The sequence below is a fragment of the Microbacterium sp. MAH-37 genome (genome assembly GCF_009758255.1).
Classification (GTDB): Bacteria; Actinomycetota; Actinomycetes; order Actinomycetales; family Microbacteriaceae; genus Microbacterium.
The window spans coordinates 340751-531885 of the sequence record NZ_WSEN01000004.1 but is presented as its reverse complement, the minus strand read 5'-3'; the positions used below and the strand labels follow the sequence as shown (position 1 = coordinate 531885).

Annotated in this window: 165 protein-coding genes (1 of these 165 cut by a window edge); 68 read left to right on the top strand and 97 right to left on the bottom strand. The window is 69.1% G+C overall.

All coding sequences use genetic code 11. From position 1 onward, the window contains the following. From GON06_RS05840 to GON06_RS05825, 4 genes are all read right to left on the bottom strand, one after another. The coding region (locus GON06_RS05840; RefSeq protein WP_198346619.1) for an Ig-like domain-containing protein at positions 1-2713 on the bottom strand (2713 nt) is incomplete at its 3' end. Positions 2714-2839: 126 nt separating this feature from the next. After that, complete coding sequence (locus GON06_RS05835; protein ID WP_157311329.1) at positions 2840-3412, bottom strand: DNA-3-methyladenine glycosylase I; 573 nt, start codon at positions 3410-3412, stop codon at positions 2840-2842. A gap of 45 nt (positions 3413-3457) precedes the next feature. Further along, the gene (locus GON06_RS05830; RefSeq protein ID WP_157311328.1) at positions 3458-4297 is read right to left on the bottom strand and encodes a PfkB family carbohydrate kinase; all 840 of its coding nucleotides are present in this window, start codon (positions 4295-4297) and stop codon (positions 3458-3460) included. Positions 4298-4322: 25 nt separating this feature from the next. Continuing rightward, positions 4323-5105, bottom strand: a complete 783-nt coding sequence (locus GON06_RS05825) for a GntR family transcriptional regulator (protein WP_157311327.1) — start codon at positions 5103-5105, stop codon at positions 4323-4325. A 150-nt stretch (positions 5106-5255) separates the two neighbouring features. On the opposite strand from GON06_RS05825, the gene GON06_RS05820 reads away from it, so the two are divergent. Beyond that, the gene (locus tag GON06_RS05820) at positions 5256-6659 is read left to right on the top strand and encodes an MFS transporter (RefSeq protein WP_157311326.1); all 1404 of its coding nucleotides are present in this window, start codon (positions 5256-5258) and stop codon (positions 6657-6659) included. 2 nt (positions 6660-6661) lie between these two features. Then, entirely contained in the window at positions 6662-7669 is a 1008-nt protein-coding gene (locus GON06_RS05815) for a nucleoside hydrolase (protein ID WP_157311397.1), read from the top strand. An 81-nt stretch (positions 7670-7750) separates the two neighbouring features. Here the strand turns inward: GON06_RS05815 and GON06_RS05810 are convergent, their stop codons facing one another. The 4 genes from GON06_RS05810 to GON06_RS05795 form a co-directional block, all read right to left on the bottom strand. Further along, entirely contained in the window at positions 7751-9796 is a 2046-nt protein-coding gene (locus GON06_RS05810; RefSeq protein ID WP_157311325.1) for an acyl-CoA dehydrogenase family protein, read from the bottom strand. Between the two features lie 162 nt (positions 9797-9958). After that, entirely contained in the window at positions 9959-11767 is a 1809-nt protein-coding gene (locus GON06_RS05805; RefSeq protein ID WP_157311324.1) for an oleate hydratase, read from the bottom strand. Positions 11768-11903: 136 nt separating this feature from the next. Beyond that, positions 11904-13973, bottom strand: coding sequence for a DNA helicase RecQ (gene recQ, locus GON06_RS05800; RefSeq protein ID WP_157311323.1), 2070 nt, complete (start codon positions 13971-13973; stop codon positions 11904-11906). Between the two features lie 292 nt (positions 13974-14265). Further along, a complete protein-coding gene (locus GON06_RS05795) occupies positions 14266-17196 on the bottom strand; it encodes a S8 family serine peptidase (protein ID WP_198346618.1) in 2931 nt (976 codons plus the stop codon). Between the two features lie 235 nt (positions 17197-17431). Between GON06_RS05795 and GON06_RS05790 the strand changes: the two genes are divergently transcribed. The 3 genes from GON06_RS05790 to GON06_RS05775 all read left to right on the top strand — a co-directional run bounded on the left by GON06_RS05790 (position 17432) and on the right by GON06_RS05775 (position 21652). After that, positions 17432-17974 (top strand): ECF transporter S component, encoded by a 543-nt coding sequence (locus tag GON06_RS05790; protein ID WP_157311321.1) that lies wholly within the window; start codon positions 17432-17434, stop codon positions 17972-17974. A gap of 88 nt (positions 17975-18062) precedes the next feature. Next, positions 18063-20786 (top strand): ATP-binding cassette domain-containing protein, encoded by a 2724-nt coding sequence (locus GON06_RS19055; protein ID WP_332837194.1) that lies wholly within the window; start codon positions 18063-18065, stop codon positions 20784-20786. Continuing rightward, on the top strand, positions 20783-21652 hold the full coding sequence (locus tag GON06_RS05775; RefSeq protein ID WP_157311320.1) for a siderophore-interacting protein: 870 nt from the start codon (positions 20783-20785) through the stop codon (positions 21650-21652). Before GON06_RS19055 ends, GON06_RS05775 begins: the two co-directional genes overlap by 4 nt. 305 nt (positions 21653-21957) lie before the next feature. Here GON06_RS05775 and GON06_RS05770 read toward each other — a convergent pair whose 3' ends face one another. After that, on the bottom strand, positions 21958-23121 hold the full coding sequence (locus GON06_RS05770) for an acyl-CoA dehydrogenase family protein (RefSeq protein WP_157311319.1): 1164 nt from the start codon (positions 23119-23121) through the stop codon (positions 21958-21960). A 253-nt stretch (positions 23122-23374) separates the two neighbouring features. Here GON06_RS05770 and GON06_RS05765 point away from each other — a divergent pair, with 253 nt between their 5' ends. Then, a complete protein-coding gene (locus tag GON06_RS05765) occupies positions 23375-24937 on the top strand; it encodes an MFS transporter (protein WP_157311395.1) in 1563 nt (520 codons plus the stop codon). 100 nt (positions 24938-25037) lie between these two features. Here the strand turns inward: GON06_RS05765 and GON06_RS05760 are convergent, their stop codons facing one another. Further along, positions 25038-25967 carry a M15 family metallopeptidase gene (locus tag GON06_RS05760; RefSeq protein WP_157311318.1) on the bottom strand — a complete coding sequence of 310 codons (930 nt, stop codon included), beginning with the start codon at positions 25965-25967 and terminating at the stop codon, positions 25038-25040. A 96-nt stretch (positions 25968-26063) separates the two neighbouring features. Between GON06_RS05760 and GON06_RS05755 the strand changes: the two genes are divergently transcribed. Together GON06_RS05755 and GON06_RS05750 are read left to right on the top strand one after the other, a co-directional pair. Next, positions 26064-27572, top strand: coding sequence for an Rv2578c family radical SAM protein (locus GON06_RS05755; protein WP_157311317.1), 1509 nt, complete (start codon positions 26064-26066; stop codon positions 27570-27572). 18 nt (positions 27573-27590) lie between these two features. Beyond that, the gene (locus GON06_RS05750; protein ID WP_157311316.1) at positions 27591-28130 is read left to right on the top strand and encodes a YaeQ family protein; all 540 of its coding nucleotides are present in this window, start codon (positions 27591-27593) and stop codon (positions 28128-28130) included. Between the two features lie 55 nt (positions 28131-28185). Here the strand turns inward: GON06_RS05750 and GON06_RS05745 are convergent, their stop codons facing one another. Next, entirely contained in the window at positions 28186-30558 is a 2373-nt protein-coding gene (locus tag GON06_RS05745; protein WP_332837192.1) for a DEAD/DEAH box helicase, read from the bottom strand. A 10-nt stretch (positions 30559-30568) separates the two neighbouring features. Continuing rightward, positions 30569-32041 (bottom strand): MFS transporter, encoded by a 1473-nt coding sequence (locus GON06_RS05740; RefSeq protein ID WP_157311314.1) that lies wholly within the window; start codon positions 32039-32041, stop codon positions 30569-30571. Positions 32042-32109: 68 nt separating this feature from the next. Between GON06_RS05740 and GON06_RS05735 the strand changes: the two genes are divergently transcribed. Together GON06_RS05735 and GON06_RS05730 are read left to right on the top strand one after the other, a co-directional pair. Continuing rightward, positions 32110-32499: a MerR family transcriptional regulator gene (locus tag GON06_RS05735; protein WP_157311313.1), complete on the top strand. Its 390-nt coding sequence runs from the start codon at positions 32110-32112 to the stop codon at positions 32497-32499. Between the two features lie 60 nt (positions 32500-32559). Further along, entirely contained in the window at positions 32560-33462 is a 903-nt protein-coding gene (locus GON06_RS05730) for an aldose 1-epimerase family protein (protein ID WP_332837191.1), read from the top strand. A 446-nt stretch (positions 33463-33908) separates the two neighbouring features. Here GON06_RS05730 and GON06_RS05725 read toward each other — a convergent pair whose 3' ends face one another. The 4 genes from GON06_RS05725 to GON06_RS05710 form a co-directional block, all read right to left on the bottom strand. Next, positions 33909-37481 carry an efflux RND transporter permease subunit gene (locus GON06_RS05725; RefSeq protein WP_232528175.1) on the bottom strand — a complete coding sequence of 1191 codons (3573 nt, stop codon included), beginning with the start codon at positions 37479-37481 and terminating at the stop codon, positions 33909-33911. A gap of 14 nt (positions 37482-37495) precedes the next feature. Further along, positions 37496-38050: a TetR/AcrR family transcriptional regulator gene (locus tag GON06_RS05720; protein ID WP_157311312.1), complete on the bottom strand. Its 555-nt coding sequence runs from the start codon at positions 38048-38050 to the stop codon at positions 37496-37498. Positions 38051-38285: 235 nt separating this feature from the next. Continuing rightward, a complete protein-coding gene (locus tag GON06_RS05715; protein ID WP_332837190.1) occupies positions 38286-38645 on the bottom strand; it encodes a fluoride efflux transporter FluC in 360 nt (119 codons plus the stop codon). Continuing rightward, positions 38642-39013 carry a fluoride efflux transporter FluC gene (locus tag GON06_RS05710; protein ID WP_332837189.1) on the bottom strand — a complete coding sequence of 124 codons (372 nt, stop codon included), beginning with the start codon at positions 39011-39013 and terminating at the stop codon, positions 38642-38644. Before GON06_RS05710 ends, GON06_RS05715 begins: the two co-directional genes overlap by 4 nt. 81 nt (positions 39014-39094) lie before the next feature. Here GON06_RS05710 and GON06_RS05705 point away from each other — a divergent pair, with 81 nt between their 5' ends. Then, positions 39095-39733, top strand: coding sequence for a Pr6Pr family membrane protein (locus tag GON06_RS05705; RefSeq protein WP_157311311.1), 639 nt, complete (start codon positions 39095-39097; stop codon positions 39731-39733). 59 nt (positions 39734-39792) lie between these two features. On the opposite strand, the gene GON06_RS05700 is transcribed toward GON06_RS05705, so the two are convergent. From GON06_RS05700 to GON06_RS05670, 7 genes are all read right to left on the bottom strand, one after another. After that, positions 39793-41196: a flavin monoamine oxidase family protein gene (locus tag GON06_RS05700; RefSeq protein WP_157311310.1), complete on the bottom strand. Its 1404-nt coding sequence runs from the start codon at positions 41194-41196 to the stop codon at positions 39793-39795. A 103-nt stretch (positions 41197-41299) separates the two neighbouring features. Next, the gene (locus tag GON06_RS05695; RefSeq protein WP_157311309.1) at positions 41300-42478 is read right to left on the bottom strand and encodes a Gfo/Idh/MocA family protein; all 1179 of its coding nucleotides are present in this window, start codon (positions 42476-42478) and stop codon (positions 41300-41302) included. 20 nt (positions 42479-42498) lie between these two features. Beyond that, complete coding sequence (locus GON06_RS05690; protein ID WP_157311308.1) at positions 42499-43932, bottom strand: alpha-L-fucosidase; 1434 nt, start codon at positions 43930-43932, stop codon at positions 42499-42501. A 104-nt stretch (positions 43933-44036) separates the two neighbouring features. Next, a complete protein-coding gene (locus GON06_RS05685; RefSeq protein ID WP_157311307.1) occupies positions 44037-45971 on the bottom strand; it encodes a DUF2264 domain-containing protein in 1935 nt (644 codons plus the stop codon). Further along, positions 45968-47599 (bottom strand): hypothetical protein, encoded by a 1632-nt coding sequence (locus GON06_RS05680; protein ID WP_157311306.1) that lies wholly within the window; start codon positions 47597-47599, stop codon positions 45968-45970. The genes GON06_RS05685 and GON06_RS05680 overlap by 4 nt, the downstream gene beginning before the upstream one ends. Before the next feature lie 43 nt (positions 47600-47642). Beyond that, the gene (locus tag GON06_RS05675) at positions 47643-48587 is read right to left on the bottom strand and encodes a carbohydrate ABC transporter permease (protein ID WP_332837188.1); all 945 of its coding nucleotides are present in this window, start codon (positions 48585-48587) and stop codon (positions 47643-47645) included. Beyond that, positions 48577-49593, bottom strand: coding sequence for an ABC transporter permease (locus GON06_RS05670; protein ID WP_332837187.1), 1017 nt, complete (start codon positions 49591-49593; stop codon positions 48577-48579). Before GON06_RS05670 ends, GON06_RS05675 begins: the two co-directional genes overlap by 11 nt. A 201-nt stretch (positions 49594-49794) precedes the next feature. Between GON06_RS05670 and GON06_RS05665 the strand changes: the two genes are divergently transcribed. Both GON06_RS05665 and GON06_RS05660 read left to right on the top strand, forming a co-directional pair. Continuing rightward, positions 49795-50802 carry a hydroxyacid dehydrogenase gene (locus GON06_RS05665; protein ID WP_157311305.1) on the top strand — a complete coding sequence of 336 codons (1008 nt, stop codon included), beginning with the start codon at positions 49795-49797 and terminating at the stop codon, positions 50800-50802. Positions 50803-50822: 20 nt separating this feature from the next. Further along, positions 50823-51908, top strand: a complete 1086-nt coding sequence (locus tag GON06_RS05660) for a LacI family DNA-binding transcriptional regulator (RefSeq protein ID WP_332837186.1) — start codon at positions 50823-50825, stop codon at positions 51906-51908. A gap of 158 nt (positions 51909-52066) precedes the next feature. On the opposite strand, the gene GON06_RS05655 is transcribed toward GON06_RS05660, so the two are convergent. Next, entirely contained in the window at positions 52067-52918 is an 852-nt protein-coding gene (locus tag GON06_RS05655) for a LysR family transcriptional regulator (RefSeq protein WP_157311304.1), read from the bottom strand. A gap of 88 nt (positions 52919-53006) precedes the next feature. On the opposite strand from GON06_RS05655, the gene GON06_RS05650 reads away from it, so the two are divergent. Next, on the top strand, positions 53007-53858 hold the full coding sequence (locus GON06_RS05650) for an alkaline phosphatase family protein (protein ID WP_157311303.1): 852 nt from the start codon (positions 53007-53009) through the stop codon (positions 53856-53858). Continuing rightward, entirely contained in the window at positions 53855-54700 is an 846-nt protein-coding gene (locus tag GON06_RS05645) for an EamA family transporter (RefSeq protein WP_157311302.1), read from the top strand. Before GON06_RS05650 ends, GON06_RS05645 begins: the two co-directional genes overlap by 4 nt. A gap of 139 nt (positions 54701-54839) precedes the next feature. On the opposite strand, the gene GON06_RS05640 is transcribed toward GON06_RS05645, so the two are convergent. Both GON06_RS05640 and GON06_RS05635 read right to left on the bottom strand, forming a co-directional pair. Beyond that, positions 54840-55598 (bottom strand): MerR family transcriptional regulator, encoded by a 759-nt coding sequence (locus GON06_RS05640; protein ID WP_157311301.1) that lies wholly within the window; start codon positions 55596-55598, stop codon positions 54840-54842. 60 nt (positions 55599-55658) lie between these two features. Further along, positions 55659-56174 carry a hypothetical protein gene (locus GON06_RS05635; protein ID WP_332837185.1) on the bottom strand — a complete coding sequence of 172 codons (516 nt, stop codon included), beginning with the start codon at positions 56172-56174 and terminating at the stop codon, positions 55659-55661. Between the two features lie 40 nt (positions 56175-56214). Between GON06_RS05635 and GON06_RS05630 the strand changes: the two genes are divergently transcribed. From GON06_RS05630 to GON06_RS05615, 4 genes are all read left to right on the top strand, one after another. Beyond that, positions 56215-58626 (top strand): glycogen/starch/alpha-glucan phosphorylase, encoded by a 2412-nt coding sequence (locus tag GON06_RS05630; RefSeq protein WP_332837184.1) that lies wholly within the window; start codon positions 56215-56217, stop codon positions 58624-58626. A gap of 125 nt (positions 58627-58751) precedes the next feature. Then, complete coding sequence (locus GON06_RS05625) at positions 58752-59333, top strand: hypothetical protein (protein WP_157311300.1); 582 nt, start codon at positions 58752-58754, stop codon at positions 59331-59333. A 148-nt stretch (positions 59334-59481) separates the two neighbouring features. Continuing rightward, positions 59482-60327 carry a DUF4097 family beta strand repeat-containing protein gene (locus GON06_RS05620; RefSeq protein WP_157311299.1) on the top strand — a complete coding sequence of 282 codons (846 nt, stop codon included), beginning with the start codon at positions 59482-59484 and terminating at the stop codon, positions 60325-60327. Further along, a complete protein-coding gene (locus GON06_RS05615) occupies positions 60324-60959 on the top strand; it encodes a PadR family transcriptional regulator (protein WP_157311298.1) in 636 nt (211 codons plus the stop codon). The genes GON06_RS05620 and GON06_RS05615 overlap by 4 nt, the downstream gene beginning before the upstream one ends. A gap of 119 nt (positions 60960-61078) precedes the next feature. Here the strand turns inward: GON06_RS05615 and GON06_RS05610 are convergent, their stop codons facing one another. Further along, entirely contained in the window at positions 61079-61624 is a 546-nt protein-coding gene (locus tag GON06_RS05610) for a universal stress protein (RefSeq protein WP_157311297.1), read from the bottom strand. Positions 61625-61776: 152 nt separating this feature from the next. Between GON06_RS05610 and GON06_RS05605 the strand changes: the two genes are divergently transcribed. Further along, positions 61777-61965, top strand: a complete 189-nt coding sequence (locus GON06_RS05605; RefSeq protein ID WP_157311296.1) for a DUF3073 domain-containing protein — start codon at positions 61777-61779, stop codon at positions 61963-61965. A gap of 98 nt (positions 61966-62063) precedes the next feature. After that, entirely contained in the window at positions 62064-62906 is an 843-nt protein-coding gene (locus tag GON06_RS05600) for an MOSC domain-containing protein (protein WP_157311295.1), read from the top strand. 9 nt (positions 62907-62915) lie between these two features. On the opposite strand, the gene GON06_RS05595 is transcribed toward GON06_RS05600, so the two are convergent. Next, entirely contained in the window at positions 62916-63473 is a 558-nt protein-coding gene (locus GON06_RS05595; RefSeq protein WP_157311294.1) for a hypothetical protein, read from the bottom strand. A 104-nt stretch (positions 63474-63577) separates the two neighbouring features. Here GON06_RS05595 and GON06_RS05590 point away from each other — a divergent pair, with 104 nt between their 5' ends. After that, positions 63578-64141 carry an RNA polymerase sigma factor gene (locus GON06_RS05590; RefSeq protein WP_157311293.1) on the top strand — a complete coding sequence of 188 codons (564 nt, stop codon included), beginning with the start codon at positions 63578-63580 and terminating at the stop codon, positions 64139-64141. Between the two features lie 12 nt (positions 64142-64153). Continuing rightward, positions 64154-64615: a hypothetical protein gene (locus GON06_RS05585; protein ID WP_157311292.1), complete on the top strand. Its 462-nt coding sequence runs from the start codon at positions 64154-64156 to the stop codon at positions 64613-64615. 31 nt (positions 64616-64646) lie between these two features. Here GON06_RS05585 and GON06_RS05580 read toward each other — a convergent pair whose 3' ends face one another. From GON06_RS05580 to purM, 3 genes are read right to left on the bottom strand one after another with little or no spacing between them, the layout of a single operon-like run. Then, positions 64647-65960 carry an MFS transporter gene (locus GON06_RS05580; protein WP_332837183.1) on the bottom strand — a complete coding sequence of 438 codons (1314 nt, stop codon included), beginning with the start codon at positions 65958-65960 and terminating at the stop codon, positions 64647-64649. Continuing rightward, on the bottom strand, positions 65957-67423 hold the full coding sequence (gene purF / locus GON06_RS05575) for an amidophosphoribosyltransferase (RefSeq protein ID WP_157311291.1): 1467 nt from the start codon (positions 67421-67423) through the stop codon (positions 65957-65959). Before purF ends, GON06_RS05580 begins: the two co-directional genes overlap by 4 nt. A gap of 6 nt (positions 67424-67429) precedes the next feature. Then, positions 67430-68545, bottom strand: coding sequence for a phosphoribosylformylglycinamidine cyclo-ligase (gene purM, locus GON06_RS05570; RefSeq protein ID WP_332837182.1), 1116 nt, complete (start codon positions 68543-68545; stop codon positions 67430-67432). A gap of 136 nt (positions 68546-68681) precedes the next feature. Here purM and GON06_RS05565 point away from each other — a divergent pair, with 136 nt between their 5' ends. Further along, positions 68682-69281 (top strand): zinc-binding alcohol dehydrogenase, encoded by a 600-nt coding sequence (locus GON06_RS05565; RefSeq protein WP_157311290.1) that lies wholly within the window; start codon positions 68682-68684, stop codon positions 69279-69281. A gap of 139 nt (positions 69282-69420) precedes the next feature. Here the strand turns inward: GON06_RS05565 and GON06_RS05560 are convergent, their stop codons facing one another. Both GON06_RS05560 and GON06_RS05555 read right to left on the bottom strand, forming a co-directional pair. Then, positions 69421-69738 (bottom strand): potassium transporter Trk, encoded by a 318-nt coding sequence (locus GON06_RS05560; protein WP_157311289.1) that lies wholly within the window; start codon positions 69736-69738, stop codon positions 69421-69423. Positions 69739-69838: 100 nt separating this feature from the next. Then, on the bottom strand, positions 69839-70195 hold the full coding sequence (locus tag GON06_RS05555) for a sterol carrier family protein (protein WP_157311288.1): 357 nt from the start codon (positions 70193-70195) through the stop codon (positions 69839-69841). A 245-nt stretch (positions 70196-70440) separates the two neighbouring features. Between GON06_RS05555 and GON06_RS05550 the strand changes: the two genes are divergently transcribed. Both GON06_RS05550 and purD read left to right on the top strand, forming a co-directional pair. Next, the gene (locus GON06_RS05550) at positions 70441-71118 is read left to right on the top strand and encodes an NUDIX hydrolase (protein WP_332837181.1); all 678 of its coding nucleotides are present in this window, start codon (positions 70441-70443) and stop codon (positions 71116-71118) included. Positions 71119-71161: 43 nt separating this feature from the next. Continuing rightward, the gene (gene purD / locus GON06_RS05545) at positions 71162-72439 is read left to right on the top strand and encodes a phosphoribosylamine--glycine ligase (RefSeq protein ID WP_157311287.1); all 1278 of its coding nucleotides are present in this window, start codon (positions 71162-71164) and stop codon (positions 72437-72439) included. A 212-nt stretch (positions 72440-72651) separates the two neighbouring features. Here the strand turns inward: purD and GON06_RS05540 are convergent, their stop codons facing one another. The 4 genes from GON06_RS05540 to GON06_RS05525 all read right to left on the bottom strand — a co-directional run bounded on the left by GON06_RS05540 (position 72652) and on the right by GON06_RS05525 (position 76288). After that, positions 72652-73182 (bottom strand): GNAT family N-acetyltransferase, encoded by a 531-nt coding sequence (locus GON06_RS05540; protein WP_157311286.1) that lies wholly within the window; start codon positions 73180-73182, stop codon positions 72652-72654. 154 nt (positions 73183-73336) lie between these two features. Continuing rightward, complete coding sequence (locus GON06_RS05535; protein WP_157311285.1) at positions 73337-74893, bottom strand: MFS transporter; 1557 nt, start codon at positions 74891-74893, stop codon at positions 73337-73339. Beyond that, positions 74890-75525 (bottom strand): PadR family transcriptional regulator, encoded by a 636-nt coding sequence (locus tag GON06_RS05530; protein WP_232528173.1) that lies wholly within the window; start codon positions 75523-75525, stop codon positions 74890-74892. Before GON06_RS05530 ends, GON06_RS05535 begins: the two co-directional genes overlap by 4 nt. Before the next feature lie 199 nt (positions 75526-75724). Further along, the gene (locus GON06_RS05525) at positions 75725-76288 is read right to left on the bottom strand and encodes a GNAT family N-acetyltransferase (protein WP_157311284.1); all 564 of its coding nucleotides are present in this window, start codon (positions 76286-76288) and stop codon (positions 75725-75727) included. Positions 76289-76340: 52 nt separating this feature from the next. Between GON06_RS05525 and GON06_RS05520 the strand changes: the two genes are divergently transcribed. Beyond that, the gene (locus tag GON06_RS05520) at positions 76341-77201 is read left to right on the top strand and encodes a phosphoribosylaminoimidazolesuccinocarboxamide synthase (protein ID WP_332837180.1); all 861 of its coding nucleotides are present in this window, start codon (positions 76341-76343) and stop codon (positions 77199-77201) included. A gap of 93 nt (positions 77202-77294) precedes the next feature. Beyond that, complete coding sequence (locus tag GON06_RS05515; RefSeq protein WP_157311282.1) at positions 77295-78623, top strand: uracil-xanthine permease family protein; 1329 nt, start codon at positions 77295-77297, stop codon at positions 78621-78623. Between the two features lie 113 nt (positions 78624-78736). On the opposite strand, the gene GON06_RS05510 is transcribed toward GON06_RS05515, so the two are convergent. From GON06_RS05510 to GON06_RS05480, 7 genes are all read right to left on the bottom strand, one after another. Beyond that, the gene (locus GON06_RS05510) at positions 78737-79384 is read right to left on the bottom strand and encodes a TetR/AcrR family transcriptional regulator (protein ID WP_157311280.1); all 648 of its coding nucleotides are present in this window, start codon (positions 79382-79384) and stop codon (positions 78737-78739) included. 297 nt (positions 79385-79681) lie between these two features. Then, the gene (locus tag GON06_RS05505) at positions 79682-80329 is read right to left on the bottom strand and encodes an NAD(P)-dependent oxidoreductase (protein WP_157311278.1); all 648 of its coding nucleotides are present in this window, start codon (positions 80327-80329) and stop codon (positions 79682-79684) included. Positions 80330-80357: 28 nt separating this feature from the next. Further along, positions 80358-82070: an acetyl/propionyl/methylcrotonyl-CoA carboxylase subunit alpha gene (locus GON06_RS05500; RefSeq protein ID WP_157311276.1), complete on the bottom strand. Its 1713-nt coding sequence runs from the start codon at positions 82068-82070 to the stop codon at positions 80358-80360. Beyond that, positions 82067-83755, bottom strand: coding sequence for an urea amidolyase family protein (locus GON06_RS05495; protein ID WP_157311275.1), 1689 nt, complete (start codon positions 83753-83755; stop codon positions 82067-82069). The genes GON06_RS05500 and GON06_RS05495 overlap by 4 nt, the downstream gene beginning before the upstream one ends. Then, positions 83755-84555: a putative hydro-lyase gene (locus GON06_RS05490; RefSeq protein WP_332837179.1), complete on the bottom strand. Its 801-nt coding sequence runs from the start codon at positions 84553-84555 to the stop codon at positions 83755-83757. The genes GON06_RS05495 and GON06_RS05490 overlap by 1 nt, the downstream gene beginning before the upstream one ends. 1 nt (position 84556) lies before the next feature. Further along, entirely contained in the window at positions 84557-85321 is a 765-nt protein-coding gene (locus GON06_RS05485; RefSeq protein ID WP_157311274.1) for a LamB/YcsF family protein, read from the bottom strand. Positions 85322-85325: 4 nt separating this feature from the next. Beyond that, complete coding sequence (locus tag GON06_RS05480) at positions 85326-86603, bottom strand: NRAMP family divalent metal transporter (RefSeq protein WP_157311273.1); 1278 nt, start codon at positions 86601-86603, stop codon at positions 85326-85328. Between the two features lie 109 nt (positions 86604-86712). Here GON06_RS05480 and GON06_RS05475 point away from each other — a divergent pair, with 109 nt between their 5' ends. Then, positions 86713-87351, top strand: coding sequence for a GntR family transcriptional regulator (locus GON06_RS05475; RefSeq protein ID WP_157311272.1), 639 nt, complete (start codon positions 86713-86715; stop codon positions 87349-87351). A 16-nt stretch (positions 87352-87367) separates the two neighbouring features. Here GON06_RS05475 and GON06_RS05470 read toward each other — a convergent pair whose 3' ends face one another. The 3 genes from GON06_RS05470 to GON06_RS05460 form a co-directional block, all read right to left on the bottom strand. Then, entirely contained in the window at positions 87368-88738 is a 1371-nt protein-coding gene (locus GON06_RS05470; RefSeq protein ID WP_157311384.1) for a Gfo/Idh/MocA family protein, read from the bottom strand. A gap of 62 nt (positions 88739-88800) precedes the next feature. Continuing rightward, complete coding sequence (locus tag GON06_RS05465) at positions 88801-89799, bottom strand: carbohydrate ABC transporter permease (RefSeq protein WP_157311271.1); 999 nt, start codon at positions 89797-89799, stop codon at positions 88801-88803. Beyond that, positions 89799-90722, bottom strand: a complete 924-nt coding sequence (locus GON06_RS05460) for a carbohydrate ABC transporter permease (RefSeq protein WP_232528170.1) — start codon at positions 90720-90722, stop codon at positions 89799-89801. The genes GON06_RS05465 and GON06_RS05460 overlap by 1 nt, the downstream gene beginning before the upstream one ends. Positions 90723-90924: 202 nt before the next feature. Here GON06_RS05460 and GON06_RS05455 point away from each other — a divergent pair, with 202 nt between their 5' ends. Continuing rightward, positions 90925-91983, top strand: coding sequence for a LacI family DNA-binding transcriptional regulator (locus GON06_RS05455; RefSeq protein WP_157311269.1), 1059 nt, complete (start codon positions 90925-90927; stop codon positions 91981-91983). A gap of 70 nt (positions 91984-92053) precedes the next feature. Here GON06_RS05455 and GON06_RS05450 read toward each other — a convergent pair whose 3' ends face one another. Both GON06_RS05450 and GON06_RS05445 read right to left on the bottom strand, forming a co-directional pair. Then, a complete protein-coding gene (locus GON06_RS05450; protein WP_157311268.1) occupies positions 92054-93451 on the bottom strand; it encodes an ABC transporter substrate-binding protein in 1398 nt (465 codons plus the stop codon). 168 nt (positions 93452-93619) lie between these two features. Continuing rightward, on the bottom strand, positions 93620-94933 hold the full coding sequence (locus tag GON06_RS05445; RefSeq protein WP_157311267.1) for an FAD-dependent oxidoreductase: 1314 nt from the start codon (positions 94931-94933) through the stop codon (positions 93620-93622). 198 nt (positions 94934-95131) lie between these two features. Here GON06_RS05445 and GON06_RS05440 point away from each other — a divergent pair, with 198 nt between their 5' ends. Continuing rightward, positions 95132-97879 (top strand): sugar-binding protein, encoded by a 2748-nt coding sequence (locus GON06_RS05440; protein WP_157311266.1) that lies wholly within the window; start codon positions 95132-95134, stop codon positions 97877-97879. A gap of 85 nt (positions 97880-97964) precedes the next feature. Here GON06_RS05440 and GON06_RS05435 read toward each other — a convergent pair whose 3' ends face one another. The 7 genes from GON06_RS05435 to GON06_RS05405 all read right to left on the bottom strand — a co-directional run bounded on the left by GON06_RS05435 (position 97965) and on the right by GON06_RS05405 (position 106620). Beyond that, complete coding sequence (locus GON06_RS05435) at positions 97965-98651, bottom strand: hypothetical protein (RefSeq protein ID WP_157311265.1); 687 nt, start codon at positions 98649-98651, stop codon at positions 97965-97967. A 131-nt stretch (positions 98652-98782) separates the two neighbouring features. Beyond that, the gene (locus tag GON06_RS05430; protein WP_198346617.1) at positions 98783-99841 is read right to left on the bottom strand and encodes a hydroxyacid dehydrogenase; all 1059 of its coding nucleotides are present in this window, start codon (positions 99839-99841) and stop codon (positions 98783-98785) included. Next, positions 99841-102114, bottom strand: a complete 2274-nt coding sequence (locus GON06_RS05425) for a carbohydrate-binding protein (protein WP_157311263.1) — start codon at positions 102112-102114, stop codon at positions 99841-99843. Before GON06_RS05425 ends, GON06_RS05430 begins: the two co-directional genes overlap by 1 nt. A 48-nt stretch (positions 102115-102162) precedes the next feature. Next, the gene (locus tag GON06_RS05420; RefSeq protein ID WP_332837177.1) at positions 102163-103113 is read right to left on the bottom strand and encodes a carbohydrate ABC transporter permease; all 951 of its coding nucleotides are present in this window, start codon (positions 103111-103113) and stop codon (positions 102163-102165) included. 1 nt (position 103114) lies between these two features. Continuing rightward, a complete protein-coding gene (locus GON06_RS05415; RefSeq protein WP_157311261.1) occupies positions 103115-104047 on the bottom strand; it encodes a carbohydrate ABC transporter permease in 933 nt (310 codons plus the stop codon). After that, complete coding sequence (locus tag GON06_RS05410; RefSeq protein WP_157311260.1) at positions 104044-105345, bottom strand: extracellular solute-binding protein; 1302 nt, start codon at positions 105343-105345, stop codon at positions 104044-104046. The genes GON06_RS05415 and GON06_RS05410 overlap by 4 nt, the downstream gene beginning before the upstream one ends. A 168-nt stretch (positions 105346-105513) precedes the next feature. Beyond that, positions 105514-106620: a LacI family DNA-binding transcriptional regulator gene (locus GON06_RS05405; protein WP_198346616.1), complete on the bottom strand. Its 1107-nt coding sequence runs from the start codon at positions 106618-106620 to the stop codon at positions 105514-105516. Between the two features lie 44 nt (positions 106621-106664). Here GON06_RS05405 and GON06_RS05400 point away from each other — a divergent pair, with 44 nt between their 5' ends. From GON06_RS05400 to GON06_RS05390, 3 genes are all read left to right on the top strand, one after another. After that, complete coding sequence (locus GON06_RS05400) at positions 106665-108281, top strand: FAD-dependent oxidoreductase (RefSeq protein ID WP_157311259.1); 1617 nt, start codon at positions 106665-106667, stop codon at positions 108279-108281. A gap of 27 nt (positions 108282-108308) precedes the next feature. Continuing rightward, positions 108309-109769 carry a GH1 family beta-glucosidase gene (locus GON06_RS05395; protein WP_157311258.1) on the top strand — a complete coding sequence of 487 codons (1461 nt, stop codon included), beginning with the start codon at positions 108309-108311 and terminating at the stop codon, positions 109767-109769. 336 nt (positions 109770-110105) lie between these two features. After that, positions 110106-112010 carry a glycoside hydrolase family 36 protein gene (locus GON06_RS05390; RefSeq protein ID WP_198346615.1) on the top strand — a complete coding sequence of 635 codons (1905 nt, stop codon included), beginning with the start codon at positions 110106-110108 and terminating at the stop codon, positions 112008-112010. Positions 112011-112080: 70 nt separating this feature from the next. Here the strand turns inward: GON06_RS05390 and GON06_RS05385 are convergent, their stop codons facing one another. From GON06_RS05385 to GON06_RS05370, 4 genes are all read right to left on the bottom strand, one after another. Further along, a complete protein-coding gene (locus GON06_RS05385) occupies positions 112081-116001 on the bottom strand; it encodes a beta-galactosidase (RefSeq protein ID WP_157311256.1) in 3921 nt (1306 codons plus the stop codon). A 66-nt stretch (positions 116002-116067) separates the two neighbouring features. Beyond that, a complete protein-coding gene (locus GON06_RS05380; protein ID WP_157311255.1) occupies positions 116068-118131 on the bottom strand; it encodes an MGH1-like glycoside hydrolase domain-containing protein in 2064 nt (687 codons plus the stop codon). Positions 118132-118256: 125 nt separating this feature from the next. Beyond that, positions 118257-118883, bottom strand: coding sequence for a response regulator (locus GON06_RS05375; RefSeq protein WP_157311254.1), 627 nt, complete (start codon positions 118881-118883; stop codon positions 118257-118259). Then, the gene (locus GON06_RS05370) at positions 118880-120121 is read right to left on the bottom strand and encodes a sensor histidine kinase (protein ID WP_157311253.1); all 1242 of its coding nucleotides are present in this window, start codon (positions 120119-120121) and stop codon (positions 118880-118882) included. The genes GON06_RS05375 and GON06_RS05370 overlap by 4 nt, the downstream gene beginning before the upstream one ends. A gap of 222 nt (positions 120122-120343) precedes the next feature. On the opposite strand from GON06_RS05370, the gene GON06_RS05365 reads away from it, so the two are divergent. Further along, complete coding sequence (locus tag GON06_RS05365; protein WP_157311252.1) at positions 120344-121162, top strand: M57 family metalloprotease; 819 nt, start codon at positions 120344-120346, stop codon at positions 121160-121162. Between the two features lie 180 nt (positions 121163-121342). On the opposite strand, the gene GON06_RS05360 is transcribed toward GON06_RS05365, so the two are convergent. Both GON06_RS05360 and GON06_RS05355 read right to left on the bottom strand, forming a co-directional pair. Next, positions 121343-122338: a LacI family DNA-binding transcriptional regulator gene (locus GON06_RS05360; protein ID WP_157311251.1), complete on the bottom strand. Its 996-nt coding sequence runs from the start codon at positions 122336-122338 to the stop codon at positions 121343-121345. Between the two features lie 29 nt (positions 122339-122367). Beyond that, on the bottom strand, positions 122368-123789 hold the full coding sequence (locus GON06_RS05355) for a glycoside hydrolase family 1 protein (RefSeq protein WP_157311250.1): 1422 nt from the start codon (positions 123787-123789) through the stop codon (positions 122368-122370). A gap of 157 nt (positions 123790-123946) precedes the next feature. Here GON06_RS05355 and GON06_RS05350 point away from each other — a divergent pair, with 157 nt between their 5' ends. Further along, positions 123947-124465: an adenine phosphoribosyltransferase gene (locus tag GON06_RS05350; RefSeq protein ID WP_332837176.1), complete on the top strand. Its 519-nt coding sequence runs from the start codon at positions 123947-123949 to the stop codon at positions 124463-124465. Positions 124466-124533: 68 nt separating this feature from the next. Here GON06_RS05350 and GON06_RS05345 read toward each other — a convergent pair whose 3' ends face one another. Beyond that, positions 124534-125151 (bottom strand): MerR family transcriptional regulator, encoded by a 618-nt coding sequence (locus GON06_RS05345; protein WP_157311249.1) that lies wholly within the window; start codon positions 125149-125151, stop codon positions 124534-124536. 81 nt (positions 125152-125232) lie between these two features. On the opposite strand from GON06_RS05345, the gene GON06_RS05340 reads away from it, so the two are divergent. Further along, a complete protein-coding gene (locus tag GON06_RS05340) occupies positions 125233-125748 on the top strand; it encodes a DUF2306 domain-containing protein (RefSeq protein WP_157311248.1) in 516 nt (171 codons plus the stop codon). Positions 125749-125787: 39 nt separating this feature from the next. Here GON06_RS05340 and GON06_RS05335 read toward each other — a convergent pair whose 3' ends face one another. Beyond that, entirely contained in the window at positions 125788-126456 is a 669-nt protein-coding gene (locus GON06_RS05335; RefSeq protein ID WP_157311247.1) for a MerR family transcriptional regulator, read from the bottom strand. Positions 126457-126727: 271 nt separating this feature from the next. On the opposite strand from GON06_RS05335, the gene purS reads away from it, so the two are divergent. The 3 genes from purS (at position 126728) to GON06_RS05320 (ending at position 128291) form a co-directional block, all read left to right on the top strand. Next, positions 126728-126976 (top strand): phosphoribosylformylglycinamidine synthase subunit PurS, encoded by a 249-nt coding sequence (purS, locus tag GON06_RS05330; protein WP_157311246.1) that lies wholly within the window; start codon positions 126728-126730, stop codon positions 126974-126976. Continuing rightward, the gene (gene purQ / locus GON06_RS05325; protein ID WP_157311245.1) at positions 126973-127680 is read left to right on the top strand and encodes a phosphoribosylformylglycinamidine synthase subunit PurQ; all 708 of its coding nucleotides are present in this window, start codon (positions 126973-126975) and stop codon (positions 127678-127680) included. Before purS ends, purQ begins: the two co-directional genes overlap by 4 nt. Before the next feature lie 140 nt (positions 127681-127820). Continuing rightward, the gene (locus GON06_RS05320; protein WP_157311244.1) at positions 127821-128291 is read left to right on the top strand and encodes a hypothetical protein; all 471 of its coding nucleotides are present in this window, start codon (positions 127821-127823) and stop codon (positions 128289-128291) included. Between the two features lie 20 nt (positions 128292-128311). On the opposite strand, the gene GON06_RS05315 is transcribed toward GON06_RS05320, so the two are convergent. After that, entirely contained in the window at positions 128312-128740 is a 429-nt protein-coding gene (locus GON06_RS05315; protein ID WP_157311243.1) for a DUF1761 domain-containing protein, read from the bottom strand. Positions 128741-128824: 84 nt separating this feature from the next. Here GON06_RS05315 and GON06_RS18680 point away from each other — a divergent pair, with 84 nt between their 5' ends. Together GON06_RS18680 and GON06_RS18675 are read left to right on the top strand one after the other, a co-directional pair. Further along, entirely contained in the window at positions 128825-129109 is a 285-nt protein-coding gene (locus GON06_RS18680) for an ArsR/SmtB family transcription factor (protein WP_332837175.1), read from the top strand. Then, positions 129106-129486 (top strand): VOC family protein, encoded by a 381-nt coding sequence (locus tag GON06_RS18675; RefSeq protein ID WP_332837174.1) that lies wholly within the window; start codon positions 129106-129108, stop codon positions 129484-129486. The genes GON06_RS18680 and GON06_RS18675 overlap by 4 nt, the downstream gene beginning before the upstream one ends. Before the next feature lie 37 nt (positions 129487-129523). On the opposite strand, the gene GON06_RS05300 is transcribed toward GON06_RS18675, so the two are convergent. From GON06_RS05300 to GON06_RS05280, 5 genes are read right to left on the bottom strand one after another with little or no spacing between them, the layout of a single operon-like run. Further along, positions 129524-130282: an SDR family NAD(P)-dependent oxidoreductase gene (locus GON06_RS05300; RefSeq protein ID WP_157311242.1), complete on the bottom strand. Its 759-nt coding sequence runs from the start codon at positions 130280-130282 to the stop codon at positions 129524-129526. Positions 130283-130291: 9 nt separating this feature from the next. After that, the gene (locus tag GON06_RS19050) at positions 130292-131695 is read right to left on the bottom strand and encodes an ATP-NAD kinase family protein (RefSeq protein ID WP_157311241.1); all 1404 of its coding nucleotides are present in this window, start codon (positions 131693-131695) and stop codon (positions 130292-130294) included. Next, positions 131692-133302 carry an aminomethyl-transferring glycine dehydrogenase subunit GcvPB gene (gene gcvPB, locus GON06_RS05290; RefSeq protein ID WP_332837173.1) on the bottom strand — a complete coding sequence of 537 codons (1611 nt, stop codon included), beginning with the start codon at positions 133300-133302 and terminating at the stop codon, positions 131692-131694. Before gcvPB ends, GON06_RS19050 begins: the two co-directional genes overlap by 4 nt. After that, complete coding sequence (gcvPA, locus tag GON06_RS05285) at positions 133299-134669, bottom strand: aminomethyl-transferring glycine dehydrogenase subunit GcvPA (protein ID WP_157311240.1); 1371 nt, start codon at positions 134667-134669, stop codon at positions 133299-133301. Before gcvPA ends, gcvPB begins: the two co-directional genes overlap by 4 nt. Continuing rightward, positions 134666-136753, bottom strand: coding sequence for a beta-galactosidase (locus GON06_RS05280; protein ID WP_332837172.1), 2088 nt, complete (start codon positions 136751-136753; stop codon positions 134666-134668). The genes gcvPA and GON06_RS05280 overlap by 4 nt, the downstream gene beginning before the upstream one ends. Positions 136754-136877: 124 nt before the next feature. On the opposite strand from GON06_RS05280, the gene GON06_RS05275 reads away from it, so the two are divergent. Beyond that, a complete protein-coding gene (locus GON06_RS05275; protein WP_157311239.1) occupies positions 136878-137534 on the top strand; it encodes a GntR family transcriptional regulator in 657 nt (218 codons plus the stop codon). A 27-nt stretch (positions 137535-137561) separates the two neighbouring features. On the opposite strand, the gene GON06_RS05270 is transcribed toward GON06_RS05275, so the two are convergent. The 3 genes from GON06_RS05270 to GON06_RS05260 all read right to left on the bottom strand — a co-directional run bounded on the left by GON06_RS05270 (position 137562) and on the right by GON06_RS05260 (position 140079). Continuing rightward, a complete protein-coding gene (locus GON06_RS05270) occupies positions 137562-137858 on the bottom strand; it encodes a RidA family protein (RefSeq protein WP_157311238.1) in 297 nt (98 codons plus the stop codon). A gap of 113 nt (positions 137859-137971) precedes the next feature. Continuing rightward, the gene (locus GON06_RS05265) at positions 137972-139294 is read right to left on the bottom strand and encodes an FtsX-like permease family protein (RefSeq protein ID WP_157311237.1); all 1323 of its coding nucleotides are present in this window, start codon (positions 139292-139294) and stop codon (positions 137972-137974) included. Beyond that, positions 139294-140079, bottom strand: a complete 786-nt coding sequence (locus tag GON06_RS05260; protein WP_157311236.1) for an ABC transporter ATP-binding protein — start codon at positions 140077-140079, stop codon at positions 139294-139296. The genes GON06_RS05265 and GON06_RS05260 overlap by 1 nt, the downstream gene beginning before the upstream one ends. Before the next feature lie 60 nt (positions 140080-140139). Here GON06_RS05260 and GON06_RS05255 point away from each other — a divergent pair, with 60 nt between their 5' ends. Continuing rightward, positions 140140-140682 (top strand): TetR/AcrR family transcriptional regulator, encoded by a 543-nt coding sequence (locus tag GON06_RS05255; protein ID WP_332837171.1) that lies wholly within the window; start codon positions 140140-140142, stop codon positions 140680-140682. An 82-nt stretch (positions 140683-140764) separates the two neighbouring features. On the opposite strand, the gene GON06_RS05250 is transcribed toward GON06_RS05255, so the two are convergent. From GON06_RS05250 to GON06_RS05235, 4 genes are read right to left on the bottom strand one after another with little or no spacing between them, the layout of a single operon-like run. Next, entirely contained in the window at positions 140765-142534 is a 1770-nt protein-coding gene (locus tag GON06_RS05250) for an amylo-alpha-1,6-glucosidase (RefSeq protein WP_157311234.1), read from the bottom strand. After that, positions 142531-143472, bottom strand: coding sequence for a carbohydrate ABC transporter permease (locus tag GON06_RS05245; protein ID WP_157311233.1), 942 nt, complete (start codon positions 143470-143472; stop codon positions 142531-142533). The genes GON06_RS05250 and GON06_RS05245 overlap by 4 nt, the downstream gene beginning before the upstream one ends. After that, positions 143469-144404 (bottom strand): carbohydrate ABC transporter permease, encoded by a 936-nt coding sequence (locus GON06_RS05240; RefSeq protein WP_232528165.1) that lies wholly within the window; start codon positions 144402-144404, stop codon positions 143469-143471. Before GON06_RS05240 ends, GON06_RS05245 begins: the two co-directional genes overlap by 4 nt. Positions 144405-144432: 28 nt before the next feature. Next, positions 144433-145755 carry an ABC transporter substrate-binding protein gene (locus GON06_RS05235; RefSeq protein ID WP_157311231.1) on the bottom strand — a complete coding sequence of 441 codons (1323 nt, stop codon included), beginning with the start codon at positions 145753-145755 and terminating at the stop codon, positions 144433-144435. Positions 145756-145867: 112 nt separating this feature from the next. Here GON06_RS05235 and GON06_RS05230 point away from each other — a divergent pair, with 112 nt between their 5' ends. The 4 genes from GON06_RS05230 to GON06_RS05215 all read left to right on the top strand — a co-directional run bounded on the left by GON06_RS05230 (position 145868) and on the right by GON06_RS05215 (position 150507). After that, positions 145868-146803: a 2-hydroxyacid dehydrogenase gene (locus tag GON06_RS05230; RefSeq protein ID WP_157311230.1), complete on the top strand. Its 936-nt coding sequence runs from the start codon at positions 145868-145870 to the stop codon at positions 146801-146803. A 48-nt stretch (positions 146804-146851) separates the two neighbouring features. Then, on the top strand, positions 146852-147607 hold the full coding sequence (locus tag GON06_RS05225; protein WP_157311229.1) for a ribonuclease H family protein: 756 nt from the start codon (positions 146852-146854) through the stop codon (positions 147605-147607). A gap of 115 nt (positions 147608-147722) precedes the next feature. Next, positions 147723-149381, top strand: coding sequence for a glycoside hydrolase family 13 protein (locus GON06_RS05220; protein WP_157311228.1), 1659 nt, complete (start codon positions 147723-147725; stop codon positions 149379-149381). A 94-nt stretch (positions 149382-149475) separates the two neighbouring features. After that, a complete protein-coding gene (locus GON06_RS05215; RefSeq protein WP_157311227.1) occupies positions 149476-150507 on the top strand; it encodes a LacI family DNA-binding transcriptional regulator in 1032 nt (343 codons plus the stop codon). A 6-nt stretch (positions 150508-150513) separates the two neighbouring features. On the opposite strand, the gene GON06_RS05210 is transcribed toward GON06_RS05215, so the two are convergent. Beyond that, positions 150514-151713 (bottom strand): MFS transporter, encoded by a 1200-nt coding sequence (locus GON06_RS05210; protein ID WP_332837170.1) that lies wholly within the window; start codon positions 151711-151713, stop codon positions 150514-150516. Between the two features lie 91 nt (positions 151714-151804). Between GON06_RS05210 and GON06_RS05205 the strand changes: the two genes are divergently transcribed. Then, positions 151805-152956 (top strand): polysaccharide deacetylase family protein, encoded by a 1152-nt coding sequence (locus GON06_RS05205; RefSeq protein WP_332837169.1) that lies wholly within the window; start codon positions 151805-151807, stop codon positions 152954-152956. 9 nt (positions 152957-152965) lie between these two features. Here the strand turns inward: GON06_RS05205 and GON06_RS05200 are convergent, their stop codons facing one another. The 6 genes from GON06_RS05200 to GON06_RS05175 all read right to left on the bottom strand — a co-directional run bounded on the left by GON06_RS05200 (position 152966) and on the right by GON06_RS05175 (position 160752). After that, entirely contained in the window at positions 152966-155227 is a 2262-nt protein-coding gene (locus tag GON06_RS05200) for a glycoside hydrolase family 3 N-terminal domain-containing protein (RefSeq protein WP_157311226.1), read from the bottom strand. After that, entirely contained in the window at positions 155224-156255 is a 1032-nt protein-coding gene (locus tag GON06_RS05195; RefSeq protein WP_157311225.1) for an ABC transporter permease, read from the bottom strand. The genes GON06_RS05200 and GON06_RS05195 overlap by 4 nt, the downstream gene beginning before the upstream one ends. 2 nt (positions 156256-156257) lie before the next feature. Next, a complete protein-coding gene (locus tag GON06_RS05190) occupies positions 156258-157382 on the bottom strand; it encodes an ABC transporter permease (RefSeq protein ID WP_157311224.1) in 1125 nt (374 codons plus the stop codon). Beyond that, positions 157379-158191 (bottom strand): ABC transporter ATP-binding protein, encoded by an 813-nt coding sequence (locus tag GON06_RS05185; protein ID WP_157311223.1) that lies wholly within the window; start codon positions 158189-158191, stop codon positions 157379-157381. Before GON06_RS05185 ends, GON06_RS05190 begins: the two co-directional genes overlap by 4 nt. After that, positions 158188-159012: an ABC transporter ATP-binding protein gene (locus tag GON06_RS05180; protein ID WP_157311222.1), complete on the bottom strand. Its 825-nt coding sequence runs from the start codon at positions 159010-159012 to the stop codon at positions 158188-158190. The genes GON06_RS05185 and GON06_RS05180 overlap by 4 nt, the downstream gene beginning before the upstream one ends. A 63-nt stretch (positions 159013-159075) precedes the next feature. Next, positions 159076-160752: an ABC transporter substrate-binding protein gene (locus GON06_RS05175; protein WP_157311221.1), complete on the bottom strand. Its 1677-nt coding sequence runs from the start codon at positions 160750-160752 to the stop codon at positions 159076-159078. A 158-nt stretch (positions 160753-160910) separates the two neighbouring features. Between GON06_RS05175 and GON06_RS05170 the strand changes: the two genes are divergently transcribed. The 3 genes from GON06_RS05170 to GON06_RS05160 are packed head-to-tail and all read left to right on the top strand — an operon-like array spanning position 160911 to position 163418. Next, a complete protein-coding gene (locus tag GON06_RS05170; RefSeq protein WP_332837168.1) occupies positions 160911-161552 on the top strand; it encodes a TetR/AcrR family transcriptional regulator in 642 nt (213 codons plus the stop codon). A gap of 19 nt (positions 161553-161571) precedes the next feature. Then, positions 161572-162786: an amidohydrolase gene (locus GON06_RS05165; protein ID WP_157311220.1), complete on the top strand. Its 1215-nt coding sequence runs from the start codon at positions 161572-161574 to the stop codon at positions 162784-162786. Further along, positions 162783-163418, top strand: coding sequence for a hypothetical protein (locus tag GON06_RS05160; RefSeq protein WP_157311219.1), 636 nt, complete (start codon positions 162783-162785; stop codon positions 163416-163418). Before GON06_RS05165 ends, GON06_RS05160 begins: the two co-directional genes overlap by 4 nt. On the opposite strand, the gene GON06_RS05155 is transcribed toward GON06_RS05160, so the two are convergent. From GON06_RS05155 to GON06_RS05120, 8 genes are all read right to left on the bottom strand, one after another. Next, on the bottom strand, positions 163419-164087 hold the full coding sequence (locus GON06_RS05155; protein ID WP_157311218.1) for a GTP pyrophosphokinase: 669 nt from the start codon (positions 164085-164087) through the stop codon (positions 163419-163421). It lies immediately after the preceding gene. 53 nt (positions 164088-164140) lie between these two features. After that, positions 164141-165016 (bottom strand): intradiol ring-cleavage dioxygenase, encoded by an 876-nt coding sequence (locus GON06_RS05150; protein WP_157311217.1) that lies wholly within the window; start codon positions 165014-165016, stop codon positions 164141-164143. A 154-nt stretch (positions 165017-165170) separates the two neighbouring features. Beyond that, positions 165171-166283: a hypothetical protein gene (locus GON06_RS05145; protein ID WP_157311216.1), complete on the bottom strand. Its 1113-nt coding sequence runs from the start codon at positions 166281-166283 to the stop codon at positions 165171-165173. Positions 166284-166422: 139 nt separating this feature from the next. Further along, positions 166423-166992, bottom strand: coding sequence for a TetR/AcrR family transcriptional regulator (locus tag GON06_RS19045; protein WP_157311215.1), 570 nt, complete (start codon positions 166990-166992; stop codon positions 166423-166425). Further along, positions 166989-167378 (bottom strand): hypothetical protein, encoded by a 390-nt coding sequence (locus GON06_RS05135; RefSeq protein WP_157311214.1) that lies wholly within the window; start codon positions 167376-167378, stop codon positions 166989-166991. The genes GON06_RS19045 and GON06_RS05135 overlap by 4 nt, the downstream gene beginning before the upstream one ends. A gap of 106 nt (positions 167379-167484) precedes the next feature. Next, positions 167485-169524, bottom strand: coding sequence for an iron ABC transporter permease (locus GON06_RS05130; RefSeq protein ID WP_332837196.1), 2040 nt, complete (start codon positions 169522-169524; stop codon positions 167485-167487). Between the two features lie 181 nt (positions 169525-169705). Next, positions 169706-170734 (bottom strand): ABC transporter substrate-binding protein, encoded by a 1029-nt coding sequence (locus tag GON06_RS05125; protein WP_157311213.1) that lies wholly within the window; start codon positions 170732-170734, stop codon positions 169706-169708. A gap of 89 nt (positions 170735-170823) precedes the next feature. Then, positions 170824-171708 (bottom strand): ABC transporter ATP-binding protein, encoded by an 885-nt coding sequence (locus tag GON06_RS05120; protein ID WP_332837167.1) that lies wholly within the window; start codon positions 171706-171708, stop codon positions 170824-170826. 26 nt (positions 171709-171734) lie between these two features. Between GON06_RS05120 and GON06_RS05115 the strand changes: the two genes are divergently transcribed. Then, a complete protein-coding gene (locus GON06_RS05115) occupies positions 171735-172631 on the top strand; it encodes a siderophore-interacting protein (protein WP_157311212.1) in 897 nt (298 codons plus the stop codon). A 12-nt stretch (positions 172632-172643) separates the two neighbouring features. Here GON06_RS05115 and GON06_RS05110 read toward each other — a convergent pair whose 3' ends face one another. Further along, positions 172644-173699 carry a VanZ family protein gene (locus GON06_RS05110; RefSeq protein WP_157311211.1) on the bottom strand — a complete coding sequence of 352 codons (1056 nt, stop codon included), beginning with the start codon at positions 173697-173699 and terminating at the stop codon, positions 172644-172646. A gap of 61 nt (positions 173700-173760) precedes the next feature. Here GON06_RS05110 and GON06_RS05105 point away from each other — a divergent pair, with 61 nt between their 5' ends. From GON06_RS05105 to GON06_RS05055, 11 genes are all read left to right on the top strand, one after another. Beyond that, positions 173761-175827, top strand: coding sequence for an APC family permease (locus GON06_RS05105; RefSeq protein WP_378735617.1), 2067 nt, complete (start codon positions 173761-173763; stop codon positions 175825-175827). A gap of 173 nt (positions 175828-176000) precedes the next feature. Then, positions 176001-176825 carry a CPBP family intramembrane glutamic endopeptidase gene (locus GON06_RS18655; protein ID WP_332837165.1) on the top strand — a complete coding sequence of 275 codons (825 nt, stop codon included), beginning with the start codon at positions 176001-176003 and terminating at the stop codon, positions 176823-176825. After that, a complete protein-coding gene (locus tag GON06_RS05095) occupies positions 176822-177649 on the top strand; it encodes a CPBP family intramembrane glutamic endopeptidase (RefSeq protein WP_157311209.1) in 828 nt (275 codons plus the stop codon). The genes GON06_RS18655 and GON06_RS05095 overlap by 4 nt, the downstream gene beginning before the upstream one ends. A gap of 133 nt (positions 177650-177782) precedes the next feature. Further along, positions 177783-178190 carry a DUF7144 family membrane protein gene (locus tag GON06_RS05090; RefSeq protein ID WP_157311208.1) on the top strand — a complete coding sequence of 136 codons (408 nt, stop codon included), beginning with the start codon at positions 177783-177785 and terminating at the stop codon, positions 178188-178190. A gap of 221 nt (positions 178191-178411) precedes the next feature. Further along, positions 178412-178552 carry a hypothetical protein gene (locus GON06_RS05085; protein ID WP_157311207.1) on the top strand — a complete coding sequence of 47 codons (141 nt, stop codon included), beginning with the start codon at positions 178412-178414 and terminating at the stop codon, positions 178550-178552. After that, on the top strand, positions 178549-178638 hold the full coding sequence (locus GON06_RS05080; protein ID WP_157311206.1) for a potassium-transporting ATPase subunit F: 90 nt from the start codon (positions 178549-178551) through the stop codon (positions 178636-178638). The genes GON06_RS05085 and GON06_RS05080 overlap by 4 nt, the downstream gene beginning before the upstream one ends. Then, complete coding sequence (gene kdpA / locus GON06_RS05075; protein ID WP_157311205.1) at positions 178638-180320, top strand: potassium-transporting ATPase subunit KdpA; 1683 nt, start codon at positions 178638-178640, stop codon at positions 180318-180320. The genes GON06_RS05080 and kdpA overlap by 1 nt, the downstream gene beginning before the upstream one ends. 2 nt (positions 180321-180322) lie before the next feature. Further along, positions 180323-182440 carry a potassium-transporting ATPase subunit KdpB gene (kdpB, locus tag GON06_RS05070; RefSeq protein ID WP_157311204.1) on the top strand — a complete coding sequence of 706 codons (2118 nt, stop codon included), beginning with the start codon at positions 180323-180325 and terminating at the stop codon, positions 182438-182440. Positions 182441-182546: 106 nt separating this feature from the next. Further along, the gene (gene kdpC, locus GON06_RS05065) at positions 182547-183158 is read left to right on the top strand and encodes a potassium-transporting ATPase subunit KdpC (RefSeq protein ID WP_157311203.1); all 612 of its coding nucleotides are present in this window, start codon (positions 182547-182549) and stop codon (positions 183156-183158) included. Next, positions 183155-185947, top strand: coding sequence for a DUF4118 domain-containing protein (locus GON06_RS05060; protein ID WP_232528163.1), 2793 nt, complete (start codon positions 183155-183157; stop codon positions 185945-185947). The genes kdpC and GON06_RS05060 overlap by 4 nt, the downstream gene beginning before the upstream one ends. Continuing rightward, the gene (locus GON06_RS05055; protein WP_157311202.1) at positions 185944-186615 is read left to right on the top strand and encodes a response regulator; all 672 of its coding nucleotides are present in this window, start codon (positions 185944-185946) and stop codon (positions 186613-186615) included. The genes GON06_RS05060 and GON06_RS05055 overlap by 4 nt, the downstream gene beginning before the upstream one ends. Before the next feature lie 217 nt (positions 186616-186832). Here GON06_RS05055 and GON06_RS05050 read toward each other — a convergent pair whose 3' ends face one another. Next, positions 186833-187504 carry an NADPH-dependent F420 reductase gene (locus GON06_RS05050; protein ID WP_157311201.1) on the bottom strand — a complete coding sequence of 224 codons (672 nt, stop codon included), beginning with the start codon at positions 187502-187504 and terminating at the stop codon, positions 186833-186835. Between the two features lie 70 nt (positions 187505-187574). Here GON06_RS05050 and GON06_RS05045 point away from each other — a divergent pair, with 70 nt between their 5' ends. Next, positions 187575-188174: an NADPH-dependent FMN reductase gene (locus tag GON06_RS05045; RefSeq protein WP_157311200.1), complete on the top strand. Its 600-nt coding sequence runs from the start codon at positions 187575-187577 to the stop codon at positions 188172-188174. A gap of 9 nt (positions 188175-188183) precedes the next feature. Next, complete coding sequence (locus GON06_RS05040) at positions 188184-188834, top strand: UdgX family uracil-DNA binding protein (protein WP_157311199.1); 651 nt, start codon at positions 188184-188186, stop codon at positions 188832-188834. A 22-nt stretch (positions 188835-188856) separates the two neighbouring features. On the opposite strand, the gene GON06_RS05035 is transcribed toward GON06_RS05040, so the two are convergent. Beyond that, complete coding sequence (locus GON06_RS05035; RefSeq protein WP_157311198.1) at positions 188857-189075, bottom strand: DUF2795 domain-containing protein; 219 nt, start codon at positions 189073-189075, stop codon at positions 188857-188859. A gap of 67 nt (positions 189076-189142) precedes the next feature. Then, positions 189143-189565 carry an Hsp20/alpha crystallin family protein gene (locus GON06_RS05030; RefSeq protein ID WP_157311197.1) on the bottom strand — a complete coding sequence of 141 codons (423 nt, stop codon included), beginning with the start codon at positions 189563-189565 and terminating at the stop codon, positions 189143-189145. A 130-nt stretch (positions 189566-189695) separates the two neighbouring features. On the opposite strand from GON06_RS05030, the gene GON06_RS05025 reads away from it, so the two are divergent. Together GON06_RS05025 and GON06_RS05020 are read left to right on the top strand one after the other, a co-directional pair. Further along, complete coding sequence (locus tag GON06_RS05025; protein ID WP_157311196.1) at positions 189696-189992, top strand: MerR family transcriptional regulator; 297 nt, start codon at positions 189696-189698, stop codon at positions 189990-189992. A 38-nt stretch (positions 189993-190030) separates the two neighbouring features. Continuing rightward, positions 190031-190633, top strand: coding sequence for a GNAT family N-acetyltransferase (locus GON06_RS05020; protein ID WP_157311195.1), 603 nt, complete (start codon positions 190031-190033; stop codon positions 190631-190633). Positions 190634-190702: 69 nt separating this feature from the next. Here the strand turns inward: GON06_RS05020 and GON06_RS05015 are convergent, their stop codons facing one another. Next, a protein-coding gene (locus tag GON06_RS05015) for a heavy metal translocating P-type ATPase (protein WP_198346625.1) crosses the window boundary here: on the bottom strand, positions 190703-191135 show its final stretch. 1649 nt of this gene lie beyond the right edge of the window; 433 of the gene's 2082 nt are visible here — the last part of the coding sequence; its start codon lies off the right edge, out of view — the gene reads right to left on this strand; its stop codon occupies positions 190703-190705.

Here is a 191135-nt window from a genome sequence, read left to right as displayed (position 1 = left end):
CGTCCAGCGGGATCGCGATGTTCGTCGTCGTACCGCTGATCGTGCGAGCAGTCACATCCCGAGGACGAGGAGCAGCATTCTTCTCCTCATCCACCGCGAGGATCTGGATAGTGATGTATCCCGCGTCCACCTGACCGTTCTCGTCCACGGCGTTGTACGTCGCGTAGACCGTCTTCGCCTCAGGACCGGCACGGAAGCGCACCGCATCCTGCGACACGAACGCCTCACCGTCCTCGGGATCGATGAACGGCTCCACCAGCTCCGGCTGCACGTGCAGCGTCAGGTCATTGGGGTGCGTGTCGTTGTCCAGCACCGGGATCGTGACCACATCACCCGCACGCACCACCGCGGTGTCGTCATTCGCCACCGGCGGCAGCAGCTTGTCCGGCGCGGGGATCGGAATCACCACCACATCGCCCTCAGCGGTCTTGGACCCGTTGGAGATCCGGTACTTGATCCGCACCTGCTCGTCCAGACCGCCCTGGTCACCGATCCGCAGTGTCTCGTGGTTCAGCACCGACACCGAGACTCCGCTGCCTGGCTCGACCGTCACCGACTGGACGACCAGCAGCCCGCCCGCAGGATCGGTGTCGTTGTTCAGCACGCCGACGAGCACCTCGCCGCCGGTGGGCAGCAGCGCCACATCGCGCACCGCGATCGGCGCGCGATCCTCTTCGGTCTGCTCCTCGACATCGATGCGCACGAGCCCGGTCGCCGACGGCACACCGGCCGTGACGAGGTACTGCACGTAGTAAGTGCCGGGAGCCTGCGTCTTGAACGTGAACGTCTTGTTGGGGTAGTCGGGGGTGATGGTCGTGCCGTCGACATCCCCCACGCTCGCGAGACGCAGCGGCTCCTTGCTCGAGCTGGTGTCGTTCGCCAGCGGCGACACCGTCACCTGCTGACCGACCTTGGTCACCACGTGATCCGCGTTGGTCTTCGGCAGCGTCGATCCGACCGGACGCACATCCAGCTGAATCACACCGGTCGCCAGCTCTCCCGAGCCGTCGGCGACGACGACCTGCACCTCGTGGCGGCCGGGCGGGCTCGACACGGCTCGATACGTGATCTGTCCATCAGTCGTGAAGTCGACCTCGTCGCCCCCTGCGGCGACCACATCCTTCAGATAGACGTCGTCACCATCCGGGTCGATCCAGTCCGGCAGCACGTTGTACGACACCGTGCCGCCCGCCTCCACAGCCAGGGAGCTCTTCCGCTTCGGCTTAGGAGCGCCGTTCACACTCCAGTCGTGCACCGACACCGTGACCTTCGCCGTGTCCGTGCCTTTACGACCGTCATCGACCTCATACTCGAAGGTCGCCGCACCGGACGCGTCCTCCGGCACCGCGATCTGCAATGCACTGCCGTTGTTGATCGGCTGCACCTCACCGACCGAGGGCTGCTTGCTCGACAGAGACGCCACCAGCACGTCACCGTCGGCGTCGGTGTCGTTGTCCAGCACCGGCAGGAACGTCGTACCGCCAGGACGCACACCGAACTCGTCGTCCTCGGCGACCGGCGCCGTGTTCTTGTCGCTGCGCTCCGGGAGTGATGTCTCCACCGTCTCCTCGGTGGTGTTCTCCTCTTCCTCGGTCTCGCCCTCCGGAGGAGTGATGTCGTTCCAGTTGTCGACCTGCTGCAGACTGTCGGTGGCGATCCAGGCCATGCCGCCGATGACATCGTTCAGCACCACGACGTCCCTGTTCACGCGGAAGGTCAGACTCGCCGACGGCTTCAGACCAGGGATCCGCTCCGACAGGTCGCTCCCGTCGCCCGCGCAATCGCGCACGAATGCACCGGAACCGGCCCATGCACCGTACGTGCACCCGGCGACATGGACCGGCGCCGCGGGGACGCCCTGTCCCTTGACGCTCGTCGCGGCCGCCTCGCCGCCGTCCAGCGGCACGCGCAGCAGCGCGGAACCGGTCGCCACGGCGACGGCATCGGTGTCGCCGGATGCCTGCTGCAGCACCGCGGAGTCGGCGTCGTCGATCTCCGTGCGGAAACCGCCGGGTGTCATGACGACGCCCTGCTCGCGGTCGAGCACCACCGGCGTCGCGCCCACCGCCGTGATCGACGGCTCGCTGCCTGCCTTCAGCCCGTCCACGGCGGCCGACGTCGGCTCTCCCGGGTCGCCCTGCGGGCTGACCGGGATCGTGTACACCGCGGACTCTGCGGGCGACACGGCATAGACGGTGCCGTCGTCACCGACGGTGACGTCGGCGTCCTTGCCGAGCTCCGCCACCGGCTCGCTGGCCGCGAACTCGAATCCGCTGAGGTTCTGCGGCGGGACGACCCAGAGGTCGCCGGAGCCGGGATCGAGGATGGCCGTGGTCTGGTCGCCCAGCGCCACCTTCGCCGACCCGGGGATGCTCGTCGCGTCACCGAGCGCGACCGTGGCGGGGTCGACCGGGGTCAGCGTCGCCTCGTCGCGATTGACGACGACGACAGTCGACTCGTCCTGCAGGATGTCGAACTCCTGGCCGGTCGTGCGCAGACCGCCGTCGAGCAGCGTCGACTCGTTGTTGAAGTGCCCCACCAGCAGGTCCGACGACTTCGTGATCCACACGCCACCGTCGTTCAGATCGACCTCGGTCGTGGGGTTGCCGTCGTACGCCAGCGCCAGCGTGGTGATCGTCACCGCACCGACGGTCACCGCAGCCGCCGAGGCCAACGTCTTCGGCCGCGTCCTGAGCCAGCCAAACGCCTTCATACCGGTTCTCCTGCGATGCTCATCGATGTCAGTCCGCCCTCGGCGCTGTCCACACGGTCCCCAGGCACGTCCGCCCATCGTAAGTCATCGACCCTGCACACCACGATGGGGAGCACTGCCCATCCTTCAAACGGCGCGCCAGCAGCCCTCCACGTGGTCGTCCACCATTCCCGCGGACTGCATCAGCGCGTACATGGTCGTGGGGCCGACGAACCGGAATCCGCGCCGCCGCAGCTCCTTGCTCAGCGCGGCGGATGCCGGGATCACAGCCGCCACGTCCGACAGCGCCGCCGGCCGCACGGCGGCGGCAGGCGGAGCGAACGACCACATCAGCTCGTCGAGCTCGCCGTCGGCCATCGCGTCCACCAGGGCGGCGTTGCCGATCACGGCCTCGATCTTGGCGCGGTTGCGCACGATCCCGGCATCCGTCATCAACCGCTCGACGTCGTCGCCATCGAACCGCGACACGACGGCCGGATCGAAACCGCGGAACACCTCGCGGAAGCGCGGGCGCTTGCGCAGGATCGTGATCCAGCTGAGACCCGCCTGGAACCCCTCGAGCGACATCTTCTCGAACAGCGCACGGTCTCCGCGCAGCGGCACGCCCCATTCCTCGTCGTGGTAGCGCCGGTACTCGTCGTCGTCGCCGACCCAGGCGCAGCGTGCGCGCCCATCGGACGCGGTCAGGAGGGAAGCCATGCTCCCCACGCTATCCGGAGCCGCCGACGCGAGCGGATGCGCGGCTCAACCGGCCAGGTACCGGTCGAGCGGGTCGAGCAGCGGCTGCGAGCGCGAGTCGGCGACCGCGGCGGCGCCGACGGCGCACGCGCCCGCCAGAGCACGTCCGGCCTCGATGCCCTGAGCGAGCCCGATGGTGAGTGCCGCGCAGAACGCGTCGCCGGCGCCGACGGTGTTCACCACCTCGGTCTTCACCGCCGGGGCGGCGGCGACCCGAACTCCGTCCTCGAACAGCTCCGCACCGTCACCGCCGTAGGTCACCGCCACGCGCCTGGCAGTGCGCAGCGCGGGGATGAGAGCGAACTCGGTCTCGTTCACGATGATCAGGTCGGCTCGCTCGAGCACGTCGTCGGGGAGGTCCATGGCCGGAGCCGCGTTGAGCGCGAAGAAACCCGTCGCCTTGGATGCCAGACGGCGGATGACGTCCATCGAGACCTCGAGCTGGGCCAGCACCGCCTCATCGGCGCCGAAGTCGACGCCGTCGAGGCTCACGGCGCCGTTGGCCCCCTCGCACACCGCGATCTGGTTCTCGCCGGCGCGATCGACGACGATCAGCGCGACGCCGGTGGGTTCCGCGGCGGTACGCACGTCCGCCACGTCCACACCCGCCTCGATCAACGACTGCCGCATGGCTTCCCCGTCCGCATCGGGGCCGACCGCACCGATCATGCGCGTGCGGGCGCCCAGCCGTGCGGCGGCCGCGGCCTGGTTCGCGCCCTTCCCGCCGGCTTCGCGCACCAGCCTGCCGCCGCCGACGGTCTCGCCGGCCTCTGGCAGCCGCTCGGTGCGCGCAGTCAGGTCGACGTTGATGCTGCCGACGACGGCGAGCGAGACGGGGTCGGTCATGATTCCTCCGGAGCCGTTTTCTGGGTCACTGCGCGGTCTGCACGACGGACAGCACGCCGGCCTTCGCCGACACGATGCACTTGGCAAGGTACACGGGGCCGGCGGCGACGGATGCGGTCTGGGTGAGGATCAGCACGGGGTCGGTCTCGTCGAGTCCGAGCAGTTCTCCGCGCGAGGAGCCGACGACGCCGGCGGTCACCTCGCACACCGCAGACACGAAGGATGCCGCGCCGCGCTGCGCGAGTGCGGCGAGGAGGCTGGATGCATCGCCTGCAGCCTCCTCGAGCACGGCGGCGATCGGCGTGCTGATGTCGCTGAGGTAGCGCCCGGCGGGCAGGTGCTCCTGCAGCAGGGCGACGGGCTCACCGGCTCGCTCGATGACGCTCTCCCGGAACCAGGTGTTGGCCTCGGCGTCGAGGCCGAGCCGGCCGCCGACGAAGTCGGTGGAGGGCTGCAGCACGAACTCCAGCTGGCGCACGCCTACGTCATCACCGGCATCCGCCAGCGCCTCCTCGAGGGGGCGGAGCTCCTCCAGCCCGACCACCGGAAGCGCGTCGGCGACGAAGCGCCCGACGCCGCGGCGAGTGCTGATCAGCCCGTCCTCCTCGAGCAGCATGAGCGCCTCGCGCACGACGGTGCGGGACACGCCGAGCGCTGCGCCGAGCTCGGTCTCGCGAGGCAGTGCGGATGCCAGGGGGAAGATACCCGCGCGGATGCCCTCGGCCAGCCGCGAGTAGACCGCGACGCGGAGGGGCTGGCCGACGGACACCGTCAGTGGTCGGTCCAGGAACTGCTGGGTCGCCGTCATCGCGCCTCCTTCTGGTTGCACGGAACATCGTGCCTCGCCGGCAATTCAATCACGTCCGACCGGTCTTGCAGATGTTCTACCTGAGAGGTATAACATCATATTGCTTGGGAGCCGCGGTCCGCGGCCCTCATCCCGGACAAAGGAGTCGACTTGCCGACCACACCCGACGCATCCGTCATCGATCGGCCCGCGGCGATCCGCGGCGGCCGTGCCCTCGCCCTCGTCTCGACGCTGATCCTCACCGTCGTCGCCTTCCAGCTGAACTCGAGCATGATCACCCCGGCGCTGCCGGACATCTCCGCCCAGCTCGGCGCCCCGATGGACGCCGTGTCGCAGGTGTCGTCGCTGTTCTTCCTCGCCGGCGCAGTAGGCGGCGTCGTACTCGCCCGCTGGAGCGACTTCATCGGCCGAAAGCGCGCCCTCCTGATCGTGCTGGCCCTCATCGTGCTGGGCACCGTGCTGTGCATCTTCGCGCCGAACCTTCCGGTGCTGCTGCTCGGCCGCGTGCTGCAGGGCGCCTCCAGCGCGGCGTTCCAGATCTCGTACGTGATCCTGGCCGAGACCCTGCCTGCCGCGGTCTTCCCCACCACGCTCGGAGTGCTCACCGCCATCAACGGCGGCGTGGGCGGCGTTGATGGCTGGATCGGCGGACTGCTCGCCGACGAGTTCGGGTTCCGATCGCTGTTCGTCGTGATCCTCGTCGTGGCCGTGGTGGCGATCGTCTGCGTGGCCTTCGCCGTGCCCCGCGACGGCGAGCCGTCCTCGACGGGCCGGATGGACTGGTGGGGCGCGGCCGCGCTCTCGGCCGGCCTGATCTGCATCACCTACTTCGTCTCGACAGGCTCGGCCCAGGGCTGGTTCGCACCGCTCACGCTGGCTTTCCTGGCCGGCACGGTGGTGTCGTTCGTGCTCTTCGTCGTCATCGAGAAGCGCCGCCGCACTCCGCTCATCGCCGTGCACCACCTGCGCTCGCGCCAGGTGTGGCCGGTGCTCGCGACCACCGTGCTCACGCTGTCGAGCGTGTTCGCCGTGATCAACTTCACCGTCGTCATCCTCAGCCAGGACGAGACCGTCGGCTTCGGACTGAACGCATCCACCTCGGCGCTGCTCTTCCTCGCGCCGCCGGCCATCATCGGCCTGGCCGCTGCTCCCGTGTCCGGATGGCTCGCCGGCCGGTTCGGCTGGATCCCGATGCTGCGCATCGGCATGGTGCTCTCGGTGCTGACCCTGATCGTCATCGCCATCGCACCGCAGAGCCAGTGGATGGTGTTCGCCATGATCGCCGTGCTCGGTGTGGCGTACAACGGACTGGTGCTCACCACCACCAACGGCCTCGGCGTGCTGCAGTCCCCCACCGAGGCACCGGCGATTCTGCCGAGCATGAACAGCACGGCGTTCGGCTTCGGGGCCAGCCTGGGCATCGCCATCGTCGCGCCGTTCGTCGCATCCGGCGGCATCGGCGGCTACACCACTGCACTGTGGATCTCGGTCGGGATCAGCGTGCTCGCCCTGACCGCCACCCTGTTCATCGTGCCGAAGACCGACCGCCCGTGACCATGCACTCCACCGAGAGCACCGCAGAGAAGGAGCACCCGTTGCCCGCATCCGACTTCCGCCCGCTGTACTTCGACTGCGACACCGGGATCGACGACTCGCTCGCGCTGGCGTACCTGCTGGCGTCACCCGAGGTGGAGCTGGCGGGCATCGGCACCGTGTGCGGCAACACCGGCGCCGCGCAGGCGGCGCGGAACACCCTCGGCCTGCTCGCCCTCGCCGGCCGCGACGACGTGCCGGTCGCCGTCGGCCGGCACGACTTCCTCACGCACGCGTTCGACGGCGGGGCGAAGCATGTGCACGGCGAGAACGGCGTCGGGAACGTGACGCTGCCGGAACCGTCCCGCGCGCCGGCCGAGGGCACGGCCGCCGAGATGCTGATCCGGCTCTCTCACGAGTACGCCGGCACGCTCGAGGTCGTGGCCGTCGGACCTCTGAGCAACCTCGCCACGGCCCTCGAACTCGACCCGACGCTTCCCTCCCGGGTGGCGCGGGTGACACTGATGGGCGGAGCCGCACTCGTGGCAGGGAACATCAGCCCGGTGGCCGAGGCGAACATCGGCAACGACCCGGCAGCCGCGGCGGCCGTCCTCGCCGCGCCCTGGCCCGTGGTCGTCGCCCCGTTGGACGTGACCCTGGAGAACGTCTTCGAGGAGGAGCACCGCGCGCTGCTGCTGGCCTCGGACTCACCCGTGGCGCGAGCCGTCGGCGAGATGCTCGACTTCTACATGGACTTCTACGTCGCGACCTACGGCGTGCGATGCTCCGCGCTGCACGATCCGCTCGCTGCGGCGCTCGCGGTCGGCCAGGTGGTGCCGACGAACGCGCCCGCCGTTCCGGTGACCGTCGACACGACTGACGGCCCCGGGCGCGGTCAGCTCATCGCCGACCTGCGCGGCCAGCGCGTCGGCCCGTTCGATCACGCCGGCGCCAATGTGCGCATCGTGCTGTCGACGGATGCTCCGCTCGCCGGCATCCTGGCCGAGCGAGTGGCCAACCCGCCGCGCTGATCCCGCGGAGAACCTGGCGAATGTCGCATTTGGCCGCATCCGGCGTCCGGATGCGGCCAATTGCGACATTCCTCGAAGGGGTCAGGCGCGCTTCTGCTGCTTGCGCAGTTCCTTCTCCGAGATCGGAGCCTGGCCGGAGGCCTTCAGCGCGGCGTAGTGCGCGCGCGCCTCGTCCTGCCGCTGCTGCTCGATACCCGAGGCGATGGGTGCGCGGACGTGCTCCGGCTCGTAGCCGAAGGCGTTCACGAGGTCGAGCGCATAGGGGCGCAGCCGCGCGCACAGCCGATCGATGTAGCTCGAGACGGCGGCGGCGCGCTGGGTGGAGAGCCGGCCGTTGATGAGGTGCCAGGCGAGGTGCTTCTCGATCAGCTGCAGTCCGAACAGGTCGCGCAGCCAGGTGAGCACCTTCTTGGTCTCGGCGTCCTCGACCTTGTGCACGGCGTCGGTGAACGCCTCCCACTGCAGCAGCTCGCCATGCGCGCGGGCCGCCTCGATGAGCTCGGCCTGGTTCTCGTTGAACAGCTTCTCGCCGAGGACCTTGTCCTTGCCGGCGGGGCGGAGACGCCCTGCGATATCGGCGACCATCTGCTGCACGCGCTCGGTCAGCAGCTCGTGCTGCTGCTCCTCGCGCAGGCCCAGCTCCACTGAACGAGCGGTGGACCCGAGATCGGCGACCGCCTGGCCGAGTGCCCGGAGCCCTGCGCCGTGGAACACCTTGCCGGCGGTCTGGCCGACCGCGTACTTGGCCAGCGCCGCGGCATCCTTGCCCTTGAACTGCTTCGCGTAGTCGGTGAGCAGACGCTTGCCGACCAGCTGCAGCAGGATGTTGTTGTCGCCCTCGAAGGTGACGTAGATGTCCAGGTCCTGTCGCAGGCCGACCAGGCGGTTCTCGAACATGAAGCCGGCTCCGCCGCAGGCCTCGCGGGCCTCCTGCAGCGTGTCCAGGGCGTGCCAGGTCGACAGCGGCTTGAGCGCCGCGGCGAGGGTCTCGAGGTCCTCGCGGTCGTTCGGCGTGTCCGTGCGGCCGGAGAACACGCCGTCGAACTTCTGCAGGAACTCGTCGTGCGCGAAGATCTGCGCGTAGGTGGTGGCCAGACGCGGCAGCAGACGGCGCTGGTGCTTGCCGTAGTCGAGCAGCACGACCTCCTGCCCGTCGGCGCCGTCGAACTGGCGGCGCTGCGTGGCGTAGGTGATCGCGATGTACAGGCCGAGGGCGGATGCCCACGACGAGGCGCCATCGAGCGAGACGCGCCCCTGCACCAGGGTGCCGAGCATCGTGAAGAAGCGGCGACCAGGGCTGTCGATCGAGCTGGTGTACGTGCCGTCGGCGGCGACGTCGCCGTACTTGTTCAGCAGGTTGATCCGAGGGACGCGCACGTGGTCGAAGCTGAGCCGGCCGTTGTCGATGCCGTTCAGGCCGCCCTTGAGGCCGTCGTCCTCTCGGCCGATGCCGGGCAGGTCGACGCCGTCATCGCCGCGCAGCGGCACGTAGAAGCAGTGCACGCCGTGGTTCACGCCGTTCGTGATCAGCTGCGCGAACACGGTCGCCGCACTGGCGTGCAGGGCCGCGTTGCCGAGGTATTCCTTGGTCGCCGCGCGGAACGGCGTGTTGATGACGAACTCCTCCGTCTCGGGGTCGTAGGTCGCCGTGGTGCCCACCGCGGCGACATCCGATCCGTGCCCGATCTCGGTCATCGCGAACGCACCGGGGACGGAGAGGTCCATGATGCCTGGCAGCCACTTCCGGTGGTGCTCGGCCGTGCCGAGCTGCAGCACTGCCGAGCCGAACAGTCCCCACTGCACGCCCGACTTGATCTGCAGGCTGGGGTCGGCGGCGACCAGCTCCTCGAAACCGGCGATGTTGGCGCCGTTGTTCTCGGCGCCGCCGAACTCCTTCGGGAAGGCGCGGTGCACGGCCTTGTTCTCGACCAGCAGGTGCATCTGCGTGAGCACTCGCTCGCGGTGCTCGTCCTTGCCGAGCGAGTCGTCGCGCCAGAACGCCGAATCCTTGATCAGCTCCCGCGACTCGCGGCGAGTGTCGGCCCAGGTGCCCATCAGCAGCTCGCCCAGGCGAGCGACATCGATCTGCGGGGCAGGCGTGGAGGTGCGAACGGCGGCGTCGACCATGGTGAATCCTCTCGAGAGGGAGTCCGGGGATGATTCGATGGTAGGTCTACGACAACACTCGGGGAACTCCACTGTGGAACATCCCCAATCGGATGCCGCACCCCCCTCGCTCACTGTTGTCGCGACCCCACACCCGGCCGTGACCGCGCGGCCGGACCGCCGTCACTCGATCGCGTCGTCCGCTCGCTCGCGCCGACGTGTGCTGCCGTGCTCGGGGATGAGCCCGAAGTCGGTGAGCAGCTCACCGATCTGCGTGCCGTCGAGCTTGGCGAACAGCCGGTTGCGCAGGATGGCCGGCCCGGGCAGGCTCACATCGGCGCCGTCCCGCATCCGGCTCGTCGCGTTCAGCAGCGCCCGGATGTCGTAGGTCGAGCCGAACACCTCCGGCACACCGCGCTCCACGCCGAGCAGGCGGTAGGCGGCCTCCATGCCGGTGCGCACCGAGTACTCGGTCGTGAAGATGCAGTCGCGCGTGGTCTCGGCGAACTGGCCGATGAACGCGAAGTTCTGCGCCCCCTCGGGCACCACGTCCGGCCGGTCTCCGGCCTTGCGCGGCATGAAGAACGAGGTGACGTACGGCATCATCACCGGCACGGCCGTCGCCGCGTCGCGCGCGAGTTCGTCGATCTGGTCGACCGGAACTCCCAGGTGGTAGAGCCACTCCCGCGTGATCTCCTCACCGGTGGACTCCTGCAGCGTCTTGCCGGTGTAGTCGCCGGGCACGTCGACGAACAGGCCGTACACCCAGACCACGATCTGGTCGGCGGGCTGGTTCTTGAAGTGCGGCTGCCGGTTGACGGTCCAGCTCATCAGCCACGACGAGTCGCGCGCCGTCACGATGCCGCCGGTGACGACCTTGCCGCTGAAGGGGTCGCGCTTGGCGATCCGCTCGATGTACTCCGGGATGCGCCGGTCCAGCGTGGTCACCGTCGCCGACTCCCACTTGGTCTTCTCGATGTCGCCGCAGAACACCTCCGGGCGGCCGAAGGACGGATCCTTCGCCGCGATGTTCTGCCACAGCGCCCAGCCTGCCGCCGGCGAGGCATCCACCTTCGCGGCGGTGTGCCGGTCGCCCTCGTCCGAGTTCTCGGTGAGGCCGCCGATCGTGGCGAGCACGAGATCGTCGGCGCCGAGGTCGACGCCGCCGGACTCGCCGTCGCGGGTCCAGTGGATGCGAGTGGCCCGCTTGCCGGCATCCGAGATCTCGAAGTCGATGTCGGTCACCTGCGTGTCGAAGTGGAACGTCACACCCTGGTCGAGCAGCCAGCGGTACATCGGCAGCACCAGCGACTCGTACTGGTTGTACTTGGTGAACTTCAGCGCCGACAGGTCGGGAAGACCCCCGATGTGGTGCACGAACCGGTGCAGGTACAGCTTCATCTCGAGGGCGGAGTGCCACTCCTCGAAGGCGAACATGGTGCGCCAGTACAGCCAGAAGTTGCTCCTCAGGAACTCGTCCGAGAACACCTCGTCGATCCGCTTGTCCTCCATGTCCTCGCGAGTGGCGAGGTAGACGTGCAGCACCTCGCGCTGCGCCTTCTCGCTGAGCGCGAAGCGGTTGTCCGTGTGGGCGTCCTGCCCCTGCTTCTCGGTGACGCGGCACAGCGAGAAGTTCGGATCGTCCTTGTTCAGCCAGTAGAACTCGTCGAGCACGCTGGCGCCCTCGATCTCGAGCGAGGGGACGGTGCGGAAGGCGTCCCACAGGCACTCCATGTGGTCTTCCATCTCGCGACCGCCGCGGATCACGAACCCCTTCTTCGGCTTGCGGATGCCGTCCAGCGCACCACCGGGAAGAGGCAGACGCTCGAGAATGGTGATGCGGTCACCGCTGAGCTGCCCGTCCCGGATCATGAACAGGGCCGAAGACATCGACGCGAGGCCCGCTCCCACGAACCAGGCGGACTTGCGATCGACTCCCTCCGGCTTGCGCGGCCTCGCGAACGCCTCGTAGTTCCCGGTGCTGTAGTACATGCCTCGCCCCTCCCGAAGATGAATACGTGCCGAACCTAACGCGGCACGGGCGAAATGGCCAGGGACGCTCGCCGGACTTTTTCCACCGTTCACCGGGATCGGCACCTGCGGCGAGATCACCACCGCCTGACGACGGTCAGTTCGCGGCGATGACCTCGAGCACCGCCTCGCCGTAGGCGTCGCGCTTCTTGGCGCCGATGCCGGTGATGCCGTCGAGCGCCGAGGGCGACGCGGGACGGTGCTCCGCCAGCGCGCGCAGTGTGGCATCGCCGAACACGATGTACGCCGGCACACCCTGCTCGCGGGCGGTCTCGGCGCGCCAGGCACGCAGCGCCTCGAACAGCGGCCGGTCGCCGGCATCCAGCGAATCGGATGCCGCAGACTTGCGCGTCTTCGCCACGGACACCCGCCCGATGATGTCCTTGCGCAGCGGCACCGGCGTCTCGCCACGCAGCACGCCCGCGGCCGCCTCGCCCGGCGCGAGGGTGCCGTACTCGCCCTGCGCCACGAGGATGCCGCCGGCGAGCAGCTGCCGCACGACGCTGCGCCAGTCCTGCTCGGACAGGTCGCCGCCGATGCCGTAGGTGGCGATCTTCTCGTGCCCGAACCTGCGGATGCGCTCGGTGGACGAGCCGCGCAGGATGTCGATGATCTGTCCTGCGCCGAACGCCTGGTTGCGCTCGCGCTTGAGGCGCACGATCGTGGACAGCAGCTTCTGCGCGGGGATCAGCCCGTCGAAGGTCTCGGGCGGTTCGAGGCAGGTGTCGCAGTTGCCGCACCCTTCGACTCTCCCGGCTCCGCCGGTTTCGCTCAGGGACCGAGCCTCCGGAAGGGTCTGCCCGAAGTACTCGAGCAGGTTCTGCCGACGGCACGAGACCGTCTCGCACAGCGCGAGCATGGCGTCGAGGTGCTGCCCCATGCGCATCTTGAAGGTGCGGTCGCCCGGGCTCTGGTCGATGAGCCGGCGCTGCTGCACGACGTCGCCCAGGCCGTAGGCCATCCACGCCACCGACGGCTCGCCGTCGCGCCCGGCACGGCCGGTCTCCTGGTAGTAGCCCTCGACCGACTTGGGCAGGTCGATGTGCGCCACGAACCGGACATCCGGCTTGTCGATGCCCATGCCGAACGCGATCGTGGCGACCATGACGACGCCCTCCTCCCGCAGGAAGCGCGCCTGATTCGCCGCGCGCACCTCGGCAGGGAGACCCGCGTGGTACGGCAGCGCGTCGAAGCCCTGAGCGACCAGGTGATCGGCGGTCTGCTCGACCGACTTGCGGCTGAGGGCGTAGACGATGCCGGCAACGGGACCCGCCTCGGCCATGGAGCGGATGAAGGCGACCAACTGCCTGCGCGGGTCGACCTTCGGCACGATCCGGTACTGGATGTTGGGGCGGTCGAAGCTCGCGACGAAGTGCTGCGCGCCGTCGAGGTGCAGCCGCTCCGTGATCTCCTGGTGCGTGGCACGGGTGGCGGTGGCGGTGAGCGCCATGCGGGGCACCCCGGGGAACCGCTCGCCGAGGTCGCCCAGAGCCAGGTAGTCGGGCCGGAAGTCGTGACCCCACTGCGACACGCAGTGCGCCTCGTCGATCGCGATCACGCTGAGCGTGCCGCGCTGCAGCAGCGCCGTGGTCTGCGCGTTCGCGAGCCGCTCCGGCGCGACGTAGATGAGGTCGAGCTCGCCGGCCAGGTAGTCGCGCTCCACCGCGCGTCGCTCGTCGAGCGACTGGGTGGAGTTGAGGTACGCGGCCCGCACGCCGTTGGCGCGCAGCGCGTCGACCTGGTCGTGCATCAGCGCGATCAGCGGGCTGATCACCAGTCCGGTGCCCTCGCGCACCAGCGCGGGCACCTGGTAGGTGATCGACTTGCCGCCGCCGGTGGGCATGAGCACGACGGCGTCGCCGCCGGCGACCACCTGCTCGACGATCGCGGCCTGATCGCCCCGGAACGCGTCGTAGCCGAACACGGTGCGCAGCGCCTCGAGCGGCGTCGGGTAGCGGCTGGGCGCGGGACGGCCCTGCACGGGACCGGCCTGCGCTGTGGCGGATGCCGGCGGAGCTGCCTGTGCGACCGGTGCCATGGGGCCCTGACCCCAGTCCAGCGGCGGTTCGTAGCCGTCCTCCGGCGGTATCCAGTCGAGGTCCTCCGGCTCACCCCAGGGCTCGTCCGGGTACGGCGGCTCGTCGTACGAGGGCGTGTGCTGCGGCATCCCTCCAGGGTAACCACCGCCGCCGACGCCGGCCGTCGTTCTCCACAGCCGCGTTCCCCCCAGTTCCGGTCTCACTCGTTGCGGGTTCCGGCCGCCGACCACCCGCAACCATCCGAACCGGAACGCCGCGTCCGTCTTCCGCATCTGCTCCGGTCGCACTCGTTGCGGGTGTCCGGGACGGAACACCCGCAAGCAGTGAGACCGGAGCCGAGGGAGAGATCGGACACGACGGAGGGCCGGGGCCCACACGGAAGGCCGGGACCCCGCGGGAGCCCGGCCTTCCGTGTGACTGCTACTTCGCGTCGACGGTCAGCACCGTCCGCACCGCGGAGTCGCCGTACTGCACGACGCCGAGGTACTTGCCCGTGTCGAGTCCCGACCAGCCGAGATCGTAGCTCGTCGCCTGGCCGCGCGTCGCGGCGAGCGGGTTCGGCGTCGCGGTGAGCGAGCCCTCCCCGGCCTTCTGCACGTTGGCGTAGGTCATGTCCCAGGTCATCGGGTCGGTCGTGCTGTAGATGTTCGCGACCACGAGGTAGGTGCCCGCGGTCGGTGCCGCCACCGTGACCTGCTCGTCGGCCGAGGCCGTCGCCGACTGCCACTTCTCGTAATAGCGCAGGTCGTCCGGCGCGACGACGCGGAAGACGGTCAGGTCGAGGTCGCTGCCCGAGTCGTCGGACGAGTCGAGGTCGAACCGCGAGAGCGTGGTGCCCTCGGGAACGTCCACGATCCACGCGACGTCCTTGTTGTCGTCGCCGGACTTCTCGTCGCCGCTGTGGCCGTCGACGGGGTTGGCCTCGTCGACGAGCATCGTGAACGGAGCCAGACCGCTGAGGTTCAGCGGCAGGTCACCGTTCAGACCCGGCGTGATCTCGACCGTGGTGGTGCCGTCCGCGCCGGTGCCCGAGGTCTCGGCCGGAGCATCCGCCGTCACGGGGAACACCGCCAGCGGCGAGCGCACCGTCCCTGCCGACCCCTTCCAGGTGAGCGAGCCGGTGGCCCACTTCTCGACGGGAGCGGAAGTGGCGTCGAACGTGACTGTGAACGACTTCGACTCGCCGGCCTTCGAGAAGTCCAGCGTCGCCGGCGAGACGGTCACGTCCACACCGGGGATCTGCGCCTCGGCGGTGTAGCTGCCCGCGGCGGTCGAGGTCACCGTGCGGGTGACGGTCTGCTCGCTGGCCAGCGTGCCGATCGAGATCGACGCCAGGTTCAGGTCGCTGCCGTCGATCGGCTCGACGCCGTCGAAGGCCGCCAGGCCCTTGCCCTCGAGGAACGCCGCCCAGTCGGCGGCACCGTTCAGGTACAGCAGGCCAGGATTCAGGTAGCGCTTCGGATCGACCTGACCGGCGCCCTGCTGGAACGGGTCGGTGTTGTTCGAGCCGTCGGCGTTCACCGTGTCGTACGCCGTGGTCATCAGCGCGGACTTGATCTCGGCCGGTGCCGCGTTCGGGTGCTCACCGAGGTACAGCGCGCCGAGGCCGGCGACGTGCGGTGAGGCCATCGAGGTGCCCGACAGGATGCCGAAGGTCGGCTGGTGCTTGGCGCGGTTGTTCGTCGCCGCGAGGATCGCGACGCCGGGGGCCGCCACATCGGGCTTCATGACGTCGGAGCCGTCGGCCAGCATCGGGCCGCGGCTCGAGAACCCGGCGATCTGCGGGACGGGGGTCTCCTTGCCGGTGACGTTCTCGCTGACCAGGGTGATCGGCTTGTCCGTGCCGCTGCGCGCGTAGGCCACGACGGCGTCGTGGTGCGCGGCGGCCAGATGCACGGTCGGCACCGAGTGGAAGTCGTTGTCTAGCGAGTCGGCTCCGCCGGGCACGTTCACCAGGACCATGCCGATGCCTCCGGCATCCTTCACGACCTGCGACTTCTCGGCACGCGCGTTCTCACCGCGGTCGCAGACCACGATGTGTCCGCTGACCTTCGCGGGGTCGAGCGTGCCGGGCAGGCAGAGATTCGCGTTCTCACCGGCGGCCGCATCGGCCGCGTAGATCGACGGTCCGGTGACCTTCTCGCCGAACGGCACGCTCACAGAGGCGCCGGCCTGCTGGAAGCCCTCGAACTCGACGGTGCCCTCCCAGGTCGGGATGGTGGATGCCGCGACGGTGGTGTACCACGGCGAGGCATGGTCGGCCGTGGACGCATCCGGACCGCTGTTGCCCGCGCTGACCGCGACGAAGACGCCGGCGGCGGCCGCGTTGAAGAACGAGATGTCCTCCGGGGCGAGCGTCGTGGTCGCGGCTCCGCCTCCGATCGAGTAGTTGATGACGTCGACGCCATCGGCCACCGCGGTGTCGATCGCGCCGAGCAGGTCGCTCAGGGCGCAGATGTCGTCGGTGTTGTCGGCGGGGTCGGGCCCGTCGTAGCAGGCCTTGTACGCGGCGACCTTCGCCGCAGGAGCGACACCCGAGATCGTGCCGAAGTCGACGCCCTCCACCGAGGCCCTCACGCCGAAGTTCCCGGCTGCAGTGCTCGCCGTGTGCGAGCCGTGGCCGGCACCGTCGCGCGGAGACAGCACGTCGTACTGGAAGTCGAAGCCCGCGGCCTGCGCACCCTTGTAGAAGTACTGCCCGCCGACGATCTTCGTCGAGTACGACTTCTTGTCCCACTCCTGACCCTGCACGATCCTGCTGCGGAAGGTCGCACCGTCGGACTTGTCGTAGTAGACGTAGGTGCCGTCGGAATAGGGCTTGTCGCCGGACTGCTTCTGCTTCTTGAGCTGGTCTCCCGCGAAGGACGGGTGCTCCGGCGCGATGCCGGTGTCGACGACGCCGACCACGATGCCCTTGCCGGCATCCTGCAGGCCGCCGAGCTGGTCCCACACGCCACCGGAGCCGTCCTCGTCCTCGCCGAGGCCGAGGAAATCGGTCGAGGACACGGCATCCGGATGCCGGATCTCGTCGGGGTACACGCCGAGGACGTCCTTCGAAGCCTGCAGCTTGCCCACCTGTGCGCCGGTGAGGTCGGCGCTGAAGCCGTTCAGCGTCACCTGATAGGTCTGGTCCGGTGCGACGCCGGTCGCCTGGGCGAGCTTGCGCTGCTCGTTCTCGAGGTGCGCGACGTACTTCTTGGAGTTCTCGGAGCGCGCGTCGAGCTGCTTGCCCTTGCCGGGCTTGGTCGCCTTGAAGCCCTTCGTCTCGCCGGTGTAGGTCGCGAGGGGGTCCGCCTTCATCACCACGATGTAATGGCCGGGCGTCCCCTCGACGGGGGTCGGTGCTGTCACCTCCTCTCCTGCCGCTGCGATTCCTGCTGTCGCTGTCGAGGCGATGAACATCGCTGCGAGGGTGCCCGCGGCGGTGAACATCCGGAGGGGAGTTCTTCTCATGGGGAGTTGTTTCCGATCGTTCCGGCGCGGCAGCAGTGCCGCACCGTTCCTCAACATAGCCCGCGCAGCGGACACCGGTGGTCCGCCCCGCCCGCACCGGATGACCCGCCCTCCGCGCCGGTAAACTCGGGGAATGGCCACCCGACCCGCGCTGAGCACGCGCACCCTGCTCGTCTGCGCTGCGATCGGCGTCGCCACCGGCATCCTGGGCGGGATCGCGGGCTGGATCACGCCTGTCGTGATCCCCACCCTGCCGATGATCTACGGTCTGGTGCTCGGCGTGCACGTCCTGCCGGGCATCATCGCGCAAGAGGTGCTGCGGCTGCCCCTGGTGGCGCTGATGACGCACGTCATTGCAGCACTGATCTCCAGCGCGTTCAATCCGGCCTGGGCGATGCGCTTCATCGGCACTGCACTGTTGTTCGGCGCGATCCAGGAGGGCGTTGCCGCGCTCACGCGGTACCGGGCCTGGGGCGCCTGGCGGTTCTTCATCTCGGCGGTGATCATCGGCGCGATCGTCGCCGTCGTGGTCTGGTTCGTCGTGGACATGGCCGCCCTCGACCTGTGGGTGCGGATCGTGTACCTGATCCTCGCCGTGCTGGGCCCTGTGGCCTGGACCGCCGTGGGACTCGCGATCGGGAACTCGCTGCGCAGGGCCGGCGTCGCAGCCCGTTGAGCTCCGCCGCCCGCTGGCAGATAAGGTGAGGCTCAGCTAAGTTGGAGGGGTACAGCTCCGCCGAGCGCCCTGACCCCGAGGTTCCTCCGTGCGCACATCCGCGCCCCTGCTCCGCGTGCGTGACCTCAGCATCACCCACGCCGATGCCGCGCATCCGTCGCCGCAGGGGGTCTCGTTCGACATCCGTCCCGGCGAGGTGGTGCTGCTGCTCGGCCCGAGCGGCTCCGGCAAGTCCACGCTCACGCTCGCGCTGAACGGACTCATCCCCCAGTCCGTGCCCGCCGAGGTCGAAGGCGCAGTGGAGGTCGCGGGGTTCGACGCCGCGAGCACACCGGTCGCCCGGCTCAGCGAGCACGTCGCGATGGTGTTCCAGGATCCCGATGCGCAGCTGGTCACAGGCACGGTGCTCGACGAGGTCGCGTTCGCCCTGGAGAACCAGCTCCTACCGCTCAGCGAGGTGCTCGTCCGCGCCGAGACCGCGCTGCGCCGCGTCGGCCTGTGGGAACGCCGCCGCTGGAACCCCGACCTGCTCTCCGGTGGCGGCCGCCAGCGGCTCGCGATCGCCTGCGCGCTGGCCATGGGATCCCGGATGCTGGTACTCGACGAGCCCACCGCGAACCTCGACCCGCAGGGAACGGCGGACGTGCACGCCGCGATCGCCGACCTGGTCGCCGAGGGCGATCGGGCCGTGCTGCTCGTCGAGCACGAGTACGGGGCAGCGTTGGAGTTCGCGACGCGGGTGCTGGAGCTGGGGCAGGACGGGCGGCTGGTGTTCGACGGGGATGCTGAGGCGTGGGGGCGCTCCGCGATGGAGCGGGAGGGGGGCGCTGCGCGATGGGCACCTCGTCCGGCATGCCCTCGCCCTCCGCTTCGCTCCGGGCTCCCGCCCGACCCGGTGCCACCGCCGGCCGAGGTGCCCATCGCTCCGCTCGGAAGCGACGGACGTCACATCCTGGAGGGGGGAGATAGGGGATCCGGCGCCTCCGGCCCCGCTGTCTCCGTCCACGACCTGCGCGTCGTGAAGCAGCGCGAAGAGATCCTGCGGGTCGACGATCTCGAGATCACCGCCGGGACGTTCACCGCGATCGTCGGCGCGAACGGCGCCGGCAAGACGACCCTCATCCAGGCCCTCGCCGGAGTCGTGCCGCCCGCCGCGGGCGCCGTGCGCATCGCGGGACTGGATGCCGGCACCGCGTCACCCCGGAGACTCGCCGCCCGCGTCGGCTTCGTGTTCCAGAACCCGGAGCACCAGTTCATCGCGCACACCGTCTTCGACGAGCTCGCGCACGGTCTGCGGCTTCAGCACGTTCCGGCATCAGAGATCGAGACGCGCGTGGCCGAGGTGCTGGAACGCTTCGACCTGACGCACAAGGCGCAGACGCATCCGTTCCTGCTCTCCGGCGGTGAGAAGCGCCGGCTGTCGGTCGGCACCGCGATCATCACCCGGCCGCAGGTGCTCGTGCTCGACGAGCCGACGTTCGGCCAGGACCGCGCCCGCGCGGCCGAGCTGCTCGGCCTTCTCACCGGCCTGCAGCAGCAGGGCACGACGATCGTCGTCGTCACGCACGACCTGCGCCTCGTCGCAGCGCACGCCACGCACACCGTCATCCTCGCGGACGGCCGGATGCTGGCCTCCGGGCCCACGGCGGACCTCCTCTCCGACCAGCCCCTCCTCGAGCGCGCATCTCTCATGCCGCGCGCGTTCGCGTCGCGATTCAGCACGCTCCGAAGCGCGGATACCGTGCCCGATCGCGACCTGGACGAAGAGGCACCGCGCGGCGAAGCGGCTCCGCCCGTCCACGCGCCTGCCCCCCTGCCGTTTCTCCCCGCCGCCGGGGCACCTGACGTGTCGAGCGGAGCGATGGATACTCCTGAGCGAGCTGGCATCGGGTCTGGCGGGAGCGATCCTGCGGGACGCGCCAGCGGCCCGGAGGATCGCGGGGGCATGTCTCGCCCAGGAGTATCCATCGCGGAGCGCCCCCACCAGACGCTGTCCCACTCCACCGATCCATACGCGGAAGCCCCCGCCCCCGCGCGTCACTGGCTCCATCACCTGAACCCCCTCGCCAAGGCCCTCCCGGTCATCCCGGCGATCGTGCTCCTGGTGTTCGCGCGCGACCTGCTCACGCCCGCGCTGTTCCTCGTGCTCTCATACCTCGTGATCCTCAGCGGCACCCGGCTGACCCGGCGCATGGCTCTGCTGCTGTTCGTCGCCGTTCCCGTGGGCCTGGCCGCGATCACGCTGGGCTTCTCGCTGTGGGTGTCGCCGACGCTGGTCGCCGGCACTCCCGGCATCCTGAGCATCGGCGACTGGACCCTGCGCACCGGCGCCCTCGCGATCGGTGCGGCCACCGCACTGCGCCTGGGGGCGATCCTCGCCCTCGCGCTGATCGGCGGTCTCACCACGACCGGCACCGATCTGGTGCGCGCGGGCGTGCAGCAGCTGCGCATCCCGTACCGGATCGGGTACACGGCGCTCGCCGCCTACCGCTTCGTGCCGCGGTTCGGGTACGAGCTGTCGATCATCCGCGCCGCGCACCGGGTGCGCGGTCACCACGGCGGCAGAGGCCCGTTCGCCAGGCTGGCCCGTGGCTGGGGCTACATCGTGCCGCTCCTCGCCGGCGGCATCCGGCACGCCGAGCGGGTCGCGCTGGCGATGGATGCCCGCGCCTTCGGCGCCCACCCCACCCGCACCGAGCGCCACCTGGTGCCGTGGCGCGTGCGCGACACGGTGTTCGCGATCGCCGTGCTCGCCGCCTCCGCCGCCCTTCTCCTCGCGACCTTCCCCTGGACCCCGATCGGAGCCTCATGAGCAAGATGGTCAAGCCCGAGACGCAGGATCTGCTGCATCTGACGGTGCTGCGCACCGAGCACCTCAGCCCGCACTGGGTGCGGGTCACGTTCGGCGGCGGGGAGGTCGACCGATTCCGGCCGATGGGCTACGACCAGTGGTTCCGGCTGTTCCTGCCGCTCGGCGGTGAAGCCGCCCTCGAGCGGGTGCCGGCGAAGGCGAACGGGATGCTCGGATACCTGAAGTTCCTCCGGATCCCCGACGGCGAACGCCCGGTGATGCGCAACTACACCGTGCGCGCGCACCGCGCGGCGACTGCGCATGCCGGCGCCGAGATCGACGTCGACTTCGTGCTGCACGGCTCGGCGGCCGCGGGCACTGCGGGCCCCGCATCCCGCTGGGCTGAGACCTGCCACGCCGGCGAGCACGTGCTGATCATCGACGAGGGAGTCATGTTCAACCCCGAGCGGGGCGTCGACAGCGTCGTGCTCGTCGGCGACGAGACCGCGCTGCCGGCGATCGCCGGCATCTGCGCGTCGCTCCCCGCATCCGCGACGGGCGTCGCGATCGTCGAGGTGCCGGATGCCGCGGATGCCCTGGACTTCCCGCATCCGGACGGTGTGGAGCTGCGCTGGGTTGTGCGCTCCGGGGCGGAGGAGCCCGGTGTCGCGGCGTTGGCGGCGCTGCGCGGTGCCGCGCTGCCGGACGCTCCGTTCCACGCCTACGTCGCCGGAGAGCAAGCCCTCGCCACAGGCGGGCGCCGGCTGCTCGTGAACGAGCGCGGGGTCGACAAGTCCCGGGTCAGCTTCACCGGCTACTGGAAGATCGGCGCCGCGTCCCCGGCATCCCGCGCATCGCGCGAGGCCGCCGCCCGGCCGACCGCCTGAGGCGCGCGCGACTCTGCCGCTCGCGCGCGGCGGATGGATCTGCAGATGGCAGATGCTGCGCGGCGAGTCCCGCCGCCGGACGCAGAACCGTCCGCCATCCGCGAGCCAGGCTCCCTCGCGAGACCACCAGCCCTTTCACCCGGCCCAGTTCTGATCTGCACCCGGCGGATCGATCTGCGGATGGCGGATGCTGCGCGGCGAGTCCCGCCGCCGAGCGCAGAACCGTCCGCCATCTGCAAGACGTCGGATGCCGGAACGCGAAACGGCCGCCCCCGCGGGGACGGCCGTTTCCGAAGGACTGTGCGTCAGCGCTTGCCGGCGATCTGGCGACCGACGAGATCACGCATGATCTCGTTCGTGCCGCCGTAGATGCGGTGCACGCGTGCGTCGGTGAAGGCCTTCGCGATCGGGTACTCCATGATGTAGCCGTAGCCGCCGTGCAGCTGCACGCCCATGTCGAGCACCTCCCACTCGCGCTCGGTAGCCCAGAACTTCACCTTCGCGGCATCCTCGGCGCTGAGCTTGCTGTCCTTGTAAGCCAGCAGCGCGCGATCGACGTACGCCCACATCACCTCGGTGGTGGTGACCATGTCGGCCAGGCGGAAGCGCGTGTTCTGGAAGTCGGCGATGCGCTCGCCGAACGCCTCGCGGTCCTTCGTGTAGGCGATGGTCCACTTCGTCGCGGCCTCCGCGGCCGCCGCAGCGGCGACGCCGATCGAGAGGCGCTCGAGCGGCAGGTTCATCATCAGCTGGATGAAGCCTTGGCCCTCCTTGCCGCTGATGAGGTTCTCGTCGGGGACGAAGACGTCGGTGAAGCTGAGCTCGGCGGTGTCCCAGCCATGGAAGCCCATCTTGCTGAGCTTCTTGCCCTGGTCGAAGCCCTCCATGCCCTTCTCGACGATCAGCAGGCTGAACGCGTCCGGGCGGTTGCCCTCGCCGGTCTTGACGAAGGTGACGACGATGTCGGCGGTGGTGCCGGACGAGATGAACGTCTTCGCGCCGTTGAGGATGTAGCCGCCGTCGACCTTCTTCGCGTTGGTCTTGATGCCTCGCAGGTCGGAGCCGGCCCCGGGGTCGGTCATGGCGAGCGCGCCGAGCACCTCACCGGTGGCCATGCGGGGCAGCCACTTCTCCTTCTGCTCCTGCGTGCCCATGTGCACGAGGTACGGCACGGCCAGGTCGTCCTGGATGCCGAACGCACCGGCGAGAGAGCCCGCACCGGCCGCGATGACCTCCTCCATCACGATGGTGCGGAAGCGGTAGTCCTGCAGCATGCCCGCGCCGCCGAACTCCTCGGGAACCGACAGGCCGATGAGGCCGGCCTCGCCGGCTGCGAGCATGGTGGCGCGGTCGATCTCGCCGGCGGCCTCCCACTTCTCGATGTTCTCATTGGTGGCGTAGCGCTTGACGAAGTCCTTGACCAGGTCGCGGAAGGCTTCGTGGTCCTCTTCGTAGATGTCGCGTTCCATGTCACTCCTCCAGGCGTGATTCAGCGTCTTCGATGCGGCGAGTCTACGGTCGGCGATCCCGAGACGGCAGTCCGTTGTGAGAATGCATCCCAGTTTCGGCGGGACTCGGTACCGGGTTTGTCGATTGGCACCAGACGGCGATTTCGATCGAATGATGGATGCTCCGCGACGTTCGCAGTGGTGAGATGAGAAGGTGACCGCACCTTCTCGCCGCGACTGGGCAGGCCTCGCCGTCCTCGCCACAGGGCTCGGGATGATCGTGCTGGACGGCACGATCGTCGGCGTCGCGCTGCCCGAGATCATCACCGACATCCACCTGAACCTCACCGACGCGCAATGGGTGAACAGCCTCTACGCCGTCGTGCTCGCCGCGTTGCTGCTGTCCACCGGCCGCCTCGCCGACCGGTGGGGCCGCAAGCGGCTGTTCCTCATCGGCGTGGTCGTGTTCATCGGCGGCAGCGTGCTGGCCGCGGCCGCGGCATCCGCGGGTTCACTGATCGGCGCGCGCGCCGTGCAGGCGGTGGGTGCGGCACTGATCATGCCGTCGACGCTGTCCACCGTCAACGCGGTGTTCCGCGGGAAGCACCGCGCGGCCGCGTTCGGCATCTGGGGCGCCGTGATCTCGGGGGCGGCCGCCATCGGCCCCCTCGCCGGCGGTGCGCTGACGCAGTGGGCGTCGTGGCACTGGATCTTCCTGGTGAACGTGCCTCTGGGCCTGCTTGTGCTGATCGGCGGCATCCTGCTGGTACCCGAGACGCGCGGCGCCGAGCCGCTGCCCGGCGTCGACGTGGACGGCGCGCTGCTGAGCGCGATCGGGTTCGGCGCACTGGTGTTCGCCGTGATCGAGGGGCCGGACCTCGGCTGGTGGTCGTCCAAGGCGGAGATGCAGATCTTCGGCTGGACGTGGCCGGCGGATGCCCCGCTATCGCCCGTCCCGGTCGCGCTGGCGATCGCCGTGGTCACGCTACTGCTGTTCGTGCGGTGGGAGAGGCATCGGGAGCGGGTGCAGCGGGCCGCGCTGCTGGATCTGAAACTGTTCTCGCTGCCGACGTTCTCGTGGGGGAATCTGACCGCGGCGATGGTCGCGGTCGGCGAGTTCGCGATCATCTTCGTGCTGCCGCTCTATCTGATGAACGCGCTCGCGATGGATGTGATGGGCGCGGGCCTCGTGCTCGCCGGGATGGCGCTCGGTGCGTTCGCGTCGGGAGCAGCGGCGCGGCACCTCGCCGCCCGGTTCGGGGCGCCCGGCGTCGTGCTGATCGGCCTGGGACTCGAGGTCGCCGGGGTGCTCGTGCTGGTGCTGATCATGCAGCCCACGACGCCGGGATGGGCGATCGCACTGCCGCTCGTCGTGTACGGGCTCGGGCTCGGCCTGGCATCCGCCCAGCTGACCGGAACGGTGCTGCGCGACGTGCCGGTGGACGTGTCGGGGCAGGGCTCTGCGACACAGAGCACGGTGCGGCAGATCGGGTCTGCGCTGGGCACGGCGTTCGCCGGCACCGCGCTGTCGATCTCGCTCGCGCTCACGCTGCCCTCCGCGCTCGGTGCGGCGGGCCTGACCGGCAGCACCGCGGATCAGCTCACGTCGGCGACGCGGGATTCGGCGGGAACGAGCATCGCTCAGCTGCGCGCGCAGGGCTCGTCGAGCCCGCTCGGCTCGCACACGGCGGACGCCGTCGCGGCGCTGTCCACGGGCTTCACCGACGGCGTGCGGTGGGCACTGGTCATCGCATCGGCGTTCCTGCTGCTGGGACTCGCCGGTGCGGCGATGCTGCGGCGGGCGGCCGCGCGGGCGGATGCCGCGGTGCCGGCCTGATCCCTGTGTCTCTCCCCCTTCGCGGGGAATGTCACAGATGGCCGCATCCGGCGCCGGGAAGCGACCAGACGCGACGCTCCTCGGACAGGCGAGGCGGGAATCAGCCGACGTAGTCCGGAGCGGCGGGCAGGCCGAAGAACTCCTCGAGCGTGTGGAATCCGCCGGCGTGATAGGCGGCGGCGATCTCCTTGCCGACGTATCGCACGTGCCAAGGTTCGGCGATGTACCCGGTCATGGCCGTGTGGCCGTCCTCGTAGCGCACGATGAAGCCGTGCTCCCAGGCGTGCTGCGCGACCCAGTCGCTCTGCGGAGTGCCACCGAACGAGTGGATGTCGGTGCAGTCGGGATCACAGGCGACGATGTCGGCCGCGAGTCCGGTCTGATGCTCGCTGTGCCCGGGGCGCGCCGACACCGTGTCGGCGCTCGCCGTCCCCTGATCGCGCACATGCTGGCCGTACGTGCGCACCTGCAGCGCATACGACCGGTAGGCGTTGTTCACGCCGATGCGTCCGGCGCCGGCATCCGCCGCCGCTGACGCGAGTCCGGCGAGAGCGGCGGCGACGTCGTCACGCGCCGTGCCGGATCGCGAGGTCGTTGTCAGCCCGCTGCCGGCGAGCGATGCCGGTGCGTAGTTCTCGGGGTCCAGCCGTCGGGCCTTGTTCACCACGACCCACACGTGCGCCGGGTCGGACAGGGAGATGCAGGGAGCGGCGCCCGAGATGACGGCGGAGCGGAAGGCCTCGGCTCCGCCGAAGCCGGCGATCACGGCGGAGTCGTCACCCGATGCCAGCGCGGCCGTGACGACCGGATCCGCGCAGGAGTCGACGACCGGCACGGAGGTGATCTCGACGGCGGGCAGTTCCCTCACAGCGGCGGGCGCCGGGGGCACGAGCGCGGCGGCCTGCGGCGACTCCGCGGGAGCGGCGAGCGCCCACAGCGATGCCAGCGCCGTCACGAGCACGCCGAGGGGCACGGCGAAGATGACCGCTCGTGGGGACGACGCGGCATGCCGGGGCTGCATGTCGCTCATGGGTTCCATTGTGACGCACCCGGGGAACAGCAAGAACATCGAACGAATAATCGAATGCCACTTGACTTGACATCGTTGTTTTGTTCGAATGAGGAGATGCGGTGGCAGGGACAGACGATCGATGAGGCGGACGCGGACGCGCTCCCCGGGCTCGAGAACCGCACCGGCATCGTGCGCTCGGTGACCACGCCCGAGTTCGCCGGCATGACCTTCCACGAAGTGCTGTCGAAGTCCGCGCTGAACCGCGTTCCCGGTGCTTCGCGCATGCCGTTCAACTGGACGGTCAATCCGTATCGCGGCTGCTCGCATGCCTGCGTCTATTGTCTGTCCCCGGACACACTCATCCTGTGTGCTGACGGCCGGCAGCGCCCGCTGCGCGATCTCGCGGCCGGGGACGAGATCATCGGCACGGAGAAGCGCGGCACCTATCGTCGATACGTGCGCACGCGCATCGAAGCCAAGTGGGACACGCACAAGCCCGCGTATCGACTGACGCTAGCCGACGGTACCGAGCTCGTCGCGAGCGGTGATCATCGCTTCCTCACCGAGCGCGGCTGGAAACACGTCACAGATGCCGACCGGGGCCAGCGACCGCACCTCACGACCGGAAACCGACTGATGGGGTTCGGGATGGGAGCGGCGCATCCGGCGATCGAGGGCACCGCCGTCAAGACGGTCGCCGACCTGCGTCTCATGTCGATCGAACCGCTCGAGGGTGAGCGCGACCTGATCGACATCACGACGGGAACCGGCGACTTCATCGCGAACGGCGTGATCAGCCACAACTGCTTCGCCCGAGGGACGCACGAGTACCTCGACCTCGATGCCGGGCACGATTTCGACTCGCAGATCGTGGTGAAGACCAACGTCGTCGAGGTGCTCGAGCGGGAACTGCGGCGGGGATCCTGGCGGCGCGAGACGGTCGCGCTGGGCACCAACACCGACCCGTACCAGCGCGCCGAAGGCCGGTACAGACTCATGCCCGGCATCATCCGCGCCCTGGCCGACTCGGGCACGCCGTTCTCGCTGCTCACCAAGGGCACGCTGGTGAGGCGCGACATCCCCGTGCTCGTCGACGCCGCGAAGCGCGTACCGGTGGATGTGCAGATGTCGATCGCGATGTACGACGACGAGCTGCAGCACGCGATCGAGCCGGGCACGCCGTCCACGCAGGCACGGCTCGACACGGTGCGCGCGCTGGCGGATGCCGGGTTCCGCGTGGGTGTCTTCCTCATGCCGGTGCTGCCGCACCTGACCGACACGGTCGCGCACATCGACGCCGCGCTGTCGCGCATCCGGGATGCCGGCGCCGACCACGTCGTCTACGGCGTGCTGCACCTGCGAGCGGGCGTGAAGCCGTGGTTCTTCCAGTGGCTGGAGCAGTACCGACCCGACCTGGTCTCGTCGTACCGCGCGCTGTACCCGGGAGCTGCGGCGGAGGCGCCGAAAGACTACAAGAAGTGGCTCGCGAGACGGATGCGACCGCTGATCCGCTCGCACGGGCTGTACGCCGAGTCGGAGGACGACGAGCGGATGCGGGGGATCATGCGCGAGCGCACCGCGGCGCCTGTCGCGAAGCCGGCGGCGGCGGAGATGCTGTTCTGACGCCCGTAGGCTCGAAGCATGGCAATCGGCTCGACCATGCACACCTTCGATGTGCAGCTCGCGGACATGGACCGCGGCGTCTACGACGACTTCTCGCTGCGCGTCGCGCGGCATCCGTCCGAGACCGACGCGTTCATGCTCACCCGCGTGCTCGCCTACGGGCTGGAGTACGCAGAAGGGATCACATTCGGCGGCAGCGTCTCCTCGACCGAGGAGCCGGCCGTCCTGGTGCGTGACCTCACCGGAGCGATCACCGCCTGGATCGAGGTCGGCGCCCCTGACGCCGAGCGCCTGCACTACGGCAGCCGGCTGGCCGAACGCACCGTCGTCTACACGCACCGCGACCCGGCGAAGGTCATGGCACCGTGGGCCGACAAGCGCATCCACCGCTCCGAGGACATCCGGGTCTACAGCTTCGACCCGGGCTTCATCGACTCGGCGACTCCGCTGATCGAGCGGCGCAACACGATGACTCTCACCGTGACCGAGAGCGTGCTGTACCTGGACCTCAACGGCACCGCCCTCACCACCGCCGTGCACGTACACGAGCTGGCCTGAATGCGCCGACGCCCCTCCTGCCTGCCGGCAAGAGGGGCGTCAGTGAGACCGGAGGTCAGGCGGTCAGCTCGGCATCCGAAGGCAGCCGGCCGGCGAGCTCCTCGAGGATGTCGTCTCCGGGAGCGGCCTGCTCGAACGGCGCGTCGATCTCGGCGCGCTCGAGCAGCTCCTCCATGCGGCGACGGCGGTGCCGGGTGATCAGCGTGACGACGGTGCCGGAACGGCCCGCGCGACCGGTGCGACCGGCACGGTGCAGGTACGTCTTGTACTCGTCGGGAGCGTCGGCCTGCACGACCAGGTCGATGTCGTCGACGTGGATGCCTCGGGCTGCGACATCCGTCGCGACCAGCACGTTCACCTTGCCGCGGGTCAGCTTCTCCAGGTTCCGCGTGCGCTTGGCCTGGTTCAGGTCGCCGTGCAGCGAGACCGCCGGGATGCCGGCATCCTCGAACTGCTCGGCGAGCATCTCGGCGAACGCCCGGGTGCGGCTGAACACGAGGGTGCGCCCGTCGCGGTCGACGAGCGACGAGAGGATGTCGGCCTTGTCGCGGTGCTCGACGACCAGCACGCGGTGGTCGATCGTGCCGGAGTCCTGGGTCTCGCCGGCGACCTCGAAGACGGCGGGCTCGACGAGGAACTCGTCCACCAGCGACGCGACCTCGCGGTCGAGGGTCGCCGAGAACAGCAGCTTCTGCGAGGATGCGCCGTCCTCCAGAGCCGTGCCGGTGTGGCGCAGGATGCGCTGCACCGGCTCCACGAAGCCCAGCTCGCACATGTGATCGGCCTCGTCGAGCACGGCGATGCGCACCTCGGAGAGGTCGAGCTTGCCCTGGTTGATGAGGTCCTCGATGCGGCCGGGGGTGCCGATGACGATGTCGACGCCCTTCTTCAGCGCACCCACCTGGCGGGCCTGCGGCACGCCGCCGTAGATCTGCGTGGTGAACAGGCCGACGCTGCGCGCGATCGGCTGCACGGTGCGATCGATCTGCAGAGCGAGCTCGCGGGTCGGCGCGAGGATGATCGCGCGCGGCGCGCGGGCGAACTCGCGCTTCTTGCCCTTCTGCGACAGCAGGATGCTCTCGACCAGCGGAGCACCGAATGCGATGGTCTTGCCCGAGCCGGTGCGGCCGCGTGCGAGCACATCGCGGCCCTCGAGCACGGCGGGGACCGACGCGGCCTGGATCGGGAACGGCTTCTCGGCGCCCATGTTCGCGAGCACCTCGACGATGTTCGAACCGAGACCCAGGTCCGCGAAGGTCACATCGGCGACCTCTTCGGCCTGCACGGTCTGCGCCTCGAGCCGCTCGTGCACGACGTCCTCGACCTGCTGCTGCGCCGCGACGGTCGCCGGACGGTTCCAGTCGCTGCGGGTCGGGCGGGAGTCGCGCTCGCGACGGGATGCCCCGTCGTGGCGGTCGTCCGCGCGCCGCGGGCGGTCGCCCGAACGCCGCGGGCGCTCGGTGCGGTCGCCGTACGAGCCGGAGGAACGGCGGTCGTCGCGGTCGCCGTAGGAACGACGCTGGTCGCGGTCACCGTACGACGGACGACCACCGCGCTCGTCACGAGCGCCGTCACGCGAAGCGCTCCGGTCGTGGCCGCGGGCACTCGAGGAGTTCCGGTCGCCGTACGAACCCGACGAACGACGCTCGTCGCGGTCACCGTAGGACGGGCGGCCGCCACGGTCGTCACGACGAGCGCCGTCGCGCTCCCCGTACGAACGAGGCTGGTCGCGGTCACCGTACGACGGACGACCACCGCGGTCATCACGACGAGCACCGTCGCGTGAGGAGTTCCGGTCGTAGCCGCGGGAACCCGAGGAGTTCCGGTCGCCGTACGACCCGCGCTGATCGCGATCGCCGTACGAACCGGAGGAACGACGGTCGTCGCGATCCCCATAGGAACGACGCTGGTCGCGGTCACCGTACGACGGACGACCACCGCGGTCATCACGACGACCACCGTCGCGCGAGCCGTTCCGGTCACCGTACGAGCGACGGTCATCCCGGTCACCGTACGAACCCGACGAACGACGGTCGTCGTCGTAGCGGCGCGTGCCGTACCCAGAGCGGTCGCCCGAGTAGCGATCGTTGCGCGGCGCGCGGTCGTCCGACCGGCGGTCGTGGTGCGGAGCCTCGCGGCGTCCGGACTCGGCACGGTTGCGGATGCCGCGGGCCTCGTCGCGTCCCGCGCGCTCGGATGCTCCCCAGCGCTGCTTCTGCGCGCCCTCGGACTCGGGGCGGTAGCCGCGGTGCTTCGGCGAACGGCTGCCGGGACCGCTGGGTGTGCGGCGCTCAGCGGTATCCGATCGCTCGTCGCGACCGGTGGGACGTCCACCGGCGTGACGGTCGCGGAACGACGTCTTCTTGGCGTAGCGGGGCTCGAAGTTGGCCGACGGACGGCCGCCCTTGGGCTTGTGATTCTTGGGCACGGGGAGTTTCCTACTCTGTCTCGAACACACGAGAACAGCGTCCGCTCCGCGCAGCGCGCGGCGGACATACCCGGGCAGTCGTCGGCCGGGGGCCATTCATGTGATGGTGATGAACCATCGGCCCCTGGGCTACACATTCAGAACACGATCCGCGATACGCGGTTGCCCGAAGCCGACTCCCCCAGTGTACCGGTGCCACCTGGGAGGCCGCCGGTCGCCGGAGGAGCCGGCCCGGAGCAGCTGCTGGACTAGAGGTTCCTGCACCGCGCGGCAGGAGAGCGAGCGCCAGCCCGACGGCGGCGACGCCGATCACGACGGCGGCGACGATCGGCAGCGCTGCGATTCCGAATCCGGCGACCACCAGCGAGGCGAGCGCGGCGCCCGCGGCGATCCCGAGGTTGAACACCACCGGGATCAGCGCACCGGCGAACCCCCGGCGCTCTGGGCCGGCCAGCCGCATGATGAGCGTCTGGGCCAGCGCCGGCAGCGCTCCGGAGACGACCGCCCACACGACCACCACCACGATGCCGACAGCGGGATGCACCTCGACGAAGGAGAGGGAGAGCACCGCGACGCCGGTCGCGAACGCCGCGATCACGAGCGCGAGGCGGGTGCGGTCGCCGAAACGGCCCGCGAGCGCGATGCCGGCCGCCGATGCCAGGCCGAACAGGAAGAGCATGGTGCCGGTGCCGCCTGGCACGCTCGCCGCGGTCGGCTCCACGAGGCGCGTGATGAAGGTGAAGGCGCCGTAGTGACCGACGAGCAGCAGCGCCACCAGAAGTGTCACGGTCAGCAGCAGCCGAAGGCCGTTAACGGGCGTCTGGCCGCCTGCAACGCTTTCGTCAGCGGCGGCGCCCTGCTCCGCGGCCATGGGCACCGTCACGAAACGCACGGCCAGCGCCGCAGCGAGCGCGACACCGGCCACGCCGATGAAGGCGGCACGCCAGCCGATCGCCTGCGCGAGCACGCTGGCCAGCGGGACGCCGATGACGGTGCCGAGGGTCGCCCCGCCGAGCACGACGGCGACCGCCCGGGAGAGGCTGCGGCCGGGGACGAGGTCGGCGGTCAGGGCGTTCGTCGTCGCCCAGAGCAGCCCGACCGCGAGCGCACCGAGCACGCGAGCCGCGGCGGCGACCGCGTACGCCGGCGCGAAGGCGGTGATCAGGGTCGAGGCCGCGAGTGCCACCAGTGCGGCGGCGATGACGGCCCGGCGGTCGAACCTCCGGGTGACGCGCACGAGCGGGAAGCTGCCGATCACGACGGCCGCCGCCCAGATGGACACGAGCAGACCGACCTGCGCCTCGCTCACCCCCAGCCCGCCGCTCATCTGCGGGAGCACTGCGGCCGGCAGCATCTCCGCGGTGACCATGGTGAAGGTGGCCGCGCCGAGGATCAGCAACGAACGCCAGGGCAGGCGATCGGCGGAGGGAGGACGGACGCCGACGGTGTCGGAGCCGGCGAGAAGGGAGGTGTTGTCGGTCATGTGGACGACGGTAAAGTATGACACTAGTGTCAATGTCAAGCCTTGTTCCGAGGAACGAACGGAGACGCATGAAGATCGGCGAACTCGCGGATCGCGCGGGGGTCTCTCCCCGCCTCATCCGCTACTACGAACAGCAGTCTCTGCTCTCCCCGCATCGCGAGTCGAACGGCTACCGCACCTACGACGAGGAGCACGTCGAGCAGGTGCGCCGGATCGCCGGGCTGGTGCAGTCCGGGCTGACCACGCGCCTGGTCAAGGAGATCCTGGCGCTCGACGACGCCGCGGCGATGCAGCAGCCGACCTGCCCGCGTACCGTGGCCGAGATGCTCGCCACCGAGCTCGACGGTATCGAGGAGCGCATCGCCTGCCTCAGCCGCAGCAGGGACGCGATCCGTGACTACCTCCTGCGCAGTGACCACGCCACGATCCTCGAGGAGCGCGCTGCCTCGCACCGCTGAGGTCTCCTCCCGCCGGCGAAGTCGTCCGCCGCGACCGCGTCACCGCCGTACGATGACGTGGTGACCTCCCCCACCGGCATCCAGCACCACCTCCGTCGCGGCGACGTGACCGCGCAGGTCGCCCAGGTCGGCGCCTCCCTGCGCCACCTGACCGCGGGAGGGGTCGACATCGTCCCGCCCTACCCCGAGGACCAGCCGACGCCTATGTGCTCGGGAGTCGTGCTGGCACCATGGCCGAACCGCATCCGGGACGGCATCTGGCAGGACGGCGAGACCGAGCGCGCCCTCGCGATCACCGAGCCGAAGCTGCGCAACGCCAGCCACGGGCTGCTTCGCTACACCGCGTACGAGACGGCTTCCTCGTCAGACGAGCGGCTCGAGCTGCGTGCGACCATCGTGCCGCAGACCGGCTATCCGTACCTGATCGAGACGACGGTCACGTACACGCTGACGGATGCCGGGATCGATGTCGAGCACACCCTCGTGAGCCGCTCGGATGCTCCGGCGGCGGTGGCGCTCGGCACGCATCCGTATCTGACGATCGGCGACGTCGACCCGCGCGATCTCGTGCTGCGCGTGCCCGCCGGCACGTTCTTCGAGACCGACGACCGGATGCTGCCCATCGGCGAGTCTCCGGTGTCGGGCGGCACGGATCTGCGTGAGGGACAGCGCCTGGGCGATGTCGAGCTGGACACGGGTTTCGCGACCCTGCTGCGCGATGCCGACGGTCTCGCCCGCACCTCGCTCACCGCGCCGGACGGTCGGCACGCCGAGCTCTGGCAGGGCGAGGGCTTCGACTACGTGCAGGTCTATACGACCGAGCGCTACCCCGGGCAGCAGCTCGCCGTCGCGGTCGAGCCGATGACCGCGCCCGCCGAGGCCTTCAACTCCGGTCGCGGCGTGCGCCACCTCGCCCCCGGCGAGTCCTGGACGCTGCACTGGGGCATCCGCCTCGAGTCCTGAGTCGGTCGGCCGCGATTTCCGAGTGGCAGTGGTACTGCCCCGCAGCATCCAGGTCGCAATTCATGTCGGTATCGCCCGCCCAGAGCGACGCAGAGTGCGACCTGGGCGGCGACAGCTCAGGTAGACCAGGACTTTCTGTGACCTGCGCAAGCCGCGCATAGCCCACCGGCATCCTGAGGGCGGCGGCATCCGAGTCGCAATTCGTGTCGGTATCCCGTACCCAGAGCGACGCAAAGTGCGACCTGGGCTGTGCGTGCCCGGCTCCAGCCGACAAGAACTGCGACCTGAGCACATCTCGACGACGCTCGCGCTGCTCATCGCAACCGGCAACCGACCTGCCGCGCGACGTACCGTGGGGACCACGACCGGCGGGGCGTGTCGCAGATGGCCGCTTCCCGGCGGGGGGAGCGGCCGTCTGCGACATACCTCAGTGCATCGTGGCGGGGTCAGCCGTGATTCACGTCGTTCGCCGACGGGATGCCACGGCCGCGCAGCTCGCGGCGGGTGAGCGCCTGCTCCTCCTGGTTCGCGTTCGCCGCCACGATCGCGGATGCCGCGGCAGCAGCGGCTGCGGCCGCCGCGGCGGCGGATGCTGCAGCAGCCGCCGCCATCGCCGAGGAGGACGCCGCCGAAGGCGCAACAGGAGCGTCATAAACCGTCGGGTGCGATGCCGGCTGCTGCACGGCGACATCCGTCGTCGCGGGCTCGGACGCGGCAGGACCCGCATCCGGCGCCGGCGCCCCTGCCACGGGCGCCATCGGCACATGCCCGATCGGCTTGGCCGCGCTCGGCGCTCCGCCGTCGACCGGATCGTCGTCCGCACCGGCGACCGCCCCTGCCCCGACGGCAGCACCGACCAGCGCGGGAACGCCCTCATCCGCCGGAACCTCGGCCTCCGCTCCGGAGCTCGGCTCACCGGCATCCGGTCCGTCGTCCGCGGAAGGCGCCGAACCGGCGTCGCCGCCGCGCGCAGTGCGACGCGCGGCACGGCGGTCGCGCGCACCCTCGACGAGGTTGTACAGGGTCGGCAGCACGATCAGCGTCAGCACGGTCGAGGAGACCAGGCCGCCGATCACGACGATCGCGAGCGGCTGCGAGATGAACCCGCCGTGCCCGGTGATGCCGAGCGCCATCGGGGTCAGCGCGAAGATCGTCGCGAGCGCCGTCATCAGGATCGGGCGCAGACGCTTCTCGCCACCGGCGAGCACCGCCTCAGGCACGGACAGGCCCTTCTCGCGATACTGGTTCACCAGGTCGACGAGCACGATGGCGTTCGTCACCACGATGCCGATCAGCATCAGCACGCCGATCAGTGACGCGACGCCCAGCGGCACGCCCGTGATGATCTGCAGCAGGATCGCGCCGGTGGCCGCGAACGGCACCGAGACCAGCAGCAGCAGCGGCTGGCGCAGCGACTTGAAGGTCGCGACCATCACCACGTAGACGATCAGGATCGCCGCGAGCATCGCGAGTCCGAGCTGCGAGAACGAGTCGGCCTGCTGCTGCGCGACGCCGCCGATCTCGGCGTCGGCACCGGCGGGCAGCTTCACGTCGTCGATCGCCTCGTTCACCGAGGCGGTCGCCACGGCGAGGTCGTCAGATGACGGCGGCACAGTGATCGTCGCGGTGCGCTTGCCCTTCTGCGTGGTGATCGAGGTCGGTCCCTGCTCCTGCGACACCGTGGCGATGTCCTGCAGCTGCACCGGACCGGTCGGCGTGAGCACCGTCATCTCCTCGAGCGAGGCGACAGTCGTCGGCGGCTCGGGGTCGGCGATGTACACGGTCAGCGCGGTGTCGTCGATCTCGACAGAGCCGATCTGCTGCGGACGCATCGCGTTCGACACCATCTGGCCGACGGCGACCTCTGACAGTCCGTGCTCTGCGGCCTTGTCACGATCGACGGCCACGGCGATGTACGGCAGCGAGGCCGCAAGGTTGTCCGTCACCTTGCCGACGCCGTCTCGGCCGTCGAGGTCCTTCACGAGCGCGTCGGTCGCGGTCTGCAGGTCGTCGCCGTTCGCAGCGGTGACGGTGATCTCGATGTCGCTCGAGCCGAAGCCCTGCGAGCCGGCGACGGTGATCTCACCCACGCCGTCCAGGTCGTCGACCGCATCCTCGACGTCGGCGCGCAGAGCCTCCTGGTCGACGTCGGCATCGGTCTGGATCGAGTAGGTGATCGCCGCGCCGCCCTCGAAGGCGTCGCGCAGCGCCGAGCCGCTCGAGCCGATCGACACCTGCACGTGCTCGATCCCGTCGACGCCCTCGAGCGCGTCCTCGACCTTCGCCGCGGCATCCGACTGCGCCTGCAGGCTGGCCGTCGGGCCGAGGTCCTGCGTGACGGTCATCGTGTTCTGGCCGGAGTCGCTGAGGAAGTTCACCTTCATCATCGGTGCCATCGCGAGCGTGCCGATCAGCACCACGATCGCGATCGCGACGGTGGTCAGCGAGTGCTTCAGCGTCCAGCCGAGGATCGGCCGGTAGATCTTCTGCAGCGGGGTCGGCGGCGCGGCCGGATCCTCCGGATCGATGCGGTCGCCGTTCTCATCGAGCAGCGGCTTGCCCGGCCTGAGGAACCAGTACGCCAGCACCGGCACGATCGTCAGCGCCACCAGCAGCGACGCGGTCATCGCGATCGCCACGGTCATCGCGAACGGCCGGAACAGCTCGCCGACCATGTCGCCGACGAAGACGATCGGCAGGAACACCGCGACGGTCGTGATCGTAGACGCCGTCACGGCGGATGCCACCTCGCGCACCGCGAGACGGATGGCGTCCCCCTTGTCGGCACCCTCCACGTAGTGCCGCTTGATGTTCTCGATGACGACGATCGAGTCGTCGACCACGCGCCCGATCGCTATCGTCAGCGCACCGAGCGTCAGCACGTTCAGCGAGTAGCCGAACGCCTGCAGCCCGATGAACGTGATCAGCACGGATGTCGGGATCGAGATCGCGGTCACCAGCGTCGAGCGGATCGACAGCAGGAACACCAGGATGACGATCACCGCGAAGACCAGGCCGAGCAGGCCCTCCTGCGCCAGCGACTCGATGGACTGCTCGATGTACGGCGCCTGGTCGAAGATGACCGTGAACTCGGCGTCGGGGAACGACTTCTCCAGGTCGTCGAGCGCCGCGAGGACGCCCTTCGACACGTCCACGGTGTTCGCGGCGGGCAGCTTCGTCACTGCGATCGACAGCGCGTCCTCGCCGTCCACGCGCGAGATCGACGTCACCGGGTCGGACTCCTGCTGCACCGTGGCGACGTCGCCGATCGTGGCATCCGTGCCCACCAGCGGCAGCGCCGAGATCTCATCCGCCGACGAGATCTTCGATCCGGTCTGCACGGTGAAGGTCTCGTCGCCCTCGGTGATCGAGCCGCCCGGGAAGAGCACGCCGTTCTGCTGCATGGCCTGAGTGATCATCTGCGGCGTCGCCTGGTGCTCGGCGAGCTTCGCGGTGTCCGGAGTGATCGTGACGCGCTGGCCGGTGCCGCCGACGATCTGGGCCGCGTTGACGCCCTCGACGTCCTCGATCTTGGGGATGGCGACGTTCTCGAGGTCTGCCTGCGCGGTCTCGGCGTCGTCGAAGCCCGTCACCGCGATCTGGATCACCGGGAAGTCGTCGATCGACACCGACAGCACCTGCGGCGAGACATCCTCGGGCAGCTGCTGCGAGATGCGGTTGATCGCCTGCTGCATCTTCTGCTCGGCGGTCGCGAGGTTCGTGCCGTAGGTGAACATCGCCTGCACGATCGACGAGTTCGTCGTGCTGGTCGCGGTCGTCGACTCCAGCCCGGGTACCCCCTGGATGGCGGTCTCGATCGGCGTCGAGACGTCGTTCTCGACCACCTCCGGCGAGGCGCCGGGGTAGCTGGTCATGACGACCAGCGCCGGCAGCTCAAGGGAGGGGATGAGCTCCTGCTTGAGGTTGGTCAGCGCGAGGCCGCCGAAGACGGCCGCGACGATGGTGATCAGAGCGATCAGTGCGCGGTTGCGCAGGCTGAGGACGGAGAGTTTCCACATGTGAGTTCTCTTGGTCAGGGGCGGACGAGGATGCCTGAGAGGGCGGATTCGATGATGTGCTGCGGAAGCGGATCATCGTTGATCTGCGTGTACCAGAGGATGCCGTCGATGAAGACGGTTGCAGCGAGGGCCCGTTCCGGGCCGTGCGCGGGTTCGAGGAACGACGCCAGCTGTGCCGACCAGCCGCGCGCCATCTCGCGCAGCTGCGGGTCGCGGATGGCGGCGGTGACGACTGCGCGGTCGGCCTGCGCGGACGTCGCGTCGACCAGCGCCGCGTGGATGATGCCGGCGAGCACCTGCGGGGATGCTCCGCGCTCGGCGACCGCGGCGCGCAGCAGGTCCATCTGCTCCTCGACGTGGGACGCCATGAGCTGCAACGCGGCGGCCCGCAGATCGTCGAGGGTGTCGAAGTACTGCGTGGTAGCGCCGAGGGGCACGGCGGCGCGGGCGGCGATCATACGGTGGGTGACGGCGTCGACGCCGACCTCGGTGATCAGCTCGGCGGTCGCCTCGACGATGGCACGACGGCGCGCCTCGGGGTCTCGTCTGCGACGCTCGGGTTCCTGCATCCGCCCTCCTGGACATGCGTACATGTACGTTTGTACATTTCGCCGCTGTGCCTGCGCTGAGAGGCGCTCCTTCTCCTGCTCCGGTCCCACTCGTTGCGGGTGCACCGGGTGCACACCCACAACCGTTGAGACCGGAGCTGGGGGGGAGGCGTCGCTTCCGAACAGCTCCGGTCCCACTCGTTGCGGGTGCACCGGCTGCACACCCACAACCGTTGAGACCGGAGCGCGTGAAAGCTCAGAGCGCGGTGCCGACGGCGAGGCCCGCGAAGGCGACGACGACGCCGAGCAGCAGCATCCCGACCGCGTTGAAGGCGGATGCCCGGCGCTCACCGTCGCGCCAGAGCGCGACGGTGTCGAGCATCGCGGTGCTGAACGTCGTGTACCCGCCGAGGAAGCCTGTGCCGACGACAAAGGCGGCCTCCGGCAGCCCTCCCACGATCAGGCCGAGGACGAACGAGCCGGTGAGGTTGATCAGGAACACGCCCCACGGGAAGCGCGGGCCGGTCAGCCTCGCGATGCCGATGTCGACCAGGTAGCGGACAGCCGCACCGAGGCCTCCGGCGAGCGCGGCGAGCAGGAACACCAGCGGGCTCACCGTGCCCCTCCCCTCTCGCGACGGAACAGGTGCAGACCGGCGGCCGCCGCCGCGATGCCGAGCACCAGGCTTCCCAGCGCGTAGCCCGCGGCGAGGAGCGGCTGCGCGGTCCAGAGCTGGGCCGTCCCCACCGTGAACGCGCTGTAGGTGGTGAACCCGCCGAGGATGCCGGTGCCGAGGAACAGCCGCCGCTTGGTGGCGGGCAGCCTGGCCGTGAGCACTCCCAGGAGGAACGCACCGAGCACGTTGGCGAGGAGGACCGAGACCGGGAGGCCCCCGACGTCCGGGATCGCCAGCCCCAGCAGCATCCGCAGGGCGACGCCCAGAGTGCCGCCCGCGGCGACGATCAGGGCGCGGACGAGGATCACCCCGCAACTCTACGCGCGAGGGTTCCGTAGACTCGGCCGGGTGACGTTCCCGCCGACCCGGACGAGGAGGGCGACGCGCGAGTGATCTCGAGAACGGCGTTCGGATGGTCGCGCCTGCTGGCCGCGGCCGTCTGCGGCGTCGCCCTCGTGCACCGGATGTTCTGGGGACTCGGCTCGCAGACCATCGCGGGGCAGAACTTCTTCGCCTACCTGACCATCGAGTCGAACATCGCGTACACGGTGCTCGGGGTCGTCGCGGGGATCATCGCACTGCGGATGCCGGAGGATCCGCCCTGGCTGACCACCGCGCGCGCCATCGTGCTGAGCTGGACCATCACGGCAGGGCTGGCCTTCGCCCTGATCGTCTGGCAGGCCGGCGTCCGCGGCATCCCGATCACCGTGCCGTGGTCCGACGTCGTGCTCCACTTCGTCCTGCCGGCCTGGGCGATCCTGGCCTGGATCTTCGGTCCGGGCCGCCGCACCGCGAGCTGGCGGATCGTGCCCTACGTGCTGCTCTACCCCGTGGTCTGGGGGCTGTTCACCATCTGGCGCGGCGGGATCATCGGCTGGTACCCGTACTACTTCCTCGATCCGCGGCAGGTGTCGGGCATCCCCGAGATGGTGCTGACCTGCGTGATCGCGCTGGGGATCTTCGCCATGGTCGCGTGCGGGCTCGTGCTGCTGAGCCGGATGCGCACGACGGAGGCGTCCACGCTCTGAGCCGCCCTGGCTCCTGGGCGCCCTTCGTCTCGCTGCGCTCGCTCAGGGTCCGGGAACGCTCAGGGCGTCTCGGTCGGCGACGGCGAAGGCGAGGGCGTCTCGGAGGCGAAGAACATCAGCGACTCGCGCGCGGTGGCCACGGCGTCGGCGTCGTTCAGCTTCGCGAACGCCCGGGCTTCCGGTCCGCCGACCAGGCCGACCAGCACCGGCGCCCCGGTCACGGGCTCGAGGTTGAGCCAGGTGCGGATCGGGCCGTCGCCGCCGACGACGTGCCAGATCTCGGCGTCGGCGTTCCAGAAGGACTCGTCGAAGCGCAGCCACACGGTCTCCACGTAGCCCGCCCCGAGCGCGGCGATCGCTCCGCGATGCGCGAAGGGCAGGGCGGGTGCGAACTCGATCGACTGCTTCTGCAGCACGCCCAGCGGCACCGTGACGATCACGCGGTCGAAGGACAGGGATTCGCCGGTGCCGAGGCGCAGGCTCACGCCGGAGTCGTCATAGGCGATGCGCATCACCGGCGACGCCTGCGTGACCTTCTGCCCCTCCAGCGCGGCCTCGACGATCATGCCGACGTCGCCGGTGGCACCGGCCAGCGCATCAGGGGCGAACCCCGGCGGGTACCAGCTCGAGGCCTTGTCGATGTCGACGCCCGACGTCGCGGAGAGCCAGGCGAGCGCCGCGGCGAGCGCGGGGTCGGCCGGATCGGCGCCGTCCTCCTTCAGCGCGTCCGCGATCGACACGTCGGTGGGGCCTCCCGCGGCGCGCTTGACCGCGTCGGCGATCGGCGCGCCGTCGACGGTCGGCTGGGCACCGCTCTCGGACCATCCGGTGGCGGTGCTGAAGTCGATGTCCTCGACGCCCAGCGCAGCAAGGCGGTCGCGCAGCGACACGGTGTCGTCGGTGGTCGACAGCCACGCGCCGAGCTGCACCGGGATCGGCCAGTCGTCGTCGACGATCGACTGGATGCGGCCGCCGAGACGGTCGCGCGCCTCGAAGATCGTCACGTCGCGGCCGCTGTCGGCGAGGGTCTTCGCCGCGACGGCTCCAGCCGCGCCGGCGCCGATCACGGCGATGCGCTCCCCCTCACGAGACGCGGCGGACGCCGCGACTGCGGCCCGCCGCCCGGAGTCGATGGCGCCGATCACGGTGCCGGGACGCTCGGCGTCGACGGCCTCGCCCGCGAAGAACAGGCGGTCGCCGATCGGCTCGGCGAGGTCCGCACGATGCTGCGGCGTCGCGCCGGCGGGCAGATAGCTCATCGATCCCCGTGAGTACGGGTCCGTCGACCAGTTGCTGCGCTTCCAGTCGGCCGGCTTCGGCACGGCGCCTGTCGGGATGGTCGGCTTCGCTGTCGGGGCGGGCTTCGTCGGCGTCGGCTCGGGCTCCGGAGTGCAGGCCGCGAGAAGCACAGCGACGGCGCCGGTTCCGGCACCGACGAGAAGAGTGCGCCGCGTGATCTCCATCGTGGTGTCAGCCTATCCGCCTCGAGGTTCCTGAGAACCCGTCCAGGGGTCAGAAGATGCGGCATCCGAGCGTCCGGATGCCGCATCTCTTGGCCTCTCGCCCTCAGGCGCCGGCTTCCACCTGCCCTCGCTCGAAGTACGCGATGAGGTCGGGATCGAGCGGCGGAACGTCGATCGCGGCGCCGTCGCCGCGCAGCGACTGCGTGGCCAGGATACCTGCCGCCACGGCCTCGCGGGCGGCGACCGGTGACGTCTCCGTCAGCCCGCCGTCCTTGACGAAGCGCAGGAACTCGGCCACCAGCAAGCCGTCGGCACCGCCGTGACCGGAATCCGCGACCGCCGGCACGATGAACGTCTCGTCGGCGGTGGCATAGCCGCCGTGACGCCGGTTCCACAGCTTCACCTCGGCACCGGACGAGTCACCGAAGTTCTCGATGCGCCCCTCAGTTCCGATGACGGTGTAGTTGCGCCAGTAATCCGGCGTGAAATGGCACTGCTGATAGGAGGCGAGGATGCCGCCGGAGAGCCGCATGTTCACCTGGGACACATCCTCGACGTCGACCACAGGGTGCAGGCCGGTCATCGACGCCGGCGGCCAGTTGTCCAGGCTGTACCAGTCGAACATCCGCTCGTCGCTGCGGTCGCGGCGGTCGTCGACACCGCCGTACACGCTGAGCTCGCCCATCGCCGACACTCGCTCGCTGTAGGCGTCGGCCAGCCAGTGGATGATGTCGATGTCGTGTGCGCCCTTCTGCAGCAGTAGCGAGGTCGTGCGACGCCGGTCGGCATGCCAGTCCTTGAAGTAGAAGTCGCCGCCGTGCCCGACGAAGTGACGCACCCAGATGGCCTTGACCTCACCGATCCGTCCGTCCTGGATGAGCTGCCGCATGAGCGTGATCACCGGCATGTGCCGCATGTTGTGTCCGATGTAGAGCCGGCTTCCGGTGCGGCGAGCTGTCTCGAGCATGGCGTCGGCATCGGCCAGGTCGATCGCGAGCGGCTTCTCGCAGAACACGGGGATGCCCGCCTCGAGCGCCCGGATGGTGATCGACGCGTGCAGGTCGTCGGGGGTGAGCACCATCACGGCGTCGACGCCGGAGGCCAGCAGCTCGTCCAGCGAGTCCGTGATCAGCGCGTCCGGCGCGAATTCGCGAGCCTCTCGCCTCGCGCGCTCCGAGAGGTCGCATACGGCCGAGATCCGCGACCCCGCTCCCGGACGATGGACCTCCTTGCGCAGCGAGGAGCGCAGTCCGAAGCCGATGATGCCGATGTTGAGATCCATGTCTGTCCTTGTCTGCTGTCTCACATGTGGGCGGCCGCGCGGTCCGCGGCGCGAGCCCCGGCGGGCCCGAGTTCGAACTCGATCACGAAGGCACGGTCGGCGGCGAAGTCGCGAGGGATGACCGCGTCGTAATGGACCGCGGCATCCAGGTCGAACCCGATGTCGGTGCGCCGCAGTTCCAGCTCCTTTCCGGATGCCAGCAGCCGCGCCCTCACCGGCACGCGTGCCGCATCCGCGCCGAACCGCAGTCGCGCGATTCCCGTGACCGGGCGGTTCACCACCGTGAGGAAGAGGCGCTCGCCATCGCCGGTGAGCCACCCCATATCCGTGCGCCCGAGGTCGACGTGCCCGGCGCCGTAGACGGCATCCGCGTTCTCGGCGACCCAGGCCCCGAGCTCATCGGCGATCTCGCCCTCGTAAGCCGTCATCCGCCCCTCGCCGTCGGGCCCGAAGTTGACGACGAGGTTGCCGCCCATCGAGCGGCATCGCATGAGCAGATCGATGAGGTCGTCCGCGGTCTTCTGGTACTGATCGCCCGTGTCGCGCATGAACCCCCATGCGTTCGGGCCGATCGTCATCACGCCGTCCCAGTCGTTGCCGGAGAGCATCGAGTGGTCTGCGGGCAGCTTGCGCTCCCAGCCCTGCTCGTAGTCGCCGAGCAGCGCACCGTTCGAGTCGAAATGCCGCGAGCCGTGCTCGTCGTTGCGGAACCGCGACCCGATGATCAGCCCCGGCCTCCGCTCACGCAGCTCCTGCTCGAGGCGGTACGTGAACTCGTACGAGGCGACCCAGGAGGCATCCCAGGTGCCGTCGAACCACAGTCCGCGCGCCGCCGGGTAACGCTCCAGCAGCTCGAGCAGCTGGGCCCTGGTGTACTCCAGGAACTCCCGCCAGCCACGACGCCCCGCCTCGTCCGTCGGCATCGAGGTCGTGTATCCGGGATGATGCCAGTCGAGCACGGAGAAGTAGAGGAACACGTCGATGCCCTCTGCGGTGTACGCGTCGACCACTTCGCCGACGATGTCGCGATCGCAGGGCGACTGCGCCACGGTGTAGTCCGAATGCGCCGAAGGCCACAGCGCGAAGCCGTCATGGTGCTTCGTCGTGAAGATCACGTAACGGGCGCCCATCCGCTTCGCCTGCTGCGCCCACTCGCGGGCGTCCAGGCCGGTCGGGTCGAAGACCTCGTTCAGCCGGTCGTAGGTCTCCGGCCAGTCCTCCGGGGCGTTCGGGCCGGACCAGGCCCTGATCCACTCCGGGGCCAGGCTCGACGGGCGCTCGCCGTGCCACTCGTTCCCCGGGATCGAGTAGAGCCCGAAATGGATGAACTGCCCGACGCCGTAATGGCGGAAGCGCTGCATCGCCTCGTCGTCGCGATGGCCGACGAGCGGCCCGAAGCGCACCTCCACCGGCGCATCGCCCGAGCGGGCGCGGGTGGTCCAGGGGTTCGTCATCGCAGCCATCGTGGCACTCCGTCTTCGTCGATGATGTCTGGTGGTTCGTGCGCGCAACGTTCGCCTGCCCCGACGGTGAACACCCACCGTCGGGGCAGACACCTTCAGATCCGGCGACCGCCAGGCCTACCCGGCTGACCGTCCCATTCCACGACCGTGCGCAGGTCGAGTTCGACATGGATGCCGTCGTCGGGCCAGTCCACGGTCAGTCGTGTGCCATTCACCTCGACGACCGGGTCGGCCGCGGGGTCGACGCCTTCGCGCACCAGCCGGTGCAGTGCGACATGGACCGTCTCGTCCGCATCGCGCGCGGCGGTGAGGACGGGGATGGCGGAGTGCTCCCCCATCGCATTCGTGCCCTGGTGCGCGACCGTGTCCGCGGCATCCCACCCGTGCACACCGGTGAGAACGGCGCGGTGCGAGCCGTTCGAGACCTCAGCCTGCAGCCCATCGGCGAGACAGGACGGAGCCGTGGCGCCGGCCAGCGCGAAGGAGCCCTCGCGGATCCGGTCGTGCGACGGCGGCGCCATCACCAGGTGCGCGCGCACCTCGGTGCCGCGGTTCACCACGGATGCGGTGACGATGCATGCCCCGACGAGAAGTTTCCCGTCGACCTGCGGGTAGTGCACCGACGCGCTCATCGGGCCGTCGGTGATCTGCCCGCGCAGCTTCACCCGCCGGCTCGGCTTCCCGGCCTCGTCGAACAGCGTGACGTGCCCGTCGATCGCCTCCAGCCACCCGTCGCCGACCTCCGGCGCCGTGTGCGTGGAGTACGCGAAGGATGCGTAGTGCGGGTCATCGGGGTCGGGGATGCCGTGGGGCTGCACAGCGAGCTCGGCGTGGTCGGAGCCATGGTTCACCAGAATCACCGGAGCGTCGCCGCCGGCCGTGCTCAGCGTCAGCCCGGGGCCCTCGAAGGAGCGGGTGAACGCCGGGCGCGCGGTCGGCGCGACATCCGCCGTCCACACCCGATGGCCGGCATCCAGCGACAGCCCGAGGAATCCGATGCCGGCGAGGTACGGCGAACCGAAGCCGCTGTAGTCCTGCATGGCGGGCAGGTATTCGTCGTACCAGCCCAGGCTCAGCTGCCCGTCGGCGCCGACGCCGTGCCGCACGAAGCCGTCCAGCACCGAGGTCGCGACCTCGCGCGTGCGCGCCGGCGAGAGCGGGCTGACGCCCGAGACCTCTGCGCACCACAGCGGCGCGAGCGCCGCTGTGCGGTATGTCAGCGAACGACCGAAGTGCAGCAGTGCACCGTCGGATGCCACGAACGACGGCAGCCCGTCCACGAACGCGGCGAGGCGCTCGAGGTGACGCTGCCCCTCGAGGCTCTGCGTGCGGTCCGTCATCCGATACCAGGCCCAGAGGTACGGGTGGATGGCCCAGGCGTTGTAGTAGTCGATCGCGTGCTCGGGGCCATCGGTGTACCAGCCGTCGCCGAGGTACCAGCCCTCGACGCGGGCCACGTTGCGCTCGTTGCGCAGGCCGGATGCATCGCCGTCGACATGCCGGATGAACGCCTCGGCCATCGCGGGGAACAGCTGCCAGTTGTTCTGCCACACCTCGCGCTGCGCGTGGTGCCGCAGCCAGGCGAGCACCTGATGCTGCTGCCGGCCATCCAGCCGCGACCAGAACCGCTCACCGGCCGTGTACAGCCCGAAGGCGAGGTTCGCGCCCTCGACGATCGAGTTCGTGATGCCGGTGAGCGGGGTGCGGCAGGTCACGCCGAGCGGCCAGCGGGACGGATGCCCGGGATCGGTGCCGTCCACGATCGCCTGGGCGTAGAACTCCACCAGCGCGTCGGCTTCGGCGTCATCTGCTGGCGCACCGGCGATGCGGGAGGACGCGAGCAGGAAGCTGCGGCCGATGGTCTCCATCGATTCGCGGCGCACGCCGTCGCCGGTCACGCGGCCGGGAAGCACGACCCCGGCCGGATCGTCCGCGCCGTGCTCGCGCACGGCGCGGAGCCACCGATCGGCGGTCTCCGTCCAGAACCTTCGGGCTGAGGGGCCGTCTGCGGGGTCGTGCTCGGGGGTCACTTGTTCAGCGCCTTCTCGTACTCCTTGCGGATCTTGTCTCCGCCGGCCGACCGCCAGGTCTTGATCGCGGCCTTGACGTCGTCGAGGCTCTTTCGTCCGGCGATGAAGTCCTGCGCGGCGTCGCTGACCGGCTGCTTGATGGTGCCGCCCTTCTGGGCGTTGGTCGGGCTGAACAGCGTACCCGTCGGGTCCTCCACGCCGATCGGGATCAGTGCGGAGTAGGTGGCGTGGGTCTTGCGGATGATCTGCTCCTGTCCGGGCAGGTACAGCACCGGACTGGGAGCGGCGATGTACTTCCACGGCACCGTCGTGTCCCCGGCCGCGGCCGGGGTCGGCAGCGGATTGCCGTTGGCATCCAACGTGTAGTCCGCGCCCTCGACGCCGTAGTTGATCAGCAGGTACTCCTCGCTGCCGAACGGCGCGGCGAGGAGATTCGCGATGCCGAGCAGCTTCTTGATGGAGGCCTTGTCGTTCTTCTTGAACATGGTGCTGGCGAAGATGATGTTGTCCAGCCAGGCGGTCGGCTCGCCGCCGCCCGCGGCGAACGGCAGGAACGGCGCGGAGTCCGGCACGGTCGCGCCGTAGCCGTCCGACTTGAAGAAGGCGGGGAGGCCGTCGTAGATCTGCGCGACCTGCCCGTTGGTGAACGCGTTGACCATCTGCGACTTCGTCCACGCATCGCTGCCCGGCGCGATGTATCCGGCGGCGTTGGCCTTCTGCACGAACGAGATCGACTCCAGGTACTCGTCGGTCTCGATCGCGTTCACGAGCTTGCCCTTGACCTCGCGCCACTGGTTCGGAACCCCGAACAGCTGGTGGAAGGTGCTCAGGCCGAACCCCGTGGATCCGAAGGCCCAGCGGTTGGACTTGGCGTCGGTGAGTTCCTTCATGACCGCGAGGTAGTCGTCGGCGTTCTTGATCTTCGAGGTGTCGGCGACTCCAGCCGCGCTGAACGCCTTGGCGTTGTAGAACCCGAGGCCTGCCGAGCCGCCGCGCGGGATCGGCAGGAAGTAGATCTTTCCGTCGCGCACGGTCTGCCGCCAGTACAGCTCGGGGATGGCGGCGAGGTTCGGATAGTCCTTGATGGCGTCGCCGGAGAGGAACGGCGTGAGGTCCTGGCACTTGGCCTGCAGGAACCCGATGATGTCGGGGATCGAAGCGCCGTCGTTGAGCATCATGTCGGGGATGTCGTTGCCCGCCACCGTGGTGTTGAACTTCGTCGTGAAGTCGTCGGCCGACACGGCGGTGATGTCGAGCTTGCCTCCCAGGCGCTTCTCGATCTCCTGCCAGGCGGGGTTCTTCTCGCGCGCGTTCGGCGGCGGACCGAAGATGTTGGTGATCGCGCTGAACGTCTCGCCGTTCAGCGGCGGCGTCGTGACGGTGCGCACCGGATTCGCCGGGTAGTTGAAGTACGCGGCCGGAACGCCTTCGGCCGTGCCCGCCAGGTCGGGAGCGAAGCCCTCGGCCTTCGTGAACGTCGGCAGCTTCACCGAGTTGGAGTCCGACACGACGAGCTCCTGCCTCGTGCCGCAGCCGGCGAGCGAGCCGACGGCGGCGATGCTCAGGGCGCCGAACCCGGCGTATTTCAGGAATGTACGACGATCAGCGGTGATCTCGTTGATGGGCATTTCCAGTCCTCTCTGAGGGGTGGGGGTAGGTGCGGGCCCGCATTCAGCCCTTGACGGCGCCGGTGAGGACGCCCTTCGTGAAGTACTTCTGCAGGAACGGGTAGACGAGCAGGATCGGCACCAGACTGATGACCACCACGGCCATCTGGATCGCCTGAGTGGGGGCGGCGATCTCGCCGACGGCGCTCTGATCGAGCGAGGAGCCGAGCAGCACGTACTGACGGAGCACCATCGCGAGGGGCCACTTGTCGCTGTTCACGTAGAGCATCGCGTTGAAGAATGCGTTCCAGTACCCGACCGCGTAGAACAGGCCGACGACGGCGATGACGGCCTTCGACAGCGGCAGCATCACGTGCCAGAGGATGCGCAGGTCGCCCGCGCCGTCAAGTCGTGCTGCCTCGACGAGCTCTGTGGGGATGCCTTTGAAGAACGACCGGACGATCACCAGGTTGAACGCCGACAGCGCGGTGGGCAGGATCAGCGCGGCATAGGTGTTCAGCAGGCCGAGCTCCTTGACCACAAGAAAGGTCGGGATGATGCCGGGTGTGAACAGCATCGTCAGCAGCGCCGTCATGAGGAAGAAGTTGCCGCCCATCACGCCCTTGCGACTCAGCCCGTAGGCCATCATCACTGTCAGCGCGACCGACAGCGCGGTGCCCACCAGCGTGATGCCGATGCTGCGGATCAGCGCGTCGGTGACGATGCCTCCGGAGAGGATGGTCTTGTACGCGTCGAGGGTCGGGTGCTTCGGGAAGAGCACGAAGCCGTTGTTGGCGGCGATCTCCTGCTGCGTGGAGAGGCTGGTGCCTATGACTGTGAGGAACGGATAGACGACCGCGATGCAGACGGCCAGCAGTACCAGGCCCTTGAGTCCCTGCATCGGGATGCTGGGCTTCTCCATCCAGACCGGGCGCCGTGCCTTCAGACGGCGCGCGCCCTTCGTGCCGAGCCGCATGACCGTCGTCGGCGCATTCATCTCAACGCTCACGGGAGTACACCCCATCCTGTCCGAACACGTGTGCGAGCTTGTTGGCGCCGAGCACCAGGAACAGTCCGACGACGCCCTTCACGAGGCCGACGGCGGCGGCTGTGCCCCATTGCCCGTCGACGATGCCGTGGTAGTACACGTAGGTGTCGAGCACCTCGCCGGCCTCGGCGCCGACGTTGTTGCGCTGCAGGATGATCTGCTCGAAGCCGACCGAGAGCGCGGATCCGAGGTTGAGGATCAGCAGCAGGATGATGATCGGCATGATGCCCGGGATCGTCACCGCCCAGGTGCGGCGCCAGGGCCCCGCCCCATCGATCGCTGCCGCCTCGTACAGGTCGTCGTCGATGCTGGCCAGGGCCGCGAGGAACATGATCGTGCCCCAGCCGGCGTCCTTCCAGATCGTCTGGACGGTGACCAGCAGCGGGAAGGTGTCGGGATTGGTCATCGGGCTGATGCTCGGCAGCCCGAGCGACTCGAACAGGTTCGGGATCACGCCGGTCGGACCGAGGATCTGAGTGAAGATCGAGATGATGATGACCCAGCCGAGGAAGTGCGGCAGGTAGATGACGCTCTGCACGAACTTCTTCAGTCCTGGCGACATGATGCTGTTCAGCAGCAGCGCCAGCGCGATCGGCACCGGGAAGAACAGGATCAGCTGCATCAGCGTGATCACGAGAGTGTTGCGCAGCGCGAACCAGAACGCCTGATCGGAGAACGCCGCGACGAAGTTGTCCAAGCCGACCCAGACGCTGTCGATGAAGCCCAGGTAGGGCTGGTAGTCCTCGAAGGCGATGATGTTGCCCGGGATCGGCAGCCAGTGGAACACGACGAAGTACAGGAAGCCGGGCAGGATCAGCAGGAGCATCATCCGGTCACGGCGGAACCGGGCGCCGAATGACAGCTTCCGCGGGCCGTAAGGGTCTGTGCGAGACGCCTTCCGGGTGTTCTTGCGCGGCGGCTCGGGCTCGGCCGCTTGGGGCCGGCTCGTGACGGGTGCTGAGGTCACCGCATCCTCCGAACGTCTCTGGTGAGGGATGATCTGTCGCTAGTAAGCGATTTCTACAGAACGTAACCCAACACCCTCGGAACTGTCAACGAGAGATCCGATGTTCCAGTAACTGACTGAGATCTTCGCCAGGCGACTGGCGTACCAATGGAGTAACGTGATAGTAATCGCTTACTGCTTTCGATTCGATGGAGAGAACGAATGAGCTGGCTTCCCCGTGTGGCGTTCGCATTGGACGACGAGTCCCATGCCGCTGCCTTCCCGCCCGCGGCCCTCGCCGAACTGGGCCGGATCGCGCACATCGTGGACGCCGAACCGCTCTCCGACCTCGACTCCCCTCGCGCTCTCCGCGTGCTGGCCGACACCGAGATCCTCATCACCGGCTGGGGCACCCCGCGCGTCGACCCGAGCATCCTCGACAAGGCTCCGGGCCTGCGTGCGATCGTGCACGCCGCAGGCACCGTCCGCCTGTTCCTCGACCCGGCGGTGTTCGACCTCGGCATCCGGGTGAGCAGCTGCGCGAGTGCCAATGCCATTCCCGTCGCCGAGTTCGCGCTGGCCAGCACTGTCTTCGGCCTCAAGCGGGCGAGCCGCTTCGTGGCGCAGTTGCGCGAGACCAAGGGCTCCCGTGACGCGCGCACGATGCCCACGCTCGGCACCTACAGGGTCGTGATCGGGGTGATCGGCGCCTCGCGCGTCGGCCGGGAGATGCTCCGGATGCTGCGCACGCTCGACGCCCACGTCCTGCTCAGCGACCCGTTCATCACGCCCGAGCGCGCGGCTGAACTCGGTGCCGAGCTCGTCGAACTCCCCGAACTGTGCCAGCGCAGCGACGTCGTGAGCGTGCACGCGCCACTGACCGACGAGACCGTCGGCATGATCGGCGCCGAGGAGCTGTCGCTGATGCGCGACGGAACCGTCATCGTGAACACCGCCCGCGGGGCACTCATCGACACCCCGGCCCTGACCGCCGAGTTGCTGTCCGGCCGCCTGGACGCCTACCTCGACGTCGTCCACCCGGAGCCGCTGCCCGCGGATTCACCGCTCTACGGTCTGCCGAACGTCGTGATCACCCCGCACATCGCCGGCGCTCTGGGCAACGAGATCGCGCGCCTCGGAGAACTCGCCGTCGCCGAGGTCAGCCGGTTTGCGGCAGATGGTACCTTCGACCATGAAGTGCGCCCGGCCGACTTCGCGATCATGGCCTGACCGGCCACGGATGGGGGATCGTGTCTTCGACTTCTGACCACGTGTCTCGCCCGGCGACGCGGCGACCCGCGACGATCAGTGATGTCGCCGAGCTGGCATCCGTCTCGACAGCGACCGTGTCGCGCGTGCTGAATGCCAACTACCCGGTCGCGGCGGGCACCCGCGATCGCGTGCTGCGGGCAGTGTCCAAGCTCGGCTACGCCGCCAACGCCAACGCGAGAGCGCTCGCTCGCTCGGATACGCGCACGATCGGCATCATCGTGCCCGAATTGGTCGACCCCTTCTTCGGATACATGGTCCGCGGTCTGGAGCAGGCGGCGCAGGCGTCCGGGCGGCTCGCGATCATCGCGACCACCGGGTCCCGCCCTGGCCAGGAGATGACCCTGATCGATCTCATGCAGGAGCGCCGAGTCGACGCCGTCATCCTGGTCAGCGGCACGCGCGTCGACCTGCCGTACCAGCGCCAGCTGGTGCAGCGCGCCGAATCGCTCGAGGCGATGGGCAGCCGCCTCGTGCTGTGCGCCCATCCGGCGCTCACGATCCCCTCGCCAACCCGATCGGTCGCCTACGACAACGAGGGCGGTGCCTTCGCAGTCACCGAGCACCTCATCGCGAAGGGGCACCGCCGCATCGCCTTCCTCGGCGGCGAGCGCGAGATCCCGTCGATCTCACGACGCCTGGACGGCTATCTGCGCGCGCTCGACTCACGTGGCATCGAGATCGACGAGACCATCATCCGCACCGAGGGATTCGGTCGCGCGGCCGGTCACGCCACGACGCAGGCGCTGCTCCACGACGCCCCTGACGTGACGGCGATCTTCGCGGTGAACGACACGATCGCCGCGGGCGTCTACGACGGACTGCGGGACGCCGGCGTGCGCATCCCGCAGGACATGTCCGTGGTGGCCTACGACGACACCCCGCTCGCCGTCGACCTGTCTCCGAAGCTCACCACAGTGCACGTGCCGCTCGAGCAGATGGGCCGCGAAGCACTGCGCGCGGCCCTGTCCGAGCACGATGCCTTCGCGCGCACCCCGGAGGACGACCTCATCCTCGGCACGTACCTGGTGCACCGCGACTCGGTCGCCGCTCCGCCGGTGCGCTGAGCCGCACGCTCGCGGCCCCGCCCGGCTCCTGCCAGGCCATCGTTCCCGTCGCAGGATCCGTCGTTCCGGCGGCCCTCCCTCCGCTCAGGTCGCAGAATTCGTCGCTCCGGCGGTGTCTTTCCGACGAATTTCGCGACCTGGATCCGGGGATGTCTCGATCAGGCGGGCCGTGCGGCCATCAGCGCGCCCCAGGCGGCCGTGTCCTCGAAGCCCGCACGGCAGACCAGATACTCGGTGACGGGGATCTCCGGTGCGCTGAGGTCGAGCATCACGAGGCGCGGGTCATCGAGCATCTCGTCCTCGGCGACGATCCCCACCCCCAGCCCGGCGGCTGCGGCGACGAGCACCGCCTCGCGGGTGTCGGCGATCATCGCGTAGCGCAGCGGAACACCGGCATCCGCCGCCGCGCGCTCCAGAGCGGAGCGTGTCACGCTGCCCTGCTCCCGGCCGATCAGTGGCTCGCCGGCGAGCTCGGCCAGGCGCAGCGTCTTGTCACCCGCCCTCGGGTGATCGGTGCGCACCACCGCGACGAGATCCTGCCTGCGCAGGACCACGCGGTGCAAAGTTCGATCTTCGGGAACCTCGGCGGCGATCGCGATCTCCACGCTCCCCGAGCGCACGGCGTCGAGCGCCTCGGAGGCGTTCCCTCCGGTAACCACGAACCGCAGATCCGGATGCTGCGCACGCATCCGTGCGAGCAGGGGCATGAGGTGTCCCGGGGAGTCGGCGGCGATGCGAAGGGGCTCGCCGCCGAGGCGCTCGGCCTGCGCGAGGTGCTGCTCGGCGCGGTCGGCGAGCGCGAACAGCGGGCGCGTGATCTCGTGGAGTGCGGCCCCCTCGGGCGTCGGTGCCCCGGTGCCGCGATCGATGAGCCGCAGGCCGCGCGCCTTCTCCAGCGCGGCGAGCTGGGCGGACACCGCCGGCTGGCTGACCCCGAGGGCACGGGCGGCTGCGGCGAACCCGCCCTCGGCCACCACGGCCTCGAACACGCGGAGCTGCGCGAGAGTCATAAATTCACCTTATGTTCACATAACCCTCCTTGCGAAAGTGCCGCCGCGTCCGGTCCTAGCGTGGAGGGACGACGACGAAGGGAACGACATGTCGGCAGCGCGCACGCAGCACGTGCTCATCGTGGGGTGGGACGGCGTCCGCGACGACGTGCTCCGTTCGGTCCGCACCCCGCACCTGGACGCTCTCGCCGCCGAGGGGTTCCTCGCCACGGTGCGGGTCCACGACGCGAACCCGACGATCTCCGGTCCCGTCTGGTCGACCATGGCGACCGGTGTGTACCGCGACCGGCACGGCGTGCACGACAACGACTTCCGCCGGAACGCGTTCGACCGGCATCCCGATGTGCTCCGCCGCGTGCGCGCGGCTCGGCCCGGCGCGACGACCTTCGCGGCCGGAAGCTGGGCGCCGCTCGTCGAAGAGGTCTCCGGCGGCCCGCTGTTCCACGGGGGCGGCTATCGCCCGCCGATACCCGCGGGGGTCGAGAACACGGACGACCTGGATCTGATCGCCGCGATGGACGACGCGGTGACCTCGCGCGTCGCCCGCGAGCTGCTCGCCCACGACCACACCGCGGTCTTCGTCTACGAGCTGCTGCCCGACATGGTCGGGCACACCGAAGGGGTCACCGACCGCTACCGCGCGGCGATCGAGGGCTGCGACGAGCAGCTCGGCGTGCTGCGCGCAGCGATCGACGCCCGCCCGATGCGCGGCGACGAGGACTGGACCGTCATCGTTCTCACCGACCACGGCCACCGGGACGCCGGCCACCATGGCGGCGACAGCGACGAGGAGCGTCTGGCCTGGATCGCGGCCGCGGGTCCCGGCATCCGCCCCGGGGCGCAGCCGACGGTCGATCACGCCGACGTGCTGCCGCACGTGCTGTCGGCGCTGGGGCTGCCCGCCGACGACGACCTGCCAGGGCACCCGTTCAGCTCATGAGCTCCGTCGTCCTCCTCGCCGTGCTCGGCTCGGCGGTGATGCACGGCAGTTGGAACGCGATCGCGAAGGCCATCCCCGATCGGCTGGTCTGCTCGTCCCTGATCGGACTCGTCTATCTCGTGGTCGGCGGCATCGGATGTCTGTCGCTGCCGCTCCCGGATGCCGCATCCTGGCCGGCTCTGGCCGTGTCCGCCGTGCTGCAGACCGCCTACCTGATCCTGCTCACCGCCGCCTACGCGCACAGCGACTTCGGCGTGGCCTATCCGCTCACCCGCGGGCTCGCGGTGCTCGGCGTGACCGTTCTTGCCGTGACGCTGCTCAGCGAGCACCTCACCACTCTGCAGTTCGGCGGGGTCGCCATCGTGATCGGCGCCCTGTTCGCGCTGGCCTTCGCGCGGCGGCAGCGCACGCCGCGCCGTGGTCTGCTGCTCGCGGTGGCCGTCGGCGCCTGCGTGACGGCGTACTCGTTCGTGGACGGCCTGGGCGTGCGGGCCTCCGGCGCTCCGCTGAGCTACGCCGCGTGGCTGTTCTTCCTGCAGGGGATCACCGTTCCGCTGTGCTGCCTGCTGCTGTCCCGCGACCGTCGTGCGCACGTGGCGGGTCTCCGCCGGCACGCACCGGTCGGCGCGATCGGCGGAGTGCTGTCGCTCGCCGCGTACACCATCGTCATCTGGGCGCAGTCGGTCGCGCCGCTCGCGCTGGTGTCGGCGCTGCGCGAGACCGGGGTGGTCGCCGCCGGACTGATCGGCCTGCTGGTGTTCAAGGAGAAGCCGGGCGCGGTGGGCATCACCGCCACGGTCGCCGCGGCGCTGGGTATCGTCGCGATCAGGCTCGGGATGTAGCGTCGGCCCATCGGTCACCGCAGCGTTCGGATCGCCGTTCGTCCCGGTATCCGACGTGGATACCGGGACGAACGGCGACGTGAGCGGATGGATGCCGCGCACAACGGGACGAACCGCGACGTGAGCGGGGCGCTCGCACTTACAGATTCGCGTCCGCGTAGACGCGCAGGGCGTCGCGGACGAACTCCGCCCCCTGGGTGCCGCCGTAGTTCGCGCCGAAGCGCGGGTCGGCGACGTACATCTCCCCGAGGCCGATCACGTAGCCCTTGACGTCTCCGCCGGGTGCTGCCGCCGGCGTGCCGGGCACACCGGTCAGCCACTCGACGTGACGGCGCGCGAGCGCCTGCGCCTCGTCGGATGCCGGGTCGATGCCGCTCTCGGCGGCGGCGATCCAGTCCCTACCGAGGTCGGACACCAGCTTCTGCCAGTCGGCCCGCTCGGCGTCGGTCATGCCGCGCCACCAGCGGTCCGAGTCCGCGTAGGCCTTCTTGCCCCAGCGCTCCTCGACCTCGTCCTTGTACTGCGTGTGATCGAACCCGTCGAACATGTTCTCTGCCATGAGGGTTCCTCCTTCGTTCAATGTGTTGATGGTGTTCTCGACGGAGGCGATCTGCCGGGCGAGGCGCTCCTGCTCCTGCCGTAGCAGCGCGAGGTGCGTCTCGAGGGCGGATGCCTCGGACTTCTCGCGCTCGATGACCTCGGCCACCTGCGGCAGCCCGAGCCCGAGCTCACGCAGCAGCAGGATGCGCTGCAGCCTGACCAGGGCGGCGTCGTCGTAGTGGCGATAGCCGTTGGATGCCACGCGCGTGGGCTTCAGCAGACCGATGTCGTCGTAGTGACGCAGTGTTCTGCTGGTGGTGCCCGCGAGCCGGGCGATCTCCTGGATGGACCAGTCCATGGCGTCCTCCTTCTGTCGATATCTCCACGGTAGAAGTTGACGCTACGTCAATGTCAAGCGCTAGTGGATCAGCGCCTTCGCGAGGATGATCACAATGCCGAACGCCGCCGTGGTCACCGCGCCGAGCAGCCGGATCGGCCAGGAGGCGCCGCGGCGCCGGAACGCGATGTAGCCGAGCACCGCCAGCACGGCGACGCACATCCACAGCGCCAGCCAGATGGTCAGCTTGTCGTTGATCAGGCGCGCACTGCCCATCAGCAGGATCAGCAGGGGGATGCACGACGAGAGCAGCAGTCCGAGCGACCGCCGCAGCGCGTGCCGGAACGACTCCCCGAGGCCCACGACGCGGTCGTGATCGAGCCCGTGGCCGGCGACCGTCCCGGCGTACAGATGCGCGAGCCAGAACACGACGACGGTCACCAGCACGGTCCAGAAGACCTTCAGCGAGGTCGCACCGTGCGCCCCCGAGACGGCGATCATGCCGGCGACGAGGATCACGCCGTAGACGGCCTCCTCCGTGGCGAAACTCGCACGAAGCAGGCGCGCGGCGGGGGATTCCGGAGTTCGTTCTGGCACGCACCAAGAATACGAGCCGGGCGGGCGTTACGGTCATAGGGTGACCGCATCCGAGAGCCCTCGCCCCAGGCATCCGCTCGCCCTCGCGAACGTGATCGCGCCGCCCGCGTCCGTCGACGACTTCGTCGCCGAGTTCCTCCTCAACCTCGCCCAGGACCGCGGCGTCACCCTGCAGGACTCCACGGTCGATGACCGCTATCTCGCCCTGGTGCGCACCGTGCGCGGTCATCTCGCCGCGCGACGCCTCGAGACCGAGCGCGCCCCGCGCGACGGCAAGACGATCTGCTACCTCTCCGCCGAATACCTGCTCGGCCGTCAGTTGGACAACAGCCTGCTCGCGACCGGTCTCGAGGACATCGCGGCCGAGGCGCTCGCGGCGTGCGGCATCGACCTCGACGAGCTGCGCGCGCACGAGATCGAGCCCGGCCTCGGAAACGGCGGACTGGGCCGCCTCGCGGCGTGCTTCGTCGACTCGATGGCGACGCTCGGCGTGCCGAGCATCGGCTACGGCATCCGCTACGAGTACGGCATCTTCCGGCAGTCGTTCGAGGACGGCCGGCAGGTCGAGCATCCGGATGCCTGGATGCGCGGCGGATCGCCGTGGGAGTTCCCCCGCCCGGAGCGCGCTCGGACGATCCGGTTCGGCGGCGTCGAGGACGGCTGGGCGGTGCGCGCCGTGCCGTACGACTTCATCGTGCCCGGATATCGCAGCGGCGCCGGCATCCTGCGGCTGTGGAGCGCGGAGGCGCTCGAGCCGCTCGACCTGCCCGCCTTCAACGCCGGCGACTACGAGCGCGCCGTGCGCGCGAAGACGTTCGCCGAGAACATCTCGAAGGTGCTCTACCCCGACGATTCCACGCCGCAGGGCAAGGAGCTGCGGCTGCAGCAGCAGTACTTCTTCGCGGCCGCATCCGTCGGCGACGTCGTCGACGATCTGCTCGCCGCCGGTCGCCCTCTCGACGAGCTTCCCGAGCGCGCGATCTTCCAGCTGAACGACACGCATCCCGTGATCGCCGTGCCAGAGCTGATGCGCCTGCTGATCGATGAGCACGACATGACCTGGGATGCCGCGTGGGCGATCACGCAGCGCTGCTTCGCCTACACCTGCCACACACTGCTGCCCGAGGCGCTCGAGGTGTGGCCGGTCGATCTGCTGCGCCGGCTGCTTCCGCGGCACCTCGACATCATCTACCGGATCAACGAGGAGTTCCTGCTCACCGTGCGCGAGCGCCTGGGCGAGGAGCGCGTGGCCGCGATGTCGATCATCGCGGAGAGCCCGGTGCGCGCGGTGCGGATGGCGCACGTCGCGACGATCGCCAGTGTGAAGGTGAACGGCGTCGCCGAGCTGCACTCGCAGCTGCTGCGAGATGCCGTGCTGCCCGACTTCGCCGAGTTCTTCCCGCAGAAGTTCACCAACGTCACCAACGGCGTCACGCCGCGCCGGTTCCTGCGGCTGGCGAACCCCGCGCTGTCGGCGCTCATCACCGAGGCGATCGGCGACGGCTGGCTCGCCGACCTGGAGCGGCTGCGCGAGCTCGAGCCGTTCGCCGAGGACGCCGCGTTCCGCGACGCGTTCGCGCAGGTCAAGGCCGGAAACAAGCAGCGTCTGAACGAGGTGCTGCGGGTGCGCGACCGGACGGAGATCGACGACACCCATCTGCTCGACGTGATGGTCAAGCGCCTGCACGAGTACAAGCGGCAGCTGCTGAAGGTGCTGCACGTCGTGGACACCTACGAGGGCGTGGTCTCGGGCCGCGTCGCAGCATCCGCTCTGCAGCCGCGCACCGTGCTGTTCGGCGCGAAGGCGGCGCCCGGATACGTCATGGCGAAGCGGATCATCCACCTGATCAATGCCGTCGCGAGCGTCGTGAACGACGACGAGCGGCTCGAGGGCAGGCTCCGGGTGCTGTATCCGGCGAACTACGACGTGACGCTCGCCGAGAGTGTGATCCCCGCCGCTGACCTGTCGGAGCAGATCTCGCAGGCCGGTAAGGAGGCGTCCGGCACGGGCAACATGAAGCTCGCACTCAACGGCGCGCTGACGATCGGCACCGACGACGGCGCGAACGTCGAGATCCGCGAGCGGGTCGGCGACGAGAACTTCTTCCTGTTCGGCATGACCGAGCCCGAGGTCGCCGCGCTCGCGCCCGCCTATCGACCGGGCGAGGCCGTGGATGCCGGGGCACGGCGCGCCGTCGACCTCATCGCGTCCGGCGCGTTCTCGGGCGGCGACCGCGCGGTGTTCGAGCCGATCGTCACCAACCTGCTCACCGAGGACCGGTACATGGTGCTCGCCGACTACCGCGCCTACGCCGACGCACAGGCGCGCGTGGACGCGGCGTATGCGGACCCGGATGCGTGGACGCGCTCCGCCGTGCTGAACGTGGCGCGCTGCGGCTACTTCTCCTCCGACCGCGCCACCCGCGACTACCAGGAGCGCATCTGGGCCTGACATGGGCAGTTCTCCCCATCGGAGGATGCCGGCTGTTCGGCTAGCGTGGCTCCGGGGGAACGGCTGGGGTTCTTGGGGCACGTGCGAACCCTCGCTTCACGACAACACCGGAGGATCGCTCGTTCATGCCTGAAATCGCCGAGTCCGCGCAGCGCGGGCTGACCCGACGCACCGCGCTGAAGGGCGCCGCATGGTCGGTTCCCGTCGTCGCCGCCGCCATCGCCGTGCCCGCCTACGCCGCCAGCGGCGACACCGCCGATCTGCAGCTGTCCATGTCGAGCGGGGACGTCCTCGAACAGACCAGCCCGGATGGCACCCGGCAATGGACCATGACCCATCCGAGCACCTTCGCCGCGTATTCCGACGCGGAGGTCGCGGCCGGTTCGATCCTCACCGTCTCGTTCGACATCCGGATCGTCTCCGGAGTCGACGTCACCCTCGGCGACACCCCGCTCACCGCGTCGAGCACCGACACCACCGGCAACGTGCAGACCTCGACGTACGCCGTCCCTGTGGCCATCCCGGTCAGCGACTACAACACCTCCACGGTGCGCTTCCGGGTGTCCGCGGGACTCGTCGATCCCCTCCCGTGGGCGGAGGATCTCAACCCCTACATCGTCAGCATCGCCGCGCCCGGGATGACAGACCCGAACACCGCGAACAACAGCGTGGTCAGCGCGGTGCAGTACTCGGACGTCACTCCCTGACACGCCATCCCTGACGAAGGAGGCGCGGCACATTCCTGTGAGGCGCCTCCTCTTTTCGTGCGCCCCTTGACAGACTCGCGATATATCGTGTTACTCTCGAATCACGCGATATATCTCGATATCGCCCATCACATCAGGAGAGACTCACATGACCGAGAAGTGGCTCATCGCCCCCGGCGAGGAACGCGTCATCGACATCGCCACGGCGACCCGTCTCAAGGTCGGCCTCGTCGGCGGCCAGGTCGACATCGTCGCTCACGACGAACCGGGCATCCGCATCGAGGTGCACGGCGTCACCATCAAGGATCTCCGCGTCGAGTCGGACGGCACCCAGGTCGAGATCGACCACCCGCAGCTCGGCTGGGACAACTTCCTCGAGGTGTTCCGCAACTTCGGCGCCGGTGGTCCCAAGGCCGAGATCAGCGTCGCGGTCCCCCGCGGCATCGCCCTGAACCTGGGCGTCGTCAGCGCCGGCGCTCTGATCTCCGGCATCCACAACGACACCCGCCTGAACACCGTGTCCGGCGACATCATCGTCGACACGCTCACCGGTGACCTCACCGTCAACTCGGTCTCCGGCGACGTGCAGATCCGCAGCCTCACCGGCACCCTGAACGCGAACAGCGTCTCGGGCGACGTGGCCGTCACCGGCAACGTGCGCAAGGCGACCGTCGACACCGTCTCGGGCGCCACGCTCGTCGACGCATCCGGCAACGTCAACACGATCAACCTCAACACCGTCTCCGGCGCCACCACGATCCGCCTCGACGAGACCCTGCCCGCCAACTACGTGCTGCGCTCGATGAGCGGACGGATGATGGTCGACGGCGTGCAGCGCTCGCAGAGCGGTCCGAGCAACTTCACCGGGTCCACCGGTGAACTCGCCGGCAGCTTCGTCGACGTGCGCGCGAACACCGTCTCGGGCGGCATCACTGTGCTCCGCAAGCCGCTGACCACCGTGGCCGACGACCCGGAATGGGAGGAGGGGGCATGAGTCCCGCAGTCTTCTCGCACGGCGATCTGCGCCTGTACCTGCTGTCGCTGCTCGCCGAGGCGCCGCAGCACGGCTACGGCATCATCCAGGCGCTGACCGACCGCACCGGCGGAACGTACACACCCAGCGCCGGCACCATCTACCCTCGTCTCGCCAAGCTCGAGGAGGAGGGTCTGGTCACCAAGACGGTCGACGGCCGCACCACGATCTACTCGATCACGGATGCCGGACGCGCCGAGCTCGCCGCCCGCGAGGACGACCTCGCGGGCATCGAGGACGGCCTGGCCGATTCGGTGCGCCTGATCGCGAACGAGGTGCGCCAGAGCGTGCAGGAGGCGATGAAGAGCCTGCGGGCCGACCTCGCCGCCGCCGCACAGGACGAGCGCAAGGCGGCCAGGAGCGAACCGTCCCGTGCCCCCGGCTACGACGACGAGCGGGTGATCGCGCGCGAGAACCTGCAGCGGGCGGACGCCTCGATCAACGCCTTCCGCGCGCGGGTGCGCAGCGACCTGCGCACCCACGTCGCCCGCGGCGGCGCGCTGCCGACGACGGTCGTCACCGACCTCGAGTCGGCGATGGATGCCGCGGCGAAGGCCGTGACGAACGCACTGGCCGGCATCCCCGGTCGTTGAGCGCCCTTCGTCTCGCTCCGCTCACTCAGGACCCGGAGTCGGTTGTATCCGGGTCCTGAGCGCCCTTCGTCCCGCTGCGCTCGCTCAGGACCCGGAGTCCGGAGCGACGAGACGAGGGGTCACTCCTCCGGCCAGAGGTCCTTGTTCTCCTTGCCGGACTCCTCTTCCTGAGGGATCACGAGGATGTTCCGGTGCTGACGGTGCGCGAGCCGCGCGGCGACCGAGCCGGTGAAGAACTCCCGGACCGACTCGCCGAATCCGCGACGGCGGGTGCCGATCACGATCAGCTCCGCATCGAGCTTGTCCGCGAGCTGCTTGATGGCCAGCGCCGGATCGCCGACCAGCTGACGAGCGACCCAGGTGATCCCGGCGTCCTTCAGCGCGGCGCCCGCTACCTTCTGCACCTCCTCGAACTCGGCGGCGCCGAGGTCGACGTTGAGGTCGATGGGCGCGGAGTGCACGTATCCGTCGGGGTCCTCGTAGGTGACGAACCGGCTGACGTCGACGTGCACCACGACCAGCGGCGAGCCGAGCAGCTTCGCGTACCGGACGGCTTCGTCCAGCACGTGCCCGGGCTGCCCGGGTTGCAGGCCGACGATGACGGCCTTCTGCAGCGCCTCGTTCGGGAGGCTTTCATCCGACGGGGTGGAGGCGGGTTCTGTCATGGCGATCTCCCTTCACCGGTGGCGCCAAGAGGGCTGTTGCCCTGGCGTGCGTGCTATCCTGAATGCTACTCTTACCGGCCTCGAGCCGGTGCCGTGGATAAGACATCGGGCCCCGCACAGCCCGTTGCTGAACTCGTAAGGGGGTCTCGCGCATGGGCCGTGGCCGTCAGAAGGCGAAACACACGAAGATCGCTCGCGAACTCAAGGCGTACAGTCCTGACGTCAACTACTCCGCATTGGAGCGCGAACTCGGTCATCCCGCATCGGAGGGTGACGAGTACGTCGACAAGTGGGCTGACCAGTACGCGGACGAAGACGAGGACGAGCTCGAGAAAGCCTGAGCTCCGCTCTTTCGCAACGACTGAGCCCCGGGTGGACAGGATGCTGTCCCTCCCGGGGTTTCGTCGTGCCTTGAGCGCTGACTGGAAGAATGGATCGCATGCCCCGCGTCGTCGCCCTGTACCGTCATCCCGTCAAGGGGTTCACCCCTGAGCAGTGCGAGGAGCTGACCGTGCAGGCCGACGGGCGTGTCGCCGGTGACCGCGTGCTCGCTTTCCGGTTCGCGGATGCCGCGACGCCGGAGCTCGATGACGCGGGCCTGCACTACTGGCCGAAGTCGAAGGGCCTCGCGCTGGAGTCGTTCCCCGCACTGGCCGCGTTGCGCCTGCGCTACGACCACGAGGCGCTGCGCGTGCAGGTCAGCCACGACGACGTCGTGCTCGTCGACGCCGGTCTCGACGACGACGGCCGTGCCGAACTCGTCGAGGCACTGACGGAGTTCGTCCTGACCACGCCGGATGCCAAGCGCCTCGGCCGCCCGGGGCGACTGCCGCTCGCCCTCGTCGGCGACGGCGAGCAGTCCCGCTTCCAGGACCGCTCGCGCGGCTTCGTCTCGGTGCACAGCACCGCCAGCATCGCCGCGCTCGGCGACGCCCTCGAGAAGCCGATCGACGACCGCCGGTTCCGCTCCAACGTCGTGATCGACGGGGTGGATGCCTGGGACGAGCTGCAGTGGTCGGGAGAGGTGCGCATCGGCGACGTGCGCTTCACCGTGCACAAGCCGATCGGCCGGTGCCTCGCCACGCACGCGAACCCCGACACCGGGGAGCGCGACGCGAAGGTGCTCACCACGCTCACCGGCCGTGTCGGTCAGGCCGAGCCGACTCTCGGCACTCTGCTGCTGCTCCGGAGCGAGGGCGGCGTCGTCAGCGGCGACGTCGACGACCTCAGCGGCCACGGCGGTGTGATCCGCGTGGGCGATGAAGTGGTCGTCAGCGGCTGACGACGTAGCTCACTGCCAGCGGATCGACGACGCCCTGTTGCGCCACGATCCGGCATCCGCGATGTTCGTGTAGTACCCGTAGGCGTTGCCGGCGAAGTTCGTGGCGTCCCAGAGCTTCGTCATGCAGCCGGCGTAGCTCTTGAAGGAGTCGATGTCGTTGTTCCAGCCGATCAGCGACAGATCCCGGTAGTTGTACGCGCCGCCGGAGCTGCACGGCGTCGAGCCGGTCAGCACCCGCGTGCTTCCGCCGTAGTTCGGGTACGAGTAGATGACGCCGATCACGTAGGTCGCCGCGGGACTCACGGTCGCGCGGGACAGCGTTCCGTTCGGCTGGTAGATCAGCACCTTCCCCGTCTCGTCGTAGACGAGTCCGCCCAGCGCATCATCGGATGCCGCGCACACCAGGCTGCCGGTGTCGAGGTTCTGCACGCAGTGCTGTTCCGGCTCCGGTGATTCCGTGGCCTCTGGCTGGATGGTTCCCGCCCCCGCGCCCGGCGCCGACGCGATCAGCATCGCCGCTCCGAACACCGCCGCGATCGATGCCCTGATACCCGCTCTGCGCCTCATCGCATCCCTCTTCCCTGTCGCACGTCCTCTCAGAGTGCCGTGTTCGAGGCCCCGTCGACAAGCTCGGCCACCCGTTTTCCCGATTTCAGGCCAGAATAGAGGTGATGGAGGGCACACCCGAGAAATCCGCCCCCGCCGACCTCGCGACCGATCGCACCCTGGTGGCGGCGTTCCGTCGTGGCGACGCGGATGCCTTCCAGACCCTCTTCCACCGGCACGTGCCCGCGGTGCACGCGCTGATCCACTCGCAGCTCGCCGATGAGAACCACGTCGACGAGGTGCTGCAGGAGGTCTTCACCTTCGCGTGGGAAAGACTCGACGAGAACCGGATGCCCGGGGGCTCCGCCCTGCCGTGGATGCTCTCGATCGGTCAGGAGCAGATCGCCAACGCCAACCGCATCCACGCCGCCGCGCGCGCGTCGACCCGCCCCACGGCGCTGGCCGTCCCCGCCCGAGCGCCTCTCACCGAGATCGACCCTGTTGCGAAGCAGGCCCTGACCGCTACGCTCGAAGCCGCGGTCGCCCGCCTCGACGCGGTCGACCAGGAGATCGTCTGCCAGTGCCTGGTGCACGGGCTGACGTACAAGGAGGCCGTGCGGAAGGTGCGGCCGAACGGAGGCATGATCCGGGAGTGGCTGCTGCGCCGTCGCGGTGGAGCGACGTTCTGAGGGGGGCCGGCGATGGCTGACGTCGACGAGCACTACTACGCCGCCCAGTTCGCGGAGATCCGCAGGCGGATCTCGCTCAGAGATGCCGCTCAGCGCCGGCGCTCGCGCATCGTGACCCTCGCCGGCAGCACGCTCGCCGCCGTGCTGCTCACCGGCGGCGCACTCGCCGTGGTGCAGGCCACAGACATCGAGAAGACGGCATCGGTCTGCTTTCAGGCGGCCGACACGTCCGCGTCGTCGATCGAGGTGTCCGCTGCTCCCACGGAGGGAGTCATGGGAGCACTGCCGTCGATGGCGGACCGCGTGACGTCCGCCGAGATCCAGTGCGCGGCGTCCTGGCGGCTCGGGGAGTTCAGCAGGACAGACGGCCGCGTGCCCGAGCTGTTCACGTGCGTGCTGGCCGACGGCCGCCTCGGAGTGTTCCCCGACGAGGGCGACGCCGACTGCCTCGCCCTGCGCCTGGCTCAGCCCTGACGCTTCGGCGGGCTCAGCGACCCAACGCCCGTCACCACTTCCCGTGGCGGCGGGACCAGGCATCCTCGATCGTCATCGGGCGCGCGATCACGATTCCCGCCGGCACGGCGGCCACCAGCAGCACGACCATCATCAGCAGCGGGACCTGCCATCCTCCCGTCGCGCCGTGCAGCACGCCGAAGAGGATCGGGAAGATCGCGGCGAAGCCGTAGCCCACGCTCTGCACGAAACCGCTCAGCGCGACGGCGCTCTCGTGTGTACGGGCACGGATGCTGAGCAGCGCCAGGCTCATCGGGAACATGATGCCGGTCAGACCGTAGAGCACGACCCAGCCGTACAGGAACGGCTGCGGAGCGAGCACCAGTCCGAGCAGGCCGGCGACACCGGTCACCACCGCGGTGACCAGCAGCACCGGCGTCGCCCAGGCGTACTTCACCGTGAGACCGGGGACGACCAGCGAGCAGGGCAGCGCCATCACCGAGAAGAGCCCGAGCAGGAACCCGGCCTCGGCCGCGGACACGCCGCCGATGTCCACGAGCACCTGCGGCAGCCATCCGAAGGTGACGTACGCCATCGATGCGGAGACGCCGAAGACGAAGGTCATCGCCCACGCCAGCGGCAGCCGTGGCAGGCGGCTCAGGATGCGGGAATCCGCCGGCGCGACGACGACAGGGCCGGTGACGGACTCGAGCTCGCGATCGGCGCCTTCGTCTCGTCGCTCCGCGACTCGCTCAGGATCCGCGGAGCGAGACGAAGGACGGTCCCGCAGCATCAGCACGATCCACGGGATCATCGACGCCACGGCGAACACGGCCCACTCGGCGAGCGACACGCGCCAGCCCGCGGCATCCGCCACCGGCACCGCGACCAGCGGTGGCAGGAACGTCGACGCGGCCATCGCGACCGAGTACACGGTCATCATCAGGCCGAGCCGGTCGGGGAAGTACTTCTTGACCAGCGGGGGCAGCAGGATGTTGCCGGTGCCGACCCCCGCGAACACCACCGCCGTCGCGGCGATCAGCGTGACCGAGTCCACCGCGAAGCCGCGCGCCACCAGCCCCAGCGTGATCAGCGCCGTGGCGATGACGGTCAGTCGTTCCAGCCCGAGTCGTTGCTCCGCCCAGGGTGTCGCCAGTCCGAACAGGGCATAGCAGACCGGCGGTGCCGCCCCGATCAGGCCGAGCACCACCGGCGGCACGGGGAAGTCCGCCGCGATCAGGTCGACGACCGGCGAGAGCGAGGCCACCGCCGACCGCAGCGAGAAAGCCAGCAGCACGATGCCGAGCACCGCGAGCGCGCGCCCCTGCCAGAGAGGGCGCACCGCCGGCGATGCGCCCGACGTCACGAGGTCTGCGACCTCTCCACCCAGTCCAGGTACTCCTCGGTGACCGTGCCGGTCACGTAGCGACCGTCGAAGCAGCTCATGTCGAGGTCGACCAGGTCGGTGCCCTCGGTGATCGCCGCCCTGAGGTCGTCGACCTCCTGGAAGACGATGTGGTCGCAGCCCAGCTCCTCGGCGATCTCCGGGATCGTGCGGCCGTGCGCGACGAGCTCGTGCTTCGAGGGCATGTTGATGCCGTACACGTGCGGGTAGCGCACCGGGGGCGCGGCCGACGCGAATGTGACCGACAGTGCACCGGCATCCCGCGCCATCTGGATGATCTGCTTGCTCGTCGTGCCTCGGACGATCGAGTCGTCGATGAGCAGCACGTTCTTGCCCTGGAACTCGGTCGACATGGCGTTCAGCTTCTGCCGCACGCTCTTCTTGCGCACCGCCTGGCCGGGCATGATGAACGTGCGACCCACGTAGCGGTTCTTGTAGAAGCCCTCGCGGTACTCGATGCCGAGCTTGCGGGCGACCTCCATCGCCGCCGGGCGCGACGAGTCGGGGATCGGCATGACCACGTCGATCTTCTCGCGCGGCACGTGCTTGGCGATCGTGTCGGCGAGCTTCTCACCCATCCGCAGCCGCGACTCGTACACCGAGACGCCGTTCATCACGGAGTCGGGACGAGCCAGGTACACGTACTCGAACGCGCACGGCGTGAGCACGGGATTCTCCGCGCACTGCTTCGAGAACAGCTCGCCGTCGTTGCTGATGAACACGGCTTCGCCGGGAGCCACCTCCCGCACGATCTCGTAGTCGGCGTTCTCGAGCACCAGCGACTCGCTGGTGACGACCCACTCGTCCGAGTCGCCCGGGTCGGCCGTGGTGCGACGGCCCAGGATCAGCGGACGGATGCCGAACGGGTCGCGGAAGGCCAGCAGGCCGTAGCCGGCGATGATCGCGATCACGGCGTAGGCGCCCTCGATGCGCTTGTGCGTGTTCGCCACGGCCTCGAAGATGCGCTCCGGGTCGAGATCGACCGGGGACGTGGTGGTCTGCAGCTCGTGCGCGAGCACGTTCAGCAGCAGCTCGGTGTCGCTCGAGGAGTTCAGGTGGCGGCGGTCGCGCTGCTCCATCTCGGCGGTCAGCTCACGCGTGTTGGTGAGGTTGCCGTTGTGGATGAGCACGATGCCGTACGGCGAGTTCACGTAGAAGGGCTGCGCCTCCTCCTCGCTCGACGCGGTGCCCTTCGTCGCGTAGCGCACGTGCCCGAGGCCGACGCTGCCCAGCAGCGAGCGCATGTCGCGGGTGCGGAACGCCTCGCGCACCATCCCCTGCGCCTTCGCCATGTGCATGACGCCGGTCGACTCCGCGGTGGCGATGCCCGTGGCATCCTGCCCGCGGTGCTGCAGCAGCAGGAGAGCGTCGTAGATGTCCTGGTTGACCGGGCCGTTGCCGACCATTCCGACGATGCCGCACATGGGGTGTTACTTCGCTCCGTCCCGGTAGCCGCCCACCAGGCGCACCGCTCCGCCGTCGACGCCCTTGGCGCCCTGTTCGAATCCTTCGCCGGGGACGGCGCCGATGTGCACCGTGCCTGCCTTCCAGGCGGCGATGCCCTGTGCCTCGATCGCCGCGATCGCGGCATCCGCCTGCGCACCGTCGACGATCGCGAGGAAGCCGATTCCCAGGTTCCAGGTGCCCTCGGTCTGCTCCAGCGGGGTGCCCGCGATGTCCGCCAGCACGCGGAACACCGGGTCGGGCGACCACGTCGCGCGGTCGACCTCGGCCCAGCTGCCCTGCGGCAGCACGCGGGCGAGGTTGGCCGCGATGCCCCCGCCCGTGACGTGGCTGAGGGAGTGCACGGCGCCGGGAAGCAGGTCGATGAGCTTCAGCAGCGGCAGCGTGTAGAGGCGCGTCGGCTCGAGGAGCGCCTCGCCCCAGGTGGCGCCGAGGTCGGCCGCCTGGTCCTGGTAGCCAATGCCTGCGCCGGTGAGGATGTGCCGCACCAGCGAGAAGCCGTTGGAATGCAGACCGCTCGAGGCCAGGGCGATGACGGCGTCGCCGTCGCGCACGAGCTCGGCACCGAGCACGGCGTCCTTCTCGACGACGCCGGTGGCGGCGCCCGCGACATCGTAATCGTCCGGGCCGAGGAGACCCGGGTGCTCGGCGGTCTCGCCGCCGACCAGCGCGGTGCCCGTCGCCGTGCAGGCATCCGCGATACCGCGCACGATGTCGGCGATGCGGTTCGGCACGACCTTGCCGCACGCGATGTAGTCGGTCATGAACAGCGGCTTCGCACCGACCACGACGATGTCGTCCACGACCATGCCGACCAGGTCCTGCCCGATCGTGTCGTGCTTGTCGATCGCCTGCGCGATCGCGACCTTCGTGCCGACGCCGTCGGTCGAGGTCGCGAGCAGCGGATGCCGGTAGTCGCGCAGTGCGCTGGCGTCGAAGAGGCCCGCGAATCCGCCGACGCCCCCGAGCACTTCCGGTCCGTGCGTCGCGCGCACGGAGGACTTCATGAGTTCGACGGCCAGATCGCCGGCAGCGGTGTCGACGCCTGCTGCTGCGTAGGGATTGGTGGTGGAGTCTGCCACCAGGACAGCCTACCGGCTCCGAGATGGGTGATGTCCGGGCGTCCACCCAGCCTGAGCGGCCGGAAAGAGTCGGTCGGAGGGGACGGATGCGGCAGATCTTGACCCCGCGGGAAAGGTGTCTCCTACGATGGGGGCCATGAGCGAGAAGCCGCAGTGGCTGATCCGCGAGGACGCGGGCACCCCGGTGCTGATCGCGCTCGCACTGCGGCAGCTGCTCGGCGTGCGCGAACCGGAGGAGATACCCGCACTGCGCGGTCTCGAGGTGCGCGCACCGGATGCCGCGGATGCCAGCGATGCGGTCGAGGAGCAGTGGCGTTCGTACTGGGACATGACCGTCGAGCCGCGCGCGCATCGCAGCGACGTGCCACTGGAGCTGGTCGACGGGTTCGACACCATGGTCGCCCTGCCGGCATCCGGCGCCGACGAGCTGCGCGCGGCGATCGCGCCGCACGCAGCGACGGCGCTGCAGTTCGCACACGACGCCCACAAACGCTACGTCGCGACGGTGAACTCGTCCGGCGACTCGTACCGGGCCTACGCCAGCGCGATCGCGGAGTTCGAGCGCGAGGTCGGGAGGAGGGCCCACTCGTTCGAGCTGAACGTACAGGTGCTGCCGCTCTCGCAGCGCGGGATCTGGTGGATCGGCGCTCTGACGGTGGCCGTCACCGACGGGCTGCGCCGCGACGTCGTCGCGTTCGACTCGGCGATCAGACCGGTGATCGGGGAGCTGGCTTAGGAACCTGCTGCACCGTCTGCCGCGTGAACCACCTGCCGTCGAGCGAACCACACATCGACGCCGGTGACCGGTGAGGTCGACGGCGACGGGTTCAGCCGGGCGTGCACGCGGCGATCAGCGCACGGCTCGGCGAGCAGACTCAGGCCTCGGGCGTGATGACGCGCTCGTGCTGCACCTGCACGACGCGGGCGTGCTTGCTCGCGCTGCGGTCGAGCATCAGCGCGACGACGCCGCCGAGCGCGATGCCGATCGGCACCGTCCACAGCAGCATGAAGCCGAACACCTGCCCCGCGGGGTAGGCCACCCCGGCGGCCTCGGACGGCTCGTAGCTGCCGACCGCGGTGAGGATCAGCGCGACGATGACGCCGAGCACGGCGCCCAGCCCCATGAACACGCCGTAGCGCGGCACAGGACGGACCCTCGCCTCGACGGTCTCACGGGATGCGTTGCGTGCCATGCATCCATTGTCCCACGGTCCGGATATGCACTCGTCGTCAGCGCACGATGATGCCGGCATCCTCCGCATGACCCGAACATTGCGGGCCCGCCGTCGCGGACTACGGACGCAGCGGGAGGAGCGCCTCGATGTCGGCGCGGATGCCGGATGCCGCGACGCGGCCGGCGGCCACAGCGTCCGCCCACTGCTCGGCGCCGGTCGCCACGGCGATCCAGGTGGCGGCATCCATCTCGACGACGTTCGGCGGCGTGCCGCGGGTATGACGCGGCCCCTGCACGACCTGTACGGCGCCGAACGGCGGCACGCGCACCTCGACGCTGTTGCCCGGCGCCTTCTCATCGAGCAGCTGCAGCAGGTAGCGCACCGCCGTCGCGATCTGCGGGCGGGCGGCCTCGCCGTTCGCGACCGCGGCGAGCGCGGCGCGTCCGTCGGCGGTGTCGATCCTGCGTGCGGCCATGCTGTTCAGCGTACGCGCGGGGGAACACTCATTCTTCCCGATGCTCCGGTCTCAACAGATGCGCGTACCCCGCCGACGACCCACAATGAGTGAGACCGGAACCGGGGAGGCTTCAAGCCCCTACTGCTCCGGTCTCAACAGATGCGGGTACCCCGGGCCGACGACCCACAACGAGTGAGACCGGAACCGGGGAGGCTTGTGCCCGGGAACGAGCCGCGACGCCCCGGCGGGCATAGGCTCGACAGGTGACTTCGCAGAAGACGGTTACCGGGGCCCGCGCCGAGCTCATCGCCGCCGCCGAGCACGGTGCCGGCTGGGCGGCGAGGTATCCGCAGAACATCGGGCGCGCGCACCCGGCATCCGTCCTCATGCTGTTCGGACGACTGGACGACATCCCCGCGGCGTCGGATGAGACGACCGTCGCCGCAGACCTCGATGTGCTGCTGCAGCGGCGCGCGGCGACGCTGTCGTCGCATCCGGGGCAGGTGTCGTTCCCCGGCGGCAGACGCGAGGCGCAGGATGCCGACGCGATCGCGACGGCGCTGCGCGAGGCGCAGGAGGAGACCGGACTCGACCCCGCCGGAGTAGAGATTCTCGCCACGCTGCCCGAGCTGCCGCTCGCGGCGAGCAGTCACGTCGTCACACCAGTGCTCGCCTGGTGGCGGGCGCCGTCACGGGTCGCCGCTGTCGACCATCGCGAAACCGTCGAGGTGTTCCGCGTCCCGGTCGCGCACCTGCTCGATCCCGCGACGCGCTACACCTCGGTGCTCAGCCGCGACGGGTTCACGTTCCGCGGCCCGGCGTTCGACCTGGACGGCACGATCGTGTGGGGCTTCACCGCGATGGTGCTCGACGGCCTGTTCGACGCCGCAGGCTGGACCCTCCCCTGGGACGCCGCAGACGAGCGGCCGATCGAGCTCTGACGCACGGGAGGACGCCTCCGGACCCCGCCGGTAGGCTGACGGCATGAAGATCCTCGTCCTCGGCTCCGGTGCACGTGAGCACGCGATCATCCTCTCCCTGCGCTCCGAGGACACTCCGCACGAGATCTACGCGGCATCCGGCAACGCCGGCATCGCGCAGGACGCCACGCTCGTCGACCTGGACATGTTGAACGGCTCGGCCGTCGAGCAGTTCGCCAACGAGCACGGCATCGATCTGGTCGTGGTCGGGCCGGAGGCTCCGCTGGTCGCCGGCGTCGCCGACGTGCTGCGCGAGCGCGGCATCCCCGTGTTCGGCCCCGGAAAGGCGGCCGCGCAGATGGAGGGATCGAAGGCGTTCGCGAAGCGGATCATGGATGCCGCAGGCGTGCCGACCGGCCGTGCAGTCCGCGCCGCCACGGTGGCCGAGGTCGAGCAGGCGTTCGACGACCTGGGCGCCCCGCACGTAGTCAAGGCCGACGGCCTCGCCGCAGGCAAGGGCGTCATCGTGACCGGCGACCGCGCCGAGGCACTCGCGCACGCCGAGCACTACCTGCCGCACGGCCCGGTGCTGATCGAGGAGTTCCTGTCGGGCGAAGAGGTCTCGCTGTTCTTCCTCAGCGACGGCGACACCGTGCGCGCACTGAGCCCTGCGCAGGACTTCAAGCGCGCCTATGACGGCGATGCGGGCCCGAACACCGGCGGCATGGGCGCGTACTCGCCGCTGCCGTGGCTGGACGAGCGGTTCGGCGGCGAGGAGGCGTTCGTCGCCCAGGTCACCGAGGACGTCGCGCTGCCCGTCATCCGCCAGCTCGACGCCGAGGGCACCCCGTTCATCGGGCTGCTCTACGCCGGCCTCATCCTCACCGATGCCGGTGTGAAGGTCATCGAGTTCAACGCGCGCTTCGGCGACCCCGAGACCCAGGTCGTGCTGCCTCGGCTGCGCACGCCGCTGTCGCGGCTGCTGCTGGCCGCGGCATCCGGCACCCTCGAGAACGAGCCGCAGCCGGCGTTCTCCGACGACGTCGCGATCACCGTCGTGCTCGCGAGCGAGGGCTACCCCGAGGCGCCGCAGACCGGTCGCCTTCTCGAGGGGCTCGCGGATGCCGCGGCTGTCGACGGCGTTCGCCTCGTGCACGCCGCGACGGCGGGCCCGGATGCCCCGGGCGGAGCCCTCGTGGCATCCGGCGGCCGCGTCCTCAACGTCGTCGCCACGGCGGCGGACTTCGGCACCGCCCGTTCCCGCGCCTACGACGCCCTGGGCCGGATCACGCTCGACGGCGGGCACTTCCGCCGCGACATCGCGGCCCGCGTCGCGGAGTAGCCGGGGCGCCCCGGCATCATCGCGGAGATCGGCGAGATCGCGGAGGCCCTGCTCGACATCGCTCCGGCATTCTGCTTTTCTCCGCGGAAGTGGAGTGCGCCGCGCCGAATCCCGCGTCGGGGTCAGCGGCCCGTCCGCTCGTTCCGTGGCATCCGCCTCGGCGGGTCAGCGGCGCCCTTCTCGCCGGCGCCCCGTACGCGGAAGACAGAGGGCTACAGCGCGACCCAGTACCGGCGCAGCAGGGGGTGACCGTTCTCGCTGGCGTCGATGACGTCCTGCAGCACACCGCCGGCGCCCTCGATCGTGCGGAACGAACCGGGGTTGTCGTCGTCGCAGGTGATCATGACCCGGTCGTAGCCGTCCGCGCGTGCCTTCTCGAGCACCATCGCGAGCGCCGTCTTCACGATGCCCTCTCGGCGGCGCGACGGGCGCACGGAGTACCCGATGTGCCCGCCGACCCGGCGCAGGAAGTCGTTCAGCTCGCGGCGGAAGGCGATGAAGCCGACGACCTCGTCGCCGTCGGTGATCCAGTAGTAGTCGCAGGGCACGTGACCGTCGGGCAGCTCGGCACCACGACGCCCGTACAGCTCCGCCATCGCGACGAACGACTCGGCCGCCGTCCGGTCCGGCGTCATGCCGTCGCTGAGTCCGGCGCCGTCGATGTGCGCGCCGCCGAACTCGGTGACGGCAGCGGCCCAGGAATCGGCGAGATCAAGCGAGGGGGACGAGAGTGCGATGGCCATCCTCCATCTCACCATGCCGTGCGACCTCAGCCGCGGCGGACGAAGAACCGCAGCATCCCGGAGAAATGCAGAATGTCGGAGAGATTCCCGGGGAACCCTCCGACATTCTGCATTTCTCCGCCGCGCTGCGCCATTGCGCTGCGCGCCAGCGCGCTCAGCGCAGCTGGTCCTCCGGCTTCGGCGTGTACTTGCCGAGGAACAGTGATGCCACGAGTGCGACCACCATGATCGCGGCGGGCAGCAGCATGGTCTGCGCCATGCCGGTGGAGAACCCCTCGGCGACGAAGTCGGGCAGCTGGCCACCTCCGCCGATCCCGCCCGGCGCCTGATCCAGTCCGGGCAGGTTCGCCTCGAGGCGCGCCTGCATGAACGCGGCGATCGCCGACGAGCCGACGACCGACCCGATCGTGCGCGTGGTGTTGTAGATGCCCGCGCCGGCGCCGGCCTGGCGCGGAGGGAGGCGCCGCGTCGCCGTGGTGGCCAGCGGGCCCCACATACCGGCGTTGCCGATGCCCATCAGCGCGGAAGGCAGCAGGAACATCCAGATCGGAGAGTCCACGTTCATCAGCGAGGCGTTCCAGAGCAGACCACCGGCCACGCAGAGCAGTCCGGGGATGAGGATGAGACGCGGGTCGACCTTGTCGAGCAGCGACCCCGCGAACGGTGCGAGCACACCCGAGATGACCGCCATCGGCACCATCAGCAGAGCGGCCTCTGTCGGGGTCAGCCCACGTGCCAGCTGCAGGAAGAACATGAACGGCAGTGACATGCCGGTCACCGTGAAACCGACCGCCGCGATCGCGACGTTCGACGCCGAGAAGTTGCGGTCGTTGAACAGGCCGAGCGGCACCAGCGGCTCGCTCTTGGTCTTCCACTGCTGCAGCACGAACACGATCAGCAGGACGACGCCGGCGGCGATCAGCCCCCACACCGTGACCGGACCCCAGATCGGGCCCCAGTCGTACTTCTCGCCCTCCTGCAGGCCGAACACGATGAGGAACAGTGCGGCGGCGCTGAGCACCACGCCGACGTAGTCGAAGCGGTGCGGATGCGTCTTCAGCCGCGGCACGAGGATGACGGCGAGCACGAAGCCGATGATGCCCACGGGCACGTTGATGAAGAAGATCCACTCCCAGCCGAGGCCGTCCACGAGGAATCCGCCGAGCAGCGGGCCCACGAGGGTGGCCACGCCGGCGGTCGCGCCCCAGAGGCCCATCGCCGCGCCGCGGCGCTCGGGCGGGAAGGTGCGGGTGATCACGGCCATGGTCTGCGGCGTCATGAACGCCGCGCCGAGGCCCTGCACCGCGCGGAACGCGATGAGCATCTCGAGGCTGGTCGACAGGCCGCAGGCCAGCGACGACAGCGTGAAGATGACCAGGCCGATGAGGTAGATGTTCTTCGGGCCGAAGCGGTCGCCGAGCCGACCGGTGATCAGCAGTGGCACCGCGTAGGCCAGCAGGTAGGCACTCGTGACCCACACGACGTTGTCGAGGTTGTTGGTGTCGGGGTCGAGAGCGGCCTTGATGGCGGGGTTCGCCACCGAGACGATCGTCGTGTCGACGAGGATCATGAAGAAGCCGATGACCAGCGCCCAGAGGGCGGGCCAGGGGCTGCGCGGCTTGTGCCCGACGGCGTAGGTGCCGGTCGTCGGCGCGCCGGAACGGGGAGCGGATGCCGCGGCATCCGCTCCGGGCGGAGTCGTGTCTGTCATTCGGATGCTGCCTTTCGCTGGGCCGCCTTGGCGGCGCGATGTTCGGTGGAGAGCTCGTCGTCTCCCCAGGCGTAGGAGGCGTCCGCGAGCGAGTCGAGGAAGCCGTCGGTCCAGGTCAGTTCGGCGCGGAGCAGTGCCACGTGCCGGTCGGCCTCGATGAGGTACTGCCGCAGGACGCCGCGCTCGTGGGCGGTCGCCAGTGCGGCGTCGAGGGCGTCGGCCTCGGTGGCGAGCGCGGTCCGGCGCACACCGATCAGCTCGACCACCTCGGCTCTGGGCAGGTTGTGCGCCTCGGCGAGCGCGACCCGGAACTCGGGTGAGCGATCGGTGCGCGCGAGTCCGCCGCGCACCCACGCCTCGAGCACGTCGGATGCCGCGGGCTGAAGCGTGTAGGTCGTCCGCTCCGGCCGATTGCCGTCGCGATCCACACCCACCTCGGCGATGAGCCCCTCCCGTTCGAGACGCCCCACCGTGTGGTAGAACGTGCCGTTCGTCACCTTGACCATACGGTCGTCACGGCGCTGCCGCAGCAGGCGCATCATCTCGTACGGATGCATGTCGCCCTCGCGCAGCAGCGCGAGCACCATCACGCCCAGTGGCGTGAGCTTCACATCCGCGACCATATGCCCCATCCCGGTTAGTCCAGATGGACTATATCATCGTGACCATCCGATGACATCTCCGCGGCCTCCCGACTTCTGCGTGAGACCCATGCGCAGAACATGGGTCTCGCACCGGGACAGGGACGTCATCTGGATCTCGACGGAACCTCGCGCAGCCCTCGAGCCCGGTGCGACAGTGCGGCGGCGCGGCAGCGGGCAGCGCTTCCCCTCAGCGCAGCGCAGTCTCGCGCTGCGCGTCGGTCAGCGGCCGGTCGGCGTAGATCAGCCGCATCACCGCGGGGTCGGGGTTCCCGGCATCCGGCGCTCGATGCACGAGCGAGAGGCCGACCTTCTCGGCGACCGCGGCAGACGCCGTGTTGTGCTCGACGAGGAACGCGATGATCGGCGTCTCGGGGCGCAGGTTGCGCGCGGCGGCGATGCCCGCGCGCGAGACCTCGGTGGCGTAGCCGCGGCGGTGGTGATCCGCCGAGATGCGGTACCCGAGGTTCCAGACGTCCGCATCAGAGGATGCTCCGGCGAGCAGTGTGCATCCGCCGGTGCCGATCACCTCGCCGGTCTCGCGCAGCCGCACGATCCATGACGCGAGCTCCACTTCATCCCACCGCTCCTGCCAGCGCGTCAGCATGTGCGCGGTCGTCGAGCGCTCGACGTGCCGCAGGCTCGGGAAGTGCTCCCAGACCCGCGGGTCGGAGAAGATCTCATGGACCGGATCGATGTCGGCATCGGTCGGGCGTCGCAGGATCAGTCGGTCGGTGAGTCTCTCGTCAGGCATCGGCTCCGACATTACGCGCGGCCTCCGACACCGGGGATGCGAAGATGTACGCGTGAGCGAAGCACTGAGCATCCCCGGCTGGCGGCACCTCTACTCGGGCAAGGTCCGCGACCTGTACGCCTCGGAGGACCCGGGCGACACGCGCCGGCTGATCGTGGCATCCGACCGGGTCAGTGCCTTCGACTTCGTGCTCTCCCCCGGAATCCCGCAGAAGGGCGCACTGCTCACCACGCTGAGCGACTGGTGGTTCGAGCAGCTGGACTTCCCGAATCACCTCGTCGAGGGCGACGTGCCCGAAGCGGTCGCCGGGCGCGCGATGCTCGCGCAGTCGCTGGAGATGCTGCCGATCGAGTGCGTCGTGCGCGGCTACCTCACCGGCTCCGGCTGGGCCGAGTACACCGAGCAGGGCACCGTCTGCGGCATCCCGCTGCCCGCCGGCCTGCAGGACGGCGACCGCCTGCCCGAGCCGCTGTTCACCCCCGCCTACAAGGCCCCGATGGGCGAGCACGACGAGAACATCTCCTTCGAGCGCGCCGCTGAGATCGTCGGGCAGGAGCGCGCGGAGCAGCTGCGCGACGTGTCGCTCGAGATCTATCGCCGTGCGGCGGAGATCGCCGAGGCGAAGGGCCTCATCCTGGCGGACACGAAGTTCGAGTTCGGAACGGATGCCGACGGCACCCTGCGCCTGGCGGATGAGGTGCTCACCAGCGACTCGTCGCGGTACTGGGATGCCGAGGCGTGGCGCACCGGCACGACGCCGGCCGAGCGGATGGCGAGTTTCGACAAGCAGATCGTGCGCAACTGGCTCGCCGCCAACTGGGACAAGCAGGGCGAGCCGCCGGCGCTGCCGCAGGACATCGTCGAGCAGACCGCCGCGCGTTACCGTGAGCTGATCGAGCGCCTCACGGCCTGAGCCGCCGCTCGCGGCCCTTCGACAAGCTCGGGGACCCGGCTCTTCTGGCGATAGTGTTTCCCCAGCCTCCGTCCCTACCCCCGAGGAGCCCGCATGTCGCTGTGGAAGATCCACGGCAACGGCCGCACTGTCGCGCCCGACGCCGTCGTCCGTCCTGATGAGCGCCTGAACTGGCCCGCCACGATCGCGATCGGCGTGCAGCACGTCGTCGCGATGTTCGGCGCCACGTTCCTGGTGCCGATCCTCACCGGTTTCCCGGTGCCGACGACGCTGCTGTTCAGCGGTGTCGGAACGATCCTGTTCCTGCTGGTCACCCGCAACAAGCTGCCCAGCTACCTGGGCTCGTCGTTCGCGTTCATCGCGCCGGTCACCGCCGCGACCGCGGTCGGCGGCACGGGTTCGGCACTCGCCGGCATCGTCGCGGTCGGCGTGCTGCTGGCGATCATCGGTGTCGTCGTCCACACGGCGGGCGTCGCCTGGGTCGACCGGTTCCTGCCGCCGGTACTCGCCGGCACGATCGTCGCGCTGATCGGGTTCAATCTGGCCGGCGCCGCGCACAACAACTTCGCCGCCGCCCCGGTCACCGCCACCGTCACGCTCGGACTGACCATCCTGTTCGCGGTGGTGTTCCGCGGGTTCCTCGGCCGCATCTCGATCTTCCTCGGCGTGATCGCCGGCTACATCTTCGCCGGCATCCGCGGCGAGCTCGACTTCGAGGCGGTCGAGAAGGCCGACTGGGTGGGCCTGCCCACCTTCCAGTTCCCCGACTTCGTCGAGCCGAACACCTGGTCGGCGATGGCGATGTTCCTGCCGGTCGTGCTCGTGCTCATCGCCGAGAACGTCGGCCACGTGCGCGGCGTCGCGACCATGGTGAACGACCCGAAGATCAACGAGAACACCGGCAAGGCACTGATCGCCGACGGCATCTCGACCACGCTCGCCGGCTTCTTCGGCGGTTCGGGCACCACGACCTACGGCGAGAACATCGGCGTCATGGCCTCCACCCGGGTGTACTCCACCGCCGCATACTGGGTGGCCGGCATCACCGCCATCCTGCTGAGCATGTCGCCGAAGTTCGGCGCCGTCATCAACTCGGTGCCCGCCGGCGTGCTCGGCGGTGTGACCACCGCGCTGTACGGGCTGATCGGCGTGATCGGCGTGAAGATCTGGGTCGACAACAAGGTCGACTTCGCCCGCCCGGTGAACCAGTACACCGCCGCGGTCGCGCTGATCGTCGCAGTCGGCGGCTTCGCGATCAAGGGCGAGAACGGCTTCGAGCTGGGCGGCATCGTGATCGCCACGGTCGCCGCGATCGTCATCTACCACGGCGGCAACGCGATCGCCCGGCTGCGCAAGACGGGCGCCGACGACCCGAAGCCGCTGGCCGCGGTCGGTCCGATCGGCGGCGACCCGGAGGAGTGACCGGCTGACGGGCGCCCTTCGTCTCGCTCGTTCTCGCTCGCTCAGGACCCGGTGCGGATTCCGGTCCCTGAGCGAGCGGGGCACCCGCCCGGAAACTCCGAAACTGAAGCCGGCTACGCGTCGATAGCGCGCAGCGCGATCCCTGGTGCATCGGATGCCACGAAGGGCAGCTGCTCCGCGGGGTCGCCGAGCCCGTACATCCGGTGCAGCCAGCGGCGCGCGGCCTGCAGCGGGTAGGTCCGCCCGTACACGGCGCGCTTGACGATCACGCCCTCCATCACGCTGCGCAGCATGACCTCCTCAAGCGCCGGATCGGAGGCTCCGCGTTCGCGGAACAGGTCCTGCATGAGCCCGCCGGCGGCGAGCACCGCCTCGAGGTTGCGCTGCTCCGACTCCGCGTAGATGCGATGCGTGGTGGGCAGGATCGAGAGGCCCAGTGTGATCCGCTGCTGCGGCATGCTCTGGTCTGCGCCGATCAATGACATGTCGATGACCATGCGCAGCCGGTCGTCTGCGCTCTCGTCGCCGAACGCCATCGCCGTCATCTTCTCGAAGTAGGCGTCGAGCACGGCACCGACGAGCTGCTCCTTACCTCCGAAGTAATAGTTCACGAGCCCTTGCGCGACGCCGGCGTGACGCGCGATCTCGGCCAGGCTCGCCTCGTGGTAGCCCTTGTCGCCGAACACCTCGAAGGCCGCCTGCAGGATGGCGGTCTGCGAGCGCTCACGCGCATCGCGGTTCTGCTCTGCGGAACGTGGCATCCTCGGACTCCTTCCCGATGCTCGATCGCGGCTCCTCAATGTTCCCCGATGATGCTATCGTGTTGATTGATTGGACCCTCAATCAACAAATCAATGGGCGGCGATGGGGATCGCCGTCCGATCGTTCCGACGCCACCCGGCACCCGACGGGATCGTGCTCCGAGGAACGGTGAAGCTCTCCGCGGCCGTTTCGGCGTACGTCCGCGAGGAGTGGCTGCGAGGCATGGGGGCCCTGCCCGCAGCACCGGGAGGAGGGCGGGATGGGGAGTCCCGTTCCCTCCTCCCGAACACCACCGCTCATGCAGCCTGCGGCTCCGACAGCACGACGAGGCGCCTGCCGAATGTCTCAGGATCGTCGATGATGCGCAGCATCACCGCCGCGACATCCGCTCTCTCGGTGCGCGGCCAGCCGGGCATCGCCCGCCGGGATGCGGCGTCGACCACCAGCGGATCGGCCGTGGCCGCACCGTCTCCGAGCAGTCCCGGGTGGATCGTCGTCCACTCCAGGCCGCTGCCGACGAGCAGGCTCTCACCCGCGACATGATCGCGGAACGGGGCGATGAGCGCCGTCCTGACGACGAGTCGATACGGGAATCGAACGGCGGCGAGCGTCTCCCCCACGCCGAGCGCGGAGAGCACGATGACCCGTGCGACGCCGGCCACCTGGCACGCATCGATCACGGTCGGAATCGCGGTCCACATGACCGGTGCCGTCGGCCGGGTGACCGTCGTGCCGAGTGTCACGACCACCGCGTCGCAGCCGATCAGCGCCGCGGCCATCGTGTCGACGTCGTCAACTTCCCCGCCGACAGGGCGCACACCATCTGCACGGATGACCGCCTCCGGCCGGCGCACGTAGGCGACGACCTCGTGGCCCGCGGCGACCGCTGCCGAGATCACGGCACGCCCGGTACGCCCGGTTGCGCCCAGCACGGCGATCCGCATGTCCGCTCCTCCTCCTCGCAGTCGGCCGTCACGCGATCGTCGCGAGCAGTCCGTCCGGCGCCAGCACCGAGCCGACCTCCGCGCGCTGCGCGATGGTCCCGTCGCGATGCGCGATCACCTGGGTCTCCATCTTCATGGCGTCCAGCACGGCGACCACGTCGCCCTCTGCGACATCCGCGCCGTCGTCCACCAGCCAGCGCACGAGCGTGCCCGGCGACGGAGCCCGCAGCTCGGCGGGATCCGCTGCCGCCTGCTGCGGAGCGGATGCCGCCGTGCCGGAGAATCCGAACAGCAGTGCCGTCGGCAGACCGAGCATCACGCGGCGGCCGTCGATCTCGACGGGGAAGCGCGCCAGCCCGGCATCCTCCACCGGCGCGGGCCGCAGCTGCGGGTCGAGGCGCGGCAGCAGCACCTGCTCGATCCACTGCGTGTGCACCGCGAAGCCGTCGGTGGAGAACTCGGCAGCATCCACGGCGAGGCGATCGAATCCGACCACCGTCGCCGGGCCCTCGACGTGCAGCTCGCGCAGCGCGCGGCGCGCGCGGACGAGCGCCGCTTCGCGGGAGTCCGCGTACACGATGAGCTTGGCGATCATCGAGTCGAATGCGGGCTGCACCGTGTCGCCGGCCTCGACGCCGGAGTCCCAGCGCACGCCGGGACCGCCGGGGATGCGCAGCACATCGATGCGAGCGGGGCTCGGCAGGAACCCGCGCCCCGGGTCCTCCGCGTTGATGCGGAATTCGAAGGCGTGCCCCAGCGGCCGAGGGGTCTCCCTGAGCGAGGGCCCGTCGCCGAACGCGATGCGGAACTGCTCGCGCACCAGATCGACGCCGGTGACCTCCTCGGTCACGGGGTGCTCGACCTGCAGGCGCGTGTTCACCTCGAGGAACGAGATGGTGCCGTCGGCCGCGAGCAGGAACTCGACCGTGCCGGCGCCGCGATAGCCGGCCTCGGCGCAGATCCGCCGTGCGGCTTCGTGGATGCGCTCGCGCTGCTCGTCGGTGAGGCCGGGCGCCGGTGCCTCCTCGATGAGCTTCTGGTTGCGGCGCTGCATCGAGCAGTCCCGGTCGCCGACCACGACGACGCCTCCGCGACCGTCTCCGAGCACCTGCACCTCGACGTGCCGTGGCGATTCGAGGAACCGCTCCACGAAGCACTCCCCGCGACCGAAGGCGGCGATCGCCTCGCGGGTGGCTGCGTCGAAGGCGTCCGCGACCTCGTCCAGCTCGCGGACCACCTTGAGGCCGCGTCCGCCACCGCCGAACGCCGCCTTGATCGCGATCGGCAGGCCATGCTCCTCGGCGAAGGCGACCGCCTCGGCGGGCCCTTCAAGCGGGTGGTCGGTTCCTGCGGCGAGCGGGGCGCCGACTTTCTGCGCGATGCGGCGTGCGGTCATCTTGTCGCCGAGCGCATCGATGCTATCCGGCGACGGTCCGATCCAGACCAGACCCGCGCCCTCGACGGCGCGCGCGAACGCCGCGCTCTCCGACAGGAAGCCGTAGCCGGGATGCACGGCGTCGGCGCCCGAGGTGCGGGCGGCGTGAAGCAGTGCGTCGATCGACAGATATGTCGACGAGGCGGTGGAGCCCCCCAGTCCCACCGCCTCGTCGGCCAGGCGCACATGCAGTGCGTCGGCGTCCTGGTCGGCGTACACGGCGATCGAGGCGTAGCCCGCCTCGGTGCATGCGCGGATGACGCGCACGGCGATCTCGCCGCGGTTCGCGATCAGGATCCTCTTCATGATGGGGTCCCTTCCCCTTCGTCGGTCTTTGAGCGCCCTTCGTCTCGTCGCTGCGCTCCTCGTTCAGGATCCGCGAGAGACGAGACGTCTTCGTCTACCCGGAACCGCACCCGCGCCCCGGGCGGCAGCTGTCCGGCGATGTCGAGATCACGGTCGACGACCGCGCCGATGATCGGATAGCCGCCGGTGAGCGGATGGTCGGGCAGGAAGAGCACCGGCTGTCCGTCCGGCGGCACCTGGATCGCCCCGGTCACGGCGCCCTCACTGGGCAGCTCGCCGTCGACGGCGCGCTCCAGCGGCGTCTCGCCGTGCAGACGGATGCCGACCCGGTCGGACCGCGGCGTGACGTCCCATTCCTGGCCGGTCAGCGCGACGATCGCTGCCTCGGTGAACCAGTCCTCCCGCGGGCCGAGCACGATGCGCAGCTCCACGGTCTCCCCCGCTGCGGGCAGCTCACGGGCGAGCGGCTCCGGATCGACCGGATGCGGGGCCGTGCGCGGATCGCCGACGGCGACGACGTCGCCGGCGGCGATCGGCGCGGGTCCGAGTCCGGCGAGGGTGTCGGATGCCGCGCTGCCGAGCGCCGGCGCGCTCAGGATGCCGCCCCGCACGGCGAGCGCATACCGCAGCCCGCGGCCGGGATGCCCGAGCCTCAGCTCGTCCCCGTCGTCGAGTGCGAACGGAGCACCGAGACGGATGCCGCGTTCCCTGCCGTCCGCGGCATGCAGCGCCATGTCGCCCGAAGCTCCGGCGATCGCGGCGACGGTGGGGACGCCGCGATAGCGCAGCGCGGCCCCTCCGACGATCTCCAGCACCGCGGCATCCGCGGCGTTGCCCACGGCGTGGTTCGCGTCGCGCATCGCCGTGCGATCGGCGACGCCGGAGGCGGAGACGCCGAGTGCGGCGTGGCCGGGTCGCCCGAGATCCTGCACGAGAAGCTGCAGTGCCGGGCGAAGGACCTCGATCGTGCCCGGAGCGGAGGGTCCTTCGTCTCGCTGTTCCGCGGATCCTGAGCGAGCGAAGCGCCCTTCGTCTCGTCGCTGCGCTCCTCGCTCAGGAGCCGGGAGAGACACGACCTCCCGCTCCGCGCGCTCGAACCGCACCAGAGTCCCGGGCGAGAACAGCGCGGGCGGATCGCGGTCGATGTCCCACATCACCGCATCCGTGCGCCCGATCAGCTGCCACCCGCCGGGGCTCTCGCGCGGGTACACGCCGGTGAAGTGCCCGGCGAGGGCGACCGAACCGGCGGGCACACGCGTGCGCGGTGAGGACCGTCGAGGCACGTCGAAGAGCGGGTCCGAGCCGACCGCGTACCCGAAGCCCGGGGCGAAGCCCGAGAAGGCGACCTGCCACTCGGCGGCGAGGTGCCGGGCGACGACCTCCTCGGCCGAGACGCCGAGCACTGCGGCGACGTCGGAGAGATCCTCGCCGTCGTACCGCACCGGGATGGTCACCTCGCCGACGTGCGGCACGTGTGCGGCATCCACCGTCGTCGACGACAGCACGGCGGCCAGCGCGTCAGCGCTCACGCGCACGGGGTCGAACCGCACCAGCACGGTGCGGGCCCCGGGGATGAGCTCGACGACGCCGGCCACCCCGGCCCACGCCAGGTTCAGCCGCATCGCCTCGTCGAGGTCGGCGGCCTCGACGAGCAGTGCTCGGTCGGAGGCGGTGAGGATGCGCATCAGACCACGTACTCCGCGTCGGGGATGTCGGTGACGAACATGTAGCCCGGTGCGTGCGTCACCGCGAACGGCGGCTTCGAGGCCATGATCGCCGCCTGCGGGGTGACGCCGCAGGCCCAGAACACGGGGATCTCGCCGTCGCGCACCTCGGGGGCGTCGCCGAAGTCGGGCCGGGACAGGTCGCTGATGCCGAGCGACGCCGGGTCGCCGATGTGCACCGGCGCACCGTGCACGGCCGGGGTGCGCCCCGAGATCTGCACGGCGTCGGCGACACGGGAAGCAGGGATCGGCCGCATCGACACGACCATCTCGCCGCGCAGGCGCCCGGCCGGTTCGCAGTCGATCGAGGTGCGGTACATCGGCACGTTGCGGCCCAGCTCCTGGTGCCGGATCGGGATGCCGGCCTCGGCGAGCCCGGTCTCGAACGTGAAGCTGCATCCGATCAGGAAGGCGACGAGGTCGGGATGCTCGTCCCAGGCGGCCGTCGCGTCCGAGACCTCTTCGGCCAGTTCGCCGTCACGCCAGATGCGGTATCGCCCGATGTCGGTGCGGATGTCGCTGCCGGGCGCGAGACGCGACTCCACCGCGCCCTGCTCGATCACCTCGAGCACCGGACACGGCTTCGGGTTGCGCTGCGCGTAGAGCAGCGTCTCGAACGCCCAGTCGGCGGGCACGGCGATGAGATTCGCCTGCGTGAGGCCCGCGGCGACCCCGCTGGTCGGCTCGGCGAGCCCCTCGCGGTAGGCGCCGCGGGCGGCGCGCGCCGCTTCGAGCTGGGCGGGAGTGGCGACGACGGTCACGTCAGGCTCCGGCGAACGGCGCGATCGTCACGCCGGACGCCTCCAGCAGGCGACGGGTCTCGGCCGCCATGGCGATCGACCCCTCACTGTCGCCGTGCACGCAGATCGACTGCGCCTCGACGTGCACGTCAGTGCCGTCGATCGCGCGGATGACGCCGGACTCGGCGAGGCGCAGCATCCGCTCGGCGACGGCGCTCGCGTCGTGCAGCACCGAGCCCTCCTCGGTGCGCGAGACCAGCTGCCCGTCGGGCAGGTAGGCGCGGTCGGCGAACGCCTCGGCCGCGACCGCGAGGCCGGCGCGCTCGGCGACCTCGAGCACGACACCGCCGGCGAGGCCGAGCAGGACCAGGCTCGGGTCGACCGCGCGGATCGCCGCCACGACATCCTTCGCCTGCCGCTCGTCACGGGCGATCGTGTTGTACAGCGCGCCGTGCGGCTTGACGTAGGCGACCGTGCCGCCGACCGCCTTCGTCAGGCCGGCGAGGGCACCGAGCTGGTACTCCACATGAGCCTGCAGGGTGGCCGAGTCGATGACGACCTTCGTGCGGCCGAAGTTCTCGTAGTCGCGGTACCCGGGGTGCGCGCCGATCGTGACGCCGTGCGCGACGGCCGCGGCGAGCGTGCGCCGGATGCCCTCCGGGTTGCCGGCATGGAATCCGCACGACACGTTCGCGCTGGTGACGATCGCCAGCATGCTCTCGTCATCCGACACGATGCGATCGGGCACGTTCTCGCCCAGGTCCGAGTTCAGGTCGATGGATGCCATGTTCCTATGCTCCTATCCCGAGGAAGGCGAAGATCGGGCCGATCGACACGGCGCCCATGTACCAGGTGAGGGCGGTGACCAGGGTGCCGGCGATGAGCAGCCAGCGCGGGTACCGCTTCACGCCGAGCAGGTCGGCGCGGAACCACCCGATGTACATGAACACCGTGAGGCCGATCGGCAGGATCAGTCCGTTGAAGCCTCCCACGAACACGAGGATCGCGGCCGGCGCGGTGCCGATCGAGAGGTACACGATCAGCGAGACGACGATGAACACGACGGTCGCCCACTGCAGCGACCAGCCACCGAGGAATCGCTTGTGGAAGGTGGAGAGGAACGTCGCCGAGGTGTAGGCGGCGCCGATCACCGAGCTGATCGCGGCGGCCCAGAAGATCGCGCCGAAGATGCGCATGCCCGCGTCGCCGAGCACCGCGCCGAAGGCCTGCCCGGCGGGGTTCGCGGCCTGGGTGGTCAGGTCAAGGGTGACGCCGGATGCCACGACGCCGAGGATCGCGAGGAACAGCACGTACCGCATGATGCCGGTGACGAAGATGCCGTTCGAGGCGGCCCGCATGACGGGGCCGGCGTGCTCGGGACCGGTGTTGCCGGAGTCGAGGTAGCGGTGCGCGCCGGAGTAGGTGATGTAGCCGCCGACGGTGCCGCCGACGATCGTGGTGATCGTCGCGAAGTTGATGGTGTCAGGGAGGAAGGTCTGGCGCAGCGCGTCGCCGACCGGCGGCTGCGAGATGAACGCGACGATGACGGTCATCACGATCATGCCGACGCCGAGGATGACGAGCACGATGTCCATCACCTTGCCTGCCTTCTTGATCAGGAAGATCGCGATGGCGATGCCCGCGGTGACCAGGCCGCCGAGCTTCGGGTCGATCCCGAGCAGGGCGTTCAGCCCGAGCCCGCCGCCGGCGATGTTCCCGATGTTGAAGGCCAGGCCGCCGATGATCACCAGCACGGCGATCACGTGACCGGAGAACGGGATGGCGCTGTTCGCGAGTTCGCCGGCGCGCTTGCCGGACGAGGTGATCATGCGCCACACGTTCAGCTGCACGGCGATGTCGATGATCACCGAGATGAGGATCGCGAAGGCGAAGGAGGCGCCCAGGGTCGCCGTGAAGGTGGCGGTCTGGGTGATGAATCCGGGGCCGATGGCGCTGGTGGCCATCAGGAAGATCGCTCCGATGACGGCGCTGCGGCCGACGCGCTTCTTGGTCGCGGCCAGGCGTGCAGCGTCTTCGGTGCTCGCGGGAGTGCGTGGGGAGTCGGACATGGGGATCCCATCGTCTTTGGTGGGCGGGTAGGGGTTCTCCCGATTGTAGGGCAATGGAAGAATGATTGTTGAACAATATTTCTCATCGCCCGGCGCATACCCTGGAGCCATGACCAACGCGGCTCCGCTCGCCGACGTACTGCGGCAGAGCATCATCGACGGTGACTTCGCGCCCGGCTCCCGGCTCTCCGAGGCTGCGCTCGCCGAACGCCTCGATGTGTCGCGGAACACGCTGCGCGAGGCCTTCCGGGTGCTCGCCGAGCAGGGCCTGATCGAGCACGTGCCCCACCGCGGTGTCTCCGTGGCGTCCCCCTCGATGGCCGACGTGGTCGACATCTACCGAGCCCGCCGTGTGATCGAGTGCGCCGCGCTGCGACAGGCCGAGCCCGAGCATCCGGCCGTCGATCTCATGCGTGCGGCCGTCGACGAAGCCGAGACGCATCTGAGCGGCACCGACTGGCGCCTGATCGGCAGCGCGAACATGGCGTTCCACGACGCGATCGTCGCCCTGGCGGACAGCCCCCGCCTGGCCCGCACCTACCGCGATGTGGCCGCAGAACTGCGTCTGGCGTTCCTCGAGATCGATGATCCCCGCGCCCTGCACGAGCCCTTCGTGCGGAAGAACCGGGCGGTGCTCGACGCGTTCCTGCAGCGTGGACCGGATGCCGCGGCCGACGAGCTGGAGAAGTATCTGATCCGCTCCGAGCGCACCGTGCTGGGCGCATTCGCCCGCATGGGCCGCAGCTGAACGGCGACGTGCCGCGCTAAGCCGGAGAGACCCGCTCGCCGGCTGTCGCCATCCCGTACTCGAGTGCCGTCGCCCCCTCCCCGAGATCGAGGTCGACGACGGCGACCGCTTGACCGGTCGCGAGCGAACGGTTGCCGGCGAGCCCGACCGCCATCGACCTGACACCGTCGAGCCAGGATGCCACTCGGCCGACCGGATCAGCGCCGCCCGCGAACAGATCGCGGAGCAGCTGTGCATCGCCGCCACCATGGGCGCCTTCGCCATGGGGGATGGGGATCCGCACCGCCGGTCCGAAATGGCGCTGGACGACGAGCCCCTCGTGCGTCGGCCTCCCGCTCTCCGCTCCCGTCTCCTCCGGCGTCGCACTCGGATCGACCACCGGCTGCGAGCCGTCCGGCATGAGGATGGCACCTCGTTCGACCACGGTGAGCTCGGCGCGCCCCGCAGTGCCGTTGATCGCGACGACGTACCCCTCCCACGGGGAGTGCGCATTGAGGGAATAGGTCATGGACGCTCCGCGGGCGTAGTCGACGACGAGCGAGAGGTTGTCCTCGATCGTGATCCCCTCGTCGAAGGGATCACGATCCCGGATGTACCCGTCGAAGCGTTCCTGGTCGTAGTACAGGGCGCGCTGCATCGGATCCTGCCGCAGGTCGAAGCTGAACGCGTCCCGCAGTGCGGAATCCTCCGATCCGCGCTCCGGCCGTGGCCCCAGCCCCCGCCGCCGCGCATTCTCGGCGCCGTAGAAGCGCAGGCCTCCGCTCGCGAACACCCGGACCGGCGCGTCTGCGATCCACCAGTTCACCAGGTCGAAGTGGTGCGACGACTTGTGGATCAGCAGTCCCCCGGAGTTGCGCTTATCGCGATGCCAGCGCCGGAAGTAGTCCGCGCCATGGACGGTGTCGAGGACCCATTCGAAATGCACCGAGGTGACCTCGCCGATGTCGCCCCGCGCGATCACCTCGCGCAACGCCGTGTTACGCGGCGAGTACCGGTAGTTGAAGGCGACGATCACGCGCCGGCCGGTGCGCGTCGCCGCGGCAGCGATCATGCGCGCGCCGTTCTCGTCGACGGTGAGCGGCTTCTCCACAATCACGTCAGCGCCGGCGTCGAGAGCGGTCGCCACATACGCCGCGTGCGTGCTGTCCGGAGTCGTGATGATCACCCGGTCGAGCCGGTGACGACGCACCGCGTCCGCCAGCTCGGCCGGATCGAAGCGAGCAGGCGCCTCGTGGCCCGTCTGTCGCAGGTGCTCCTCGAACCAGTCCAGCCGTCCGGGGTTGCGATCCGACCAGGCGACGAGCTCGCCGTCATCGGCGTGCGACCCGGCCAGGGCTTCGATGTACATCTGCGACCGCCATCCGGTGCCGAGGATGGCGTAGCGCATGCGTGCGGACAAAGGACTCTCTTCTCTCTGAACTCGTCATCGCCCGGCGGATGCCGCGCGTCTCAGCCCTTGAGGGCGCCGGCCTGCCCGGCGCCCTCGAGGAACTGCTTCTTGAACAGCAGGAACAGCACCATCGGGATGATCACCGAGATGAACATCGCCGCGAGCAGCAACGCGGTGTCGGCACTCCCGCTCAGCGTGTAGAGCGCCACGGATATGGGCTGGCTCGCCGTCTCCCGCAGCACCAGCAGCGGCCAGAGGAACTCCTTCCACGCGGCGATGATGCTCAGCAGCGACACGACGCCGATCACCGGCTTCGACATCGGCAGGACGATCCGCCAGAACACGGTGAGCGGCCCGGCGCCGTCGATCCGGGCGGCCTCGAAGACGTCCCGCGGCAGCGAGTCGAAGAACCGGGTGACGACCAGGACGTTGAACGCATTCGCTGCGGCCGGCAGCCACACGGCCCAGAAGGTGTTCATCAGGTTCACGCCGATGAGCGGCACGTCGAGGATCGTGACGTACAGCGAGATCAGCGAGATGACCCCGGGGATGAACAGTGTGGCGAGAACGGCGGCGTTGAGGACCTTGGCGTAGCGCGGTCGCAGGATCGACAGCACGTAGCCGCCGGTGAGCGCCACGAGCAGGCCGAAGAACCAGGAGCCCAGCGCGACCCACACCGTGTTCAGCAGATACCGCCCGACATGCAGATCGTTCCACGCGTCCGACAGGTTGTGCCATTGCACGCCGCTGGGCCACCAACCGAACGGGTCGCGCAGGATGTCCTGGGACGTCGACAGCGCCGACTTGGCCAGCCAGAGCACAGGACCGAGCGCGGCGATGCACAGCAGGCCGAGCACGAGCACGCACAGCAGCAGGTACGCCACCCGTGTCGCGGGGCGTCTGCGGTCGAAGGCGGAGAGCACACCCCGCTCCTCGTTCTCGGCGCGATCGAGCGTTCTGCGCCTGGCCCTGCGGCGTCGAAGCGACTCGGGCTTCGTCGGCGCGGAGAGCACCTGGACCGCCGTGGGCGCGTCCTCTGCGAGGGGGATCCCGGTCATCACTTGCTCCACTTCCTCGTCGCCCACAGATACGCGGCGGAGACGATCGACAGCACCACGGCCAGCAGCACGCTCAGCGCCGTCGCCTTGCCGTAGTCGCCCACCACGAACGCGTAGTTGTAGATGAGCATGAGGATCGTCAGGGTGCTGTTGTTCGGGCCGCCTCCGGTCATCACGAAGGGCTCGGTGAAGATCTGGAAGACCCCGATGATCTGCAGCAGAAGCATCAGCAGCATGATGCCGCGCACCTGAGGCAGGGTGATGTGCCAGACCTTGCGCACGACGCCGGCGCCGTCGCATTCAGCCGCCTCGTACAGCTCGGCAGGAACCGAGCGCAGAGCCGCCAGGTAGATGATCGTCGTCGTGCCGAATCCGGCCCACGTCGCCTGGACGATGATGCTCGGCAGAGCGAGGACGGGGCTCTGCAACCAGGGCAGCGGCCCCAGACCGACCCACCCGAGAATCGTGTTGAAGACGCCGTCGGGCGACGGGTCGTACATGAGGGACCACAGCAGGACGGCGACAACGGGCGGGACGATCACCGGCAGATACGCGAGCCCGCTCGCGGTGCCGCGCATGCCGCGCAGCTCATTGATGAAGACCGCGAGCAGCACAGGCAGAGGGAATCCGATGAGCACCGAGATCAGGGTGAACATCACCGTGTTCCCGACCGCGGTGCCCAGAAGCGGGTCCGCGAGCACGCGCGAGAAGTTCTCCCAGCCGACCCAGGTCGGCGCAGTGATGAGGTTGGTCTTCTGCACACTCAGGACGAGGCTCTTGATGATCGGCCACCAGCTGAAGTAGGTGAAGATCACGATCATCGGCAGAGCGAGCAGCAGAGTCGACGGGCCGCCGGCGAGACGCCAGCGCCGCAGCGCTCCGACACGGGCCCTCCGCGCGTCCGGATATCTCTCGGCTGTCATCGATCCTCCTCGTCGAGTCACGTCGGCGACACCGACAGGACATGCGCTTGCTCTCGACATCCTGCGGCATGTGATTCCGTCTTGTCAATTCGAAACGCCTGCCTTGCGCTGCTGTCGGAACGACTATGTGGAGCAAGCGCATGTCTATGATGGTGAACAGCCTTGATACACTCAGTCAGGCCGACACGAACGGAGAACACGGGTGTCCCCACCAGCGGTAACCCTGCGCGACATCGCAGCGGTCGTCGGAGTATCGGAATCGACCGTCTCACGCGTGCTTCGCGGCGAGGGGAAGGTCTCCGCCCAGACCAGGGCGAAGATCCTCGAGACGGCCGATCGGCTCGACTTCCGCCCCAACGCGCTCGCACAATCGCTCGCTCGCGGTCAGAGCCAGATCATCGGGATCATCGTCGAGGACGTGAGCGAGATCTTCAGCTCCATCGTGCTCCGTGGGGCCGAGAGCGTGTTCGCCGGATCCGACCTCGCCACGCTGGTCTACGACGCGCAGTCCAGCCCCGACAAGCGCGGTGAATTCATCCGCAAGCTGCAGGCGCGACACGTCGACGGAGTCCTCGTGATCAGTCGTGGACCGGCCGACCCCTACCCCTCGATCTCCGATCGGTTCCGCGTTCCCGTCGTCTACGCGTTCGGACGCTCCACCGATGCGTCCGACCTCTCGTTCACGCCCGACGACGTGGCCGTGGGACGGCTCGCCGGACAGCACCTGATCGACTCCGGCCGCACGCGGATCGCGCACATCACGGCAACCGAGTACGGCGCGCAGCGGCGCACCGAGGGACTCATCGAGGCCCTCACCGAAGCCGGCCTGGAGATCGCAGGCGGGGCTCCGATGACGGGCGGCTGGAACGCCCGCTGGGGCGCGGCGGCGACGGCGGAACTGCTCGAGCGGGGCGTGGAGTTCGATGCGATCTTCTGCGGCAACGACGTGATCGCCCTGGGCGCCTTCGCCCGGCTGCACGCCGCGGGTCGGCGCGTGCCCGAGGACGTCGCGATCGTGGGCCATGATCACTTCTCGCGGGAGCGGGCGACCGAGGAGTCGCGACTGCTCACCACGATCGATCCCAATCGCGCCGAGATCGGCGCGCGCGCCGCCGCGGCACTCGTGGACGCCCTCAAGGGGGCCGAGACACCGACCGGACTCCAGACCGTCGAGGCGTCGCTCGTGCCCGGAATGTCGACGGCGTCGGATCCGGACGAATTCGACCGGGCGACATACGAGCTGCTCGAACTGCTGCTCTGAGATCCATCGCCGAACGGGAAGGGGCGGGCACCGGCGCAGGCGCCCGCCCCTTCCCGCTCTCATCGGCAGCTCACTGAGCCGCGTCGATCGCCGACTGAGCAGTCGCGGATGCGTTCGTCAGCGCAGCCCCGATGTCGGTGCCCTTCTCAGTGAGCACCTGCTGGACGACCGCGTCGATCGCGCCGTAGATGCTCTGCGCTCCGACAGCCGGCTCCGTCACGATCGGCAGCGTGTTCAAGCTGTCGAGGTACTGGGTGAAGTGCTCGCGCGGCACATTGAGGTAGGGCTCGATCCAGCCGAGGTACTCCTCATACCGCTTCTCGTCGAAGAGCGGCACCTCTGGGACGCCGACCGGCAGGTCATCGGCCTGGTTGGCCTTCGCATAGGCGACGGCGGCGTCCTCGTCGACGTACCGGTTGAGGTAGAGGAACTTGTTCCACTCGATCGCCGCAGCCGTCTCGTTGTCGGTCGCCTTCGGGTTGACGATCGCGATGCTCCCGCCACCGAGCGCGCCGAGCCCGTCCTCCTCCTGGGGGATCGGAGCGATCCCGACATCATCAGGATCCATACCGCGGGACACGACGAGCGTGTTGTACTGGTCGGCTCCGATGACGGTCTGGCCGATGCCGCCGGCGCCGAGTCCGTCGAGGACGTCGGCGTACTTCAGCAGGAACGTCGCTCCCGCCGCATCATCGTCCCACCGCAGCCCCTGCAGGAAGGTGAGGGCCTGCTCGGTGCCCTCGTTGTCGGCCGTCACCGTCACCTCGTCACCCTTGACGTCCTCCATCGTGCCGCCGAACGCGTAGGTGAGTGCGGTGGTGACCCAGCCGCCGCCGTTGTTCGTGGTCGGGATGATGAATCCGGTCTTGCCGGTGGACTTGCTGATCGCGATGGCGTTCTCACGCACCTCGTCCCAGGTGGTCGGAGGGGCGTCCGGATCGAGCCCTGCCTGCGCGTACAGATCCCGGTTGTAGACGAGACCCATCGTGTACGCATTGGTCGCGATGCCGTAGGTGTTCCCCTCCTCGTCCTGCGCAGGCTCGGTGAGCACCGGATTCTGCTGCGCGAGCAGCTCATCGTCCTTGACGAAGGCGGTCAGATCCTTCACCTGCTCGTTCTGAAGCAGCTGCTGGATGTTGGTGCGAGGGACGACCAGGGTCGTGGGCAGCGTGCCACCGACGAGCAGCGCGTTGAACGTGGAGACATCGAAACGCGTCTCCTCGCCCTTCACGGTGATGTTCGGGTGCAGCTCCTCGAACTCGGCGACCCGCTTCTTGAAGGCCTCGAGGTTCGCGGCACTCGCCTCGGTCGGCATGTCGCCGACGCGGATCGTGACCTTGGCATCCGGGTCCAACGTGGGAGCGGCGTCCGGCTCGGCGCCTGCGCCCGAGCATCCGGTCGCCACGAGGCCGACGACGAGCGCCGCAGCACCGAAGCCCGCCACGCGCCTGACTCGCTGAAATGTCATCTTCACTACTTCCTTGTAGACATCGGGTCGCATCTCCGTATTGGGCATGCGCTTGTCCTAACTAGATTGGATCATTGACTCGGATACTGTCAACTGCCATTCGAAGCCTGAAAGCACTTGTTACAACTCTGTGATTCACTCGAGGCGTCGTGAGAGCAAGCGCATGCCTCAGATGACAGGCAACTCGACCGGCTCCACCCGGCCCTCGACGAACTGACCGCGCATCTGAAGCACGTACCTGACTGCTGCGGCGTCGACCTCGCGCACGTCGCCGAACCCACCGACGTGCATGAGAGCGGCCGTGACTCCGGCCGCTTCTCCCACTCCGCTGATGGAGGACATCACGCGATAGGAGGCATGCGCCTCGTACGACCCGCTGATGCAACGGGAGCTGAGCACGACGTTGAGCAGCCCGCGCGGGATGAGCGAGCGAAGGGGGATGTGGTAGTACCCGGGCGAGGGGATCCTGGTCAGCCGGCTCTTGCCGCCCTCCGGGTTGTGCACGTCGACGTCGTAGCCGCCCGCCGCGATCATGTCGTCGAAGCGACGGCAGGACAGGCAGTCCTCGCCGGTCAGTTCGTAGTCACCCACGATCCTCCGGCCCTCGCGGACGCCGAGCTTCGGAGAGATGAAGTCCAGTGTCGCGTCGGCGAATGCCGGATGCCGGGTGATCGCCGCGAACAGCTCCCTGGCCTGCTTCTCCCCCTCCTCCAGGCCCGCACGCACGGTCTCGGGCCGGGTCGGATCCACCCCGAGCACCGACGTCGAGTTGAACAGCAGCGATTTTCCGCCGGGATAGGGGAAGCACGTCACGTCCTCGCGCGGGTTGCTCGTGAGTCCCTTGTCCTTGAGCTCGCGATAGTAGGGCAGGAGCTCCCGGCGCAGCGAGAAGATCGCATCCCATGTCTCCACTCTCGGGTCGATCAGCAGCTCGGGGTCGAAGCCGGACACCTTGAACGTCGCGGTCGCGGACTGCAGGAGACCGTCCTGCTCCCGCCCGAGCCAGAAGTCGGCGCCGGCCATCTGCGCCAGGTTGCCGTCGGCCGTGGCGTCGAGATATGCGGACGCCGAGATCCAGCCTTCATGGTCGCCTTCGAGGCGCAGCGCCTCGACGCGCCCGTCGTCGATCCTGACCTCGGCGACTCTGGTGCCGGTCCAGACCGTGAGAGTCGGCTCGGCAGCGAGCAGCTGCTCGTACCGCGCACGCAGAGCCTGCTCGTCATAGGTCGGCACCATGCGCGGGTTCACTCGCAGATAGGCCTCGGGGAACAGCTCCCGATGGATGCCGTTGTTGATCGGTCGCCCGTCATCGTCACGGAAGTCGCAGATCAGCGACACGCTCGAGAAGACCCCGGTGCCTCCGACCGCGGGGGCCGCCTCCACCAGGAGCACCCTGACCCTCGATCGGGCTGCGGCGAGCGCCCCGCAGACACCTCCTACGCCCCCGCCGACCACGATCACGTCGTACTGCGTTTCCACCACGGTGCCCACTCCTTCGAGATGCAAGCGCGTTTGCTCAAGCGCTTGTCCTGGTGACACTATCAGCAGACCTAAATGCTGGGTAGCCTTCGAAAATGGCAAATGGTCGCTTAAGGCAAGCGCTTGGTGTAACTTCGGTCGCACCTCGGATGCGCCGTCTGCAACGAGACGACGGCATCCCCTTTCGAAGGAGAATCACGGATGAGTCCCACCGTTCACAGACGCGCCCTGAGCGCCGCCGCGACAGGATGTCTGCTCGCGGCGCTGCTCGGCGTCCCGCTGACCGCGACCGCCGCCGAGTCGAGCGTCGCCCTGGGCAGCACGACACTCGGCAACGTCTTCACCCCCGGAACCGCACGGACGGTCACCGTCTCCAGCGCGGACGCCTCGGTGGCGTGGTCGCTGACCGATGTGACCGGCGTGGTCATCAGCACGGGCACGGTCACCCCCAGCAGCGGCGACGCGACAATCACTCTGCCGACCTCACTCGCCGACGGCTGGTACGCGCTGACCGCTACGGGGTCCGGCGGCGCCACCGCTCACACCACCCTCGCCGTCGTCCCCGCGCCGCTGGCCCCGAGCGATCCCGACTACGGACAGTTCGGCATGGGCGTGCACTACAAGTACGCGGCCAACACGCAGACCATCCCCCTTCTGGCTCCGGGCGGTTCGCAGTCGATCCGCAACGACGTCACCTGGGCGAGCGTCGAGACCACCAAGGGGGTCTACGACTGGACCGAGATGCACGAGTGGATCGACCCCGTCGTCGCACTCGGCATGAAGCCGCTTCTCATCGCGGACTACGGCAACCGGCTCTACACCGGGGCGAACGGCACCGCGCCGACCACGCCTGCAGCCCGGCAGGCGTACGCGAACTACGTGACGGCGATGGCGGAGGAGTTTGGTGACGAGATCTCCGGCATCGAGGTCTGGAACGAGTGGAACAACGGAACAGGCGGGAACACCGTCACGGATGCTGCGAACTACGTCGAACTGCTGAAGGTCGCCTCCCCCGCCATCCGTGCCGTCGACCCGGACATCACCATCCTCGGCCCGGCGGTCGGCACGCTCACCGACGGCTGGGCGGAGCAGACCTTCCAGCTCGGTGCGCTCGACTACGTCGACGCGATGATCGCGCATCCCTATCACCAGCCGCACACGGCTATCGAGACTGAGCATCGTGTCACGGATCTGCAGGCGCTGGCGCGCCAGTACAACGACGGCCAGGACTTCCCGCTCTGGGTGACCGAGAGCGGCTGGCCGACGGGGACCAACGCGCAGGCGGTGGATGAACGTCATCAGGCGCGATACATCGCCGAGTTCACCGCGCTGGCGACGCACGACGGGGTCGAGCGCTTCTACCTGTACAAGCTGAACAACAATCGTGCGGGCGACATCGCCGACAAGGAAGACAACTTCGGCGTCATCTACGCACCCGACGATGTGCGCGGCGACTCCGTACCGAAGCCGGCGTACGCGTCCTGGGCGACGACGACACGTCTGCTCACCGGCGCCGAGCCCGGTGCGCGGATCGACACGGCCGAGGGACTCCACGATCTGCGCTTCACTTCCTCCGACGGAACACCGCTGCAGATGCTGTGGACCGAGGCCGGTGCCGACCAGGCCGTCTCGATGACGGCGTCCGCGCCGGTGAAGGTGCTCTCGATGACCGGCACCGAGTCCACGCTCTCCCCGGTCGGCGGAGTCATCCGCATCCAGGCGACCGAGGACCCTGTCTGGATCGTGGGCGCGACCGGCGAACCGGTGCCCATCGCGGACGCCTTTCAGCTCGACGGCGCCTACGCGGGTGATGCCCTGACCGGCTCCGTCACGGTGGCGAACACGGATTCGCGCGGCGTGCATTCGTACAAGATCACGGTGACGGGCAACGACGGCTCTTCCGTGCGCAAGCACCTCGTCGTCGGTGCGGGAGCCACGGCATCCGCCAACCTCGCGCTGAAGGCGGTGAAGAAGGTGGGCAGCACGCCGTACACGGCGCAGGTGACGCGCGACGGTCGTCCGTACCTGACCATGTCCACCGCGGTGGCCATTGAGGATCCGGTCGGGTTCACCGGCCGCGTCGACGTCGCCGACGGAGCGCAGACCCTGCAGCTCTCGACGACAAACAATGCCGGCGTCCCTCTCGACGTCGAGCGGGTGGACTGGAAGATCGGAGAAGCGACCGGCACGGGCCTCACGGGCTCCTCGGTGCCGGCGAAGGGCATGGAGAAGCTCTCCGTGCCCGTCGCCGACCTGGAGGGCAAGGCCGATTGGTCGGCGACGCTCGTCCTGGCCGACGAGACGACCCGCTCCGTGAAGGGCGTCGTGTACGGGCTGGCCACCGGACATCGGGGAGCGATCGTCGTCGACGGAATCGCCGACGATGCCGTGACGGCCCGGACGGCGATCGATCTCGACGACGCGCCCTGGGCGCCGGTGCGCGGCGGCACGGATCCCCGTCCCGAGGGCTTCGGCGGCCGAGCCTGGTACAGCCATGATGACGCGAATCTGTATCTGACCGCAGTGATCGATGACGCGGTGTTCACGTCGAAGGGGACCGGGGGCGCGCTCTACCAGGGTGATTCGCTGCAGATCGGTATCGCCCAGGGCGCACCGGGCACCCAGACCGCGTGGAACGAGGTGGGTGTCGCGCTCACCCCGGACGGCGTCGGCACCTATCGCTGGCGCGACACGGCGACGCCGACGCGCGTCTCGATCGAGGGTGTGCAGGCCGCCGTCGTCCGCGACGAGACTGCAGGCACGACGACGTACGAGATCGCGCTGCCGTGGGCGTCGCTCGGAGTCGACCCGGCGGGCGGCGTCATCGCCTCCTCGATCGTCGTCAACAACGCGGATGGCGGAAGCCGGATCGGATTCGCCGAGTGGGGCAACGGCATCGCCACCTCGAAGTCGTCGGCGCTGTTCCATCCGGTCCAACTCGAAGGCTGAACCGCGTGCAGAGGGGGTGTCTCTGCCTGGTCTGGGAGAGACACCCCCCTCTGTGCGATGAACATCGGCACCGGTAGATGCGCGGCTACACCCAGCCCCGTTGACGACAGGCAGCGGCGATCAGCTCAGAGACTGTGGCCTGGCCCTCCGCAGTCAGATGCACGGCGTCCTTCCGGATGCGCGCCGGAACCACGGAAGCCATCTCTCCCGGTGCCGCGTGGATGCGACGCAGTTCCCCGTCCACATCCAGCACGCGATCTGTCCAAGTTGCCGAGATCACGGCGTTGAGAGCGGTGATGTCCCGACCGCTCGTCGACCGCGGAGGATCATCCTCGCCGTGCAGCACGGTCAGCACGAGAAAGCGATCGGTCTTCAGCCTCGCGATCATGGCGGCAAGGTCCTCGATCACGGTGCCCATGTCGCGGAAGTTGTTCCTGCCGACCCAAAGGACTCCGATGCCCGAGAGATGGGCATCGCGCACATCTGGAATGAACACGGCGCGCCCGGCGCGAGGTGGTCGTGATTCGTCGTCCGCAACGAAGACATATTCCCCCGCGACGTCTCCGCGAGGGAAGACCACCCCGGGCTCGCCGTCCAGCCAGCCGGCCAGAAGGCTGTTCGCGGTGCCGCTCCCCTGCAGCAGGGGGCGGAAATCCGCGGGTGAAATGAACGAGAGAAGATGCTCACCGGGTCGGGAACCCGCCGAGACGTGAGCGGTGACCGGAACGGCTCCCATGCGCGCGGCGACTGTCGTCGAGGTCTCGCCGCCCACGCCCGCGTTCAGCACGGCAGCGCGAGTCAGCGCGCTCAGCCGAGCGTCGTCTCCTTGCTGCGTGAGCGAGTCGCCCCACCGGACGATCGTCGGTCGACGGGATCCTGGTGCGTTCTCGGCGGAGGCGGCGATCATGCGAGGAGCCTTTGCTCGTCGCGGCTCGTGGCATATGGCGTCGCCCCTGTGGCGATCACTCTGTTCAGTTCTTCGAGGATGAATGCGGTCATCCGGTGGATATCACGCCCCATAGCGCCCGCGATGTGAGGCGTGACGAAGCAACTCTCCATCGTGAGCAGCGCGCTGTCCGGGGGAAGGGGCTCCGGTTCGGTCACATCGAGATAGGCGAAGAGGCGCCCGCTGGCGCACTCCGCGGCCAGCGCCTCGGTGTCGATCAAGTCCCCTCTCGCGGTGTTGATCACGGTTCCGCCGTCGCGAAGCGCTGCGAGGCGACGGGCATCGATCATCCCTCGTGTGACAGGGACAGATGGCGCATGCAGCGACAGGATGTCGCACCAGCGAATGAGCTCGTCGAGATCTCGAGGTTCGGCGCCGGCGGTCGCGATCTCTCCCTCGCTGAGCGTCGGATCGTACACGGAGATACTCACGTCGAGATGCTGCAGCAAGGTCAGCAGATGCCGAGCCGTCGCGGATAGCCCGACGATGCCGATCCGGGAGCCGTAAAGTCCGGTGGTGGGTCGGACCGCAGTACTCCAATAGCCGTCCCCCGTGCGGAGCCGATGCGCGAACAGGGTAGCGCGCTTCGCTGCCATGATCATGCACGCGAGGGCGTACTCGGCGACGGAAACGGCGTTGGCCCTCCTCGCAGAGACCGCGATCAGGTCGGGATGCCAGGCGTCCTCCGGGATGAGGCCGTGAAGGCTGCCTCCGATATGGAAGACCGCCGAGACTCCAGGCATGATCAGCTCCGCCGGGATTCTGCCAGCACCCCAGCCTGTCAGCAGAAAGGTGTGGTCGGTGCGGCTCGGAGCTTCGCCGGGACGGATGTGGACCCAGTCGACGAGCTCCGTCATTCTCTCCCGCAGGTCGGGCGAGAATGCTCCGTCGGCATCCTCGTCACTTGCGTACAGAACCGCCCGCGGGCGCACGACAGCGTCCTTTCTGTCGCTGCCGGCACGGGAGCTGCCCCACATCGCGTTTCCGCGCCTGTCGTCCCGGCCGGCCTCCGCCATCAGATCTCACCGACCCTTTGCCATGCGCCTCCGGTGCCGTCCGGGGCCTGGTTGCGTGACCACCAGCGGGCGAGATAGATCACGCCATTGTGGAGCACCTTCTCGCCACCCCCATAGATCCAGCTCGCAGTCCAGGTCCGCACCGGGCCGTCAGCTGTTTCGAGTTCGCAGCCCAGCTGCGACCAGGGTCCTGTGGGGTCCCCTGGCCGGAGATCTCTCGTCCACCACTGGGCGACCCAGAAGCTGCCGTCGAAGCTCACTCTGTCCCCCGTGGTGTACGTGCTGGTCGACGACCATGGGGCCGCGAACTCGATCTCGATCTGGGCGCTGACACCCACAGGGATGGACAGCTGGTGAACGCGCCGGGTGCCGCCCAGCATGCTCATCGGAGTAGCGGAGAGCGTCACCGCAGACTCGGTGCCCCAGGAGATCTGCATGCGTACTCCGTTGCGTTGCACGCTGAGCCACGTCGCCTCCGCGGCGCTCGTTGCGTTGAACTGTCCCGTCGCACCATCCGAGTAGATGACCTCGTCTGTCGCGCGTAGTACGAGAGGCAGCCGGAACGTACCTGTGACGGCGGATTCCGTACGCAGCGTCACCCCTGTGTCTCGCAGCGTGGTCAGGGTCCTGACGCCGCTCGCAGAGCTGGTCGCGTCGAAGGTGATGACGCCCGTCTCCGCGACGAGGGCATCCGGGACGATCACCGCGCCGGAACCGCTGCTGCCGCGGCGATACACGACCGCCATGTCGGACATGGCCGATTCGGTTCCAGCGGTGTCGGCGAACCCCCATGAGGCCGCACCGACCGATGTGTTCGTCGCTGCAAGGACCGTGCCCATCTGCGGGTGCCAGAGCAGGCCCGGCCCCATTCGGTTCATCGGTTGGGAGCGCGTACCGAAGAACGAAGAGAGGTAGTACGCAGGGCGCCGGGCGAAGACATAGTCCTGGGCCAGTGTGCCCACCCGTCGCTCGGTGAACCTCTCGGACATGATGTATGGCAGCGATGCCTCGGACGCAGCGCGATCGGCATCCGACGGCACATCGGGTCGCTCGATGACGTGCATCCAGAGCCGCGGCGAAGTCCCCTGTTTGGCACGGGCGGCAACGGGATCCGGTGTTGCGGCCCACGCGCCCCGCGACGCGAGCTTCTCCTCGAAGGTCGTGAGGAAGGCCGCGAGCTCCGGGGCATCGGGGGCGAGCGCCGCGCTCAGCGCGCCGCGTTCGGCATCGTCGGCGAAGTTCGTCAGGAAGTTCCAGTCCGCCGTCCGCGAGCACGCGGCGGAGTGCGCGATGTAGCCGGACACGTCCGGCTCGCGCACCACGGCGTGTCGAGCGAAGTCCGTCCACTTCTGGGCCATGTCGAGGACCACGGGATTGCCCGTGATGGCGTGCAGGTCGGCGAGGTCGGGGAGCATGACGAAGAAGTTGTACCCGAAGTCGAAGCCGAACGGCTCGTGGAAGAACCCGGCTGGCGCCTGCCCGTGCTCGGCGATGAAGTCGATCCGATCGCTCAGATCGGCCGCCAGATCCGCGTCGTCCAGAACGCGTGCCGCTCGCGCGATCCCGGCGAGCCCGCCCACCGTCTGGTTCACGAACGGGAGGGGGATCTTCCAATGGCCGTTGGTCAGATCCATGAACCAGACGGCCGCACGGCGCAACGATGCCTCCAGCTCGATCTGACGCTCGGGCAGTGCATTCGTGGCTCGGAGGTTCGCGAGCGCTTCGGACAACGCCACCATGCCGAACGCGGTCGCCGCACGGGAGAATTCTGTCGTCGTGTACTCGGGAAACGACCCGTTGGGGTGCTGGATGCGCAGATAGTGCCCGATGGCGGCGTCTAGCCGACCGAGCAGAGCGCCGTCGAGGTAGTACGGGTTCCACGAGCGCTCGTTCGCGTAGAACCAGCTGAGCGTGGCCACGTGCTCCTGCACCCGCGCGTTGAATGGCTCGCTCGGGGTGCGCCACCAGCCTCCGCCCATGAACCCGAATCGGTCCGGGTCGTCGTCGACGATGTCGTTCGCCATCGGCGCGACGATCATCAGGTAGGCGGCGAGCACCTGCTCCTGGGGAGCGAACAGGGTCCGGTCGGGTGCTGCCGGCAGTGGAGCGACGAGCGGGAGCACCGTCCCGGCACTTGCTGACGCAGCAGGCGAGCGTTCGAAGACGCCCAGTGCGGTGACCGCTGCCACGCCGAGGCCGGCGAGCAGGAGAGTACGGCGTGAGATCGGCTGAAGAAGCAGCGGAGCTTCGGCAGAGGGGGACGGATCGGTCATCGATGACTCCTTTGTCGTGACTTGCGAGATGGATGTTGCTGGATCCGGTCAGCCCTTGAGACCAGACCGGGTGAGTCCTTCGACGAACTGCTTCTGCGCGAAGAAGAACACGATCAGCACGGGGATGACGCTCAGAGTGGTGGCGCCCAGCTGCGTCGTCCACAGCGGTTCGCCGTAGCCGTCCTGGTACCGGGTCAAGCCCAGGCCGATCGGGAACAGTTCGGCCGAGCGGAGGAAGATGAGCGGCTCGAAGTACATGTTGAAGCTCTTCAAGAACGTCATGATCGTGACCGTGGCGATCGCCGGACCGGCCAACGGCATCGCCACCCGGGCGAAGATCCCCACCCGCCCCAACCCGTCCAACCGGGCCGCCTCTTCGAGTTCGAGGGGGAGGCCGAGGAAGAACTGTCGGAAGATGAACGTCGAGACCACGGCGCCGGGGCCGAAGATCGGCAGGATGACCAACGGCCAGTAGGTGTCGACCAGGCCCCAGGAGTTCACCACCTGGAAGATCGGAATGATGGTCACATCCGCGGGCACCATGATTCCGGCGAGCGTCAGGATGAACAGTGGCCCGGCGAGCGGGAACTTCATTCGCGCGAACGCATAGCCGGCGAGCGCGGACACCAGCACGGTGCCTGCGGTGATGATCGCGGCCAGCCCCAGCGAATTCGCGTACTGACGCGCGAATGGATTCGCGGTGAACACTTTGGACCAGCCGTCCAGGGTCCACGTCTGCGGCAACAGCGTCGGCGGAATCGCGAAGATCTCGCTGGTCGGTTTGAAGGAGGAGAAGACCATCCACAGCGTCGGGTAGAGGAAGGGAATGGCCAGCACGACGAGAAGGCCGTAAAGGATGACCCTGCTGATGATCCGTCGGCGCCGTGCGCTCTGCGAGTCCCGCTGCGGGCGCGCCTGTCGGGGCTGTCGCGGCTGCGATCGCGTGCGGGGCCGCGCCTCCGCGATGACGGGGACTGCGTCTGTGGCAGTGTCGAGCACGTCAGACCTCATCCTGTACCCATGTCTTGCGCACCTTCCACTGCAGCGCGGTGATGGCGAGCGTGATCACGAAGAGAAGCACACCCAGCGTCGCGCCATAGCCGAACTGCTGCTGGCCGAAAGCGGTCTGGTAGATGTAGTACGAGAACACCAGCGTGGAGTTTCCGGGCCCGCCACCGGTGAGGAGCTGGACCGGTGCGAACACGTCGAAGGCGGAGATCGTCGTGATGATCAGGACCATGAGAATGGTCGGGCTGATCAATGGCAGCGTGATCGAACGGTAGGTCCGCCACGGGCTCGCACCGTCGAGGCGGGCGCTCTCCTTCAGCTCCGACGGAACACCCTGCAGTGCCGCCAGGAACAGGATCATGTTCATTCCGACGCCCTTGGACACCTGGACGACGATGAGGGAGACCATGGCCCAGCCTGGCTCGGCGAGCCAGTTGGGTCCCTGTATTCCGAACATGGCGAGCGCACCGTTGATGCCGCCGTTCGACGCGAGCAGGAAGTTCCAGATGATGACCCACGCGACGATGGAAACCACCACCGGCGAGAAGAAGAACGATCGGAACACCACGGTCCCACGCAGTCCCTGATTCAGGAGAGACGCCAGCGCCAGTGCGACCGCGACGTTCGTCATGACCAACCCCAGGGCGAAGATGCCGGTCGCCTGAAGCGACTGGGCCACCGTCTTGTCCGTGAACATGCGGACGTAGTTGTCCAGGCCGATGAAGTCGAACGAGCCGAGGAAGACGTTCCAGTCGTGGAAGCTGTACCAGATCACGAAACCGAAGGGGATGATCCCCAGCAGAACGATGCCCAGCACCTGAGGAGCGACGAAGGCGAGTCCGAGAACGCGATCCGCCTTCGCATCGGGAAGAAGGCGCCCGGCGCGGGCTGCTCGCCCGACGCCGGGCGCTTTCACGGACGTCATCCCGCGCTCTTCTCCAGTGCCGGCTGGATTGCCGTGCATACGTCGCCGAGCACCTGAGCCGCATCGGCGTCCGGGGTCCAGAGTGCGTCGAAGTTGGTCTGGATCACCGGACTCACCTGGCTGTAGATGCTCGAGTTCGCCTTCGTGATCGCGTCAGGGATCGCATCGATCACGGTCTGCTGGATCTGCTCGGGGGACAACGCCGGCGCCGCTTGCTGCAAGGTGTCGACCGTCAACAGCGAGGTGCGCGGAGCGGGGAAGAACTGTGCGAGCTTTGCAGCGTTCTGGGCATCGGTGAAGTACGTGAGGAAGTTCGCGGCCGCTTCCGGGTGCGCACTCTTCGCGATCACGCCGATGGCCGCCTGGCCGACGACGTCGGTCTGCCCTGCCGGACCGGCGGGCAGTGGGAGGAAGTCCCACTGCATGGACTCATCGATCCCACCCGACGAACTCATCTGCGCGATGAGCATCGCAGAGCCGCCCGAGCCGAAGGAGAAGGTCTCGCCCGGCTTGGCGAACGCCGATGCGGAGTAGATCTGGTCGTGGTACCAGCTGACCGCATCCGTCATCTCCTCGGAGTCGAAGGTGCAGGTCGTGCCGGCCGCATCCCATGGGGCGGCGCCCCAGCCGGCCCAGACCGTCGTCAGACCGTCCCACTGCTTGTCCGGGGCGGTGCCGATGACGATCGGGCCGGTGCCGGGTGTGGCTGCGGCCGTGGCAGCGGCGATCTCCGCCGCGGCGTCCCACGTCCACTTGTCCTCGGCGAGGAGGTCAGCCGGCTGCGGCTGTCCGGCGGCCGCGACGAGGTCGCGGTTGACGAACACGCCGAACGGGCTGGTGGAGAAGGGGTAGGCGTAGATTCCGCCGTCGTCACTCCACAGTTCCAGCGAGCTCGGCACCACATCGTCGAGATCGAAGTCCTTTGACTCCTTGAAGTAGTCGGCGACATCGAGCAGCACACCGTTCTTGACGAACTCAGTGGCGTTGGCCTCGGCGACCCAGGCCAGATCGGGGGTGCTTCCGCCGGCGATCTGCGTGGTGAGGGTGGTCAGGTAGTTTCCGGCGAGGGGCTGGAAGGTGATCGACGAGACTTCGTCACCGTGTTCGGCGACGTATGCGTCGGCGATCTCATCGAAAAGGGCGAGATGCGCTTCGTTCGTCGTCCACACTGCCATCACGAGGTCGACGGGTCCGTCGGCCGCGGGATCTGTGCTGCCGGCGCAGGCTGACATCGTCAGCGCGCCGCAGGCGATGGCGGCCGCGGCCGCGTATCGCATGCCACGAGGGCTCTTGTTCACAATCAGTGCTCCTTTGTACTGTCCTCCCTCGCAGGCGGGAGGCCTGACGAGTGGAGCAGCGTGATCGCTCGAAACATCCTGTTCCCGAAGGATCACGGCGCTCCGAAATCCACTGTACCGATGTTCCCGATAATCGCAAGCTAAATTTGCGACAAATATTTCGAATCGTCAGCCTGACGTGCTCCTTGAGGATGCCCGGACGACGAGAGACGTGGCGAGTTCCGTATGGTGCGTCGCAGGTTCCTCGCCCTCCGTCATCGCGATAGCCGTGCGCATGGCGAGTGCGCCCATCTCGGAAAGAGGCTGGCGCACGGTCGTGAGCGGCGGGGATGCGGACAGCGCGATCGGGAGATCATCGAACCCGACCACGCTGAGGTCCTCAGGAACGCGGACGGCGCGCCGTCTGGCCGCCTCGATGACGCCGAGCGCCTGGTGGTCGCTGGCGGCGAAGATCGCAGTAGGCGGCTCAGGCAGTGCCAGCAGCTCCAACGCCCCCTCTACTCCGGATTCGAAGGTGTACTCCCCGGGCAGGATCAGGCCCGGGTCCACGGTGATGCCGGCCGCGGTCAGCGCCGCGACATAGCCGTGCTCGCGCGCGCGTGAAGCCAGCGCGTGACGGACACCGATGAGCAGGCCGATCCGACTGTGCCCCAGGGCAAGCAGGTGCTCCGTCCCGGCGAGCCCACCGTTCCAGTTCGTGCTGCCGACGCTCACGGTGTCCGGCTGCGGATCGTTGAACGGGTCGACGATCACCAGCGGGAGCCCGACTTCGTTCAACCGATCGATCTCCTCGCCGTCGAGCATCGACGTGACAGCGATCACCGCGTCGCGGCCGCCACGAACCATCGACTCGATCCAGGATCGGTCATCACTGCCGTCGTGGTACATCGAGAGCACCAGATCCGCATCGGCAGACTCGGCCGCGGTTGCGGCACCGCGGAGGATCTCCAACGTATATGGCGAGGTCATACTGCGCGCGAGCACGGCGATGGACAGGCGACTGTCGCCTCGTCGGTCACGAGGCGGCACGTACTGGCGGTTGCGGATCGCCTGCTCTACTCTCCGGCGGGTCGCCTCCGAGACATCGGACTTGCCGTTCACCACTTTGGAGACCGTTGATATCGATACGCCCGTCTGTTCCGCGATATCGGCCAGGGAGGGCCTCCGCTGGGGCTCGACGGGACTCAACGGGCCGGCCTGACTCTTCATGACGTCCTTACTGTGTGGAGAAGATCTTGTTCCGCACTGACTTGCATTATGCCCCAGGTTCTGCAAACGTTGCCGATAACTTTTCGAAAAACTTGCGCCAATGGAGACCCATGCTTGACACGAATGCGGATGTGCTGGTCATCGGAGGGGGCTTCGGCGGAGTCTCTGCAGCCCTGGCGGTGCTCCGTCGCGGGTACAGCGTCATTCTGACGGAGCAGACCGCCTGGCTCGGCGGCCAGCTGACCAGCCAGCTCGTGCCGACCGACGAACACATCTACATCGAGCGCACCGGGGCGAACCAGAGCTATCGCGACTTCCGCGAGGCTCTGCGCGATCACTATCGTCGCTGGTATCCGCTGACGCCGGCGGCCAGAGCAGATGCGCATCTGAACCCAGGCGCTGCCTGGGTCAGCCCGGTCTCTGTCGAACCAAGAGTGGCGCTCTCGGTGATCGAGTCGATGCTGCTTCCCTACGAGGCAAGCGGGCGTCTGCAGATCCTCCGCCGCACCCGGCCGGTCGCCGTGGAGAGTGACGGAGACATCGTGCGCGCAGTTGTGGTGGAGGGGATCGACACAGCCGAGCGAACCACGCTGACCGGCACGTACGTCCTCGACGCGACCGAACTCGGCGAGCTGTTGGAACTGGGCGGTGTCGAGTTCACCAGCGGGCGCGAGGCCCAGGCTGAGACCGGCGAACCGGGAGCGGCCGAGACAGCGGATCCCACCGACATGCAGGGCGCGACGTGGTGCTTCGTGATGGATCACCGAGCGGGCGAGGATCACACGATTGACCGCCCGAAGAACTACGAGCGGTTCCGCGATGCGATTCCGTCGCATGCCACGACCCCGCGCCGTCAGCTCAGTTTCGTCACCGCGGTCGATGCCGCAGGAGCGCCGACCGTGACCTACGGATTCCACCCTGACATGGACGATGATCCGTCTGCGATCGACCTCGACCATCACCACATGGGCGCTGCGCCCGAACTCTGGAACTATCGTCGGGTCATCGCACGTCGACAGTTCACGCCGGGCTTCTTCGCCAGTGACATCGTCGTGGTGAACTGGCTGCAGAACGACTACACGGACGGCCCGCTGTTCGGTGTCCCGGATGCGCAGCAGCACTGGCAGGGCGCAAAGGACCTGAGTGCCGCGACGCTCTACTGGCTGCAGACCGAAGCACCACGACCCGATGGCGGTACCGGCTGGCCTGGATTGCGGCTGCGACCAGACATCGCGGGGACCGCGGATGGGTTCGCGATGATGCCCTATGTCCGAGAGTCGCGTCGCATTCGCGCGCGCAAGACGATCCTTGAGCAGGAGGTTTCGCTCACCTATCGGCCCGAGGGCGCCGTGCAGTATCGGGATACGGTCGGCACCGGCCACTATTTCTGGATCGACCGCCACCCGACCACAGGCGGCCACAGCTATCCGGGGAGTCTCCCGCAACCGTTCGAGATACCACTCGGCGCTCTTGTCCCACAGCGAGTCAGGAACCTCATCCCGGCCTGCAAGAACATCGGCACCACTCAGATCACGAACGGCTGCTACCGGCTGCATCCGGTCGAATGGAGCATCGGCGAGGCGGCCGGTGCGCTCGCAGCCTTCTGCCTTGGTGCGCAGAGCGAACCACATGCGGTCTTGGACGACGACGGGCTCCTGGATGACCTTCAAGACGACCTGACCCGCGGCGGCGCACAGCTGCGCTGGAACCGCTCGCTGCTGGCCTGAGTCTTCACGTCTGGAAAAGAGGAACCAATGCACGATCTCCGCTTGGCGCGCGCACAGCGCAGCGCTGACTACCGTGATCAGAACGTCGCGTTCCCCGCGTCTTTCGTCTTCGGTGCGGCAACAGCGGCCTATCAGATCGAGGGGGCGGCCGCGGAGGACGGCCGGGGAGCGTCGATCTGGGATGTGTACTCCCATCAGCCTGGCCGCATCCTCAACGGGGACACCGGCGACGTCGCCGCGGATCACTACCACCGCCTCGACGAGGATCTCGATCTGCTCTCGGCTCTCGATATTCCCGCGTACCGGTTCTCCACTTCCTGGTCCCGCATCTTTCCCGACGGTCGCGGACCGGTCAACGCAGCGGGGGTCGACTTCTACGACCGGCTCGTGGACGGTCTCCTGGCGCGAGGAATCGCGCCGTATCTGACGCTGTATCACTGGGATCTGCCGCAGGCGCTCCAGGAGCAGGGCGGATGGCGGAACCGCGAGACAGCGGAACGATTCGCGGAATATGCCGGGTTCATGGGGCGCCATTTCGGTGACCGGGTGCGCCAGTGGACCACGCTCAACGAACCCTGGTGTGCCGCATATCTCGGTCACGCATCCGGGGTGATGGCGCCCGGGATCACCGAACCGCTGGCGGCACTGGAGGCGCTTCACCATCTGAACCTCGCGCACGGACGCGCCGCTCAGGAGCTTCGCTCTGCCATTGCGCCCGGCGGGGAGGTATCCGTGACCCTCAACTTCCAATGCGCTCGCGCGTCGGGCCCGACCGGAGGCGAGGCGGTCGAGCGTATAGACCTCATGTCGAACCGGTCGTTCGCCGACCCGATCCTGCTCGGGCAGTATCCGGAGCGACTGTTCGACATCACATCGCATGTGACCGACTGGGGCTTCATCGAGGACGGCGACCTGGTGACGATCCACCAGCCGTTGGACTTCCTCGGGGTGAACTACTATTCGACGCTGTCGGTTCGGATGTGGGACGGCCATTCGCCTCGGCTCGGGGAAGACGGGCACAAGCCGGGTGCCTCGCCCTGGGTGGGGGCGGAGGATGTGGAGTTCCTCCCGCAAGCTGGACCGTATACCCAGATGGGATGGAATATCGCGCCCGATGGGCTCGATGAGCTGTTGCGGACGCTCAGCACGCGATATCCGGGCACCCCGCTCGCGATCACCGAGAACGGCGCGGCGAGGGACGACCGTGTCATCAACGGATGTGTCGAGGACCCTGAGCGGGTCGACTACCTTCACAGACACCTCGCGGCGGTGAATCGCTGTATCGAGGATGGCGTCGACATCCGCGGGTACTTCGCCTGGTCGCTGCTGGACAACTTCGAGTGGGCCCATGGTTACGAGCGGCGCTTCGGCCTGGTCCATGTGGACTACGAGACACTCGTGCGAACGCCGAAGAGGAGCGCGTACTGGTACTCCGAGCTCTGCCGCACCGCAGCACTCCCGCCGGTGGAAGGCACTTCCGGTGCATGATGATCAGCCCGTGGATGGCGACAGACTGCTGACCTCGCTCGTCGCGCGCCACGACGACGTGCTGCACGTGCACCCGGCTGCGGAATGAGCGACATGGAGGACCGGGAAGAGATTCTGGTGCATGCTCTGGGCCCCACCGAACTTCGGTACGTCCGGCAGAGCGGGATCGTCGGGCTGGAGATCATCCCGGCAGCGAGGAGCAGGGACCGGCGGCCCCGCCGATCGAGGATCGACGACGTGCCTGCGGTGGACGCTCTGCCATTCGGCAGGGAGCTGCCCGCGGGAAGGATCGATCCTCTGGTGTCCCTGCAGCTTCGCGGGGACTCGGCTTCCGGGATGTTCACGCAGGGGCGCTCGACGCACTGGGCACCCGCAGGGAGCCGTTTCACGCTGATCGAGCAGACAGCATCGGTTGACGCCGTCTCCACCGTCCTGCGAAGCCCCGACGGTCTGCAGATCGTGCACAGGGTCGAGCTGGTCACCGGAGGCGCGCTCGTGTTCCGTTGCACCGTGGAGAATCTCGCCGAAGAACCGGTGGTCATCGAGGCCCTGTCGAGCTTCTGCCTGTCGGCCATCACGCCGTTCGCCGGAGACGACGCCAGTGGGCGCCTTGTCCTGCACCGGATGCGCACCGCCTGGAGTGCAGAGGGCCGACTCGTCTCCGAGCCTCTGGAAGACCTGCATCTCGAGCGCTCCTGGCTCGGTGTGGCGGGGGTGAGCGAGCGGTTCGGGCAGGTCGGCTCGATGCCTGCGCGTGGCTGGATGCCGTTCGTGGCCGTCGAGGATCGTGCCGCGGGGATCACCTGGGGAGCGCAACTCGCGTGGGGAGGCAGCTGGCAGCTCGAGGTCGCACGGCTGGGTGACGACGTCGCGCTCGCCGGCGGCCTGGCGGACCGGGAGTTCGGGCACTGGACGAAGACGATCGCCCCAGGTCAATCCCTGACCTCTCCGGATGCGATCGTGGCCGTGGTGTCCGGAGGTGTCGACGAGCTCCACGACGCCCTGCTCGAGGCGCAGGACCGGAGCGCTGGTGACGCTCCGGGGGAAGAAGCCGATCTTCCCATCGTCGTGAACGAATGGTGCTCGAGCTGGGGCGATCCGAGCCATGAGAGCGTGGTTGCTCTCGCAGACCGTCTCGTGGGATCCGGAGTCCGCTATCTCGTCATCGATGCGGGATGGTTCCGTCCCGAGGGCGAGAAGGACTGGGCGAACGCCCACGGCGACTGGATCCCCAACCCCGAGCAGTTCCCGTCCGGGTTGAAGGGAATAGCAGACGCGCTTCGAGAGCGCGGTCTCGTCCCGGGACTCTGGTTCGAGCTGGAGACTGTTGGAGCCGACTCGATGGCGTACCAATGCGTCGATCGGCTGCTCCACCGCGACGGCGTTCCACTGACGGTCGGTTCACGCCGGTTCTGGAATCTCGCGCGACCGGAGGTCGTCGATCATCTGGTCGACACCGCCGTCGAGTTGCTCGAGGGCGCCGGGTTCGGCTACCTCAAGATCGACTACAACGAGACGATCGGCCTTGGCAGCGACCACGAGGACGGACTCGGGGAAGGCCTGCGGCAGCAGGTCCTCGGGAGCCACAGTCTGCTTCGAAAGATCCAGGATCGGATGCCGGATCTGGTCGTGGAGAACTGCGCCAGCGGAGGGCATCGGCTGGAGCCGTCCTTCGTCGGGCGGACTGCCATGACGTCCTGCTCAGATGCCCACGAGATCGTCGAGATCCCGATCATCGCGGCAGAAGTGCAGCGAGTCATTCTGCCGCGACAGGCACAGGTGTGGGCCGTGATCCATGCGGAGGACTCTCCGGAGCGACTCACCTACAGCCTCGCTGCCGGTTTCCTGGGACGCCTGTGCCTGTCCGGAGCGCTCACCGATCTCGGGGAGGAGCAATGGGCGCTCGTACGCCGAGCGATCGATCTCTATCGGAAGACGACGCCGATCCTCAAACGGGGTACCAGCCGACGGTTCGGTCAGCGAGGGCGCTCATGGCGTCGGCCGGAAGGGTGGCAAGCTGTCCGCCGGCTCAGCGATGATGGCCGACGCGCGCTCATCGTGCTGCACTCCTTCGGGAACGCACCGAACCGTGCGGAAGTTCCGCTCGAGGGAGGCGGATGGTCCGTCGCAGGTGTCCTTCGCTCGACGGGCGGTGATGTCAGCGTCGCCTCAGGCGGGGTGAGCTTCGGAGACCTCGTCGACTTCGAAGGTGTCGTCGTCGAACTCGTCCGCGGCAGCTGACCGAGAAGACCACGGGCGTGACTGTGGGCGGACCCCGACGAGGATCCGCCCACAGTCACGCCCTGGTGCGTCAGCAGACGCCGGCGTCCTTCCAGGGGCTCTTCTTGCCCGTGCCGGGTTCGGTGCCCCTGGTTCGCCGCTGCGCGTCCCAGCGGTGGTCGTCCCAGATGACGGACGTCCCGGCTTCGTAGATGCCGGATGCCGTCCAGGCTGCGCCGTCGCCGGCCGCGCATTCGGCGGGAGCGCCCTGCTCCGCCCAAGGACCCTTGATCGACGCGCCTGGCACATCCTTGGCGCGAGCCGGCCGTTGTGCGACGTACACGGCACCGTCGTGGCTGACTGCGGTGCCCTTCGCATAGGAAGTGGTGGTCCACGCTGCCGGGAGCACCCGGAACAGGTACGGCGTGAGCGGCTGCAGCTCGACCGTCTCCGTTCCCACGGACGCCGTCGTGATGAGGTCCTGCGCGACGGTCAGCCTTCCTCCTGCATCGGCGACCTGGACGGTGACGGGGGCGTCTCCGTAGTTCACGACGTTCACCAGCCTCTGACCGTCGACCGTGACCGAACGCCATTCGACGTCGCTCACCGCTTCGCCCTCCTCACCCGTCAGCCGTACGCGATCCGGCATCACAGAGTCGAGCACCGGGCTGATCTGCTCGCGCAGTTCCGCCGCCGTCGCCGACGAACCCGGGATGTACGTCATGCGATCCAGCATCGCCCTACGGGCCTCCGCGGGATGGGGGCCGCCCTCCGGCGACACTTCGAGGGCGTGCGACCCGATCGCCACGGCGGACCCGCCGTTCCGGGTGAACGCGTCGACGGCGTCGAAGGTCCGCCTGTCGACTCTGCTCGTGGCAGGAACGACGAGCAGATCGTAGTCATCGAGTGCGCCTTCGGCGACCTGCGCCTCCGACACGTAGTCGACTTCGACGCCGCTCATCGAGAGCGCCTGATAGGCCCGAAGGGAGACGGCATTCGATTCCGGCGTCAGCACCGAGGATGCCAGGGAGTACAGGATCGCCACCCGTGAGTCGGCGTTCTGCAAGGCTGTCACCTCGCCCGCGAGCCTGTTGAGGTCCAGGTTCGTGTCGCCGATCGCCTCGACGACGTCCGGTCGATGCAGGATGCTGCCCTCTCGCGAGGACGAAGGGTCGTAGGTGCGCTCCCAGATCCACATGGTCGAGGCGGAGCGACCGTGCACAGCCGACTGCCAGAGCACGGAGCGGACGTGGTCGGCCTGCTCCGGACCGTAGTACTGATCACCGTCGGCGATCACGTGCTGTTCGGAGTTGAAGACGGGGCCTTCGGCGAACGACTGCTGCATGTCGTAGAACGAGAGCTCCTCGTAGAAGCCGCTCGCCCCCTCGTCGATGTAGTTCCAGTTGTCGTCGCCGATCATCGTTCCGAGCCGGGACATGCGCTCGACATCGATGCCCCAGGAGAGGCTGCCGACGGGGTCCGCCATCATCTTCGCGTGCGCAGCGACTCCAGGGGCCTCCTCCTCGATGATGTTCGCGATCCACTCGTGCCAGCTCGCGAACCTGTCGTTGTTGAACCGCACGTAGTCGTACGACCGCAGATCTGCGCTCACGCCGGTGGGCATGGGCACGTCCGCGATCCGAGCGTACGAGGAGTCGTAGGCATCGTTCAGCGCGGTCACGGTCGAGTACGTCTCGGTGAGGAAGGCGGTCCAATCCTCCACAGCGTTCGGATCCTTGTTCGCCTGATAGGTCGGTTCGTTGGAGATCGTCAGGCCGTGCAGGGCGGGCGAGTCCTTCACCGCACGGACGACCGTGCGGACGTAGTCCTCGATCAGCTGACGCGCGATCGGCTGGTCGATGGAGTACTTGATGCCACCGGTGTTCGTCGTCGCCAGCTCGGGCCACTTCTTGAGCGCCCAGTCGGGGAAGTAGTGCGGTGAGAGCAGCAGGTTCACCGCAATGTCATTCGCCGCGGCGTTCTCGAGCACGTCGAGGATGCCGCTCTGCAGCTTGGTCGTCGACAACCTCCATTCCGGATTGCTGCCCTCCACCGTCGCTCGCTCGAAGCCGGAGTTCTTCACGAGGTTCGTCGTGCTGCCCTCGGCGACCATGTTCAGATCGTCGACCCAGATCGTTCCGGTGTTCTCGCTCATCAGCGTGAACGTGTAGCTGGTCTCCGTCGCTCCCGTCGTGTAAGTCGTGGTGACCTCGGTCCAGTCGTAGGTGCCGTTCGGGAAGCGCGTCCGCTGCTTCCAGCCGGCGCCGCCGGGGAACCACGCAGCTCGCACGGCGTCGCCCTTCACCCAGGCGGTGAAGGTGTACGTCGTGTTCGGCTGGACGGCGACGGTCTGCGTCGCATTGATGTAGACGTTGGGCGCCGAGGGCGAGCGATTCTCGATGCGCAGTGCGGCGTCGCCCGAGCGCGAGACCTGCGCATCGCGTTCGACTGTCGCGTCGACCCCGCCGGAGCGGTTGACAGTGAACCCGTCGATCGCGGCGTTGGCGGGCACGACGACGTCCCGCGGGCCGGTCTCGATCTGAATGATGTTCGCGCCGAGGTCCTGAAAAGCAGGCACATCCGCGCGAACCTGCTCGAAATGGCCGTACCCCGTGAAGAACACGGGACCGTTCGCCGTTTCCCCGGTGCTCCTCACGACGGTGTCAGCATCGATGGAACGGCCGTCGACTGTGATGTCTCCGGTGCGGTAGCGAGGAGCGGCCGGCGCCGTCATGGTTCCGGCGAGATGCGCTTCCAGCTCGCTCTGCATCCGGTCCGCCATCTCGGTGAGCGTCGAGGCGACATAGGACGCGCGCGCGATACGGCCGTTGTCCAGGTCGGCGCGGCCGTACGCGACGAAGCGCTCGAGCACGCTGTACGTCACGCGCGTGTAGTCGGTCGCGATATGAGCGGCTTCGACGCTCTCCAGCAGTGACGCGAGGTCGGGCAGACGATCCTCGACCTCCTGGAGCTGGGCGATCACGTCGGCCTCGGCGGCCGCCACCTGGACGGCGATCCCGTCGGTGCGGATCTCATCGTCTGCCGTCCATTTCACGTCCACCCGTCTGCTGCCGGCGGCGTCGAAGACGACAGGGATCTCCGAGGTCAGCATCGTGCGTGCCGGAACGGTGATCTGCTGGGCGAGGTCGACGCCCCCGTTCCCGGCGGCCTTCAGCGTGATCGGCGCATCGCCGGCGTTGAACATGTGCAGTACTGCGACGCCGCGCTCGCCCTGGGTGAGCTCGGTCGGTCCCGTGATCCATGCGCTCCACTGCCGCTTCTCGGGGATCAGTTCGATCTCGCCGTGCAGCGCAGGTGTCTTCGCCTTACCGATTCCCGGCGTCCACTCGACCCATCCGCGCCGGCTCGACCCGTCGTTGTCGTTCACGAGGAAGGTGAACGGAAGCACGCCGTCACCTGGGCGCTCCGCAGCGACGGTTCCCCACGGAAGGGCGAGCTCGATCGTGGTGCGCGTGCCATCGGACGTTCCGGCGAGCTCGACGAGAGACTCGTCCGCCGTCGCCGTACCCGCGGTGCCGCGGACGAGCTGTGCCTTTCCGTCCACCACGGCCACCGTGTACTCCGGGCCGTAGGCCCCGGTCGGCGAGAACGCGAACTGCACCGAATCGCCACGCCACATGGAACCGCCCGTCTGGGCCGAGTGCGTGTCGTCGGTGATCTCGAAGGCCAGATAGAGCGCGCGCTCGTCGTACGCCGTGCGTGCGACGACGGAGAGATCGTCCGTCCCGGCCCATCCCTTGAGTTCGACCTGCGCATCCGATGCCGGTACGGCGGCGCTGGCCGCATCCGGCCAGTCGGAGATGTCTCCGTCGATCTCCGGCTGATCGCCGACGAAGAAGGCAGGCAGATACCCGGCATCTCCGAAGCTCTTCGCCGCGTCGTCCCACGGCATCGAGTTCTCCGTGGCGCCGGCCGGCGCCCCAGAGAACGTCGTCAAGACCAGGATCAGTGCCGCGCCGGAGGCGACGGCGGTGGGCAATCGTCTGACCATGTGAATTTCCTCCTCATCGAGTGATCACTGCTGTCGACGGCGGGGCCGTCGTGATGCCGGACGGACTCAGCCCATCCGGCGGGTGTCGAGGTCGACGCGGCGGATCTCGCCGTCGTGGACGACGACATCGTCGAGCGTGACGCGCAGCCGGTGCGATTCGAGCTCGATGTCGATCCGATGACCGCGGATGCGCAGGTCGGAGAGCACCGAGCGCTGCGGGACCGCTGACGGGCAGACGACCGTGGTTCCGTCAGGGCGCGGTTCCACGCCGAACAGACCGAAGACGATCGCCTCGACTCCGCTCAGACCCGCGATGACGTTGGCACGCTTGTGCTCGGGCACGACCGGCCTGTCGGCGTAGTGCTCCTGCGGGAAGTACGGCAGCTGCGCCCCCATCCACAGATGGCGCCGCAGCACGTCCCATGCCTTGTCGGGCTCGCCCTGCTCCCAGAGCGTGAGGGCCAGGATCGGGCCGTCTCCCGTGTACGCCCCGGCTCCGGACCAGTCCGGATCGTTGAGCTCGTAGTGCAGCTGATCCTCGGCGGACACGCTGCTCACGCCGTACTCGCCGAGGAACGCACCGTCGCGCACATGCTCCAACAGCCGCTCGCGCATCGCCGGAGTGCAGGCACCGAAGCGGAGCGCGTCGAAGTACTGGATCGAGTAGATGTACTCGTCATGTCCGTCGGGATAGACGGCACGGAACCAGCCTCGATCGTCATCCCACAGATGAGCGCGGATGCCGGCGCGGATGCTGTCTGCCTGCTGCGCCCATTCGACTACCGGGTACTCCTCCGCGAGCCCAAGCAGCTCGGCGAGTTCGACGAACCGGTCCAGGATCCAGGCGTGCTCCGCGTTCGGACTCGCGACGACGTGCTCATAGCCGGCGCCCCGCATCTCGAGCAGCTCGGGTTGGGGGCCGAAATCGCTCAGACCGTTCCAGTGCACGGCATCCGCCTGCTGGGCATCCAGCATCCGCCTCGCCGCCGCCAAGAGCTCGGCATCGGGTTCGGCGACAGACGCGGCCGCCCACACGAGGTTCACGAACGCCCACACGCTGTAGGCGTAGGGCACATCGTTGCCGGTGCCGTTCGGCGAGAATCGGGAGTGCTCGTCGATCCCGGACGAGACCATCAGGTGCAGCAGATCCTGTGTCCCCTGGGCGCCGAGCATCAAGGCGGCTGCGCGCGCCGCGTAACCGCCGATGTCCCACGGATAGCAGCAGATTCCGGCGCCCTCGATGCCGGAGACGGCGGGGAACGGCCGGATCGCGAACTGCGGGTTGTCCCACAGGCAGATGAGACCGCTGACGAGTGAGCGTCGATAGTAGGCCTCGAGTCCAGGGACGTCCGACGACAGTCGGGGCAGGGCCGCCGTGGCGGCTTCGACCCGTCGCTCCCACGTCTCCCTGGTTCGACCTGCGGCGGCACCCATGCCGTCGGCCGGCGGTACGGTGTCATCCTGGTCGAAGAGGACGACACCGAAACGCGCTGTGCACGAGGCCCCGTCCTCGAGCGAGCGCCTCTCCGCGCCATCGGTGAGAGAGACGAGTCGCAGCTGCGCGCTGCTCCATTCATGAGCACTCGTTCGCACCATCGGCTGCGCCTCGAAACGAGGCCATCCGTAGTCCCACTCGCCGAGCGGCACCGAGCCGACGGCGCCCGGGGCGACCTCGGACCCGAAGACGACGGGAACAGCGCGGCCGGACCGATTGGTCAGCTGCACCTCGAGGGCGAAGCCGTGCGCGTCGTGCAGCGGCACGAGTGTCGAGCGGATCCCGATGGAGATGAGCCGGCCGTCGACCAGGTGGTGGAAGGTACCGCGCCGCTCGAAGCGGTTCGGGTACCAGTCGTGGCCGGAGAGCAGAAGACCGACGTCGCCCTTCTGCAGCGACCCCTGGTCCAGGATCCGATGCCCGTCCACCTCGATCGCGACGTCCAGCGCGAGATCGGGCGCCGTGAACGGCGGGGTGTGCAGCCCGCGCACCCCGAGGACTCTGCGCTCCGCCGGCGCGACGGTCGCGAATCCGCTCCCCACCCAGATGTGGCTTGCCGGTGTGACGGCGCGGCGCAGATCGAACCCGAAATCATCGACACGGTACGGCGCCGTCGTCGCCGTGGGGGCATGCATCATCGAACTCCTCATCAGTGGAGTTCTCAACCTAAGGTCAGCGCTTGTCCTTTGTCAAAGCATCATCTCGGAAAACCAACAAGTGTGGGATCGCGCATGCGCTTGCCCCGCGCTCCCCGACACACTCACCGCCGGATGATCCTCTGCTCGATCGCCGCCGCCACCGCGCCGGCGCGGGTGTCGACGCCGAGCTTCGTGTAGATGTGCGAGAGGTGCGACTTCACCGTCGCCTCGGACACGAACAGCACTTTCGCGAGCTCGCGGTTGCCCAGGCCGTCGGCGAGCAGCTCGAGCACCTCGACCTCACGCTCCGTCATCCGCGGCTCCGGCGACGCGGCACGGCGCATCAGCACCGCCGCGACGGACGGCGCGAGCGCCGGCTGCCCGGCAGCCACGGCGCGGATGCCGGCGAACAACTGGTCCGGCGGGGAGTCCTTCAGCAGGTAGCCGCCCGCTCCGGCATCCAGCGCGCGCAGGATGTCGGACTCGCTGTCGTACGTCGTCAGCACGAGTACCGTCGGCGGCTCCGACAGCGCCCGCAGCCGGGCAGTGGCCTCGATGCCGCCGGGCCCCTCGCCCATACTGAGGTCCATCAGAACGACATCCGGATGCTCCGCCTGCACGACCTGGACGGCCTGGTCTGCACCGCCGGCCTCGCCGACAACGCGCAGGTCGTCCTGCGACTCGACCAGCGCGCGCAGCCCGGCGCGTACCACGGGATGGTCGTCCACCAGCACCAGACGCAGCGTCATCTCTCCCCCTCGCTCGCCGGGAACACAGCCGACAGTGTCGTGCCCTCCCCTGGCGCACTCTCGATCGTCACCGTGCCGCCCAGCGCGGCGATGCGCTCGGCGATCCCCAGGATGCCGCGGCCGCGCCCGGCGCTGCGGCGCTGCTGCGCGCGGGCGCGCAGGGCAGCGGGGCGGGCGTCGAAGCCCACGCCGTCGTCGCGGATGTCCAGGCGCAGTTCGTCCGGCTGCGCGGTCAGGCTCACCACCGTGCGAGTCGCCCGCGCGTGCTCGGCGACGTTCGCGAGCGCGCCGCGGACCGTGCGGATGATGGCGGATGCCACGGGCAGCGGCACGTCGCCGGCTTCGCCGTGGCTGCGGAACTCGACCGCGAGGCCGCGCTGCGCGGCATCCGTCACGACGCGCTCGACGGCGACCCGCAGCGACCCGGCGGTGCCGTCGAGTTCGGTCGGCGCGAGGTCGCGCACCACGCGACGCACCTCGTCGAGGGCGGAGCGGGCGGTGTCGGCCGCGGCACGCACCTGGTCGCGCGCGGCACCCGGGCGGCGCTCCCAGCCCTGTTCCGCGGCCTGCAGCAGCAGGTTGATGCTGGACAGGTCCTGTCCGACCGAGTCGTGGATCTCGCGCGACAGCCGAGCCCGCTCCGTGAGGGCACCCGCGCGGTGCTGGGCGGCCGACAGGTCGGCCTGGGTCGAGGTCAGCTCGTCGAGGAGCTGCTGTCGCGCGGTCGCCTCGCGATCCAGTGCCCGGTAGGCGACGATCGTGGCGAACGCGATGCCGATCGGACCGGCGACGATGGTCGGATCGAAGATGGCCGCGATGCGCAGCTCTGCGACGATCACGACGGCGGTCATGCCGCCGACCACCGCCGTCGCGGGCCAGAACGGCAGGATCTGCAGCACGGCGAACGCCAGCGGCACTGCGCACCAGGCGAACGAGGGGGCGATCAGCGTGAGCACCGCCCACAGCACGCACACCACCAGCGTCCATGCAGCGGGCCACGCGCCACGGCGCGGCACGAACCTCTGCAGCAGCGCGACGACCGCGAGCAGCACCGCGCCGGTGAGCACGATCGCACCCGACGGCCCCTGCTCCGCCTCGCCGATCACGTGCCGGAGCACGTAGCGCACGGCACTGACGACGATGAGCGCGATCAGCACCACCTGCAGCGCGGGTCCGAACCGGACCGGCGCGAGGATGCCGCGCACCCCGTCCTGATCGGTCGGAACGGGCGAGGTCATGGCGACAGCCTACGGATGCGGGGCCGCGGGCGGCATCATCCGTTCGGCTATGGATGTTTCATTCCATGCATCCGAATCTATTAGTTGACACCGTCCAAAAACGCTCGTTACCTTGAGCGGGCTTCGGAGCCTGCGGACCGCGCAATGACGCCCGGCCCTCGGCATCGGAGCCCGCTCGCCGACCAGGCGAGGGGTATTCGCTCACCCCAGAAGGAGCAGTGCATGCGATTCACCAGAACACTCGCGCTCGCCGCCACCGCGGCAGCCACGATCAGCCTCGGCGCGGGTATCCCCGCCGCCGTCGCGGCGCCGGTCGACGTCGACTCCGGTATCCCCAGCTACCAGGAGTTCTCCTCCTCGACCTACCGTGACGTCGACGGCGGCTACGTCGTCAACGGCGACGAGCTGATCTCGAACCAGGGCGAACTGCGCGCGTTCTACGACGACCTGGTCAGTCCGGAGACCCCGACCGACGGCCTCATCGTCAACACCGTGAACGGTGCCGACGACAAGTGGTCGCTCTCGCAGGTCGGCAACCTCACGTACTGCGTCAGCACGAAGTTCGGCGCGCGCCACGACGACATCGTCGCCGCGATGGCCAGCGGTGCCGCGCTGTGGGAGTCCGCATCGTCGAAGATCGACTTCGTCTACGTCAGCAGCGCCGACAGCAGCTGCACGACGCGCAACAAGTCGGTGCTGTTCTCGGTCGAGCCGGTGCAGACGTCGCAGTACATCGCGCGGGCGTTCTTCCCCAGTTCCCCCGACCGTCAGATGAACGTGCTCGTCGATGACTCGATCTGGAGCTCAGGCGCCTGGACTCCGACCAACATCCTCGGCCACGAGCTGGGTCACACCCTCGGCTTCCGACACGAGCACACCCGCCCCGAGTCGGGCACGTGCTTCGAGGACAACAACTGGCGTCCGCTGACCCCGTACGACTCGTCGTCGATCATGCACTACCCGCAGTGCAACGGCACCTCGGACGACCTGTCGATGACCAGCACGGACCGTGCCGGGGTGGTCGCGCTCTACGGCAACTGACCCTGACCCGGAGCCGGGCCCGGTCGCGTACGACCGGGCCCGGCTCTTCGCGCGCGGAGCGCGGGTGCTCAGGTCGCAGTTCCTGTCGCTCTGGCGACGGCGAAGCGACACCTTCTGCGACCTGGACGCGGCCGACGCCGCAGTTCCGACGACTTCTGCGACCCGAAGCACGCCGCGTGGTCAGGCGGATGCCCGGGCGATGAGCTCGGTGGTGAGGATGGTGTGGTGCGGAGCATCCTCGCCGGCGAGCACGTCGATCAGCACCGACGCCATCGCCTCCCCCTGCGCGAACATCGGCTGCCGCACGGTGGTCAGCGGCGGATCGAGCTCGACCGCCACCTGCGAATCGTCGAAGCCGACCAGCGCGACGTCGTCCGGTACGCGCAGGCCGGCGGCACGCAGCACGTCGTAGGCGCCCCTGGCCATCAGGTCGCTCGCGACGAAGATCCCGTCTGGCGGCTCCGGCAGGCGGAGCAGGCTCCGCGCCGCGGCGGCACCGGATGCCTCGGAGAAGTCCCCCGCCTCCTCCGCCACAGGTTCGAGCCCGGCATCCGACAGGGCGGCGCGGAAGCCCGCCAGTCGGTCGAAGGTCACGGGCATCGAAGGCGGGCCGGTGATGGTCGCGATCCGCCGGCATCCGCGGTCGATCAGCCGCTGGGTGCCCTGTCGTCCGCCGAGCACGTTGTCGACGTCGACCACGTAGTCCGTGTCGCGCTCGACGGCGCGGCGACCGCCGAACACGACCGGCACCGCCTCGGCGATGCGGTCGACGAACGTGTCGCTGGTGTGGTGCGAGACGATCATGGCGGCGTCCACACCGCCGTTGCGCACGAAGCTGGTCATCTTGTCGCCCGGGTCGTCACTCGCGATGAGCAGGTTCAGGATGTAGTCCGACTGCGTGATCCTGCTGTTGATGCCCGAGATCACGGCCGCGAAGAACGGGTCGCCGAAGAAGGTCGTGGTGTCCTCCGGCACGACCAGCGCGATCGCGTGCGTCTGCCGGCTCGCGAGCGTGCGTGCGGCGCGGTTGGGCACGTAGTTCAGCCGGCTGATCGCCTCCCGCACCGCCTCGAGCGCCTCCGGGCTCACAGCGGTCGAGCCGTTCACCACGCGTGACACCGTGGATCGCGAGACACCGGCCTCGGTGGCGACCTGTTCGATCGTCGGTCGTGCCATCCGGCGTCCTCTCCCTGTGACGCGCGGGCTCAGACGGCGCGCGCGGCGATGATCCGAGAGTACTCGCGACCGCTCTCCTTCACGGTGCGCTCCTGGGTGTCGTAGTCGACGCGCACGATGCCGAACCGCTTGTCGTAGCCCCACGCCCACTCGAAGTTGTCCATCAGAGACCAGTAGAAGTAGCCGCGCACGTCGACACCGTCCTCGACCGCGTCCAGCGTCGCAGCGGCGTGGTCGCGCAGGAACGCGGTGCGCTCGACATCCTTCACCTCGCCGCCCTCGACGACGTCGTCGTAGGCGGCGCCGTTCTCGGTGACGTACAGCGGCACGCCCGCGGCGTAGTCGTCGGCGACGCGCTTCAGCAGACGGGTGAGGCCCTCGGGCTGGACCTCCCAGTCCATGCCGGTGCGGGGCAGACCGCGCTCGACCCAGTGGATGCCGGCGTCGGCGGGGAACGGCGACTTCGTCTGACGCTGCTGCCCCTCGGTCTCGTGCGGCGTGCCCGCCGGGCCGTCCGGCTGCGGATGCCCCGACAGCAACTCGCCGTGGTAGTAGTTGATGCCCAGCGCGTCGATCGGCGCCGAGATGATGTCGAGGTCACCGTCGTGCACGGCGGCCTGCCAGCGCACGATCGCGTCGCCGTCCACGTCGCGGATGTCGCGGACGATGTCACTCGGGTACTCGCCCTCGAAGATCGGGTCGAGGAACCAGCGGTTGAACTGGCCGTCGATGCGTCGGGCCGCGTCGACGTCAGCCGGGTCGTCGACGTCGGCGGGGTCGGCGACGGTGAGGTTCAGGGTGATGCCGAGGGCGAGGTCTGCGTCGCGGGACCGCAGCTCCTGCACAGTGCGGCCGTGGGCCAGCAGCAGGTGGTGCGCGGCGAGCAGGCCGTCGCCGATGTCTGTGCGGCCGGGCGCGTGCACTCCGGCGGTGTAGGAGAGGAAGGACGCGCACCACGGCTCGTTGAGCGTGGCCCAGTTCTTCACCCGGTCGCCGAGCGCGTCGTGCATGGTGAGCGCGTACTCGACGAAGCGGTCCACGGTGTCGCGACTGGTCCAGCCGCCCTGCTCCTCGAGGGCCTGCGGCATGTCCCAGTGGTACAGCGTCAGCCAGGGCAGGATGTCGTTCTCGAGCAGCTCGTCGACGAGCCTGCTGTAGAAGTCGACGCCCTTCGCGTTGACGGCGCCGCCGTCGGGGCGCACCCGCGACCACGAGGTGGAGAAGCGGTAGGTCTGCAGGCCGAGGCTCTTCATAAGGGTGACGTCCTGCGGCATCCGGTGGTAGTGATCACAGGCGACGTCGCCGGACTCACCATTGATCACGGCGCCGGGCACGCGGGCGAAGGCGTCCCAGACCGAGGCGGTCCGGCCGTCTTCGAACGCGGCTCCCTCGATCTGGTAGGCCGCGGTCGCGGCGCCGAACAGGAAGCCGTCGGGAAACGTACGAGTCATGCTCCCATGATGCCATCATGGGAGCGCTCCCATCCAGTCGTCGCGGGATATCGGCGGACGGATCCCGCGGGCCGGAGCCTGCTGCCAGGAGACTCGCCGCCGGCGGCCCTGTGACCCCGCATCCTCGCCGGCCGCGTGGGGCGCGTAGCCTTGAGCGGTGACCTCCGACGCCCTGTCCCGTGCAGAATCCCTGATCCGCTCCGTTCCGGACTACCCGAAGCCAGGGATCCTGTTCCGCGACATCACGCCCCTGCTGGCGGATGCCGAGGCGCTGCGGGTGACCACCGAGGCGCTGGTCGCGCCGTTCGAGGGCGAGTTCGACGTCGTCGCCGGCATCGAGGCGCGCGGGTTCATCCTCGCCGCGGCGGCCGCCATCACCGCGGAGGTCGGGATGCTGCCGATCCGCAAGGCCGGGAAGCTGCCGCGACCTGCGGCATCCGTCGACTACGACCTCGAGTACGGCACGGCGACCGTGGAGATGCACGAGGACCTGCCCGCCGGGTCGCGCGTGCTGCTCATCGACGACGTGCTCGCCACCGGCGGCACGCTCGAGGCCGGCCGCACGATCGTCGACCGGCTCGGGTATCGGCTGGCCGGCATCTCGGTGCTGTTCGAGATCGACGGCCTCGGTGGCCGGGACCGCATCGGCGACCTGCACACCGTCTTCCGGTCCTGACCTTCCCCTCCGCGGAATGTCGCAAGTGGTCGCATCCGCGGGTCGGATGCGGCACACAGCGACACTCCTCAGGGGCGCGTCGCGAGGCGCACCGCAGCGGCGGTGTGCGCGAGCTGGTTCATCGCGACGAGCACCCGGTTCTGCGCTGCCGCCGCGACCAGCAGGTTGCGTGCCATGACGTCGAGCGTGCCCTCCGGGTGGATGGCGCCGAGATCCGCCTCGGCGATGGGATCGAGCATCCGCGCGTACTGCTCGAGCACCTCGAGGCGGTACGGATACCCGACCCGCGCCGACGCTGCGAGCGCGTTCGCGAGAACGCCCGCGGCCAGGCTGTCGAACCGGATCCAGCCGACCCGGTCGTGCAGTTCACCGATGAGCTCCGCGTACTCGTCGTGCGCCTCGCCGACCGCGAGACCGGTCGCGATCACCTGACAGGCCTCCATGACGTCGAGCGGCACGACGTCGGTCCGGTCGATCAGCGCAGTCAGATCCCGGATGCCGGCGATGGGCATGTCGAACTCGGCGCGCAGCGTCTGGATGAGCGCGACCCGGTCGAGGTGCCGCTGCCCGTAGACGGCGGTGGTCTGGTTTCGCAGCTCGCCGGCCGGCAGTACACCCTCCCGCATCCAGAACTTCAGGGTCGCCGTGGTCGCGCCCGTGGTGCGGGCGAATTCGCTGAGCTTCACGGCGGGCCTCCGATTGGATCGTGGATCGAGCGCTGACTATCCAGGATGCGAGAGTTGGATAGTGCTTCTATCTTATGAGGCATGGACATCCAGAGCATCCTCATCGCGGTGCACGCGATCGCCGCATCCTTCGTCATCCTGATCGGCCCGGTGCAGTTCCTGCGCCGCCGCAAGGACGCCAGGCACCGCCTTCTCGGGCGCGTGTTCGGAATCATGATGTACTTCGTCTGCCTGTCGGGCATGTTCATCTACACGCTGGACGGCGGCTTCACGCTCTTCCACTTCCTGGCGATCTTCACCTTCACCACCACCACGATCGGCATCATCGCGATCCGTCGCCGGAACGTGCGGCTGCACCGCGGCATGATGATCGGCTCCTGGGCCGGCACCGTCACCGCGGGCGCCTTCGCGGCACTGATCCCGGGGCGGCGCATCCCGACCCTCGCCGTCGACGACCCCGCGCTGCTGTGGGGCATCGTCGCCGCCGTGCTCGTCGCCGCCACCGCACTGATCCTCATCGCCCTGCTCGCCCCGAGACGGGCGGGAACGGCTCCGAAGGGCGAGCCGGCTCGCGCGGCGGAGGGCGTGCCGCGCTGATCCTGCCGGACCCCGCGAACGGGCGCACTCTCGGCGACGTCAGTCCCGCGCCGGCGGCTTCGCCAGGTCCTCCGGCGCGTCGCCGCGCGCGATCGCCGCGCGGATCGACACCGCCGCGTGGGCCAGGCTGCTCACCGCGACCAGCTGGCGGGCGCGGGCGTTGATCGCGGTCAGCATCCGCCGGGCGATCTGGTCCGCAGAACCGGTGGGGCCTAGGGCCGTGACGTTGTGCGCAGCGAGCGGCTCCAGAGCGTCGGCATATGCCATGAGATCGTCCACGTCGTAGTCGAGCCCCACCTTCGAGGCCGTCGACAGGGCGTGCACGAGACCCTGCTCCGCCGCTCCGGGATATCCCCGCCAGTCCCGGCGACGCATCAGTTCGTACGTGCGCTCGCGGTAGGGAGCGAGCGCGGGGTCGGCAGCGCTGCCGGGCGGCGTGCCGAGCGCGAACGCCTGACAGGCGTTCATGACCTCGAGAGTGCTCGTCCCCCCGTCGATCAGCGAGGTGAGCGCGCGGATCTGCTCGACGGATGCCCGATACTCGTCACGCATCAGCAGGATCAGCAGCGCCCGATCCACGTGCCGCTCGTCGTACACCGCCGTCGTCTTGTTCCGCAGCCGCCCCGACGGCAGTATCCCGACGCGGATCCAGTGCTTCAGCGTCGACGATGACACCCCGCTCCGGTCCACGAGTTCGCTGAGTTTCATGCTTCCCCCTGCAGTGTTGGAGAGCGCGAGCCCCTCCTGCTCTCCACGGTGCGAACACCTGCCGAAGACTCTAGCCTCGAGCAAGGGGACCATTCCGCGCCGGATCCCTCAGGCAGCGGAAGGAAGAGCGTGGGGTCGCTCATCCTGTCCGGGCGGAAGCACATCGGGGGGTGCGGCATCCGCCCGGACAGGCCCCTCTGCCGGGCGCGTCGAGCGCTCCGGCCGGACGTTAGACTTGTGGCATCCCCGCCCGCGACCTTCGGAGCCTGCTATGCCCACCATCGTCGTCGACGTCATGCCCAAGGCCGAACTGCTCGACCCGCAGGGGAAAGCCGTGTCCGGCGCGTTCTCCCGCCTCGGGATCGAAGGCTTCGAGGGCGTCCGCATCGGCAAGCGCTTCGAGCTCGCCGTCGAGGGCGAGGTCACCGACGAGCTCCTCGCCGAGGCCAAGCGCGTCGCCGACGAGGTGCTCTCCAACTCCGTGATCGAGGACGTCGTGGGCATCGAGGTCGTCGAATGACCGCGCGTATCGGGGTCATCACCTTCCCCGGTTCGCTCGACGACCGCGACGCGCAGCGCGCGATCCGCATCGCCGGCGCCGAGCCCGTCGCTCTCTGGCACGGCTCGCACGATCTCGAGGGCGTGGACGCCCTCGTGCTGCCCGGCGGCTTCAGCTACGGCGACTACCTGCGCTCGGGCGCGGTCGCCGCGCTCTCGCCGATCATGACCGAGGTCAAGGATGCCGCGGCATCCGGCATGCCCGTCCTGGGCATCTGCAACGGCTTCCAGATGCTGGTCGAGGCGCACCTGCTGCCCGGCGGCCTGATCCGCAACGACAACCAGCACTTCGTCCGCCGCGACCAGAAGCTCACGGTCGAGAACTCCTCGACGGCGTGGACCTCGGCGTTCGAGCAGGGCCAGGAGATCGTCATCCCGCTGAAGAACGGCGAGGGCGGCTACATCGCCAACGAGGACACGCTCGACCGGCTCGAGGGCGAGGGCCTCGTCGCCTTCCGCTACGCCGGCGTGAACCCGAACGGGTCGCTGCGCGACATCGCCGGCATCACCAACCCGGCGGGCAACGTCGTGGGCCTCATGCCACACCCCGAGCACGCCACCGAGCCGGGCTTCGGCCCCGATACGGCTGCGGCCATGCGCTCCGGCGTCGACGGCCTGGGCTTCTTCCAGTCGGCCATCGAGGCCGTCGCCCGCGTCGCGGCCTGACCTTCAGCTCGTCGCCGACTTCCGGCACGCATGCACGGCCCGGGACGGATGCACGACCCCTGCCCCGCCCAGACCGTGCAGGCGTTTCCGCGATCGTGCAGACGTGCCCTGATGGGCCGACCGAGGCGCAGAATGTACGCATGACCGCCGCTGATCCGCACCTGCTGGGCCCGGGTCTGCTTCCGACGCCGTTCAGCGCCGACCAGATCGCCGCCTCCAGCCGCGCGGGCAAACAGATCAGGATGCGGGTCGAGCAGCCAGACGGCACGACGTTCGAGCGCTTCAGCCGGTTCCGCGACGGGGACGACGAGGGCGCGACCCTGGAGCAGTGGCGGGCGGATGCCCCCGACCAGGTGTCGTCCCGCCGGGTCACCTGGCGGGAGCTGCAGGCGCACGCCGCTTTCCCCGTGGACAGCACCGTCGCCTCGGTCGAGACCGTGGATCTGCCGCTCGGGCGCCTGGAGTGCCTGCGCTACGACACGGCTGCGGCGGACGAGCCGCCGGCGACCTTCTGGTTCTCCCCCGGGCATCCGGGCATGCCGGTGCGGTACGAGGTCAGGACGGATGTCGGCACGACGCGGACCACGGTCGAGGAGATCCGCGCGCCCTGAGATGCCGGATCGACGCCGGCTCAGATGCCGGCGGGCGGCCAGGCCCCGATGATCAGCGCCATCACGACCACGGTGATCAGCTCGTGTGCGATGTTCAGCGTGGTCAGCTTCGTCGAGCGACCCTCGAAGGCATCGTGCGTGATGAAGCGGGCCGCGGTGAACCCGGCCCAGAGCACGATCGCAGTCGCGATGGCGGCCCACAGGAACGACCCCTCGTAGAAATGCCATGAGATGGATGCCGCACCGGCGAGCACCCACGCGGTGATGAAGCTGACGATGACGGTCGTGATCATCGGCCAGAGCGGCCCGCGCGACGGCTGATCGAGGTTCACACCCGCGAGCTTCGCCCAGCGGTCGCCCATCACGGGCCGCGCGTACCAGATCGCGCCCACCACCATGCTCGACACCGTCGCCAGCAGCACCGCCCAATAGTTGATCTCGGGAACCATGAGAGCCTCCTCGCTCGTGCGGCCAGGATACTGCTCGGCATCCTCCTCTTGATATGCAAGGCTTTGCTTGCCTATTATTGTCGCGTGTCCGATCTGTTCCACGCTCTCGACGACCCGACCAGGAGACTCATCCTGGACGCGCTGTCCGAGCGCGACGGGCAGACGCTCTTCGAGATCTGCTCCACCCTCGCGATGCGGCACGGCGTGACGTCCAGCCGCCAGGCCGTGTCGCAACATCTCGCTGTGCTCGAGGCGGCAGAGCTCATCTCGACAGAACGGCGCGGCCGTTCGAAGTTCCACTACTTCCACCCCGAGCCCATCGCCCGGATCGCCGAGCGGTGGCCGATCACAAGGAGCACAACCCCGTGAGGATCGAACTGACCAGCATCTTCGTGAACGACCAGCGCAAGGCGCTCGCGTTCTACACCGACGTGCTCGGCTTCGAGAAGCACCACGACATCCCGATCGGCGAGGCCGCCTGGCTGACCGTCACCTCGCCCGAGGGCGGCGCCGAACTGCTGCTCGAGCCCTCCGACCACCCGGCCGTGAAGCCCTACCGCGACGCGCTCGTCGAGGACGGCATCCCGCTCGCGCAGTTCGCCGTCGACGACCTCGCTGCCGAGCACGAGCGCCTCACCGGCCTCGGCGTGGACTTCACGCAGCAGCCCACCGACATCGGCACCGCGCTCGTCGCCGTCTTCGACGACACCTGCGGCAACCTCATCCAGCTGGTCCAGATGAAGTGACCTCCGGACGAGGCGCACGAAGCGTGGCGGCCTGACGTCAGGCGATGCCGCCGCCGTCCACCACGAGGGCGGAGCCGGTGACGTACGACGACTCGTCGCTCGCCAGCCACACCACGGCGGCGGCGATCTCGCTGGGCTGGCCCATGCGGTTCAGCGGGCGCTCGGCGGCCTCGGCGAGGAATCCGGCCTGATCCTGACCCAGCTGCCTGGCCTCATCGCGCAGCATCCCGGTGTCGACGTCGCCCGGGTTCACCGAGTTCACCCGGATGCCCTGCGGGCCGTGGTCGATCGCGAGCGCGCGGGTCATGTTGACGACCGCGCCCTTCGAGGCGCAGTACGAGATGGCCTGGCCGCCGCCCTTGAGGCCCCAGCCCGAGCCGGTGTTGACGATCGAGCCGCCACCGTTCGCCGCCATGATCGGCACGACGTGCTTGCACATCAGGAAGATCGCGCGCACGTTCACCCCGAACACGCGGTCCCATTCCTCGACGGTGGTCTCGACGGCGGTGGTGCGGCGGATGATGCCGGCGTTGTTGAACACGACGTCGATGCCCCCGAACTCGTCGACGACGGAGGCCACGACGCGCTCGATGTCGGCCTCGCTGGACACGTCGGCGGCGAGCGCGATCGCGGTGCCGCCGGCCGCGCGGATCTCCTCGGCGATGGCCTCTGCGGCATCCGCGTTCAGGTCGACGACGGCGACGGACGCTCCCTCGGCGGCGAAGGCGAGCGAGGTGGCGCGGCCGATGCCGCCGGCACCGCCGGTGACGATGGCCTTCTTGTTCTGCAGACGCATGATTTCCTTTCAGACGTTTCCGGAGACGGGCGTTCCCTCTGCTCCGGTCGCGATGGTTGCGGGTGTCCGGGCGCCCGCACCCGCAACGGTTGAGACCGGAGCGGGAGAGGCGTCAGGGTCGGGAAGGTCGTAGAGCCGCTCGGGGGCGACGACGGGGTAGAACGCGGTGGTGGACGCGCCGGTCACGATGCCGACGTGGCCTGCCAGGCGCGCGTCGAGGTCGGCGTCGCCGGTGTCGACGATGAGCGGGTGCCCACCGAGGTCGATGAGCTTCTGCTCGGGCGCGACCACGAGCAGCGGGTCGTCGCCGAGCGCCCGGATGACACGGGCGGAGAGCTGCTGGTTGCCCCGGCCGAGCAGGAAGCCCTGCCCGCCGATCACGGTGACGACGGCCTTCGCAGGTCCCTGAGCGACCTCGTCGAGCAGCTGCTGCTCGGATGCCGCCGCGACCAGCAGCTCGCCGTCGCGGATCACGTCGACGCCGAGCGCGGTCGAGCGGATGCCGAGAACGCGGGCCACCTCGGCCGTCGTGCCCCCTGGCCCGAGCAGGTAACGGACACCGGGCTCGAGTCGGGCGACGATGCCGCGCGCCGCGGCGGCTACCGCGGCCTGCTCGCTCGCCGGTGTCGCGGCCTTGCGCGCCTGGGTGCGGCCAGGCACGATGGGAACGGGCAGCGTGCCGAACAGGGTCGGGCTGACCCGCACCCGCCGCAGCTGTTCCTCGTCGATGTCGAGAACCTCACGCCCGGTCACGGGCAGTCCGCCGCGGCTCAGCCACTCGGATGCCACGGAGCCGGCGGCCCGCGGGCTCACCGCGAACACAGGCGAGTACATCTTCACACCCGCGGGGATGCCCAGCACCGCCGGCATCCGCTCGGCCGCCCCTTTCACCTGGCGGACCGATTCGCGGCTGGCGGCGGACACGCCAACGGATCGTCCGCCATCCGCAGATTCGTCCGCCATCTGCAAGGTGGAGGCCGGGTTCAGCCCGTCGACCACGTCCCGCATGGTGCCGTCGCCGCCGACCGCGAGGATCAGTTCGCACCCCGCGGCGGCGAGAGCCGCGACGGCGGCCGCCGTGTCCGCAGCATCCGTGCCGTTCGGGTCGCAGTTCGCGCCGCTCTCAACGCCGTGATGCGGGACGGACTGCGACCTGAGCGGGGGTGAGTACACGACCCACGGCACCAGGCCGGCGGCGCGCACGGCGTCGGCGCCCATCACGCCGAATGCCGTGGCGATCACCGCGCCCGGATGCCGGGAGGCGACGACCTCGAGCGCCGTCAACGCGCGCAGGCCGGCGCGCGGGGCGGAACCCCGTTCGCGCGCCGAGTGCTGCACGTCCGCGCCGTCGGAGCCGGCGAGGCCCGCGGGCCCGCCGATTCCGGCGACGGGGTTGACGACGAGACCGATCACGCGCCTACGGCCTCCGAGACGGATGCCGCGAAGTCGGCCGGGATCTCGCCGAAGTACTTCCGGCGGTAGGCGCGCCAGGTGATGGCCCAGCGCTCCGGGTCGTCGAGGTCGTCGTGGTGGGTGTGGTGCACCGTCTGGTTGTGGGGGGCGGTGCGCACGATCTCGGGGGTCTCGCGCGCCTCGCGGGCGACCTCGGCCAACGCTGCGACGTACTCGTCGATCTCGGTCTTGGAGTAGCACTCGGTCGGCTCGAGCGTGAACGGCTGCGGCACCACGTAGGGGTGGTGGCTGGTCCAGTAGTGGAAGCCGTAGTCGGCCATACGGATGCCGATCTCCTCCGACGAGATGCCGGTCTGCTCGTACAGCTCCTGCCACGAGTAGCGGACCTGCTCGATGCGGCGGCGACCGGTCGCGTACGGCGCCGAGGCACCGGGGATCTCGAGCACCCGCTTCAGCAGGTAGTTGTTGTTCAGCACGGCGATCTGCGAGGCGGCGAGCATGCCCTCCGCGCCCAGCGCCATGATCCAGGCGTACGCCCGCACGACGTGCAGGATGACGCCGTGCGCCGGAGCGACGTGCCCGATCGACAGGGCGCCGGGCTCCCGCACCACGAAGCCCTCGTCGGTCTTCTCCACGCGCGGGCCGGGGAGGAACGGTGCGAGGTCCGCACTGACGGCGTTCGCTGCCGCGCCCGGTCCGCCGCTGCCGTGCGGTGCGGAGAAGGTCTTGTGCAGGTTGAACTGGCACACGTCGAAGCCCGCGTCCCTGGCACGGGAGATGCCGAGGATGCCGGCGGCGTTGGCCTGGTCGTAGGAGGCGAGCGCACCGACCGCATGGGCGGCGTCCACCCACTCCTTGATGGCCGGGTTGTAGATGCCGGTGTCCTCGGGGTTGGTCACCATGATCGCCGCGGTGCGGTCGGACAGCGCCGCCTTGAGGGCTGCGAGATCGGGATAGCCGTCGGCGTCGGGATAGATCGTGATCACCTTGTAGCCGGCGACCTTCGCCGCCGCCGCGTTGGACGGGTGGCTGAAGATCGTCGTGATGACCTCGTCGCGCTGCTCGCCCTCGCCACGGGACTCGTGGTAGGCGCGGATCATCGCGATGTTCGTCCAGATGCCCGCCGATCCTCCGGGCGACGCCAGCGACACGGCATCCATTCCGGAGATCTCGGCCATCAGCTGCTCGAGCCGCCAGATCATCTCCAGCGCACCCTGCGTGTCGGCCGGGTCCTGCGCGGGGTGCAGCGCGCGCAGCTGCGGCACCTCGATGAGCTGGTCGTTGATCTTCGGGGAGTACTTGATCGTGCAGGTGCCCTGACCGATGTCGACGTTCAGGTCGGAGCCCAGATTCTCCTGAGAAAGCCGCAGATAGTGCTTGAGCACGCGCATCTGCGCGATCTCGGGCAGCGCGGGCGGCGTCGGGCGCCGCATCCCCTCGGGCAGGGCGGCGACGACGTCGCCGACGGCCTCGCGCACGGCGGGCTCGACCGGCGAGATCGCGATGCCGCGTTCACCCGGGGTGGACAGCTCGAAGATGATGGGCTCGTCCCAGCTGGCCTGGTGGAACCGTCGCGGGCTGGTCTTGGGGGCGATGGGCAGGCTCACTTCGACGCCTCCTCGGTGTCGATGGCGGCCGCGATCGCGGTCGCCAGGCGGTCGATGTCGGATGCCGGGGTGGCGTCGGTGACGCACACGAGCAGCGTGCGCTCGTCGACGACGACCCCTGGCGCGATGCCCTCGGCGCGGAGCGCGTCGACGAGGGCGGGCGCCGAGGGAACCGTGATGGTGAACTCGCGCAGGTGCAGTGCGTCGTCTCCCAGGGTCACCCCGGGAATCGCGGCGAGCGCGAGCTGCGCATAACGGGTGCGTGCCAGCAGCAGCTCACCGAGCTCGGCCATGCCGGCGGGGCCCATGAGAGCGAGGTGCACGCCGGCGGCGATCCCCCACAGCGCGGCGGCGGTGCCGACCCATTCCTTGCCCTCTTCGCGGTGCGCGAAGGAGGTGCGGTCGTAGGCGACATCGCCGAAGCCGTACTCCCCCGGCACGTCGGTGGACGCGAGTCCGAACAGGCGTGACGGCATCTCCATCACGAACCTCGGGTCGTCGTGCACGGCGATGAAACCCGCGTGCGCGCCGCCGAACCACTGGTGCAGGCCGAGCGACTGGATGTCGCCGGTGACGATGTCGGCACCCTGCAGGGCGGGCGGGGTGAGCACGCCGTAGCCGATCGGGTCGGTGCCGACGACGACCACCGCTCCCACCGCGTGCGCGGCGTCGGCGATCTGCTGCAGCCGGGTCTCCACCGCGCCCGTGAAGCCGGGGGTCTCCACCCAGACCGCGGCGACATCATCACCAAGGCGGGAGCGCAGGGTCTCGACATCGGCGATCCCCCCGCTCGTGCCCAGCCAGTCGATCGTCAGATACGACCGGGTGTAGTCGTGCACCTTCGACGCCTTCTCGGGCAGGACCTCGCTGACCGCGATCACGCGGCTCCGGCCGGTCATCCGGGCGGCCATCGCCAGTCCGGTCGCAGTCGCCTGGTAGCCGTCGTAGGTGGGCACGTTCACGACGTCCATCGCCAGCAGCTCCGCCATCAGCGACTGGTACTCGAACAGGGCCTGGAACCGTCCGTGGTCCTCGTAGGGCTCGCCGGCGTACGCGGTGAGGAACTCGCTGCGCCGGATGACCTCGTCGACGACTGCGGGGACGTAGTGGTTGTAGGTGCCGGCGCCGAGGAAGCTCAGCCGCTCGTCGGTGCTGCGGTTCTGCGCGAGGATGCCGCGCACGTGACGGGCCAGATCCTGCTCGGCCGGCAGAGGTGCGGGCACGTCGAGGGGGCGCCGCAGGCGCAGCGACTCCGGCACGTCGGCGTAGAAGTCCTCGATGGACTCGGCTCCGACGGCCGCGAGCATCGCCGCTCGCGTCTCGGGTGCCGTGTTGGGGATGTACGGATGCACGAAGGCAGTCGTCATGCTTGCTCCTTCACGGATGCGGTTGCGGTCAAGAGTTCGGGGAACGGGATCTCGTCGGCGTGCGGCGCGGACAGCACCGCGACGCCGTAGGGGCCCAGGTCGACACGGCCGTCGTGGGCCGCGCCGGTGAGCAGGTCCGTGCCGTGCGCGTTCCACGCGATCGGCTCGGCACCGTGGTTCAGCAGGAACGTGTAGTCGGTGCGCCCGTCGGTGCGGGTGACCGCCTCGGCGTTCACGTCGACGTCGGCGCGGACCGGCAGTCCGGCCGTGCCGAGCACGTCACGGAAGACGGTCAGCAGGCCCTCGGGCTGGAACATCGCGCTGACGTACCAGGCGGTGCCGTCGCCGACGCGGCGCCGGGTGATCGCCGGCAGCCCGTCGAGCATGCCGCCGGCGTAGCATCCGCGGGTCTCGGTGCCTTCGTGCGCCTCGAGCCATTCGCTCCAGTGCGGCACGACCAGGTCCTGGTCGCCGTATCGGATGCTGCTGACGAGACCGTCCGAGATCGGCCACTGCTCGTCGACCTCGACGCCGAGCAGGTCGCGCAGCGGGCCGGGTGCGCCACCGTCGTGCACCTTCTCGGTCGCGTCCACCACGCCGGAGAACGGGCCGACCACGAGGTGGCCGCCGCGCTCGACGAAGGCGCGCAGCGCGTCGGCCTGCGGCTGCTCGAGGATGTAGAGGTTCGGCGCGATGACCACGTCGTACTTCTCGAACGGTCCGGTGGCGCGCACCGCATCGACCGGCTGGCCGAGCGAGTACATGCCCCGGTGCCACGCCCGGGCCTGCTGTGCCCACTGCAGCCGCTGCGAGGGCAGCGACTCGATCTGGGTCGAGCCCCACCAGGAGTCGTGGTCGATCACCAGGGCGACGCGGGAGCGCACCCGGGTGCCGCGCACCGGCTCGAGCTTGCGCAGTTCGAGGCCGAGCGCCTTGGTCTCCTGGTAGCTGCGCGAGCGCTCGCCGCGATGTCCGAGCATCGACGAGTGGAACTTCTCCTGGCCGTACTTGGCCTGGCGCCACTGGAAGAACATGACGGAGTCCGAACCGTGCGCGACGGTCTGCAGGCTCTCGACGCGGATCTTGCCCGGCGCCTTGGGCACGTTGATGTCGCGCCAGCTGGTGGCGCTGGCCGACGACTCCAGCAGCAGCCACGGCCGGCCGCCCTTGAGCGAGCGCATGTAGCCGTAGTTCAGCGCCGCCCCGACGTGCGCGGTGGGGTCGGCCGGCTCGGGGTAGGCGTCGTCGGTGACGATGTCCTCGGCGGCAGCGAAGTCCCAGTAGTTCAGGTCGCGCAGCATGCTCATGAAGTTGGTGGTCACGGCGATGTCGGGGGTGACCTCGCGGAGCACGTCGATCTCGAGCTGGAAGAGCTCCAGCATCGCGTCGGACGAGAACCGCTCGAAGTCGAGCAGCTTGGTGGGATTGATCGGACCCGGAGCCTTCTTCGGCGTCTCGATGTGGTCCCACGACGTGTAGCGCTGGCCCCAGACGTTCACTCCCCACGCCTCGTTCAGCCCGTCGAGGTCGCCGTAGCGGTTCTGCAGCCAGCGGCGGAAGTGGCGGGCGGACTCATCGCACCAGCACCGCGAGATGTGATCGCCGTACTCGTTGGAGATGTGCCACATCGCGAGGCCGGGGTGCTCGCCGTAGCGCTCGGCCATCGCACGGGTCATCCGCGCGACGTTCTCGCGCCAGATCGGCGAGGACGGGCAGTAGGTCTGCCGCGAGCCGAATTCGAGGCGGTGGCCTTCCGAGTCGGAGGGCCCCATCTCGGGGTGCGCGCGCAGCAGCCAGGACGGCGGTGTCGCGGTGGCGGTGGCCAGGTCGATGCGGATGCCGGCCTCGTGCAGCAGGTCGAGGATGCGGTCCAACCAGCCCCAGTCGTAGACGCCGGGCTCGGGCTCGAGCTGCGGCCAGCTGAAGATGGGCAGGCTCACCATGGTGACCCCCGCCTCCTTCATGAGCCGGATGTCCTCGAACCAGGTCTCCTCGGACCACTGGTCGGGGTTGTAGTCGCCGCCGAAGGCGAGGGAATCGATCCGGACCTCCCGGATGCGCTCGTCGTCGCGCTGCTGGGTCACAGAGGGCTCCTCTCTGAGTCTGGTGCAGAAACACTGTTCAATGTATTCTGTATACAGCAAGCGTATGGCGAATGAGAGGTTCGGTCAAGCCGTAGGCTGACCGCACCGGCCGAAGGGGAGAACTATGGCGATCGAGCGCAAGAACCTGCGATCCCAGGTGCGCGAGGAGCTGCTCGAGCGCATGCGCACCGGGCAGGTGCAGCCCGGCGAGGGCATCAACGAGGTGCAGCTGGCCGGCGAGCTCGGAGTCAGTCGCACTCCCCTACGCGAGGCGCTGATCGCCCTCGAGTCCGAGGGCCAGATCACCAGCGAGAACGGCAAGGGCTTCCGCTTCGTGCCGCTCAGCGCCGGGGAGTTCGAGGACCTCGCACCGGTGATGGCGACGCTGGAGAGCCTCGCGCTCGAGCTCAGCCCCGTCGACGAGCTGCAGCAGGTCGGCGCACGGCTGGTCGAACTCGCCGAGGCATTCACCGACGAGCACGTCGAGCACTCACTCGTGATGACCAAGGACGACGAGTGGCACGCGCTGATGCTCTCGGTGTGCCCGAACAAGCGCCTGATCGACGTGATCGAGAGCGTCCGAGGGTCGTTCCACCGCTACGAGGCGCTGCTCGTCGCCGACGACGTCAAGGTCGACCGCGTCGCCGCCGAGCACGCGGCCATCGCGCACGCCCTCGCCGACGGCGACGTGCCCGCCGCGGTCGAGGCGCTCAAGCTGAACTGGATGCAGGGCATGCGCCGCATCCTGGACAACTCGTCCAGCGCGTACTTCGCGGCCTGACGCGCGGGCCCGGTCCGCGGCGCGCGGTCAGCGCTGCGGGGCCGTCGCGATCGCTTCGATCTCGAGCCGGAAACGACTGTCGACGAGCGCCGCGACCTGCACGAGGCTGCTGGCCGGCTTCGGATCGGGCAGCCTCTCGCGGACGACCTGGCGCACGACCTCGAGGTCGGCGATGTCGACGAGGAAGTAGGTCACCTTCACGATGTCCGCGACCGTCGCGCCCTCGGCGGCCAGAACGTCGGCGATCCGGTCGAAGACCGCGTCGGCCTGCGCGCGGATGCCGCCCTCGACCGGCGTCCGTCCGGCGTCGACCCGAACCTGCACTGCCCGGCGGGAGGGGGCTGAAGACGGCGACGATCATGCCCTGAGCAAAACCGTCCCGCATCCGCTCCCGCGTCCGCTCCCGCCGCAGCGGACGCCGGGAGCGGATGCCGGGATCACGCCGGAGCGGCAACCGCACGGCGCCCGCTTCGGGCTCCCGGAACAGCGCGGCGCCCGACGAGCGCGGCGACGCCCAGCGCCAGAGCTGTGCCGACCGCTGCCGCCGCGAGATAGGGCAGCGGGGCGAGCGCCGCCCAGAGCGCCCCCGTCTTGACCACCGCATACGGAATCGTCGCGACAAGGCCGGCGGCGCCGCCGGCCAGAACGCTCACGACCGTCGCCGCTGTCACCTCGCGCAGCAGCATCCGCTGCGTCTCAGGCGGGGTCGCGCCGATCAGGCGCATCATGCTGAACTCCGCACGGCGTCTCAACACGGCGGCGATGAGGTTGTTCACGAGGGCCACGGCCATGAAGCCGGCGAGCAGGCCGACCACCAGGTAATTGATCGTCGCGATGAGCTCGGCGTCCGGCATCGCCGATCCGGCCGCGTTCTCGATGCCCTGCATGCCGAGGGTGCCCGCCGCGACCCCGACGAACAGAGTCAGGAATGTCACGAGCGGGCGCACCCGCTCCGGCGCCGCGTCGAGGTTCCGCGCCGCGAGCCAGGCGGATGCCGCGGTGCCGAGGGACAGGTGACCGGCGAGCCCGATGAGTTCCGGCGCGAAGAGACAGGCTCCGACGGCGAGAAGGACGCAGGCCGGGCCTGTGGTGGCGGCGGCCAGAAGGTCAGCGGAGCCGGAGGTCAGCGTCGCCACCGCCGATCCGACCCCCGCGAGCACGACGAGCACCGCGATCAGACGCCGCGCACCGCGCCGCACCCGGGGCGTCCCCTCGTCCGGCGCTCCCAGCACGCTGCCGCGCGCCGGGCGGCGTCCGGTCAGGATCCCCGCGACGACGGATGCTGCGACGACGACCACTGCGCCGACGAGCGGCGGAAGAACGCCCGGCAGGTACGGCGTCGACGGGTCGGCGGCTCCACCGCCGCGTATGCCCGCCAGCGCCGCACCGCCCAGGAGCACTCCCAGCACGGCGCCGGGAATGGCGGCGACGACCGACACCACCGCGGTCTCGGCCACGATCAGTCGTCGGATCTGTCCCGGCTCCGCCCCGATGAGGCGCAGCCCGGTGAACTCGCCCGCGCGCCCCTCGAGCGTGACCCCGATCGTCGATGCCATGGCGAAGACGACGATGACGACGATCCATCCGCCGACGATCATCGGGAACAGCGTGAGGAACTCCGAGCGCTCTCCAGCTGTGAGCCCGGTGGCGAGAAGCGCGGCCATCGCGACGACCAGGGCTGTGCCGATGGTGGCGATGATCCCCGTGGCCACGGTGCTCGCGCGATGACGCAGCGCAGACCGGAATGCGAGCGCGAGCATCAGCGCACCTCCTCAGCGGAGGCGGCGACCTCGACGGTTTCCACGAGCTCTGCCATCGTCGCCGCCACAGTCAGCGCATCCGGCCGGTCGAGCTGGGAGACGATACGGCCATCGGCGAGAAACAGCACGCGGTCGCTGAACGACGCCGCGACGGGATCGTGGGTCACCATGATGATGGTCTGTCCGCGGTCGGCGAGGCCGCGCAGCAGGTCGAGGACGTCCTTCGCGCTGCGCAGATCGAGCGCGCCGGTCGGTTCGTCGGCGAAGACGATGCGGGGATCGGTCACGAGGGCACGCGCGATCGCGACCCGCTGCCGCTGCCCCCCGGAGAGCTGATCCGGTCGCCGATCCGCCCGTTCCGCCAGACCGACTCGGCCCAGCAGGTCCACGGTTCTGCGGCGATCGACCCGTCGGCCGTCCAGGCGCACCGGCAGTTCGACGTTGTCGACCACGCTGAGGGCCGGCAGCAAGTTGAACGACTGGAAGACGAACCCGAGCTCACGCCGGCGCAGCCTGGCCAGCCGGGTCTCGTCGAGCGCGGCGATGCGGTGCTCGCCCAGCAGGACCTCCCCCGCTGATGCGCGCTGTAGCCCCGCCGCGCAGTTCAGGAGGGTGGTCTTCCCGGAGCCGGAGGGCCCCATGATCGCCACGAACTCACCGGCGCGGACCTCGAGGTCCACACCGCGCAGCGCCCGGACGGTGCCGCTGACGCTCTCGTATTCATGGTGGATGCCGCGCACGCTCAAAGCGGTCGGAATGCGTTCGGGGACACGACTGATGGACATGACAGCTCCTTCGTAGATAAACGTTCGTTGTAAACGATTGTTTAGCATAGGATGGAGAACGTGAGCAACCGCGAGAAGCTGCTGAAGGCGGCGAAGGAGTGCCTGCTGACCGTCGGGTACGAGCGCACCACCGTGCGCCACCTCGTCGCGGCCTCGGGCGCCAACCAGGCGTCGATCAACTACCACTTCGGATCGAAGGAGCAGCTCCTCATCCTTGCCCTCCGGCAGCTCAATCAGGAGTGGGGCGATGTGCTGTTCGCTGCGCTTGCGGCCCCTGGCGGCACGGAAGCGACTCACGACGGCGTCGCGGTATGGAGCAGGATCATCGAGTCGATACAGGCGAACCGCGACCTGTGGGCGGTGAACTTCGAGTCTCTCTCCTCAGCCCGCGGCGACGACGAGATCCGCGGCATGATCGCCGAGGGCCAGCGCCTCGCCAGAGAAGCGCTGGCCCGTACCTTCAGCAGAGACTCCGCCGCCGACCCTGACGCCGTGGGGGCCCGCTGCTACGCCGTGCTCGTCGGCCTCGCGGCACAGTGGATCATCGACCCGGCTTCCGCGCCGAGCGCGGAGCAGATCGCCGCCGGGTCGCTCACCTCCTGACCGCCCCGCACAAGAGGTCGGCGACGGACTGCTTCTGGAACACCAGGAACCGGATGAACAGCGGCGGGCCCCTGCTCGATCCTCAATCCCGGCTGAGCAGCACCGCGAGGTCCAGGAACCAGGCGGCGGACCATCCGAAGGCCGTCGTCGCCCGCTCCGCCTTGAAGCCCGTGAACGGGTTGTAGTACTCGTGCGGTCCGCCGCCGTGCACCACGAGACGCACGGTCTGCTCGCGCAGCTCGCGCGCACGCTCCGGGTAGCCGGATGCTTCCAGCCCCTCGGCGATCAGGGCGCTGGTGTTGATCCAGATCGGCCCGCGCCACATCCGCTCCGGCGAGAAGTCCGGGTCGGATGCCGCGACGGTGGGCAGTCCCCACTCCAGCGCGAATCGGCCGTCGTCGTCGACCGCGGCCCGCAGGGCGTCGCGGATGCCGTCCGGCAGCGTGCCGGTGAGCAGCGGCATGAGCCCCACCACCGTGTCGCTGTCGATGCGCTGGCCGTCGCCGAAGGCGAGGAAGCGCCCGAGCTCGTCGTCCCACATGCCGTGCAGCAGCTGCTCGGTGCGCTCTGCCCGCTCCAGGAAGCGGCCGGTCGCGGCATCCGGTTCGTAGCGCGCCAACAGATCGGCGATCTCCCGGTCCTGACGCACCAGGTACGCGCCGAGATCGGGGGCCGACGTCGGGATCGGCCCGTCGAAGATCGGGCTGTCGTCCAGTCCGGACGAGTACGGATGCCCGTACTCGGGCATCCCGTCGCCGTCGAGATCGGAGCCCGCGAACCACCAGTCCTGCGAGCGGATGATCGTGGCGAGCTGCGTGCGCGCCCAGTCCGGAGCATCCTCGGCCTCGAGCACCTTGCGCAGCGCCCAGGCGGCGAGCGGCGGCTTGGTCAGCGGCACCGGCGCAGTCGGGTCGGCGACCGCCGAACCGGTGCGGCGCAGTTTCGCGCGGTCACCCTCGGGCAGGTCGTCGCTGGTGGCGAGCACGCCGAGTTCGTGCACGACGTCGGGCAGCTGGCCGTCGGCGCTCGGAAACCGGAAGGCGATGTCGAGCTGCTCTCGAGCGAGCTCCGGGTCACCGTGCCGCAGGCCGACCGCGATGAAGTACGCGTCCCACTGCCATACGCCCACGTAGCCGATCTTCGAGGGCACGACGCCGCGGGCGTCGCCCAGCGAGGGCAGCGAGACGATGTTCGCCCCGAGCACCCACCAGCAGAACGCCGCCATCTGCTGCAGGTCGTCGCGGACGACGGGGCACTTCGCGAACCAGGCATCCCATTGGACCGCGCAGGCGGCGAGCGCCGCCGTGTGGTCACCGGGCTCGATCACCGCCGAGCGGTCCCCGGCGACGACGATGCGGACGCCGGAGCCGAGCGGATGCTCCTCCACGCGCCCGTCCGGGAACGTCAGCCGCACGCGGAGCCGCTCCGCGCCGCCGATGCTCAGCGCACCGGGTCCGTCGAACGTTAGGGATGCCATGGGCGCTTCGCTCCCCACGCCCCACTCCGAGCATCGCTCCGCGCTGCCCGGAGCCTCGGGGGCGCGTGGGCCCGGCTCAGCGACCCACCCCTCGGAGCCGCCGGCCTCCTGGGTCCCTGAGCCTGTCGAAGGGCCGAAGGCGATGCGGTGCGGGAGCACGTCGGTCACCGGGAGCACCGCGCCCGCAGCATCCAGCACCGCGAGCCCGTCGAGCACGCGGCAGTCCTCCAGCCAGCGCTCGTACTCCGAGGTGTGCACGCGCAGCGTCCCGTCCGCGGCATCCTCGTCGCGGAAGACGAGGATGCGCGACTTCGGCAGCGTGAACGGCGCGGTGACGAGGTCGAGGTGACGACCGGCGAGTTCGGCGAAGGTCATCGTCCCCCCAGCCCCGAGGCGGCCATGCTGTTCAGGATCTTGCGCTGGCCGATGACGAACACGATCAGCATCGGGACGGTCGCGATCGCGGATGCCGCCATCACGAGCCCGTAGTTGATGGATCCGAACTGGCTCTGGAACGAGGTGAGCAGCAGCGGCACCGTGAACAGGTCGGGCGAGTTCAGCAGCACCAGCGGGAACAGGAACGCGTTCCAGACGCCGAGGGCCGTGATGATCGCGAGAGCCGCGAGGCCGGGCTTGAGGTTGGGCAGCACGATGCTCCAGAAGATGCGCCAGCGTCCGGCGCCGTCGACCAGTGCGGCCTCCTCGAGCTCCTTGGGCAGGCCGAGCACGAACTGCCGCATGAGGAACACCGCGAACGGGTTGGCGATCATGCCCGGCACGATCAGCGCCAGGTGCGAGTCCACCCATCCGAACTGCGACATCAGCAGGTAGAAGGGGATGAGCGTGACCTGCGACGGAATCATCTGTGTCGCGAGGAAGATGATGAACAGCGCCTTGCTGCCCTTGAACCGGATGCGCGCGAAGGCGTAGCCGGCCATCGATGCGGTGATCAGCGTGCCGACGACGACGAGGATCGTGATGTACGCGCTGTTCAGGTAGGCCTGACCGAACGGCACCGCGTTCCACGCCTCGACGTAGTTCTCGCTGGTCCACGGGCTGGGGAAGAACGACAGCGGATCCTTCAGCAGCTGCGGCAGCGTCTTGAACGACGTCAGCAGCATCCAGATGAACGGGAAGACCATCGAAAGGCCCGCGAGGATCAGCAGGATGTGCAGCACGACATTGCCGCTGCGGCGCCTGCCGCCGCCGGTGGGACGCCGGCGCTGCTTCCGGCCCGGCGCGATCAGTGCGACGGTCGAGTCGGTGGCCGGCAGCATGGCGCCTTCGGTGAGGCTGGGGGTCGTGGTGCTCATTCGGGATCGTCCTCGTAGTGCACGAACTTCTTCTGCGCGCCGAACTGGATGGCGGTGATGATCAGCGTCAGGATCAGCAGGATGATGGATGCGGCGCTGGACGGGCCGAACTCGAAGCGCCCGAAGCCGAGATCGTAGATGTGGTACACGATCGTGCGGGTGGCGTTGTCGGGGCCGCCGCCGGAGACCAGCACGTAGACGATGTCGAACGTCTGCAGCGACGAGATGAACGCGATCACCGACGAGAAGAACATGATCGGCGAGAGGAGCGGCAGTCGGATGCTCCAGAACAGGCGCCACGCACCGGCGCCGTCGATGCGCGCGGCCTCGATGACCGAGGGCGAGATGTTCTGCAGGCCGGCCAGGAAGATGATCACGTTCAGGCCGAGCGACGACCAGATCGCCACGATGCACACAGCGAACAGGGCGAGCTTCGGGTCTTCCAGCCAGGCGGGCGGGGCGATGCCGAAGACCTTCGAGATCAGGGCCGACATCACGCCGTCGGAGCGGAACATCTGCTGCCAGATCATCGCGATGGCGACCGTGGAGGTCATCACCGGCGCGAAGAACAGCATCAGGTAGAGGGTGCGGGTCTTCAGCTTCTCCAGCGCCACCGCGACCATCACCGCGAGACCGAGACCGACGGGAACGGTGATCGCGGCGATGATGAGGGTGTTCAGGATCGAGCGCCACAGCAGTTCGTCCTGGAACTGCGAGGTGAAGTTCGAGAAGCCGACCCACTGCAGGTCGCTCAGCCCGTCCCAGCGCGAGAACGCGAGCACGAGGCTCGCCGCGAACGGGACGACGACGAAGAGGAACATGCCGACCAGCTGAGGGGCGACGAAGAAGTAGCCCCAGCGCCGGTCGCGGCGGCGCCAGGCCGCCTCCTTGCGCATCACAGGGGCGGATGCCGCAGGCGTGGCCTGCGGCATCCCCCCATCAGTCAGAACAGCGGACATGTCACTCGGCCGAACGCTTCTTCACCAGTTCGGCGGCCTTGTCCAGCGCCGTCTGCGCGTCTTCCTTACCCTCGTAGAGCTTCTGGAACTCCTCGGCGATCGCCACCGGCAGGCCGGGCACACGGGCCTCTGCCGCGTAGTTCACGAAGCCGATGTCGCGCATGTCGAGGAAGGTCTGGGCGTGGGCGGGGAAGCCGTCCTCGAGCACGACGTCGTCGGCGCCCTTGATGGAGGGGACGGCGTTGCCGCTGCCCTGCAGCCGGAAGGTCTGCCCCTCCGCGCTGAGGAACTCGGTCCAGAACGTGAACGCGGCGTCCTTGACCTTCGTCTTGCCGTTCATCGCGAGGAAGCTCGTCGCGACCCCGGTCGGGGCGGGCTCGCCGTCGGGGGTGGGCCAGCGCACGATGTCGTAGGAGTCGTCCTTCACGCCCGCGCCGTCGAGCGAGCCGATCGTGTAGCGGCCCTGCACGAAGAAGCCGGCCTTGTGGGTGACGAACTGGCTGTCGGCGCCCGCGGTCTCGGGCATGGTGTCCGCGACGACGAAGGTCTTGCTCTGGAACAGGTCGCCGAACTCCTGCATGAGCTCCACCGACTTGGGGTCCTTGTTGGCGGTGAACTCGCCGGACTCGTCGTACGGCTGCTCGGCGCCCTGCGAGTTGAGCCAGCTCCAGTGCGTGGCCCAGTAGTTCCAGAACATCGAGCCGATGAGGCCGTTGTCGTGGAGCTTCTCGTTCATCTCGAGGTACTTGTCGGTGGTCCACTCGCCGTTCTCGGCGAGGGTGGCCGGGTCGTCCGTGATCCCCGCGGCTTCGAGTGCCGTCTTGTCGTACCAGAGCACGTCGGGGTTGGAGTCGTTCGGGGCCGCGTAGTACTCGCCGTCCTTCTCGGCCGCGCCGAACAGGCCGGGGAAGAAGTCGTCGGGCTTGGTCTCGCTGGCATCCGACTCCATGAGCTTCTTCAGCGGCATGAGCCGCTTCGAGTCGACGAACTGGCCGACCATGTCGTCACCGACGTAGAACACGTCGGGTGCGGTGTTGCTGGTGAGCTGGGCGAGCAGCTTGGAGTGGTAGTCGCCGTAGCCGGCGACCGGCTGGAACTTGACGGTGATGTCCGGATGCCGCTTCATGAACTCCTTGTTGAAGTCCTTGTATCGGCTGAGCTCGTCGGCCGACCCCCAGGTCGACCAGACGACGGTCGCCTTGCCGTCCGCGCCGACGCTGCCGCCGCCCGAGTTGCCGCCGCTGCAGGCGGCCAGTCCCGTCCCGAGCGCGAGGATCGCGCCGAGTGCAAGGGACTTCCTGATCGTTGCACGTGAGAGAGCCAACGCTCGACCTCTTTCATCCTTGGAAGAGCCGGGGATCCGGCGTTGTGATTGCCTTCAGTATTCTGTATACAAAGCACAGAGGTTGTCAAGGGTGAGGACTAATCTCGGTTGCATGAGCCTCGTCGTGACAGTCCCCACCGACCGCCTCGCCACGAACATCGGCGCTGTCCCCGACGGGGTCGAACTGCACGTCTGGGACTTCACGACGCCGCCACCGGCACCCCGCCTCGACATCGTCGTCCCGCCGTACATGGGTTCGGCCGGGGCGCTCGAGAAGCTGGAGGGCCTGGAGGTCGGGCTGGTGCAGAGCCAGTCGATCGGCTACGACGGCGTCGCCGACCGCCTGCCGTCGGGGATGCCGTTCGCCAATGCGGCCTCGGTGCACGAGGCCTCCACGGCCGAGATCGCGGTCGCGCTGATGCTCGTGGCGCAGCGGCAGTTCCCGCGATTCGTGCGCGCTCAGGACCGGGGTGAGTGGTCGCCCGTCTTCGCCGAGAGCCTGGCGGATCGGCGCGTGCTGCTGGTCGGGTTCGGCGGCGTGGGCACCGCGACCGCACGACGCCTCGCGCCCTTCGAGGTGGAACTCACCGCGGTCGCGCGCAGCGCGCGCGTGGATCAGGTGGACGGGGTCGGCGAGGTGGCCGTGCACGGCATCGACGAACTGCCCGCGCTGCTGGCGGATGCCGAGATCGTCGTGCTCTCGCTGCCGGGCGGCGACTCCACCCATCACCTGTTCGATGCCGGAATGCTGGCGCACATGGCCGACGGCGCCCTGCTGGTGAACGTCGGCCGCGGGCCGCTGATCGATCCGGATGCCCTGCTCGCCGAGCTGGAGGGCGGCCGGCTGCGTGCCGCCCTCGACGTCTTCGAACCGGAGCCGCTGCCCGCCGGGCATCCACTGTGGTCGGCCCCGGGCCTGGTCGTCAGCCCGCACGTCGGCGGCGCATCGACGGCGATGAACCCGCGCATGGCGCGTCTGGTGCGCACCCAGATCGAGCGGATGCTGGCCGGCGAGCCGCCGCTGAACGTGGTGATCCCCAGGGCCTGACCCCTCCCCGGGTACTCGGCGTCCGCGCCCCGCCGTTACGGTTGAAGGATGACGATCACCGCCGCCGCAGACGGCTCCGCCCTGGGCAATCCCGGCCCGAACGGCTGGGCCTGGTACATCGACGACGCGAACTGGGCGGCCGGTGGCTCGCCGCACGGCACGAACAACCAGGGTGAGCTTCAGGCTGTGCTCGAGCTGCTGCGCGCGACCTCCGGAACGGACGAGAGCCTGCTGATCCTGTGCGACAGCAAGTACGTGATCGACTCGATCACGAAGTGGATGCCCGGCTGGAAGCGCCGCGGCTGGCGCAAGGCCGACGGCGGCGCGGTGCTCAACCGCGACCTCATGGAGGCCCTCGACGAGGCGATGTCCGGGCGCAGCGTGCGCTTCGAATGGGTCAAGGGGCACGCCGGCCACGACCTGAACGAGGCCGCAGACGAACGCGCGAACGCGGCGGCCAAGGCGTACCAGCAGAAGCAGGAGCCTCGGCGCGGACCCGGCTTCACGATGGCGACCGGCGCCGGCGCCGCCGTCGCGGCATCCGCTCCCGTCGCGGCATCCGCGCCGCCGCCGGAACCCGCTGCTGCCCGGCCGGCTGCCGCGCCCGCGGCATCCGCTCCTCCCGCTGTCGCCCCGCAGCTCTGGGCCGAGGCGTCCGACCTGCTCGAGGCGCTCGACCTCACCCCCGCAGCCCAGGCGATCGACCTGCGCCTGCGCCTCTCCGCCGACGAGCACGCACGCCTGCGCGACCGCGCGGACGCCCAGGGCGTGTCACTCGAAGAGGCTCTGCGCCGCCTGATCTGATCGCCTGCACGGTCACACTTGCACACGTCACGGCGACATCGGCGATCACCGACATCCGAATCGATTCGAACACACCCCTGGCGCGACTGTAAGCGTTTGCAGTAACCTGGTGCTCATGACCCTCGAGCAGATCGCCGCCCCCGGTTCCGAATGGTGGCGCAGCGCCGTCATCTACCAGATCTACCCCCGCTCCTTCGCGGACGCGTCCGGTGACGGCATCGGCGACCTGCCCGGCATCACCAGCCGGCTCGACTCGCTCAAGGAGCTCGGCGTCGACGCCATCTGGCTGAGCCCGTTCATGACCAGCCCGCAGCGCGACGCCGGCTACGACGTGGCCGACTACCGCGACGTGGACCCGCTGTTCGGCACGCTCGCCGACTTCGACGAGATGCTCGGCCAGGCCCACGCCCGCGGCATCCGCGTCATCGTCGATCTCGTGCCGAACCACTCCTCCGACCAGCACGCCTGGTTCCAGGAGGCGCTGAAGGCCGCGCCGGGCAGCCCCGAGCGCGCACGCTACGTGTTCCGCGACGGCAAGGGCCCGAACGGGGACCTGCCGCCGAACAACTGGGAGTCCGTCTTCGGTGGCGGCATGTGGGAGCGCGTCACCGAGGCGGACGGCACCCCCGGCCAGTGGTACCTGCACATCTTCGACGCCACTCAGCCGGACTTCGACTGGACCAACGAGGAGGTGCGCGAGGAGTTCCGCAGCATCCTGCGCTTCTGGCTCGACCGCGGCGTCGACGGCTTCCGCGTCGACGTGGCGCACGGCATGGTCAAGGAGGCCGGCCTTCCGGACTACGCCCCCGTGGCGGACGCCGATTCGATGGGCGGCGGCGAGGAGAACGTGCCGTACTGGGGCCAGAACGGCGTGCACGACATCTACCGCGACTGGCACGAGGTCATGGCCGAGTACGACGGCGACCGCGCGCTGTGCGGTGAGGCCTGGCTGCCGACGCTCAAGCAGACCGCTCTCTGGGTGCGTCCGGACGAGATGCACCAGACCTTCAACTTCCCGTACCTGATGACGCCGTGGGATGCCGCACAGCTGCGTTCCGTCATCCGCGAGTCGCTCGACGAGTTCGGCAGGGTCGGCGCGCCGAGCACCTGGGTGCTCTCGAACCACGACGTGGTGCGGCACGCCTCGCGCCTGGCACTGACGGCGGACAACCCGCAGGGCGAGGGCATCGGGCCGAAGTCGCCCGGCAAGCCCGATGCCGTCATCGGCCTGTCCCGCGCCCGCGCGGCGACCGCGCTCATGCTGTCTCTCCCGGGATCGGCGTACCTGTACCAGGGCGAGGAGCTCGGCCTGCCCGAGGCCATGGAGATCCCGGACGAGTTCCGTCAGGACCCCACCTGGTTCCGCACGAACGGCGAGCGCTACGGCCGCGACGGATGCCGCGTTCCGCTGCCCTGGACGGCCGCGGGGCAGTCCTTCGGCTTCAACGACACCGGCGACTCCTGGCTGCCGCAGCCCGACGAGTGGGCGCGCTTCGCGCGCGACGTCGAGGAGCGGGACGCCGACTCGACCCTCAACCTGTACAAGCAGCTCATCGTGCTGCGGCGCGAGCACAACCTCGGCTCGGGCTCGCTGGTCTGGGAGGATGCAGGGGATGACACCGTGGCGTTCCGCCGCGGCGACATCCACGTGGTCGCGAACCTCGGCACCGAGCCCGTGGAGCTCGGCGACGGCGTGACCTTCCTGGTGCAGAGCGAGCCGTTCACCGGCACCGCCCTGCCCCCGAACACGGCCGCCTGGTTCACGAAGGCCTGACCTTCCCCGGTTCCGGTCTCACTCGTTGCGGGTGCCACGGGCGCTGGACCCACAACGAGTGAGACCGGAACTGAAAAGACATGAAGGATCTGCGATGACGAGTATCGACGAGGTCGCCAAGCTGGCGGGCGTCTCCACGGCGACCGTCTCGCGCGCGCTCAGCGGGCGCGGTCACGTCTCGGCCGCCGCGCGCGAGCGGGTGCAGGAGGCCGCCGCCCAGCTGGGCTACGTCGTGTCGTCGCGGGCCTCGAGTCTGGCATCCGGTCGCACGCGCAACATCGGCGTGATCGTGCCGTACCTCGACCGCTGGTTCTTCGCGACCGTGCTCTCGGGCGTCTCGTCGGCCCTGATGAAGCAGGGTTACGACATCACGCTGTACAACATCACGGCGGATGCCGCGGTGCGGCGCGAGGTGTTCCACACGGCGCTGCGGCGCCAGCGCGTGGACGCCGTGATCGCCGTGTCGATCGAGCTCGACGACGACGAGTCGGCGCAGCTGCTCGCGCTCGGCCTGCCCGTGATCGCCATCGGCGGGCCGAACCCGCAGCTGAACACGCTCACCGTCGACGACACCGCCATGGCGCGGCTCGCCACAGAGCACCTGCTGGGCCTCGGGCACCGCGACATCGCCCACATCGGCGCGAACCCCGAGTTCGACCTCGACTTCCACGTGCCCAGCCAGCGACGGCTCGGCTTCGAGCAGGCGCTGGAGGATGCCGGCGCACCGGTCAACCACGCCTTCCTCGAGCCTGCGGACTTCACCGTCGACGGCGGCTTCCGCGCGGCGAAGCAGCTGCTCGGACGGCCCGGCCCCCGCCCGACCGCGATCTTCGCGGCATCCGACGAGATGGCGATCGGCGCGATCCTCGCCGCCCGCGACCTCGGTTTCCGGGTGCCGGAGGACCTCTCGGTGATCGGCATCGACGGACACGAGCTGGGCGAGTTCTTCCAGCTCACCACGGTCGACCAGTTCCCGCTCGGTCAGGGCGAGCGTGCCGCGGACGCCGTGCTGGCCCGCCTCGAGGATGACGCTTCGCAGACGCCGCAGACGGCGCTGCCCTACGAGCTCCTCGTCCGAGGCACGACCGCCCTGCTGCATCCGCGCACTCCGTCGTCGCGGCGCTGACAGCCGTCAGAGCACCGGCTTCTTGTCGCCGCGGCGCATCAGGATCAGGTGCACGGTGAGCGACATCACCAGGAAGACGGATGCCAGCGGGATGAGCATGTCCGCGGGCAGGCCAGCGGCGAGCGCCGCACCACCCGTCGCACTGCCGATGGCCGACCCGAGCATCATTCCGCTGGTGTTCAGCGCGACGACCAGGGCGACCGAATCGGGGGCCATCATCGCGAGCCGGGCCTGCAACGAGACGCCAGACCCGCCGTTGAACGTCGCGGTGCCGAAGAACCACACCAGGATCGAGACGATGCCCCAGACTCCGGGCAGCGCCAGCCCGGCGGTGCCGAGCACCATGAACACGATCAGCGCGATGATGATGGTCGTGATCACGCGGTCGGGCCCGTTGCGGTCGATCGACCGCCCCGCGAACATGTTGCCGAAGAAGCTGAACACGCCGTAGCCGAACAGCGCCCCCACCATCGCGAGCCCCAGACCGGTGCGCGGGCCGATGATCAGCGCGGCGTAGGTGAAGCACAGGTAGCTCGCGCCCATCAGGCCGATCGGCACCAGCAGCGCGGCGAGGATCGGTCCGCGGGTCAGCGGTCGCAGCGTCTCGCGCAGAGGCAGCGACGGCAGGTGCAACTTCGGCACGAAGGCCAGCATGCCGATCAGCGCGACCGTGCCGATGCCGGCCACGATGAACAGCGGGATGCGCCAGTTCGCATCGCCGAGGAGCAGTCCGACCGGTACGCCGAGTGCGGTCGCGGCGAGGAAGCCGCCCATCACGATCGACAGAGCCCATCCGCGACGCTCGGGCGGGGTGATCGCGATGACGTATGCGGCGACGACCGCGCTCAGCAGCGCACCGCCGATGGCGGAGATCACCCGGCCGGACATCGCCCAGGCATAGGTCGGCGCGACGGCGACGATGACGTTGCCGACCACGAACACCGCGAGCGAGATCGCGATGGTGGCTCTGCGCTCGAAACGCCCGGTGAGCGCGCCGAGCACCGGGCCGGCGAAGGCACTGGTCAGCGCGAACACGCTCATCAGCTGTCCGGCGGCGGCCTCCGACACGTGCAGGTCACCGGCGATCTGCGGCAGCAGCCCGGTCAGGACATAGCCGTCGATCCCCATGGAGAAGTTCGCGAGGAACAGCCAGAGCAGGGCGCCGACGCCGGCGGCGCGCCCGGCGCCACGGTTAAGTGAGTGCACCTGACAATTCAACCAGCATCCGGTGACCGTGATTCCGCCGGGCCGGATCCGTGTCTCCCGGCCCCGTGCGGGCGGGCCTTAGACTTCCTGCGTGACTGGGGAATCGCCGCGCGGTCGCGCGCGGACACAGGGGACTCGCGCGCGCCGGGCCGCAGTGCTGATAGCGGCGCTCCTCGCCGTGGCCGGCGTGGCTGCGGTCATCGGCGTCGGCCTGCCCATGCTGCGCCCGGAGACGCCGGCTGCCGCGAAACCCGCGACCGCACGCACGCCGACACCGACCCCCACCCCGACGCCGCTCACCCCTGCACAGGCGCTTCTGGCGCAGGCATCGGATCCGAACGCATGCGCGGTGTCCTTCGACGGCGACGGCATCGCCCTCGCACCGGTCCTGCAGACCCACGGCGCGCTCTTCGACGCGCTGCCGATCCCCGCACGGCCGGGGTTCGTCTTCGCCGGCTGGTACCGCACGGCGCAGGAGGCCGCGTCCCGAGCATCCGTCGCCCGCGTGAACGGCGCGCAGTCCGCGGCGTGCACGGATCGCGAGCTCACACTGCACGGCGCGTGGATGACGCCCGACGAGAACGCCGCCTCGCACACGCGCGTGCCGATCCTGATGTACCACCAGTTCACGACGAAGCCCGAGGGCGAGAGGGGCTGGCTGCGCGGCAACTACGCGTACATCGGCGATTTCGAGGCGCAGATGAGGTACCTCGCGGACCAGCGGTTCTACCTGCCCACCTGGGACGAACTGGACGCCTTCATCGACGGCCGCCTGTTCCTGCCCGCGCGGTCGGTGATCATCACCGACGACGATGCGGATGCCACCTGGCTGGAGCTCGCTGTCCCCGTGGTGACGGAGTACCGGCTGCTCACCACGTCGTTCGTCATCACGAAGTACCGGCACGAGGGCACGCCATCGCCGTACGTGCTGCAGCGCTCCCACACCGACGACATGCACGAGGCCGGAGCGAACGGCAAGGGCCGCATGGTCAACTGGACGGTCGATCAGATCGCGGTCGACCTGGAGAGCTCCGCGGCGATCCTCGGCGCGAAGGAGGTCATGGCGTACCCGTACGGGCATTACGACGCGACCGCGAAGGAGGGCGTGCACAGGGCCGGGTTCACCCTGGCACGCACGATCGACTGGGGCTTTGTGGAACAGGGCACGGACAAGCTCGCGCTGCCCGTGATCCGGATCGATTACGGCGACACCGTCGACTCGCTCCGCCGCGAGATCGGCTGATCCCCGCAGTTACACCACCGTGAAACCCGCCCGCAACAGGACGTCCTCGCGGGACGACGGGCCTACCAGCAGTTCGAAGTCTCCGGGCTCGACGACCCGGCGGCCGCGGGCGTCGACGATCGAGCAGACCGCGACGGGCAGCTCGATGCGCACACGCTGCGACTCCCCCGGCGCCAGCTCGACCTGGCGGTAGGTCTTCAGCTCCTTGTCCGTCCAGCTGACGCTGGTGACCTCGTCGCGCACGTAGACCTGCACCGTCTCGAGCACCGGCCGCGTGCCGGTGTTCGAGACCGTCACTTCGGCGATGATCGTCTCGTCGGCGCTGACCGACGACGACACCAGGCCGAGCGCGGAGTACTCCACCGTGGTGTACGACAGTCCCTCGCCGAACGCCCAGGCGGGCGACTGCGTCAGGTCGGCGTAGCGGTGACCGTGCTGTCCGCGGATCTGGTTGTAGTAGGTCGGCTGCTGACCGACGTGCCGTGCGAACGAGATCGGCAGGCGCCCGGAGGGCTCGATCGCCCCCGAGATCAGCTCGGCGACCGCGCGGCCGCCGTGCATCCCCGGGTTGGCCGCCCAGATCACCGCGGCCGCCTGCGCGGCGGATGCCGGAAGCACGAGCGGCTTCGAGGCGAGCAGCACGATCACGACGGGCTTGCCCGTGGCGATCATCGCATCGATCAGCGCGTTCTGTCCGCCGACCAGCTCGAGCGTGGCGGTCGAGCGCCCCTCGCCGACGAGCTCGATCCGATCGCCGACCACGGCGACGATCACGTCGGCCGCGCCCGCGACGCGGACCGCCTCGGCGATCAGTCGCTCATCGGATGCCGCTGGCACGACCACCGGCGGGCGCGGCTGCCCGTCGGGGAAGGTCGCACCGAGGGGATCCTCCTCGAGGGTGAGGATGTCGGCGCCCTGGGCGTACCGCACCGCGTACCCGTCGACCTCACGGAGCCCGTCGAGCACTGTCGTGATCATCTCGCGCGGCTGCCCGTCCAGCCATCCGGCCTGGCCGGATCCACCGGCCCAGTCGCCGAGCTGGTTCTGTGCGTCGTCGGCGAGAGGACCGACCACCGCGATGCGGATCGGCTCCACCTCGGAGAGAGGCTCGGACGCCCCGAGCGGCAGCGTCCCGTCGTTCTCGAGCAGCACCAGCGAACGTCGCGCGACCTCGAGGTTCAGGTCGCTGTGCGCGCCGCTGCCGACAACCGCGTCGAGGTCGTCCGACGGCAGCCGCGGATCCTCGAACAGCCCCAGGTCGAACTTCAGGGTGAGGATGCGCGCGACGGCCGCGTCGAAGGCGTCCGCGTCCAGCATCCCCTTCTCCACCGCCTCGAGCGCGCCCTCGAAGAAGTGCGGCGTGGTCATCGCCATGTCGTTGCCGGCCCTCACGGCCGCGGCGGCGGCGTGCGCGTAGTCGGGCTGCACGCGCTGCTCCCACACCATCCGGCCGACGTTGTCCCAGTCGGTCACCAGCGTGCCGGTGTAGCCCCACTCGCCGCGCAGCACGTCGTTCAGCAGCCAGTCGTTGACCGTGATCGGCACACCGTCGGTGGTCTGGTAGCCGAGCATGAACGTGCGGCAGCCCTCGCTGGCAACCCGCTCGAAGGGCGGCAGGAACCACGAGCGCAGCTTGCGCTGCGAGATGTCGGCCTCGCTGGCATCCCGTCCGCCCTGCGTCTCGGAGTAGCCGGCGAAGTGCTTCGCCGTCGCGAGGATCGCCGTCCGGTCGTCGAGACCGTCACCCTGGTACCCGCGCACCATGGCGCTGGCGAGTTCGCCGATGAGGAACGGGTCCTCCCCGAACGTCTCGTCCACCCGCCCCCAGCGCAGGTCGCGGGCGATGCACAGCACCGGCGAGAAGGTCCAGTGGATGCCGGTCGCGGCGACCTCCTCGGCCGTCGCGCGCGCGACCCGCTCCAGCAGCGCCGCGTCCCAGGACGCCGCCATGCCGAGCTGCGTCGGATAGATCGTCGCCCCCGGCCAGAACGAGTGGCCGTGGATGCAGTCCTCGGCCACCAGCAGCGGGATGCGCAGCCTTGTCTGCGCGGTGAGCCGGTTCGCCTCGAGGATGCGCTCCGGCGAGGTGTGCAGGATCGATCCGGCGTGCCGGGCGTGCACGGCGTCGACGAGGTCCTCTCGGGCGTCGAGCTGCAGCATCTGCCCGACCTTCTCCTCGAGGGTCATCCGCGCGAGCAGGTCGGCGACCCGCTCGGCGGTGGCCAGCGATGCGTCGCGGTACGGGAGGGTCTCGGTGGTCTGGACGGTCATGCCTTCACGTTCTCTTCTGCGGCGGTCGGGTCGACGGGCTGCTCGGTGCGCACCGCGGTGACGGCGTCGTTGACGTTCAGGCCCTTCTTCTTCATGGCGCGGGCACGCTCGCCGGCCGAGCGCAGGCGCGGGTTGACGTACTCGTCGATACCGAAGTTGATCAGTGCCAGGCCGACGCCGAGCAGCGAGATGCACAGACCGGCGGGCACGTACCACCACCAGTAGTCCGGGAACGCGCTGTTCTGCTGCGCCCAGAACAGGATGGTGCCCCAGTTCAGGTTCGACACCGGGATGACGCCGATGTACGCGAGGGTCGTCAGGCCCAGCACCGCGGCGGTCATCGTGCCGACGAAGCTCGACGCGATCAGCGCCATGAGGTTCGGCAGCATCTCGACCAGGATGATGCGGTGCAGCGGCTCGCCGTTGGCGCGCGCGGCCTGGATGAAGTCACGGTTGCGCAGCGACATGGTCTGCGCGCGCAGCACCCGCGCGCCCCAGGCCCAGCCGGTCAGACCCAGCACGACCGCGATGAGGAAGAGCGGCGGGTCCTCGAACTGCGAGGCGATGATGATCATCAGCGGCAGTGCGGGGAGCACGAGGAAGACGTTCGACAGCGCCGAGAGCGCCTCGCTCTTCCAGCCGCGCAGGTAGCCGGCGGTGACGCCGACGACGATCGCCAGCACGGTCGCGATGATCGTCGCGAGGAACCCGACCACGAGCACGCCTCGCGTGCCGTAGACGAGCTGGCTGAAGATGTCCTCGCCGATGTGCGTGGTGCCCATCAGGTGCGCGAGCGACGGCGGCTGCAGCGTGGCATCCAGGTTCTGCTCGGTGGGGTCGTAGGGCGCGATCCAGGGGGCGAAGATCGCGACGAGCGTGAAGATGCCGAAGATGATGAGGCCGGCAGCCGACTTGCGGTTGCTGAACATCGCCATCGACGCCTTCAGCTGGCTCCAGAACGTCTTCCGCTGCGGGGACCGTGCGGGCGCCTGCTGCAGCGTGATCAGGTTCTGAGTGGGGGCGGTCATGGTCAGGCCTCCGTCTGACGCGTGCGGGGGTCGAGGATCGCGTAGACGATGTCGGCCAGGATGTTGGCGATCAGGACGGCGAGGACGAGCACCAGGAAGATGCCCTGCATCAGCGCGTAGTCCTTCGCGTTGGTGGCGCTGAGCAGCAGCAGACCGATACCGGGATAGGAGAACACCATCTCCATCACGATCGTGCCGCCGACGATGAAGCCGAGGGCGAGGGCGAAGCTCTGGATCTGCGGCAGCACCGCGTTGCGGGCCGCGTACCGCCAGAGCACGCGGCTGTTCGGCATGCCCTTCGCCTGTGCGACGGTGATGTAGTCCTCGTCGAGGACCGTGAGCATCATGTTGCGCATGCCGAGCAGCCAGCCGCCGATCGAGGCGATCACGATCGTGATCACGGGGAGGACACCGTGCGAGATCACCTGTGAGATGAACTCCGCGTTCCAGCCCGGCTCGACTCCGACCTCGTAGGCGTGCCCTGCGGGGAACCATCCGAGCACCGACGAGAAGATCGCGATGAAGATGAGGCCGAGCCAGAAGTAGGGCACGGTGCCGAGGAACGTCGTGACGGGGATGAGCACGTCCAGCCGGCCACCGCGGCGCCAGCCGACGATCGCCCCGAGCCCCGTGCCGACGGCGAAGGAGATGATCGTGGCGACCCCGACGAGCCCGAGCGTCCAGGGCAGCGCCGCCGCGATGGCGTCGCCGACCGGCGCCATGCCCGTCGAGATCGACACCCCGAGGTCGCCGCGCAGCAGCATCGCCCAGTAGTCGAGGTACTGCTGCCAGAGCGGGACGTCGGTGCCGACGCCGAACAGGGCGCGCAGCGCCTTCTCGGCCTCGGGCTGCAGCTGGCCCTGGCTGCGGGCCATGTAGGCGGTGACCGCGTCGCCCTTCATCATCCGCGGGATGAAGAAGTTGATCGTGATGGCGGCCCACGCGGTGAACAGGTAGAACGCGACGCGTCCGCCGATGAAGCGCCACGGCACGCGGATCCCGCGCCGTTCGGCGGCGGTCGCGGTCGTTCCGACCAGCGTCGGATCCACGGATGCCGGGTCAGCGGACGCCGGCTCGGCGGATGCCGCGGGGTTCGTGCCCACGCGCGGCTCGGTGTCGGTGCTCATCGCTTGCCTCCGGGGGTCTGGGCGGCGAGGGTTCGGAAGAACTCCTCCGGGTCGGGCGACGCCGCGCGGAGTTCGCGGGTGTACGGGTCGGTCGGATGCAGGATGACGTCGTCGGCCGGTCCGTGCTCGACGACCCTGCCCTGGTTGAGCACGATGATCTCGTCGCTGAAGTGCCGGGCGGTGGCGAGGTCGTGCGTGATGTAGAGAACGCCGAGGCCCTCCTCGCGCTGCAGGTCGGCGAGCAGGTTCAGCACGCCGAGGCGGATCGACACGTCGAGCATCGACACCGGCTCGTCGGCGACGAGCAGGGCGGGACGGGACGCCAGCGCGCGGGCGATCGCGACGCGCTGTCGCTGTCCACCGGACAGCTCGTGCGGGCGCCGCTCCATCACGGCATCCGGATCGAGGCGCACGCGCTCGAGCAGACGTCGCACCTCGGCGTCGATCTCCTTCTTCGGCACGACGTCGTCCAGTCGAAGCGGACGCTCGACGTGGTGCCGGATCGAGTGGTACGGGTTCAGGGAGGCGAACGGGTCCTGGAAGACCATGCGCAGCTGCTGGCGGTACTTCCGCAGCCCCTTCCCGCCGCGCGGGATGGGCTTGCCGTCGATGAGCACCTCACCACGGGTGGGCGTCTCGAGCTGGGTGAGGATCTTCGCGATCGTGGACTTGCCGCTGCCCGACTGTCCGACCAGGCCGATGGTCTGCCGCGACTGCAGCGTGAAGCTGACGTCGTCGAGAGCCTTGATCTGGCCCGAGCCGCGGACGTTGTAGATCTTGGTGACGTTGGTGAACTCGAGGGTCGTCATCGCGCGACCACTCCCCTCTCTCCTGTGAGACGCGGGAACGATGCCAGCAGGCTGCGCGTGTACTCGTGCTGCGGGTCGGTCCAGATCCGCTGCGCGGTGTCGAGTTCGACGATCTCGCCCTCGCGCATGATGGCGATGCGGTCGCTGATCTCGAGCAGCAGGGGCAGGTCGTGGGTGATGAAGATCACCGAGAAGCCGAACTCGTGCCGCAGCTGCGAGATCTGCCGCAGGATCTCACGCTGCACCAGCACGTCCAGCGCGGTGGTGGGCTCGTCCATGACCATCAGCTGCGGGCGCAGTGCGAGCGCCATCGCGATCATCACGCGCTGGCGCATGCCGCCGGACAGCTCGTGCGGGTAGGAGCGGTAGCGCTGCCTGCCCACCTTCACGATCTCGAGGAGCTCATCGACGGCCGCGCGACGCTCCTTCCGGTTCATGCCGGGGCGGTGGATCACGAACACGTCGTCCAGCTGCGATCCGATCGTCGCAACGGGGTTGAGCGCATTCATCGCTCCCTGGAAGACCATCGAGATGCGGTCCCAGCGGAACCCGCGCATCTGCTCGGCGTCGAGCGAGTGCAGGTCGATGTCTTCGCCGCTGAAGTCGTGGAAGACGACGTCGCCGCCGGTGATGACGGCCGGCGGCTTGAGCAGCCGCTGCACGCCGTAGGCGAGCGTGGTCTTGCCGCTGCCGCTCTCGCCGGCGAGGCCGACGATCTCACCACGGTGGATGTCGAGGGTGACGTTCGAGACTGCGCGGACGGGCGGGTCGACGTCGTAGACGACCGAGAAGTCGCGCACGGAGAGGAGGGATTCAGGCATGGGAGAGTCCTTCGGGATACCCGGTCGCCGAGCAGCGCTCGGCGACCGGGTGCGGGGAGGGCGTTACTTGACGGGCCTCAGCTTCATCAGGACCTGCACCGCGGACGGCTGGGTCGGGTCGGCCGTGGCGTACTGGTCGTCCTCGCTGGGCCATCCGGTGTAGTTCCGGGTGTTGTACTGAGCCAGCTGCGGGTGCGTGCCGATCGGAATGGCCGGCACGTCCTCGACGAAGATCTTCTGGATCTTGTTGAGCGTGTCGGTGCGGGTCGCGTCATCGGATGCCTGCTGGTACTGCTTCAGCAGAGCGGTCGCCTCGGGGTTGTCGTAGCGCCCGAAGTTGTCCGACACCTTGCCGCCCGAGGCCTGCTCCAGGTACGCGCCGTTCATCACGTCGTCGTAGATGTGCCACGGGTTCGATCCGGAGCCCGACCAGTGCAGCGCCGCGTCGAAGTTGCCGGTGGCCATGTTGCTGAACCAGGTGTCCGCGTCGGGCGTGGCGACCTTCGCGTCGGCGCCGAGGGTCTTCTTCACCTGGGTGGCGACCAGCTGGATGCCCGTGACGTAGTCGTTCCAGCCCTGCGGATCCTGCAGGGTGAAGGTGACGGGCTGGCCGGACGGGTCGATCAGCGCCTCACCCTTCCAGGTGTAACCGGCATCCGTCAGCACCTTCTTGGCGCCGTCGACGTCGATCTCGAAGTTCTGGTCCTTGTACTCGGGTGCGATGTACTGGTCGCCGGTCGGCTGCGGGATGCCGGTGACGTTGGTCAGCTCGGGACCGGCGTTGCTGCGCGCCTTCTCGGCGTGCGCCTTGCGGTCGACGACCATGTTCACGGCCTTGCGGAACGCGACGTCGTTGAACGGAGCCTTCGTCGTGTTGACCAGGATCATGTCCGGGCTGAGCACGTTGGCACCCCAGAACACGTTGTGCTCGGGATCCTTGTCGACGTAGTTGGTCTGGTAGTCGGTGATGAAGATCTGCGCCCAGTCCGTCTCGCCGCTCTGCAGCGCTCGGAGCAGGCCGGTGTTGTCGTTGTACTCCAGGTACTTCAGCTGCGGCACCGGCACGGCGCCGCCCCAGTAGTCCTTGCGCGCGTCGAGCACGACCCCCTGCGAGGAGAACGTCTTGATCGTGTACGGGCCGGTGCCGATGGCATCCTTCACCGCGTCCTTCGACGGGTCCTTGATGTCCTTCCACTGGTGCTCCGGCACGATGCTGATCTGCAGCACGTCGCCCTGCTTGACGAACTTCGACTCGCTGAAGGTCATGACGACGTCGTCGCCGTCCTTCTTGATGTCGGCGAGCTTCAGGCCGCCGAGATCGAGCGCCGGGGTGTTCTTGATCAGGTTGAACGTGAAGATGATGTCGTCGGCGGTGAACGGCTCGCCGTCGTTCCACTTCACGTCCTTGCGGGGCGTGACGGTGAGCTGGGTGTAGTCGCCGTTCCACTCCACCTTCTCGGCGAGCCACGGCGTGGTCTCGTTCTTGCCGACCGGGTTCACCATCGCGAGCGGTTCGTAGATCATGCGGTCGTACCCGAGCGACATGCCCGATCCGGTTCCGATGAACGGGTTGTTGATCTGCGTCGAGAGGACGCCGGAGCCGTCCGGCTTCGCGACGGTCAGTGAGGCACCGGCAGAGCTCTTGTCGCCGGAGTCACCGCCCGACGAGCATCCGGTCAGCACCGTGGCGCTGAGGGCGGCGATCGCGGACACGGCGATCAGGGTCTTCCTGAGCTTCATTGCATCTCCTTGGCACGGTCCTTGTGCTGTGGGTCGCCGGTGCGGGGGCATCCGGCGTTTGACTTACTTACGAGAAAGTAAGCTAGCGTGAGATTACTCATCAGTAAGCTGAACGCGCAAGTGCAGGACGACATCGAACGAGGAGGTGTGACCGGAACGTGATCAAGGAGAGCACCCGCACCCGCCGCGAGGAGGAGCGCGCGCGCAAGCGCACCGAGATCCTGAAGGCGGCGGTCGAGACCTTCGGCGCGAAGGGGTCGGCTAACGGCACCCTCGCCGACATCGCCCAGCAGGTCGGCATGACGCACGCCGGCGTGCTGCACCACTTCGGCTCCAAGGAGAACCTGCTGCTCGAGGTGCTCGAGTACCGCGACCGCACCGACGTCGAGGGGCTCGCCGAGAAGCACATCCCCGGCGGTCCCGACCTGTTCCTGCACCTGGTGCGCACCGCGTTCCTCAACGCGCAGCGACCGGGCATCGTGCAGGTGTTCACCGTGCTGTCCGCGGAGTCGGTCACCGAGGACCACCCGGCGCGACGCTACTTCGAAGAGCGCTACGCGATGCTGCGCCGTGACGTGCACGGAGCCTTCCGTGAGCTGTGCGCGCAAGAGGGCGTCACCGATCTGGGCGCGATCGACATGGCGGCGGCGTCGATCCTCGCCGTGATGGACGGTCTGCAGCTGCAGTGGCTGCTCGACCCGAAGACGATCGACCTGCCGGCGGCCAGCGAGTTCGCCATCCGCTCGATCGTGAACGGCGTGCTGAACCCCGCACCGGAGCTCGGCACGTACAGGCACTGACGCCCCCTAGGCTCGGGTCATGACGATCGACCTCGACGCGCTGTACACCGACCTGCACCGGCATCCCGAGCTGTCCTTCCAGGAGACCCGCACTGCCGGCATCGCCGCCGGCCACCTGCGCGACCTGGGTCTGGAGGTGCATGAGAACATCGGCATCACCGGGGTGATCGGCGTGCTCGCCAACGGCGAGGGCCCCGTGGTCTGGGCGCGTGCCGACATGGACGCCCTGCCCGTCAAGGAGGACACCGGGCTGTCGTACGCGTCCACCGCGACGGGCGTCGATCCCGACGGCGACACCGTGCCGGTGATGCACGCCTGCGGCCACGACATGCACGTCACCGCGATGATCGGCGCCGTGGAGCGACTCGTCGCAGACCGCGACCAGTGGCACGGGACGCTCGTCGTGGTCATCCAGCCCGCCGAGGAATACGGACAGGGTGCGAGGGCGATGCTCGACGACGGCGCGCTCGACCGCTTCCCCCGTCCCGACATCGTGCTCGGGCAGCACGTCACCCCGCTGCCGGCCGGCGTCATCGGCCTGCGTCCTGGACCGCAGATGTCGGCGTCGGACGGCCTCACCGTGACGTTCCACGGCCGCGGCGGGCACGGCTCGCGTCCGCAGGCGACGATCGACCCGATCGTGATGGCCTCCGCGGCCGTGATGCGGCTGCAGACCGTGGTCTCGCGCGAGGTCGACCCGCACGACCTCGCCGTGGTGACGGTGGGTTCGTTCCACGCCGGCACCAAGAACAACATCATCCCCGCCGAGGCGAAACTGCAGCTCAGCCTGCGCTACCCCGACGAGGCCCTGCGCGAGAAGGTGCTCGAGAAGGTCGAGCGCGTGGTGCGCGCCGAGGCGCAGGCCTCCGGCGCGGAGCGCGAGCCCGACATCGAGACGCTGCACACGCTGCCCGCCACGATCAACGACGCGGATGCCACGGCCCGCGCCGCCGCCGCGTTCCGAACGGCCTTCGGCGAGGCATCCGTCGTCGACCCCGGCCTGTTCACCGGCAGCGAGGACGTCTCGTGGTTCGCACGGGATGCCGGCGTGCCGCTGGTGTTCTGGTTCTGGGGCGGCGCGGATGCGGAGAAGTTCCGCGCCGCTGCCGCCGCGGGCACGCTGGAACGCGACATCCCGACCAACCACTCCCCGTTCTACGCACCCGAGATGCACCCGACCATCGAGGTCGGCGTGGGCGCGATGGTGGCCGCGGCCCGCGAGTTCCTCGGGTGACCCCGCCGAGACGTCGCGCTCTCACCGCGGGCGCACTGCTCGCGACCGTGGCTGCGCTGGCGGGATGCGGCGACATCAACGCCGGCACCGGCGCCGAGACGAAGTTCATCAGTCACATGGCGGGCACGCCCGGCGTGCTCGCCGCCGAGGGCTTCATGAGCAACGACCTGCCCTTCAACGGCAGCGGTGATCTCATCGTGGCTCTCGACCCGTCGGCCGATGAGCAGACCCTCGACGCTGCGCTGGAGCACGCGATGACCTTCCGGGTTCCCTCGGGCGTCCACGTCTACCGCCTGGTGACGCGCATGGCGGGCGCCGACGGGCAGATCGATGACCTCGATGACAACACACCGGGCATCCGGATCGAGACCTACTGGGGAGAGGAGACCGACGGTGTGGCCGGTCGGGCGCTCGACCTCAGCCGGGTGCCGGCCCTGTATTCGTACGACGAACAGCTCGACGATCTCTTCGGCGACGATCCGACGTCGACCAGCCACACGGTCATCGTCGGAGAGACCGACTTTCCCTGCCTCATCGTCCACGTCGTCGCCGCCATCGCCGGCACCGATGTGACCGACATCTCGGCGCAGCAGGGCGACGAATGGGAGAACGAGGACCTCAGCTGCCGCTGATCACGCCTCGAGCACGCGGTGGTTGATCTCGTGCGCCTCGCGGTGCAGCCGCTCCATCCGCTGGTCGAGTTCGCCGGCCGCCTCCGCGGCATCCGTCAGGCTCTGCACCAGATGGCTCGGCACGCGCCCGTCGAACTTGTAGTGGATCTTGTGCTCGAGGCTGGCCCAGAAGTCCATGGCGATGGTGCGGAACTGCACCTCGACCGGGACGGGGACCGGGCCGGTGGAGAGGAAGACGGGGATCTCGGCGATCACGTGCAGGCTGCGGTAGCCGTTCGGCTTGGGGTCGGCGATGTAGTCCTTGACGACCTTCACGGTCACGTCGTCCTGCTGGGTGAACAGGTCGAACAGCCGGTACACATCGCTGACGAAGCTGCATGTCACGCGCACGCCGGCGATGTCCGTGATCTCGCGGCGGATGCTGCCGAAGTCGGGCTCGATGCCCTTGCGCGCGACCTTCTCGACGATGCTGTCCGGTGACTTCAGGCGGCTCTTGACGTGCTCGATCGGGTTGTAGGCGTGGTTGTAGAGGAACTCGTCGCGCAGGATCGAGATCTTCGTCTCCACCTCGCGCATGCCGAACTCGTACTCGCGCAGGAACCGCTGGAACTCGTCCCTCAGCTGCCGTGCCTCTTCGATCGCTTCGTCCGAGGCGGGTACCGTGCTCATGGCTTCGACGTTACGCATCCGTCATCTGAACCGGCTGGGTGTTGTGGGGCCGATCACACCGCGATGGTGAGCGCGGCCGTGTAGCCGTCTGAGACGCTTCCGGTCATCGTCGCGATCTGGTGGATGCCGCCGTCGTCGCCGAAGACGTTGTCGCCGGCGAGCGTGACCTGCGAGGCGTTGCGCACGCTGTCCTCGTAGCCGCTGGTGGCGTAGACCTTGGCGTTGCTCTCTTCGGGGAGCGCGATCTGCGAGGTCTTCACGATCGGGCCGGTGGCGACCGCGGTGTCGACGTCCTCGTAGACCTCGAAGTGGATGTGCGGCCAGCGACCGGAATAGCAGGCGGGGTAGATCGAGGTGAAGCGCACCGTGCCGTCCTCGTCGGTCTGCTGCACCCCGCGCAGGTAGTTCTCGTCCTTCGCAGCGTCGGAGTACAGCGAGTAGTTCCCGTCCCGGTCGCAGTGCCAGAGGTACACGCCTGCACCTGTGAGGGCCGAGCCCGTCGCGGCATCCCGCACGGTCAGCACGATCTCGAGGGGCACGCCCGCCGCGGTCGTGGACGACGACCCGAAACTGGAGCGGATGTCACTGCGCACGATGCCCGAGTCGTCGAGCACGTTCACGCCGTTCGATCCGTCGGCCGGGTAGGGCCCCGCGGTCTCGTTCGGCACCTCGCCCTCGAGCAGGTCGCTGTCGTCCTCGGCCGGCGCGGCGCCGCCGCCCTGTGGGCCGTCTCCCTGCGGGGCATCGGATGCTGCGGAGCCGGAAGCCTGCGGCGAGCAGGCCGCGAGCAGAGCCGTGGCGGCGATGCCGCCGAAGATGCCGAGGGCGCGGCGACGGTCGACGAGCGTGCGGATGTCGTAGACCAGGCCGCGGTGGTCCTCGTCGATCGGGTCGCCGTTCTCGTCGATCCAGCGGTCGTCGGTGCTCATGGTGTCGCTCCTTCCGGCATCCTGCCTGTGCCCTTCAGGCAACCAGCATGCGCCGGAGCGGTCCTGTGCGCCGGCTATGCGACGGATAAGGAAACCCGTGGGTGCAGAACGCCGCCCCGTCGTCGGAGGACGGCGGGGCGGCGTTCCTGGGCTATCAGTTCGCAGGCGAACCGGGGGCCGAGGGCTCGGCGGCCGGGGCGGCCGGCGTCCCGGTTGCCGGGGCAGCCGGAGCATCTGCGACCTGAGTGGGAGCATCCGCGGCCGGAGCGGCCGGAGCCGGGGCCTCTGCGGCCGGAGTCGGCGGGACGGGGGCACCCTGCGCCTGGTACGCCGGGGGTGCGGGCTGGTCGCCCACGGCCGGGGGCACCGGCACGAAGCCCTCGCCCTGCGCCGCGGCGAAGGTCGACGGGTCGTTCGGGTCGTAGGCCTGGGCCGATCCCTCGCGGCGGACCTTCGCCGCAGCCATGAAGTACTGCACGACGCCGACGATCGAGAGGATCACGCCGGCGGCCAGCGGGTACCAGAAGATCCGGTAGCTGTAGTTGCCGCTGGCGTCGGTCTCGGCGAACAGCACCTGGAAGAACGGGATCGCGGCGCCGACGACGAACACGCCGGCCCACAGCACGACCATCCAGCGCAGCTTCTTCAGCGACGACTGCTGGATGTTGCCCTTCTTGTCGGCCTTGGCCGGCAGCAGCCCCTCCTGCTTGCGGGTGAGCAGCGCGAAGATCAGCGTCAGGATCAGGAACACGACGGCGATGATCAGGATGACCAGCCAGAGGCCGACCGTCGGGTCGGCCATGCGCGCCTCGGGCGCCGTCTCGAGGAACTCGTTGTACTCGTCGACCGTGGTGCTGTAGGCGTCGAGCGCCGAGTTGAAGTCGGATTCGGCCTGGCTCAGCGCCGTCGAGTCGTCCGCGGCGACCGCGTCGGAGATGCCCGCCGCAGCCGTGGCCATGTCGCCGGCCTCGCCGGAGAAGTCGTTCGCATACTCGGCGAACTGCCCGCTCGCGCTGTCCGCGACCTTCTTGTAGTCGCCCTCCGCCTTCGCCGCAGCGGCGGAGAAGGCGTCGGCGGCGGCCACCACGTCCTCGACCGATGCGCTCTGGTCGCTGTACGTGTCGTAGAACGTGTTCGCGGCGGTCGTCAGCGTGTCGTCGACCGCGATCAGGTCGTCCGTCGTGTCGGCCGACGCCGGCGCCGCAGCACCGAATGCGATCAGCAGACCCGCGAGGATCGCGACGATCCCGACGCGGGCACGCGTCATTGTTCCAGCCATTGGGCTTTCTCCCCCTCATCCGCTTGTCGCGGCACGATGATCGGCGGCGTTCGCCGCCCGTAGAACCCTATGGGAAAGCTGGGAGCTTCCTGAAACCGAGGACATGGGGAGAAGTACCCATGTCTCCTCACTGGGCCTGTCGCCTCATCATCCCCACCAATCCTTCGATGAGGGAGTCGGGCTCGAGGGCGGGGTCCATGGATCGCTGGAGCAGGTACCCATCGATCGCCGCCGTGAGCGTCACTGCGACGGCACGGGGGCTTGCGATCCCACGTTCGGCGAACCAATCGCACAGTCGATCGCGTAGCTCGGCGAGCGAGGCACCGATCTCATCTCGCAACTGCTCGTCTCTGTTCGCTGCGACGAGAGACTCGTACAGCAGCAGCAGTTCCGGATCGTGCGGTTCGGTCTGGGACAGCGCACGAAGCAGGGTCTCGACGGCGTCGATCGGATCCTGCTCGGTCAGGGCCACGTTGATCCGGTCGAGGAAGAAGAGCCGGATCCTGCCGACCGCGGCGACGCGCCTCAGCTCTTCGATGCTCGCGACGTAGTAGTGGATCACGCCAGTGCTGACCCCCGCGCGTTCAGCGACCCGCCGGCTGCTCACTCCTCCCCAGCCGACCTCCGGGATGAGGGATGCCGCCGCCTCGATGATCTTCTCGCGGGTATCGGTCCGCGGCGATGACTCGCGCTTCACATCCGCATCCCCTGGATCGCGATGACGACACCGACTCCGGCCGATGCCAGCGCAATGGCCTCGAGGATGAGCAGCTGCACCGGAAGACGGTCGGGCACGACGGGGAAGACCTCGAACAGATCAGCTGCGAAGACCGCGACATAGCCCAGGCTGAGCACCAACGCCGCCACGAAGGCCCAGTGCTGGTCCGCCATCGCAAAGCCCGCAACGACGAAGCTGGCGAGCCCCAGCGTGGTCAGAAACACGTTGAAGGTGTTGAACTGCCATCGAGGCAGCGGCGAGAAGTCTCGCGTGTCGATCAGCTTCCCGGGGATCATCGGGATCAGGAGAAGCGCCTCCCAGACCAGCAGCGCGGCGGTCAACGTTCCCAGAAGAGATTGATTCATGATTTGGACGATAGTCCAGGACGATCGTCCAAATCAAGGCGGATGGATGTCCGCTCTGTCGGCATTCGACCCGCATCGATGACGGATGCGGCCGAGTCGGATGCCGCTACGCGTCGCGCGAGCGCCAGAGAAGCCAGACGAAGTACGGGGCGCCGATGAGGGCGACGACCAGCCCGGCGGGCAGCTGCGCAGGAGCGAGTACGGTACGGCCGATCGCATCTGCGACGCCGACGAGCACCGCGCCGAGCACGGCCGCGACCGGGATGACGCGGGCGTTGCGCGCGCCGACCAGCGCTCGTGCGGCATGCGGCGCGACGAGGCCGACGAATCCGATCACGCCGACGGCGACGACGCTCAGCGCGGCGAGCACGGCGGCGGTGATCAGCAGGGCGAGGCGCACCGGTTCGAGGCGGACGCCGACCAGCCGAGGGGTGTCCTCGTCGAGGGCGAGCACATCGAGCTCACGGTGCCGCATCATCGCGAACGGCAGCGCGATCACGAGCACGATCGCGAGCGGGATGACCTGCTCCCAGATGCGCCCGTAGGTGGTGCCGGAGAGCCAGGTGTAGACCTTCGGGGTGTCCCACGGATTGCTGCGCAGCAGCACGAACGTGGTCAGCGCGGTCGTGCCGTACCAGACGCCGATGCCGATCAGGATGAACCGGTCCGCGCCCAGCCCGCCCCTCCAGGCCAGCAGATACACCAGTGCGAAGGCCAGCAGGGCGCCGGTGACGGCGGCCGCCAGCATCCCGAACGTTGAGGCCGTGGCGCTGGTGATCACCAGCACCGCTCCCAGCCCTGCGCCGCCGGTGATGCCGAGCAGGCCGGGCTCGGCGAGCGGGTTGCGGCTGACGGCCTGCGTGATGCCGCCGGCCACGGCGAGCGCAGCGCCGGCGAGCACGGCGGCGATGACGCGCGGCGCGCGCTCGTCGAGAGCGAAGCCGATCTGCGGCGGCGCGATCCCCTGCAGCCAGAGCAGGATGTCGCCGGTGAGCAGCTGCGTGCTGCCGAGCAGCAGGCCGCCGATGATGACGACGACGAGCACGACGATGCCGACGAGCAGCGTGATCCGGTAGCGCACGGCGCCCCGGGTACGGAACCGGATGCTGGGCGGCTGGCGCGTCGGGCCGGAGTCGCGCAGGCGGCGGGCCATGACGATGAGCACGATCGCGCCGAGCACGGTGGTCGCAACGCCGGTCGGCACGGCGATCGCGCCCTCGGCGCCGATCAGCAGGCGCAGCACGGCGTCGGAGCCGATCACAACGATCGCGCCGATGAGACCCGACGTGGGCAGCAGCAGCACGTGCTTCCCGAGGGCGGGAACCAGGCGCGAGAGCAGGCGGGCGAGCACCGGCGCGCACAGTCCGATGAAGCCGATGGGACCGGCGAGGGTGACGGAGGTCGCGGTGAGCACGACGGCGATGAGGATGCCGGATGCCCGGGTGGAGCGGATCGGCACACCCAGCGACGAGGCTGTGTCGTCGCCGAGCGCCAGCACGTCGAAGCGGCGCGACATCACGAGCGCGAGCACCGTCGCGATGACGACGATGGGTGCGGCGCGCAGGAAGGACTCGAGTCCGAGCTGCGACAGGCTGCCGCTGCCCCAAGCGAGCAGACCCTTGGTCTGCTCCTCGAACAGGATGAGCATGGTGGCGGTGCCGGCCTGGAACGCCATGGCCAGCGCGGAGCCCGCGAGCACCAGTCGCGTGGTCGAGGTGCCCGCTCCCCCGGCGAGACCGAGGACGAGGGCGGCGGCGACGAGCCCCCCGGCGAACGCCACCGCCCCCGAGGCCCAGAACGGCACCGAGATGCCGAACGCGGCCACTGCAGTCACGGCGAAGTACGCCCCTCCTGTGACGCCGAGTGTGTCGGGCGACGCGAGTGCGTTGCGCGACAGCGACTGCATGATCAGGCCGGCCACGCCGAGCGCGAACCCGACTGCGACGCCGGCGGCGAGCCGCGGGACGCGCGAACCCCACAGCACGTCAGCCTCCGGCCACACCGCGCCGCTGGTCCCCTGCGTCAGGTGCCACGCCGCAACACCCACGAGCACCACCACGAGAAGGACCAGTACCGCAAGAGCACTCAGTTTCCCGGCGGTAGTGCCGCGGGTATCCCTCGATGGGATGCCCGCGGCATCCTGCACCTTACTAACCGCGTTCACCTACTGAACAACCTTCCGAGCGGAGCGATGGACACATCCGGGGAGCTGGCATCGGGTCTGGCGGGAGCCCGGAGCGCCAGCGGAGGGCGGGGGCATGTCTCCCCGGATGTGTTCATCGCGTAGCGCACCCGACCCGTCCCACGCAGACCCGAAGACGACGGACTCAGCCGACCGACTTGGCAGCCTCGACGAAGCCGTCCACGATCTGCTCCGCCGATCGCGGGCCGCCGAAGGTCCAGATCCCGGCCGGGAACGCGAAGGTCCGGTCGTCCTTCACGGCGGGGATCGACGCCCACGCCGGGTTCTTCTTCGCGGCGTCGATGAAGCTCTCCGAGTCGGGGTCCGCAGTGCCGGTGTAGAACAGGTTCGCGTCGCCGATCGTGGTCATGCCCTCGATGTCGGTCTGGCCGAGGCCGTACGCCGGGTCGACCTCACCGGTCCAGGCGTTGGTGAAGCCGACGGCCTCGCCGAGCTCGCCGATGAGCGACCCCTGGCCGAACGGGCGCAGCGAGACGTTGCCGCCGTCGACCCAGCCGTCGATGTAGACGAAGTCGGTGCTGGCGGGCTTCGCGGCGGCGACCTCTTCCGTGGCATCCGCGAGGTGCTTCTCGAACTCGGCGGTGACCTCGTCGGCACGGTCCTCGCGGCCGGTGGCCTGGGCGATCAGGTCGAAGGTCGCCAGCATCTGCTTGATCGGGTCCTTGGCGTCGGCGCCGAGAGTGGCGAGCACCGGCACGCCGTACTTCTCCAGCTGGCCGATGATCGCGTCGTCGCGGGTGTACGCCTCGACGATGACGAGGTCGGGCTTGGTGGCGAAGATCGCGTCGAGGTTCGGCTCCTGGCGGGTGCCGACGTCCTTGACGTCTGCGGGCAGCTCCTCGGCGGTGTCCCAGGTGCGGTAGCCACTGGCGTCGGCCACGGCGACCGGAGTGACGCAGAGGGTGAGCGCGTCCTCGACCTGCTGCCACTCGAGCACGGCGACGCGCTCGGCGGGCTTGTCGAGCTTGACGGTGCGGCCGAACGCGTCGGTCAGCTCCACCGGTCCGGTGGAGGTCGTGACGTCCTTGCACTCGTCGCTCGCGGCGGCGGGCGCCTTCGATGAGGAGGGCTCCTCCACGGAGGTGGTGCCGCAGCCGGCGAGGGCCAGCGTCAGGGCTCCGAGGACGGCGGCTGCGGCGAGGGGCTTGTTCATTCGGGTTTCCTTTGCATGGACGGGCAAGTCGTGGTCGGGCATGGTGCGGCGAGGCCCCTCGTTCGTCGGGGCCTCTCCGAAGCGGGTGGTCAGGCTGGCGTGCGGACGTCGAGTGCGGGTGCCGGCGTCGTGCGTTCGTGGTGTCGGCCGCGCGGGATGACGCGCACCCGGCCGGTGTCGGCGTCGACCAGCGTGTCGATGCGCAGGCCGTACACCTCGGTGAGGTTCTGGCCGGTGAGCACGTCTGCCGGCCGGCCGGCGGCGTGCACCCGGCCGCGGTGCAGCAGCACGACGCGGTCGGCGACGGATGCCGCGTGGTCGAGGTCGTGCAGCACGACACCGAGCGCAGTGCCGTGGTCGGCGAGGTCGCGCACCAGGTCGAGGGTCTCGATCTGGTAGCGCAGGTCGAGGTGGTTGGTGGGCTCGTCGAGCAGCAGGATGCCTGTGCTCTGCGCCAGCGAGGTGGCCAGCCAGACGCGCTGCAGCTCGCCGCCGGAGAGCTCGTCGACGGGACGGTCGGCCATCTCTGCGAGGCCGGTCAGTTCGAGGGCGCGGGAGATGGCCGCGCGGTCGGCGTCGGCGAAGCCGGAGAACCGGCTGCGGTGCGGATGCCGGCCGTAGGCGACAACGTCGCGCACTTCCAGCCCGGAGGGGTGCGGTCGCGACTGGGACAGCATCGCGACGGTGCGGGCGAACTCCTTCGCGGAGAGGGACGCCGCGTCACGGGCATCCGTCTCGGTGCCGGTGCTCGCGCCGACGCGGACGGTGCCGGAGTCGATGGCGTGCAGCCGCGCAAGGGCGCGCAGCGCCGTCGACTTGCCACTGCCGTTCGGGCCGACGAGTGCGGTGACCAGCCCGGGTTCGAGGTGAAGCGAGACACCGTGCACGACCTCGGTGCGGCCGTAGCTCAGCACGAGGTCATCGCCGCGCAGTTCGTCGGCGATCGTGTTCCGGGAGTTCTCATGAACCTTCACGTTAGGGAAGCCTAACCTATAGTGGAATGGTGAGCCACCCCGCCTACCGGACTTTTTCCACGACAGTCGCCCGCGTCACCGCACTCTCGCCGAACTTCACGCGCATCACGCTCGCGGGAGACGACCTGGTGCACTTCGCGACCGACGGACTCGACCAGCGCATCAAGCTGATCCTTCCGCTCGCCGACGGCTCGATCACCGACGTCGGCCAGTTCGACGAACAGGACTTCAGCTCGGCCTGGTACAAGCGGTGGCGCCAGCTCCCCGATGAGAAGCGCAATCCGATCCGCACGTACACCGTGCGCGCAGCCCGCCCCGAGGCGCGCGAGATCGACGTGGACTTCGTGCTGCACGGCACGGAGGGTCCGGCATCCGCCTGGGCGAGCGCCGCACAGCCCGGCAGCGTCGTGCAGGTCGTCGGCCCGGACGCCCGCGCCGCGGAACGCGGCGGGCTGGAGTGGAAGCCCGGCGATGCCGGCACCGTGCTCATCGCCGGCGACGAGACCGCCGCACCGGCGATCTGCTCGATCGTGCAGTCGCTGCCCGCGCACCTGCGCGGCGAGGTCTTCGTGGAGGTGCCTACCACGGCGGACGCGCTGGAAGTGGATGCTCCGGAGGAGGTGCGCGTGACCTGGATCGGGCGCGACGGCGCACCGCACGGCGAGCGTCTCACGGCCGCCGTGCACGCCTGGGGCGCGCGGCGTTCCGCCATCACGACCGACGACGGACTCGAGCTCGAGGAGACAGAGGACATCCTCTGGGAGGTCCCCGAGGCGGCATCCGGAACCGAGTACGCGTGGCTCGCCGGCGAAGCCGGCACGATCACGTCGCTGCGCCGTCACCTCGTCCGTGACCTCGGCATCGACCGCCGCTCGGTCGCGTTCATGGGCTACTGGCGGACCGGCCGCGCCGAGGCCTCCTGACGCCGAGGCGGGTCAGCGCGGCTCGCGAGCGTCGCGCAGCTGCTGGCCGGAGAGGACACCGGGCAGGCCGCGGCCGTTCCGGGTGAAGAACAGCATCACGCACGCGGCCAGGGTGAGCAGCCAGGAGAGCGCGCCGAACAGGCTGCCGGGCAGACCGATCGCCGCCAGTCCCGCGACGCCGCCGAGCCAGCGCAGCAGCCGGGCCAGCGGCTGCGGCAGCGGGCTGCCGGAGTAGCGCAGCTGCACAGCGAGATCGCCGACCGATCGCCCCGTCGCCAGGATGATGACGAGCCACAGCACCGCCGCGGTGACAGTGCCGACGAAGCCCGCCGCCACTCCCTCCGTCATCGTCTGCCGATCGTGCAGCACGTACCCGATGAACAGCTGCGCGGCGATCGAGACCCCGACGGCGACGAACCAGAACCCGAGCCCGTCGCACAGCATCGCGAGGGCGCGACGCCCGCGGGTGACCGGCCGCGGCATCCCGGCATCCGGCGCCGGAGTCATCCCACGGTACGCGCGCGGCACGATCAGTCCCGCCGCCGAGCCGAGCACCGCGCCGGTGGTGTTGGTCATCAGATCGCCGACGTCGAAGAACCGGTAGGCGCACGGGTACAGACCCCACACGCCGGTCAGTTGCGTGGTCTCGATGAACAGCGACAGTCCGAATCCGATGAGCAACGCGACCAGGATGCCGCGGCCGCCGATCACCCGCACGAAGAACCCGAGCGGCACGAACAGCAGCACGTTGAAGACCAGCTGCAGGATCGCGGGGTTGGTGATCGTTCGACCCGGCTCCGAGATCGCCTTCCGGATGTCGCGCACGACCGACATCGGGTCGGTGATCGCGCCCACGCACCGGATCGTGTCGGGGTCCGGAAGCGGCAGCAGTGTGTACGTCCAGATCGCCCAGAAGTAGATCAGTGCGGCGAGCCAGAGCAGCAGGCGTCCGGCCGAGAGCCGCCCGCGGCGCCGGTAGCTGACCGCGACGAACGGCACGAACAGCAGGAAGCCGATGCCCACGCCGATCGCTATCGCGAGCACGCCGAGCATGACCTGTTCCCCCATGCCTCGAGTCTATTTCGCGGCGTTCCGGATCCCGGATTGCACGGCGCCCCGCGCAGGCGTAGTGTCGCCGTTCGTGGCAAACGAAGAACGCCCGGTCGAGCAGACCGCCAAGCGGCTGCTGCTGGGGGAACCGCTCACCTCCGAAGCGGCCAACGAACAGCTCCTGCCGAAGCGCATGGCGCTGCCGATCTTCGCATCCGATGCGCTGAGCTCCGTGGCCTACGGACCGCAGGAGATGCTGATGATCATGCTGATCGGCGGAACCGCGTTCCTGACGCTGAGCCCGTGGATCGCGGCGGCCGTCGTTCTGCTGCTGATCGTGGTGGTGCTCAGCTACCGGCAGATCATCAAGGCGTACCCCTCGGGCGGCGGCGACTTCGAGGTGACGCAGAAGAACCTCGGCGAGATCCCGTCGGTGATCGTCGCGGCCGCGCTGCTCGTCGACTACGTGCTCACCGTGTCCGTGTCGATCGCGTCGGGCGTCGACAACATCATCTCCGCGGTGCCGGGACTGAACCCCGCACGCGTCGAGCTGGCGGTCGGGTTCGTCATCCTGATCGTCATCGTGAACCTGAGGGGCGTGCGCGAGGCATCCGCCGTCTTCGCCATCCCGACGTACATCTTCATCGGGTCGGTACTCGTGATGATCGTCGCGGGCTTGGCGCGCACCGCCTTCGGCGATGCGCCGGTCGCGGCGAGCGCGGCGTACACGGTGCACGCCGACAGCCTCGGTCAGGCCGCGATGGTGCTCCTCCTGCTGCGCGCGTTCTCGAGCGGATGCTCGGCCCTGACCGGTGTGGAGGCGGTGTCGAACGGCGTGCCGGCGTTCCGCATCCCGAAGATCCGCAACGCGCAGATGACGCTCGCGATGATGGGCTCGATCGCCGCCTGCCTGTTCGCAGGGCTCACCGCGCTGGCCCTGATCTCGGGTGTGCAGTACGCCGAGAACGCCTGCGATCTGGTCGGCTTCGACTGCTCGAACCCGCAGCCGAGCCTGATGGCGCAGGTCGCGGCTGCGACGTTCGGGCCTGGCAGCATCATGTTCTTCATCATTCAGGCGGCGACCGCCTGCGTGCTGCTGCTCGCCGCGAACACCGCGTTCAACGGCTTCCCGCTGCTCGGTTCGGTGCTGGCGCGCGAGGGCTACGCCCCGAAGGCGCTGAACACCCGCGGTGACCGCCTGGTGTTCTCGAACGGCATGATCCTGCTCGGCATCGCCGCGGTGGGCGTGCTGGTGGTGTTCCAGGCGAACCTGACCAACCTCATCCAGCTGTACATCATCGGCGTGTTCGTGTCGTTCTCGCTGGGGCAGATCGGCATGGTCAAGCACTGGCGGCGGCTGATCCGCGAGCACCGCGACGCAGGCACGGACGTGCCGCGCGACATCTTCGTGAGCATGGGCGTGAACCTCGTCGGTGCGGTCATGACCGTCTCGGTGCTGGTGATCGTGACGATCACCAAGTTCACGCACGGCGCGTGGCTGGTGTTCCTCGCGATCCCGCTGCTGGCTCTGCTGATGGTGGGCGTGAAGCGGTACTACCGCGACGTCGAACATGAGATCGCGATCGATGACACCACGCACTTCGGCTCCGAGGGTGACGTCGCGATCGTGCTGGTGAACCGGCTGCAGAAGCCGGTGATCAAGGCCGTCGATTACGCCCTCGCCGCACGGCACGAGAAGACCGTGGCCCTGCATGTCGCGACCGACCCGCACGACGGCGAGAGGCTGGAGCGCGAGTGGGCCGAGCACCGCATCCCTGTGCCTCTTGTCATCGTCGAGTCGCCGTACCGCACCTATGCGCAGCCGGTCGAGGCGTACATCAAGAAGTACCGCGACAAGCACGGCCCTTCGGTGGTCACCGTGTATCTGCCGCAGTACATCGTCGGGCACTGGTGGGAGAGCGTGCTGCACAACCGCCGCGCCCGCCGCATGGCGAACCAGCTCATGCTCGTCCACGGTGTGACGATCACGCTGGTGCCGTGGCTGCTCGACTCGTCGGAGCTCATCTACGGCCGCCGCTCCCGCCCGGTCCCGGGCCAGGAGCGCGCCGGCCGTCCCGTCACGCAAGCGAACGGTCGCCGCGCGCACCGGGATGCCGGGCCGCCGGACGACGACGCGAAGGGCTGACGCGCGCCCGGAGCTTCGCAGCGACGGTACGCCGCGAGACGCGCGACTGCTCCGGCGAAGCCTGGTGTGCGGTGCCGAGACAGGGCCCACTGCTATCTTCAGTCCGTGAGAGCCATCTGATCCGCACGCGGACGCGTGACCGCAGAGCGTGTGACCGCAGAGAAGGAGCAGACGTGGCCGACGGGCAGACGCGGTCGAAGTGGCGGGCGTTCTGGGAGCGCGGCGGCTGGTGGCGGGCTCTGCTGCTCGCTGTGGTCTATCTCGTTCTGTACGAGGTCCTCTCGCTGGCGTTCATCCCCCTGGCACGCGAGATCAAGAATCCGCAGGGCCCCGCGGCGGTGCTGGTCGACTACGTGCTGCCCATCGCCGTCGGCAGTGTGCTGCTGGTCGGATTCGCACTCTCGGTCGGCTGGATGCGAGAGCTCTTCGGCCGGCAGCCGGTGCACGGCCGAGCATGGATGTGGATCGCTGTTGCCGTCGTGCTGCTGTTCAACGTCCTGCGCTTCGCGACGATCGACTACAGCGAGGTCTCCGCGGCGCTGGTGGCGACCTGGCTGCTGGCCGGAGTGTTCATCGGCTTCGCAGAGGAGCTGCTCACCCGTGGCATCGTCGTGAAGCTCCTGCGCACCTGCGGGTACCGCGAGATCGTCGTCGCTGTCGTCTCCTCCGCGATCTTCGCGGGCCTGCATTCGGCGAACCTGCTGAACGGACAGTCGCTGCTTGCAACGCTGCTGCAGCTCGTCTATACCTTCGCCTTCGGCGTGTGCATGTACCTGGCCCTGCGGGTTTCCGGGACCATCATCGTGCCGATGCTGCTGCACGCAAGCACTGATCCGAGCATCTTCCTACAGGCTGCTCATCCGGCCGAGGGAGCTCTCGCGTCGATCGCCGACCTCGGCAACTTCGCCGTGATCATCGCCGGCCTGGTGCTGCTCGTCTTCATCCGGGGCCGGGTGCCGGCCCCGGCCTCTCAATTCCGACCGGAGGACCCTGCATGACTGGCATCTCCACTCCGCGCGTGACTCCGCGCATCTGGATCGGCCTGGTCGCCGTCGCCGTCTACGTCGCCGTGGGCGCTGGCATCGCCAACCTGCTGCTCGCGGCGATCGCCGTCGAAGACCCGATGGGCCGGTTCCTGCTGGCACACCTCCCTGTGCTCATCCCGCTCGCCATCGCCGGCATCGTGTTCGTCTGGTGGGCGGGGTGGAACGCCCGAGTCTGGCAGACCGCCGCCCCGTGGGAGACGAGGCCGCGACGCTGGTGGCTGCTCGTCTTCCCGGTGCTGCTGCTCATCCAGTCGGGTGTGACCCTGGGGACGAGCGACTGGGGCCGCTGGACCGTCGGCGGCGTCGTTCTCGTGGCGCTGGTGTGCCTGTTGGTGGGTTTCGGGGAGGAGCTGTACTTCCGAGGCATCCTCCGCGCGAGCATCCGAGAGCATCACGGGGAGACACTCGCTCTCGTGATCACCGCGGCCGCGTTCGGCATCGCGCACACGCTCTCCTCGGCTCTGCAGGGGATGCCGGTCGGTGGCGTGCTGTTCCAGGTCGCCGTGACCTCCGCGGCCGGCGCCGTGTACTACGGCGCCTTCCTCGCAACGGGGCGTCTCTGGGTTCCGATCGTCCTGCACGCGCTCGACGACTTCTCCCTGCACATCAGCGGTGCAGACCTGACCATGCATCCGATCGCGGATGCGACGCCGTCGCCGCTGGCGATCGCGACCCAGGGCCTGCTCTGGGCACTCACCGTCGTGCTGCTCATCAGCTGCATCCGCCGCGATCGCGCCGCCCGTCATCTCGCGGCTGGTCGAACGGTGAAGGGGTAGTCCCACACTCGACGCCAATCGCGTCGTCGTGCCGTCGGCGATCGCGCTGTTGCGCAGCCGCGTGAAGCGGTGGCCGACGAATATGCTTGGCCGAGCTATCGGGTTCGCGTCAGCCCGGCACCGAGGAGGAGTCATGAGCAATCAGAAGTCCAGCGCGTGGACAGGGTGGGCAGCCTTCGGCGCAGTCATCATCCTGGTGGGCGGAGTCTTCGGCCTGATTCAGGGCGTCGCCCTGCTGCTGGGTCCGGAGGCGTACTGGGGCGTTTCGGACGGAACGCTGTTCATCGTCAACGCCGCCAGCTGGGGGTGGTGGAACATCATCGTCGGCGCGCTCTTCCTGGTCACGGCGATCGCGCTGTTCTCCGGCGCGATGTGGGCCCGCGTTGTCGCCATCATCCTCGCCTCCCTCAACATCGTCGGCCAGCTCCTGGTCATCAACGCCCATCCGTGGGGCGCGATCGTGGTGATCGCCCTCGACGTCGTCGTCATCTACGCGCTGACCGCGCACGGTGACGAGTTCGGGTCACGGCGCGCCTCCTGACCCGCGATTCACCCGACCGGGCGCCGCGGCCGAGACCGTGGTGAGGTCCCGAGTCCGCAGCGAGACCCGCGTGCTGCACGTGGGTCTCGCTGCGTTCTGGAGGGTCTCGCGGGGATCTCACTCGTGGCCGGCGTGAGTACCCCGTATGGGTCGTGAGGACCCCCGTAGGGATTCCGTGAGGATCCGGATGCGGCACCCGTGAGAGCGGTGTGATCGGTGACGTGCTCGATCTCATCTATCTCGCGCTGACCGCGCTGATCTTCGTCCTGGTGTCGCTCATCGCGACCGGGCTCGAACGTCTGTCCCCCCACCCGCGCGCCTCCGCTCCGCGCGAGGCGCTGAACCGGGAGGACAGGGCATGATCGTCTTCGACCTCGCCGCGGTCGCCCTCGGCCTGCTCGCCGCCGGCTACCTGCTGGTCGCCCTCATCGCCCCGGAGAAGTTCTGATGGGCGCCGCGGACGTCTGGCTCGGCGTGCTGCAGGCTGCCACCCTCGTGGCCGTGCTCGTGCTGCTGTATCGCCCGCTGGGCGACTACATCGCGCACGTCTACTCCGCCGCCCGGCATCTGCGCGTGGAGCGCGGGCTGTACCGGCTGATCGGCGTGGACCCGGCATCCGAGCAGACCTGGCGCTCCTACGCACGAGGCCTGCTGCTGTTCTCGGTCGCCGGCATGCTGCTGCTCTACCTGCTGCAGCGGATGCAGCAGTTCCTGCCGCTCTCGCTCGGCCTGCCTCCGGTGCCGGAAGGACTCGCGTTCAACACCGCGGCATCCTTCCTGGCGAACACCAACTGGCAGTCCTACACCCCGGAGCAGACCGTCGGGCATCTCGTGCAGATGGCCGGCCTCGCCGTGCAGAACTTCACCTCGGCCGCCGTCGGCATCGCCGTGGCGATCGCCCTGGTGCGCGGCTTCGCCCGGCGCGGGTCGGCCACGATCGGCAACTTCTGGGTGGACCTGACGCGGGGCGCGATCCGGCTGCTGCTGCCGATCGCCGTGATCGGCGCGATCATCCTGATCGCCGGCGGCGTCGTGCAGAACCTGTCCGGCTTCACCGAGGTGCACACGCTGTCCGGCGCCGCACAGCAGATCCCCGGCGGGCCGGTCGCCTCGCAGGAGGTCATCAAGGAGCTCGGCACGAACGGCGGTGGCTTCTACAACGCCAACTCCGCCCATCCGTTCGAGAACCCCACCCCGTGGACCAACCTGTTCGAGATCCTGCTGATCCTCGCGATCCCGTTCGCGCTGCCGCGCGCCTTCGGAAGGATGGTCGGCGACGACCGCCAGGGCTACGCGATCGTCGCCGTCATGGGCGTGCTGTTCCTGACCTCGCTGACCATCCTCTCGGTGCTGGAGGCGAACGGCCACGGCCCGGCTCCGCAGCTGGCAGGAGCGGCGATGGAGGGCAAGGAGCAGCGCTTCGGCATCCTCGGCTCCACCCTGTTCGGCAGCGCCTCGACGCTGACCTCGACCGGCGCCGTGAACTCGATGCACGACTCGTACACCGCCCTCGGCGGCATGATGCCGATGCTGAACATGATGCTCGGCGAGGTCGCCCCCGGCGGCGTCGGATCCGGGCTGTACGGCATGCTCGTGCTCGCCGTGATCGCGGTGTTCGTCGGCGGCCTGCTCGTCGGCCGCACCCCTGAATACCTCGGCAAGAGGATCGGCCCGCGCGAGATGACCCTCGCCAGCCTGTACATCCTCGTCGTGCCGGCGCTCGTGCTCGGCGGCACCGCTCTCAGCTTCGCCATCCCCGCCATCCGCGCCGACGTCGAGGGCACCAGCATCCTCAACCCGGGCACGCACGGCCTCAGCGAGGTGCTCTACGCGTTCACCTCCGCAGCGAACAACAACGGGTCGGCGTTCGCCGGGCTGACCGCGAACACGCCGTGGTTCAACACCGCCCTCGGCATCGCGATGCTGCTCGGCCGGTTCGTGCCGATCGTCATCGTGCTGGCGCTGGCCGGCTCCCTGGCCGCGCAGCACCCGGTGCCCGAGACGACGGGCACTCTGCCCACGCACCGGCCGCTGTTCGTCGGCCTGCTGACGACCGTCGCCGTCGTCATCACCGCTCTCACCTACTTCCCCGTGCTCACGCTCGGGCCGCTTGCAGAAGGACTGGTCTGACAATGACCCTCACCGACACCCGACCGACGGATGCCCCGGAATCCGAAACGTCGCCGGCGCCCGGCGCCTTCGGCGGCGCGCAGCTGGCCGCCGCGTTCCCCGGCGCGCTGCGCCGGCTGAACCCCGCCCTCCTGCTGCGCAATCCAGTGATCCTGCTGGTCTGGGCCGGAGCCGCGTTCACGACCGTGCTCGCGATCGCCGAGCCGCTGCTCGGGGCATCCGATCCCGGAGTCCCCACAGGGTTCACCTGGGCGATCGCGGGCTGGCTGTGGCTGACGGTGCTCTTCGCGAACCTCGCCGAGGCCGTCGCCGAGGGCCGCGGCAAGGCGCAGGCCGCGAGCCTGCGCAAGACCAGGACGACCACGACCGCACGGAGGGTGCTGTCGGGCGATCCGGCCGGCGCGGAGACCGAGGAGATCTCCTCGTCCGACCTCCGCATCGGCGACATCGTGATCGTCACGGCCGGCGAGCTGATCCCTGGAGACGGCGATATCGTGGCCGGCATCGCGACCGTCGATGAGTCGGCGATCACCGGCGAGAGCGCCCCCGTCATCCGCGAATCGGGGGGCGATCGCAGCGCCGTCACCGGCGGCACGCGTGTGCTCTCCGACCGCGTCGTCGTGCGCATCACCTCGAAGCCGGGCGAGACGTTCGTCGACCGGATGATCGCCCTCGTCGAGGGCGCGAACCGTCAGCGCACGCCCAACGAGATCGCGCTGAACATCCTGCTCGCGAGCCTGTCGATCGTGTTCCTGTTCGTGGTCATGGCGCTGAACCCGCTCGCGTCGTACGTGGCCTCGCCGGTCGGCATCCCGGTGCTGATCGCCCTGCTGGTGTGCCTGATCCCGACGACGATCGGCGCGCTGCTCAGCGCGATCGGCATCGCCGGGATGGACCGGCTGGTGCAGCGCAACGTGCTGGCGATGTCGGGTCGCGCGGTCGAGGCCGCCGGCGACGTCTCGACGCTGCTGCTCGACAAGACCGGCACCATCACCTATGGCAACCGCCGCGCCGACGACGTGCGCCCCGTCTCGGGAACGGATGCCGCAGACCTGCTGCGCGCTGCAGCTCTGTCCTCGCTCGCCGACCCCACGCCGGAGGGCGCCTCGATCGTCGACCTCGCCGCGGCGCGGAGCATCCGGATCTCATCGCCCGACGGCGCCGTGGCAGTGCCGTTCACCGCACAGACCCGGATGAGCGGCATCGATCTGCCCGACGGGACGATGATCCGCAAGGGAGCCGGATCCGCCATCCGCACCTGGCTGGAGAGTCTGGGGGAGGACACCGGGGACGCGGCCGCCGAGGCGACCCGCCACGCGGACGAGATCGCCGCCTCCGGCGGAACACCCCTCGTCGTCGCCGTCGCGGAGGGTGGCACGGCGCGCATCCTCGGGGTCGTGCACCTCAAGGACATCGTCAAGGACGGCCTGCGCGAGCGGTTCGACGAGCTGCGCGCGATGGGCATCCGCACCGTGATGATCACCGGCGACAACCCGCTCACCGCGGCCGCGATCGCGAAGGAGGCCGGCGTCGACGATTTCCTCGCCGAGGCGACCCCCGAGGACAAGCTCGCCCTCATCCGCCGCGAGCAGGAGGGCGGCCGCATGGTCGCGATGACCGGGGACGGCACCAACGACGCTCCGGCGCTCGCGCAGGCCGACGTCGGCGTCGCGATGAACACGGGCACGTCGGCCGCGAAGGAGGCCGGCAACATGGTCGACCTCGATTCCGACCCGACCAAGCTCATCGACATCGTGCGCATCGGCAAGCAATTGCTGATCACCCGCGGGGCGCTCACCACGTTCTCACTGGCGAACGACATCGCGAAGTACTTCGCGATCATCCCGGCCATGTTCATGACGGCGTTCCCCGGGCTGGCCGTGCTGAACGTCATGCAGCTGCACTCCCCGGCATCCGCCGTGCTGAGCGCGATCGTGTTCAACGCGATCGTGATCGTGTTCCTCATCCCGCTCGCCCTTCGCGGCGTGAAGTACCGCCCAGCGAGCGCTGATCGGATGCTGCAGCGCAACCTGCTGATCTACGGCATCGGCGGCGTGATCGCGCCGTTCATCGGCATCAAGCTCATCGACCTCGTCGTCAGCCTCATCCCCGGCTTCTGACGCGATCCCTGGTCGCCCCCTCCCCTTGCTCCGGTCTCACTCGTTGCGGGTGCTGCGGCCGAAACACCCGCATCCATTGAGACCGGAGCTGAAGAAAGGACAACTCATGTCGAACCTTCGCACCACCGCCCGCACCGGCGGCGTCGCGCTCCGCGCCGTGCTCGTGATGACCGTGCTGCTCGGGATCGTGTATCCGCTCGTCGTCACGGGCATCGGGCAGATCGCGTTCCCGTGGCAGGCGAACGGCTCGGTCGTCTCCTCTGGGGGGAAGGACGTCGGCAGCGCGCTGCTCGGCCAGTCCTTCGCCGACGAGGACGGCGATCCCCTGCCGCAGTACTTCCAGCCCCGTCCCGCCGCCGGCGGCTACGACCCCACCGCGTCCGGTGGCAGCAACCTCGGCCCGTCCAACCCCGACCTGGTGAAGCAGATCGAGGAGCGCCGGGCGCAGATCGCCGCCTTCGAGCACGTCGCTCCGTCGCAGATCCCGGCGGATGCCCTCACCGCGTCGAGCTCCGGACTGGACTCGCACATCAGCCCCGTCTACGCCCTGCTGCAGGTGCCGCGGGTGGCCGCCGAACGCGACATGCGCGAGGATGACGTGCGGGCGATCGTGGAATCGCACATCCAGGAGCCGGATCTCGGCTTCCTCGGGGAGGAGCGGGTGAACGTGCTGGAGCTGAACATCGCCCTCGACGCGGCATCCGGGGATTCTCGATGACTCGAGGGCGCCTGCGGGTGCTGCTCGGCGCCGCACCCGGCGTCGGCAAGACGTTCGAGATGCTCGCCGAAGGGCACCGGCTGGCCGCCACCGGACAGGACGTCGTGATCGCGATCGTCGAGACGCACGGCCGCGCCGCCACCGCGGCGCAGATGATCGGGCTCGAGCAGGTGCCGCTGCATTCGCTGCAGCACCGCGAGGTCGAGCTGCACGAGCTGGATCTCGACGCCGTGGTCGCCCGCGCCCCGCAGGTCGCCCTCGTCGACGAGCTCGCGCACACGAACGCCCCCGGGTCGGCGCACGAGAAGCGCTGGCAGGACGTCGAGTCGATGCTGGATGCCGGCATCGACGTGATAACCACGGTGAACGTGCAGCACATCGAGTCGCTGAACGGGGTGGTGGAGAAGATCACCGGCGTCGCCCAGCAGGAGACCGTGCCGGACGCGGTGGTGCGCGCCGCCGACGACGTCGAGGTGGTCGACCTGGCGCCGCAGTCGCTGCGCGACCGGCTGTCCGCCGGGTACGTCTACCCGGCGGAGCGGGTGGATGCCGCACTGTCGAACTACTTCCGCCTCGGCAATCTCACCGCGCTGCGCGAGCTGGCACTGCTCTGGCTGGCCGACGAGGTCGACTCGGCACTGCGCACCTACCGCGTCGAGCACGGCATCGACAGCGCCTGGCAGACCAGGGAGCGCGTGGTCGTCGCCCTCACCGGTGGCCCCGAGGGCGAGACGCTGCTGCGCCGCGGCGCGCGGATCGCCGCACGGACCGCGGGCGGCGAGCTGCTCGCCGTGCACGTGCTGGCGCAGGACGGGCTGCGCAGCGAGGCCCCGGGGGCCCTCACCGCACAGCAGCGGCTGGTCTCCTCACTCGGCGGCAGCTACCACCAGATCGTCGGCGACGACGTGCCCGGTGCCCTGGTCGAGTTCGCTCAGTCTGCGGATGCCACGCAGCTGGTGATCGGCGTGAGCCGGCGCGGTCGTCTCGCTGCAGCACTGACCGGGCCGGGCATCGGCGCCGAGGTGATCCGCCGCTCGGGCGACATCGATGTGCACATCGTCAGTCACGCCGCCGCGGGCGGCCGCTCCTCCCTGCCGCGCATCACCGGCGGGGCCCTGGGCTGGCGCCGGCAGCTGTTCGGCCTGGCGATCGCCCTGGTCGGCGGGCCGCTGCTGTCGTGGATGCTGTTCAGCTTGCGCTCGCCGGCGTCGATCACGTCAGACGTGCTCGCGTATCAGCTGCTCGTGGTCGTCGTGGCGCTGGTCGGTGGGCTGCGCCCGGCCCTGTTCGCGGCCATCCTGTCGGGTCTGACGCTGGACTTCCTGTTCGTCGAGCCTCTGTTCACCGTCACGATCGCCGACCCGCTGCACGCTCTCGCACTGGTGCTGTACGTCGTGATCGCGGTGCTCGTCAGCATCGTCGTCGACCAGGCCGCGCGGCGGGCGCGCGCCGCGCAGCGGGCATCCGCCGAGGCCGAGCTGCTCGCCGGAGTCGCCGGCAACGTGCTGCGCGGCGACAGCGCGCCGCTGGCCCTGGTCAGTCGTGCGCGCGAGGCGTTCGGCTTCAGCGGTGTGCGGCTGCTCGATCGGGACGGCGCGGTCATCGCCACCGACGGCGAGCCGTTGCCCGATGCCGCACCCGAGGTCGTGCCGGTCGGCGATCGCGCCACGCTGGAGCTGTACGGAGCGTCGCTGGATGCTCCGGCACGGCGGCTGCTCGATGCGATCGTCGCCCAACTGTCGGCGGCGATCGAGCACGCCGACCTCGCGGCGACGGCACGCCGCGCCGACGTGCTCACCGAGACCGATCGGGTGCGCAGCGCCCTGCTCTCTGCGATCAGCCACGACCTGCGCCGTCCGCTCGCCGCCGCGATGGCCGCCGTCGGCGGGCTGCGGCAGGCGGATGCCGCGGACGCGGCCTCCACTTACCCGGACCCTGAGCGAGCGGAGCGAGACGAAGGCCGCCCTCACGTTCACCCCGATCCTGCCCGCCCGGTTGCCTCCGCGGGGCCCGAGCGCCCTTCGTCTCGCTCGTTCCTCGCTCGCTCAGGACCCGCGGGAGACAAGGAGCACTCCGAACCCGCGAGACGTGCCGGAGTCCCCGGCATCCTGTCTCCCGCCGACCGCTCGGCCTTGCTCGAGACGGCCGACGAGAGCCTCGGCACGCTCTCGAAGCTGGTCACCGATCTGCTGGACGTGAGCCGGGTCGAGGCAGGCGTGCTCGCGGTCTCGCTCGCGCCGGTCGACGCCGCGGGCGCGGTACTCACCGCGCTCGACGAGCTGGGGTTCGGCCCCGGCGAGGTGGAGCTCGGCCTCGACGCCGACCTGCCGCCACTGTGCGCCGATGCCGTCCTGCTGCAGCGCGTACTGGTGAACGTCCTCGCCAACGCGCACCGGCACTCCCCCGCCGACACGCCCGTGCTCGTCACGACCAGTCGCCTGGGCGCGACCGCCGAGATCCGGGTGGTCGACCGTGGCCGGGGCGTCTCGGCGGAGCGGCAGCAGACGATGTTCGCGCCGTTCCAGCGCGAGGGCGACAGCGACAACACGATCGGGCTCGGGCTCGGCCTGGCTCTGTCGCGCGGGTTCACGGAGGGCATGGGCGGTAGCCTGACCCCCGAGGACACCCCCGGAGGAGGGCTCACCATGGTGATCGCGCTGCCCGTGTCCACGGATCCTGAGCGCCCTTCCTCTCCCGCGGGTCCTGAGCGAGCGAGGAACGAGCGAGACGAAGGGCGCTCAGGATCCGGAGCGCAGCGACGAGACGAAGGGCCCGAGGCGGACGCATGAAGCTGCTCATCGCCGACGACGATCCGCAGCTGGTGCGGGCTCTGCGGATCACGCTCGCCGCGCACGGCTACGACGTGGTCGCAGCGCCCGACGGCGCGGCCGCGATCCAGCTCGCCGCGCAGGCGCATCCCGACATCGTGCTGCTCGATCTGGGCATGCCGCAGCTCGATGGGGTGCAGGTGATCCAGGCGCTGCGCGGCTGGTCGAACGTGCCGATTCTCGTGGTCTCAGGGCGAACGGGTTCGGCCGACAAGGTCGACGCGCTCGACGCCGGAGCCGACGACTACGTCACCAAGCCGTTCCAGATCGACGAGCTGCTGGCGCGCCTGCGCGCGCTGTCGCGTCGCGTTGCCCCGGCATCCGGCGAGTCCACCGTGGCCTTCGGCGACGTCGTCGTCGACCTCGCCGCGAAGGCAGTGACCCGCGCCGGCGCGCACGTGCACCTCACGCCCACGGAATGGCGGATGCTGGAGCATCTGTCCCGGCATCCGGGCGCCCTCGTGACCAGGCAGGAACTGCTGCGCGAGCTGTGGGGCACCGAGCAGGTCGCCGACACCGGCTACCTGCGCCTGTACATGTCGCAGCTGCGCCGCAAGCTCGAGCAGGATCCTCCGAACCCCGTGCATCTGCTCACCGAGCAGGGCATGGGCTACCGCCTCATGGTGTGAGCCCCAGCTCCGGTCTCGCTCGTTGCGGGTGCCTCCCTACCGGAGACCCACAACCGTTGAGACCGGAACAAGGGGGGGGACCGGCGGCTGCACGATGACCTGCCTTTCCCCCAGCTCCGGTCTAGCTCGTTGCGGGTGCCTCCCTACCGGAGACCCACAACCGTTGAGACCGGAACAGGGGGGGACACGACTGCCGGTCAGAGGCTGACGCCGGTGGTCAGCGGGCACGGGCGCGGGCGACGCGGATGCCGCGCTGGGATGTCGGGAAGCGGGCGAGCATCGCGCGCAGCTCGGCGGCGTCGACGTCGGCGCCGAACGCCTCGGCGCCGGGCTCGAGCATGATGCCGGCGCTCAGCGGTCCCGCGATGACGGGGTCGAAGCCGAGGGCGTCCACGAGCCCTGCGACCGTGTCGAGATCGGCGGGGTCGTCGCCGGCGATCGCGATGGCCTTGCGATCCGCCGCGCCGGGCGGGCGGGCGTCGTCCTCGAGGTCGTGATAGCCCATGTGACTCAAGGCCTTCACTACGCGGGCATCCGAGAGGTACGCCTGCACGGTCTCGCTGGTCGTGGTGCGCAGGTCGTCGAGCTCTGGGCGGATGCCGTCCGACCCCCACCAGTAGTTCATCGAGTCGATCACGAGCTTTCCGTGCAGAGCATCCGCGGGGATCGTCCGGTACTTGCCGAGCGGAAGCGCGAGGATCACCGCATCCGCTCGTTCGGCGACCTCGCGCGCGGTGAGCGCGGTCGCCCCGACGCCGCGCGCCGACGCGCGGATCAGCGCCGGATCGCCCGATCCGCCCAGGAGCACCGTCACGCCGGCATCCGACGCGAGCCGCGCGAGGACGAGACCCACCCGCCCGGCACCGAGGATTCCGAGCGTGCCGATCATGCCTCGATCGTATTGCCGGGGCGAGGTGTCGGGAGTAGACCTGGAAGCCCCAGTGAGAACGGAGCAGGTCATGACCTACCGCATCGGATACCTCATCGGCAGCCTCGCGAACGACTCGATCAACCGGGTGCTCTCGAAGGCGCTCGTGAAGCTCGCACCGGACGACCTCGAGATGTTCGAGATCCCGATCCGTGACCTGCCCATGTACAACCGCGACGACGAGTACAACCCCGGCGCCGCGGTGACCGCGTTCAAGCGGTCGATCGAGGGCGCGGACGGGCTGCTCTTCATCTCCCCGGAGTACAACCGCTCGATCCCCGGCGCCCTGAAGAACGCGATCGATATCGGTTCCCGGCCGTGGGGACAGAACTCGTTCGCGCGGAAGCCCACCGGCATCATCGGTGCCTCGGCCGGCGCGATCGGCACGGCGGTGATGCAGTCGTCGATGCGCAGCGTGCTGAGCTTCCTCGACGCTCCTCAGCTGAACTCCCCCGAGGTGTACATCCACTTCGACCCGGAGGTCTACGGCGCCGACGGCACGGTCTCGAACGAGAGCACGGCGCAGTTCCTCGGGCACTACATGTCGGAGTACTCGGCCTTCGTCGCCAGGGTGCTCTCCAGCGCGCTGCCAGGGCACATGGGCGACTCCGACCCGGACGTCATGCACTGAGGCATCGCGATGGCCATCGAGGAGCGGCCCGGTGCGCAGGAATGGGTGCCGGAGCACGGCGGGCTCGGCGCGCTCCGTCAGGCTGCGCCCGACTGCCGCGGCTGCGAACTCTGGCAGGATGCCACCCAGGTCGTCTTCTCGGAGGGGCCCGCACGGGCGTCCATGATGCTCGTCGGCGAGCAGCCCGGCGATCAGGAGGATCTCGAGGGCGAGCCGTTCGTCGGCCCGGCCGGTCGCAGGCTCGACGCCGCGATCGACGCCGCGCGGCTGGACCGGAACGGGCTGTATCTGACGAACGCCGTGAAGCACTTCCGATTCGAGCGGCGGGGGCGGCGGCGCATCCACGAGAAGCCGGCCATCGGCCACATCGACGCCTGCCGCCCCTGGCTCGCGGCGGAGATCGCCGTGGTGCGACCGGACGTCGTCGTCGCGATGGGCACGACGGCCGCACGGTCGGTGCTCGGCAGGAACGTCCGCATCGGGGAGGTGCGGGGGACGATACTCGAGTCAGCCGATGCCTCGGGGACGCCCACCGTCGTGACGGTGCATCCGTCGAGCCTGCTGCGGATTCCGGAAGAGGCCGCCCGGGAGACCGCCTTCCAGGCGTTCGTCGCCGACCTGCGCCGAGCGGCCGAGATCGCCGGCGGCGGGGGCGGATGACGAGTCCGCCCCCGCAGTCGGATCACGCGGCGACGAGTTCGGCGTTCTCGTCGGCCTGCGCAGCGAGCGCCTCACGCACCGGGAGTCGACCGTCGTAGCGCTGTTCCGGCAGGCGGTCGAGTTGCGCCCTGTCCGCGATCGCGAGTCCGGCTCGTGTCCCCTCGCGGATGAGGTCGTCCTTCATCGCGGGGAACTCCATCGTCGTCAGGAAGCGATCGAGTGCGGGGGTGAGGGTGTTCATCGTATGGTCCTTCCTTGCTCGGTGTTCCGATGCGGGGCGGGGGCGCCCACCGTCCCCGCCCACACGATCAGGCGGTGATCTCCTGGCGGTGCTCCGTCTGCTCGACGGCGATCTTCCGCGGCTTGGCGCGCTCGCTCACCGGGATGATGACCGACAGGACCCCGCTCTCGTAAGAGGCGCTGATCCCATCGACGTCCACGCCGTCGCCGAGCGTGAACTGGCGCAGGAACGAGCCCCCACTGCGCTCGCGGGAGATCCAGCGCACGCCGTCACCGCTGTCCGATGTGCGCTGCGCTCGGATCGACAGCTGAGACCCGTCGACATCGACATCGATGGAGCCCGGATCGATGCCGGGCAGGTCGGCGTGCAGGACGTATCGGTCGCCGTCGCGGAAGAGATCCACCGGCATGAACCGGGGTGTGCGTGCGGAGTCGAGCACGCTCGCGGCGAAGCGATCGAGCTGGCTGATCGGGTCGAAGGTCATTCCCATGATTTCTCCTCTCTTGCGGCCCCTACGGGCTTGTGTGATGTAGGGTGCAGATTATCTGCATCCGTAGATGTAGATTTGTTATAGATCAACTTGACATCGAACGCAACCGGCTCCCAGGGAACTTCCAGAGATGGCACACCGCACCTCCCGCACCCCGCTGTACGGCATCGCTGTCGCCGCGCAGCTCGTCGACATGCCGGAGGCGACTCTTCGCCTGTTCGAGCAGAAGGGCCTGCTCGAACCGTTCCGCAGCGATGGGGGCACCAGGCGGTACAGCGACGACGACATCGCGCGCCTGCGCCGCGCCGGCCGACTGCGCGACGAGGGAATGAACATCGCCGGCATCGGACGCATCCTCGCCCTCGAGGACGAGAACGCGGGCCTGCGCGAGGAGCTCGCCGCCGAGCGCGAGGAGCGCGGCGACTGAAACGCCGCTCGCACCGTGTCCTGGACTAACCTGGCGCGATGACCGACACGCCCGCGACACCCTGGCCGGTTCGCACTCCCCGACTCGAGATCCGCGCGTGCACCGTGGACGATCTCGACGCCGTGTGGTCGTACCGCAGGCTTCCCGAGGTCAGCCATTGGCTGGGACGCGCGCCCTCGACGCGCGATGCGTTCCTGGAGGCGTACGCCGATCCGGAACGCCTGGCGACGACGCTCGCGATCGTGCTGCTCCCCGGCGAGGAGCAGGAGACGCCCGTGCTCATCGGCGACGTCATGCTGCGCATCGAGGACGGCTGGGGGCAGGCCGAGGCGGCCGATCAGGCGAAGGGGGTGCAGGCCGAGCTCGGATGGGTGCTGAATCCCGAGTACTCCGGCTCGGGATACGCGACCGAGGCGATGCGCGCGGTGATCGACGTCTGTTTCGGACCGCTCGGGCTGCGCCGCGTGCACGCCGGGTGCTTCGCCGCCAACGAGCCGTCCTGGCGCCTGATGGAGCGGCTCGGGATGCGGCGGGAGGAGTTCAGCCTCAAGACCGCGCTGCACAGGTCCGGCGAGTGGATGGACGGGATGAACTACGGCCTGCTCGCCGAGGAGTGGCCGGTCTCTTCGCCCGGTCGTTGAGCGAGCGAGGAACGAGCGAGACGAAACGCCTTCAGGTCGGCTGCAGACGTTTCGTCTCGCTCCGCTCGCTCAACGACCGGAGGGTCGAAGGTCCAGGCGGCGCAGGGACTGGGCGTTGAGCGCGACGACGATCGTCGAGAGGCTCATCAGCACCGCGCCGACCGACATCGGCATCACGAACCCGATCGGGGCGAGCACGCCGGCGGCGAGCGGCACCGAGATGAGGTTGTACCCGGCGGCCCACCACAGGTTCTGCTTCATCTTTCGGTAGCTCGCCCGGGACAGCTCGATCACCGACAGCACCGAACGGGGGTCGTCGGAGGCCAGGATGACGCCCGCCGACGCTATCGCGACATCCGTCCCAGCGCCGATCGCGATGCCGACATCCGCCTGCGCGAGCGCAGGGGCGTCGTTGACGCCGTCGCCGACCATCGCGACCTTCTTGCCCTCGCGCTGCAGCTCGGCGACCTTCGCCGACTTGTCCTCGGGGCGCACCCCGGCG

What these genes read in the sequence shown, in the direction of transcription:
- GON06_RS05835 (WP_157311329.1), bottom strand. Translation starts at nt 3,412, where the DNA reads ATGGCTTCCCTCCTGACCGCGTCCGATGGGCGCGCACGCTGCGCCTGG.
- GON06_RS05830 (WP_157311328.1), bottom strand. Translation starts at nt 4,297, where the DNA reads ATGACCGACCCCGTCTCGCTCGCCGTCGTCGGCAGCATCAACGTCGAC.
- GON06_RS05825 (WP_157311327.1), bottom strand. Translation starts at nt 5,105, where the DNA reads ATGACGGCGACCCAGCAGTTCCTGGACCGACCACTGACGGTGTCCGTC.
- GON06_RS05815 (WP_157311397.1), top strand. Translation starts at nt 6,662, where the DNA reads ATGCACTCCACCGAGAGCACCGCAGAGAAGGAGCACCCGTTGCCCGCA.
- GON06_RS05810 (WP_157311325.1), bottom strand. Translation starts at nt 9,796, where the DNA reads ATGGTCGACGCCGCCGTTCGCACCTCCACGCCTGCCCCGCAGATCGAT.
- GON06_RS05805 (WP_157311324.1), bottom strand. Translation starts at nt 11,767, where the DNA reads ATGTACTACAGCACCGGGAACTACGAGGCGTTCGCGAGGCCGCGCAAG.
- recQ (WP_157311323.1), bottom strand. Translation starts at nt 13,973, where the DNA reads ATGCCGCAGCACACGCCCTCGTACGACGAGCCGCCGTACCCGGACGAG.
- GON06_RS05790 (WP_157311321.1), top strand. Translation starts at nt 17,432, where the DNA reads ATGGCCACCCGACCCGCGCTGAGCACGCGCACCCTGCTCGTCTGCGCT.
- GON06_RS05775 (WP_157311320.1), top strand. Translation starts at nt 20,783, where the DNA reads ATGAGCAAGATGGTCAAGCCCGAGACGCAGGATCTGCTGCATCTGACG.
- GON06_RS05770 (WP_157311319.1), bottom strand. Translation starts at nt 23,121, where the DNA reads ATGGAACGCGACATCTACGAAGAGGACCACGAAGCCTTCCGCGACCTG.
- GON06_RS05765 (WP_157311395.1), top strand. Translation starts at nt 23,375, where the DNA reads ATGATCGTGCTGGACGGCACGATCGTCGGCGTCGCGCTGCCCGAGATC.
- GON06_RS05760 (WP_157311318.1), bottom strand. Translation starts at nt 25,967, where the DNA reads ATGAGCGACATGCAGCCCCGGCATGCCGCGTCGTCCCCACGAGCGGTC.
- GON06_RS05755 (WP_157311317.1), top strand. Translation starts at nt 26,064, where the DNA reads ATGCGGTGGCAGGGACAGACGATCGATGAGGCGGACGCGGACGCGCTC.
- GON06_RS05750 (WP_157311316.1), top strand. Translation starts at nt 27,591, where the DNA reads ATGGCAATCGGCTCGACCATGCACACCTTCGATGTGCAGCTCGCGGAC.
- GON06_RS05740 (WP_157311314.1), bottom strand. Translation starts at nt 32,041, where the DNA reads ATGACCGACAACACCTCCCTTCTCGCCGGCTCCGACACCGTCGGCGTC.
- GON06_RS05735 (WP_157311313.1), top strand. Translation starts at nt 32,110, where the DNA reads ATGAAGATCGGCGAACTCGCGGATCGCGCGGGGGTCTCTCCCCGCCTC.
- GON06_RS05725 (WP_232528175.1), bottom strand. Translation starts at nt 37,481, where the DNA reads ATGTGGAAACTCTCCGTCCTCAGCCTGCGCAACCGCGCACTGATCGCT.
- GON06_RS05720 (WP_157311312.1), bottom strand. Translation starts at nt 38,050, where the DNA reads ATGCAGGAACCCGAGCGTCGCAGACGAGACCCCGAGGCGCGCCGTCGT.
- GON06_RS05700 (WP_157311310.1), bottom strand. Translation starts at nt 41,196, where the DNA reads ATGGAGATCACGCGGCGCACTCTTCTCGTCGGTGCCGGAACCGGCGCC.
- GON06_RS05695 (WP_157311309.1), bottom strand. Translation starts at nt 42,478, where the DNA reads ATGGATCTCAACATCGGCATCATCGGCTTCGGACTGCGCTCCTCGCTG.
- GON06_RS05690 (WP_157311308.1), bottom strand. Translation starts at nt 43,932, where the DNA reads ATGACGAACCCCTGGACCACCCGCGCCCGCTCGGGCGATGCGCCGGTG.
- GON06_RS05680 (WP_157311306.1), bottom strand. Translation starts at nt 47,599, where the DNA reads ATGCCCATCAACGAGATCACCGCTGATCGTCGTACATTCCTGAAATAC.
- GON06_RS05665 (WP_157311305.1), top strand. Translation starts at nt 49,795, where the DNA reads ATGAGCTGGCTTCCCCGTGTGGCGTTCGCATTGGACGACGAGTCCCAT.
- GON06_RS05655 (WP_157311304.1), bottom strand. Translation starts at nt 52,918, where the DNA reads ATGACTCTCGCGCAGCTCCGCGTGTTCGAGGCCGTGGTGGCCGAGGGC.
- GON06_RS05650 (WP_157311303.1), top strand. Translation starts at nt 53,007, where the DNA reads ATGTCGGCAGCGCGCACGCAGCACGTGCTCATCGTGGGGTGGGACGGC.
- GON06_RS05645 (WP_157311302.1), top strand. Translation starts at nt 53,855, where the DNA reads ATGAGCTCCGTCGTCCTCCTCGCCGTGCTCGGCTCGGCGGTGATGCAC.
- GON06_RS05640 (WP_157311301.1), bottom strand. Translation starts at nt 55,598, where the DNA reads ATGGACTGGTCCATCCAGGAGATCGCCCGGCTCGCGGGCACCACCAGC.
- GON06_RS05625 (WP_157311300.1), top strand. Translation starts at nt 58,752, where the DNA reads ATGCCTGAAATCGCCGAGTCCGCGCAGCGCGGGCTGACCCGACGCACC.
- GON06_RS05620 (WP_157311299.1), top strand. Translation starts at nt 59,482, where the DNA reads ATGACCGAGAAGTGGCTCATCGCCCCCGGCGAGGAACGCGTCATCGAC.
- GON06_RS05615 (WP_157311298.1), top strand. Translation starts at nt 60,324, where the DNA reads ATGAGTCCCGCAGTCTTCTCGCACGGCGATCTGCGCCTGTACCTGCTG.
- GON06_RS05610 (WP_157311297.1), bottom strand. Translation starts at nt 61,624, where the DNA reads ATGACAGAACCCGCCTCCACCCCGTCGGATGAAAGCCTCCCGAACGAG.
- GON06_RS05605 (WP_157311296.1), top strand. Translation starts at nt 61,777, where the DNA reads ATGGGCCGTGGCCGTCAGAAGGCGAAACACACGAAGATCGCTCGCGAA.
- GON06_RS05600 (WP_157311295.1), top strand. Translation starts at nt 62,064, where the DNA reads ATGCCCCGCGTCGTCGCCCTGTACCGTCATCCCGTCAAGGGGTTCACC.
- GON06_RS05595 (WP_157311294.1), bottom strand. Translation starts at nt 63,473, where the DNA reads ATGAGGCGCAGAGCGGGTATCAGGGCATCGATCGCGGCGGTGTTCGGA.
- GON06_RS05590 (WP_157311293.1), top strand. Translation starts at nt 63,578, where the DNA reads ATGGAGGGCACACCCGAGAAATCCGCCCCCGCCGACCTCGCGACCGAT.
- GON06_RS05585 (WP_157311292.1), top strand. Translation starts at nt 64,154, where the DNA reads ATGGCTGACGTCGACGAGCACTACTACGCCGCCCAGTTCGCGGAGATC.
- purF (WP_157311291.1), bottom strand. Translation starts at nt 67,423, where the DNA reads ATGTGCGGCATCGTCGGAATGGTCGGCAACGGCCCGGTCAACCAGGAC.
- GON06_RS05565 (WP_157311290.1), top strand. Translation starts at nt 68,682, where the DNA reads ATGAGCGAGAAGCCGCAGTGGCTGATCCGCGAGGACGCGGGCACCCCG.
- GON06_RS05560 (WP_157311289.1), bottom strand. Translation starts at nt 69,738, where the DNA reads ATGGCACGCAACGCATCCCGTGAGACCGTCGAGGCGAGGGTCCGTCCT.
- GON06_RS05555 (WP_157311288.1), bottom strand. Translation starts at nt 70,195, where the DNA reads ATGGCCGCACGCAGGATCGACACCGCCGACGGACGCGCCGCGCTCGCC.
- purD (WP_157311287.1), top strand. Translation starts at nt 71,162, where the DNA reads ATGAAGATCCTCGTCCTCGGCTCCGGTGCACGTGAGCACGCGATCATC.
- GON06_RS05540 (WP_157311286.1), bottom strand. Translation starts at nt 73,182, where the DNA reads ATGGCCATCGCACTCTCGTCCCCCTCGCTTGATCTCGCCGATTCCTGG.
- GON06_RS05535 (WP_157311285.1), bottom strand. Translation starts at nt 74,893, where the DNA reads ATGACAGACACGACTCCGCCCGGAGCGGATGCCGCGGCATCCGCTCCC.
- GON06_RS05530 (WP_232528173.1), bottom strand. Translation starts at nt 75,525, where the DNA reads ATGGGGCATATGGTCGCGGATGTGAAGCTCACGCCACTGGGCGTGATG.
- GON06_RS05525 (WP_157311284.1), bottom strand. Translation starts at nt 76,288, where the DNA reads ATGCCTGACGAGAGACTCACCGACCGACTGATCCTGCGACGCCCGACC.
- GON06_RS05515 (WP_157311282.1), top strand. Translation starts at nt 77,295, where the DNA reads ATGTCGCTGTGGAAGATCCACGGCAACGGCCGCACTGTCGCGCCCGAC.
- GON06_RS05510 (WP_157311280.1), bottom strand. Translation starts at nt 79,384, where the DNA reads ATGCCACGTTCCGCAGAGCAGAACCGCGATGCGCGTGAGCGCTCGCAG.
- GON06_RS05505 (WP_157311278.1), bottom strand. Translation starts at nt 80,329, where the DNA reads ATGCGGATCGCCGTGCTGGGCGCAACCGGGCGTACCGGGCGTGCCGTG.
- GON06_RS05500 (WP_157311276.1), bottom strand. Translation starts at nt 82,070, where the DNA reads ATGAAGAGGATCCTGATCGCGAACCGCGGCGAGATCGCCGTGCGCGTC.
- GON06_RS05495 (WP_157311275.1), bottom strand. Translation starts at nt 83,755, where the DNA reads ATGCGCATCCTCACCGCCTCCGACCGAGCACTGCTCGTCGAGGCCGCC.
- GON06_RS05485 (WP_157311274.1), bottom strand. Translation starts at nt 85,321, where the DNA reads ATGGCATCCATCGACCTGAACTCGGACCTGGGCGAGAACGTGCCCGAT.
- GON06_RS05480 (WP_157311273.1), bottom strand. Translation starts at nt 86,603, where the DNA reads ATGTCCGACTCCCCACGCACTCCCGCGAGCACCGAAGACGCTGCACGC.
- GON06_RS05475 (WP_157311272.1), top strand. Translation starts at nt 86,713, where the DNA reads ATGACCAACGCGGCTCCGCTCGCCGACGTACTGCGGCAGAGCATCATC.
- GON06_RS05470 (WP_157311384.1), bottom strand. Translation starts at nt 88,738, where the DNA reads ATGCGCTACGCCATCCTCGGCACCGGATGGCGGTCGCAGATGTACATC.
- GON06_RS05465 (WP_157311271.1), bottom strand. Translation starts at nt 89,799, where the DNA reads ATGACCGGGATCCCCCTCGCAGAGGACGCGCCCACGGCGGTCCAGGTG.
- GON06_RS05460 (WP_232528170.1), bottom strand. Translation starts at nt 90,722, where the DNA reads ATGACAGCCGAGAGATATCCGGACGCGCGGAGGGCCCGTGTCGGAGCG.
- GON06_RS05450 (WP_157311268.1), bottom strand. Translation starts at nt 93,451, where the DNA reads ATGACATTTCAGCGAGTCAGGCGCGTGGCGGGCTTCGGTGCTGCGGCG.
- GON06_RS05440 (WP_157311266.1), top strand. Translation starts at nt 95,132, where the DNA reads ATGAGTCCCACCGTTCACAGACGCGCCCTGAGCGCCGCCGCGACAGGA.
- GON06_RS05430 (WP_198346617.1), bottom strand. Translation starts at nt 99,841, where the DNA reads ATGGCGGAGGCCGGCCGGGACGACAGGCGCGGAAACGCGATGTGGGGC.
- GON06_RS05425 (WP_157311263.1), bottom strand. Translation starts at nt 102,114, where the DNA reads ATGACCGATCCGTCCCCCTCTGCCGAAGCTCCGCTGCTTCTTCAGCCG.
- GON06_RS05415 (WP_157311261.1), bottom strand. Translation starts at nt 104,047, where the DNA reads ATGACGTCCGTGAAAGCGCCCGGCGTCGGGCGAGCAGCCCGCGCCGGG.
- GON06_RS05400 (WP_157311259.1), top strand. Translation starts at nt 106,665, where the DNA reads ATGCTTGACACGAATGCGGATGTGCTGGTCATCGGAGGGGGCTTCGGC.
- GON06_RS05395 (WP_157311258.1), top strand. Translation starts at nt 108,309, where the DNA reads ATGCACGATCTCCGCTTGGCGCGCGCACAGCGCAGCGCTGACTACCGT.
- GON06_RS05390 (WP_198346615.1), top strand. Translation starts at nt 110,106, where the DNA reads ATGTTCACGCAGGGGCGCTCGACGCACTGGGCACCCGCAGGGAGCCGT.
- GON06_RS05385 (WP_157311256.1), bottom strand. Translation starts at nt 116,001, where the DNA reads ATGGTCAGACGATTGCCCACCGCCGTCGCCTCCGGCGCGGCACTGATC.
- GON06_RS05380 (WP_157311255.1), bottom strand. Translation starts at nt 118,131, where the DNA reads ATGCATGCCCCCACGGCGACGACGGCGCCGTACCGTGTCGATGATTTC.
- GON06_RS05375 (WP_157311254.1), bottom strand. Translation starts at nt 118,883, where the DNA reads ATGACGCTGCGTCTGGTGCTGGTGGACGACCATCCCGTGGTACGCGCC.
- GON06_RS05370 (WP_157311253.1), bottom strand. Translation starts at nt 120,121, where the DNA reads ATGACCTCGCCCGTTCCGACCGATCAGGACGGGGTGCGCGGCATCCTC.
- GON06_RS05365 (WP_157311252.1), top strand. Translation starts at nt 120,344, where the DNA reads ATGCGATTCACCAGAACACTCGCGCTCGCCGCCACCGCGGCAGCCACG.
- GON06_RS05360 (WP_157311251.1), bottom strand. Translation starts at nt 122,338, where the DNA reads ATGGCACGACCGACGATCGAACAGGTCGCCACCGAGGCCGGTGTCTCG.
- GON06_RS05355 (WP_157311250.1), bottom strand. Translation starts at nt 123,789, where the DNA reads ATGACTCGTACGTTTCCCGACGGCTTCCTGTTCGGCGCCGCGACCGCG.
- GON06_RS05340 (WP_157311248.1), top strand. Translation starts at nt 125,233, where the DNA reads ATGGACATCCAGAGCATCCTCATCGCGGTGCACGCGATCGCCGCATCC.
- GON06_RS05335 (WP_157311247.1), bottom strand. Translation starts at nt 126,456, where the DNA reads ATGAAACTCAGCGAACTCGTGGACCGGAGCGGGGTGTCATCGTCGACG.
- purS (WP_157311246.1), top strand. Translation starts at nt 126,728, where the DNA reads ATGCCCACCATCGTCGTCGACGTCATGCCCAAGGCCGAACTGCTCGAC.
- purQ (WP_157311245.1), top strand. Translation starts at nt 126,973, where the DNA reads ATGACCGCGCGTATCGGGGTCATCACCTTCCCCGGTTCGCTCGACGAC.
- GON06_RS05320 (WP_157311244.1), top strand. Translation starts at nt 127,821, where the DNA reads ATGACCGCCGCTGATCCGCACCTGCTGGGCCCGGGTCTGCTTCCGACG.
- GON06_RS05315 (WP_157311243.1), bottom strand. Translation starts at nt 128,740, where the DNA reads ATGGTTCCCGAGATCAACTATTGGGCGGTGCTGCTGGCGACGGTGTCG.
- GON06_RS05300 (WP_157311242.1), bottom strand. Translation starts at nt 130,282, where the DNA reads ATGCGTCTGCAGAACAAGAAGGCCATCGTCACCGGCGGTGCCGGCGGC.
- gcvPA (WP_157311240.1), bottom strand. Translation starts at nt 134,669, where the DNA reads ATGACGACTGCCTTCGTGCATCCGTACATCCCCAACACGGCACCCGAG.
- GON06_RS05275 (WP_157311239.1), top strand. Translation starts at nt 136,878, where the DNA reads ATGGCGATCGAGCGCAAGAACCTGCGATCCCAGGTGCGCGAGGAGCTG.
- GON06_RS05265 (WP_157311237.1), bottom strand. Translation starts at nt 139,294, where the DNA reads ATGCTCGCGCTCGCATTCCGGTCTGCGCTGCGTCATCGCGCGAGCACC.
- GON06_RS05260 (WP_157311236.1), bottom strand. Translation starts at nt 140,079, where the DNA reads ATGTCCATCAGTCGTGTCCCCGAACGCATTCCGACCGCTTTGAGCGTG.
- GON06_RS05250 (WP_157311234.1), bottom strand. Translation starts at nt 142,534, where the DNA reads ATGACCTTCGCCGAACTCGCCGGTCGTCACCTCGACCTCGTCACCGCG.
- GON06_RS05245 (WP_157311233.1), bottom strand. Translation starts at nt 143,472, where the DNA reads ATGAGCACCACGACCCCCAGCCTCACCGAAGGCGCCATGCTGCCGGCC.
- GON06_RS05240 (WP_232528165.1), bottom strand. Translation starts at nt 144,404, where the DNA reads ATGCCGCAGGCCACGCCTGCGGCATCCGCCCCTGTGATGCGCAAGGAG.
- GON06_RS05230 (WP_157311230.1), top strand. Translation starts at nt 145,868, where the DNA reads ATGAGCCTCGTCGTGACAGTCCCCACCGACCGCCTCGCCACGAACATC.
- GON06_RS05225 (WP_157311229.1), top strand. Translation starts at nt 146,852, where the DNA reads ATGACGATCACCGCCGCCGCAGACGGCTCCGCCCTGGGCAATCCCGGC.
- GON06_RS05220 (WP_157311228.1), top strand. Translation starts at nt 147,723, where the DNA reads ATGACCCTCGAGCAGATCGCCGCCCCCGGTTCCGAATGGTGGCGCAGC.
- GON06_RS05215 (WP_157311227.1), top strand. Translation starts at nt 149,476, where the DNA reads ATGACGAGTATCGACGAGGTCGCCAAGCTGGCGGGCGTCTCCACGGCG.
- GON06_RS05200 (WP_157311226.1), bottom strand. Translation starts at nt 155,227, where the DNA reads ATGACCGTCCAGACCACCGAGACCCTCCCGTACCGCGACGCATCGCTG.
- GON06_RS05195 (WP_157311225.1), bottom strand. Translation starts at nt 156,255, where the DNA reads ATGACCGCCCCCACTCAGAACCTGATCACGCTGCAGCAGGCGCCCGCA.
- GON06_RS05190 (WP_157311224.1), bottom strand. Translation starts at nt 157,382, where the DNA reads ATGAGCACCGACACCGAGCCGCGCGTGGGCACGAACCCCGCGGCATCC.
- GON06_RS05185 (WP_157311223.1), bottom strand. Translation starts at nt 158,191, where the DNA reads ATGACGACCCTCGAGTTCACCAACGTCACCAAGATCTACAACGTCCGC.
- GON06_RS05180 (WP_157311222.1), bottom strand. Translation starts at nt 159,012, where the DNA reads ATGCCTGAATCCCTCCTCTCCGTGCGCGACTTCTCGGTCGTCTACGAC.
- GON06_RS05175 (WP_157311221.1), bottom strand. Translation starts at nt 160,752, where the DNA reads ATGAAGCTCAGGAAGACCCTGATCGCCGTGTCCGCGATCGCCGCCCTC.
- GON06_RS05165 (WP_157311220.1), top strand. Translation starts at nt 161,572, where the DNA reads ATGACGATCGACCTCGACGCGCTGTACACCGACCTGCACCGGCATCCC.
- GON06_RS05155 (WP_157311218.1), bottom strand. Translation starts at nt 164,087, where the DNA reads ATGAGCACGGTACCCGCCTCGGACGAAGCGATCGAAGAGGCACGGCAG.
- GON06_RS05150 (WP_157311217.1), bottom strand. Translation starts at nt 165,016, where the DNA reads ATGAGCACCGACGACCGCTGGATCGACGAGAACGGCGACCCGATCGAC.
- GON06_RS05145 (WP_157311216.1), bottom strand. Translation starts at nt 166,283, where the DNA reads ATGACGCGTGCCCGCGTCGGGATCGTCGCGATCCTCGCGGGTCTGCTG.
- GON06_RS05135 (WP_157311214.1), bottom strand. Translation starts at nt 167,378, where the DNA reads ATGAATCAATCTCTTCTGGGAACGTTGACCGCCGCGCTGCTGGTCTGG.
- GON06_RS05125 (WP_157311213.1), bottom strand. Translation starts at nt 170,734, where the DNA reads ATGAACAAGCCCCTCGCCGCAGCCGCCGTCCTCGGAGCCCTGACGCTG.
- GON06_RS05115 (WP_157311212.1), top strand. Translation starts at nt 171,735, where the DNA reads ATGGTGAGCCACCCCGCCTACCGGACTTTTTCCACGACAGTCGCCCGC.
- GON06_RS05110 (WP_157311211.1), bottom strand. Translation starts at nt 173,699, where the DNA reads ATGGGGGAACAGGTCATGCTCGGCGTGCTCGCGATAGCGATCGGCGTG.
- GON06_RS05095 (WP_157311209.1), top strand. Translation starts at nt 176,822, where the DNA reads ATGACTGGCATCTCCACTCCGCGCGTGACTCCGCGCATCTGGATCGGC.
- GON06_RS05090 (WP_157311208.1), top strand. Translation starts at nt 177,783, where the DNA reads ATGAGCAATCAGAAGTCCAGCGCGTGGACAGGGTGGGCAGCCTTCGGC.
- GON06_RS05080 (WP_157311206.1), top strand. Translation starts at nt 178,549, where the DNA reads ATGATCGTCTTCGACCTCGCCGCGGTCGCCCTCGGCCTGCTCGCCGCC.
- kdpA (WP_157311205.1), top strand. Translation starts at nt 178,638, where the DNA reads ATGGGCGCCGCGGACGTCTGGCTCGGCGTGCTGCAGGCTGCCACCCTC.
- kdpB (WP_157311204.1), top strand. Translation starts at nt 180,323, where the DNA reads ATGACCCTCACCGACACCCGACCGACGGATGCCCCGGAATCCGAAACG.
- kdpC (WP_157311203.1), top strand. Translation starts at nt 182,547, where the DNA reads ATGTCGAACCTTCGCACCACCGCCCGCACCGGCGGCGTCGCGCTCCGC.
- GON06_RS05060 (WP_232528163.1), top strand. Translation starts at nt 183,155, where the DNA reads ATGACTCGAGGGCGCCTGCGGGTGCTGCTCGGCGCCGCACCCGGCGTC.
- GON06_RS05055 (WP_157311202.1), top strand. Translation starts at nt 185,944, where the DNA reads ATGAAGCTGCTCATCGCCGACGACGATCCGCAGCTGGTGCGGGCTCTG.
- GON06_RS05050 (WP_157311201.1), bottom strand. Translation starts at nt 187,504, where the DNA reads ATGATCGGCACGCTCGGAATCCTCGGTGCCGGGCGGGTGGGTCTCGTC.
- GON06_RS05045 (WP_157311200.1), top strand. Translation starts at nt 187,575, where the DNA reads ATGACCTACCGCATCGGATACCTCATCGGCAGCCTCGCGAACGACTCG.
- GON06_RS05040 (WP_157311199.1), top strand. Translation starts at nt 188,184, where the DNA reads ATGGCCATCGAGGAGCGGCCCGGTGCGCAGGAATGGGTGCCGGAGCAC.
- GON06_RS05035 (WP_157311198.1), bottom strand. Translation starts at nt 189,075, where the DNA reads ATGAACACCCTCACCCCCGCACTCGATCGCTTCCTGACGACGATGGAG.
- GON06_RS05030 (WP_157311197.1), bottom strand. Translation starts at nt 189,565, where the DNA reads ATGGGAATGACCTTCGACCCGATCAGCCAGCTCGATCGCTTCGCCGCG.
- GON06_RS05025 (WP_157311196.1), top strand. Translation starts at nt 189,696, where the DNA reads ATGGCACACCGCACCTCCCGCACCCCGCTGTACGGCATCGCTGTCGCC.
- GON06_RS05020 (WP_157311195.1), top strand. Translation starts at nt 190,031, where the DNA reads ATGACCGACACGCCCGCGACACCCTGGCCGGTTCGCACTCCCCGACTC.